This is a genomic window from Cellvibrio zantedeschiae, from assembly GCF_014652535.1.
Lineage (GTDB): Bacteria > Pseudomonadota > Gammaproteobacteria > Pseudomonadales > Cellvibrionaceae > Cellvibrio > Cellvibrio zantedeschiae.
Window position 1 is genome coordinate 2,247,307 of record NZ_BMYZ01000001.1, and the last position, 185,169, is coordinate 2,432,475.

Here is a 185,169-nt window from a genome sequence, read left to right on the forward strand (position 1 = left end):
GAATGCGCAATACAAATTTTTGGCTCAAATTGTGAACGTTTTGGGAACAAAAATGCATTCGCTGGAAATCCTGGATTTAAAAAATTTTGTTGAGTTGGACGAAAAAAATTCTGTCATTGCTGCGTAAAAACTGCACCAAGCCCTTAAAACAAGAGGCTTTTATTCAATTTACCACTACAGAACTTTTTAACTCGCTCAACTTTAATAAACGCGAGTTTGCGGATTGGGTCTTGGTTTTGCATTAATCCAATACCTGCACAGCAAAAGGCCAGCTTGCGAGCTCGCCCCCAACTGAAAAGGAAGATGATGAATGAATAGCTTGCAACGATTGATATCGGGCTTGGCGATAATGTTAGTAGTGACGCCCTTTGCCCAAGCTCAGTCCAACTATTCAATGGGTGCCGGGGATGAGGTTCGCATGACCGTTTATGGTCAGCCAGAACTCACTACCGAAGGTCAAATCAACACCGATGGTACCCTTGATGTTCCCCTGATTGGCGTAGTTAAGGTGGCGGGTCGCTCCAGTGGTGATGCCGCAAAATTAATTGCCGAGCGCTACCAAAGCGGCAACTTCCTTAAAAGCGCACAAGTGAATTTACTCGTCACTAAATATCGCAGCCAAGTCGTTTCGATCCTGGGCAAAGTAAACCGCCCGGGAATGCTGGTGCTTGAAGGTTCAACCTCCCTCACCCAAGCCATTGCCTGGGCAGGCGGTATTTCCGACGCGGGCAATGAACGCGTAATCCTGATTAGGACCGACGCTAACGGCCGCCAGGAGCGCCGTGAATATAACCTGCAAAAACAATTAGAGAGTGAAGCTAGCAGCAACTCGGTAGTCTGGTTGCAAAACGGCGACACGCTTTATATCCCAAATGCTGACCGCTTCTACGTGAGCGGTGAAGTACGCACGCCAGGTATGTACCCGCTAGACCGCCCGCTAAACGTTATGCAGGCCATTGGCGTAGCCGGTGGACCTACCGCCCGTGCGAGTGATCGCTCGGCAAAACTCTATCGCAAACAAGCCGATGGTTCCGTCAAAGAGCTCAAAGCCAAACCCGATGACAAGGTGTTAGACGGCGATGTCATGGTCGTTCAGGAAAGCCTGTTTTAACAGCTCCAATGTGAAGGAATTTATATGATGACCCTCAATAGTTTGCTCCGTATTTTGTACGCACGCCGAGCCACTATCGGCAGTATTGCCCTTGCTGTTATTGCCTTGGCGATTGTGATTACCTTCCTGACGCCCAAGCTGTACATGGCGACTACCAATTTAATTATTGATGGCAAAGGACAAGATCCTGTGAGTGGCCAATCCATGCCAGCACGCATGATGACGGGCTACTTAACGACCCAGGCTGAGATTATTCGCAGCCGCAACGTTGCCAACAAAGTGATTGACCAACTCAAACTCACGACCAAAGAAGATGTTGCGAATGAGCTAGGTTTGCCCGATAACGAAACCGAACGTCGCAAGGCATTACTGACTTATTTGGATAAAGGTTTGGTGGTGGATACCGAACGTGAAAGCAACGTGCTCAACATCAGCTTTAAAGCTAAAAACCCGTTATTTGCTGCTCAACTTGCCGATGCATTTGCCCAGGCTTATATCAACACCAACCTTGAATTACGCATTGAGCCTGCCAAGCAGACTGCCCGCTGGTACGACCAGCAATTGGCGAGCATGCGCACCTCATTGGTGGAAAAACAAAATGCCCTCTCTTCCTATCAGGAAAAGCACGACATTCTGGCAACCTCGGATCGGCTTGACCTGGAATCTGCAAAATTAGCTGAACTCTCATCCATGTTAATTGCAGCTCAAAACGAGCGCCTTAACAACACCACGCGCAATAACCAAATTTCTGGCAACCGTGGCGCACTGCCAGCCCAAGCGCTTGATAATCCCCAGGTACAACGCTTATCTGGCGAGCTTGCCCAAGCCCAAGCGAGGTTAGCTGACTTGCTCACCCGCGTAGGTGAAAACCACCCCCAATATCGCCAGGCGCAAGGTGAGGTAGATTCGCTGAACCAGCAACTCGGCCAAGCCTTGCGGTTTATCAACGGTAGCGTGCGCTCGTCTGTAGAGCTTTCGCAAAGCCGTGAGGAGCAACTGAAAGCCGAATTAGCAGCCCAAAAAGAGCGTGTTTTGCAGTTCAGCCGTAACCGCAACGAGCTGACCTTGCTGAAACAGGAGGTCGACAACTCACAGGCGGCTTATGACGCTGCTTTAGCGCGCGCCACCCAAACCAAACTTGAAAGCCAGGTAGCGCTTACCGACATTTCCATCCTCAACATTGCCCCGGTTCCTACCCGCGCAACTACCCCGCGCACGGCCATGAACCTGATGCTCGGCGTATTAACCGGATTGCTATTGGGTGTTGCAGTTGCGCTTGCGCGTGAGTGGATGGATAGACGTGTGCGCACTCCATTAGATATTGAACAGGGCTTGGGCTTGCCTGTTCTCGCCCGCATTCCCGCACTTACTGTGGGCCGCAGCGGCTTTGCTAACAAACGCTTCCTCACTCGTAACTTTTCATAGCTCGTAACTTTTCCTAAATAGGTGATGAAATGAACGAACTCGCACAAGCTGTACCCGTCGCCAACGCGCGCCAGGAAGCTACCAGCAAAGAACTTGTGAACAAAATTGGCAGAATGCTGGAGAGCCGCGGCAAAATTACCCGCGAAGAATTTAAATCCATCATCTCTGTACAAAACGAACAAAACTTGCGTTTTGGCGATGCCGCCCTGCAACTGGGTTTAGTTGAGCGCGAAGATATTGATGCGATTCTCGCGGAGCAGTTTGCCTACACAGCTCCGCCTGATCGCAACACCACGCTCGATTCCAGACTGGTTGTAGCCTTTCAACCAGACAGTGCGGAAGCTGAGGCATTGCGCAGCCTGCGCAGCGAACTTTTACTGCGTTACTTCAATCGCGGTGAACACTTGAGCCTTGCTATTGTGGGCGCAGAAGATGCCAAAGGCATCGCCCTCACCGCCGCCAATCTCGCCATTAGTTTTGCGCAATTGGGCAAACGCACTTTGTTGGTAGATGCAAATTTGCGTTCACCACAATTGCACAAGCTTTTTGGTCACAACGAGCGCAATCCGGGCCTTACTGATTTAATCGCATCGCGCACCCTGGTTGAACCTATTGCCGTTCCCGATTTGGGCTCGCTCTGGGTAGTTGCTGCAGGAACCCAGGCGCCTAACCCGCAAGAGTTGCTTGCTAGCCAAAATTACGCAGAGCGCCTACAAGATTTATCGGCGCATTTTGAAGTCATCATCATCAATACCCCGCCCCTTAATCACATTGTGGATGCCCAACTAATTTCGGCCCATTCGGGTGCAGCGCTCCTGGTGGTGCAAGAAAATGTTTCGCGTGTGCAAGACCTGGAAACCATTTGCAACACATTGCACGGCGTGGGCGTTCGTTTGCTCGGCGCGGCTTTGCGGCAGTAATTCAGCAATCATGAGGTTAGGATGAAATACTCGCACCCTCACTCATGGACTGAGACTGTGGGTTCACCGGAAATAAAAAATTCGGCACTCGAATCAGGTTCGGTTAGTAACCGTTTTGATGACCGGATGATTATTGCAATTGTGGTAGCCACGGTTGCCTACCAAGCTATCTTGTGCCTGCTCAATACTTACGGGCTGCATGCCTCGCGTACGCTTTTGGGGTTTTCCGAGGCCATTATCCTCACCGCTTGCCTACCCTTTATTACACGCCGCTTATTGCCCGGTGTTATCACGATTATTGCGCTTTCCGGTGCGATGTTTTGTTTGCAATCCCTGGTTAGCGGCCAGGTCAATATCAAAACCTTCCGCGACCTTGCCATTCCACTCTGTTACTTGTGGGTGGGGTGCAATATTGGCCGCGTAGACCTGGCCAGCCGTGCGCTTACCTGGGCCATCTGGGTTGTATTGGTGATGGGGGCCATGGAGCTGTTCTTTATCGACCAATACACCAACTTCTTCGACATTTTCAGTTACTACGTCAATACCGGTAACCTCGACCCGGTACCAACCTACAACAACAGCAAGCTGCAACTTAACGGTATACGCCCGGAAGGCATAGGCCGCACTTTGCTACCTGAATTGTTGGGCGCCCACCGTGTCTCCTCTGTATTTTTGGAACCCGTATCCCTTGGCAATTTCGCCACCATTTGCGCCGCATGGGGGTTGAGCCTGAATAAAACCGAACTGCGCAAAACTGTATTTTTTGTGGTTATGGCGGTGGTGATGATTGTGATCTCGGATTCTCGTTTTGCCTTAACCACCGTAAGCTTGATGATTGCCATGCGGTTGGCGATTCACGGCCGCGCGCTCTACTTGCCTGTGCTAGCGCCCTTCGCAGCCATTGCACTGCTAATCGCCCTTGGCGAAAACGGCGGCAAATTTGTGGAAGATAGTTTTTACGGAAGGCTGGCACTTTCTGGTAATGCGCTACACGAATTCGATATTCCCATGCTGTTTGCCATGACCGTTTCCAGCCCCTACGCAGATATGGGCTACGCCCATTTAATTTCAGCCTTCGGATTACCTATTTCGCTGCTGCTCTGGTTTGGTCTTTGGCTTTTGCCCATGCCCGACGAGCAAGGCCAGCGCTTCCGCGCCTTTGCGGCCATCTACATCGTTTTAATTTTATGCGTGAGCGGCTACTCGCTCTATGCACTCAAAACCTCTGGTGTGCTCTGGTTTCTGGTCGGCTGCTGCCTGAAAAACCCAGCACCTATTCCAAGTCGCCCCGGCATTAACGATTACAAGCGCGCAGCTGATGCACGCGCTGAAATGACCCTTGAGCCCATTTTGCTCGATGTAGGTAATCAGATCAGGAGAAGAACGGATGTCTATTAAAGTTACTCACATAGTTCGCCAATACTTACCGTCGATTGGTGGAATGGAAGAAGTCGTGCGCAATATTGCCATGCACCAATTGCGTCATAGCAATCAGCAAACCCGCATCATTACGCTCAACCGCCTGTTCCGGAATGCGAATACCGAGCTGCCCGAGCGCGAAATAATCGACGGCATAGAGGTTATCCGCCTGCCTTTTTACGGCTCCAGTCGTTACCCCATCTGCCCCACAGTTTTGCGCGAGCTTGGTGACACCGATGTGATCCACGTTCACGGTGTGGATTTCTTTTACGATTTCCTCGCGGCCACCAAATGGCTGCACAAACGCCCTCTGGTTTTGTCTACACACGGTGGATTTTTCCACACCCAATTTGCGTCGCGTGCAAAACAAACCTATTTCAAAACAATCACTCGGTTGTCGTCCTTTGCTTACGACAGTGTGGTCGCTACCAGCGCTAATGACGGCGAGTTGTTCAGCCAAATTATGCGCAAGCCAAAACTGCAGGTGATTGAAAATGGTGTGGATACTGAAAAATACGCCGATGATGCTGCACTCGAATTACAACCCACCCTGATTTATTTTGGCCGCTGGTCGTCCAATAAAGGTTTGCTTGAAGCATTGGATTTATTCGCCCAATTGCGCGAGCGCGACGACCGCTGGCATTTGATTATTGCGGGGCGCGAATACGATCACAGCCTTGCGGAACTTCGTGCACAAGTTGAAGCACTGCGCCTTAACGGTCACGTCACTCTCGCTGCTAATCCTAGCGACGAGGAAATTAAAGATCTCATCCAACAGGCCAGCTATTTTCTTTGCTTGTCGCATCATGAAGGTTTTGGTATAGCACCCATTGAAGGTATGAGTGCGGGTTTAACGCCGGTGCTGAGCGATATTCCACCCTTTAAACGCTTGGTAGGTAATTCCGGTTTGGGTTTCAACATCAGTAATGAAACCAGCGCATCCGACGTGATTGATCAGCTTTTGCAGCTGCATGAACAAGGCGAATCAGCCTATGCAAAACGTCGCAGCGCCGCTATGGCATTCGCTAAACACTATGCCTGGTCTAAAGTCGCAGACCGCTACCTTGAAATTTATGAAGACCTCGCGGGCTCTGACAAGGGCCAGCTGCAGGGAGAATTTCAACCATGAACCAGCTCCTCAAATCCGGCTGGGTGAAGCTGATACTTTTCAGTTTTATAACAAGCCCCTTACTAGCCGCAGCGCACTGCTTAAATCAGGAGCGTTTGACGGGCGTTAATTTGAGTGGTGCTGAATTTAATTCATCAAAACTGCCCGGCACGCCTTACAAAGATTACACATTTCCCACCGAAGCAGAACTCACCTATGTAGCAGCGCAAGGTGCAAATGTTATTCGCTTGCCGTTTCGTTGGGAGCGCGTACAACCTAGTGCAATGGGGGCATTGGCATCTGCAGAACTGAAGCGAATTCAAGGCACAGTTGCATCCGCTAGCGCAAAAGGTTTGTGCGTGATTTTGGATGTACACAACTACGCAAAATATTACAGCCAAACTTTAAATGGCGATGCAGCACTGCAAAATGCTTTTGTAGATTTGTGGCAACGCATGGCCATTGTATTTAGCGATCCCAAACAAACCGCGTTTGGTTTGATGAACGAGCCCAGCTACATGCCACGTGAAGAATGGGCAAGTCTCGCTAAACGCACTTTGTCCGAACTGCGCAATGCCGGTTCAACCAATATGGTGTTTATTGCTGGCGGCCATTGGAGCGGATTGCACGATTGGTTCTCCCCTGCGGTGGGTTTGTCGAACGCCAATCTTTTTGCAGACGTTAACGATCCGCTCAAACGCACTGTATTAGAAGTTCACCAATATGCCGACAAAGATTTTTCCGGCTCGGGTAGCACCTGTCGCGCCGTAAATGAATTCGATCCATTTTTTACCAAAGTCACCGAGTGGGCAAAGGTAAACCGTCAGAAATTCTTTTTGGGTGAATTTGGTATGCCACAAACGCCCGAGTGCATGCTGGCGCTTGAACGCTTTCTTAGCCTTATGACCGGCCCCGAATGGAAAGGTTGGACTTATTGGGCCGCAGGCGGTTGGTGGGGCAAATATCCCTTAGCAGTCAACACTGGCTCTGCTACGCCCTCACAACAATGGCCCATTATGCAGAAATATTTTTATCGCGGCGCGCCGGCGAAAAAAGGTCCGCCCATAGCACCACTACCACGCACCCGCAAAAATTAATGCTTTGTGTTTTCTTGGGGAGAAAATTTTATGAACTTGAAAGATGAATTAAATGAGATCACTGCTAACAGCCCAAACTACACGGACGATAATGTTTATTTAGTCTTGTCTGCGCATGATTATCGCTCACCGCGCCGCGCAAATATTCATTTTATTACGTCGGAACTTGCCAAACGCGGACGCACGCGTTTTTTCTCGTTGCGTTACAGCCATCTTTCAAAATACACGTCTGACCCGCGCATTTCACTCGACTATGCAGCCAACCAAGTTGGAATTTATCAGGGCGTGGAATGTTATTTGTGGAAAACAACTATTCATCCATTCAACACTCGTCGCCGCTGGTTGCGCCCGCTCGAAACCGCCATGTACAACTGGTACAGCAATGGCTACAACCAGGTACTGCGCAATTGGATTGAAGAAGCTACGGTTATTTTATTAGAGAGCGGTGTTGCGCCCGTGTTTTTTGATCTCATTAAAGAATTGAATCCCAACGCAAAAATTCTCTATCGCGCATCAGATGCATTGGAAACAATCAATGTGGCCGAATACGTGAACAAAACCTTTGCACGCATCGCGAGCCAATTAAATACAATTGCACTGCCTTCCAAAGCACTCGCAGAAACGATTCCCAGTAAACACAATCTAGCCTTTGTTCCTCATGGAATTGATCATTCTGTTGCGCAACAAGCAGATCCTTCACCCTACGAATCAGGTATTAATGCGGTGTCTGTGGGCTCCATGTTATTTGACCCGGATTTTTTTGTGCATGCGGCAAAACGGTTTCCCAATATTACATTTCATATTATTGGTTCGGGCCAAGCCACTCACCCCGATTATGGTGACAACGTAAAAATCTACGGCGAAATGCCATTCAACAAAACTTTGTGTTACATCAAACACGCGGATCTTGGTATTGCCCCCTATTCCAGTGACAACATGCCCGCCTATTTACGTGATACCTCAATGAAATTAATTCAATATGATTTTTTTGAGATTCCGGCAATTTGCCCATTCTTTATTGCAGCGGATTATCCCAACCGTTTTGGTTACGAAATTGGCAATGGCGATTCCATTGAGCATGCGATCAAGCGCGCCCTAAATCCTAGCAAACCTTTAATTGCACAACGGGTTTTAAGTTGGAGCGAAGTTACTGAACGTATGTTGCAACCGCAACTCTATCGCGACACGGAGATGAGTCTATGACGGCCTATGCACTCGCAGACAAAGAAATTTCCGACACTCTGATACTTGGTGGTTTTCCGTTACTGCGAACCACCTCGTCAGATTTATCAAAACAATTAGGACAAGTATTGGATACGAATGAACAGCACCTGCTTTTCTTTGCCAACACTAATTTTATTGTTAAGTGCCAGCCCCTGCAAAAAAGTATGAGTGCGGTTAACACACTTATCGTAAACGACGGCATAGGTGTCGATATAGGCACCTGGCTAATCCACCGCAAAAAATTTCCAGAAAACCTTAACGGAACAGATTTTATTCCCCAGTATTTAAATAGTGTACGGGATAAGGCACGGGTATTTTTATTTGGCGCCAAGCCAGGCATTGCGCAGCGAGCCGCAGAAACCTTACGTAAAGTTCACGGCGTAAATGTAGTTGGGACTTGCGATGGCTATGAACAGGCTAAAAGTTCCAACCAACTAATTAGCGATATGAATGCCGCAAATGCCAATGTGATTTTGGTGGCTATGGGAAATCCTGCGCAGGAAAAATGGATTTTGGAACATCATCATCAATTAAATGCATCAGTTTTTATTGGTGTTGGCGCGTTGCTGGATTTCCTGGCGGGCGACAAGCCGCGTGCGCCACGAATAGTTCAGAAGCTTCGCCTGGAATGGTTCTATCGTTTGTGCCTTGAGCCCTCCCGGTTAATGCGTCGCTACACATTCGACATAGCCATCTTTCTGGCCTTGTGCTTAAGCACTGCAAAAGTACGAAAGACGGATTCACCGCTTAATTAAATGATCAGGTAAAAATTATGCGAATTCTAGCCTCACCTGCTTTTGCAAATAAAAAAGTAAACCCCTACAACGCCCTGCTTTACAGCAACATGAAAGCTTTTACACGTGCGCACACCAAAAATTTGGTGCACGAATATTCACACAAAAAAGCCATTTTGGAAAAATTCGATATAGTGCACTTCCACTGGCCCGATGGTTACATCAATCAGAAAAATATTTTTAAAGCATTGCAAAGATCTATTTTGCTGAGCTTTATTCTGATGATAGTCAAATTAAAAGGTAGCAAAATTGTATGGACCGTTCACAACGTTGCGCCACACGATGCATTTCACCCTCGCTATTCGCAAGCTTTTATGCGCTGGTTTGCCAGGCAATGCGACGGTTTGATTTTTATGAGCGAAGAAAGTAAAGCAACCTTCTTCAGCTTGTACAACTGCAAAGAGAATATTCACTACGCGATTATTCCCCACGGTCATTACCGCAATTCCTACCCTGACCCGATTGACCAGGCAGCAGCAAAAAACCATTTGGGATTGCCACAAAATAAGCAAGTGCTACTTTTTTTTGGCATGATCAAGCCCTACAAAAACATTGATTTGCTTATGGAGTTATTCACCCAGGCAAAACTCTTTGATTATGTATTGGTTGTAGCAGGCAACACTGATTCACCAGAATTAAAAGAACGATTGAAACAGCATGCCAAAAATCCAAACATCCATTTGCTTTTGCAGTTTATTCCCGACGACAGATTGCATATATATCTCAGCGCTGCTGATGCGGTAATTCTGCCTTACAAATCCATTTTAAATTCTGGCGCATTGCTGTTAGCCCTGTCTTTCAACAAACCTGTAATCGCTCCACATATTGGCGCGTTTGTTTCGTTGCAGCAAGAATTAGGGCGAAAATGGATTTATAGCTATGCGGAAGATTTGGAAGTCGGTGCATTAAAAAATGCATTGCGACATTTGGAAGCGCAAGACCGCAGCAGCCCTTGTCCATTGGAAAATTATGATTGGGACAAAATCGCGGCGTCGACCCTCGCGTTTTATCGACAACTTTTTCCTATTTCATCCAGCTCGGAACAAGCATTGAGTTCATGAATCTTAAGCAGAATTTAGGTAGAAGCACCGCATGGATGAGCCTTGCCGCAAGTGGCAATAGCATCATCAGCTTCATTATTTTTATTGTACTGTCACGCATCCTGAGCGCGACTGATATAGGCTTGGTGGCATTTGCACTTATTGTTGTGGAAATTGGCAAACTTATTGTCAACGCGGGTATCACACAAGCCGTTATCCAACGGGCAGAATGGGACAATACCTATGCATCCACGTGTTTTTATTTAAACGTATTTTTTTCGGTTATTGTTACTTTCGTCACCATGTTCGTCGCAGCGCCCATACTTGCCCACTACTATGAACCCGCAGCTGCACCCATCTTAAAAGTCTTGGCGATCATATTTTTCCTGGAAGGTTTAAAGGCAGTTCATGAAGGAAAATTAAAACGCGAATTTTCATTCCGCGTGATAGCCCTAAGAACCATTGTGGGCAGTTTGGCTTCTGGCGTGCTGGGAATTTATTTGGCCTTCAACGGTTTTGGTGTATGGGCACTGGTATGGCAACAGATTGTTTGCCAATTATTAATCAGCTACATCACCATCAGCTCAGCCAAATGGATGCCAAATTTTTCCTACTCATGGAATTACTCCAAACAAATTCTCAGCTTTTCAACCCCGCTCACGGGCGCACAAATTATTGGCAACATAGGTTCAAAAATTTTTGAAATGCTCGTTGGCATTATGATGGGGCCCGCTGCATTGGGTTTCTTTCGCGTTGGCGGAAGAGCGCTTTATATCTTACAGGACGTCGTCTTAAAGCCGCTTGAAACCACCATTCTGTCTGCGCTTTCGCGTATTGAACAACCGCAACAACAGGCCTTGGGAGTTATGCGAATTATTCGCATGAGCTGTTACATCACCTTCCCGATTTTCTTTGGCGCTGCTGCCATAGGCCCGGAATTTATTACCTTTGCATTCGGTGAAAAATGGGAAATGAGCGGCTACATAATGACTGCGCTCGCTATTGGAATTGCTCCACTAGTCGTTAGCCAGCAAATTAATGCCGTACTCACCGCCAGCGGAAACTCACATCTTGTTATGGTGCTGGCGTCTATCACCTTTGTTGCCAATTGCGTGTTTGGGTCAATCGCAATTCCATTTGGGCTTATTGCAACCGCCTTGGCGTTTTCGCTGAGAAGCTATCTAACGCTATTTTTTAATTTGCAATTTTTTAAACGTGTTTATGGTTTCGGCATCCTGCATGTTTTAAAAATAGCTGCCCCCTCTTTTATATCTTCACTTCTAATGTTTGCAGGTTTATTTGCGATTAAGTTATTTGTTACCAACAGCCTGCCTCCCGTTCTGGCATTAATTATTCTGTGTGCAAGCGGTGCAGTTATATACGCCCTGTGTGTGCGCATTATTTTCAAGCAGGAGACAAAAATATTTCTGCTAGAAACAATTGATCTTGTTCCTTTAAAACTAAAACCCGTATTGGGGAATATACAGCGCTTGATTAAATTGACCTAAATTCTCGACAAGCGTTTTTCCATAGGAGTAGTACATATGAAGTCCTATCTTATCAATCTCGATAAGGATACTCACCGGCTTGGCTTTTTCAAATCCAACTTTGAACGTTTAGGGATTCCCTTTGAGCGAATTTCTGCTGTCGATGGTCGCACCTACAGCGATCAGGATTATCAAAATTTCATGAGCACTCGCCCGAGAAATTATAACCGCGACAAGCCAAAAACCTGGCTGCGCGGCCAAATGGGGTGCTTTCTTAGTCATTACTGCGTGTGGAAAAAAATTGCCGAAGGGAGAGAAAATTTCTGTGCAGTCTTTGAAGATGATATCCACATCTCTGATGACCTGAAATATGTATTGCAAAGTGATAGCTGGATTCCGCAAAACATCGATGTCATTCGCCTGGAAACTTCAACCAATAGAATTCGCCTGACAACACAGCCAGTGCTCAGCTATAAAAAGCGAAATTTGTATGGTGTAAAATCCACCAGCTGGTGCGCTGGCGCCTATATTATTAATCGTAAAACGGCACAACGCTTAGTCGCCTTGTCTGAAAAATATCACGAGCCAGCCGATGTCATGCTCTATCATTTTGATGAATCGGTTATCGCCAAGGATTTAAATATCCTGCAATTTAATCCAGCCTTGTGTACGCAGGACAAACACCTGGCCGACAGTAAGCTTGAAGGCAAGGTTAAATTTTCCAGCAATATAGAATTTGATAACGTGCCTAAAACAGGTCTTACCGGTAAGCTAAAAAAATACTCACCCGTGGCTATCCTTACTGCAATAAGCCGTTCGTTAAATGGCTATAGACGTATAAGTTTTTAACTCGCGACTGGTGTGTATTCACCAGTCGGAATTAAATATGAGAGGGAACATTTTAAGCAGGGGAAATGATTCGGCACCAAATATCTAATAATAAAAGAATAAACCCGCACTCACCTGCCGCGAGAGATAATTACGAACCGCTATACGCGAATCATTTTTTCGCCACCCCGAATCCAGCCGCACTTTCCAATGATGCCCGGAATCGAAAACAATTGTTAGAGGCATAAAATTATGCAGTTTTTCTTTTCTGATTAAATCCGGACTCAAATTTCCGTAATCAATAACCGAGTAAGCGGCAGAAGATCCAATACTCCACTTACTTGAATACTGCCAAAGCGCACTTACAAAAACTGTTTTTACACGCGATGGCGAATCCGACGTTTCACCTATAGCGGGTTCATTTAAGGTATATCCACCCTTAAGATTAATTTTCTCGGTTGCTTGCCATTCCACACCAAGGCTCGCTACAGAACCCGTGGCGTCATTAATACTGCCATCGCGTTTATAGCGTGCAACCAATGCAGAAAAAGTTGTTTTTGGTGAAAGAACCCACTGGCTATCAAGTTCAAGTTGTTGATAATCAAAATCCAGGTCAACATTTACCGGACTTCCCGTTAAGGGATCAATAAGGGGATTGGTATAAGCACGATTACCGGATTTGTAACGCAAAAACACATTGGACTTGTTGCTTGTTTGGTAGCCTACATCTGCAAAGCCCTCTTCCTCTTCAAAGTCCAAAGAATTGCGCTGGTAATTTGAGTGCTCTTGAGTAGATTTGCGACCACCGACGTGGAATGACAATCGTCTGTCATTGCCATAGCCAATTTTTGCGACCAGATCGTCACGAGTGACTATATCTTTTCCAAAGAACTCTAGCCGATCCACTTGATACGAGTTGCGAGAAAAATCAACATCCGTATTAAATTGTTCACCGAACAATCCTTTCCAGCTCAACTGGCCGGTATCAGTCGTTGCATCAAAATCCGGATGCTTATCATATTCATAATGACGTGCTTGCCATTTTGCAATGAGCCGCTGACGACCAAAAGTATCATCAAAACTTATACCGGCAGATGATAAGACTGTACGCTCGGAATCATTCAGCGGAGTGCGGGAGAAATTGCTGTCCCACACACCTTGCACTGAAGCATTTAATTGAAGTGGACCATCATCAGCAGCCAAACATTGGGTGCTGGCAAGGCTCAGTAGAAGTAAAGATTTTTTGTACAAATGTTTACGCATTCATCGTCATTCCTTTTCAATGTATCCGATTCATATATCCCGGTTTCACTTGTGTCCGCAAATCAATAAGCATGTTGCCCTACAAAACCTCTGAACAAGGTTCCCCAAAGAATTTTCAAATCAAGCAGCAAAGACCAATTGCGGATGTATTCCAAATCGTAAGCAATACGCCCTGACATTTTATCGAGCGTTTCAGTTTCACCGCGGTAACCATTAATTTGCGCAAGCCCGGTAATACCTGGTTTAACTTTGTGGCGCAGCATATAGCCTTTAATTTGTCCGCGATAAAACTCATTGTGCGCAACCGCATGCGGACGAGGCCCAACTAAAGACATACTGCCCGACAGAACATTAAACAGTTGCGGTAATTCATCCAATGAAGTGCGACGTAAAAAATTTCCAAAAGGCGTAACACGCATATCACCTTTTTTTGCCTGGGTCACACTATCGCCATCTTCACACACGGTCATGGAGCGAAACTTCCAGACTTTAATATGCTCACCGCCCATACCGTAGCGCGTCTGTTTAAAAAAGATTGGGCCTTTTGATGTCAACTTCACGCCTATTGCAATAAGCAACATAGGAATTGAAAGTGCGATTAGCATACCAAGGCCAATCACCACGTCTTCAAGACGTTTTGCAAGGCTGTTATCAACTAAAGGAGAGTCGTAAATACTTAGCGCAGGAATACCCTGGATGCAGGTCAAACGCGAATGCAACAAATCAAAATTAAACACATCCGGAATAACATAGGGAGTCACGGTTGTATCAGCAAGGCGATTAATAACGGCGTGAATGCGGAACTCGGCGCGCATTGGCAATGTCACAAAAACAATATCAATTTTTCCATCGCGAGCATCCTCATAAAGCTGATCGAGATCGCCATTTACCGGCACGCTTTGCTCTTCTACATCCAAACGACGCTCGTCATCGTTGGTGATGCGGTCATCGTAAAAACCCACCACGCGGTAACCAAGCCAGGGAGTATCTGCAAGAGAATTAATCATGCGTACACCCAACTCATTTGCACCTACGATGGCTACACGACGGGGCTCAGAGGGACTTGAGCGCAATTTTGCGAGCACAACCCGGCGTGCCCAGTGCAAGCTAATCATCACTTCCGGTGTAATTGCCAACCACAAGATGACCGATTGCAAATCTATTTTTGCAAATGGCAGAACCGATATGAGTGCCACCGCAATTAGCAAAGCGGTAAGCAACCATGAAAAAATCAATCGCGAGGCCAAACTTGTCATCGAATAACCGCGCCACAAATAATAGACTTCATTACCCTCAGCAAAAAAACCAAAAATAATGACTGCACCAATTGCAAGGATTGTGTAACCGTTATCCCACTCTATTTGCAATACACGCAGAATAACCCACAACACACATACTATAAGCACACTATCCAAAGCACGAAACAAGGCGAGGATTTTAGAATGATGAAGTCGAATAACTTGCGGTTGGGTTGACAAATTTGCAGGATACAAGGGTCCATTTGGCGTCATAGGACTGTTCATTTACTACCTCCAGTCAGCAATAGCATTTTCACTCATTAACGTCTGCATTATTCAGACCACAAACAATATTTATCGCGATTTTTAGATAAAGATGTCGTGATATTCCGCAACAACTTATAAAAACAGCAGCTCTACGCAAGTTTTAACGACAAAAAAATTCAGCCGATCTTTCCGGCTTAATTTCATTGCCTGCATTTAATGCAAAAAAGCAAACACTTCTGGTAGGAATTCACCAGAAGATGGCGAGACTCTACAAGATTAAATTTTGTAAATTGGTTCGCTGCCGAACATAGATCTTGCCACTTGTCGGGAATGAGAACAGCGCACATAAAAGTTAATTTTTTATTAAATAAAAAGCCATTTTGATACAGAGTTGATCTCAAATTATTATTTTTGCACTATCTAAATGCATAAGCCTATGAATTAAAAAACGACATATTTTAAAATTAATAATGGAATTAATTAAAAATGGTGCATAAAAACTACACCGCTGTTGCAAGGAAGATTTAAGCGCTATAATGCGCGCTAATTAGTCAGCCATTTCATTGTCAATTCGGGTATGTCATGTCCACCCTCAAATATCTCACCGGATATCCCGCTGAAACTATTAACCAGGTTCAACAAGTTATTACTGACGAACGTTTAAGCGAAATTTTGCGAAAAAAATACCCTCAATGCCATTCTGTACGCACAGATAAGCAACTTTATGAATTTACGGTAGCACTGAAAAATCAATTTATGAGTAAAGCCCAACCATTAAGCCGGGCACAATACGACTCAAAAATCAAAGTTATCCAACACGCGCTTGGCCAGCATCACTACATAACACGTGTACAGGGCAATAAAACCAAAACCGTCAATGAAATTAAAATCGCCAGTGTTTTTCGCATTGCGCCGGAAGCTTTTTTAAAAATGATAGTCGTGCACGAGCTGGCGCATTTTAGAGAAAAAGAACACAACAAAAGTTTTTATCAACTTTGTCGTCATATGGAACCTAACTACCATCAATACGAATTTGATTTGCGTTTGTATTTAACGCATCTGGATTTGTATGGAGAACTTTATTCGTGAAATCTGAACACATGGAGAACTACACAAAAGGCATTATCTGCATTCTTCTTGGAACCTGTTGTTTCGCGGCCAAAGGAATTTTAATAAAACTCGCCTACCGCTACGGGGTTACAGCAACGCCATTGCTGATGTTGCGCATGCTATTTTCCCTGCCTTTTTATGCCGGCGTAGCTATTTGGCTGCAAACGCAACAACAAAGCGCACTCAGCAAAACGGAAGTCTGGCAAATCATTGGCTTGGGGTTACTCAGCTATTATGTATCCAGCTTGTTTGATTTTATGGGGCTGCAATACATATCAGCGGGACTGGAGCGCCTGATTTTGTACGTGTACCCCACGCTGGTCTTATTGATTCTCGCATTTATAAAACATCAAAAAATTTCGGCTAAGGAAAAACTTGCGCTGGCCATTGCTTACACCGGCATGCTGCTGGTTTTCGTCCACGACATAAAATTGGGTAACTCATGGGAAGTTACAACGCTGGGCAGTGGATTGGTTTTATTAAGTACCATTTCTTTTGCCATATTTATTGTGTTGGCTGGCGATATGATTCCACGGGTGGGCTCACTGCGCTTCACAGCATATGGAATGCTATCGGCTTGTGCAGGAGTTATTGCCCATAATCTAGCGATTGAAGGTGTAGATAGTATTCAACAACCCCTGCCCGTTTATGCTTTAGCCTTTGCGTTGGCGATATTTTGCACGGTCATCCCGTCGTTTCTTATGAATGAAGGCATTCGAATCATAGGCAGTGGGCGCGCTGCAATTCTTGGTATATTCGGGCCGGTTGTTACCTTATTTTTAGGTGCACTGGTGTTGAGTGAAAGCCTTAGCTTTATCCAACTCGCTGGAGCCGCATTAGTGATTGGCGGTGTAATATTAACAAGCCGTAAGAAGTAGATTTTGTTCACTAAATAGCCAATCCCTCTGGGTTTAAAAAAGCAACTTTTAACCCCGAGCTATAAGTCATATAATTGGGATAAGTACTTTAACTTTTCTTATCTATCATTCAAAGCAAATCCGCGTTACTTTTTGCACCAGTAAAATGTCTTCTATGGGCTAAAAGCATCGATTAAGAAGGTGGGATTTTGTTCCACTCGCCAAAAACTGCGGAATGGCGACATTAAACAGTCTGATGAAATACATTTTTCATTGAGAAATAAGATGATTCGCTCATCCAAACATCGATTTGATAACTAGAATTAGCTGCATCTGAGTGCATCTCAGCATCCAGGCTACTTTAGCTACAAACAGAGAAACACAAAAATTAACTTCAAACAATAACTGCTTTCAAGTACGAGAGCCCAGCAGGAGAATCCCATGAAAAAGATCAAACCACTTGCACTTACTATTATTGCTACTCTCCCCCTAACTGCTCTGGCTGCGTCCAGCAGCTCCAGCAAAATACCGGACTGGAAATTAGCGGAAGCCACCGAAGTATGGTCACCGGTACCGGCCGTAGTAACAGCCAATGAAAACACCCCACCCTCTGATGCTATCGTTTTGTTCGACGGCAAATCTCTCAGCCAATGGCAAGGTGTTGAAGGTGGCGATGCAAAATGGACCGTGCAAAACGGTAGCTTCACAGTAGCGCCAAAAACTGGCGATATTAAAACCAAAGAATCTTTTTGCGATGTGCAATTGCACGTTGAATGGGCGACACCCACCAAAGTTACCGGCGATGATGGCAAAGAATTAACCAGTCAGGGCCGCAATAACAGCGGTATTTTCTTGCAGGAACAATATGAAGTACAAGTATTGGATTCCTACAACAACAAAACTTATTCCAATGGCCAAGCGGGTTCTATTTATAAGCAACATATTCCACTGGTTAACCCAACCCGCGCACCGGGCGTATGGCAAACCTACGATATTATTTTTACCGCGCCAAAATTCAGCAGCGATAAAAAATTAACTTCACCAGGCCGCGCTACCGTGTTGTTAAACGGTGTGCTGGTGCAAAACAATGTTGAAATCCAGGGTGCTACCGGTTGGATTGGAAAACCTGTTTACACCGCTCATGGCTGCGCGCCATTGCGTTTACAAGATCACGGTAACCCAGTGAGCTTCCGTAACATCTGGGTTAGAAAATTGTAATTATCGATACATCTTTATACCTTCCTGCGCCGCAGCTTTTGCATTAGTAGATGCATTTTAAAAAGCTGCGGCGTATTTTTAAATCTTTTTACAGTGAGAGCGAAGATTATGTCTTTCTCTAAATTTATGTATTTTTCCAGGTTAGCGGGAATTAGCCTTGCACTAATTAGTTTTACATCCAGCGCGCTTGTTGCAGCCGCTGAAAGCCCCTTAACAGCATTTAAAGAAAGCCCCGAATGGACAAGCGCTGCAGCTGTTAGTGCTATAGGCAAAAAATTCCAAATCGACAAAAAGCCCCAAGCCGAACTCAATACAATTTTGGTTAATACGGGTGATGTAACCAAAAGCAAACATCTCGTCGGAAAAAACGTTTTTGGTGATACCGTTTTAAGCATGGAGTACCTGGTTGCCCAAGGTACTACCGCAAAAATATTTTTGCATGGCCACTACTCTATTGAACTAAAAAACAAAAATAATGAATGGCAAAGCTTAAGTGTAAAATTCCGCGCTCCACGTTTTAATGAAGCCAGCGAGAAAGCACAGAATGCAATGTTTTTGGAAATCCGTATCAATGGCGAAGTTGTTAGCACTAATCAGCTTATTGCAACTTACAATGAAAACGCATTGACTAATTGGGAAAGCGAGGCAGGGGTAACCAGTATTCTTGCCAACCAGGGCCAATTTGCTTTCCGCAATTTTAAAGTTGAACCGGCAGATTATTCCAAGATCACGCCACCCGCACAAAGCAGCGGAGCAACCAATGAAGCAGAATTGGTTGACTATGTAGCCTTAGGTAAAGAAAGTTTTGAATCTTTCGGCTGTAATGTTTGTCACTCAACCGCAAAAGATGATCCAACAGTAACAACCGGCCCTAACCTGTTCGGTTTATTTACGCGCGAGCCTCGTTCACGTGAAGTCGTTGAAGGCGGCGAAGGTCATCGTTTTAATATCAAAGCAGATCGCGAATATTTACACCGCAGCATTCGCTCACCCACAGATCAAATTGCAATCGGCGAAAAAGGCGCTAAAAAAGGCGAAGTTTATCCACCGATTATGCCGCCCTTCAGTGCCCAAATTATTAGCGACATGCAAATCGAAGCAATTGGCTCTTATCTTTCAACTTTGAATGATCTGCAAAACCGTGGCCCGGTTGTTAAATTAATGACTCAAGGTCCGGTTGAAAAATACAATCCTGTAGAAGACAGATTGCAATTGTTAGTTGATGACCAAGTGCGCATTCAACGTGGTCCTATCCTGGGCGTTTCAGGTCGCGCAATTCACGTAGGTAACGTAAACGGAGTGAATTATTCGTTTGATCCTCGCATTCTCGCTATTGCAAAAATCTGGCAAGGCGGATTTTTGGATATGACCGGCGAATTTACTAATCGCGGCGGCAAAGGTTTGAAAATGGGTTTTGAAAGCCGTGAAATCAGTTTGGGCGATAAAGAATATTTATTCGCGCCTTTAAACGCAGCAGGTTCAATTGTAGATTTCTCTTTTAAAGACGCGAAATTTGGCGATCTCGAAACCGTTAAAAAATCTCTTTATAGCAAAGAAGATCACCTCACTAGATTGGCAGCGGTTGATGCGCAATTTTTAGGTTACACCCGCAACTCAAAAGACAAAGCCCAAGCGCCCAGCTTTAATTATCGCGTAGGTCAAAACACTCTCGCTGTTCAAACAACCTTTGCAGCTGACGGTAAGGTTACAATTAATGTCACGGGCGAATTAAAAACTGAACAAGCATTTGCAATTAACACGAGTTCATTAACACAGCCGCAAGCCACCGCTGGCAAAATTGAAAATGCTGTGTGGAAATTACCGGCCGGAAAAATTAATGCGACCTTGAATGCAAAAATTGCATTGGCAAATAATGTGTGGCACGCGCCAAAATCAACGTTTGATAATCGCAAGCAGCCGCTTAAGATCACTGCGTCAAAAGCGGATATGCCTGCAGGTTACAGCATTGAAAGTTACTATCCACCTAAAGATAATTTTGGCCGCGAACAATTGTTTGAAGCGCTCGGCACTGCAATTGCTCCCGATGGAACTATCGTAGTAGCAACTCGCACCGCTGGTATTTGGCGCCTCGTGAAAGATAAATCGGGTAAAAGCGAATGGCAATTATTTGCTGAAGGTACTTTCGACAGCCTTGGCGTTTTGGTAGAAGATAAAAAAGGCCTCACAGTCGTTGCCGGACAAAAAGCAGAACTCACTCGCATTAGCGACACCAACGGCGATGGCATAGCTGACAGCTACCAAACATTATTCGACGCCCATTCCTATCACGGCAACTATCACTCTTATATGCACGGCCCTGTTCGCGGCGCCGACGGTGCCTATTACCTCAGCATTAATCTTGGTGATGGTGGCGATGGTTCGCTTTATAACGCTGGCGGAAAATATATGGGCAGCGCAGGCGGATTCGCTGGCTGGAATATTCGTGTTGATGCAAGTAATAAAAATGGCATCGCCAAATTCACTCCGTGGGCATACGGTTTACGCAGCCCGGCTGGTCTTGCACTGAGTCCGGATGGTCGTTTGTGGTATTCCGATAACCAGGGTGAATATGTAGGTACCTCGAAAATTTTTGTGATCGAGCAAGATAAATTTTATGGTCACCCTTCAAGCCTCGTTGATCTGCCGGGAATGACTCCAGATTCGCCAGAAATTCAATGGCCGAAGTTTGCAGACAAACGCCCGACAGCTGCGATTCTTTTACCGCACAATAAAGTGGCAAACTCACCCGGCAATCCAGCGTGGGATACCACCAAAGGAAAATTCGGTGTATTCGCTGGCCAAATGTTAATTGGCGACCAAACCCAATCGAATTTGCTGCGCGTAAATACTGAAGTTGTGGATGGTGTTGAGCAAGGCGGCGTAATGCCATTTATCGACGGGCTTGAGTCCGGCGTTATGCGTCCTGTATTCCTTCCTGATGGAAGTTTATTACTCGGCCAAACAGGTCGTGGCTGGCAAGCTAAAGGTGGCCACGTAGCGAGCATGCAGCGTATTGTGTGGGATGGTAAAACCGTAGCGCCAGCAATTCACAGCGCACACGCAACCAGCTCAGGTTTTACATTGCAACTTACTCAACCACTCAATGACAATATTGATGCGACAAAATTGCAATCTTTGCTGTCAGTGCAATCATGGGTATATCGTGATGCGCCAGATTATGGTTCTGATGAGTTAGGTAAAGCTTTGGAAAGAATTACAAACATCAGTATCAGCGCAGATCGCAAACAAATTACAATGAACCTGGCAGAACTTGGTCATGCTTCTGTTCATCCGCAGCAAACCGCGCGTGTTTATCACATCACTTTAAACAACCAAAATTTGTTTAAAGATGCAGCATCCGCACAACTGCAGGCTTATTACACCTTGTATAAATTCGCAAAACCGAATTAATACTTTTAGTAGTAAGTTGATTCTCAATGGCCACCCTGAAAAGTGGCCATTATTTTTTAATGCACCCGTTTAAATGAAGGTATCGCATGAAGTTAAAAACCCTCCCCCTCCTCATTAGCACCCTTATTGCAACACAAGTATTTGCAGCTACCGATGAAGTTGTAGTCACCGGCACATACAGCCCGGTAACCAGTGAGCAATTAGCTTCTTCTGTTACGGTTATTAGCCAGGAACAATTAGCCGCGTTAAGCAGCCACAGCCTCGTGGATGCATTACGCCAAGTGCCCAGCATCTGGGTTGAAGAACAAGGTGGCCCGGGTGGCCTTACTGCTATTGCATTGCGCGGTGCAGAAGCAAATCACACCTTGGTATTGCTGGACGGCGTGCAATTGAATGACCCAACAAATACTCGCGGTGGCGCATTTGATGTTAATAACATCAACATAGATTCTATTAAACGCATTGAAATTATTCGCGGAGCACAATCTGCCATTTACGGCTCAGATGCACTCGCCGGCGTTATTCATATCATCACCGTTGAAGCCACTGAAACTGCACAACAAAATCTTTCTGTTGCAGTAGGTGAAGACGGTTATAAAACAGCAAGCCTGACTGCAACAGGCACTGCCGGTAATTTGGGTTACGCGGTAAAAGTGCAAGGTAAAGATGCAGGCGAACCTATTGAAGGTAGCAGCGCGGAAAACAAAGAAGCTTTAGTGAAATTGAATTGGAAACAAGACGCTCACAACCTGGATTTTTCATACCGTTATTTAGACGGTGAAAAAACTACCTTCCCGGAACAAAGCGGTGGCTCACTGTTTGCGCAACTGCGTGATCTCGACCAAAGTGAGTTTACCGACCAAAATGCTGCGCTTGCATGGCAATGGCAAGTTAATGATTTTTGGCGTAGCAAGCTGCAAGGCGCATGGTTTAATCGTCAGGAAAATTTAACCTCACCGGGTATTGTTCCCTTTGATGCAGTACCTGCGAATGGTGCGGATACAGATTTCACTCGCACTAATTTCAGCTGGACCAACACTCTTGGCAATGAAAAATCTGTGTGGGGAAATATTGGTGTAGAAACCAAACACGAATCTGGCGATAGCGTAGGCTATTTGGATTTTGGTTTTAAAATGCCAACTGATTTTAGTTTGGATCGCCGTATTGATAGCGTCTTCGTAAACATTAACGGTTACATCAATGAAGATTTGCTCGTGCAAGCAAGTGCTCGCCGCGATGACGCAGAAAATCTTGCACCTAAAGATAGCGTGCAAGGCGGAGTTCGCTATCAAATCAACGACAACTTAAGTTGGTTTGCAAATGCCGGCCAAGGCTTTAAATTGCCCAGCTTCCTCGCATTGGGTCACCCGCTCGTTGGCAATAAAAATTTGAAACCAGAACGTGCCACCACTCGCGACACAGGTTTGGAATGGTCTGCCAATAACACTAGTATTAATTTCAGTGTTTTTAGAAATACCTACCTGGACCTGATTGATTTTGATGCTGAATTATTCACCAACGTAAACCGTAACCAAGTTGACACTCGCGGTGTTGAAACTGAAATCCATTGGCACTCGCAAGATAACCAATGGCAATTGGGCGCGCACGCTAGCTATGCCGATATTGATGCAGAAAATCCACTTATGGGTAGGCCACAAGTTAAGGCAGGCGCAACCGCAACTTATAACCTGAATGATAGTTGGCAATTCAATGCCAATTACTTATGGGTAGATGATCGCCTTGCCGCTAGCCGTTATACGGGTGATACCGTGGTTGAAACTTTGGATAAGTACAATCGTTTTGACTTGGGCGCGAAGTGGACAGTGAATTCACAACTCACCATCAACCTCAGCATTGAAAATATTACTGACGAAGATTACATGAACGACATAGGTTTCCCGGCAATTGGCCGCACCGGTTTTGTGGGTGCTAATTTTAGTTTTTAATTGATCTGGATTTTTCGGTATCAAATTGGGAGTTATATTTTTAACCGCTCCCGCAATAAAAAAGCTCCCGTTAATCGGGAGCTTTTTTATTTAAAGTACGGCAATTTCATTTTCGTATCAATCACTACTCATCAATCACCAGCGTGCTTGCAATCAAATCATGTAAGGCCTGCTTCTTAGCCGTGAAAGCGGCCATGATATAACCCAGGCACAAAAATAATCCGGATAATATTTTGCTCCAGTAACGGCCATTTGCACGAGCTAAAGATATACGTCTACCTTGATCATCAGTCACCACTATACCCAGTGCCATTTTGCCTAGCGTTGCCTGTTTAGCTGAAGACTCAAGCAAGGTGTAATAAAGCCAGTTAAGTGCAAAGCTCATGGCTATAAAACCAAATGCCATACTTAATCCAAAAGGAATTGCGCCAATACTGCCTGAAAAAATAGCTGCACCAAAACTCAGGGCGAAAAAGCCAATACAAATTCCGTTCAAAATGGAAAGTATCATCCAATCAATCACAAAAGCACCAAAGCGCTTCCAAAAACCTGCGTGATTTTTATAGACCACCTGAGCAGCGGCAACCTCAGAGAATGCAAATGCATTCCCGCACGCCGAACAATAACTGGCATTATTAGCGTTTTGCGCCCCACACTTTAAACACTGCATTACGCACTCCTTATTTTTTGATCATTATTATGCAAAGCAACTATAAGCTTTTTATATACTCCAGCAAAGCCATGCGTTCTTGCTCATTTAATTGCGTACCGTATTCATGCCCTACATTCGAGTTACCGGTTGAGCGGGTATCAAACAAACTAGCATTCGCCACTTCCAGGGTTTGATTGCCGAGCTTCACTCGGTCAAGCTCGCGGTTACCTACAAAAAATTGTGCAGGACGCTGTGCAGCGGGCAGCAACAAATCGTAAACTGTCGGCACAGAACCATTGTGTAAATAAGGTGCAGATGCCCAGATGCCATTAATAGGTCGCGCTTTGTAGTAACGGACAGTATTATCAGCATGGCTCATTTTATTTGTAGCGAATTCCTGAACAACAGAACAAAATGAATCCCAAGGATGATCCAACAGAGATCCGGTAACTACATGCATTACAACATCCAAACGCGTAGCTTCTGCCTTAAATTTTTGGCCGAACCAAAGCGCAAAATGTTTCCCTTCCAGCTCCCCGGTTTTTACAGTACCTTCCGTAAAATTATTCACCATTAGCATATCCGTGCCCACTTCATTTGCTGGAACTAACACAGCTGATAATTTGCGATCCGCATCCTCAGAATTCACCAGACTATGACATTGCAAACAATGCTGTTTATAAATTGTTTCGCCTTTTTCAATTAGTTTTTTATCCAAACGGCCAGCTAAATCTTTCGGCCATTTAGGTGAACTCAACTTATAATATTTGCGCTGGATGTAACCCAAATTTTTAATTTGAATGCTGGAAGGATAGGTTTTTCCATGACCCAAAACATCCACAGTTCCGTAAACAGCTAAAGCAGTTGTCGCATTTTGCGCTAAAGGCCCGGGCTCCATATTGGGTGCAGAGGCATTCCACTGAACCACATCCAAATGGGATGCATCCCATAACACAGGAAAACTGGTAGGCGCATTAGGCGAGCGCGCGTTCGCTGGTATATTTAAAGCTTCCGCTGCAACCGCATTAAAAATTTGCCCGAATGCATCCAGGCGCCCGTGACCATAGGGAACTTGTGTCGCATTAATTGCATAACGCGTTTCTAACTCCTGAATACGCGTTTCGATCTGCTGCTTAACAAGGTCTGGTTTAATTTTTTGCGTTTGCTGCAAGCGCGCTGTAAATCTTTGCCACTTTTCCGGCTGGGAAATTGTTGCTTTTAGTGCGGCTAATAATTCGGTTTCAAATTGCGTGTAATTTATTAAACTCTGCCCACCATCAATGCGAACAGGCTTACTATTAATAGTAACTTGGCCCGTATGGCATGCAGCGCAACTTAAGCCAACCCAGGCGTTACCCTTATCATCCTGATCACGCACAACACCTACAGGTAAAGCATCCGGGTTAAATTTATTTGCCGAATCGGTGACAAATCCCAAATCAGCCATATGCGAATTGTTGCGAAATAATTGTTCGCCTTCAGCATTTTCTAATGAGAGAAACCAGCTGTAATTTAAAATTCGCGATCCGAAGGATGTATAGGATAATTGTTGGCGCTCCGCCATGCTCCAACCCTGCCCTAAATAAGTCACACCGTCTTTAGTCAAGGTGGTGTGTGCATCGGGAGCAAAGGGATCTTGTCGCAAATGGCGCAACAAAAGAAAGATCGCGGCAATAATCAAAACTAAAATGAGCAGGCAAGTAACTAGTTTATAACTTTTCTTTTTCATATCATCCATTTCCGGCCTGTGAACAGACCCAAGCAAAGTTAATCAGTCATTAGCGTTTTTGAAATTCTGCGAACACTTCTACATTGACTTCATCGCCTACCGCAGGAACCAAATAATCCATTCCAAATTGCGAGCGTTTAAAACTGGTTGTAGCGGTGAAACCAATGGTATAGCGGCCGGTTAACATATTTTCACCACCCCCATTAAAAACCACGTCCAGCACTATAGGGGCGACCACACCGTGCAAGGTTAAATTGCCGCTAAATTTTGCGTGAGATTGGTCAACCAATTGCACACTGGTAGTTTTGAAAAAGGCCTGCGGATATTTTTCCGCATCGAACCAGCTACTACCGCGCAGCGTTTCAGCAAGCTCAGCGTTGTTAACGTCGATGCTGGCAATACTAATTACAGCAGATAAGTTGGCATTTTCCATATGTGCCGGATCAAATTCCAATGAGGCATCAACGCTATTAAAGCGACCGACAAAAGTAGACATACCCATGTGATTAATTTTGAAAAGCACAGTCGTGTGCTGCTTATCGATTTGGTAGGCGCCGGGCTTGAGGTTTACTATCCCGGTTTTTACTTTGGGTTGGATTAAATATCCACAGGCGCTGAGCAAAAGCGTAAGGGAAATCAGCAATATTTTTTTGTAATCAACGCTAAAGTACGGCATAGATTCCCTCATTAACTGATTTCAAAAAGCAGTAATACACCGCGAAGCTGAAAAAAAAAGGAAGGCTACCAAAACGGCAACCTTCCTTTTGAGAAACAATAACACCTGCTCTTATTCTGGCAAGGTGATATTCAATTCCAATACCGAGCAATTATCCGTGTTATCCAAATTGACAACCACTTGGTCTGATTCAATATGAATATACTTACGGATAACCGCAATAATTTCCTGCTGCATTTGCGGCAAGAAATCTGGTTGCTTTAAATTTCTTTTATTGCGTTCGTGCGCAACAATAATTTGCAAACGCTCTTTTGCAGTGGATGCAGATGTTGGTGCACTTTTCTTTTTAAAGTAGTCAAAAAGGCTCACTATTTACCTCCCAGCAAACGCGCTAAGAAACCCTTCTTTTCCGCTTCAAGGAAGCGATGTGGAAGATCACTGCCCAACAATCTATCTACAGCATCGTTATAGGCTTGGCCAGCTTGCGTCTCTTCATCAAGAATTACTGGCGTGCCCTGGTTAGAGGCTTTGAGTACAGCTTCTGATTCTGGAATTACACCCAGCAAAGGAATTGCCAAAATTTCTTCTACGTCACCCACGCTTAACATTTCACCAGCGGCAACACGAGTTGGGTTGTAGCGAGTCAACAACAAATGTTCTTTGATTGGCTCAAGATTTTGTTCTGCACGGCGCGATTTGGATTGCAGGATTCCGATAATACGATCTGAGTCGCGAACAGAAGAAACCTCAGGGTTTGTTACTACAATCGCGATATCGGCAAAGTACAATGCCATTTGCGCGCCCTGCTCAATGCCCGCAGGTGAATCACAAACGATGTAATCAAAATCTTTTGATAAATCATTTAACACCGCTTCAACGCCTTCTTTGGTTAAAGCATCTTTATCGCGAGTTTGTGAAGCCGGTAAAACGTATAAGTTATCTGTACGCTTATCTTTAATCAGTGATTGGCTGAGATTGGATTCGCCTTTAATGACGTTTACAAAATCGTAAACTACACGGCGCTCACAGCCCATAATCAAATCGAGATTACGTAAACCCACGTCGAAATCAATAACCACAGTTTTGTGGCCACGCATTGCCAAACCTGTACTGATTGCTGCGCTGGAAGTAGTTTTACCTACACCGCCTTTACCCGATGTAACAACAATAATCTTAGCCAAGGTAGGCTCCTTAAATTTTCTATGGTCTTAAAGTGAAAAAAATAATTTTAATTTTTAAATGGATTACGAACTAGTTTTTATGAGCTATTGGATTACACACTCAACAGTTTATGCACTAACAAGGGCTTCAACGGCAACCTTCTCGCCCTTAAGCGAAATTTGCACCGGCTTTTTTAATAATTCTTTTGGTAAGGCATCTTGCAACATAAAATTGCCCGCGACTGAAACCAATTCGGCCTCGATATTCTGGCAAAAAATTCGCGCGCTTTCATCGCCTTTCACACCAGCCAAAGCACGACCGCGCAAAGTGCCATAAATGTGGATATGACCATCCGCTAAGACTTCCGCACCTTCACTTACCTGGGCGAGCACAATTAAATCGGCTCCCTCGGCGTAAATCTGTTGGCCAGACCGCACAGGACGTGTGACAACACGGCTCATACGCTGCACTACACGCTCTTCAATAACAGTTTCTACTACGGTTTCAACACGGGTTTCAACGATAGTTTCCGGCGCTTTCGTTTTGGCTGCAGCAGGAATTTTTAAAGCGCGCTCAGATGGTGTTGGCAAAATCGCCAAACCGGTTTTTTGAACGCTTGCTAAAAGTGCTTCCGGTACAGCGGTAAAACCTAAAGGCTGCAAATCCAGCTTTCGGCAAATTTGAATCAAGCTATCGGCATTGGCAAGTAACGCTGTGCAATTTTCAGGGTTTTCCAAACGCTCCAAACTGATCAGTACCGGCGAATTCACAAAAAAATGCGGTGCCTGGTCAATCTTTTCTTTCAATTCTACCGCGAGCGTATCGGGGTTATATTCAACCAGAGCCAGCACCACCACGGTCAGGGCACTGCCTTTAAGCTGAAAACTCACATCTATCATTAGGGACTCTCTTGCCTGCATTCAATCTGTATAAGGCCGCCATTATCAAGCTGCTGGAGTTTTAGTCAAGATAAAGCGCTTGCTGATTAGCATGGCTTATTCCATGATTCTGCCCCGCATGCAGCCTGGGTTTCATTCAGGCCGGATTAAGGCGTCGCAACTTATAAAGAGCCTAAGGTGTCAGAGTCCCAAGTTGGGCTTAACGCCTTTGCCTCGCAGCGTTTATCCTGATAAGGCAGCGAGCCCGCCAACTGGACATAAGACGAGAAATCACATGAAATTCCCGATGAGTTTGGCAAAATCTTTACACAAAGCTGTTCTGGCTTTGCTGACTGTCATTCCCCTTCTGATGATGGCGCCTGTAAGCCAGGCTGCAAATCAAGAGGACGTAGAATTCAGCCAAGCTGAACTCGACCAAATGCTCGCACCAATCGCTCTTTACCCCGATGCACTGCTTTCGCAAGTTCTCATTGCTGCAACTTATCCGTTGGAAATTATCCAGGCTGACCGTTGGGTGCGCAGCAATAAAGATCTCAAAACTGAAGATGCCCTCAAATTTGCTCAAAATAAAGATTGGGACCCTAGCGTAAAAGCACTGGTCGCGTTTCCCGACATTTTGAAGCGCATGAGCGAAGACGTAGATTGGACTCAACGTTTGGGCGACGCATTTTTAAGTGACGAAGAAGCCGTTATGGATGCAGTACAAAGACTGCGCAAACGCGCTTATGCCACAGGCAATTTGGAAAAAGCACAGCACATTACCGTTGAGCGTGATGACAACAACATCATTATTGAACCGGCAGAGGAACGCATAGTTTACGTGCCCGTGTACGACACCCGTGTTGTTTATGGCAACTGGTGGTGGCCGGATTATCCACCGGTTTTTTGGCACTACCCAAGCAGCTATACCTACGTGTCCGGCTTTTACTGGGGCACCAGTATTTACCTTGGCCCAACCTACTTTTATAGTTCGTGCCGCTGGCGTGACCGTCGCGTAGTGGTTGTAGATCATCACCATCATTACGACGGACACACACGTTTTTACACCGGCAGAAGCATTGTGGGTCATTCAAGTGCACGCCTCTGGCGTCACGAGCCCGCGCATAGACATGGTGTGGCTTATTACAACAACAATTTGCGTGAGACTTATGGCAGCCGCCGCCAGTCCTATCAAAACGACCGCGACTATCGTCAACAACATCGCGATAACAGCGTGAATCAAAACCCACGTATTAGCGACGGCTGGAAGCGCGACAACGACAGGCGAGATGATGACAACCGCTGGGATAACAACGGTAATCATGACCGCAATAACAGAAATGAAAACCGCAATCCTAACGGCCACTATGATCGTGCTGATCAAGTACGCGAGCGTTTGAACCGCGATAGTAATGATCGCGATAACAACATCAACAATCGTCCGTTGCGAGGCAATACCGACGCGCGCGGTGTTCGCGTGCAAAATCAGGCACAGCAACAAGTAACCACGGAGAATAATATCTCTCCCTCATTCAATCGCACCGAGGAAAACGGTCGCAACCGTGGCAACGTGGAGCAAGGCAGACAATCTGAACGAGGCATTGATGTAAACAACAATAACCGGCTCAATATTGATCAAGAGCGCCGGATCGTGACGGATGATGCTGATCGCCGCCCCAATTTCTCTGGCCCCGTGCAACGTGCACAAGAGCAGCGCATCAGCGAACCGCAACCCAGAGTTGAGCGCCAAATGGAGCGGCAGGAAGTGCGAAGAGCTGAGTTTTCGCCACCCCGGAATGACAATGAAGGGCGCGGTCAGCCTCAGCAAAGAGCCGAACGAGCACACAATAACCCGCGCTTTTCACGCGATAAAAATGACGACAACAAATAAGCAATAGAAGATAAAAACCTCGCCCAGTGCGAGGTTTTTTTATTTGTGCTGCAGCCTATCCCTACCCGCTTAGCTTCCTTCTCGCCCCCGCATTCTTTATAGTACGCGCTTTATAAAATCCCCTGCCCGAACGAGGTTAGCCCCATGGCTCAATACGTATTTAGCATGCACAGGCTTGGCAAAATTGTCCCGCCCAAGCGTGAAATTCTTAAAGATATTTCCCTCTCCTTCTTCCCCGGCGCCAAAATCGGTGTACTAGGTTTGAACGGATCAGGTAAGTCAACGCTTCTGAAAATCATGGCAGGTGTAGATCAGGATTTTAACGGCGAAGCCCGCCCAATGCCGGGAATCAAAATCGGTTACCTGCCACAAGAACCACAACTCGACCCAGCTAAAGACGTATTAGGCAACGTACAAGACGGCGTGCGTGAAGCTGTAGATGCTTTGGCTGAACTTGACCGTATCTATGCAGCTTACGCTGAACCCGATGCAGACTTTGATGACTTGGCAAAGAAACAAGCCAAGTGCGAAGACATCATCCAAGCCTGGGATGCCCATAACCTGCAACACACCTTGGAAGTTGCTGCCGACGCATTGCGTCTCCCACCATGGGATGCTGACGTAACCGTATTGTCTGGTGGTGAGCGCCGCCGTGTAGCCCTATGCCGTTTGCTCCTGTCGCGCCCAGACATGCTGCTCCTCGACGAACCAACCAACCACTTGGACGCTGAATCTGTTTACTGGCTGGAACAATTCCTTCACAGCTTTACCGGCACCGTAGTGGCCATTACCCACGACCGTTACTTCCTCGATAACGCCGCAGGCTGGATTCTGGAACTTGACCGTGGCCACGGTATTCCATATGAAGGCAACTACACCAGCTGGCTGGAGCAAAAAGATGCCCGTTTAGAGCAAGAAGCCCGCTCAGAAGCCGCTCACCAAAAAGCATTGAAAACCGAATTGGAATGGGTTCGCCAGAATCCAAAAGGCCGCCAAGCCAAGAGCAAGGCGCGTCTCGCTCGCTTCGATGAATTGCAATCGCAAGAATTCCAGGCGCGTAACGAAACCAACGAGATCTACATTCCGCCAGGTGAGCGCTTGGGCGATAAAGTGATCGAGCTGCAAAACGTGAGCAAAGGTTACGGCGACCGTTTGTTGATCGACAATCTCTCCATCAGCATTCCAAAAGGTGCAGTAGTCGGGATTGTGGGCGGTAACGGTGCAGGTAAATCAACCCTCTTCCGCATGATCTCCGGTACTGAGAAGCCAGATAGCGGAACCGTGACTTTGGGCGATACCGTAAAAGTGGCTTACGTTGAACAGAGCCGCGAAAACCTGGACGATAAAAAGTCTGTATGGGAAGCAGTTTCTGACGGCGCCGATATTTTGAAAATCGGTAACTACGAAGTAAGCTCGCGCTCTTATTTGGGCCGCTTCAACTTTAAAGGTTCTGACCAACAAAAACGCGTAAGCGAATTGTCTGGTGGTGAGCGCGGCCGTTTGCATTTGGCCAATACTTTAAAACAAGGCGCAAACGTACTCTTACTCGACGAACCCTCAAACGATTTGGATATTGAAACCTTACGTGCACTGGAAGATGCAATCCTCGCATTCCCAGGCTGTGTACTGGTAATCTCGCATGATCGCTGGTTCCTCGACCGTATCGCGACTCATATCCTCGCGTATGAAGGAGAATCAGATATCGTTTTCTTTGAAGGCAACTACACCGACTACCACGAAGATTTGGTAAAACGTAAAGGCAATGATTCCCAGCCGAAGCGTATGAAGTACAAACCGCTTAAGGCCTAATCTTTTTCTAAATAAATCCTTGGCGTAAAAAATGCACAGCTCACGTAAGTGTCTGTGCATTTTTTTTGGTTGTAATTTTGAGTAAACAATTGGCGCCTGTTTCAAAACTGTAACAATTCCTACATAAACTCGGAGCATCAGCAACAGTGCCGAGGCTTTCCTATGAGCTTTATTGATGCAGAACTTGTACAGCGAATCCATAACGACTTTCTCGATAGCTACGATGAGGAGCTTGAGTTGGAGATGGAGGATCGTATTTATTTTCAAGACAACGATCTGGATTCACCCACTCAGTCACCGGAATCCAAAGAATATCGTCAACTTTATTTTCGCGAACTCTTTCGCCTGCAAGCCGAGCTGGTGAAATTGCAAGATTGGGTAGCGGCCACGGGCCACAAAGTTGTTGTTATTTTTGAGGGGCGCGACGCTGCCGGTAAAGGTGGCGTTATAAAGCGCATAACCCAGCGACTCAATCCGCGCATTTGTCGCGTTGCTGCGTTGCCAGCACCCAACGAACGTGAACGCACACAATGGTATTTTCAGCGTTATGTATCGCACCTACCGGCGGCGGGCGAAATCGTATTATTTGACCGTAGCTGGTACAACCGCGCCGGCGTTGAACGCGTCATGGGTTTTTGCACCGACGAGCAATACGAAGAATTTTTTAGATCAGTACCCGAATTCGAAAAAATGCTCGTTCGCTCCGGCATTCAAGTTATCAAATATTGGTTTTCGATTTCTGACGAGGAACAAAATTTACGCTTCCTTGGCCGCATTCACGATCCTTTAAAGCAATGGAAGCTAAGCCCCATGGATCTGGAATCGCGTAGGCGCTGGGAGCACTACACCAAAGCCAAAGAAATTATGCTGGAGCGGACTCATATTGAAGAGGCGCCTTGGTGGGTTGTTGAAGCGGTCGATAAGAAAAAGGCTCGCTTGAATTGCATACATCATTTGTTGCAACAAATGCCTTATGAAGAAATAAAACGCCCCACAATTGATTTACCTGAGCGCGAATATCATGAAGATTATGCCCGCAGGCCCGTTCCCAAAGATATGTTTGTACCCGATATTTATTAATCTTTTACTCAACAGCTGACGAAGGAATTACTGTGCCCGAACTTATTGCTCCCCCCGACAAACACACGCTTGGTGCTTACGGCATTTGGTTGTTTAACGAAAAGCATCCACAAATTAAAAAAATTAAAAAGGAAGTTTCGCCCAGCGTGCACGGCGACCGACACTGGGATTCAAGTTATCTACTCATGGATTATTTTACCTACCACGCGCCTACAAAAAAAATGCGCGTTCTGGATGTAGGCTGTGGCTGGGGACCAACGTCAATTTTCTTTGCCAGCAAAGGCTGCAAGGTTACAGGTATGGATGTTGATGCCGATGTGTTTGCGTTTTTAGATGCGCAGGCAGAATTCAACGATGTAAAAGTTTCCAAACTGACTTGCGCCATGAAGGACATGAAGAAAAAAGATTTGGAGAACTTTGATGTGATTGTCGGCGGCGATATTTGCTTTTGGGATGAACTCGCCGACGAATGGTTTGCCATGCTCAAACGTGCCGCACAAGCAGGCGTAAAAAAAGTTGTATTGGCTGACCCAGGCCGCAGCCCCTTTTTAGCCTTGATTGATAAGTGTGAAAAACGTTGGCCAACCGATTTATTGATGTGGTATGCGATTGAACCGAAAAAGTTTGAAGGCAGTCTAATGGTAGTTACACTTAATAAGTAATTCAGTTACGAACTAGTGAACCTGGGACAAGGCCTTATCAATATCCACACCCAAAGTAATTGCACCAATCGATTTTTGGGTTTGTGGATGCAACAAAGGTGCGCTCACCTGAACCTGAAAGCGTTTGGAAGAAGCATCGTACTTAATCTTATCAAAATAAATAGTTTGCGCAGGCATGTTGAATACCTGCGTAAACTTTTCTTCATCTCCCTGCCAGTAATCTGACGTCATATCGGCAACGGCTACATTGTAACCCCGTTCATCCATTACAATAATTTCAGATAACAAATCTTTTGAACTCGCGGTAAATTGTCCCAACAAATGCGATATAGTTTGGTTAACCACAGCTTTGGGGAAATTTAAATTATTAACTTTAAAGGCAAGCTGCCACTGCTCATCAATTAGCTTTAACTGATTCACTGGTTTGCTTTTATTGGCCGCATTTTGTTGGATAACCGCCGCAATAATATCTTTATTGCCCCTAATTTTTTGCAGCCAGGGAAAAATCATTTTTTGGATACCATCTTTTTCGCTAGCAGACAAATCAAATCCCTGGGTTGAACAAGAGCTGATACGATTGTTAAAAGCGCTTAAAAAATCTGGCTGCTGGCTTAAAAAAGGCACACCAAAATAAACACCTAAAGGCATGTAGCGAAAGAAACGCGATTTATAATCGCGGGAAGATACATTCATTTTTTCTGTTGTTTTTTCAAAAATCTCTTTATCCAGCAGCACTGCATCAATTCGCTTGCTAAATAAAAGTTTTACCAGCTGCTCAATATTATTAGCCGTTACAAAATCGCTATAGCCTTCGTTACTCAAAATCGCTTCCTGCTGGCTACCCAGAATCACGCCTATTTGAAAATGCTCTTTCCACGAAGTTGGCGCCGTCATATCGGTTCGCCAAAACCAATACCAGTTTTCCAAAACAAGGGGGGCAGAAAACGTAGCAAAATCGCTGGCATCATCAATAGCAACGGCGGTAAAGAAGCCATCAATTACACTGGAATGAACATCTTGCCGTGCGCGACGCCACGGCAAAGAACGGATTTCGTATTTAACTTGCATCTTTTCTAAAATGCATTTTACGTGATCAACAGAACCACCCTGAACCAAATCGCCAGCTTGCTGCGTTTTCTTTTGCAACACATTAGTACCCAAAACCACAAAGGGTTTTTCTACTTCAGCCGCGTAGACCGAGTTAGCCAATAATAATGCTGTCAAGATGTACAGAAGTTTCATAGCAAGGCGTCCGTATATCCATTAAATGCGTAGCTCAGAAGAACTTATTTATTCTAGTGTAGATAAGGTTTAGAGCAACATTACACTCTATTGCGAGTTTTTATTCTTAGGTTTACAAATTTATGTAACGGATTGTTAATGTGCAGTTTTATTATAAGCCTAAGACTTCCATATTTAGGGCTTCCATATTGATGGATTCCAATACACAGGCGGCAAGCTTATCCAATGCCTGTTCACGCAGCTGATTAAGATCAATAACCACAATATTTTCAGCACCACACCAACCTAAAATTGCACTGCAAGCCTCTTTCGAATCAAAAAGCCCATGCAAGTAGGTTCCCATTACTTGCTCATCTACACTTACTGCACCGTCAGGAACCTTCAAGTTGTCAACTGTTTTAAAATAAACTGCAGGACGTGAAAGTGCAGCGCCGCTACTGACACCACAATGAATTTCATAACCTTGAATGGGTGTAGTTAAATCCCACAGAACACCCTCCTGTTGACGCAATATTTTTTCTGCAGTCAATTCAGTGCTTAATTCCAAATATCCCAACCCCGGAGTGTCACCGGGAATATCTTCCACACCCAATGGATCATCAATCGATTCGCCCAACATCTGCATACCACCACAAATACCAATTACTTTTCCACCGTAACGCAAATGTTTGGCGATTGATTTATCCCAGCCTTGAGCACGCAAAAAATGTAAATCCGCACGCACATTTTTACTGCCGGGCAAAATAATTAAATCAACAGGCGGAATTACTTGCTCTGGCCCAACCCAAAAAAACTCAACATCGGGATGCAAGCGCAACACATCAAAATCATTGTGGTTGGAAATACGTGGGAATACTAAAACCGCAACGCGAATTTTAGTGTTGGCTTTAGTCGCGACATTTCGCTCAAGTGCGTCTTCAGCATCCAACACTAAACCGTGAATATAGGGAATGACACCCAACACAGGTTTTCCCGTTTTTTGTTCCAGCCAATCCAATCCCGATTGCAACAAACTTAGGTCGCCGCGAAAACGATTGATCACAAAACCTATTACGCGATTTTGCTCAGAGGGACTTAGCAAATCCAAAGTGCCAACCAAATGCGCAAATACACCGCCGCGATCTATATCCGCAATAATAATGACGGGGCAATCAACAGCTTCAGCAAAACCCATATTGGCAATATCACGGTCGCGTAAATTAATTTCTGCCGGGCTGCCCGCTCCTTCTACCACAATTACATCATATTGGTTTTGCAAACGTCGGTAAGAATCCAACACTGCATCCATGGCGCGGGTTTTATAGTCATGATAAACCGCTGCGTCCATATCACTGACGGCTCGCCCCTGAATAATAATTTGCGCCTTGGTATCACTTGTAGGCTTAATTAAAATCGGATTCATGTCCGTGTGCGGCTGCAAACCTGCTGCTTGCGCCTGCAAAGCTTGTGCACGGCCAATTTCGCCCCCATCGATAGTCACTGCAGAATTCAAAGCCATATTTTGCGGTTTGAACGGAACAACTGAAACACCGCGATTTTTTAATATGCGACAGAGCGCAGCCACTAGCGTTGTTTTGCCAGCATCTGAAGTGGTGCCCTGAATCATGATAGAATTAGACATCGTTATACAAAACCAATTTCTACAAACCTAAAATAACTGACCCAACTCGTATTAGCTGGAAATATTATGACAAGCTCGTGGGATATAAAGCCGTTAAACACTACTAACACAACTGTCATTACCGGGAATATCAATCAAAAAACTAAACCGCTTGGCGCATTGGGCGATTTGGAAATATTGGCAACACAAATTGCACTTATCCAGCAAACACCAAAAATTAATATTAACCCAGTGATGGTTGTTTTTGCAGCGGATCACGGCATTGCCGACGAAGGCGTGAGCATAGCACCGAGTATTGTCACCCAACAAATGGTGTTGAATTTTTTGCAGGGTGGCGCCGCTATCAATTGTTTTTGTCGCACACAAAACCTGCCGCTATTTGTAGTTGATGCAGGCATAAAATATCCCATAGAGCCTTACCCCAAGGATTTAATTAGCCAGCGCATTGGCTCAGGCACAAATAATTTTGCGCATACATCGGCAATGAGTATTGCAGATGCAGAACGTGCACTTGATTTAGGTACGAACCTGGCCAATGATTTTATCCAACGTGGATTTAATACACTTGCCTTCGGTGAAATGGGCATTGGCAATTCAAGTTCAGCTGCCGCTTTATTAGCCGCCATTACTGGCGAACCTGTCGAACATTGTTGCGGCAGAGGCACGGGTATTAGCGATGAACAATTGATGAAAAAAATCCAGTTAATTACACAGGGTTTAAAACGTATTTCATCTAAAGCACCCCTATATCTTTTAAGTGAAGTCGGCGGATTTGAAATTGCACAAATCTGCGGCGCTATGCTAGCAACTGCTCAAGCAGGAAAAACTATTGTCGTGGATGGCTTTATTGCATCTACCGCTGCTTTGGTTGCAATAGAAATAAATCCCGCTGCCAGGGATTACATGATTTTTGCACATAAATCCCACGAACAGGGACACCAGATATTGCTTAAAAAACTTAATGCCAAACCCTTACTGGACTTAGGCTTGCGTTTAGGTGAAGGCACTGGCGCTGCTTTGGCGCTGCCGTTATTAAAAGCTGCCGAAAGTTTTTACAACGACATGGCAACCTTTGCGAGCACTGGAATCACCGTTGATGCTTAAAGCCATACAAGATGAATTCAATTTATTTTTTCTGGCGTTGGGTTATTTCAGCCGAATCCCTATGCCGAAATGGGTTGTGTACAGCACCGAAAATTTGAATCACGCCAGCCGCTATTTCACATTGGTCGGTTGGTTATTAGGTTTATGTGTTGGTGGAATTTATTTTCTCAGCCATCAATTTTTTTCTACCAACATCAGTATTTGGCTGTGCATGTTATTTAGTCTTTTATTGACCGGTGCGTTTCACGAGGATGGATTAGCTGATACTGCCGACGGATTAGGCGGCGGATTTACCCGTGAACGCAAATTGGAAATCATGAAAGACAGCCGCATTGGCACTTACGGTACTTGTGCGCTACTGATGGCATTAGTGGGTAAATTCATTCTGTTGCAAGAAACAACCCAGATTATCCTTTGTTTATGTATTGCTTATGCATTAAGCCGCATGCTCGCCAGCAGTTTATTGTTCACCATGCCCAGCGCCAGCTCGCCCGAAAACGAAAAAGTAAAACCACTTGCGAAAACCCAGTCGCGTTTAGATATGCTGGTGTTGATAGCCTGCGGCCTTCCCGTTATTTTTCTAATCAGCATCAAAACCTTTTTATTATTGTTATTGCTGCTGGTTGTTTTACGCTATCTCTTACAGATCTATTTCAATCGTCATTTAGGTGGCGTTACCGGTGATTGCCTGGGAGCATCGCAACAGGTTACGGAATTGTGTATTTATTTATTATTAGTCAGTCAAGGCTACTAATTTAAAACCCAAAGAGATAAACATGAGCATAACATTGGTGATAGGTGGCGCCCGCTCGGGAAAATCTAAATACGCGGAACAGCTTGCGATAAATAGTCAGCTCCCGGTAACTTATGTGGCCACGGCAACAGCGTTAGATGCCGAAATGGAAGCACGTATTATTCACCATCAAACTCGCCGCCCTGTAGATTGGGCGCTCCATGAATGCCCGCTCGATTTGGCTAACTTATTAGAAAACGAAGCCCAAAAAGAACATACCATTTTAGTGGACTGCCTGACACTCTGGCTTAACAACCAACTCTATAAAGACTCCACGCAAAACTTTTCTCTGCTATTCTCAGAATTAGTAGAAGCCATTAAAGATTCGCCAGCAAAAATTATTTTAGTTAGCAATGAGGTGGGTTTGGGCATAATTCCTTTGGGGGAGGTCACTCGCCAATTTGTGGATGAAGCCGGGCGTTTGAACCAGTTCTTGGCACAAGTTGCCGATCAAGTCATTTTTACGGTTGCAGGTTTGCCGCTAGTATTGAAACAAGCCTAATGAAAAATTATTCGCAAACATGTTTCAGCGGTTCCCGAGGAAGACTGCTATGAAAGCACGCTATTTCAGTTTTGTTCGCCACGGCAAGGTCGAGGGCCCGGCAGCGCTTTATGGCAAAACTGATATAGCTTCCAGTATTCGCGGGCGGCAAGAATTAATAGCAGGGCTGGAACGATTGCATCAAGAAACGCCCATAGATTTTATTTTTAGCTCGCCACTACAGCGTTGCGCACAAACGGCAGAAGAATTCGCCACCCACCATTTACTGCCCATATTCCTGGAACCTGATTTACAAGAATGTGATTTTGGCGATTGGGATGGAGTAGATTTCAATGCATTACAAAACCAATGGCCTGCATTGGAAAAATTTTGGCAATCACCATTAGATATCTCACCGCCTCAGGGTGAAAACTTGCAAACATTTTATAACCGAATTAATACAAGTTGGCAGGATATTCAAACACAGCAATACTGTGATCACACATTAATTCTGTGCCACGGTGGCACTATACGTATGGTGCTAGCAGCGTTGTTAAAAATTCCGCTGGAGTCGCCGCTGTTTGCACAACTACGAATTGATTATTGTTCACATACACGGATAGAAGTTAGCGATGCTGCGGGGGCAAAACCTATTGTTCGCTGGATAGGTGCACCGCTTTAACAAGCATTAATTTATTATTGTTATGTTGAATTGTTGAAAGTCTACTATGAGTGGGAGTCGTCATCCTCGCGTAGCGGGGATCCACGGGGCTGGCCACCCAGTTGTTAAAAATCTAAATCAAAAGCTGGATCCCCGCTACGCGAGGATGACGACTCCCTACTAAATAAACTACCACTCAATTCCCTTCTGCGCTTTCACACCAGAATCAAACGCGTGCTTGATAGCTTTCACTTCACTAAATGTATCTGCCAAATCTTCCAAATATTTTTTAGCACCACGCCCGGTGATAATGACATTTTGACTAATGGGACGATTCTCAATTGCGCTGACTACTTTGTCTTTGTCGAGATATTTATAGTTGAGCATATAAGTTAATTCATCCATCAAGACCAAATGAATTTCCGGATCATTAAATATATGTTCACATTCAGCCCATACTTGCTCTGCCGCCGCTTTATCCTGCTCGGCATTTTGGGTTTCCCAGGTAAAGCCTGTGCCCATGACAAAATATTCGAGTTTTGGATTTTCTCCACGAAAAACACTTTCCGTTAGAAAATTCTTTTCGCCACATTCCCAAGTACCTTTAATAAATTGCACTATGGCGACTTTATAGCCATGACCTAAACAGCGCAAAGCCGTACCAAAACCGGAACTACTTTTTCCTTTGCCATCGCCAGTCAACACAATTACTACACCGCGATCCTCTGTAGCGCGAGCAATTTTTGCATCCACAATTTCTTTGCGCTGCTGCATACGCTCCTGATGGCGTTTAGCTTTTTCGTCGGTCATGGAATAGCTCCTGAAAAATCACATTATAAAAAAGGCGCGATAAACGCGCCCTTAGTTTTACGCTGCTAAAACTTAAAAACGGTAAGTTGCATGCGCGCTGTAGGTCTGTTTAGGTTGCGGATACAAATAAGTACCTCTCCAACTTGTACCTTCGTAATCTGAATATTTTTCACCGGTCAGGTTCTTAACACGCAAACCTAATTCCAGCGCATTAATGTCCCACAAAATATTAAGATTAAACAAGGTTACAGGGTCAACCTGATCTTGGCTATTGGCATTATCACCCACTAAATAACGGCTGCCGATGTAATTGGCATCAATACTGACGTTAATGTTTTTAATAAAAGTAAATACAATACCTAAGTTCGCAGTGTTTTTGGCAACATAGGGAACAGCTTTATCTTTAAAGCTACCCGAGGTTAATTCTGCATCGGTGTAAGTGTAGTTACCGTGCAAGCCGACTTGTTCGCTTAATTGCACCTCACCATCAAACAACAAACCCTGACGCTCAGATTCTGGCAAGTTGATATTGGCACCATATGCGCCCGCCATAGGGTCATACATAATTTCGTTATCAACCACCATATTGAACAAACTGTATTTTACGCTGGCAGATTCTGCTGTCCACGCCAAACCCAATTCTTGTGATTTACTGGTTTGCACTTCAAGGAAATCTACATCTGGCTCAACAAAACCATTTTCATCTGCATTTGCAAAACGGAAACCATCTGCATAGCGGCCAAACACACGCCAATTAGAATCAATTTGATAATTAATACCAAACTCGCCGATATTGACTGAATCGCTATGCTTGTTCGACAAAGCACGATTTTTATCATCAACACTCGCGTGACGCAAACCAGCATTCAAAGTTACCGTTTTAGTCGCGGGATAAATAACCTGGGCATAAACGTCTTGCTGTTTTTGTGAAATGTCAGTGTAGCCATCTTCAGTAGAGTAATCCGCATCTACCTGATCATAACCGAAAGTAATGACTGCATTACCATTTGCGGTTGGCAATGAACCCACAAGACGCGGAGTAAGATTTTTTACGCGCATTTCATAGGCATTACCGTAAGGATAATAACCGTCAGTTTTGTCGTAATCTTCGTAAAGGTATTCACCGGTTTCATCGCGATCTGAATATTCAGCTAACAATGACCAGTTATCCAAAAACTTAACTTCGCCGCCAACGCGACTCAAATCTGTATCTTGATTCGAGTAATCGTCCGGAGTGTTAGAGTGACGTGGATTTTTAACTGCATCTTTTGCCAACAAATTACCTGGTAAACCTAACTCATCTTCAATTTTTTGCTTTTCAATAAATACATTGCCGAGCTCAAAATCGTAAGCAATTTTTCCCAACACATTGGTCACTTCTGAACGGTTGTTTTCACGGTAGTTATCAAGCTCACGCTTTTGCGCACTCAGGTTATAGCTCAAACCATTATTAAAACCCTGGCTTACACTCGCCGTGTAATTTTTCAAATCGTAATTGCCAGATTCTGCGCTAACAACTGCATTCAAATCGCCAGCTTTAGCTTTGCGCGTAATGATATTAATTACACCACCTACGGCTTGATCACCGTAAAGAACGCCTGCACTACCCTGTACAATTTCAACGCGTTCAACATCCTTCACTGCGACTGTATTTAACGCAGGACCTGCAAGACTTGGATTATTTAATTTACGTCCATCAACCAATACCAAGGTATTGCTGGATGCATTAGCGGAAAAACCACGCATAGCAACAGTTACGTTGCGGCCGCCACTGCCATCCAAATCCTGAATCTGAATCCCTGCTTGCGTGCGCAAAATTTCTGTAATCGTAGTTGCACCGCTCAAACGAATTTGCTCGGCATCAATCACTTTAATTTGCGTAGCCACGGGCATAGCTGGGCCTTCGCTACGGGTAGCACTCACCACAACCGTTTCGATTTTTTCATCGACAGCAAAAGCTGAGGGGATAAACGCGATTGACAATAAAGCCGCGCTAATAGGCGTTAATGCGAAAGATTTGAAAGACATAATTTCCTCAATCCAAAAAAATGGGATGAGGGAGGGGAAGCGGGAATAATGCGCGAGACTAATTTTACACAGCCCCGTAAAACACAGAATTTCCACCGATGTTGCCCTCCGCGACATCGTGAATATAGGGTTTTGAGGCTGGTATCGGACTTATTACCTGAATAAAACAGGCCTATTTACCGTTGCGGGGGCAGTGTTGGCTTTGCTACATCTATGAGCGCACCAAACTTCCCATTTAATTTGACCCTTGCTGTCGCTGAAAAAAGCAGCGATTTGGCACGTCAAACACCTCGGCGCGCAGGGTAAGAGTTTGAAGAGAGCGAGTCAAGCAGAAATACTATTTAGCCGGTTTGCGTTTTATATATACGGTTCGATGAACACGTGCCACCAACTTCTGATCGGCACCAAATATTTCTACCACAAATTCTGGCAGATATTTTTCTCCATCAGCAGTTGCTGCGCGGATTTCTGCAATTTTTTCTTCGGTGAGAGTGAATTTTGCGGTGACGTGTGTACGACCGGGGGAAATAAAATCAATCTCGGCTTTTTTATCCCACACATAATAATCGCGCCCCAGATTTTCCATGAGCATCAACATGTACCAAGGGTCGGTCATGGCGAATAAGTTGCCGCCAAATTGCGTGCGAACATTGTTGCGGTTGTACCAACGCAATTTTAAAGCAATTTCTATTTCGCGAAAGTTATTGGTGATGCGCGTTACTTTGATGGCGTTAAAAAACAAAGGTGGCCATAAATTAATGATGTGTCGCAGAGTATTGGCTTTCATACTATTGGCCTTTATAAATGCGCAACGCGGTTAGTGGGAATAATAACGACGCCATCATCGCGGCAATCCACATGAGCAGTTACACCATATACCTTTGCAAGATTTTCTGGTGTGAGTACCTTTACGGGCTCACCTTCTGCAACCAGCTTACCGTGATGCATTAAAATCAAGCGCGAACAAAAACGCGCTGCCAAACTTAAATCATGTAGCGCTGCAATAACTGCCCCGCCCTGCTGCGCGTGGGATTGTAGCAATTCCATAATGTGCAATTGGTGATATACATCCAAGGCCGCAATGGGCTCATCTGCCAGAATCAATTTGGGATTGCCCGCAAAAACACGAGCCAATAATGCACGCTGTAATTCACCGCCCGATAATTCTGTTACCGGGCGCTCCGCCAATGTGTGAATATCTGTCATGGTTAACGCATGTTGAATGGCAGCTTCATCTTCAGCACTGCTATTGACCGCAGAATTCCAGGGCGAGCGGCCAAGTGCAACCAGATTTTTTACGCTCAAAGGCCACGCAGGTGTTTCATGCTGCGCGAGGTAAGCCATAAAACGCGCGCGAACTTGCGCGGGAATTTTTTCTACCAAGGTGGGAATATTTTGCGGTGCGAGACTGACCTCGCCTGATTTTGGTTTTACCAAAGCAGCAAGCATGCGCAAGAGCGAACTTTTGCCAGCACCGTTAGGGCCGATCAAACCAACAAACTCACCAGCCTCAACATGCATAGTCATGTGCTCAACAACTGTTTTGTTGCCAAGGCTCAGGGATAAATTACTTGCCGATAAATAATTCATGTTAAATCCAACGCGAACGCGTTTTTAAAATTAACATTAAAAAGAATGGCCCACCCACCAATGAAGTAACCACACCTAATTTTAATTCGCGTGCAACATCTAGTTGCCGCACTAAAATATCTGCACCTAGTACCAAAAGCGCACCGCCTAAAGCACTGGCAATTAAAAGTCGCCCTGGTGTATGGCCAACCAATGGCCGCAATAAATGCGGCACCACCAAACCGACAAAACCAATACTGCCGCTCACAGCAACTGATGCGCCCACACACAAGGCCAAACCCGCTAATAGTAAATTGCGTTCTCGCAATGGACTAAAGCCCAAGGTTGAAGCCGTTTCTTCGCCAAGACTTAGCGCATTTAAAAAACGGTAGCGACTTAATAATAAAACCCAACCCACAATAATAAAGGGCGCAGCTATGTAAACGTGATGTATGTTGCGATTGGCGAGCGAGCCCATCAACCAAAAAACAATTTCCTGCATGGCAAATAAACTGGGTGCAAAATTCAATGCAACGCCAATCATGGCCCCAGCGATTGCATTAATCGCAACGCCCGCCAAAATTAATGAAAGTACACTACTGCGAAAACCTGCTAATAAATACACCAGCACCAAGGCAACCAAAGCACCGAGAATGGCAGCAACAGGTAATAAATACCAAACGCTAGTTGCCAAACCAAAATACAACACTAATACAGCACCAAATGCGGCACCACTGGAAACACCTAAAATCCCTGGTTCCGCCAACGGGTTGCGCAAAAAGCCTTGCATAGCTGCGCCCGCCAAACCCAAAGTTGCACCCACCAAAATAGCCAGCAGAACACGGGGTAAGCGAATTTCCCACACAACGGTTTGATGCAACGACGGTGTGTGACTCAACAAATCTTTTATCGCCTGAACGACTGATATTGATGCATTACCCATAGTGAGCGAAAAAATAAATGTCGCCACCACACCAAACGCAAGCAATGAAATCAAAATTGGAAATGAATTTTTTTGCACGTGAGTTCCTTGTTATCAGTAAGGCAAGCTTTTGCGCTGCTGCATTAGACTTTCAATCGCATCTGCCGCGACAGGTGCCACACAGGATAAGGTAGATGGCAAGCGAATAATTTTTACATGATTGCTGCGCAAGGCAGGATGCTCCACATACTCTTGCGCGAGCGAAAATGCCTGCACATCAGAGGCTTCAAGAATAATTACTTTAGGTTGGGCGAGAATAAGTTCTTCTAAATCCAGCTGCCGAAATCCAACAATATTTTTATCGAGAGCGAGATTATGAAAACCGGCGCGCGTCATTAATTCATTTTCTACCGTATCGCTACCTATCACCACGCCATTGGATGAATACCAAAAACCGGGAACAGGTTTTATTGTTTTCCGTGCTTCATCTAACTGTGCCAATTTTTGCTCCAGTTCTTGCGCCATAACTTCTGCTTCTGCTGGTCGGCTAACCAAATCGCCAAAACGACGAATGTGGGTGGATATATCATCCAGGTTGCGCGGCAAATCCAACAGCTCTACGCGAAAATTCAACTGTTTTAATAACGCCCTGAGATCAGACGACGTAAAAGTGCCCGCCAAAACCAAATCAGGATTGCGCGGCACTATGTCTTCCGCAAGGCCACGATTTAAATTGTATTTTTTTGCTTGCTCAGCCACCGATGAAAATTGTGGGTTCGCAGAGAGGTAATACAGTGAATCTACGCGTGCGGGCTCTACGAGCTTAATGAGCAGTGCATCTAAACAAAGATTGATAGAAACGATACGTTGCGCGGTAACAACTTCCTCTGCACACGTAGCTTGAATGAAGGAAAAGAAGGTTAGCGCAAAAGCCAGTACAAAACGTATATTGCGCATAAAAAGAATCACAGTGCAGGTGAGCGGTTAATTCAAGGCTAGCAATCACCAGCCTTGAACTCATTTGCGCTGGATTATAACGGATTCAACCAAGCTGCGCCGCGCACTCCACTCGAATCACCGTGAACGGCTTGAACGATGGGTGTATCGCATTCAAAACCAAATACGTAATTACTCAGGAGTTGCGGAACGGTAGTGTAAATTTCTGCAATATTGGAAGCACCACCACCCAGCACGATAATGTCCGGATCCATAATATTGATCACTGCCGCCAAACCACGCGCAAGCTGATCAAAGTAAGCGTCCAATACCTGGCGGGCATGGATTTCTTCTTTCGCGGCGCGCTCGGCAATTTCGTGGCCTTTTAATTTCAAGCCAGTCACCATCTCGTAGGATTTGCACAAGCCAGTACCGGAAAGAAAAGTTTCCTGACAGCCGGATTTACCGCAGTAGCAAGGGCGCGCTTCCAATTCGGAGTCGTGCGTCCAAGGCAAGGAGTTGTGCCCCCACTCCCCCGCTACACCATTTGGCCCAACAATGGGTTGGCCTTTAAAGGCTACACCGGCGCCGCAGCCGGTTCCCAAAATCCCTGCAAAAACGAGGTCAGACCCGCGACCTGCACCGTCAGTCGCTTCGGAAACCGCAAGGCAGTTCGCATCGTTAGTGACTTTTACATCTCGGCTCAAATGCGCGGAGAGATCTTTTTGGAAGGGCATTCCATTCAACCAAGTCGAATTGGCATTCTTAACAAAACCGGTTTTGCGCGAAATGGTTCCTGGAATGCCGATGCCTACAGGAATATTCTTCTGACCAGCGGCAGCTTCTGCTTGGGTGACAAGACTCCCGATGTCGCGCAAGGTTGCGGCGTAGTCGTCGCGAACCGTAGGTATGCGGGTGCGGAACAGCTCCTGACTACTGCCATTCAGCAAAATCACCTCAGTTTTGGTACCACCAAGGTCTATTCCAATTCGAAAATCTGTCATTTTATGAAACCCGTTACATAGGAAAGGCGCGATTATAGGTTTTTGGCGTTACACAACGCAAATCACGGATTGCAAAGACCTTTTGCCTTTGCTGAATGGCCATTTAGATCATTTGCGCTACACTCATAGAAATCTTATAGATCCCTGACTCGATGTAGAAGCCTATGACTCAAGAACGCCGTCGCTTTAGCCGAATTGATTTTGATGCCCGCGTGGAAATCGCGCAAGGTGATAAAAACTGGCAAGCACAACTATTGGATGTTTCACTAAAAGGTTTGTTGCTCGCTAAACTTAGCCCCTACCAATTACAACCTAATACGCCCCTGCTCGTAAAAATTATATTGTCGGACCAAACCAGCATTGCCATGTCCACCCAAGTGGTGCATCAAACACTGGAGCAGTTGCATTTGGCTTGCGTGTCCATTGATATAGATAGCATCAGCCATTTGCGCCGCCTTATCGAACTCAATATCGGCGACGCTGCGGCGGCTGAACGTGAATTATCTGAATTGATTGCCAGTGCTGATAACTAAGTTTAATTACTAACTCAGCCTAAGGTGGATTATTGAGGTTAACCGCATGAACTATGATGACCGCAGAGCGAGCCCGCGCTACCCATTACGCGCCTTTGCTGAATTAGGTAGCTCAGATAGAGAATGGGCTGCTCACGTTTTGGATATTTCTTATTACGGCGCGCGCATTGCTCTACTGGATGAATACAATCTCTGCGCAGGCGATCCCATTCGTTTGCGTTTGGAAATTCCTGAAATGCAAGTTCCTGAAGGCATGCTGCCCTATTTGCATTTGGAGGGCACGCTCGTTCATCAACAAGAACATATGCTCGGCATTCAATACGAACCTGCAAGCGAATTGGACGCTGAATTGTTAAAACAAATTCTCGCCAACCTTAATAAATAATAACCATTCATAAATTACAGCTCATCCAACACATTTTACTCGCAGCGAGCGCGCAATTTTAACTTGCTACACGCACTGAAAATCGCCGCGCTAACGCAGTAACAACCAATGCAATTGCAATCAGGATTGTTGCAAGGGTAAACACCCAATGCATACCCGCCACTACAGCTTCTGAATGAATATCGCCCGCCCTTTTAACCCCATAGGCATAGACTGCGCCCATCACAGAAGCACCAGTGATCAACCCTAAATTACGCGAAAGATTCAACATGCCGGAAACCAAACCGCGTTGATCAGAAGTACCCGCGGCCATTACCGATGTGTTGTTAGCAACCTGAAACAGGGCATAGCCGACAGTCATGAGGATAAGCGGCGCTAAATAGCCCGCAATATGAGTTGGCATTATTACCAGCAGACTTGCACCAAGGAGCATGCCGACCAAACCAAGAATGCTTGTTGATTCCGTACCAAACCTATCCACAATGCGGCCTGCGGGAACACCCGTAAGCGCGGAGACAATGGGGCCGGCGGACATCAAAAGCCCTGCCCCCGCAGCATTCAACCCCAGTGCTCCTGTTAAATAAAATGGTCCCACGACCAAGGTGGCCATAATCACTGTTGCAACCAAAGTGCTGCTAACAAATCCTGCGTTTAACAGTGGATTACGAAACAGCCCCAAGTGAACCAAAGGAGAGACTGCCCTTCTCTCAATTACGATAAAAACCCAAACACCTAAGGCTGCACCCATGAGCAAAGCAAGATTCACCAAACCAAAATTGCCATGCCCTAAGGTAACCGCCAACGAATAAAGCATCAGTGCAATCGCCAGTGATGAGATACCGCCAAGATCAAAATGCTGAGAATCAAAACGAGAACGTTCAGCAAGCGGGCGTTGCGACGGCAAGTAGCAATAAGCCATTACCAACGCGACAATCCCCAAGGACAAATTGATTAGAAAAATCGCCCGCCAGCCCAAGTAGGCAATCAACACTCCACCCAGTGAAGGGCCAAGTGCGGTGCCTATTGCAGACATAGTGCCCAGCAAACCCATTGCGCTACCGGCTTTATCCTTGGGAACAATATCGCCCACAAAGGCCATAGTCAGAGCCATCATAGCCGCCGCGCCAGCGCCTTGAATCAGACGAGCGCAGATCAGTAGCCACAAATCATTAGCCAAACCACATGCTACCGATGCAAGGCTAAACACAACCAATCCCATCAACAGCAAACGACGACGCCCCAGCAGGTCGCCCAAGCGCCCCATAGTTACCACCAGCACGGTCATAGCGAGCAGGTAGGCGATGACCACCCATTGCACATTCTGAAAGGACGCGCTGAATGCTGAAGCCAATGTGGGCAAACCTATATTGGCGATACTGGTTCCCAAAGACGACAGCAACATAATGAGCGCGAGGCTCGCTATTGCCCAAGATTTGGAAGACTTCTGCCCATGGTTTATTGATTGCTCTGCACTAATCGAATTCACGATAAATCCCCTTCTCAATTCAAGATGAATTTATCTTAAGATCGCCTTTCGACAGGCGGAAGACGCAGCACTTGCAATTGATTAGTGCACACAGCGCCACACCAAAATACAAAGCATGCTAAAGTCAAAGCATGACAACTCCCGATTTCAACCTACTGATTACCCTCGACGCCGTACTTGCCGAAGGCAGTGTGGTTAAAGCGGCACAACGCTTGGGCTTAAGTCCATCGGCCATGAGCCGCGCACTTGCTCGCCTACGGGAAACCACCGGCGACCCATTGTTGGTTCGCGCAGGGCGCGGGCTTGTACCCACCCCCAGAGCTATAGAGTTACGCGAGAGAGTCAGTTTACTGGTGCAAGAAACCACAAGCGTGTTACGCCCGGCAGAAACGCCGGATCTATCGCGATTGGAGCGGAGCTTTACCCTGCGCACCAGCGAAGGTTTTGTCGAAAACTTCGGTGCAGCACTACTCGCCCGCATCAACACAGAAGCGCCCGGCGTGCGAATTTGCTTCTTGCAAAAACCCAATAAAGAAAGCAGTGCATTGCGCGATGGAAGTGTCGATTTGGAAACGGGTGTTATCGATGAAACCACAGGCCCGGAGTTGCGCACACGCGCACTCTTTCGCGACCGGTTTATTGGTGTTGTCACTAATGGACATACGCTGTGCAATGAAAAAATAACAGCCGAAAATTATGCCGCGGGAAATCATATTCACGTATCGCGGCGCGGATTTGCAAAGGGACAAATTGACGATGCGCTTGAACTACTTGGATTGAAACGCAATGTCGCAACTGTTGTGGGAGGTTTTGCAACGGCAATTGCACTGGCGCGCGCGTCAAAATTAATTGCAAATGTGCCAGAGCGTCACACCGGGAATTTGCGGGCGGGCATGTACACATTTCCACTGCCATTTGCGACACAAGAATTTACCGTCTCTATGATTTGGCACCCGAGAATGGATGCCGACCCGGTACACCGTTGGTTGCGCGGATTGTTGTTGGATATTTGCGCAGCGGAGTAAAAAACTTTTACAGAGCGCTGAGCGCTTCCTGCAAATTTTTTACGGCAATCACTTCAATACCTAAATTCTTTTCACGCGGTGCATTGCCAATAGGCACAATCGCTTTTTTGAAACCGTGTTTGGCAGCTTCACGCAAACGCTCCTGACCACTCGGTACAGGGCGAATTTCACCCGACAAACCCACCTCGCCAAACACCATTAAATCCTGCGGCAAAATTTTATCGCGAAAGCTGGATACAATTGCCAATAACACTGCAAGGTCAGCACTGGTTTCCATCACGCGAACACCGCCTACGACGTTCACAAACACATCCTGATCGCCCACCATAATTCCACCGTGGCGATGTAAAACTGCAAGCAACATAGACAAACGATTTTGATCCATACCCACCGCAACGCGGCGCGGATTACCAAGATGGCTGTCATCCACCAGCGCTTGTATTTCTATCAACAGTGGACGCGTGCCTTCCCACATCACCATCACAACAGAACCCGGTGCTGGGTCTTCCGCGCGTTGCAAAAATATTGCAGAGGGATTATTCACTTCGCGCATGCCCTGCTCGGTCATGGCGAAAACTCCCAATTCATTCACAGCACCGAAACGATTTTTGTTGCCGCGCAAAGTACGGAAGCGTGAATCGTTATCGCCTTCCAATAAAATCGAGCAATCAATCATGTGCTCCAAAACTTTTGGCCCCGCCAACGAACCATCTTTCGTCACATGGCCAACTAAAATAACCACAGTACCGGTTTGTTTTGCAAAGCGAGTTAAGTAAGCCGCGCTCTCGCGCACTTGTGACACAGAACCGGGCGCCGATGAAATATCTTCCATGTGCACCACTTGAATAGAATCCACCACCATCACTTTAGGCGCGACTTGCTGCGCAGTTGCGCAAATGGTTTCTACATTGGTTTCGCTCAGCATTTGCAACTTATCTGTTGGCAAACCCAAACGTTGGGCACGCATGGCAACCTGCTGTAAAGATTCTTCGCCCGTCACATAAAGAGCGTGCATATTGCGCGCAAGGAAACACAGAGTTTGCAACAACAAGGTACTTTTACCCGCACCTGGGTTACCGCCAATTAATACAACAGAACCGGGAACAAAACCGCCGCCGAGTACGCGATCAAATTCGCTGGTACCGCTGGAAAAACGCGGTACATCGCCCAGCGCAATTTCAGCAAGAGTTTGTACATTATTACCCGTAGCGCCACCCGCATAGCCTTCAAATTTTGCGGAGCGATTGGTTGGAGTTGGCCCAAGGCGAACTTCAACAATGGAATTCCACGCACCGCACTCGGGGCACTGGCCTTGCCATTTTTTGAAATCTGCACCGCATTCATTACAGACAAATGCGCTATTGGTTTTTTTTGTACTCACAACAATCTCTTTTCGATTAGATATGACAAGCTCAGGGGATGAGCAAATATAAATTTATTTTTTATCCGTGAGTTTGAGGTAAACACCCAAACCTACCAGCATGGCGACTGCGGCGAACAACATCAAAACTGCATCGAACAAATGATCTGTTCCACCCAGCAGCGATTTAAACATTAACAATAACGACTCAATCGACACCGCAATAACAATGGCTGCCATAAAGCGGCTGATGGTGCGGCGAATAGAACCTTCGTGGTGAATATCTTTGTGCAGCAAAACTTCTTCTTCGAGAATCGTTTTTCCCAAGTCAAAAATAGCGAGACCTAAAGTCACCAGAATAACGGTCCCGAATATTTGTATAGGTGCGTTGATGTGATCATGTACGACGTAATACATTTCCTTGCCGCCGTAATACAACAGCAAGCCAGAAACGGCGACCAACATTAAACCGATAATCGCATAGACTAATTGAAAAACTGGATGCACCTTACGGCGCAGCTCATCGCCATTCAAAAAGGTAATCAGTTTTTCCAAATTGAAGTTGATGACAAGGAAACCAATTTTATTTTCTGCGGTGGTGTAGCGTTGTACCGCAGAAATCGCAAGTTGGTGAGTCGCGTTGGAAAGATAGGGCGAGGTTACTGTAGAAATTTTTTCGTTCTTCACCGCCTTGGTGTAATAAGCGCGGTTGCTACGGTCAGAACGCATACCAGGTTCGCTGCGTTTTGAATCGTCGATATCGGGCGCTGCTGCAGATACGGTTGTTTGCATACCGTGTTCGTCGAGGCAGTAAAGCAATTCCACGAAAGGATAAGATTTGTGCAAGCGCTCTACAGTTTTATGCAACTGCTCCTCATCTGATTCGAGCTTGCGTGGCATCAATGCAGTAATAATAGAATCCAGCAAACGTTCAATTTGCGGTTGGTAATCTTCGTACTTGCGGAGCAGGTATAAATAATTGCGAGGTGTCATAACACGGTCTCAATATGGAATTTGTTTGAGTATAAAGAGATTTAATTTGCCGCAATAATACACAAGCTGGCTTGTTGTGACTGCATAAATTTAGCGAGGAATAAGCCAATGCGATTCAATTGTTCAAAAAAAAGCCCGCCAATTTCAGGGCGGGCTTTTTTGGTGCAGTTACAGCGCTAGTTTATTTGGGCACATCGATATTTTGTGGTGCAGATGAACCCACAGCAACCTTGCCTCCGGTGAGAACAAAACTCACAGCCTGAGCTTGCATCTCTGGTGTGACTTGCGGAGCAGCAGTTGATGGACGCAAGAGCGAACCATGATCACCAGCATTCAATTTCACGTAGCCACGTCCCAGGGTTGTCTCACCAAGACCGAGTTGAGTTGTGCCTAATAGGCGAGCCAACGCAACAGTACCTGTGAGCGGTGCGCTATCTGCACTATTAGGAATTACCTGGTCATCTTTAACTTGTTGCACCAATACTGGTACCCCCAAGGTAGCCAATATTTGCGCAAAGTTAACCGGGTCGCCCGCATCTACCGCGCTTTGCGCTGCATACATAAATTTTTCGTAATTGCTGGTACCAACATTCACACCGGCTTTGCTTAAGCCAGCATTGATGACGGGAGCAAAGGTCGCAGAGTTAACCAAAACCTGCGCAACTTGTGAGCCTGGAGTTGTTGCCACCAAGCTGCGAATTGGATTGAGGTTGGATGCCAAACCTAACTTGGCTTCGTTGGCGATAGCAATCTGGTTTACCGTAGTAAATACAGTACCCAAAATACCGCCGAGTGAATGTCCAATCACGTTGACGTTACCCAAATTCAATTTGGCGCCTTGTGCCTGGACAAAATCCGCATCTAAACCTTTCAAACTCGCATTGAGGTTCAAGAGGTCAACCACACCTTCCCGATTATTATCGCGTGTATTCAGCAAATAGCCGAGGTTAGTGAAGTGCGCACCTGAGCCATCGTTGGCAGTTGGTGTAGCAAAATTCATTGGTGCAGGAGCACCGCCTGGGCCAGCTACGTTGAAGTGACGCTCATGAGGCGCATCGGCACCATAGAGTGTCGCAAATGGAATCACCTGGCTTTTCTCAACGTTAAGTACCGTCACAAACGCGTTATTCGCCGCTACGCCGTGAACGGGTAAATCGATTGCCACAGTAGCAATACAGCGGCTGGCCAGAGTGTGCGCCAAGGCCAAGCCAGATGTACGGTCGCTGGTTATGCCGTGAACATAGATCACCACAGGATAGCCGTTGGCGGCGTAGATTTGCCCACAGTTAGCTGAACCCGCATAACCGGGAACCCAGCCGCTTTCAGGCAGAGTCACTTGCAGAGGAACAGACTCATCGCCGGTTTTACCGGCGAATGGATAGCGATAAGTCACGTTGTAGGACTTGTCCACATCTTGTGGAACCGTGGCTTTGATGGCTGCAGCAAGCGTCAAATCAGGCTGCCAGGCACGCGTCAAATAAGCACCAAACGGCAAAGTACCTGGCGCCTTCAGGTAGTACGGAAGCTTGATATAGCCTGTGTAAAGCTTACCAACGTTACCGACCAAAGCGCCCTTGCTGAGCACACCCATATCTATACCTGTAAGGGCAGATACTTTTAGCGCACGTTGTTTCGGTGTTGGCAAAAGGCCACCGGCCTCAAGGGCTGAAACACCAGCTACAGCGGTAGCGGCAGGAACACCGGCAGCGATTTGGCTAGCAGCCAAAGCAGCACGTGGAGCAGCCATTGCAACCAGAGTTGTTTGCGGGTCAGTGGTGGTAAAGGTGTAGGTCAATATCAGCTTATCGACCGCAGCAGAAGGTGCCGCCCCCGTAGTGGCGGCGAGAAATCCTGATGCAAGCGTTTCCCAACCGGTGATTGCATTACGCACTGGAACAAGGCTGTCTAAAATGGCGTAACTGGTGTCGTGCAGGGCGTTGTAGGTCCAGGAACGGGTTAATGCCTTGCCGCTGGAGTCTTTAATATCGTTAGTCAAAAAGACCAAATATTTTGCCTTGGATTTTAAAGGCACGAGCGGACGAATGCGGATCACGTTATTGGTACCGCCATCCAGCGAAACAACCCGCGTATCAAAATTTGCGGCACCCGCAATACCAACAATGTTAGCCGGGTTTAAAGCGTCTTTTCCGCCGGTATTAAGCTCCAGTAAAAATACCGTTTTTAACGGCAATACAGTGGCAGGATCAACGCTGCCCTCCACCATCACATCAAAGAAAGCCGAGGTAGAAAAACCGTCAAGACCATTAAGGGTTGCGCGCACTGTATCCGTTGGCGTGCCCACATCAGCGGTACCGTCAGTCGTGGCAGCTTTTGCAAAAATCAAATCAGTGTTAAATGGAAGATCAGAAATGACCGGATCAAAGCGCGGATGAGTGCCTGCAACGAATGCTTCTGCTGGAGTTGGGTCAGGAGCCTTATCTGTTTTGCCTCCACCGCCGCATCCACTTAAAAGCACCGGTAAAGCGAAAGTAACTAAAGCAGACAGTAAAATATTGGTTTTATTCTTCATAATAGTTTCCTGAATGGTGGAAAGTCTCATCGAAAGAGTATAGACAAGAATTCGCAAGGCAATTGATCATTCAGAGTTTAAAAGTATCCACACACTTGAAGAAAATAAGTTCCCTTGGCGCCACAATGCGCAATTGATTGCCTTACGCTAATCATCAATACGCCTTGAGAGCCTTCACAGAAAAAGTGCCTAATCATTTTTGTCATCAAACTTTGTAAATTATTGTCTGATGAATTGACTAGCCCTTATGAATTGCTAGGCTTAAAGTCACCCTACACTGTTACTCGAGGCCACTATGTCTATTTCACGCCGACTATTTCTTCGCAATGCCGCACTGGCGACTGCACTTCTCAATTTAAAAAGCAATGCATTAGCCAAAGCCGTAGAACGCACAGGCATAAAAGATTTTTACAAAGATGACTTTCATGTAGGCACCATCCTCAGCACTGGAGCCCTGTTGAAAAACGACACCAAAACGCTGTCGTTAGTTGCGCGCGAATTTAACGCTATCACCGCTGAGAACTGCATGAAGTGGGAGCCTATTCGACCCAATGACAAAGAGTGGGATTGGACCGCTGCCGATAAGTTCGTCGAGTTCGGCGAACAGAACAAAATGTATATTGTTGGCCACAACCTGGTATGGCATAGCCAATGCCCGAAAGAAGTTTTTCAAAATGAAACTGGCGGCGTCATCAGCAAAGAAGGGCTCACTAAAAAAATGCAGGATCACATAGCTACAAAAGCCGGCCGTTACAAAGGCAGATTACAAGCTTGGGATGTTGTTAACGAAGCTGTAGAAGATGATGGGTCATGGCGTAAATCGCCTTGGTACAACATCATGGGTGAAGATTTCATCGCCAAAGCATTCCACTTCGCACATGAAGTCGATCCAAAGGCTCATCTCATCTACAACGACTACAACACTGAAACACCTGTGAAGCGTGACTTCATTGTTAACATGGTTAAAAATTTCAAGAAAAAAGGTGTGCCCATCCAGGGTGTGGGTATGCAAGAGCACTTAAGTATTGATGGTCCAGGTGTTGAAGAAATTGATAAAACGCTGACCATGTTGAAAGAAATTGGGGTGCGTGCGCATATCACCGAATTGGATATTGACGTACTGCCTTCCGTTTGGAATTTGCCAACTGCAGAAGTCTCCACACGCTTCGATTACACACCAGCGCGAGATCCTTACACCAAAGGACTCCCGAAAGAAATCGAAGAAAAACTTGCCAAGCGTTATGAAGATATTTTCAAGGTTTATTTGAAACACCGCGACAACATAGACCGCGTAACTTTCTGGGGAACTACAGATGCCGAGAGCTGGCTCAACGGCTTCCCAATTAGAGGGCGCACCAATTATCCCTTGTTGTTCGACCGCGAATACAAACCAAAAGCCGCCTACTTCCGCTTACTGGATTTGAAAAAGTAAAATAATAAAGCGGGCCACACAATAGTGAGCCCGCTTTATTTTTCTTCACCTTATTTGTTTATATGCTGCGCAAAGAACGGAAACATTACCTCTAAAATTCTTGCGCGAATTTGATCCTGGTGCCTGCCATTGTGTGTGGTGTAAGTAATATTAATACCTGCTGCTTTTAATTCGCCCTCATAATAATTGCAGCCACGCACAATCCATTGATACTCGTCGTTAACACCACAATCAAGCCCAATGGCTTTAAGTGAATTTAAGTTGTTTTTAAATTCTCCAACTTCTTTATGAACAGCACCAAATCCTGCTTCCCACTTAGCCAGTATGGCATCATCACGAACCAAATCATTACCGACAAGCTTATAAGGATACTCAAAATAGGGAGGCGTTTTTGAAGGTGCAAATGCCATTCCGTAGGCGATATCAAAACCAATCTCAAAAGATTGGGCGTTGCGATCAAGCGCCACTAATGCCGCCGAATCACTCATGGTTTTAATCGGTTCCATTGCAGCAATAAATGCTTTGATGTGTGCGGTGGAATCAAATATTTGGGTATCTTCTATACCTTTAGTACCAACCAACCCTGGCGAAAGTGAAAAGACAGAGCCAAATACATCTGGATGACGCATGGCAATATCCAGCGCACCAAATCCACCCATCGAGTGCCCGGCTAAACCACGACCATTACTTTTAGGTATGGTGCGATAATTGGCATCCATATAATTAACAACATCCTTAACAACAAACTCCCCCCAATTACCGGGCACACTGGAATCCGCAAAAAAGCTGCCGCCAAACCTGTTTATGCCTGGAACAATCACAACAATCATGGGGGTCACAGTTTTAAATATAAAATCCAAATCACTGGGCAAAGACATGAAGATCATGGTTGGGTCGCCAAACCCGGGAAGGTAGTAAACAACAGGTAGCTGGGCGTCTGAACTGAAATACTCTTTGGGCAGGTAAATCGCAATATCTCGCTGCGCAGGGTCGCCAATAATATTAGCTGACAGGGAAGGCGCAGAAATTTTAACCGTTTTATAAGTAGAGGTAACGACAACACTAGAGCTAGAACTGGAGCTAGAGCTGGAACTTGAAGAGCTGCTCGAGCTTAAGCTTGAAGTCGATAGGCTAGTCGCAACTGAACTTGCGGAAGAAACACTTGGCGGGACATCTGGCGTTGATGTACCTCCTCCACCGCCACCACCTCCACCACATGCGGCCAAGAACATCACCATAGATACACTTGCCGATCTTAAAAGCCATTTAAAATTCATAGCCGTAGATAAATTCATAATCAGTAATCCTTAATCTGTATTTAATTTTTGTAGGTCAGGCTGTGCTATTGGGCAGATCAGGAAGGAAATACGCCATTAGGTATCTATCAAGAAAAAATTAATTTATTATTGGCTTTTATATCAATATGTTAGGGAATTACATGAGCGGCTTTGCGGGTCAAAAATTCAGCTTTGGATCAGTTAGAGTCGATCCTCTTTCAAATATTATTCTTATTGAGGGCAAGGAAAAACGCGTTGAACCAAAGTTGATCGCACTACTCGCTTATCTGGCCCAGCACGCTAAAGAAGTTGTTACTCGCCAACAAATTACCGAAGCGATTTGGCCTGATGTGATTGTGGGGGACGAATCAATAACCCAAGCTATCTTTGCACTTCGCAATCTTTTAGGTGACGATGCAAAGCAACCGAAATATATCGAAACAATTCCCAAGAAAGGCTATCGCTTTTTGGCGGATGTAACCCTTCTTGAAACCGAAAATACTGACACCAACACTTCATCAACACGACCAAAAAATATACACAAATTAATCGCGCTCTTGGCTGGCGCTGGCGTAGTGACAATCTCTATTTTGATTTGGTTTTTTTTGCAGAAAACAACAGATGATAAAATCGTCAGTATTCGACCAGTCACAAAAATGGACGGTGTCGAAGGCGACATGGCCATCAATCGCAAACACCAAATGGTTTTTCTCAACCATACATTCAATGGTAATGCGATGTATTTAAAGGATCTGCGTACCGGTATTCAGGAGCGTATCACCACCAAAGATTGGTACATAACGCCGCAACCCGTGTGGCTAGACGATGACACAATTCTTTACTCTCGCTGTAGCATGAGCCGGGAGTGCGAGATTGTTCGACAAAAATTACCTGATCAACCACAAGTAATCTATAAATCCAAAACAGGGATTACTGAAGTTATAGTAAGGCCCGACCAATCGAACGAGCTATTTTTTAGCGAAGCCGATGACTTCGTTATATTTAATATGCTCACTGGCAAGTCTGAATCTTTACGTAGCCGCTACAACAATTTGCCTCTTCACGTGTCGCATCCGCTATTTTCACAAAATGGAAAAACTCTTTACTTCATTTATAAATTCGAGCAAGCCAAATTGATGGCATTGGACTTAACGACAGGTACAGTGAGTACAATCTCAGATAAGTTTGACGAAATTCACAGCGTTTCTTACAACCACCACCAGCAATTAATGGTTGCAGGCAATATCGATTCCGTACCTGGCCTGTGGCTTGTAAATGCGCAAGATAGCGAACCTAAATTATTTTTACGCTCTGTAAACGGAGAGCTCTACGTGCGAGCATTTGCAGCACCTGATGAGCATGCAATTTACTGCCAGACTGTACGCCTGAATGTTGATAATGTGGTGCTCGATGCAGGCAAAGAAACTGCCAATGAAATGCCAAACCTTAACTCTACGGGACTAGATACAGGCGCAATTTTTTCCCATGATGAGCAGTTCATCTATTTCATTTCAGACCGCAGTGGCTTCGTAGATATTTGGCAATATGACGTCCACAAAAAGCAAGAGAAACCTGTTACCAATGTTAAATCAGCTTTGTTTGAATATTTATCGCTCTCGCATAATGGACAATACATTGCGGCAATTTATATGGATAAAGCACAATTGGTGTTCGGTATTTTTTCAACTGCTTCAGGAGAGCTATTAGCACAAAAACCAACAAAACTTATGCCACTCAACTGGAGCCTTGATGATAAAAGTATTTATGTTGCAGACATGAAAAACAATGATGGAAAAATATTGCGTCTAAATAGCCAAACTCTGGAAGTGTCAGAAGTTAAAAGCAACGCAGGTCTTTATGCACAGGAGTTTGATAATGGCCAGTCCCTTATCTTTTTTGACTTTGGCAAAACCAGTTTTGTAAAACGAAATCTTATCAATGGCGAAGAAATAGTTTTAGCCAGTTCAATCCCCAATCCTATTGCACAGTTAAACTACCATGTACCTCGCGTGGATCCAAAAGGCGAATCGGTCTTTACCGTTTATCGCGATGCTCAAACCTACAAACTGGTGCAATATCCGTTCAACAATAATACCAAAGAGCCAATCAGTTTATTCGCTATTCCTCAAAATACTAATGAAATAACTCATATCAACAGTGACGGAACCAAAGCAATCACAAATAGAGTTGTAGCTGCAGCAGGTGACATGTTAAAAATTGAATTAGCGCATTAATACACACTTACATAAATGCTGTTCTGCAGGAATTCAACAATTAATTACCACGCAAAACATCACTTGCAGGGCTGCCAATAATTTTCCATACCGATAAAAGTGAGGTCGCCACAGTCAGCAACAAAATCATGACTGGTGGCAACATACATCCTAAACTCGTTGTTTGTAAATTGTAGTTTGCATGTTGTAACCATAACCAAATTGCAACTAAACTTGCCGCTGCAACCAGCAAGCCTATAACAACCGGTGTTAAATTATCTCTCAGAATTTGCAAAGCAATAGATTGGGGACTTGCCCCCACTGCCATGCGAATACCCAACTCAGACCTACGCAATTGCGCGCTGTAACTCAATACACCATAAATTCCTATGGCCGCCAAACTAAGCGCAAGCAATGTCAGTGCCCCCGTTAAGCAAGCGCCGAGCACATCCTGTTCATTTAATCCATCATGTTGTTCAGCCACACTTTCAATTGAGGCCACTTTATACTGGGAATCTATACCCGCAATTAATTCATTAATTTCCTGCTTGGATATTGTTTGCTGAGGTTTAAGTTTCACAATAAGTTCAGTTTCATCAAAGGCCGCCACAGCCGATATATACATTCTGGCTTGCTCGGGCACACCAGGGAAATTGAGATCACGAACAATTCCAATGACTTCATTCAACTCTCTATTTTGCCCAGCGTTTTGCCAATAAAAACGTTTATTCAACACCTTGCCATCTTTATGAAGTTTACGCGCAAGGGTTTCATTAATAATGATAACCGGCGTACGCTCCGTATAATCAGCTTCAGTAAAATTTCGGCCTTCAAGAAATTCGAATTCAAATAAGCTCAAAAAGTCTTTATCGATAAAAGTAGATGAGTTCTGTATCAGTTGTTGGTAATCAGGCGTGAGCGATAAAAAATCCGTAAGGCCATAATTGTTTATAGGTGCGCTGCTCGCCAAACTGGCGCTCACAACCTTCGGGCTTGTCAACAAATGATTGCGTATCGCAATCAATGTATTTGTCCGCTCAGGTGTAATCGGCCATTGCAGTTGGGCACCGCTAGTAAGTGCGATACGATAAATATCTTTTTCAGCAAAACCTAAAGGCTGGCGAATATGCTGCAGAGACTTAAACAAAATCTGCATACTTGCGGTAAGTACGATTGCAGTAAACATAACCTGACTAAACACCAGGAACAGACGTACTTTTTTAGAAAGCTGAACACCTGTACCCTTACCACTTGTCTGCAACAACTGGTTGAGTGCACGATAATTAATTTGGCGGCTCACTAAAAAAGCAAACACCAAGGCCAAGACTAAACCCAATACCAAGGTAAAAACTAAACTCTGCCAGCTAAGATGTAACTCAGCCACTCGCGGTAAAACATCCTTAGCAAAACTTTTTAATAAACCAACGCCCCAGTAGGAAACCAGAAGCGCAAGCAACATAACAAAGAGTATTAACCATAAAATTTCAGCCAATAAGCCGCTAAATAAATGTGACTTCTGGGCACCAACTGCCGCCTGGATTGCCATATTCCGTTGCTGATTACTAACGCGGGCCAGCATCAGGTTAGTAATATTGACGACTGCAATTAATAACAACGCCGTGGCGCCGGCGAAGAGGAGAAATAAACGTGTTTTCACATCACCCAAAATAGCATCTTGATAGCGTTCAAGTGAAAAATCCAAACGAATATCTGCGCCAGAATAATTTACCTGCGTTAGCCAATCCTTGAAGCGAGTAGTCAAGGTAATACTCAATGCTTGCGCAATAATGTCAGGGGATTGACCCGCCTTGAGTTTTCCTACTATATGTTGCTTGCTAACAAAACGGCCCCAATGCTGGCGCGTTCCTTCGTCACGTACTGCGTAATCCCACGGCAACCAGACTTCGGTTGATTGACCAACACCATCAAATTGCGGCTCGACAAATTCTTTTGCAATAACACCTATAACACTAAAGGTTGCAGTTCCTATTTGAATTTTTTTGCCGACTATATCTGCATCCTCCTTAAATATTTTTTGCCATGTATTAAAGCTCAGCACAACAACTGGAGTATTGGTATCAATTCCTTCCTCTGGACTGAAGCTGCGCCCTATAGTCATGGGTACCTGTAAAAGCGAAAGATATTCGGGCGTAACGTAACTGATTCGCACCAGAGGAGTATCCGGCAAGCTTGCAATAATATTGCTATCAACCTTCACCAATGCTTTTTGTTCAACATATCCATCCTTTGCTCTATAGGCTTCAACTAACGCGGGGTATGGTAACGCCCCCGAGGTCGTTATAACTCCATCCCGCAATAGTCTGGGGTTCGCAATAAAGAGTCGATCCTGATCAGCGTAAGGTAATGGTCTAGCCAGCAATTGATAATTTAAATTAAACATTGCGACTAAAGCACCCAGTGTAATTCCCAGCGTGAGCACAATCGTAATGACATAGGCTTTTGCTTTGCGTAGCGAATTAAATGCCGCTTTAAAATCTTGAACGCCTAACATATCAATCTCCGCGCAAAATATGGCTGGCGGGTTTATGGATAATGTGCCAAACAGATAACAACGAGGTTGCCGCAGTCAGTAACAGAATCAAGGTTGGTGGCAACAACCAGCCAAGTCCAGTGGTATGCAAATTATATTGCGTTCTTTGCACCCACAACCAAAGCGCGATCAACACTACAAAGGCTATAAACAAACCAACAACAACAGGCAGCAGATTATCTTTAAGTATTTGCAAAAATATCATCTGTGGGCGAGCGCCAATTGCCATGCGCGTTCCCAGTTCAAATCGACGCAATTGCACGCTGTAACTGAGCACACCGTAAATACCTATGGCAGCGAGAGAAAACGCTAACAGAGTTAATGCTGCCGTAATGCGCGCGGTTGTTTGTTGATTCGAGGTTAGAATATCTATCGCACGAGCTGTAGTACGTATATCAAATACTTTAAGTTGTGGATGAACCTTGGCCGCCAGTTTATTAATTTCTTGCGCGGTAAAATTTTTTCCTTCTTTCTGCTTAATCAATATCTCAGGATGGTGCGGAACTGAGGCTTGATAAAAACGTAATGGCTCTGTTTGCGCGGGCAATTGCAGATCCTTAACAACACCAATAATTTTTACTCCCTGTGGATTTTGGTCACCGTTACGATAAACAACCTTGCCCAAAACCTGGCCATCCGCCTGTAATCTGCGCGCCAGCGATTCGTTAACCACTGCAACTCGTGCATCTTCGCGGGCCTCTGTATTTGTAAAATAACGTCCCGCAATTAAAGGTATAGATAATATATTCAGGAAACTTCCATCACAGAAAATAGGACTCATGGTTATTTTATTGTCACCACCAAATTCTGTGTTCAACAGCTGGTCAATAGCTCTTCCATAACCAACTGGCGAGCCGGTAGAAATACCCACATCCTCAACATCTGATCTAGCCATAAGATCTTGCTGTAAAGTTAAAAAGAAATTTTGTCGCTCTTCATGAGAGGTGCTGGGCCACAGGGTTGCAACGCTAATTTCTACCTGTGATTGATTGGCTGTGCTGTAACCTAGAGGACGATAAATTTCGCCAAAGCTCTGTATAAGCAAATGTAAACTTGCGGCCAATAAAATACCGGCTAATGTAACCTGGCTCAAAATCAATAATTGGCGCGCCCGTGTCGAAACTTGTAGACCCGTTCCCTTACCACTGGATTGCAGTAAGCGATTTAGTGCGCGGTAATTAATTTGTCTACTCACTAAAGCAGCAAACGCCAGCGCCAGAATGACGGCAACAACTGCTGCAAATAAAATTGTTGGCAAACTGAGGTGCAATTCTTCTAACCGTGGCAAAAAACTTTGAGCTGCTATCTTAAGAGCATCAAGTAAACCAGCTGCAATAAAAATAGATAAAATGCTGGCAGCCAACATCAATACCAAAATCTCAGAAAACACTTCCCAAAAAATATGTTTGTGCTGCGCTCCTAAAGCCGCTTGGATCGCCATAGTACGCCCTTGATTAGCGGCACGCGCCAGAATCAAATTGATAACATTCGTACTAGCAATGAGCAATAACAATAAAACCCCTGCCAACATTAATAAACTCTGTTTACTGGCATCACGTAAAATAACTTCCTTTAATGAAAGCAATCGAAAGCCAACACTCCCCTCCGTTAATACATCAACTTTGGCTTCCGCTTTAAAAACACTTGCGGCATGGCTACTAAATTCGTATTCAACTTCCAGCTTGCTAGCCCCGTCTTTAAGTTTAGCGAGCATAAAGGTTGCACCAAAATTCGTAGTCCAATCCTTTCGGTAAACTTCGGGAAAATCGTTGTAATCAAATGGCAACCATAAATCGGTGTGCAAACCAGGCGCTTGCAACTCCGGCTCAACAAAATCTGGCGAAAGCACGCCAATTATTTTAAATTCAATCTCCATAATATTGAGGGTTTTACCGAGTACAGCAGGGTCCTCGTTAAAAATTCTTCGCCATGTGTTGTGACTAATAATCGCTACTGGCGTCATAGCATTTAAGCCTTCGTCTTTACTAAAATGCCTACCCAGCGCCATAGGTGCATTCAACATAGTTAAAAATTCAGGCGTGACATTTGCGGTGGTGAGTACCGGGCTATCGGGTAACCTTCTTTCTACTGAATCTGTGTAATTAATAATGGCAAGCTGTTCAAGCTTGTCGCTAGGCTTCTGATATGCATCCACCCATGCTGGATAAGGAGCATTCCTACCTTTAAGCAATTCACCCTTATCAAAACGTTCTGCTTTAAATACAAATAATCTATCCGCATCCGGGTATGGAAAAGGTGCAGCAAGCAATTGATAATTTAGATTAAACATTGCAACCAAAGCGCCTAAGGTAATCCCCAGGGAAAGCACGACCGTTAAGGCATAGCTTTTAACCCTAAGCAAAGATTCAATTGCTAACTTAATATTATTTATATGGTTCATTTACTCGCCCCTTAAAGCGAAGCTCGCCGGCTTACGAATAATCTGCCAAACCGATAACAAGGAAGTTACTGCTGTGAGCAAAGCAATTAGCAGCACAGGCAAGCACCATCCCCACATATTGGTGCGCAAGCTGTAACTACTCTGCTCAAGCCAAATCCAAAAACCAAACGCAATTAACATTGCAACTAATAACCCTAGCATCACCGGCGTGACGTTATCTTTTAATATATGGATAAAAATTTTGGCAGGCCGCGCACCTATTGCCATTCGAATTCCTAATTCAAAACGGCGCAATTGCACGCTGTAACTTAAAACACCATAAATACCAATAGCGGCTAACCCTAAAGCCAACACCGCCAGAGTCGCCGTTAACCCAGCTGTAGTCTTTTGATTAGCGGTAAAAAGATCCCGAGCTTGCTCTGTTGTTAACAAACGAAAAACTTTAACTTGTGGATTAACCTTAGCCATTAAAGTATTTAATTCGATGTTTGTTAATTGTTGCCCCGGTTTAACTTTTATTAATAACTGAGGATATTCAGTAGGTATAACCGCAGAAAATATTCTGGATAATTCGGCGCGCCCTGGCAGTTGGATATCTTTCACAATACCTACAATTTGTGATGGCGAAGCATCTTTACTACCTGCCCAAAAAATTTGCTTTCCTAACACTTGCCCATCTGCTTGAAGTCGGTGCGCAAGTGTTTGGTTCACTACAACTACTTTGTTGCCAGCGCGCATATCTGCATCTTTATAATAATTTCCTGCAACTAGAGGAATATCGAGAATGCCAAGATAGGATTCATCAGCCCAAGTCAGGGTTGCAGGAATAACTGCGGTAGAGCCGTATTCGGTTTGTATATTCGCCGTTGACAAGGTTCCCGTCCAATAAGAGACGGGCGATAAAGAACCTATACCAACAGCAAGGACTTTAGGGTTAGCGCGCAGCTCATCCATAATATTATGCAAATAGCTTACACGTTCTTCTTCGGTTGCAGCCGCAAGCAAGGTACCCATATTCAAGGACGCCTGAAACGTATCCGCCGTGTTAAAACCTAAGGGCTGCGTTAATTGATGACGGCTTTCCTGCAGGATTTGCAAATTCGCAATCAATAAAATGCCAGTCAATGCAACCTGGCTTAAAATTAATAAATTGCGAATTCGTTGGGAGATTTGGATGCCGCCACCTTTGCCGCTAGTTTGCAACATACTATTGAGCGCGCGATAATTTATTTGGCGGCTGACAATTAGCGAAAATACAGCAGCTAATATAAATGCACAAATCGCTGCGAACAATATAGTCGGAAAATTCAAATGCAGTTCATTCACACGCGGCAGCTGCCCTTGAGCAAGGATCTTCAAAATTTCCAGTATTGATACAGCAATAACTACCGCAAAAGCGGTTGCACCGATCATTAATAATAATATTTCAGCGAAAACCGAACGAAACACATGTAACTTTTGCGCACCTAAGGCAACCTGAATTGCCATAGCGCGTTGTTGATTTGCGGCGCGCGCTAAAATCAAATTAGTAATATTCGCAGCTGCAATTAGTAGCAAGGTAATTGCGCCCGCTAACATCAGCAATCCCTGCTGGCCAGCATCTCCGGTAATAACTTCTTTATAGGAAAAAAATTTGAACCGGGCGCTGAGATTATCAAAACCAGCCAAGCCTTTCGTTTCTTCTTTAAAGCGAGTAGCAACCCAACTACTAAAATAATGTTCAGCTTCGGGAATAAGATTATTAGTTTTTAAACGTCCTACAAGGTGCGCCTGGCTGGAGAGGTAACGCCACTCAGTACGCGAGTCAATGTCATTGAAATCAAATGGCAACCACACATCAGTTTGCCAACTGGATGCAAACAATACCGGCTCTACAAAATCACGCGCCAAGACACCAACAATTTTAAATGTAACGCCTTTAAAATTAACTGTTTCATCTAAGATATCAGGTTTACGTTGGTATAATTTTTCCCAGGTGTGAAAACTTAAAATAGCTACTGGCACCATAGCATTTAAACCTTCGTCTGCATTGAAATGCCTTCCCAACGCTAGTGGAGCATGTATAGTTGCGAGAAACTCAGGTGTAATTGCGCCAATATTTATACTGGGATTTTCAGGCAAGCTCCTTTCAACATCAATGCCATAAGCAACCAACGCCTTATCGGAAAAAAAATTGTCCTTTTGTTGATAAGCTTCAATCAATGCAGGGTAAGGAGCCCGCTTCGTACTTCTTATTTCGTTATTCTCCCACCGTTGCCCCTGCACCATAATAAGTTCATTAGGGTTTGGATAAGGTAAAGGTGCAGCAAGCAATTGATAATTTAGATTAAACATTGCAACTAATGCGCCCAAGGTAATACCCAAGGTGAGTACAATGGTAATTACATAGCCTTTTACTTTAAGTAGCGAATAAAATGCCGCTTTAAAATTGTGAATATTTAGCACCACAAAAACCTCGCTCCAATTTCCTTTAGTTTTTTGAAATCACAGCGTTTGTGAGTCAATAATTTTTCCATCCAGTAAATGTAACTTGCGGCCAGCCATATCCGCGTAGCGAGGATCATGGGTTACCATACATAAGGTTGTGCCATTGGCATTGAGCTGTTGCAACATTTCCATAACCGCATCGCCATTGCGTGAATCAAGGTTACCTGTTGGTTCATCAACCAGAAGCAATGCTGGATTACCGACCAGAGCACGAGCTATAGCAATACGTTGCTGCTGCCCGCCTGAAAGCTGATTAGGTTTATGTTGTGCGCGATGGGTCATATCTACTATTTGTAAACATTCCGTGACTTTCTTTTCGATATCTTTTTCGCTGACTTTGTTACGTCTGTAACGCAACGGCAGTGCAATGTTGTCAAACACCGATAACTCATCAATCAAATTGAACGACTGAAAAATAAAACCAATTTTTTCATTGCGGATATAGGCCGCCTCGCTGAGATTGAGATGGCTTACATCGGTACCTCCGATAAAATATTTACCGCTAGTCGGCATATCCAGCAGACCCAGCAAAGATAATAACGTCGATTTTCCGCAACCGGATGGTCCGCAAATAGACACAAAATCACCCTTGTAAATTTCCAGGTCAATTCCACGCAAAGCGTGGGTATCCATATCTTCGGTGCTATAAACTTTAGTGATATCGGTCATGTTGAGCGTAAGTTCGCGCATGGTATTTCCTTGCAATTGAATTTATTTTTAATCGGTTATCTGAATACTCTTAGCATCTTGAACACTTGTCATATCTGACAAAATAAAACGATCTTTTTCTTTGGCGCCTTGTTTGATCTGAATAAATTTACCCGCGTCATCTCCAAAACTTAGCTGCTGCAATTCGGCAAATTCATTATTGTCTGCCATACGAAACACTTTACTACTGGTATGGCTTTGGGTGTTCATGGGGCGCTCTATGTACAAAGTGTCTTTAATATTGGCGGTAAAGATTTGTGCATCCACATTTAGTTCAGGCCGGGCAGATGCCGGGACGCCTTGTGTGAAAGCCACTTCAACTTCAATAGTTCCGTCACGCACTTCCGGTGTAATACGCGTTAAAACACCAGCAACTTGTTCACGGCGAGTATTAATTTTTGCCGCCTGCCCCACTTTCAATTGCTCTGCTTTGGATTGCGAAATGCGAATAAGCGCCTTCAAATCTTTATCGCTGCCCACTAGCGCCAGCTCTTGTCCGGCAGAAATACTTTGCCCTAACTCGACAGGCATACGCTGTAAAACACCTTTGATGCCTGCACGTACTGTCAACCGATCTGCACGATTTTGCATATTTTGATAACGCGCATGAGCCTGATTGATTTGTTCGTTTTGAATAATAATCGCTTCACGCATTACACTTTTTAATTGATTGATACGTTGTGTTTGCAACTTTACTCGCTCCTGCATTTGCTCCTGCTGTAACAAGGTGGTTTTGTAAGTCAACATAGACACTGCGCCACCGGCTAAGCCTTTTTCCGCTTCACAACGCAATTGAACAGATTTAAAACTTGCCGTGAGCTCAGCAAGGGTTGCCTGCTCGGCTAATAATTCGCGTTCGTTGTTTAACGTCAAGCGACGTAGATTCGCTTTCTCCTGCACTAAGGCCATATTAGCGCCTTCGACTTCTTGCAAAAGCTCTGGATTATTTAAACGCAGAATCACAGAATCAGCTTCCACTTCTGCACCCGAGCGCAATAAAACTTCTGCCACTGTCGCGCTGGTTAAAGCGGTAATCAAGGTTTGCTTATCCGAGCGCAACACACCATAACCATCTACCACAACATCCAAATCACCACGCTGTACTGTGCCCAACAATAGTTTGCTGCGCTCTATTTTTTGTTGGCTAGTCGGCTGAGTAATAACACCGGTTAATAGCACTAGTGCAACAATTACAGCACCGCCAATTAATAATGCACGTTTAACAGAAGAGTTTTGTTTGGGTTTAGCAATATCCATAATCACAGCATCACAATAATTTACATGCTGTATTACAAGGTCTGTGCCAAAAAATTAACTTATTGATTTGCAAGAATTTATTGCTGGCAAGTAAAACTATTGTACGGAGGTAGTCCGAAATCGGACGCTTCATTCCGAAATCGGACTCAATCAGTAATCGAAAATGGAATTAATAATGAAGCTGGACAATTGCGCAGGCACCAGTCCCTTGGGAATTATTACTCAGGCTAAGTTGGCCACCCATTTGTTCAACAATATGGCGACTCACACTCAGGCCGATGCCCTGCCCTTGCGTTTTGGTGCTATAGAAGGGAACAAAAAGATTGTCTGGATTGGATATACCATGGCCGCGATCCACAACCATGATTTCAAAAACTTGTTCACGCTGGTTAAATTGAATTTCGATAGTGCCTGCCGGACTACCTGCTTCCACCGCGTTTTTTATGAGATTAATTAAAACTTGTTGCAAGAAAACGGAATCCGTCCAAAGTTTTACCTGCAAACCCTTCGCTTGCAATTGCGCCTCTGGAAACAAAGCCTGCAAGCGCTGGAATAAACTTTCAGCGTTAAGCCATTGCGGCTCCATGTGCAAAGGCTTATGGAGCTCTGCATAACGGCTTACGAAATCTTGCAAGTGCTGACAGCGTTCGCCAATCAACTCCAGCGCCTGTTGCTCTCGCTCGCCGCCCACTTTGTTTTGCAAACTTTGTGTCAAAGCTGCCACAGGCGTAAGCGAGTTGCGTATTTCATGGCTTAAAACACGAATTAATTTTTGCCAGGCTTCCAATTGGCTCTCTCGCAATGCCGCCTGGATATTGATAAACACTAATAATTGGTGGTTTTGACCTTGATCTAGAAAACGGCTGGTGCGAATTTGCCACTGCTGGGTTTTATTAGCGTCCACAAATTGCCATTGTGGTTCTGCAAGCAAACCCAAAAGTGAGGGCGAAGCATGACGCAAAGTTTTCCAGGGGCGACCAAACAATTCCGCAAAGGCAGCATTGGCATAATTTAATTGCAGGCGATGATCGAAAACTAGAATTGGCGTGTTTAATTGATCAATAAGACGATAGAGCAAAAATAATTGTTGGTCATAATCGCTTTTATGCTGTTGTAGTGATTCGCCCAAAGCATTTAATTGCTGATGAAATTCAGCAACTTTCCCGCCGCTAAACGCAGGCTTGGCAACTAAACTATAATCCTGATTTTGCAGTGCCTCTAACTGCACACTGGCACGACGAAAACTTGCAAAGATCTTTTCTTGCACACGGCGATAAAGATAAGCATTAATTAACAACAGCGAAAAACCAGCAATCGTTATTTTCCACCAGGAAAAAATCAACAGCAAAAAACCACAACATACTAATTGCAGCAATAAGCATGCTGCGAAGCTTAGCTTTAACTGGGCTTCCAGTGAATTAATTCGCCAGGTCATATTTTTCTAACCGGCGATATAAAGAAGATTTAGTAATACCTAAGAGATCGGCCGTTTTTTGTTTATTGCCTTCACATTCAGCCAATGCTTGGCGAATAAGTTGTAACTCTGCATCTTCCAAGGTCATCATGGGAAAATGATCTACTACAGAATTTAGTTTCTGTGGGGAGCTTACAGGTAAGGCTAATTGCTCTGCTGTTAAATCGCCGGATTGCGTAAGTAAAACTGCACGCTCCATCATATGGCTTAGCTCACGAATATTGCCGGGCCAGTGATAGGCTTGCATTGCCTTGAGCGCGGAGTTGGATAATTTCAATTCAGGTTTGCGATAGCGTTCGCCGTGTTTGAATACAAAAAATGCTGCAAGCGCGGCAATATCTTCAGGGCGTTCACGTAAGGCAGGAATTCTGAACTCCAAGGTATTCAAACGATAATATAAATCCTGGCGAAATAAACCATCAGCAATTAATTGAGGGAAATCGCCGTTAGTTGCGCTGATAATACGAAGATCCGTACGCTGTGTTTGGCTTGAGCCCAGCATTTCAAACTCACCGGATTCTAATACGCGCAGCAATTTAGCTTGTTGTGCAACAGGGATTGTGGCGATTTCATCCAAAAATAAACTACCGCCTTTTGCAAGTTCAAAGCGACCAATGCGCTGTTCTTTTGCATCGGTAAAAGCACCTTTTTTATGACCGAACATTTCACTTTCAAAAAGTGATTCAGGAATCGCACCCATATTAACTGAAATAAATGCCTGACTTGCACGCGCAGAATGAAGGTGTAACCAATGAGCCAATTGACTTTTGCCCGTGCCATTTTCACCTGTTAATAAAATATTGGCATCCGTAGAAGAAACTGCGGCGAGTTGTTGCATGAGACGATTCATCGTATCGCTTTGCCACACCAATTCTGGTTTTGGATTTTCAAGCCGCTGGCTAAGCGCACGATTTTTGCGATTTAACGCCTGCAATTGCAGTTGCTGTTGCAGGACTTGATGCAAGCGCTGGTTATTCCAGGGCTTTTCAATAAAATCCCCGGCACCCAATTGCATAGCTTTAACGACTAGCTCTGTATTCGACCAAGCCGTCATGGCAACAACGGGAATATCGTTAGACTGTTGCTGCAACCACGCCAGAAATTGCAGCCCCTCTTCGCCAGAAGTTGTATCTAATCCAAAATTCATATCCAGCAAAATCAAATCAGCTTTTTGCTGCGCCAACCATTTCATGGCTAATGCAGGCGTTTCTGCTTCAGCAACAACAAAACCAAAATCCTCCAGAACAAAACGCGCGGACAAACGAATTTCGCGATTATCCTCTACAACCAATACTAAAGATTTTGCCATGGCTTTTATTATTCCTGTCGCCGAAAAATATTACCGCTTTAACGGCGCAATGTTTATCGATAAATTTAAAATAAACTTACGTACTATGTTTACAAAAAATAAAGGGAGCATTGCTCCCTTTCTCTTGTTACCTGACGGTTAGAGCAACTTAACTTAGATAAATTAAGCCACAACTTCTGCCAGGTTTCCTTTTTCTTCCAACCAGTTTTTACGATCAGCGGCGCGTTTTTTAGCGAGCATCATGTCCATGACTTGCTCGGTACCGTCATCTTCATCAATGGTCAATTGCACTAACCGACGCGTGTCGCGCGCCATAGTCGTTTCACGTAACTGCAAGGGATTCATTTCACCCAAGCCTTTAAAGCGCTGTACGTTAGGCTTGCCTTTTTTATGTTCCGCAGCAAGACGATTAAGGATGCCATTCTTTTCGCTTTCATCGAGTGCGTAATAAACTTCTTTACCCAAATCGATGCGGTACAGCGGAGGCATTGCCACGTAAACATAACCACTGCGAACCAGAATTGGGAAATGCTTAATAAATAAAGCGCATAGCAATGTAGCAATGTGCAAGCCATCCGAATCCGCATCTGCCAGAATGCAAATTTTGTGATAGCGCAACTCTGTGAGATCTTCACTGCCAGGGTCCATACCAATCGCAACAGAAATATCGTGCACTTCCTGGCTCGCTAAAATCTCGGATGAATCTACTTCCCAAGTATTCAGGATTTTTCCGCGCAGCGGCATGATGGCTTGATATTCACGATCACGCGCTTGCTTTGCTGACCCGCCCGCCGAATCACCTTCTACTAAAAATAATTCGCTGAGCGCAGGTTCGCCGCTGGAACAATCTGCCAACTTTCCTGGCAATGCAGGGCCTTGTGTTATTTTTTTACGAGCAACTTTTTTGCTGGAGCGAACGCGTTTTTGCGCATTGTTAATGCATAAGTCTGCGAGCTTATCGCCCTCTTCGGTATGTTGGTTTAACCAAAGTGCAAACGCATCTTTTGCAATACCGGATACAAATGCTGCTGCTTCGCGCGAGGTTAAACGTTCCTTGGTCTGACCGGAGAATTGCGGGTCATGATTTTTATAACTTAATACAAAACAGCAGTTGGCCCAAATATCTTCTGGTGCGAGTTTAATGCCGCGCGGAATTAAATTGCGGAATTCACAGTAATCGCGAATTGCATCGAGCAAACCAGTACGCAACCCGTTAGTGTGAGTACCACCTTGCGCAGTGGGAATCAGGTTAACGTAACTTTCCTGAATTAATTCCCCACCTTCTGGTAACCACTGAACAGCCCAACTTACTGCATCAGTTGTTGCGCTAAAGTCGCCTACAAAAGGTGTAGCGGGCAAGGTTTCCCAGCCTTGTGTTGCACCGGCTAAATAATCTTTTAAACCGTCTTCGTAATACCAAACATCTTTCTCGCCGGTTTGCTCATCCAAAAAGCTAACGGTTAAACCGGGGCACAACACGGCCTTTGCGCGCAACACGTGTCGCAAACGACTCACCGAAAATTTTGGCGAATCAAAATAAATCGGATTGGGCAAAAATTTTACGCTGGTACCGGTTTGGCGTTTTGGACAAGTATCGATAATTTCCAAATCAGTAGCTTTATCACCATTGGCAAAACCCATACGGTAAACATTGCCGTCGCGCTTTACGGTAACTTCAAGCTTATCGGAAAGCGCGTTTACTACCGACACACCTACGCCGTGCAAACCACCAGAGAACTGGTAATTTTTATTGGAAAATTTTCCACCCGCGTGGAGCGTACATAAAATAACTTCAATACCGGGCTTGCCCTGCTCTGGATGAATATCCACTGGCATGCCGCGACCATCATCCGTGACCGTGATGGATTGATCTTTGTGCAAAATAACTTCTATCGTTTTTGCATGACCAGCCAGGGCTTCGTCTACCGAGTTATCGATGATTTCCTGCGCGAGGTGATTGGGGCGCGTGGTTTCGGTATACATACCGGGGCGCTTTTTTACCGGGTCTAATCCCGTGAGTACTTCAATATCTTCTGCGGAATAATTTGCCATATCGTTTAGTTTTCTAGTTTTGAGTTAAACAAAATTTATTTTTTGAGTGGTGAGCGCAAAAACTCCAATCCACTTGCGAGATAACGATCAAAACCCTGGAAGGCATGATCGCCACCCTCTTCAATTGTTTGCTTGCAACCGGCGTACTTTTCCATCGCGTGGCGATAGTCGAGAGTTTCATCACCGGTTTGCGCTAATAACCAATAATTATCCAGACGCTGCGGCTGTACATCAACCGATGTAATTTCATCGATGTGATGCTCGCCCAACAAGTAAATATCGTCTGTATGGTAGCTTTTTAACTCCAGCCCTACATATTTGGGCATAAATTCTTGCGGCTTAACAGCAGGGTTAATCAGCAAAGCTCGCAAATTGTATTTTTCCACCAGCCAGGTCGCCCAAAACCCACCCAGTGAGCTACCCATTAAATACACTGGTTGCGGCAAAAGTGATTCGACCAACTGCTCAAGCAGCTGCCGGGTTTTAAGTGGGTAAGGTGAAAGCTGGGGGCAATGATAGTCTATTTCGGGATGATTAACCGCAAGCCATGCCTGGGTTTGTTGCGCTTTAAAGGATAAGGGGGAACTCAGGAAACCATGAATATACAACAGCGCAGCCATAGACAATCAATAGCCGGCGGACTTGTAGTCAATAACATACTCTTTGCCGCTAACGCGCTCTACGCCTGTACTCAGGCTGCCGTCATCGTAAAGGTCAAACCAGCGATAACCGGGCATTAGGGTATCCACTGTAAAATCATCGCAAAGCGGTTTGAATTGCACGCAAGTAGAGGGTGTTGCAATCAAATCGACACCTTTACGCTGGCTATTAAAGTCCTGGTGGACATGTCCCCACACAATCGCTTTTACATTGGAAAAACGGTCGACAAGTGCGAAGAAAGCGTCTGCGTTGCGGAGGATATATTGGTCAATCCATTTACTACCCACCAATACGGGTTGGTGATGCAGCATGATCATAATGTGTTTATTGGGATTCGCGCTTAGCATTTGCTCAAGATAATCCAGCTCACTCTGCTCAAAATTGCCATGCACTTTAAAGGGAACCACAGAATCAAGCAGAAGGATCAACCAGTCACCCAATACAATTGAGCGGGCTTCAGGCGCTTGGGGCAAATCTACGCGGGCCATGATATCGGCCGAATCGTGATTGCCCGGTAGCCATGCCAATGCTTGGGAGAAATACTGGCGAACTATAGACACAAATCGGCGGTAGCAAGCTTCATGTCCCGCACTGGCGATATCGCCGGTACAGACCATGTAGTCAAAGTCAGATTCCTTTTCGGCGATAAGTGCCAGAACGTCATGCAAGCTCTCATCTGTATTTAGCCCAAGCAAAGCCTCGCTCGTCAGTGGGCCTAAATGGCAGTCACTGATCTGGATAAATCGCTTAGAACTAACGCCGTTTTTGGCCACAGCAGCATCCATCTCAAGGTTTGCTCTTCCTTAATTCTGGTTATTAAGAAAAGAGACTTAAGAGAAATTCAGTTAATTATGGGCAACAATATACGCTAAATAGGATTTATTCCACCCTCCGCATCGCTTAAATTGCCTTTTTACGGCGCAGCAGCTTAAAAAAAACCAGAAGTGTGAAGGAGTTAGGAATTGGCGAAAACTGCCGGATTGGGCATTAATGGAGCCACTAATGCAGGGATAACAAATCAGCTGGCGTTTTATCAAACAGACAGCGCAAATCGAGCACTGGGTAGAGGGTGTTTTCGTCTTTAAAGGCAGCATGTGATAACAATTGCCATTCTTCATGTAAATCTGAAACCGCTACGCTCTGGGCTGGTACAACCGTCACCAACTTTGGCACTCCGGCCAGAAGAATAGCTCCCATGGCAATTTCGCCCTGAGCAGTTTCATAGGCAATAATAGCGGCTAGATGCTCGGCATTGGTTGCGGGCATACGTCGGCGGGTGAGCAAGCTCCACAAATCCAACGCAGGAATAAATCGATTCCTCCATAAAAACCCGTGCTCACAAAAAGCGGGCACGCCGGGCAGATCCACCACTGTCTCTACATATTCAATGTATTTAAGCTCATGGCGCCCGACAGCTACACTTTGGGTAGAGCTGATGGGAAGTATCCATGCCCCCAACGCCGGCTCGCTGGATTCGTTAGTGTTTGGTGATAAGTCACTCATTAACCCGCTCCTTGAGTCAGTATCCGGGATTTAAGTTGTGGAATAGTCTGCGCCGCATTGCGCATGGTTAATAATCGCCACAATTGTGATGCACTGGTTAGACCTGCAGCACGCTTATTCACTACGGCAAATTGCGTGAAGGGTTGTTTACGGCTACTCATGCTCAAGGGCACATCAAAAAAATGTACGTCAGCTACTTCGATTTTTTCCAGGGCTTTGCAGCAAAGCGCAAATAAATAATTGTCGTATTGAATAATAATCAGCGTCATTTGCGCGCTGGGCAAATTGGATTGCAACTGCAAGGCTTTATTAAATGCGAACACTGGAATAATTTGCTGCTCATGCTCTATTGCTCCGCAAGTGTGCGCCATTGTGGATGCAATTATTTTTGTTGCCGATGCTAAGGTTACTATATCTTTACTCGATATCAACAAACTAAATTCCCCGCAATCCATTAATGCCAAAGGTTCCGGTGAGCCGGCGGAGGATTTAACTGCGTGTATTCTTGGTCCAGCATCGCTATTGTTGAGTTCGAGGTTCATGCGTGCATATTTTCCTGAATGTGATGCAATAATTCTTCTTCAGAGAATGGTTTATTTAAATAAGTATCCACTCCCGCTGCAGATGCAAGGCTACGATGCTTTTCAGTGTTGCGCGACGTAATCATAATGACCGGAATATGTTTGGTGCTTTCGTTAGCACGCACGTGCGCCGTTAATTCCAACCCGTTCATGCGCGGCATTTCCATATCCACTAACATAATGTGCGGCGTTTGTTCCTGAAGAATTTCAATCGCTTCAAAACCATCTTTAGCCGTGCGCACTTCCATACCCATGTCACCCACAAACTGCGCGAGTGAACGACGTGTGCTGAGTGAGTCATCTACAATCAACGCCATTGGTTTGCTTGCAGCCGCTTGCTGGCTAAGACGCAAAGTGTCTGCCATCCAACCCAATGTACTCACGCCACGCTGCAACATATCCATTATTAAATGTTGAACGTCCAACACGGGCGCAACTGCGCCGTCGCCCAAAATAGTGGCGCCAATAATTCCGGCAATCTGTGGTGTAAATGGTGTTAAGGGCTTCACCACCATTTCACGGCTCGCCAATACACGGTCCACTAAAATTCCAACACGCTGCCCCGGCATTGTTTCCACTACCAGTAATGCGTGCGCATCTATAGCATTGATGGCAAGAACATCAGGCAATTGCGCGAGCTGGGCAAGGTGAAAAACATCAATGTCTTGCTGATTAAAACGATAACGCAACTGTTCGCCATCGTTCGTCAATGCTGATTCTTCCAAAAATAATAATTGCTCAACACCGCGCGCCGAAATCGCCAAACTATGTTTGCCACTCGCTACTAATAAACCTTGCTCGGTAATCATTGGCATAGGCAAGCGAATTGAAAACTCACAGCCTTGTTGCGGGCGGCTATCTACTGTAATACGACCTTTTAATTCATTAACGCGATCTGCAACCATATCCAAACCAATACCGCGCCCAGAGGTTTGGCTCACTTGGTCGCGAGTTGAAAAACCTGCGGCAAAAATAATTTGTTTAAGCCACAGCTCTGCAACTTCAGGATTGGAATCCGCAGGTGGCGTAATCGCAAGCTCACGCGCTTTTTGAGCAATGCGTTCGCGCTGTAAACCAGCACCATCATCCAAGACGCGAATAACAATAGATTGTCCCTGCACCGTAAATTGCAACTCCACTAAACCTTCAGCAGATTTACCTGCAAGAATTCGTTCACTCGCCGATTCAATACCGTGGTCAACTGCATTGCGCAACAAATGCATAAGTGGATCAACCAGCTCATGTAAGATACGGCTATCAATCATGGTTTCACCACCGCGCAATTGAAAGCGCGCTTGCTTGCCGGTTAAACGGCATGCTTGCCTCACACAACGTTGAAAACGAGCTTCAAAATTACTGGCGGGGATCATACGCATTTCCAGCAAATGGTTTTGGCTGGAGCGATTGGTAACTTGCTGCTCAAACGTTAAATCCTCCAATGCACGCAATTGGCCCTGGGTTTGGTAAATAGCATCGCGAGTATCTATTGCAAACTCTTGCAGCTGATGGAAAAAACTGTGCAACTCATTATATTTATCCAACTCAAGCGGATCTAAATCTTCATCACTTGAATTTTTTGACCGGCTATTAAATAATTCGCGCACTTCAATTAAATGTCCAAATTCCTCTGTAAGCTGCGTGAGTTTATTGTGCAAGGCGCTAATATGTTGAACTTGCTGCTTAACATCCGTAACTTGCGTTTGTAGCCGGTTAGTTGAAATAGCACTTTCACCCGCAAGCCGCAATAAATCTTGCGCAGTTTCTTCTTTGATGCGCAAGTGAGCAGCAATAGCTTCCTGAAGATTTTGGGAATTCTGAATATCTGAGTTTTGCTGCAATTCAGTATTAAATTTATTCGCAAGGGCGGTATCATCTGGTGAATCAGAGATATTTAAATCTGGTTGATTCAGGATTTGGATTTGCGATTGATCAATAACGGGCAAAGAATTAATGCTCTCAAATCCATGCGCGCGAATATTGTGATAGGCATCCAACACCTGCTGCATAATGCCGAGTTCAAGCGCACCGATGGAATCCCCATGAACATCGCCTGCCGTCAAACTATCCAGCATAGCTGCCAGGGTATCGCTCATATCTAACAATAAATTTTTAAGTGCTGGTGTCAGGGGTTCATCATGTTTAGCGATTTCTTCTAAAAGATCTTCGCTAAAATGCATAAAATTAGCGAGGCCGCTAATACCTACTACATTGGCTGCACCTTTCAACGTGTGCGCTATGCGTTGGGCGCTGGCGAGGGATTGTTGATTACGCGTTTGTGTAAACTGATTAAGTTGATCAGTAAATTGCACCACCTGTGCAGGTAACTCAATCATTAAACCTTCAAACAAATCAGGATTAAGATCATCACTCAATGCAAGCGACAACATATCCTGGGTGGCAACCTTGGGTAATCGATTGGAATCGTCTTCCTCTACAAGAACCTCTGCACTCAAGAGCGCATTTGCAAGTTCAGATTTTTGTGTTGCGCCCAATGGAACAGGCCAGGCAGGTTCTGCAAGAAAATTTATGAGGGGAGTAATCTGCTCATCGGTGTCATTATTTGCTGAAAGATGTTGTAAAAAATCCAGAAAATAAATCACCCACGAATCTACTAACACCACTTGCTCTGGATTGATTTGAGCAGCGTCTTGTATCAGCACCAATAAATTATCACGCAAGCATCGCCACGCAGACGCCAAACCATTTAAACCAATCAACTCCGCTGCGTTTGCAAAGTTATCCAGGCTTTCAGCAGTATCTTGCAAATTTTCGACAGTACAGGAGTTATATTCTACTTGGCTTAACGAAATATCTAACAAAGCCTGCAGTTCGCCTGCAAGCATTGCAAGTAATTCCTGTTGGTCTGGCGTTAACGCACTCGTGGCCATAATGCTTCCCAATTGCTGTTGCTAAGCTTACGCCAATTTAGCCTGCCGAATTTGCTCGGGCGGTAATTGCCCTAAGGCAATTTGCTCCAGATGCAATTGGTTTGCCGTTGGCTGTGTATTAGCAGCTTGTGTATTAACAGACTGGGTAAGTGTAGGCACCGTATTAGTAAGATTAACAGGTGCACCTACTGCTGGGCGCTGTTCGTTACGGAACTCAGGCAAAGTAAATACGTTTACGCGATCCATTAACGAATTAGCGAAATTTTTCAATTCATCTGTTTGCAAACGTTGCTCTTCCAACTTGCCGTGAGTTTTTTCGGTAGATTCAGTAATTAACAAAGCGCGATCGCGTACGCGGTTAGCCATGTTGGCTTGATTCATAGAATTAACAGCAATAGATTTTACGTGGTTTACTAATTGGCGCGTTGCCGCTTCAGTGTCATGCATACGCTGACCTGAGTCTTCGGCCAGCTTGGTACCTTCCGCCACTTGAGTAATTAACTTGTTCATAATATTCACTGTGTCCGATGTTTCCACACGAATATTATTTACCATAGCCGAAATTTCAGATGTCGCGCCGCGAGCGTTTTCTGCAAGTCGTTGCACCTCTTCCGCTACCACTGCGAAACCTTTACCCGCTTCACCGGCAGATGCTGCATGCATACTCGCATTCAATGCGAGAATATGCGTACGCTCTGCAATGGTATTGATAAGGTTCACGATAGAAGTAATTTCTTGCGAACGATCTCCCAAACGTTTAATACGTTTTTCTGTTTCAGAAATAGTGCCGCGAATTGTTTGTATGCCTTCTACTGTTTGAATTACAGAGAGCTGGGCTTTTTGTGTGTAATCAATTGCCGAGGATGCAATACTGTTAGCGCTGCGAGCTTCTTTCGCAATATCCGTCATGGTTTTTGCCGATTGATCTAGCGCACTGACTGTATCAGCTACTTGCGTACGCTCCTCTTCCGCCACTTGCAACACAACCGCTGATTGCGCCTGCAATTGATCAGAAATCACGTTAATTTTTTCAGAGAAACCTTTTACCTGATGTAAAGTACGTGCAGTTTCGGACGTTAATAAATTCACCGCGTCTGAAATAGTACCTGTTACGTCAGCAGATACAGGCACTTTGATGGAAAGGTCTTTTCGCGCAATTGCACCCAGTGTGCGAATCAAACCAATAATTGAAGTATTGAGCGTTTCGTTTTCCTGGGATTGTTCTGCGAGCACCTTAATACGCTCATCCAGCAAGCGGTTAAATGCACGGCCTAAATCACCCAACTCATCGTTAGCATGAATACGCACACGTGCTTTGTCATTACCGCTGTTTTGCTGCGCTATAACGCGTTGCATATGCCAGAGTGGTAATACGATACTGCGATAAATTAAAAACAATCCCAGCGTTGTACCTACGGCAGTTAAAAATAACACCGCGGCAAACATAGTACGCGCGATATTTAACTCGTTCTGTGCCTGGGCAATACGGCGCTTCACATTGGCGTCCATAATAATGCGATAGTCCTGCAGGCTTGTGGTCATAGCGGTAATAGATTCCCTTAACTCGGTTTTAAGTTCATCTTTTCTAACCGCATCTTTAGCCACAACTGCTTGTTGCTCTAACAGCATGTTGAATTTTGCATCCAGATCTTTCATGGCAGCTTTAGCGGTATTCAGTGCATTTTTATTGACGAAACGTGCATTCATAGATCCCAATAGAGCAAGGGATTCATTAACCTGCATTTTCCCGCCACGATAATAACCAAGCGCTTGTTCATCGCCCGTATCAAGATAAGTAGGCGTTGCGCTACGGATTTCCGCAGCCGAGTTTAATGTTGCCGAAATCAGCTGATCAATGCTTCTAAAATTAGCATTGGCTTCGCTAATTGTTTTTTCCGATGCAAACTGAGCGTAATAAGCCACCGCCATTAACAGAAAGCCAACCACCAAACCAATCATCAGGCTACTAATTTTATGGGATATTTTAATCCCGGATAATTTTTTCATCAGCTAACTCCATGAATGAGCGATAAACCTAGATTAATGAACAAAAATCTATAATTAATGCGAACCCTGTTTCGGCATTTGATGCGTTATTGCAAGAAGTTGTGCGCCAAAGGATTTTCCATCAAGCAACAACCAACGGCTTTGGTTTGCAAAATAATTTTCTTTAACCAACTGCTGTAATAAAGGGCTCTCTTGTTTTGCAATCGCTTCACGCTGATAAGCCGCTAATGACAGAGAAACCGGCAAGCTATCTATCAATAATCCAACACTGGATTCCCCCTTTCCTATGGCAAAAATAATTGGCTTTTTTGCAATAGAGCTATTTAGCAAAGAGTGAAGCTGGTAAATCGGCATCAACACACCGCGAATATTACTCAGACCAACCAAGGTAGATGGCGCGTTAGGTACAGCGGCAATTGCGGTATCCACAAACACTTCACAAAAACAGCTAGCGGCTACCATGAATTGCAAATGACCAATTGAGAACCCAAAAAATGATTCAGGTTTCGCATCCACATTCAGAGCCGCATCACCACCCAGGATTTCTTTTTCAAATGCTGTATGCCGCAATCGCGTAAGTGCATGAATTAGATTAATTTCAAGCGTTTCTTGCGTCGCAGTTTTAACCAATGGTGTGGTAGCTATTGCATCATTATTCATTGATGAAACTCTTGCGATTAGAGCGCAGCTATTGTGTCGAGTATTTGATCTTGCGTGTAAGGCTTACTGATCATGGCCTTGCCGCCTTGTAATTCTCCCCACACACGATCAGCGCGCTGATTTTTGCTGGTGACAAATACCACAGGAATTGACGATAAATCTTTATCGCCGGTAATATTCCGGCAAGCTTCGAAACCATCTATACCATCCATAACCACATCCATTAAGATCACATCCGGCTTGTAGGTTTTGGCTTTGTCGTAAGCATCTTGCCCATTTACGGCAGTGATAACTTGATATCCCGCATCGGACACAATTTCTTTTAAATGTTGTAGCTCTACGGGTGAATCATCCACAATCATAATGCGATTAGGTTTCATTGTTCGTTCTCCAGTTTTTGCGTGCGGGATTTATGAGCGTCAAAATGTTTTTGTGTGATCGATTTAAACTCGTTGTGATTGATAGGTTTGGTTAAATAGGTATCGCAGCCTGCCAAAACACCTTTGAGCTTATCGAATTTGGACGAGCGGCTAGTCAACATAATTACAGGTGTGTTTTTATTGAGTTTGCTGCGTTTGATACTCTTGCAAGCGGCATAACCATCAATACCGGGCATGACTACATCCAAAAAAATAACATCATAATTTTCAGATTCTGCAGCTTTAACAGCAGCTTCTCCGTCTGCAACCAAATTGACTTTTGCATCCATTACATCAAATTCCATTTTTAGCTGGCGCCGCACGGCCAAACTATCATCAGCCACTAAAATTCGTAATTTATTTTCCTGCGGCACGCTTTGTTGTGCGTGGGTTGTGAGGTTAATAGCTTTAAAGTTTTTAACTGTTGCAACCGATGGCTCTACATCTGAACCTATTTCAAATTCCGGATAATAATGAAGATGTCGAATCGTATAATTATCAAGTGACTGCAATAGTTTGGCGGGGTTAATTGGCCATGAAATCGTAAACTCAGAACCAGTTTCAGTAGCGGGAGTCACTTTGGATATTTTTAGAACTGGTTTACGCCTATCCGTAGCAATGAGTGCGGACAACCTGTGCCAGCAATGAACTGCATGAGGATTGTGTAAATTGACTACGTAGATATCAGCGTTAGCCGCACTGGTTAACTCACCAAGCGAGCTATTTTCGCTAACTACTTTGAGATGATAACTGCGCGGTCTATAGCGAGTTATTGCAAAAATTCGCGCGAATATTTCCAAATCGTTAGCACCCGCACCTACTACCGCTACCTGGAATAATTTTCCCGTTTGTTTTACCGAGGATAATTGCGCAGCCATTTAATTCTCCCATAACTGAATACGGCTTCTTGGAAACTTAATCCCTTTCCAAAAGATTTCTTACCAAGAGACTTTACTAAATGGAGTTTAGAACAGGCTTTAAAGTAGGCAATTCATAAAATGTTCGAACATGAAATCTGAGGGAGTAAAAATTATTAGCGCTTGAAAAATATATAAATGATTGAAGCGACAATTTTGCATCTTTTAGCGACAAACGTATTTATTAATTCATTTTTGTTAAATTTTAAGGCCAACACTTACAGTAGCTTATGAGCTTTCTCTAACTCAGTTCACATTTTTTTTATAAATTAAATTTAATTCGATATTAAATACTTAAAAGATAATTTTAAAAAAACTTATGAGAATTTAATCTATTGATCATCATTTTGCATAACTAGAATTCAACAAGTGCAGCATGGATGTTGCGAACTCAATTGATTTAATTTTCAAATCATCTCTGCTTTATTCGCTTATATGAGGTAATTCCCTATGGAAATGGAAGTTAGTTATAACTGGTTTCTTGTCTCGCTTTCATTTTTAGTCGCTGTATTTGGTTCATTTACAGGACTACAAATTACTAACGGCATGAAATCTTCTTCGTCGGGGCCGTCACCATTATGGATTGCTGCAGCTGCTGTCTCCTTAGGTGGCGGTGCAATTTGGACGATGCACTTTATCGGTATGTTGGCTTACCAGGTCCCTATGGATATTGGGTATTTACCCGGCCCAACCTTCGCATCACTAGCATTGGCTGTTGTTGCGGTAGGCATTGGCATTTTTATAGCAGTAAGCGGAAAGTTATCTATCGTTCGCTTATTAGGTGCAGGCTTATTCACGGGGCTCGCCGTAGCCGGTATGCATTATTTGGGAATGGAAGCCATGGTGATGCCCGGCAGCACTATGGTGTATGACAAAACTCTAGTTGCAGTTTCACTCGTCATCGCAATTGTTGCGGCAACTGTTGCACTCTGGCTCGCGGTAAACCTGAAAGGAACTGCAATTATGCTAGGCAGCGCCATAGTTATGGCTATCGCAGTATGTGGTATGCATTACACAGGCATGGCGGCTATGAGTATGATTCACAATCATGACGCCGATCAAACGATAATCGAAAATTCCATGAGCCCTATGACCATGGGATTATTTATTTTTTGCGCGAGCATGTTGCTATTAGTTATTTGCCTGATCATGTCGCTCAACCAACTTAGTTCGAAAATTGAAGACGACATGCAAGACGAACCTGCTTAGATACTTCGGCCCGATAGTATTGTTATTTTTCTTATTAATTGCAGTTAACCGGTTGCAAGCTCGCATACGGCAGGAGATCCTTTGAAAATTTTATTGTTTGCTTCCGCTTACAATGGAATGTGTCAACGTATGCACAGGGAATTAGAAATAGAAATGCACAGTGTTTCTATCGAGTTATCGGCCAACGAACAACACATGATTAAAGCCGTGGAAGATTTTGAGCCCGATTTAATTTTGTGTCCGTTTTTAAAACATGCGGTGCCAGAAAAAATTTGGCAGCATCATCTATGTTTAATTGTTCATCCGGGCATTGAAGGTGATAGAGGTCCCTCTTCCCTCGACTGGGCGATTGCCAGCAAAGCCACCAGCTGGGGGGTGACCCTATTGCAAGCAGATGCAGAAATGGATGCGGGCGACATTTGGGATACCCAAAAATTTAATCTTCGCCACACGTCTAAAGCCAGTATTTATCGTCGCGAAGTAATTGCAACCGCAGTACAGATGGTAAAAAATGTTTTGCATAATGCTATTAGCAATCCTGATTTCAAACCCCGTCCACTCGATTACACTAATCCTAAAGTTAAAGGCGAATGCTTGCCGTTAATGCGTCAGGATTCGCGAAAAATTAATTGGAGCCTGGATACCACCGAAACTATTGTGCGAAAAATAAATACAGCTGATAGCTTTCCCGGCGTATTGGATTCAATTGCAGGAAACGCAGTTCATTTATTCGGTGCCAAAGCGGAATACTCTTTGTACAGCGCAACTCCCGGCGAAATTGTAGGCCACCGCGACGGTGCTATTTGCCGCGCGACCGTGGACGGCAGTGTATGGATTCGCCAGATGAAAATGGCCCAACAGGAAGATCGCCGCTTTTTTAAATTATCCAGCACTCAGGTTATTAGCCAGCAATTCACCAATGCCGCAGATTTTTCAGCGCTTAAGGTTATTAACTCGCGCGTTCAAAACGATATTAAAATTGATATTGAAAAAGCCGTTGCCTACGTTACTTTCGATTTTTATAACGGCGCTATGAATACCGAACAATGTCACGATTTGCTTGCGCGTTTACGGGAATTGCGCGAGCGCGATGACATTCGCGTTATTGCACTTATGGGTGGTGAAGATTTCTGGAGCAACGGAATTCATCTTAATTACATTCAAGCGGCCGTCGATCCTGCGCGAGAATCCTGGCGCAACATCAACGCTATTGACGATATAGTGCAAGAATTAATTTGCATGACAAACAAGCTCACCGTTGCTGCACTTCGAAATAATGCCGGCGCAGGTGGCGCTATAATGCCATTGGCATGCGATAAGGTATTTGCACGCGCGGGTGTAGTATTAAATCCGCATTATTTAACAATGGGTTTATTTGGCTCCGAATATTGGACTTATTTATTGCCAAAACGCATAGGCGATGTAAAGTCAAAAGAATTAACTGAAAGCTGCATGCCGGTGCTTGCAAGCCAAGCCTATGAATTAGGTATGGTCGATCAGGTTTTTGCTGAAGACTGGAGCGCGTATCATCGTCGATTGCAAAGTGAGTGCGAAGCTTTAGCGCAGGACGATAATTATTTTTCAGTGCTGGCACGCAAACAATATGCGCGCATGCAAGACGAAGCCGTGCGCCCGCTGGAATCCTATCGCCAATATGAACTACAGCGCATGAAAGCCATTTTTGATAATCCGCAAAGTGAATATCATCATTTGCGTTACAACTTCGTATACAAAATTAGTTGCCAGGCAACACCAAGCAGGTTGATTTACAAAACCATTCCCTCACAATCCAAGCAAATTGCTTAAACCAGAACCTCAAACTATGGATGGCAGTCAGAGCACGAATCAATAAGGTTCTTAGCATTAATGCAATGCAAAAGTCGTTTTGATATTGGTTTTAGTATTTTAATTGAGAGGTGTGAGTGTGACGACAAACAGCTATTTGATTCGTCACGAAACTATCGTGGATCAGAAAGACTGAACTCCGCTATATGTAACCCACACTCCAAAGAAACTTTTAACCATTCACCCAAAAATTGGTTAACTTGTAACTTTTCGTCGGTATGATACATGGATTGGTTGGGGTATTCGTAACGTGGACGCAAACGCTTGTGACCTTCCCATGCCAGAACTTCTGCCAATTTTGCATCGTGATACATACGCACAGTCAACCGGGGCATATGTAACCAGCTAGATGCACTCGAAACAGCTGCCTGGCTTAATTGTAATGTAGTCGTGTAGGGAGAACGCTCCAGAATACGTAATTGATTAAGCCACTGTTGCTCGCCGCGGTTCGTCATAAAACGATATTCGTCACCACATTGATCTTCAATTTGCTTGTTGAAATGTTGTGTTAATAATTTGTGTAGACGCGCGTAATTAGCTTCGCATTCAGCCATTTGCAGTGGTAAATCAACTTTGTAACGTTCACGATAAGTGACGTAATCCGGTTGAGGCTTGGCTACACGCAATGTAAACATAAATTACAGATAGTAGGAAAAATCAAAATCGGCACACGGCCGTGTCATTAATAAGTAAAGTGTAAACCCAAAATTCCACTCAGGTTTCATGGAATATTTTACTTATCTTGTACTGAAGTGTTAGCCAGACTCGCCCTTAAGTCAATCACATAATGGATTTATTCTTTTACATGCGCCTTCCGCAAGCGTTCGCGATTCATTTGTAACCACTGCAGGCAAATCAATGCAGCGGCGTTATTAAAACGACCGTTTAATAACTCAGCAAAAACCTCATCAGCTGCAAAACAGTGTAAATGAATATCTTCATTTTCATCTGGCAGGCCATGAACGCCTCCAGCCTGGCTTAAATCGCTTAAGCCACAGAATAAAAAGAGCTTTTCATCACTTCCGCCGGGGCTTGATAAAAAGTTGCAGATGAATTCCAGATGGTAAGGAGTAATATTGGCCTCTTCCACCAATTCGCGTCGCGCAACCTCTTCCGGTTGCTCACCCTCTTCGACCATGCCAGCAACAACCTCATAACACCATGGACCATTTTCTTCGCCCATGGCACCTATGCGAAATTGCTCTACCAGACCAATTAAATCGTGAACAGGATCATAGAGAACAACTGCAACAGCGTTGCCCCGTAAAAAAATTTCACGGCCTATACTTTGGCTCCAACCGCCCTTAAAAAGCTTATGGCGCAAACTAATTCTCTCAACGCGAAAAAAACGTTTGTAGAGAGTTTCGCGTCCAAGAACTTCAACATCATCGCGATTGAATTGTGGTTTTTTGATCATAATTATTTGGTATTAGAATTAACTCTTTTTAATGTAAAGAACCCCCACCCAGCCTCCCCCTCTGGAAAAGGGGAGGCTGGGTGGGGTTTGTTTCAAAACTAAACTTTATGATAAATCTCTGAACCCTTCGCCAAAAATTCTTTGGATTTTTGTTGCATCTCGGCCTCGACATCAATCATCTTGATAATATCCTTTTCACCAATAACGGAAATATCGGTGCCATGTTTTGCCGCGTAATCGCGTACTTCCTGGGTAATTTTCATAGAGCAAAACTTTGGACCACACATTGAGCAAAAGTGCGCTACTTTTGCCGATTCTTTTGGCAAGGTTTCGTCGTGATAAGAACGCGCGGTGTCCGGATCTAATCCCAAATTAAATTGATCTTCCCAGCGGAATTCAAAACGCGCTTTTGACAAGGCGTTGTCACGCAATTGCGCACCTGGGTGTCCTTTTGCCAAATCGGCAGCGTGAGCTGCAATTTTGTAGGTGATAATGCCTTCTTTTACGTCATCTTTATTGGGCAGGCCTAAATGTTCTTTTGGTGTTACGTAGCAAAGCATTGCGCAACCGTACCAGCCGATCATGGCAGCACCAATACCAGATGTAATATGGTCGTAACCTGGAGCAATATCAGTGGTCAATGGGCCAAGCGTATAGAAAGGCGCTTCGTCACATACTTCCAATTGCTTTTCCATGTTTTCTTTAATCATATGCATAGGCACATGACCTGGACCTTCAATCATCACTTGCACATCGTGCTTCCAGGCGATTTTGGTTAATTCGCCCAGGGTTTCCAACTCACCGAATTGCGCCTCATCGTTTGCATCTGCAATTGAACCTGGACGCAAGCCATCGCCTAATGAAAAACTTACGTCGTAAGCTTTCATAATTTCGCAAATTTCTTCGAAGTGGGTGTAGAGGAAGTTTTCTTTGTGATGCGCAAGACACCATTTCGCCATAATCGAACCACCACGCGACACAATACCTGTCACGCGTTTAGCCGTAAGTGGAACATAGCGCAATAAAACGCCAGCATGAATGGTGAAATAATCCACACCCTGCTCTGCTTGTTCGATCAATGTATCGCGGAAAATTTCCCACGTCAGATCTTCTGCAATACCGTTAACTTTTTCGAGTGCTTGATAAATTGGAACAGTACCAATGGGTACGTGTGAATTGCGAATAATCCACTCGCGGGTTTCGTGAATGTTTTTACCGGTGGATAAATCCATCACAGTATCTGCACCCCAACGCGCGCCCCAGGTTAATTTCTCTACTTCTTCTTCAATGGAAGAACCCAGCGCCGAATTACCGATGTTGCCGTTAATTTTCACCAGAAAGTTACGGCCAATAATCATCGGCTCCAGTTCAGGGTGATTGATATTGGCAGGAATAATCGCACGACCACGCGCTACTTCATCGCGCACAAACTCAGGAGTGATTTCATCAGGAATACTTGCACCAAAACTCATGCCAGCGTGTTGTTGATTCATTACACCCAGTTCACGCGCTTGTGCAAGCGCCATGTTTTCGCGAATCGCAATGTATTCCATTTCCGGTGTAATAATGCCGCGTTTTGCGTAATGCATTTGCGATACGTTCATGCCAGGTTTAGCGCGGCGTGGTTTGCGAGTGAGGTTAAAACGGAGTGCTGCGAGCTTTGGATCATTCAAACGAGAGTTGGTAAATTCTGAATGACTATCTTCCAAAACTTCTGTGTCATTGCGTTCTTCAATCCAGGCAGTGCGCACATCGCCCAAACCGGTACGCAAATCAATTTTTACGTTTGGATCAGTATAAGGGCCAGAGGTATCGTAAACACGTACAGGTGGATTTTTTTCACCACCAAAGTCAGTAGGCGTATCTGCCAGCGTAATTTCGCGCATAGGAACGCGAATATCAGGACGGGAACCCTGAACATACATTTTTTGCGAGCCGGTAAAAGGCTGCACGGAAGCCTGATCAACTTGCGCGCTTTCGCTCAGGATTTTTTCTACGCTGGTATTCATGGGATATCCTCAGGTTTTAACTTTTTTCTTTGATAAATAGGAATCGTCATCGCTACTAATTGCGTTAACTAGCAGGAGCAACAAGGTCCAAATTAATAAAATTTATAAAAATGATGTACGGGGCCAGATCCTTGCCCTATGTTCAATTCATTAGAATGTAATAAAGCATTGTGTAAATAATCTTTCGCTTGGGCGACAGCATCGCGCAGCGTTAAATTTTTTGCCAAACCTGCTGCAATTGCAGAGGCCAGCGTACAACCTGTGCCGTGGGTATTTTTGGTGTCTATTCGTTTAGCCCTAAACAATTCCACACCGGCATTGGTCATTAATAAATCTGTCGCATCTTCGCCGCTGGCGTGCCCGCCTTTCATCAGCACGGCTTGCGCTCCCATGGCCAGCAAGTGTTTAGCCTGCTGCTCCATTTCTACTATTGAACTGGCAACCCTGGTGTTAAGAAGCGCAGCAGCTTCTAATAGGTTGGGAGTCAGAACACTTGCGCGCGGAATCAGCTTGGTGATCAGGTTATTAATGGCATCCTCAGCGAGCAACCTATCGCCACTGGTTGCAACCATTACCGGGTCTAGCACCAAAGGAATAGAGTTATCGGCCAAGGACTCTGCGACTGCGCTGATAATATCCGCAGTCGCCAACATACCTGTTTTGATTGCACCCACCTGAATATCGCTCAACACCGATTGAATTTGAGCCTGCACAAAAGCCGGCGCAATAGGCAAAACACCTTGAACGCCACGAGTATTTTGGGCCGTTAATGAGGCAATTGCGCTACAACCGTAAACACCCAGAGCCGCAAATGTCTTTAAATCGGCTTGAATACCTGCCCCGCCACCGCTATCACTGCCAGCGATGGTCATTGCAATGGGTGTATTCGTTTTCGGATTCATGGATTTTCCGCTAACAAGCAAAAGGCGCGGAAGAGAGGTGCGGCTGAACCGCCAGTGAGAGCTCTCGTTCCCTACGCCGGTACTAACCGGATCAGGTATGCGGGTATATCTCAGCTTTGGAATCTGTATCCTAAAGCACCCCGACAAGAAGCCTCGCAGTCTATTGAACTGAGCCTTGGGTGTAAAGCAATAGGCACTCCTTATGACTCACTAATCTAGCCTCATCCAGCTTTATCCCGGCAACACCGGTTTTTGAATCAGACTTCCGATCAAATCGAGCCAAGCCTATAGAGGACAGGCGAAGTTCATGACAAGCGCGCTAAATGCTGCTTACATTTGTAACTACACCCTCTGCTGACAAGTGTTTACCCTTTTTAACCTGTTGATTAGCCTCAAAGCTCGACCAGTAACACCCAACCCGCTAAACTCGGCCTTTAAATTTACGAGTGAATCCAAACCCTGCGGATCTGCGTCTAAGCTAGAGCTTACATAAGTGGGGCTTCATAAGTTTGCAGCTCAAGCTGTACATTTTTTTACCTGATTTGTTTACCCATATACACCGGAATCTTTTACCCTCAGGATTTTTTATGAAAGAGTCGTTCTCTATGAAAAAGTCAAAGCTTTATCTGGCTATTGGTCTGCTTGCATTCGCCCCATTTGGAGCCAGTGCTAATACCTTGTTGGAAATTTACGAACTCGCGCTCAAAAACGATGCGCAAATTAAAGCTGACAAAGCCGGCTACGAAGCAAATAAAGAGTACGCTGCTATTGCCCGTGCAGGTTTGCTGCCACAAGTGAACGCTCGATATAACTACAGCGATGCCAAGGGCGATTACACAGAAACTCCCGTGTCTACTCGTATTGGAGAAACAAACAGCAAAACTAAGGACTGGGGCATTACCTTGGACCAACCTCTGTTCAACATGTCTGCCTGGTACGACTACAAAAAAGGCCAGAAATTAAGCGAGCAAGCTGAAGCCCTATACGGTGCTGATCAGCAAAGCCTTATAGTTCGTGTGGCCAGCGCCTACTTCAATGTTTTGCGCTCGGTGGATAAATTGGAAACCAGCATCGCAGAACAAAATGCATTTGCGCACCAACTCGACCAGGTTAAACAACGTTTTGATGTAGGCCTGGTTGCCATTACCGATGTACACGAAGCACAAGCTGCTTATGACAGTGCTCTCGCAGCAACTTTAGAAGCGCGCGGTAGCCTTAGCATTAGCTATGAAGCTCTTGAAGTGTTAACCGGTAAACCAGAAGATCAAATCGCTCCACTGTCTGATAAATTTCCAGTTGTAACCCCAACGCCTGCTGACCGTGCGGAATGGGTTAACTTTGCGCTAAAAAACAACTACAACTTGAAAGCAGCAAAATTCAATTCTGAAGCTGCCGAGAATAATGCAAGCGCGGCACGTGCGGATCATTTGCCAACGATCACTGCAAGCCTTGGCCGCACCAAAAGAAATGTAGATGGTGATTTTGAAAGTTCACGCTTTGAAAACGAGAACGAAGGTTCATCAGTGAGCGTAGGTGTAAACATTCCTATTTTCAGTGGTCTGCGTACCTCAAGCCTTGCGCGTCAAGCCGTATCTTTGGGCCTGCAAGCACAAGAGCAACTGAATAGCACTCAACGCAATACCATTCAAAATACACGCGCATTGCATTTGTCAGTAGAAACGGATGTGGCGCGCGTTACAGCTCGCAAGCAAGCCACCATTTCCAACCAAAGTGCGTTGGAAGCAACTCAAGCCGGCTATGAAGTAGGCACACGTAACCTGGTTGAAGTTTTGCAAGCGCAAAGCAAACTTTACCAGGCTCGTCGCGACTACTCGAATGCGCTTTACGATTACGTTATCGACACCATTAGATTACGTGAAGTTGCGGGCATGCTTACACCGGCCGACGTACAAGAAGTTGACAAATGGTTACAAGACGGCGCGCCCGTTGTTCGCTCCAAATACGAAAAGTAATTTTCGAACAATAAAAAAACCGCGCACTGCGCGGTTTTTTTATTTCTGTATTAATGACGCGATTAATTTCTAATTCAACACAATGAAAAGGAAATAATATGAACATCAATAGACGCCTAATTACAAGATCAATAATTACAGGATCAATAGTTAAAAGATTAATAGTTACGAGATTAATAGTTACAGCATCAATAATTAAACCGCTCGTTAGCCTTACCTTTCTACATTTACTTTTTTTGAGCACTTACACGCTAGCCGATGCAACCGCAATTCCATCTGATCCCAAAGCAATACCAGCTGCCAAAGCTGTACAGGCTTATCTGGCTGCACTCACCAACGAAAAAACATCAGGCGTTATCGCGGGTCAAAATATCGGGCACAGCGACGACATAAGCAATACAACTGGCCTTTCAGGCTTTATCCCCTTAATCACTGAATTGGAAAATCACACTGGGGAACTACCCGGAATTGTCGGCGTGGATTACGAACACAATCACATTGCAACGCCTGATGGGTTACGTAGAGTAAATACTTATTTAATTGATTACTGGAACAAAGGCGGGCTAATTACCATCAATTGGTCGCCACAAAATCCCTGGTGGAATGACGAAGCCAAGGTGGAACAAAATCCCGGCAAATGGACTTACACGCGCAGTAACGGCGGCGATATGAGCAAAGTCGATCTGCGGGAATTAGTAAATCCTAAATCGCCCGCCCGTGTTATTTGGTTGCGCAAATTAGAGCGCATTGCAACAGCGTTAATTGAATTACAAAATGCAGGTGTAGTAGTTTTGTGGCGACCAATGCAAGAAATGAATGGTAATTGGTTTTGGTGGGGAATTGACTGCAAGCCACAAGATGCAGATTCCTATATCGCCCTGTGGCGCGACATGTACACTTATTTTACGCAAACCAAAGGCTTACATAATTTGTTATGGGTGTTTTCGCCCAACCAAAGTCCAAACTTATTTGAGCGTTCAATTATTAAGCCACCCATGTATCGCTACCCAGGCGATAGCTATGTTGATATTTTTGCAGGCACGGCTTACAACAACGAGCTGGTAATAAAAGATTACGAACTCTTTAAGCAATCTGGAAAACCTATTGCCATCGCAGAGTTTGGTCCCAGAGCCGGTGAAACTATTAGCAGACAAGGTACTCTGGATACACGTTTATATCAGCAAAACTTGCAGAAGGATTATCCAGCGATAGCTTATTGGGTAAGTTGGTCAAGCTGGAGCAACGGTGATGGCACACAAGAGAATCAAGCTCTTGTTCATAATAAAAATGCCAAACAATTGTTAACCAGCGCTGCAGTGATTACGCGCAAGGGCATTGACTGGAAAAATTATTTAACAACCAAATAAGATTGAATCGGAAAAAAATTGAATCGAACAAAAAGGCCATGATGAAAACATGGCCTTTTTTACACACATCAATTTAAAGAAACTGTTCAATTATACCGATTGATTTCGCCAGAGCACCGCGATTTTCATTCGCTACTTGCAACGCAGAATTTCCGCGTTTTTGTCGCTCGCGTTCATCCTCAGCCAAAAATTTAACAGCTGTTGCTAGCTCGCTTGACGAAGGCACCAATTGCAATGCGCCCGCTTCAGTTAAAAGCTTCGCTACTTCTGCAAAATTAAACACATGAGGACCGCTTAACAACGGTAGAGCCCATGCGGCAGGCTCGATAAAATTATGCCCTCCGTTTGGTACTAGGCTACCGCCTACAAACGCTATGTCGCTAGCGCCAAACATTAACAACAACTCGCCCATAGTATCGCCAAGAATTATCTCGGTATTGTGGGCGAATGTTTTCTCACTACGACGAGCCAAAACATGACCACGATTTACGCAGAGGTTCGCAACACTATTAAATCGTTCAGGATGACGCGGCACCAAAATCAAACGTAAGTTTGATACAGACTTTTGCTTAAGTTGCGAAAAAGCATCAAGGATAATTTCATCCTCACCCTGGTGAGTGCTAGCGGCAATCCACAGCACGTATTTTTCATCTTGCGACCACTCTCGCTTCAACTCAGCCGCGCGAGCGCGCAAGTCGTCACTAATAGTTAAATCAAACTTAATGCTGCCTGTAACTTCTGTGTTGATTGCAGGCAAGCCTATGCGATTAAAACGTGCAGCATCTACTTTGTTTTGAACTAGGGCTTTAGTGAGGCTTTGTAACATGGGGCGAGTCAACCCAGAAAATTTCTCGTAGCCACGTGCCGATTTTTCAGACATACGCCCATTTATCAAAAGTGCAGGAATATTATTTTTTTTACACGCGGCAATCGTATTCGGCCACAACTCTGTTTCCATAATAAGCAAAACTGAAGGCTTCACTCGTTGAATAAAGCGCGCTAACACATCCGGCAAATCGTAAGGCGCGTACACATGAAAAACACTTTCGCCCAAACTCGCATGCACTCGCTCAGAACCCGTTGGTGTTGTAGTGGTAACAACCAATTGCAAATCATCACGCATTTGCAATTGACGGATTAACGGCAAAGCGGCAATAAATTCGCCTACAGATACAGTATGCAACCAAACAACTTTCTTCTCTGCTGCCAAGGGGGCAAAAAAAGCAAAGCGTTCGCTCCAGCGTTTTGCATAGGCTGGAGCGGCAATTGCCCGCCATAAAAGGCGCAGCAAAATAAAAGGCACGGCACAATAAAATATCAGGGTGTAAACAAAACGCATTTTTATACCTTAGTAAAAGCCTTCCAAGTTACCACTTCATTTTCTGCTTAATAAAAGAGGTCAACTTCTCTGCGTTAACTTGATGATGTTTTACACGCGGATGTGCGCCATAACCGGTAAAGTCAAAAAACACTGTATCCATTTTTTCTTTTGGATTTTCCTGTTTGATTCGAGCAACAGCAGTGGTGATATAACCCGGCCATTTTGAACCCTCTTTAGTTGCATCCATACTGCCCAAGGCGCATACGATATAAGCTTTGGGATATTTACCGCGAATAGTCTTTACGAAATCAACATAAGCCTGGATACGTTGTTCATCCGTAGGATTAGGATTCATACGATGCTCACGGTCCGTCAACCAGCTATCGTTTTGAAATAAATTAATCACAACGACATCAGGTGTCCAACTAGAGAAATCCCATTTAGTGTCGTTATCACCTACTGCATTCAGCTGATCATAAAATTGCGGCATGATAAAAGGAAACCAGCTAATCATAATACCAATGCCGCTTTGTGAGGTTACATGCAGTTCCGCATTCAGGTTGCGCGCGGTAATGGCATCGTAGGCCATAAAATTATTTTTATCTTTTAATAAATGATCCGGCCCATCATCAGGGGATTCGTTACCCATGCCGCTGGTGATTGAGTCACCAAAGAATTCAATTTTGCGTTTTAAACGCGCAGGTGGCGTCAATAATTTTCCGTCATCTGCCAGCTCAATAGCTTTTACAGTAGTCGCACCTTCTTCACCCTCTGTGCGCTTGGTAATAAGAAAGCTGTGTTTACCCGCGGCAAGCTTATCGCTCACCAAATAGGTTTTTTCACCTTGCACGGCTTGAATAATTACGGGATGTTGCAAATCGCCATCCACAAACACATTAAAAAAGTTTTTGCCAAGTTGATCATCAAGAGTTATCGCCAAATAGGTTCCCGTGAAATTTCCAGCAATGCTGGTTCCTGGCCAGGATATTTGTGGTGCATCAGGTTTGGTCAGGTCAATTCGACCCGTATATTGCAAATATTTATCGCCACCAGAGATTTTAGTTACTGCAAACGCAGGAACTATAAAGGTGGACGCACAGATCGCCAATAAACAACGCGTTAATAACTTGGAAGGACTCATAAATAACTTGAAAGGATTCATATTGTAATTTTCCTAAGTGACAGGCCTTTTTAGATTTTGGGTAACTTATTCTAGTCGAAGATTATCCAGGTAAATAATGCGGCTCTCCGGGAGTTTGCCTACAAAAATTTCAACCCAGGTGATGTGCGATAGATCCATTAGTCTTCCAGCAGGTGCGTGTTCAATCGCGTCCATAGAATAGCTGAGATGATTCCAACCGGGTTTGAGTTGAAAACTTGTGTTAAATCTATCTTTCATTGCCCATTGGGTTAGCCCGTGCTGGACATCATTTACCCGTACCGTCATATAAAACGATGTTGAATCTGGATTATAAATATCAAAACCAAATTGTTTAAAGCCTCGCCAATCTTGCTGGAGGCGGCTGAATTTTATGCCTGAATAATTTTTGGGTGACAATACCACTTTTAATGAATATTCACCTTGCGTGCGATATTGCGTTGAACGCTCGTCTTCTTTTTTGCCCCAATAGGACTCTATAACAGATTCAAAACCCACCAAAAGCGGAAATTCATGTCGCGCCCGAGCTTCGTACCAGGACTCCATAAAAACTGCAGTAATATTGGGAATCAAAAGTACTGTGGCAAAAACACGCCCTAACAAAACCCATTTGGTGCTGCGCTGAAGCCAAAATAATCCCAGCCAAGTACCGGTTAAATCGCGGAGCAGATCATCCCAATTACCATCGCGCCCAATACTCGCCTGTATAACTTCAATAAGACCACCGGCAAAAAAAACAGTGGCGGTAATAATAAGCGCCACGCGCCAATTATTGACATCTACTTTTCTACTAATGAGAACGACCAAAGCAATAAAGAAGACAACATGCCCGCAATCCCAAATCGCACTTAACAAGCTGCTTGAAGACTCTAATGTGCCACCCAGAAAGAAAAAGGGAAAAGCTCCAACAAGAATAAACAACGGCAAAATTCGAGTTAATTTGTGTACAGCAAACTTGAACATACTAATATCTGGAATCACCCATACCGTTGAATTGCTTTGCAAGATTAGTGGCGTAATTATCGGTCATACCGCTGATAAAATCGATCACTGCCATCAATGCTAAATATTTATAATTTTTGTCGCGCTTACTCACGTTAGGGTGAAAGTTATTATCGCCAATCAACGCCATTACACGATTGTCTTTATAAGTCATTTGGCCTGGATCGCCGAGTGACGCATATACGGCGCTACAAATCGTACTCAACAAAGTACCTATCACAGCATAAGCACCAATTTCCAATTCAACGCGACGCGAATGGTTAAAAATTTTCTGCTTCGCCAAATCTTTTGCGGCTTGCACAGCAGTCATCACTTTTGGATCGCACAGGGAAATTAAATCCCCCTCCACACTGCCCTGCAAAAAAGCCTCCTGATGTTTAATAAATGCATCTGTGCCAGCATTTATAAATGCATCTATCACTTTACCGCGCACCAACGCCGGCTTGCGGCCATCATTAACTTTTTTAAGGGTGCGCTCCAAATCAGCTAGCTGTGGAGAATCTGCAATTACGGGGCGCAGCAATTCATAAATTTCATTCCAGTTGAGAATGCCCATTTCAAGGCCATCTTCCAAATCAATAATGCCGTAACAAAAATCGTCTGCGGCCTCCATTAAATAAACCAATGGGTGACGACAATACCAGTTTTTACCTTTTTCAATTAAACCGGTTTTTGCAGCAATTTCATGAAAGTAGCCCAGCTCTGATTGAAACACGCCATATTTATTATTTTTGGGGCGATGATTTAAAACCGTCGCAGTTGAGCACCAGGGATATTTCATTGAAGACGCGAGCGTTGCATAGGTTAGGCGCATACCTTCGTGATACTGGTGATATTCCGAGGTTGTAAGCACACGTAAACCCTGCGCGTTACCTTCAAATACGCGAATATCATCTCGCTCTTCTGGCGATAAATCCGCTAAAAATTCCGCACCTTCTTTTTGAAACCAACTGCGAATCGCATCCTCACCTGTATGACCAAACGGCGGATTGCCAATGTCGTGCGCAAGACAGGTTGCTTGAACTATGTCGCCAATATCTGTTGGCCAAATATGATCAGGCAAATCACCTGCATCTTTTAATGCTTGCCCAACACGTATGCCCAAAGTGCGCCCTACGCAGGCGACCTCCAGGCTGTGCGTCATGCGGTTGTGGATGTGGTCATTAGTTGCAAGCGGATGAACCTGAGTTTTGCGCGCCAGCCGACGAAATGCACCGGAAAAAATAATTTTGTCGTGATCCGAGTGAAAAGGCGAGCGCCCTTCTTCGTGCTTCGCCGTTCGCTTACCCAAGCGCTCTGCGCAAAGCAGTTGATTCCAATTCATTGTCATAGGTATCTACAACCTTGTTGATCTATCGATAAACTTTTAACAACTGGCGCACCAGTTTGGTTCTTAAAAAAAATTCCATCGCACAATATAAGCGCACTAAATCTTTATCAATCTTGTATTTCTTAAAATCCAAGATACTCCGATGCATATTTAACTTATTGTTTTATCTTGTAATTATTCATTGTATCAGACCAATTCGAGCCGCTTAATTTTTCTTGGCATAGTTACTGCAAAATCCTGAAAAAGCAATCTTGTATTCAAGATGGTATTTAAGATTTTAGAGCAGGAACAATAATGACAAGCACTCTAGGCTGGACAATTAGTGAATGGCTTGAAGCCTATCGCAGCCAAGCAATCAATGCACGTGAAGCACTCCATGCAGTGCGCGCCCAATTAGATTCCAGCGACCCAGCCTGGATTTATATCGTCTCTGCGGCCGAGCTGGACGCACAAATTGATGCTCTTGGCGCTACCGATCTTCCTTTATATGGAATTCCCTTCGCAGTAAAAGACAACATAGACGTTGCGGGCACGCCCACAACTGCGGCTTGCCCTGCATTTACCTATATTCCCGGCAAAGATGCCACCACTATTGCACGCTTGAAAGCAGCGGGAGCAGTTGTGATTGGCAAAACCAACCTGGATCAATTTGCTACTGGTCTTGTGGGCACGCGGTCACCTTACGGTGCCGTGCCCAACTCTTTTAAGGCCGATTATGTTTCCGGTGGCTCAAGCTCCGGTTCGGGCGTTGTAGTCGCGCGCGGTTTGGTGCCATTTAGTTTGGGAACAGATACCGCAGGTTCGGGTCGGGTACCCGCAGGGTTCAACAATATCGTAGGTCTTAAACCCACCAAGGGCCGCTTTAGTACATCAGGCGTCGTACCGGCATGTCGCAGTCTCGACTGCGTATCGATTTTCTCATTAACCGTTAATGATGCCGAAACAGTCGCATCAGTTTTGGAAGCGTTTGACAGCACAGACGGATATTCCCGCCAGGCCCCAAGCGCACCCATTTATTTTTCCAGCAAGCCCCGTTTCGGTATTCCAAAAAATCCGGAGTGGTTTGGTGATAAAAACGCTGAGCTTGCATGGGAAAAATCCCTCGAAAAATTGCAAGCTTTCGGTGCTGAGCTCACGCCAATTGATTTCACACCCATGTCCACATTAGCCAAGCTTCTTTATGGCGGCCCTTGGGTGGCAGAACGACATGCAGCTATAGCTGAATTTATGGCAGAACATGCCGATGATATGAATTCAGTGGTGCGCGGCATTATTGAAAAAGCCGAAAACTTTTCTGCAACTGATACCTATCGCAGTGAATATGAGCGCGCCGATTTAGCACGCGAAATTCAATTGTTGATGAGCAGCGTAGATGCTTTATTAGTACCGACTTCACCGCGCCATCCCACTATCGCGGAAGTAGAAGCAGATCCGGTCACGGTTAACAGCCAATTAGGAACCTACACCAATTTTGTCAATTTAGCTGATTGCTCAGCGCTCGCCCTACCAGCCGTTATGCGCGATGACATGCTTCCTTTTGGGATCACTTTGATTGCCCCCGCATGGCAGGACGCAACACTCGCCGCGTTCGGTAAACAGTGGCAAAACTTTATTCAATTGCCCCTCGGAAAAACTGAAAAACCAACTCCAGAATTTATTCCAAGCAAAACTGCTCCTGCAGGTTATGTACGCCTCGCCGTCGTCGGCGCACATCTCACTGGTATGCCGCTGAATGTTCAATTGCAAGAACGCAAAGCTATTTTTGTGGAAAGCACTTTCACATCCAATTCTTACCGTTTATTTGCACTCCCCAATACAACTCCACCAAAACCTGGATTAATTCGCGGCAAAACTGGCGAAACCGGTGCAGAAATTATTGTGGAACTGTGGGACGTGCCACTAGAAAAATTTGGCAGCTTTGTAGCACTTATTCCAGCACCGCTCGGAATAGGCACGCTCAGTTTAAAAGATGGCCGTGAAGTGAAAGGTTTTATTTGCGAAGGCGCTGCCGTTGAAGGCGCAACTGATATTACGCATTTGGGTGGATGGCGCGCCTATATCAAATCGTTACAGAAATAACTGCACTCACAAAAAGCAAAACAGAAAACCATACAGAGTCGGAGAAGGAACATGTTTCATACAGTCTTAATCGCAAACCGCGGCGAAATTGCGGTACGAATTGCTAAAACGCTGAAAAAGATGGGCGTTAAATCAGTTGCGATTTATTCCGATGCCGACCGCAACTCTGCACATGTGACTGCATGTGATCTAGCTGTGTGCCTGGGCGGCAACACCGCCGCAGAAAGTTATTTGCAAGCAGACCGTATTCTTGCGGCTGCCAAAGAAACCGGTGCACAAGCGATTATTCCCGGCTACGGCTTCCTCTCAGAAAATGCGAAATTTGCAGAGCAATGCGAAGCAGAAGGTATTGCGTTCTGTGGACCAACGCCAGATCAAATGCGTCAATTTGGTTTAAAACATACCTCCCGTGAAATTGCAGAAAAAGCTGGCGTACCACTCACACCGGGCACTGGTTTATTAAACTCAATTGAAGAAGCTATTTCATCAGCCGCCAAACTAGGCTACCCCGTTATGCTGAAAAGCACTGCTGGTGGTGGTGGCATTGGTTTAACGCGCTGTAACAGCGAAGAAGAATTAACCAATGCTTACGAAAGCGTAAAACGCTTAGGGCAAAACTTTTTTAGCGACAGCGGCGTTTTCCTTGAGCGTTTTGTCGATAACGCCCGCCATGTTGAAGTACAAATCTTTGGCGACGGCTTGGGCAATGTATTAGCTCTCGGCGAACGCGATTGTTCACTGCAACGTCGCAACCAAAAAGTTGTTGAGGAAACACCCGCGCCCAATTTACCTGCCGCAACACGCGATAAATTATTAGCCGCATCACAAAGCCTTGGCGAAGCAGTTAAATACCGCTCCGCTGGCACAGTGGAATATATTTACGACGCCGCACGCGATGCGTTTTATTTTTTGGAAGTAAATACCCGTTTACAAGTTGAACATCCCATCACTGAAGCTTGCACTGGTGTCGATTTAGTTGAATGGATGATTTTAACTGCAGCGGGAATGCCGCCTTCATTTGATATAGATATCACACCTAAAGGCGCAGCCATTGAAGTTCGCTTATATGCAGAAGATCCCGTGCGCGATTTCCAACCATCGCCCGGTGTATTAACTGATGTTTTATTTTCTGATTCCGCACGTAATGACACTTGGGTTTCTACAGGCACAGAGGTATCGCCCTACTACGACCCCATGATTGCAAAAATTATTGTACATGGAACAGATCGTGTTGATGCCATCAACAAAATGCAAGCTGCGTTAAATGAAACGTGTATGGCCGGCATAGCAACCAATCTTGATTATTTGCGCCAAATTATTTCATCGGACTTTTTTGGCAATGGCGACGTAGCCACCAACAAACTCGCAAGCTTTGAATACAAAGCGCCTGTGGTTGAAGTAATCCAACCCGGCACTTACACCAGCGTACAAGATTATCCTGGACGTGTTGGTTTATGGAGTGTTGGCGTTCCACCATCAGGCCCAATGGATGATTATGCATTCCGTTTGGCCAACCGTATTGTCGGCAATCATGAAAGCGCAGCCGCATTAGAAATTACTTTAATTGGCCCCAAATTGCGCTTTCATAGTGATGCAATTATTTCACTCACCGGCGCAAAATCATCCGCAAAATTAGATGGCGAATTAATTTCATTCTGGGCACCAGTTCCCGTAAAAGCCGGACAAATTCTTGAAGTTGGTAAAGCAGAATCCGGTTGCAGAAGTTATCTTGCAATACGCAATGGATTCGATGTGCCGGTCTATTTAGGTAGCCGCTCCACATTTGCTCTCGGCCAATTCGGTGGTCACGCTGGTCGCACACTGCGCGCAACCGACATGCTCGCCATCAGCAATCCAACTATTGCCGCGTGCACAACACCAGCTCCGGTTTACGCAGCATCTGCTGCACCTACAGAATTAATTCCAACCTACCCTGACAATCATGAATGGGAAATTGGTGTGCTCTACGGGCCACATGGCGCGCCAGATTTTTTCACGCAAGATGCAATTGATATGTTTTTCTCCACCGCGTGGGAAGTGCACTACAACTCCAACCGCTTGGGTATTCGTTTAAATGGCCCCAAACCAACCTGGACTCGTAGTGACGGTGGCGAAGCAGGATTGCATCCGTCCAACATTCACGATACCGAATACGCTGTCGGCTCAATTAATTTTACCGGCGACATGCCTGTAATCCTCACCAAAGACGGCCCCAGCCTTGGCGGATTTGTTTGCCCGGTTACTATTATAAAAGCAGAGTTGTGGAAAGTCGGCCAGGTTAAACCCGGCGATAAAATTCGTTTCAAACGTTTGAGTTTTGATGCAGCACTCGCACTCGAATTAGCTGCAGATAAGGCGATTGAAACCTTAACAGCGCAAACCAGTGTTGTGTTGCCTGCAATCGTCAAACCAGAAAATACCATTTCAGAATGTATTGTTGCTGCGTTACCTGCTACAGCTAAACGCCCACTGGTGAGTTATCGCCAAGCTGGTGACAAATATATTCTGCTGGAATACGGCGACAATATTTTAGAGTTAAGTTTACGTTTACGCGTTTACGCGTTGATGGAAGCCTTAAAAGCATCGCCCATTAATGGCGTGATCGAATTGTCGCCTGGCGTTCGTTCCCTGCAAATTAATTACGACAGCCGCGTGATTCATCAACAAGATTTGATCGCCAAATTATTGGTGATTGAAGAAACACTGAGCGATGCGCGCGATGTAAAAGTACCCAGCCGCATTGTGTATATGCCAATGGCATTTGAAGATTCGGCAACGCTCGATGCAGTATCACGTTACCGCCAATCCGTACGGGACAAAGCGCCGTGGTTGCCCAGCAATACCGAATTTATGCGTCGCATTAACGGTCTTGATTCCGTTGCGCAAGTTAAACAAATTATTTTTGACACCAGTTACATGGTGCTCGGCTTGGGCGACGTATATCTCGGTGCTCCTTGTGCGGTTCCCGTTGATCCGCGCCATCGCTTATTAACCTCCAAATACAACCCGGCTCGCACTTATACCGCAGAAGGTACTGTTGGCATCGGCGGTGTTTACATGTGTATCTACGGAATGGATTCACCCGGTGGTTATCAATTAGTAGGTCGCACTTTGCCAATTTGGAATAAATTTTTGAAGAATTCCGACTTCGGTAATGGTGAACCCTGGCTGTTGAAATTCTTTGACCGCGTGCGCTACTACGAAGTTAGCGAAGATGAATTAACTGCACAGCGCGAAGCTTTCCGCGAAGGAAAATTAAACCTGCGCATTGAAGAAAGTTTCTTCAGCCTTGCCGAGCACGAACAATTCCTGCAGGAAAACGCAACCAGCATTGCTGATTTTAAATCCAAACAACAAGCCGCATTCACCAAGGAAGTTGCACTGTGGCAAGCAGACGAAGAAGCCCAAGTTGATGCAGCATTGCAAGTAAAAATAAATACCAACCCCATTGATGTAGACGGTCATGCCGTGACTGCAGATATCAGCGGGAATATTTGGAAACTCCTGGTAGAACCAGGACAGCTGGTAGAAGTTGACCAACCGCTATTGATTGTTGAAGCCATGAAAATGGAATTCTCAATTTACGCAGATCGCGCAGCCAAAGTGAGCTCAATTCACTGCGCGCCCGGCAAGCAAGTCAACGCAGGTGATTTACTGGTAGTACTTGAAGAAGATTGACCTTTTTTAGAAATACACGAATTAGGAATCGAAAAACTAGAAAGCAGCGAATTAAAAGCAGACATCGAAGAAGACGAGCAAGCAACACACTTTAATGAGCGACTATAGATCGCTCAAAACTCGGAAGATGTTATGAAATTAATTAAAAACGAAAAAAAGAAGAAAGCTGATGAACCGCGCCCAAATTTAACGGAGCGCATTTACCAGCAGCTAAAGCAGGATATTTTTACCTTCCGTTTATTACCGGGAGACCGCTTTAGTGAAAACGAAATTGCCGAACGTGTAGAGGCAAGCCGCACCCCCGTGCGTGAAGCCCTAACACGCTTGCAACGCGAAGGTTTTGTAGATGTATCTTTTCGCAGCGGCTGGCAAGTAAAACCGTTTGACTTCAAGCAATTTGAACAGCTCTACGACGTGCGGATCGTATTGGAATTAGCGGCCGTTAAAAAATTGTGCGAAATGGAACCAGGGCCCAATCTGGAAGATTTAAAAAGAATCTGGCTGGTTCCGACTGAAGATCGATTGGAAGATGGCCCAACGGTTTGTGCGCTGGACGAACGCTTCCATGAACAATTAATTGAGGCAACCGGCAATATGGAGATGGCACGGATCCATCACGATATTACCGAGCGCTTGCGAATTGTGCGCCGTATCGACTTTACACAAAAATTGCGCATCCAGGCGACCTACGATGAACACGCGAAAATATTGCGCACGATTATCGAACGCCGCACTGAAGACGTAAAAAGTTATTTAAAAACCCATATTGAAGCCAGTAAAGCAGAAGTGCGCAAAATTACTTTGCACATGCTTTACGAAGCAAAACACCAGCAGTCAGAAAATTAGATTTGTAGTTTAAAAAATTGCAACAAACCGGTTTCACCACCGACAAGGAAGAAAGACATTGTTGCGTACAAATAGAAGGCAGCCCGTGAATTTTTCACAAAACTGTCAGCGTTACCGGAAGCAAGCGAGTAACCCCGGTTACTCAAACAGGCGTATTAGAAAGTAGTTTTTAACAAAATCCTTACTGGAGATAAACTCATGAAGCTAAAGCAAATAGCAAAACACGTCGGGGCACTCGGTATCGCCGCTGGCTTAACCATCGCATCATTTAGTGCGCAAGCCGCAGACACCATTAAAGTCGGTGTATTGCATTCACTCTCAGGCACTATGGCAATTTCAGAAACAACACTAAAAGACACCGTATTAATGTTGATTGAAGAGCAAAACAAAAAAGGTGGTTTGCTCGGCAAGAAACTGGAAGCTGTTGTAGTAGACCCAGCGTCTAACTGGCCACTCTTTGCAGAAAAAACTCGACAACTTTTAGAAAAAGATAAAGTTGCCGCCATTTTTGGTTGCTGGACTTCAGTATCACGCAAATCAGTTTTGCCAGTGGTTGAAGAATTAAACGGCATCCTCTTCTACCCAGTGCAATATGAAGGTGAAGAGTCTTCCAAAAACGTTTTCTACACAGGTGCTGCACCAAACCAACAAGCAATTCCCGCTGTTGATTACCTGATGAAAGAAGGCAAGGTAAAACGTTGGGTACTTGCAGGTACTGACTACGTTTACCCACGCACCACTAACAAAATTCTTGAAGCCTACTTGAAAGCTAAAGGCGTTAAACAAGAAGACATCATGATCAACTACACACCATTCGGTCATTCCGATTGGCAAAATATCGTCGCTGAAATTAAACGCTTTGGTAGCGCTGGTAAAAAAACCGCTGTGGTTTCTACCATTAATGGCGACGCCAACGTTCCTTTCTACCGCGAATTGGGTAACCAAAAAATCAGCGCAACTGATATCCCGGTTGTTGCTTTCTCTGTAGGTGAAGAAGAACTCTCTGGTCTTGATGCTAAACCACTTGTTGGTCACCTTGCTGCATGGAACTACTTCATGAGCAGCGATGCAGCGGCTAACAAGGAGTTCATCGCCAAGTGGAAAGCCTACATTAAAAATCCAAAACGCGTAACCAACGATCCGATGGAAGCAACTTACATTGGTTTCAATATGTGGGTTAAAGCTGTGCAAAAAGCTGGCACTACAGATACCAACAAAGTTACTGAAGCGATCATTGGCCTTGAACAACCAAACTTGACTGGCGGCGTAAGCAAAATGTTGCCGAACCACCACATCACCAAACCAGTATTAATTGGTGAAATTCAAGAAGACGGCCAATTCCTGACTGTATCTTCAACTCCTCTGGTTCCAGGCGATGCATGGTCTGACTACCTAGAAGGCAGCAAAGATTTGGATTCAGATTGGATCACTTTGAAGTGTGGTAACTACAACACCAAAACCAAAAAATGTTTAGGTGCTGCATCTAAGTAACATCCACCCCTCCTCATCATTAAGGCTAGGTTAGCTGCGGTGAGGAGGGATTTTTTGATGTGATTTGCTTTATAAATTTATTACCTGAACTATTGAGCACAAGATGACGATTTTTATCTCACGTTTATTCAAACACTTGACCACAGCAATATTCTTAATGTGTTTAGCCATGTCTGGTTTTGCACAAACAGAAACTGAGACGGGTGTTTCGGTTACAGATTTTTCAGGTTTGGTACAACAACTGGCAACAGGTAGCCTTTCCGAACGTGGGCAAACGGTTAAACAGCTCGCAGCGTTAAACGATAAACGCAACACTAATGTTATTGCCGCACTCGAACAAGGTAACTTATATTCTGATCCAACGCTAAACAAAGTCGCCATCAAACACGAAGATGGAAACTTTTTTGATGCCATTACTCAAAGCGCCGTTAATAGCGACATTAGCAACTTTAAAAAAATTCCCGTGAATAACAGTCTGCGCAACCAACTTCGCAGTTTGTTAGCACAACTTAATTTAAGCAGCGAAGACGAAACTGTTCGCCTTTCTGCAGTAAAACGTTTATTAGCAGACGGTTTGGACGAAGATAGTGCTTCCATATTGGCAGCGCGTGTACAAGGTGAAACCAACACCAGCATTCAATCAGCAATGAATATTGCTCTCGCTCTATTTCAACTTAAAGATCCTGACGAACAAAATCGCATACTTGCGGTAGATCATTTGCGCGGCTCGCTCGAACCGGAAGCGCGCAGTGCTCTGACAGAAATATCCACTAGCGATGAAAGCGAAGCCGTGCGTAACACCGCAATATCTGCACTCAAATCTATTGAAAATACAATTAGCTACTACCGCTTTGCAGAAAATATTTTCTTCGGCCTGAGTTTGGGTTCGGTACTTTTACTATCAGCCATTGGCTTGGCCATTACATTCGGCGTAATGGGTGTAATTAATATGGCCCACGGCGAACTTATGATGATTGGCGCTTATTGCACTTGGGTAATTCAACAGCTATTCCCCAATCAAATTTCCTACAGCTTATTGATAGCGGTGCCTACGGCATTTTTAGTTGCTGGTGCAGTGGGCGTTGCGATTGAACGCGGTGTAATTCGCTTTTTGTACGGCAGACCGCTGGAGACATTACTCGCCACTTTCGGTTTGAGTTTAATTTTGCAACAAGCGGCACGTAGCATTTTTACTCCGCTTAACCGCGCAGTAAGCCTGCCAGAGTGGATGAGCGGTTCGCTCACCATTAACCCTGTTCTTTCGATTACCTATAACCGTTTATATATTTTGATTTTCGGCATCCTGATTTTTATTTTGCTGCAATTGATTTTGAAAAAAACATCGCTCGGTTTAAAAGTTCGCGCTGTATCACAAAACCGCACCATGGCACGCGCCGTTGGTGTGCGCGCAAGTTGGGTTGATGCACTCACATTCGGTTTAGGTTCCGGTATTGCCGGTGTTGCCGGTGTTGCACTATCACAATTAACCAATGTGGGCCCCAACCTTGGCCAAGCTTATATCATCGATTCATTTATGGTGGTGGTGTTTGGTGGCGTAGGAAATTTGTGGGGCACATTAGTGGGCGCAATGGGCTTGGGCATTATCAATAAATTTTTGGAACCCTACGCAGGTGCAGTACTCGCCAAAGTATTAGTGCTGGTGTTGTTGATTTTATTCATCCAGAAAAAACCCAAAGGTATGTTTCCGCAGAAGGGGCGTGCGGCAGCGGATTAATATTGGGGGGATTATCAAATTAAATTTGAATCGAATTTATTTGGAAATCGTCATCCTCGCGCAGCGGGGATCCAGTTGTTGACGTTAATTTTTAAGCTGGATCCCCACTGCGCGAGGATGNATTAAACGTTATCGAGAGAATTAGATGCTAATTAAACGCTTACTATTAAACGATCGCGGTGGTGCCATAGTGCTGGCATTGATTGCAGCTATGATGGTGTTGATTCCCATTTTAAATCTCGCGGTGCCTGCATCCTCGCCTTTTCATGTTTCTACATTTACCGTCACCCTGCTCGGTAAATTTTTATGCTATGCATTGCTCGCCTTATCAGTCGATTTAATTTGGGGTTACTGCGGAATTTTATCGCTTGGCCAAGGTGCTTTTTTTGCGCTTGGCGGTTATGCGATGGGTATGTATTTGATGCGTCAGATTGGCGCGCGCGGTCAATATGGCAATGCGGAATTACCTGACTTTATGGTGTTCTTGAACTGGGATCACCTGCCCTGGTACTGGCACGGTTTCGATTCATTTGGCTTCACCTTATTAATGATTGTACTTGTGCCGGGTTTACTTGCATTTGTGTTTGGTTGGCTGGCGTTTCGTTCACGTGTGACCGGGGTTTATTTTTCAATTATCACCCAGGCATTAACCTACGCATTAATGCTCGCCTTTTTCCGCAATGAAATGGGTTTTGGCGGCAACAACGGTTTAACCGACTTTAAAGATATTTTGGGGCAACCCATAGCATCAGATGCAACCCGCATAGCCTTGTTTCTATCATCGGGCACTGCGTTAATTTTAGCCTACGTCGCTTGCCGCTATATTGTGACTTCACGCTTTGGTCGCATTGTGATTTCTATTCGCGATGCAGAAAGCCGCACACGTTTTTGCGGTTACAAAGTGGAATCTTACAAACTCTGGATTTTTGTTTTCTCATCAGTACTCGCAGGAATCGCTGGCGCACTTTATGTTCCGCAAGTGGGCATTATTAACCCCGGTGAATTTTCGCCACTCAATTCTATTGAATTAGTAGTTTGGGTTGCCACTGGCGGGCGCGGTACTTTGTTCGGTGCAATCGTTGGCGCATTCAGTGTTAACTACGGCAAAACTTTATTTACATCTTACTCACCCGAAACCTGGCTGTTTGCATTGGGCTCGCTGTTTGTGATTGTGACCTTGTTGCTACCCAAAGGCTTGGTCGGTTTATTTGGTCGCACTAAAAAATCTGAATCAGCACACGAAACGCTCGAAGAAGAAGCTCTCGACAATACAACTCCCGCAACTGGCGATACAAAAATTCTAGCGGAGCAAAAATGAACATGAACATCCTCGCTCACGCAAAACAAGCGCTGCCGGTTAAAGATCCGGACTTTAGCGCAGCACCCACCGGCTTTGGTAAAGATGTCGATAACTTCGGCAAACCATTGGATACCAGCAAGCGCACCATTTTGTATGTGGAAGGAATTACTGTTAGCTTTGACGGCTTTCGCGCGCTCAACAATCTCAATCTTTATATTGATGATGGTGAACTACGCTGCATTATCGGCCCCAATGGCGCGGGCAAAACCACCATGATGGATGTGATTACCGGTAAAACCAAACCGGATGCAGGTTCAGTTTATTTTGGTCAGCAAATTAATTTGCTTGAATTATCTGAACACCAAATTGCGCGCGGCGGTATTGGTCGCAAATTCCAAAAGCCAACAATTTTTGAAGCATTAACTGTGTATGAAAATTTGGAGCTTGCAACCGCATCTAACAAAGCAGTGTGGTGGACGCTAACCAAATCACTCACAGGCGAACAAAAATTTCGCATCGACGAAGTATTAGTACAAATCGGTTTAAAAGATCATCGCTACAGAAACGCGGGCGCCCTCTCCCATGGGCAAAAACAGTGGCTGGAAATTGGCATGTTGCTTATGCAAAGCCCGCGCGTATTGTTAGTCGATGAGCCCGTTGCGGGTATGACGGGCGAAGAAACCGAAAAAACGGCTGAACTTTTATTATCGCTCGCGGGAAAACATTCAGTGATCGTTGTCGAGCATGACATGAAATTTGTGCGCTCAATTGCACGCAAGGTCACGGTATTGCATCAAGGCTCGGTATTAACCGAAGGCACTATGGATCAAGTACAAAATGATCCCAAAGTAATTGAAGTCTACCTGGGCGAATAACAAAGAGCGGAGAGTAATAACAGTGCTACAAATTAACAGCATCAACCAATACTACGGCCAAAGCCATATTTTGTGGGACTTGTCGCTCAAACTTAAAGAAGGCACTTGCGGTTGTTTGATTGGCCGCAACGGCGTAGGCAAAACCACGCTTTTAAAATGCATCACTGGAATTTTACCCGTGCGCGATGGAGCCATAGAATTTAACGGTGAAACCATTAACAAATTTTCTACCGAAACCCGCGCTCGCTCTGGCATAGGCTTTGTGCCGCAAGGCCGTGAAATTTTCCCACTGTTAACGGTCGAAGAAAATTTAAAAATTTCACTCGGCGCCCGCAAAGACAAAGCTAAATCAATCCCCGCACAAATTTATGAATTATTCCCGGTATTAAAAGAAATGAAAAATCGTCGCGGTGGCGATTTATCGGGCGGGCAACAACAGCAACTCGCCATTGGCCGCGCACTAGTGCTAGATCCTAAATTATTAATTTTGGATGAGCCCACCGAAGGTATTCAACCAAATATTGTGCACGATATTGGCGAAGTTATTCGCAAGCTTAACCGTGAACTCGGATTAACCGTTTTATTAGTCGAACAAAAATTACCTTTCGCTCGCCGCGTTGCTGATGATTTTTTTATTATGGAAAAAGGCAGCGTAGTCGCAAACGGGCCGATTGCAGATTTGAATGATGATTTGGTGCAACGTTATTTAAGCGTTTAATTTTTAAACAATTTGAGCTCCGCCCGATACATTCCGCCAAAACCTTGCGATAAGTAGCGCAAGCTAAATACTTGCCGACGCCTTTTACGATGGCGCATCACAACACTCAAAAGACCTATTATTTGGGCGAGGCATCACCAAACCGCCACAAGGGGTGCAGCATACAGTCCCCACTTGTAATCGTTCAAAAAGTCGCCATATCGACATACAGTGATAAGGCGGTATGACATCGGCTGATATTAGAGGTAGAATGCCGCCCACTCGCTGACTTATGAGTAGCCTTCGCAAGAAGAGCTCAAGGTTAAGCGACCGGGGGCGTTATGGATTCGACGCTGGTAACAAAGCCCAAGGTGCATGTCGTGATGACAGCCAATCACGTTAATCCAAAGCTGTACTTGAATAGTCGCAAACGACGATTCTTACGCTTTAGCAGCTTAATCGCTGCTAACGGTCTCTAACAAGGTGCCAGTACCGCGTTAAAGCCCGTCATATAGAACTGGATCGCAGCAAAGCAAGCCTGGGGCGGCGCTGCTAAAACTTAACAGGATCGCTTGTATCGTCCTGCCTGTTGGGCTGATATGAGTTAAACCAATAAACGGACCTAAACATGTAGAGCCGCGGATGGAGTGCTGGCGGACGGGGGTTCAACTCCCCCCGCCTCCACCAATAACAAAACCCTTGTCACGAAAGTGACAAGGGTTTTTTATTGGCCGCGAAGCGGGGTGTGTTGAATGCACAAAAGTCCGGGGTTGACCGCCATGGATGGCGGAAATGCAGAAAACGCAGGAGCAGTTTTCTGCCAAAAAATAATAATGAGCAATTTTTGCACAGCGAAGCTGCCCGAAGGGCGAGGCACAAGGATGTGCCGAGTGAGCTCCCCCCTTTTCCTTTTCCAGAGTTATTCACGGAACTTTCTGCTGTTATTAGATGTAATTGACGACACATAAAAAATAAGAGTTACTAGGCCGTTAAGAAGCTTTGTCTGCTTTGTCTGCTTTGTCCCCAATGACGTAGTTTTCTCGATATGCATGACTGAAATGGTCGATGTTGATGAGTAACCATTCCAATCTCGAAGAATTTCGCAGATTGGAGGTCTCATTTTATAAAAAAGGACGCGTTGTCACCATTACGGTAGTAAATTAGGACCTGTGAGGGCACAGCATCAAGAGGAAGTCATGGTTAAAAACATTATCGCGCTTGCGACGCTGACGTTAGCGATTTCAGGCTGTGCAACTTATCAGAAAGTACAGAACCAAGTCACCAAATCCGTTCAAGAAACCGAAGCTGTCGATAGCGGTGAATCGCTGCCCTCCACTTGCCAAGAAGCTATAGAATTAATTGCTAGTACGCTCGATGAAGAAAGCCTAAAGACTCTGAAAGAAACAAAAAAGGAGGATTTGGCAATGTTCCATTTCTCGTGGGGTATGGGAATTCGTAATGGTTACGGGTTGTGGTCAAAGAAATCGCCGATTCGCCTTTCGTGCGCTAAGCGAATTGGGAAAAAAGACATACACCCTGATAATGCATCAGGAATAATCATGGAAGAAGTTTGGCGGATTGTTAATGGAATTTAAACAACAATAGAAAGATGGCCTTCCCGTTACATTTTTCCGTTCCGTTTTGCTCCGCTATAGGGGAAGAACAAATAAAACGCGGTTTATTGAGGTATTGAAAATGAAAATCTACATTTTCGCAATAACTGCGATTATTAGCGGGTGCGCTTCGTTCAATGAAAACACGTTATTTTTCGGTGAAATCGAATCAATAAATACCGAACCATTGGAAGTGGATGGAGAGGCCGAAGTTGTTGTGCGCATCGACAAGGGTGAGACAATCAGATTTTTCGTCACTTCGTGTAATCCGCCTGCTGGGTGCAGTAAAAAAACGGTTGATCTCCTTTCTAGGGCATCCCTACAACATGGAGCGCGAGTTGAAGTATCGGCCTATCTGTGGCGCCATCCGAAAGGTTCAAAGTACATTATTGAAAAACCAAATGGATACATCAAAAAAATTTAACAATGTGTTAAAACACCCCTTCGGCGCTTTGCGCCGCTACTGACAGTTGTCGTAGCGCATTTAGAGGCGGAAGGGACATCCATAACATTCGTTGGCTTATGCAATTTGGAGTAATAACTTTGAAAATAAAGCTTTTGTTTTTCCTATTGAACCTAATGTTGTTTAGCTCATACGTGAATGCGGGAAATGACCGTAGCATCGCCTATGCTCAACAAGATACGCCGGGTGCGATTGTGGTTGTTAGTATATTTGAACACGGAAAGAAATATGTGGCTTCAGTGAATGGTTTTGGAACTGAAACATTTGAGAAAACTATTCTAATAGACAAGCAATATTTTGACAGCTTATGGGTTTTGGCAACATCCGAAGAAATAAGCAAATATACATTCATACCAACTCCAAAGGACCGTATGGCTACACCGCAGTTTCGTACAATGACATTAGAAGACTCGAAGGGCATGAAAAAGCAGTTTAAAATACCTCACTCTGAATCGAATAAATCAGCTGAGGAATTAATAAGTGCCATCAAAGATTTAATGTCAAAATAGAAGCTAACAAGCGACTATGGTTAATTGCTTGCCGCAACGTCCGCTTTTGGCCGATCAGTAAAACTAAGACTTTTACGCGTAATTCAAGTGACTTTTATCGCAGCATTAGCTGGTTGCACCGGTGAAACAGTCACTAACTCTTTTAATAACTATTCAGAAATGCAAGCTTCGGGTATTTTTGAGAAAGGTTGGTTGCCGAGCTATTTACCTAAATCAGCAACTAACATTAGAGAAAGCCATAATTTGGATTCAAATATTGTTAATGCATCATTTACCTTTGAATCTACAGACGTTGAGTCTTTAAAGGAAAATTGTAAGCTTTCTAAAGAAACAGAAAAGGTCTATATTTTTTCATGTGAAATTGGCGAAAATGTTGCCAATTTAAACCTTTTTAAAAACGGTAAAGCTGAATACAAAAGTGTTCCAAAGTAAAAAATTTAACAAGTCGCTCAAGCATCGCGCACTTCGTGCGCTGGACATTTTTTAGGTCGCAGTTTTGTGGTTTTGCTGCGCAAAAGTATTCCACAAAACTACAACTTAATAACTGCCGCTTAGCTCGGCGTTATAGCTCAGGAGCAACCGTGAATAAATTTCTTCTTGTGTTTTTACTTTTGATGATGTCTTTTTCTGCAATTGCAGACACCAAATCAGATGAAGCTATTTCAAAAGCTCTAGTCGGTGAATGGAAATGGAATAAATCTTTCGAAGGTTGCAAGGAAAATGGTGTCGCTGCATTCAAATTGAATGGCACATATACAATTACAACGGAAGACTGTTCTATTGCTGACGACGGTTTTGGTTACTTTCATTATGGTTGGTTTGTTTCCAATAATTACATCTGCTTGGCTTATGATGAAAGACAATCAAATGAAGTTAAACCTACAAAGAAAGAACTAAAAACTTTCCTAAAAAATAAGAAGGCCGAGGGCTTTAATAAGCGAGATTGTATCTGGGAAGTGTTAAGTTATACGTCAAAAGCATTCACTCTAAAACATACATGGGACAATGACGGGAAGCCTGTCGAGGAAGTCTTTATTCTTAAAAAGTCAAGGTGGCTATAACAAGTCGCTCAAGCTTCGCACCTTCGGTGCTGGACAGCTTTTAAGTCGCAGTTTTGTGGTTTTGCTGCGCAAAAGTATTCCACAAAACTGCAACTTAAAAACTGCCGCTTAGCTCGGCGTTATGAAAAGGATCTACCAATGAATAAAATTATAATTACTTTGGTTTCTTTTGCGCTTTGTGCCTGCGCGAATAAAAACAGTGTATCTGAATATAGTTCATGGAAAGGCTCGTCAGCTTATTCTCCGAAAATACATAATTTCTCAAGCTATTATTCGAATCTAAAGAATAGAAAGGTAATTCACAAAGAATCATTTATCGGAAATTTTACTTTGTACTACAGCCCAACAAAAATTGACGAAAATACTGTTGTTGTCCCACAAGTCCATTGTTTTTCTGCTGAATTGGAATCTACGCACCCCGTGGCGCCAACTGATGAAATAAAATGTAAGTATTCGGAAACAATTAAATATTACGCTAAAAATCTAGCATTCTTTTTCAATTCAGAAAAAGCTAAAGAGGATTCAGAAATTTTCAATATTGCTTATAAGTGGTACAGTCAGTTTGGAGAAAATCAATTTATTACGAAAATTATAGAGGTTGAGAATTTATATTATATACATTCATCAGGGAGCGGCTGCGCGCCTAGTTATAGAGTAATTAGAAATAATTTAGGTGATTATATCTTTGAGCAGGAAGAAGTAATGATTTGTTCATAACAAGTCGCTCAAGCACCAGTCGCTTCGCTCCTTGGACAGTTTTTAAGTCGCAGTTTTGTGGTTTTGCTGCGCAAAAGTATTCCACAAAACTACAACTTAAAAACTGCCGCTTAGCTCGGCGTTAGGCATCATGAAAACAACTATTTATGCATTTGTATTCGCAACTTTAATCCAACTACCGTTGGGGTATTTTTTTGTTTCACTTGAAAGCTTAGTTTTGGGGCATGGTTTTATTGGTGTCGCAAATGGTATTGGGTTCTACTTATTATCGGTATTATTTGTATCATGCACTGTAATTTTATTATTCGGCCTTCCTGTTTATTTTGTGCTTAAAAACTTTAGGTTAAATACAACATTGAATATTGCCATTGTAGGTTTTCTTATTCCATTAATAATTTTATCCGTTTTAAATTTCGGTATTACCAGCTACGAAGGTTATTCTGCTGGGGAAAACTACTATGGAACTTATAGAGAAACTTTTGTAGGCGGAACTAGAACTATATGGGGTTGGGTGAAATTATTCGAGGAAATATTGACCTTTGGCATTCATGGCGTTGTCGGTGCAACTATATTTCATAAAGTGTATCTCGGAAAAGGTAAAGCCTAACAAAGCAATTCGCTACGCTCACTGTATCGCAAAATCACAACTTGAAACCGCCGCTGAACTCGGCGTTAGGCATTGTCATGACGAAACTATATTTCCTTTTACTTACATCAATTTATTCGTGTGCTCTTAATGCCGCTGAATTGGGGAATAAAAAAAATATTAAAATTCCAATTAGTAAAGAATGTAAATCAGCATTTTACGGGCCTCCAATTGCATTCGTAGGAGGTACAAAGTTTAAACGACCTAAATATGAACTGTGGGATACTTCAACCCCCAAAGCCATGTCCTACAAAGATGTTAGAAGTTCGGTTATGCTTTATGTTGAAAGAGACGGTCGGCATATAGCAGCCATTGATCCAAGTGGGAAGCTCCTTTGGGTTCGTAATCCTTTTGAAGAAAGTAAAGAATGCCCTTATAGAACACCTCGGCCAATCATTGAAAAATTGGAATCAATAGACGTGCCGGAGGAAATTGCAGCGGTTTATAAAAATCAAAATTTCAACGTGAGCCATAGTTTTATAAGGGTTACTTTTGACTCGTCTCAATTTGGTCTTTTGGATCTAGTAACTGGTGATTATTTTTTTGAAGGGCAAAATTAACCTTTAAAGTGCAGCCTGACAAGCGGCTATGGCAAGGGCGCTGTTATGGCCACAACTTGATGAAGGTTATTAAGCTTTCATGAATGTCTGCTTTTGGCCGATTGATCTCAGTTTTAGAGTAGTTAAATAATGATGACTTGGTTGCGAGTTGCGTTTTCTGATTTTGTAGGGTAAGCGCAATCCTATTTGCACTGTAGCCAATTGATAACTTGGTTTTAATCTATGATTGGAATCTTGAATGTATTTATTTTAATCATGCAGATTGTGTTGCTTGTAGTTTGGCTATGGTCGTATGCAGCAATTTCTGCATATCTTCATGAAAAGAAATAAGAATTGGATTCTTTAGTAATATGAAAGACAGCAGCAATCAAAAACACCCAAACAATAAGATGTGGAACATCCTTGCGGTATTTCTATTTATATCTGTCTTGGATGGCCTGTATATCGTATTTGCTGCTAAACAGGACTCATTCCACTACATATTTAACATCACATCTGTAATCTTTTTCCTAATAGGATCAATAGGGGTGTTTGCATATTCAAATAATAAGGCAATATTTAACCGGCAATTTTGGGTAACCTCCTTTTATATGTATTGCTTATTCACAGTTTTTTATAATGTCCACTGTTTTCAACATCACAGCTTACCAAGCGTCAGTGAATCAGTAATAAATTCGTTTATAAACCTTGGCATCAAAGCTTTGCTTACTTTTTACGTTCTATATCGTTATGCTTTTGTCAAAAACTCATTTTAATAAATGTCACAAGCGACTATGAAAAAATGTTTTAGCTGTAATTTGAGTTTTTTACTTTTGTAGGGTAAGACTAGTAAAAACTGAATTGCTTAATAGCTAATGGTATTAAGATTTATAGATCCTTACAAAAGTTTTACTTCTTGGACTTTAGGGTGCATCAGTAAAACCTCCTAAATTGGCATGTTAATGGTTGCCGCAGCCCAGTATACAAACGAAATTTTCAGGTAAGTTTCTTATTCGAATTCAATATTTGCCACCGGATGGTTTAGTCATTAACTATAACGCTCCTGTCGGTACACTCGAACCACATTTTATAGTGCGAGCCGGGTGGCGAATCAATAGTTTACTATTTGACGGACCAGTTATGGAAAGGTTAATAGTCTTCATATGCTATCTGCTCGAATAGAATTACTATCCCCTAAGCGGAGTAGGATAATTGACATTTCGGATCTCTACAATATCTAGTGGTTTGCAAGTACTCAACACAACCACGCAAAATTGGCAAGGGTAATTAAGCGCTAGTGTTAATTATTGCTTTTAAAATAAATCAATTTCTTATTGAGACTGAAAGTAAATATTTATTAGGAATAATGGTCTGCTGCACTCGAAACATATTTCGACTTATAATTTTTATCAAAAGAGGATTGAAACATGAACTTGATTACCGCAGATGACCTTAAAACTGAAACATACACACGCGCCGATATGATGTCATTAGATTTCTGGGTGGGAAATCGAATTGCCAATCCTCGTGATGGTGCGATAGATAAGTTCAACATCCGTGCATTAGTTAATTTTAACGATGCATTCATTCTTGATACCCTGATAATGTTTCCGCGTCTTGCTGTTGGCTCGGTGGATTCATATACACTTGAGATCCCTCCTGCATGGCAGCGACTTATTTCTATTGAATTTTTGTACGAGGAGGTCGTTCAGGGTGAGGTATTAAGGCGTGCGGCAATTTGGTCGAATCCACCACATAATCTTCGAACACCTGAAATAAGTTGGTATGGTAGGAGTAGTATGGCAATTTATAACGGTGTTTACGAAGCTACACTTGTTCGCACCTTCGGCGGCAGTCCAAAAGACGATACAAAAGATATTCTCAGGGTTAATAAAGTATTAACAAAAGAAAAGTGTGGTCCGGATAGCCCTGGTTATCTATGGTACATTGAAAATGCAGTACCAACGGAAACGTGGGAGGTCACTCTTGCGCGCTCTTCTTATGGCGTGATTGGTCAGCCCCCCCGTGAAGACATCGTGAAAAAGACTGTGAGAAATGGCAGCCTGCGCTTAGATTGTTCGAACTATGGATTTTATGGGCCTTTAATTAGCTACTCAATCATTGACGAACGTAAACTATAACGATAAACGTCAATCTGACGAAGAAGTTTGTTCTTAAAATAAAAGAGATTTCCGCGGTAAAATCCAGTCTTAGCAGGCGCTCAAGGTTGGCGCGACGAAATGTCTGCTTATGGCCGAATCTGAGCATTGACTGACCGTATAGTTAGAGCACTTACCTCTAGAGTAAAACCAAGAACTCAATATGAAATACTTTAGCTTAATACTGACTATTTTAATTTCAGGGTGCGCACCCCATTTCTATAAAGCAGAATCTCTAATCCTTTCGTCAAAGGATTTAGCCGTCACCGAAAGCAAAAACCTTAGTCAAGATTGCATATCAGAAAAAATAATCCCTAAAACCTATACTCTAAAAAGGGAGAAATATAATTTAGAATTTGAAGTTGTGGCTCTCCAAGTTGGTGTTAGGTTAATCTCTGATGATCCGGAAATATCGCTCGCCACCAACGGGCTTGAGAAAAATGATTCACGCATTACAAAAATTTCTAGCAAATTTCCAATGTACGCTCCAATACCTAACAGCAAAAAATTAGAAATAAGCGTGCTTAAGCTAAACAATCCTATGGCGGTGGAGCTATTAAATATCGATTCAATTTCCTGCAAAGCAGTCACAGTTGATGCGATTTGAGCCTTGCCAATAAACATTTACAATGATGAACCTGCCCCACACCTAACGCAGAAAACTTAGCTGCGCAAAAGCACCCCACGAAACCACAACTTAAAAACTGCCGTTTAACGTCAGGCAATCAAGGAAATGTTATGAGTTGGGATATATCAATCATGAAGTTCTCCCGGCAGTTTGAGTCTGTTGCTGATATTCCGGACGATGAGAAGTTACAGGTACTTGGTACACGCTCTTCAGTCCGCGAAACGATCTCGTCCATATTCCAGGGAACAAACTGGAGTGGCCCCGCGCGGGGAGTATGGAATAGTCACAGCGGTTCAATAGAATTCAATCTCGGCGAAAACGATCCATCTGAAGGCGTGAGGCTGCAAGTGCGCGCGGGAAAAGAGGTAGCCCCATTAATCGTCGAGCTATGCCTGTCAAACGGTTGGCAGGGCTTTGATTACAGCTCCGGTGACTTCATTGAAAAAAGCGAAGCTCCCGAGAGCGGGCATGAGAGTTGGTCTTCTTACCGGGATCAAGTAATTGGCAGCGATGAATAAATGAATATGACATATGATGAATTCAATGAATTTTGCTGCTCTCTAACTGCAACATCATATGTTGTTCAGTGGTGAGCATCTCATGTTTGGAAAGTGGGCGGTAAAGTGTTTGCTATTGGAGGCTGGGAGAAATCAAGGGGGCCGGCATTTTCATTTAAAACATCAAATCTCAATTTTGAAATTTTAAAAGAAGAACCGGGATATAGACCCGCACCTTACCTTGCTTCTCGTGGTATGAAATGGATACAAATGTATGAGTCAGTTCGTGATAATGACGGTGAATTACAAAAATATTTAGAGAGCTCGTATCGAATAGTTGCTTCAAGTTTAACGAAGAAAAAACAAAAAGAACTTGGAATCAGTATTTAGGATAAATGTCAGGCTAGACGAAACTTTTTAATGTCCGCTTTGGCTGGACACAAACTTTGGCGGCTTGATACAGCACACTCAAGATATTGCTAAGAAGCTAGCAGAATTTCACGCCAGGATTATTCAAAACGCCTGAATCCAAACTCCCCTGCTTCTGCGTCTTATCATTTAATACCCAATAACTGAGGACGCAAAATGAAAGTATTTTTAACAGCTGTGCTCCTATTTATTCCCATAGCACCTACCCACGCAGGCACATTTATAACTGAAGAAATTCAATTTACCAGCCATAACACGCAACTCTTCGGCTCCATAGTGCGCCCTAAGGAAAAAGAAATACGCGCTGCTGTAGTATTTGTTCATGGCTCCGGCAAACAATCCAGGAATCTAAAATGGGCAGAAAAATTTGCGGCTGAAGGAATTGCGACGCTGGTGTACGACAAACGTGGTGCTGGAAAATCAGGCGGGAATTATGAAAGCAACCAAAGCGTTAGCGAGAAAAACATAAACTTGTTAGCGGATGATGCGGTTGCGGCTGTAGAAGCGCTTTCGAAGCAAAGCGCTTTAAAAAACGTGCCTTTGGGTTTAACGGGAATTAGTCAAGCAGGTTGGATTGTGCCCATAGCGGCAGAGAAAAGCTCGGCGGTAAAGTTTATGGTTCTATGGAGCGGACCGGTTTGCAAAGTGAGTGAAGAGGATATTTTTAGTCAATATAACGCTGACAAAGACTCAAACAACGTACCAACTTACGACGACGCCCTAAGCGCAAGAAAAGTAAAATATGTATGGCCCGATTTTTTAGGTAAAGATTCTGACCCAGCAGATAATTTGCGAAAATTGAACATTCCGGGTCTCTGGATATTTGGCGGCAATGATGGCAGCGTGCCAGTGGATCTTTCTATTAAACGACTCGATTCTATTAAGCAATCTGGACATGAATATAACTATGTTTTGTTTTCCGGTTTGGGGCATAACAATATGGAAGAAACTTTTACTATAGCAAGCGATTGGATTTTACGATTAGTAAAGTAAAATTTATGCTATCTATCGTCAAACTGATAATTAGATACCCGCCCCTCTCGCTCTTTGGCTGTTAGGTTGTTGATACAACCCAGCCCAATAATCACGCTATTGAATGCGTTAATTGGTTCTCGTTTTAATTCTATGCTGCAAACTGAAATTGGCAATTTACAGCCAGCCTCAGACAATTGATAAGCAAACAATTTCCTTGAAATATTTTTTCCAAAATATAGTGGCAAATGTCAACACGACAACAAAAACACAACCGCAGACGCCCAAGCAATTGAGTTTATAAACCATCTTCCAGAGCAAAGGTTTTAGCGGTAAGCTTTATCGTAAGCGACGTCAGAATCAATTTATCTGGTGCACCTCTTGGCTGACCTGCACTATGATTTTAAAAAACTGAAGAGGAGATATCGAATGGGTGATTTACAGGTTCAAAGAGCAATTGGTATCTCTGGGCTCCTTATGGGGCTATTAGTAGTCGTTACAATTCCACTTTATTTTATTTATTCAGGGCCGCCTCCAGTTTGGAATGTACTCACTCGCTCTCTCCTTTCACTGGTGTTTTGTGCTTTTATGATTATTTTCATATCTGGACTTAGCAGCTTGATTCGTAGAGCGGACTCCTCCCTTGATTGGGTTGCTTCAATCGTATATGGCTCAGGAATCTTGTTTATCGGTCTTTCATTTGTGTCAATTGCGCATGAGGCAGGTGTTGTATTTGGCGCTCCCGATGGCTCACTTGATCCAACTACCGATGGAACATTGGCGCATGCAAACATACTAATTCATGGCTCCATCAAACGCTTACTAACAGTAGTAATGCTTGCTTTTGCTGGTTACGCTATACACCGCTCCAAAATATTATCAGCCTGGGTTGGTTGGAGTGCTTATTTTGTAGCTTTCTGCAATTTGTTGTTTGTTCCAGCACTTTTTTTCGGAACCGATGTTACAAGATTTTATAGTGCGCATGGGTGGGGTAATTCAGCTTTAGTTGGAAGCTTACTTGGCTATTGGATTGTAGCAGTAGGTATAGCTTCGTTTAAGCGACGCTCTTAAAAGCGATCAAACATTAATAATTAGAGTCAAAGATTGGCGAATGCCAGCTTAATGGCGGTGTGGAAAATTATTGTCGGGTTGAGCCAAATCCAGATGACGCTGAGCAAACTGAGAGTTTGGGCTGTACAATTGAATGCGGTGGAATCCACATTTAGGGCAATTTAAATGTTCAAGAAACTTCCGTTTAGCCACGTCAAGATCAAGGAGAAAATATGGGTTACGATTTACATATTACCCGCAAAGAATGTTGGGCAGATGAAGAAGATGAAGGATTAATATCCAGAGCTGAGTGGAAAGCTTATGTAGAAGCCGATCCTGATGTTACCCCTGACCCAGACAACCCACATGAGGATTATTATGTGTATGTTAGGGATGCAGAAAGTTGGCCGCTATGGTTTAACCCGCGGTTAGGAAATATTTATACAAAGAATCCACCCGATGATGTTATAGAAAAAGTTGTAAAAATCGCCGCGATTCTTAAGGCTAGAGTCCAAGGAGATGATCAGGAATTCTATGATTTGGATGGCAATATGATAAAGCCACAGGAGCAACTTTCGTCCATAAATGAGAGCAAAAACATCAACTCTTACGACCATTATGTTTGGTATTTTTGCGCAGTTGTATTCGTAATTTCCATTATTTGGCATACGTTTAAGTAACAATTCCTCCGAGTTTTTCAACAATAATGTCCGCGCTTGGCCGAAGTGTTTATTTACATGGAGAAAGCTCTTAACTACTGTGTAAAACCACCACAACATTTTAAATAAAGAACACGAACTTCCAGAAAAAAGCTTTTAGCGGTAAGCTTTGAAAACGCGTCGTTATTGGTGGCGCATTTTACGTCTACTCAGCATGTAATAAGGAGATATAACAATGAGATTCGTTTTTAAAGCTCTGGTTGTAATATTCATCTCTACACTAATGTGGGGCTGCAGCACCGTTAAACCTACACACACCCCTACTCAATCTCCGACTCCAAACAATGTGGAGCGGGCTGCTTATGTGGAGACCGGTAAAGCCTCGTTCTATGCCGAAGAGCATCAATCGAAGAAAACTGCTAGCGGGGAGATCTACGATTATCAATTGAATACAGCAGCCCATAAAACATTACCTTTTGGTTCACAGGTAAGGGTTACCAATGTGGATAACGGAAAAAGTGTTGTCGTGAAAATTAATGATCGCGGCCCATTTATAAAAAATCGCATACTGGATCTTTCAAAGGCTGCATTTAAAAGTATCGCTGATACATCGTCCGGTGTAATTGAAATTAAAATTGAAGTTATTGAATGACCACGAGATATAGTAAATGTCAAAAATTAATTGCATAACCCCATTTGTGCCCGCTAAAGATTTTGAATTATCACTACGCTTTTATACCGACTTAGGTTTCACAAAAGTTGTAGCCATAGAAAATGCTATTCGCTTAGGGATGGAAGGAAATGGCTTTTGGCTGCAAAATTATTACGTTGAGGAATGGGCAAACAATGTCATGCTTTGCTTGTATGTTGATGACATAGAATCATGGTGGTCCAAGATTAATTCTCTTAATATTAAGGAACGATTCGGTGACACTGCAAGAGTGCTTTCCTCACCCCATGATCAGGAAGGGGGCCGCATGATGCAAATAACAGATCCCTCTGGGGTGTTATGGCATATTCGGGAAGGCATTTAGGGAAGATATTTAGACCAGGCATTTATAAGAGGGTATTTAGAAATCATTGAACTTGAGATTCTTTATTTTTCTTTTAAAAACCAGTCATCGCGATAAGTCTTTACAAGATCTGGCCAAAAGACCGTTAAAGCGGTTGCAATGGTGCCGTTGATAAAACCTTCGGGAAAAGCCAAGAGTAAGAAAGAGAAAAAATGCTCTTTGATAACATCGAAATAAATTTCATCTGATGTAACCGCAAATAATAAGTAGGCGCTAATGTCAGTAAGGACGCAGCTGGCGATAGCGCCAAAAAAACCGACACCCAAAAAGTAGGTAAAAGGATTTTTGAATTTCCAATGATTAACACACCAAATTACGCAGCACGTCCAGCCAACGGGAACAACAACGCTTAAACAAAAATCAACCGGTATGGTACTGGGATGAATTTGAGAGAGTGTAGTGACTAGACCAACGGAAGTGCCGTATAAACTTATTTGAAATATTTTTAACACTACCAGGGCTGCAGCGCCAATTAGTATGGCGAGCCCCCAACCGAATACCATGGTAGTAACAGTCATTAGCATGACGTGAAACGCCATGGTGTCTTGCACATGTGCTTGCATTAACCAAAAAATTGCCAATCCAAGTATTGCTGCAAATAACGCGTGTTGGCGAGTTGGTAATGCCAATAATTGCGACCAGGCGGCGCGCCAACTCGCAGCACCCAGTACTGCAAGTGTGACGCAAAAGCAAACCCAAAATAATAATCCGGCAGGTGGCAGTAAAATATTCATATATTCCACTCAAGCATCGGGAGCTGGATGTGAATCTTATCCCAAAGCCAAAGCTTGCGCGCTATAAATTGCGTGTGTTCGCGAACAGCGATATAGATTAAGTTTGGTTAGGCTCAACTGCTGCGTTACTCGTGGTTTAAACGGGGCGAAGCCTATGAAAGATTCAATAACTATTACCAAAGCGTGTTTCGACGCCTATGTACGAAAAGATCGAGCCGCTATCGAATTGCTTATTAACGATGAGTTTAGCTTTACGAGTCCGCTGGATAATCGCATTGATCGAAAAACTTACTTTGAGCGCTGCTGGCCCAACAGCGAGCATATTACGGAATTCAAATTTATCACTCTTGCGCCTCATGAAGATAAAGTTTTTGTGACCTATGAAGGCAAAAGCACCGGCGGCGAAGTTTTTAGAAACACCGAAGTTTTCACCCTGCGCGGGGAAAAAATCATTGAAGTTGAAGTTTATTTTGGTTGGTCATTACCTCATAAGGCGCCTGACCATGGCTTCCTGGAGAATTAATTATTGCAATAAGCCGCTTTTAGCATTTAACCGCCAAATTTTCACTAGTTTGTTCAGTAAATGTCGATTAATGGATTTTCCATTCGACTAGTTGTGTAAGCATGATTAATGCTGCATGAGGCGCAAATCTCATTACACCAAACGTCAAAGAAAACCAGACTCGCCAGGAAGTTTCCCATGTCAAATATTCCGAAGAACCCTACTCCTTTGAACGCGCTGCCACCCATCGTCACCCAAGCCAAATGGCTAAAAAGCCACGAGGCATTATTAGCAAAAGAAAAAGCCCATACGCGTGCAGGCGATGCCCTGGCTGCTGAGCGTAGACGCCAGCCGATGGTGCAGGTAACCAAAAAATATAAGTTCAATAATGAAGATAGTGAGCTTGGCTTACTTGATTTGTTTGAGGGCCGCCGACAACTAATTGTGTATCACCACATGTTAAAACCTGCGGATAAATCGCCTTGCCCCGGTTGTTGCATGTTTACGGACATGGTTAGCCACCTGGCGCACTTGAATGCTCGCGATACTACTTTTGCATTAGTTTCGCGCGCCCCCATTGATGAAATAGTGCCTTTTAAAAAGCGTATGGGTTGGGATATTCCCTGGCACTCCAACAGCGACGATTTCAACGCTGATTTCATGGTAACTGACGGCTTCGGTTTGAATATTTTTTTACAAGATTCCGAAAATATTTATCACACCTACTTTACTACGGGTCGCGGTGTAGAGCATTTGGGAAACGTTTGGACTTTTCTTGATTTAACCCCTTTGGGGCGACAGGAAAAATGGGAAGTATCGCCTTCAGGTTGGCCGCAAACTGCACCTTACCAATGGTGGAAATTACATGATGACTATGAAAACAAAATGCAAACTAATTGCTGCGATTCTAATTAGGTTTATGCGCCGTTAGAAAAGTTTCTATGTTGGGCTTGCGTTTTAAGTGGGAACTAAACGATTAACTATTGCGTCTGCATCAGTAGTCCACATAAATGTTGGACCAAGGGAAATCAAACCTAAGGACACAATCGCTTTATTGGAGGTACCTATGGCCACAACTAGCCCTTACGGTGTTGAACGACGCCAGACGATTGATAGACGCGAAGAGAACTTACATGCAAAAACGCTATCGGTAGCAGATTGGATTGCCATGATATTGTTAATTGTCGGTGGTGTAAATTGGGGATTAGTAGGCTTACTCAACTTCGACTTTGTTGCGCAGTTGTTTGGCAGTATGAGCGCCCTCTCCCGTGCCGTTTATGTGTTGGTCGGCTTATCAGCCCTCTACACGATTTTTACCGCAACAAAAATGGCAACCCGAAGCTATTCATAAACGAGTCGTACAGGCTTTATGAAAAATATAGGTGGCATTTTCTCCACCTATATTTTCATTGCATACCCGAAACAGAGATTTAGATTAATCAGATTTTAAAACCCGATTACAGAAACATTTCCTTTCGATGAATGCAGTTTAACGACTTGGGTATTGGCATTTCGAGCACATTCGCCATTGCTCTTTAAAAGATTCCCGCTCAGCGTTTGCTCATCACTTAACTTTAATTCACATACGCTTTTCGCCGGAATGCGCAATGATATTTTTCCGTGATCATTTTTAGCTTCTATTAGAGAAAATTCGCTATTCGTCAGACTCACATTTATATCTCCATGAGCATCTTTTACAAGAACCTGGCGCACACTTCCATTTAAGAGGACATCTCCGTGGTCATTTACCAGACTGACCGATTCAAGACTAACTCGATTGAAATTTAAATTTCCATGATCATCGCGACTTGATAGCGTTTTTCCATGCCATTCATTAAAGGTTGAATCGACGTGAGCTTGATTTAGATCTGCTGTGGCAACCTTAGCCTTATTAATAATCAGGTTTCCGTGAGAACCATCGATTGTCAAATTCTCGCTTGTTATTTCATCAACCGCCAAATCCCCATGGTCACCATTTATTTTAATTAGCGGAGCATTCAATTCGTTTGATCTAAAATCTCCGTGGTCATATTGCAATGAAATCTTTTGACCGATGATTTTTTTGCTAACCAGGTCGCCATGGTCGATTGTCAAATAAAAAGATTTCGTTTTTACATCACCCAGATCAACATTTCCATGATCCACTTTTACTTTTAAACCTTCCAGGCTTTTTAGGTTCAGAATAACCTGAATTGATCGATTTACCTTGCAGCTACTCAACAAATTCCAATCACTTTGATTTGACTGGTTGTAAATCTTCAAGGTTGAAGCACCCGAAGAATCGCTCTCTAATGTATGCAAACAATTCTCTTTGCTACCCCAGATTAACTTTTGAGAAAATCTTATTTTAATGCCGTCTGCTTGCTGTTCGGAAATTTGGATATCGGCATGATCAAACGCCATCTCCAACGCTGAAATACGATTCAAACTGTATTCTTTATCCACTACGAAATTGTTTGAATCCGCAAAACAACCCGCCGACAAAACTAACGAAAGCAAACCCGTTGCACATTTACCTATTGATTTCATATTGATCACCTAATTTAATTTGGTTAACTATCCAAATAAGCTTTATCAGCAGCAGGGTCGGTGAAGCAAGAACATCACCTTTCAGTCAAAAACGGCTGCAATTCCTACTTCGCTCGTATTATTTTTTTGGTCATACCAAGGCTTAGAAAGCATAAGTAAAGAATTGGATTCACTTAAGATTAAAAATATTTAGGCGGATCAAGACAAGCTTGTATAGCGGAACCAACTTCGCTAATACTTTCAGGGACTTACCCAGTGAACAAACGTTTTTAAATGTAAAGAAATATTAGCATCCGTAACTTGCAGGCCGCATCAGTGGAATTTTAATTAATCCCCGTTTAAGCTCCCTGCCTCTAACTCAAGAGGTATCCATGATGCGAAATATAAAAACCGTACTCTTAGGTGGGCTATTACTTTCTTCACCACTCTCCCACGCCGATTTTTTTGACGACTTTAATAATAACTCGGTAGAAGGCTGGCAAACCTTTACGGGTGATGGCGACGCGAAGCTGAAATTTTTACCTATGGATGGCTTTGCGCGTATGCAAGTGGATGCAACTAAAGACCAACACAATATTTATTGGACAATTATCAAGCGCGACGTTTCCAAATCGCTGGACATGGAAAAGCTGAAAAGCCCCGATTATGAATTACGTGTAGAAGCGCGCGTTCGTCCAAGCGCTTCGCCACGCCGTGTTAACTTTATGATTAACACGCAACGCACTACTGATTTTCATGAACACTTGCGCGAGTATGACCTTGGATTAAAACCGGATTGGCAAGTGATTAGCATGACGACACGCAACTTTGATGCAGTGCCGGGTGATCAAGTAAATGTGCAACTTAGCGTAACCGATTGGGGTTTGGGCGAACATTATTTAGATGTTGATTATTATCGCGCCGAAGTCGTTAAGGTGAAAAATGCAAAGCCGGATGTGGGTGAGCCGCTTGTTTATCATCCGCCGATTCCTGCACTCGATACTTTTAAACAACATGTAAAAGTAAAACACGATGCAACAATAAACTCTGCGTTTCCTTTAGTTAATTTCAACAATTGGAAATCTGACGACGCACGGGTGTTAACGGTGAGTGCGGGCCAATATCCTTTGTTGCGCTGGGATCTTCAAAACTATAGCGGTAAAAAAGCTAAGGGGGCTGGGGTATTAGAACTCACTACACAATCAGTACAAAAAGGTGGTGATTATATTGGCGCTCTGGGAGAAGATTTTGGTATTGAATTTGATAAAGTACGCGTGTTTGAAATTTTGGGTGGCGATACAAATTGGCAACAAAACAGCGTGACCTTTGCGAGCTTTACGCAAGGGAAAGATTTGCAATCTACCATTAATGGCCAAATGATTTTTGATACAGATGTCGCGCAAGCCGGTGGTAAAACATTGGTTACTATTCCACGCCCGGTTATGCAGCGCATAATCGATGGCACTACGCATGGACTGTTATTGCAACCACTTGGCGCATTGGAAGTTTCGTTTTACGATTCTGAACACGGCGATGGCAGCCAGGCACCTAAGTTGCATTTCAGCACACGCGCTGATTAATATTCTGAATCGTTTTTACTACAGTTTTTTGCAGAGAAGCATCTGATAGTCAGGTGCTTGCTCATCTAACCTTATTATTAATCCGCAAAACTATAATCAAAAGACAGGACGATTTTATGGAATTATCGCTATCACAAGAACAGCAAAACGAAATGCGTCACGCACATTATGAAGGCGCTCTCGGAATTTTAGTATCGGGTTTGGTGTGGATATCAGCCGCGCTTGTGTGCTTTTTTATTGGAGTACATGAGGCGGTTTGGACTTTGCTCATCGGCGGCGGATTGATTCATCCGATAAGCATGGTTGTGACCAAAATGCTGGGGCGATCTGCCAAAACGAGCAAAGCTAATTCGTTAAATCAACTGGTAATGGCATCAACAATTTGGCTTATCCTTTGTTGCGCTATGGCTTATGGCCTGTTTGTTCTGAAACAGGAATTATTTTTCCCGGTAATGATGGCCACTATTGGCAGCCGCTACCTTATTTTTGCAAGTATTTTTGGCCGACAAATTTTTTGGATTATGGGCGCAAGTCTTATTGTCGCTGCAAATCTTATATTTTTTTCTGGTGCCGCACCTGTTGTTGGCGCAGCAGTTGGTGGGCTGATTGAAATTTTTTTTGCTTTCTTTGTTTTCTCAAAGGCATCCAAATAAAGCCATGGACTTTTCCCGCTCAAACAAACGGGCTTTGTAAACTTTTATCAATTCATCCTTTACATTTTATCGCCTTATAGTCATTTTGATCTCAAGCTTGCATCTGCTAGCATTTTAAAAAATGTTCTACATAAAGAGGCTAAGAGTGAACTCATCTTTCAAACGATTGCTAACAACCGCCCTGCTGTTATGCGCAACAATTGGGCTTTTGAGTTGTGCCGCGCCATCTTCAAAACATGCACAGCAAAAAGTCATTCACCCTTGGCAGACGCAGGAGATTGTTTTCCGTGCGGAAAAGCCCTACCAAAATTATTACACCGATGTGGATATGTGGGTTGAGCTCAAAGGGCCAAATTTTGATAAGCGGGTTTATGGTTTTTGGGATGGCGAGAACCGCTATGTTGTGCGCCTGGTTGCAACCGCGCCGGGCGAATGGAGTTGGCGCAGTGGCTCTAACCGCACAGATGACGCAGGCCTGAATGGTCGCACTGGCACATTTACCGCCATCGCCTGGACTGCGAAAGAAAAGCAACAGAATCCCAACCGCCACGGTTTTGTTCGCGTGTCATCCAACGGACATGCGCTTGAGTATGCGGATGGCGCGCCATTTTTTATGGTGGGCGATACCTGGCTTGCTGGCACCACCTGGCGCTTGCCGTTTCGCAATGCACCGACTTCAAATGATTACCAACCCGGCCCAGGTATTGGCTTTGAAGATGCCGTAGCCTTTCGCAAAAAGCAGGGCTTTAATTCAGTCAGTATGATTTCTTCTTTCCCCAATTGGGATGCGGATGTAAACCCGAGCACCCATGCAGACCCGAGCGGTATTTATTTAAGAAATGCCTGGGAAAAATTTGGTTACGATGTTTCAAGTGGTGAGGGAACCGATGCATCGGGAGGTGTGAGTTATTGGGGTTCGTTCACTGCAAAAAGTATGCGTGACGAATATGGTCACCTGCCCTTCGCTATGTCTGCACAACACAAAGGTGTTTCGGATTTTACGCGGATCAATCCTGCTTATTTCAAAAGTCTTGATCGCAAAATGGAATACTTATCCCAACAGGGATTTGTGCCTTTGTTAGAAACAGTGCGTCGCGATGTTGGCCCTTCATGGAATGCTTATTTTAATTTCAACGAAACTTTTTCACGTTACATGCAATATATTGTCGCGCGTTATGGTGCAAACAATTTGGTGTTTAGCGGTATTCATTTGGATTGGATTCCAAAAGAGTTCAGCCTTACCGCGGCACAATTTAATGAGGCACTTACCTATCACTTAAAAAAATATGGCCCACCACCGTTTAACCAACCGGTGACAACGCTTATTGACCGCTCTACCTATGAAGCCTTTGGCCATGGCGATAAAGTGCCCTGGATGACTATGCACAGCGTGGGCAATAAACCGCGCGATCATCGCGTGGGCGAAGCATTGGAAACAGAATTTAAACTAACGCCCGCCTACCCCACCATTAATTTTGAGCCCTACTACACTGGTTGGCTTCATTCCATTAATAAACCTGCCGGTGAAGAACCGCCTGCAAATTCTGCGCGGGATAATTATTTCGCGCGTGCACAAATGTACGGCTCTGTGCTCTCGGGCGGACTGTCGGGCCATGTGCACGGCACTGCTGCTTATGACATAACGTCTACCGGCGAACCCGCTGGCGCACGTCCGCACTTTTGGGAGGCAATGAATTACGAGTCCGCCAATTACATGCAATATTTAAATGCGTTTGTGCAATCTGAAGGTCGCCGCTACCAGGATTTATTATTGGCATCTAACCAGATCCAGCCACGCAAAGCAGTAGGCAGCCCCGATGATGGCCTTGATGGTTGGTCTTACATGATGCGCACAGCAGAAAAAGATTTTGCGCTGCTATATTTTGAAAATAAATCAGCATTGCCAAAGCTAATCGGATTTGCTCCCGACAAAACTTACACCTTAAAGTGGTTTGACCCGATGAATGGTGAATGGCAAAAAGCCATTTCGATAAAAGCAGATGGTGAAGGTACGCTAAGCTTGCCGAGCTTTCCACAAAACGAAAAAATTGCCAGCCGCGATTGGGCTGCAAAAATTACACTTTAAAAAATGCGCAGCAAGAAATGATTCTCGCTGCGTAGTTTAATCTTCTCTGTTGCAGGTATTGTCAACTTAACTTTCCACTATACCGTTTCAGGGCTAACCCAAATAGACCTAAACAACATAAAATAAAGGTTGATGGTTCGGGAACTGCTACCCTGTCAATTTCCACATCCAATCGCGCATCTGCTAGCCATAAGTTATCGGTGTAGGCAACAAACCAGGTAGACATTTCACCGGAAAGATCCAGGTTTTGTCTGCAGATTTCTTCGCCGTCCACGTAGTCAGAGTATTGGCATGTATATGTTTTTATCCAGGATGATTCAAAGGTAAGCGGGCCGGTATCTATGTCGGCGTAGACAGCCCTGCCATCAAATATCCACGAATAGAAAATAATAAATTCCCAAGTGCTCATATCTTCCCAATGTTCTAAATCTTCCTCTGTCTGCACAATTTCACGGAAATTAAAACTGAGCTTGATGTTGGTGATGGTATCAGTGAGGTGGTTGTAACCTTGATTTGCCAAATTGAAATTAAAGCCAGCTGTTCGGCCGGACACAAGTGGTGCGTTGAATTCACGCACATCGCTTAACAACAATGCATTGGCAGAGGATGCAAATGTAAAAAATAAAAAGACCAAAACGATTTTTAAAAATTGCATAAATAACTCCCGCATCATTAATCAAGCGACAATAATTGGACTAAGGCGACAGACTGTTTTGAGAAAAATCCAATTCAATAAACAAGCAGCTCGCATACCAAAATTATGCGAACCTTGCGAATCAAGATCTTATAATGAGTGGCGCTTAAGACTTATCGAACCATGTAAAGCTCTTCGACAATCTGCTAATTGAAGGAAATTAAATTTGTTTTGTGTCATTAGCCGACAAATGCAATAATCAATGCCGAACCACAAAGCAGTAAAGCCTAACGATTAACGAACCAACTTCTTTAATTAACCTGGGGTATGCTACATGAGCCAAACAATCGTAATAAAAATACGCGCCATAAAAAACCGCTCCTTAAAACTATCCGGCTTGTTGCTGGGCTTAATCGGTTTAATAGTTGTTCCTGCCCACACCTTGGCAAATGTGGAAAAAAGCTGTTCCATAAAATTGCCCGACATTCATTTTACAAAATGCCTGAATGATGCGGATAAAAACGCTTCCACTGCTGGCGGCGTGGTTACACTAAAAAGTGATGCCAAAAAAGATTTCTTTAACGATCCCGATGGCAAGTTATCCAATAACAATGCCCCAGTATTATTAGCAAAGGTAGACAATACAAAGCCTTTCACCTTGACAACAAAAGTCAGCCCCGAATTTAAAGAAACCTATGATGCAGGTGCTCTTTATATTTTCCTTACTGAAAAGCTCTGGCAAAAATTTGCATTTGAAAGAGACGAGCGCGGCACCACAAGAATTGTGAGCGTAAGAACGATTGAAACATCCGATGACAACAATCACCAGCCTATAGGTTCCAAGTCGGTGTATTTAAAAATTTCGTCGGACACGCAAACAGTAGCTTTCTATTTCTCTGAGGATAAAATCAAGTGGAACCTCGCGAGGCTTTATAAAAACTCCTACCCCGCTACCATATGGGTGGGAGTGAGCTCACAATCACCACTTGGCAATGGCAACGCCACGCAATTTGAAAGCCCTTCATTAATTGGTGAAAGCGTTAAAGATTTTAGAATGGGAATTTGATCCCCCGGATATCAGCGATTAAAACGCGGCGCGATTTGGCCGCGTTTTGTGAAGAGATGGCAACCAATGAACGAACAAGGAATTATAAAAATAAGACATGCAAATGCCGGAGACATGGGACAATTGTGTGCAGCAAGAAATACAGAAAATTTATTCAGGGAATATCTCCACGAATGTGATGGTGAAAAAGCCTGCTTTTTGGTCGCAGAGCTAGCAGAAAAAATCGTTGGGTTTGGCCTTGTCTATGTAGATGTTACAAAAAATGGAAAAAGAAAATCTCACTTGCCAAAGCTAAGCGATCTTTTTGTTATTGAAAAATATAGAAGGAAGGGAGTAGCAACTGCATTAATCCAGGCAAGAGAGGCAATTGCAAAACAATACGGGCACGCTCATATATTCGTTAGCATAGATCCTGATGAAAGCACCGAAATGATCGCGCTGGCAAAAAAGCTGTCTTACCTGCCTTTGCAAGCGCAACCTTATGCTGCTGTCGCAACCTATCACGACTCGCAGGGACATTCTTATGAAAAACAATATTTCAGGCTGGACTTCAAGAAGAGCTTGATCTGAATTAGCAACCCCCATAACAGCTCTGTACAGCAAGTGTACGAATGTTTAAATAATGTGCAAATGCTGTAGAATCCCGCACAACTTGTATTACAATCTTCTTATACGCTTAATAAGCGTGCCATCAAAAGTACAACTAATGCTGGTAAAGCGAGCCCCTTTAAACACAGCCAGACGAAATACCACACGGAAGTCATTACCACCCAAAAAATGTCTGAAAGGACGCAATTACGAAGTCATAACAACCTTTTCTTCGAATAAAAGAGCTTCCCATGAAAAAACTTACGCGCCTTACAGCCCATTGTTTATTAGTTGCAGGATTAGTGGCCGGGCTATGCCTTAGCGCATGCAACCCGGCATCTAACCAGCACCCCCAAAAGCCGATTGTAAAAACAACTTACGGTTCTATTTCCGGTAGTTTTGAAGATGGCGTTTTCAGCTTTAAAGGTATTCCTTACGCAAAAGCTGACAGGTTTATGCCGCCACAAGCACCAGATTCCTGGGAGGGTGTGCGTGAGCATACCAAGTTCGGACCTATCGCTATGCAGGTGAATGCCTGGTCACCAGAAACAGCGATGAACGAGCAAAAATTATTTACAGTGAATGTGTGGACGCGCGGCATCAATGACGGCAAAAAAAGGCCCGTGATGTTTTGGTTGCACGGTGGAGGCTTTAGCGTAGGTGCGAGTGATGATCCAATTACCGATGGGAAAATGCTCGCACAAAAAGGCGATGTTGTTTTGGTTTCTGTAAACCACCGTTTAAATATTTTGGGCTTTTTGGATTTATCGGCTTACGGTGCGCAGTATGCTAATTCGGCAAACGTTGGAATGTTGGATACTGTAGCCGCACTTGAGTGGGTTAATAAAAATATCCGCAATTTTGGTGGTGATCCTAAGAACGTGACTATATTGGGTGAATCCGGCGGCGGTGGAAAAGTGGGGACTTTATTATCCATGCCTGCGGCAAAAGGTTTGTTTAACAAGGCGATTATTCAAAGCGGCGCTTTATTAAATGTAACCACCAAAGAAAAATCGCTTCAAATCGGCAAAGCACTTGTGGAAACCTTGGGTCTTAACAAAGACAACATTAACCAAATTAATAATATTCCTTACAAACAATTGGTTGAAGCGGGTAATAAAGCGCTGGAAAAAACAGTTGGTCTGAGAACACCAGGTTCTATCACCATGGTTGGATTTGCGCCTGTGCCCGATGGAATAAATTTATTACAACAACCTTTCACACCAGATTTTGCTGATATATCTAACGACATTCCTTTATTAATTGGCACCACATTGAATGAGTTGGTAAAAACGGCTTACGCGGAAAAAAATCTGACGCTGGACGAAGCCAAAAAACGTTTAACAAAAACCTACGGCGACAAAACTGATACCTATGTCAAATTGTTTGAAAAAGCTTACCCGAATTACACACCGCAAGATTTGGTATCCATAGATACACTCTTCCGCCCCAACACTATAGTGACGGCAGATGCACGTTCCGCTAAAACAAAAGCGCCGGTTTATACTTACCTCCTGACATGGAAAAGTGATGTTGATAACAACACCAAAGGTTCTTTCCATGGCTTGGATATTCCCTTGGCATTTAAAAATATCGAGTTGGGCAAACACTGGACTGGCACCAGCGATGAGGCTAAAAACCTCGCCGAAAAAATGAGCTCTGCATGGATTAATTTTGCGAAGACCGGAAACCCTAACGATAAATCTTTACCAGCGTGGAAGCCCTACTCGCGCGAAAATGGCGAAACCATGATTTTCGATAAAGAACCCAAAATCCTTAACAACCACGACAGGGAATTAATGCAGCTGATTAAATCAGTTCGTTAATTTAATGTTTAATTTATAACCATAGGAAAATCAAAATGAAAACAATAATACATGCACTTTTACTTTTTGTTTTATCGCTTGCAGTTCCCTCTTTTGCGCAAGAAAGTGCTTCTCGCGTGGTTGAAAATGGCGGAAATGGTAAGTACAGCGCATTGATGCTGACCGATGCTTCGCTGCCAACACACACGATTTTTAGGCCAAAAAATATTGATGGCTTCAAAGGTAAAAAAAGTCTGCCATTGATTGTTTGGGGTAACGGCGCTTGTTTTGATTCACCCTTTGAACACGTTAACTTTTTAAATGAAATTGCATCGCACGGTTTTATGGTGATTGCCACTGGCACCATGCCAAAAGAATCTGGCGAGCAAAATAAAGAGCGTTCAGCTGCATCGAAATTGCGCAATGCAATTGATTGGGCGATTGCACAAAACGGTGATAAGGATAGCGCTTACTTCAAAAGAATTGACACCAAACATATTGCTGTTGCAGGCATGTCATGCGGTGGTTTACAAGCATTGGAAGTTGCGCCAGATCCACGAGTTTCAACTTTACTTGTTGCTAACAGCGGTATTTTTATAGATCCCATTCGCGGTAACGCTATGCCTAACATGCCGCAGCTGGACAAAACCCATTTAACCAAAATCCATACACCTACCCTCTATTTACTCGGCGGCCCTTCGGATATCGCCTATAAAAACGGCATGGATGATGTTGCAAAACTTAATCACGTTCCTGTGTTTGTAGGCAATTTGGATGTTGGACATGGCGGTACTTACGCCAAACCTAATGGCGGTGATTTTGCCAAGGTAGCGACTGCCTGGTTTAGCTGGAAATTAAAAGGTGATAAAAAAGCGAGCAAATTATTTACTGGTGACACACCCGACATTACCAAAATGCCAGGCTGGAGTTTTGAGAAAAAGAATATGCAATAAGTGCATATAAAAGCAGACCTGGCGATTGTGATAATAGCCAGGTCTAACTTTAGAGGTTTATGTTCCGCGTTTAAAAACAACAATGTTTTTTCTTCATGTAATCCTATGTAAAAAGACGTGAATATTTATGGATTAAAAGCGTAAATAAGCACGCAATAAGTATCATTTTAGAATGCTTACATTCAGGCCTAATCACACAACTGGCTTAGTGCCACAACAGAATTACATTACGAGAGAGAGAACAACATGTTGAGACTCAAAACCCTTGTCGTCACTATGGCACTCGCTACCAGCCTTGTTGTCGTGACGCCAGTCTTGGCTGCAGATGCCACTACAAATACAAAACAAACTGTTACGGCTCCCCGTTTGGACGATGGTGCAGGCGCCTATAAAACCGGTCACTACGCCAACTTATTTGTTGAGCGCTTGAACAAAACACCAGCCGAAACCCATGAACGTATTGAGCAGGCATTCCAAAAATTCTTTCATGGAGATGGCCAGGAAGAACGCGTGTATTTTGAAACGGGTGCAAATGAAAACGGCCCGCTGGCTTATATCACCGATTGGGCCAACAACGATGCGCGCAGCGAAGGCATGAGCTACGGCATGATGATTGCCGTTCAGCTGGGTAAAAAGCGTGAGTTTGATGCAATTTGGAACTGGTCAAAAACCTACATGCTTAACACAGATCCCGCGAATCCATCGCGTGGATATTTTGCATGGTCCATGAATACTGATGGCACTCCGCGTTCAACCAGTGCAGCTCCCGATGGTGAAATGTATTACGCCATGGCGTTGTATTTTGCGGCGAACCGCTGGGGCAATGGCAAGGGAATTTATAATTACAAAAACGAAGCAGATATTATTTTGAAAGGCATGCGTCATCACGGCATTTTAACGGGCACTACACCGTTCCGTGTGCATGCGGGCGCTCCTATTCCGGTTGAGCCGAGCGGCGGTTGGCCAAGCCCTAACAATCGCGCCGATCAAGCCAAGGCCGTAAAAGAAGGCAAGCCATGGCCATTGTTTAAACGCAACAATGCTCCGCGTCAGGTGAGTGTTGGCCCCATGGTGGATGAAGAGCACGCGATGATTCGCTTTGTGCCTGAAACGAATTTGCCGGGTACAGATCCTTCTTATCATTTACCCGCGTTTTACGAATTGTGGGCGCGTTGGGCTCCAAAAGAAGAACGCGAATTTTGGGCACGCGCAGCTGCAGCAAGCCGCGATTTATTTCACAAAGCAGCTCATCCTGAAACAGGCCTTTCACCCGACCGCACTGATTATGACGGCACGCCGTCAATGGGTTGGGATGGCAAACCAAGCATTTATGCATACGACAGTTGGCGAACCATCAGCAATATGGCGGTGGATTACAGCTGGTTTAAAAAAGACCCACGCCAAACAGAATTGAGCGATCGCTACCAAAAGTTTTTATTCAAACAGGGATTGAGTAGCTTCGCGGATAAATATTCTTTGGATGGTAAACCCGCTTCTGATCGCCATTCAGTGGGTATGTTGGCGGCCGCGGCGGCCGGCGGTTTGGCTGCAACACCGGGTGAAGTCTCTGACGCGTTCCTGAAAGAATTCTGGGATACGCCAATGCCCGTAGGTGAGCAACGCTATTTCGATGGCATGTTGTACATTTTCAACATGATGCATTTGAGTGGCGAGTTCCGTGTAATAGAGCCACGCGCTAAGGTTAAGTAAAACTCATCGCGGAGCGCCTGTAGGAGGTGCTCCGCGATCCATACCTGCCAGAGCCTTGCCCCAGTAAGACCATAGTTTTTACCCCACTTCGCAAGGCTTAATTTACTCCATTCGATTGATGCACATATGACATGCATCAATTGTCCACCAATAAAAAGTCATACAATATTATCATGCTAATATAGCGAAAAATATTTAAACAGATAAAACAAGCAGAGGGCCAAATGATGAAATACAACAAAGGTTTAGCAGTACTCGCTTTGGTGATGCCAGGCATGTGCTTTGCTCAAACAGGTGAAAAAGTACTCGAGGATTTCAAGCCATCCACAATGAATCAACCCGGTAAGGAATACCCGCAGGTGAACTCCCAGGGTTATGCACGCTTCCGCGTAGAAGCTCCAGACGCTAAAGCTGTAAATGTAAGCCTTGGCTTGGGTGGGAAAGGTGGTACTGACCTGACCAAGGGCGCAGATGGCGTATGGACCGGGACGACCGCAGGTCCAATGGATGAAGGTTTTCACTATTACCACCTCAAAGTAGATGGCGGAATATTTAATGACCCGGGCGCGCAGAACTATTACGGTTCCATTCGCTGGGAAAGCGGCATTGAAATACCTGCACACGATCAGGATTTTTATGCAGTTAAAAACGTTCCTCACGGTCTTGTGCACGAAGTTCTGTTTCCATCTGCAAGCACCAACTCAACCAAACGCGCCTTTGTTTACACTCCACCAGGCTATGAAAAGAATGACAAGAAGCGCTACCCGGTGCTTTATTTGCAACACGGTTGGGGCGAAAACGAATATGCGTGGATGAACCAGGGCCACGCCAATCTGATTCTCGATAATCTGATTGCGGAAGGAAAAACCAAACCTTTCATTATTGTTTCAACCTACGGCATGACCAACGAAGCCAAGTTTGGCACCATCGGATCATTTGATATCAAGCCATTCCAAACCGTGCTCATCAACGAATTAATTCCTTATGTTGATTCGCATTTCCGTACCCTGTCTGACCGTAAAAATCGCGCAATGGCGGGCCTTTCTATGGGTGGCATGGAAACCAAAACCATCACTATGGCCAACCTGGATAAATTTGCTTACATTGGTTTGTTTAGCGGTGGCTCGTTCAAAATGGACGATGTAAATGCAACTCCCGGCTTTAAAGAAAAAGTGAAGTTGGCATTTGTGAGTTACGGCAGCCGCGAGATGATGGATGAGCGTATGCGCAGTTTTGTTGGCGACCCGAAAGCGAATACCGAAGCCTTAAAAGCAGCTGGCATTAATAGTGTGCTTTACGTTTCGCCAGACACAGCCCATGAATTTTTAAGTTGGAGACGTAGCTTGCGCGAGTTTTCGCCATTATTGTTTAAAGATTAATGAAACCTGTTTTCAGTGCGCCCAAACGCGCACTGAAAATTAATTGCATACGCCCTTTCCCGCCCTTCCCATAATCTTCACCTTGGATTAACGACAGGATTAAATTCAACGGCAAAGCCTATAGACTAATGCCAGCCGCCAAAGCTACATTAGCACGACTATTCCCCAAGGCCGTGGTTATGACCGATTTGAGTTACCTGCTCCAAGAATCCACCAATAAATTATTGGATTTGGTTAAAAATGCTGCGCCTGATATGCCGCATTTGCCAAATGATTTTGCCCTGTCCCAAGTTATTGGCGTAAGCCGTACAACAGTGCGCACAGCCGTTACACACTTGTGTGAGAAAGGTGTCTTAAAGCGCGAAGGAAATGTAAAAACTATTTTAAGAGCGCCGGAACCAGCAGATTATTTTGATATCAGTAATGAGCCCTCCACCAAAGAAGAACAATTTGAAAAATACTTTTTATCACTGATCAGTTCTGGCAAGTTGTTACCCGGCGACCGCTTCTCTGAATTAGATTTAGCAAAAAAATCTAATTGCATCACCATTACGGTACGGGAATTTTTAATTAAGTTTGCACACACAGGTTTAATTAAAAAAAACCCAAGAGCGCAATGGCAGATGGTTGAGTTTGATGTTCAATTTGCCGAAGAACTGATTGCGTTTAGAAAAATTTTGGAAATGGCATCAATTCGCGCCTTACTGGAAAGACCTGTTGATGACCCGGTGTGGAGTGAGCTAACTGAATTATTAAACGAGCACAAAGCACTGCTTGCAGATATAGAAAATAAATTTAACGACTTTCCCGCATTGGATGCTCGCTTGCATAGGTTAATTCAAAGTGCTTCCGGAAATCGTTTTATCAACCAATTTTTCAACATAGTGACTTTTATTTGCCATTATCATTATCAATGGGACAAATCAGACGAGAAGGAACGCAACGCTATTGCTGTCACTGAACATATAAATTTATTAAATAATTTATTGTCACGGGATATCGGAGGTTCAGTAATGAGTTTGGAGAAACATTTGAATACAGCTCAACGAACCTTAATGCGCTCTGCTCATGGCCTAAGTGACTAACCTTAAAAAATGTTCTATTAATCCAATGTAACTATTGCCTTGATTAAAGAATCTTGCTCTCCCAGCCACTGCGGTAATTTGCTGGGCAAATCCTTTAACTCTGCGGTGTGGGTATTCAGCAAATCAATTGGAATTTTTCCATTTTTAATCGATGCGATAACATGATTAAAATCTTGCTTGGTTGCGTTGCGGCTTCCAATGATTCGCATTTCACGAGCATGGAAAAATGGATCATCAAACGTAATTTGATCTTTTACGACACTGATAAATACGCAACTACCACCGTGGGCAACATATTTTAAGCTCGCCTCCATAGCACGCTTGCTACCAGTCGCATCAAGCACCACATCAAACATATCGCCATTGGTATATTGTGCAATTTCTGCATCAGTATTAGCGCCCAGCACGAAACCTTTAGCTCCCTTTACGAGAGAAGCAGCTCCTGCAATTCTTGCCGCGTTTACATCCAAAATGGCAACCGAACCACCTGCAATTTGCGCAAACAGCGCCGCACCTAAACCAATGGGCCCTGCACCAACCACTAGCACCCGATCACCCGATTTAATTTCACCACGCCGTACGCCGTGCGCACCTATGGACAAAAACTCCACCATTGCTGCTTGGGCAAAACTCAAATCATTTGCCGGGTAAAGTTGGCCTTCGGGAATTATAATGAACTCTGTCATGCCGCCATCAGTATGTACGCCAAGTACGCGAATATTCGTGCAGCAGTTTGGTTTTTCTTTCCGGCAGGCAACACAACTTCCGCAGGGCAAATATGGGTTAACAATCACGCGATCACCCAAGGTTAATGCCGAGCCTGCATTCACTTCCACCACTTCGCCTGATAACTCGTGCCCCATCACGCGAGGGTATTGGAGAAATGGATGGGAGCCTTCGTAGATATGAAAATCAGTGCCGCAAATGCCGATTGATCGAACCTTGATTTTCGCCATTCCGGCTGCAAGCGCGGGTTCGGCCCTATCCTCAAGCGTTAATTTTCCAGGCTCCACACACACAACTGACAACATATCTCTTCCCCAAAGTTGCAGCCGAACCAAAACTTGAATGTCGACCGTAGTTTAAAATCAACATTTAAAGTTCAAGCGCCCTCCTTGTCAATGATTTTTATATTTAATATTCAATTAAGACCTGCAACCTTGGATCAGGGTGTCAGCTTTAAACCACGCCTAGCTTATAAAACTTTACGGCGGATTCTCCCCAAATTGACTTTTGTTCGTCCAACGAAAATTGTTTGAGGAAGGTATCAAGATATCCAATCCATTCATCGTAAGTCGCAGCAAGCGTACATACCGGCCAATCGCTCCCCCACATAAGGCGATGCGCACCGAAACAGCTGACTAAATGGTTCATGTAAGGGTACAGCTTCGCATAAGACGCGCTTGCCCCGGCTTCGGTTACCAGCCCGGAAATTTTGCAAAACGCATGCGAGCCTTCGCTGATTTTTTGGATTTTTTCAGCCCAGGGATTAAACCCATCGGAGGCTATGTCTGGCTTCGCGCCGTGATCTATAACAACGCGCAGTTCGGGGTAGCGCTGCAACAGGATATAAAGGGCATCAAGATGAATCGGTTTTACTAATGCATCAAAACTTAGGTCATTATCGATAAGATATTTGAATATGGTGTCGAGCTCTGGCTTCAACATCCAATTTGGATCTGCAATACCTTGAATTACAGGTCGAATTCCCACCAGCTTCGGGTGCTGACCCAACCGCTCCAAAATCTTAATCGAGGCAGGTGAATTCATATCAACCCAACCCACTACACCCGCTACAAATGGATGGGTATTCGCCAACTCCAAAATATAATCAGTTTCTTCCACGGTTTCTGCAGCTTGCACAATCACGGTGTAATCCACCGCATTTTTACGGAGCAGCGGTTGCAAATCCTGCGGCAAAAAATCGCGATTTATAGTTGCTGGCTCTGCATTAAGCCAATGGTAGTCGCCCCTATTTAATTGCCAAAAATGCTGGTGGCTGTCAACGCGTAACATTTTGCCCAAAACAAGCTCCTCTTATTTAATGCTTGGCCGCAGCTATGTATTTCCACACCCTAATAGTCACCCTTCAAAATGTCAATTCATATATAATAAACAATTTGAATCAGAGACTAGACACCTCCGCCGAGACATCCTCAAACTGCGTCTATCACCAACTTAGCCAATTGGCATTTCCGTCCTGTGCCTTTGAATATTGTCAACGGCGGGCCTTTCTATGACGCGGAAGCAAAAACCATTACCATGACCAATATGCGCAACCTTGCGCGACGTCTCGTCAAAAGTTAATTCGGTGATTGTCGAACAACGACGATGCATTTTTAGCGCGTTTGTAATTCAGTAATTCTGTGTGATTTATTTTAATGTCTAGCTACACAATCTTAACCGCTGCAATCGAATCTACCACCGTAGAAAAAAATAGCGACTTTATAACTTTCCTTCACCCCATAAGTTCACGTGAAGAAGCCATGACGCATGTGGACTATTACCGAAAAAAATATCCCGATGCTAATCACGTATGCTGGGCTTACATAATTGGCAATACTCGGCAGCCGCTAACACAAGCGTTTAGTGATGATGGCGAACCATCGGGTACTGCTGGTAAACCTATGTTGCATATTCTTACAGAGCGCGAAGTAGGAAATAGCCTGGCGGTGGTAGTGCGTTACTTTGGTGGAGTGAAGTTAGGTGCGGGTGGATTAATTCGTGCCTATTCTGGCGCTGTATCTTCGGCAGTGAATTGCGCGCAGTTGACTCTGGTTACACCGTGTATTGAAATTAAAATCAGCGTAGATTTTGCAAAGGAAGCAAAAATTCGTCACCTTGTTGAGCTGCATAAAGGGAAAATTTTAGCTACTGACTATGATCTTGACGTTGCCGTTACGCTAAGCCTGGCAGTAGCACAAGCAGAATCTTTTATTCAAGATGTGATTAATGAAACCGCAGGACACGCAATTGTTCATAAAACAAAATAATTGACTGAATAAAAAACTGATGACACACTAACAGCCGTTTAAGTACACACCATCTTTTAACCTTCCCCACCAAATACAGGAGTCTAAACCATGAAAACATTTGATATAGCACTCCTGTCGGCCGCTTAATTACCTGTCTGAATCTATTTTAACTTTTAGGTAAATTTATGGCCGCGTAATTGCGCGCCGACTTTCCATTCGTTTTCATTATCGCGTTTCACGCGATCTATTTGCTCGCGCCTGCGAGTTAACGAAACTGGATTGTTCACATGATCAATATCGATTTTGAATCCCTACGCCCTATTGGGCTTACACCTTATATTGCGCAACAATTATTAATGATGGAAAGCTGCGGGCAGAATGCAGTAGCTGCACGCGTGATTGAAATTCATCGCGATCGAATTGTTTTACATAATGGCAACATTGAATTCTATGCACGCATTTTGCCGAACGCTGATGTGGAAAAACTCGCCGTTGGCGATTGGGTTATTGTGGAGCAACATCCAAACAATGAATTCTGGATTTGCGATCGCATGCAACCGGTAACCCAAATTACACGCCGCACACAGGATGGTAACCGACAATTATTGGTAAGCAATGTAGATACGGCGATCCTGGTAATGGGGTTGGATAATGATTTTAATTTGCGGCGCATGGAACGCTACCTTGCGATTGTTCAAGCCGCGCAAGTCACGCCAATTATTGTATTAACCAAGCAAGATATTGTTGTAGATGCTGAAGAAAAACTCGCGCAAATAACGCAACGTTTACCGCCGCATTTAACAATTTATTCGGTGAATGCACTTGAACAAAAAACGTCAGGTGTTCTTGCGCCCTGGCTAAGTGCGGGGCAAACTTTGGTGCTATTGGGATCATCTGGCGCTGGTAAGTCCACCTTAACCAATGGTCTCACCAATAGCTTGCAGGAAACCGGTGCTGTGCGTGTGGGTGATAGCCGGGGGCGGCACACCACCAGATCGCGCTCGCTGCACTGTTGTACAAGCGGTGCCTGTATTATCGATACGCCGGGTTTGCGCAGCTGGAGCCCGGATGCCGATGAAGATGCGTTGGATATTGCGTTTGATGATATTTCCAGCCTCGCGCTCAACTGTAAGTTTCGCAATTGCCAACACAATGATGAGCCCGGTTGTGCTGTGCGCGGTGCTATTGATGATGACCGTTTACACAATTACCAAAAATTATTGCGTGAAATAAAACGCAGCCAGCAAACTGCGCTTGAGCGAATCGAAGAGCGGGCAAAATGGAAAGTGCTGCACAAGGCCGCTGAAGTTCGCACCAGGGAAAAACGAAAGGAGTATTAAACATTCCAATAAAAAAGCCGCATTCAGTTGCGGCTTTTTTATTCACGAGTTTTAAATACCTAACTCTCGCAGAATATCTTCTTTAAGCGTTTGTGCTTCTGGCGTTGATAACTTGCGTGGATGAGTAAAAGGAACTTCAAACACGCGCTGAATTGTCGTTGGACGCGGCGATAAAACAACAATACGATCTGCCAGATGAATAGCCTCTTCTACATCATGAGTAATCAATAAAACGGTGTGGCGCTCTTCCTCCAAAATACGCAACAATTCGGTACGCATTTTTAAATTCATGAGGGCATCAAGCGCAGAAAAAGGTTCATCCATAAATAAAATTTCAGGCTTGACTACTAAGGCTCGCGCAATTTCAACACGCTTTAACATACCACCCGATAATTCATGTGGGTAATTTTTTTCAAATCCTTTTAAGCCCACCATAGCGGCATAGTGATCAGCCAACGCGGCTTTATCGCCATGCTCGTCGCCGTTTAAACCAAACATTAAATTTTGTTGTACGTTAAGCCAGGGGAAAACCGAACCATGCTGTGAAATTACAATGCCGTTGGCGTTAGGACCTTTACGTACAACTCCATCGACTTCAATCTGGCCCTCATCTGGATGCTCGAAACCAGCAATAATTTTCATAAGTGTGGATTTTCCGCAACCCGACGGACCCACGATTGCAACAAACTCGCCCTCACCAACAGTCAGGGTTATGCCATCAACAACAGCGCGAACTTCTTTACCAGAAGTGAAACTTTTCTTGATGTTTTTTATAAGAATCTTATCGACCATAACGCCACCTTACTGTTTTAAGCCCTTCCAAAAGTCGCATTAGGCCATCTAACAAAAGTCCAATAATGCCGATAATAATCATGCCCGCGATCACCAAATCGTAACGGTTACCTGCGTTGCGCGAATCCATAATTAAATAACCGAGACCAGAGCGCAGTGCAATCATTTCAGCAGCAACCACAACCAACCAGGCAACGCCGAGTGAGATGCGCATACCCACGATAATTTCCGGCAATACGGCGGGGATAATTACTTGTGTAAATAATTTATAGCGCGAAACACCGAAGTTTTCTGCAGCACGCAAATAGCGCTTCTCAATGGTATGAACACCCGCTGCTGTTTGCACAATGAGTGGGAATACTGAAGCAATAAAAATTAAAAAGATGGGCGATGCATTACCAACACCAAACCATAAAATTGCCAGGGGTATCCACGCAATGGGCGAAATAGGACGCAAGACCTGGAAGATGGGGTTAAGCGTGGTGTAGGCAAATTCTATGCGACCCATCCACAATCCCAAGGGCAAGGCGATCAAAACCGCCAGTAAAAAACCGGCCCCTACCCGCATTAAGGACGAACTTATGTGTTCCCACAGAGAACCGTCAGCGGCTAGCTCTGCGGTTCCTAAAACAACTTGCATGGGCGTTGGGAAGATTGCACTTTTGGTTTGAATAACAACTATCCACCAGACTGCAATGAGTAGTGCGAAGACTACCAATGGCGGCAGAATTTTTTTAAGTTTTTTCACAAGACACCTTGATCATACTGACTTTCATTTTAAAATTTTAACTTCGTTGCTTACCGGCTAGAATTTCGGATCTATCCAATCTAACTCCAACTATCCACCTACCCACCTATCCAACGGGCCAGATTTTTTATTCGCCACTGCAAACGCGGCCACCCAACAGTCGGCTCAGGATCAACTACTACTGTCATTTGTCCGCTGACATGCGCGGTACACGCAAACTGGTATTCCGACGCTAATTCAAATGGAAGCTTAAAACTTTGGTTGGGCATAATTAAGGTTGGCCCAAACATTTGCGGTACCTTGTCCAGATTACGCAGTACCAGAATATCTCGCACCCCCAAGGTCAAATGGACTTGCTGCGGCAGGATTTCGTTTTTTTTACCCGCCATACGATTCGCCCAGGTTCCGTCAGGAATTTCGAAAACTTCTTCGCGGGAATTGTATTGTATGGGAATGAAAGCGATAAGGAGTACAGCATCCACCAGAACACTAAACAGAAGCAACGGCAACCAATAGCGACGCACAAAACTCACTACTTAACCACCTTGGTTTCATTTTTATCAGGTGTTTGAAGCAGTATTTTTATATCATGGACTATGTCGTCTGGCTTTTTACCAAATGGAACAAGCGCACGTAGATAACCGGAAGGGTCAATTAAATAAATATAGGAGGAGTGATGCACTTGAGCCTCACCTTTTTTGCCCACTGCCTTGGCGGCAACTATACCGTATTCTTTTTGCACCGACTCTAACTGCGCTTCAGTTCCAGTAACACCAATAAAACTTGGGTCAAACACTGCAAGATATTCTTTTAAACGAGCAGGTGTATCCTGTTGCGGGTCAACGGTCACATAAACCACCTGAACTTTATCGGCTAGATCGCCTAACTTTTTTCGCGCTTGTGCAAGGTTCGCCAGAGTGACCGGGCAAACTTCTGTACAATGGGTAAAACCAAAACCCAACACAACCAGTTTGCCGCGAGTTTGGCTGAGCTTGAGCTCGCCCCCCTGTGAACTTTGCAGTGTAAAGTCCGGCGCTAAACGTGGTGGATCAAACACGCCTGACTTCAGTGCCTGAGCTTGTACCTGCGCCATTAAGGTGAGCGATAGGAAGGAAATTAATAGCAAAAAAAGTCGTTTCACTGCTTACGCCCCTTAATATCAAATATTTTATTAGACCAGCATAGGCGCAGGTTTGGCGGCTTTCGCAAAACGCTCTTCCATATAGGTTTCGTACGCAACCGGATGCTTGAGTGTGCCCGCCTCAATGGAAAGCTGCATAAGTTCTTCAAACTCGGTTCTGATCATGCGCAAGTCGCCGTATGTAACGCGATCTGTAGGTGTTTCCATTACAAACTTAAGAATGTTTGGATCTTGATTAAAAAACTCGCGCTTGGAAGCAATAGCGACAGCTTTATCACGGTTGACTTGTTGTTGATCCAGCCAATGACCCGCCCCCATTACATGGTTAACCAGGTCTTGAACCATGTCTGGACTTTCCTGAATTAATTCTTCACGTACGGTCAACACACAGCAAATGTAATTACGCCATTCATCGCGGGTCATGCGCAGGGGGCGAGCGTAACCGGCGCGCTGAGCAGCAGCGCCAAAAGGCTCACCAGTACAATAGGCATCCACAGCATTGGCGTAGAGCGCGGCGGGCATATCTGGTGGCGGCATCTCTACGATTTCAATATCTTTGGGAGTCATATTTTCTTGCGCAAGCATTTTGCGCAGGAACAAAAAATCCACCGCAAATCGGCTTGGGATAGCAATGCGCTTGCCCTTAAGCTCGCTAAAAGTTTGAAACGCAGAATCAGTGCGCACCATAATCACCGCACCTGAGCGGTGGCCGAGGGAAACAATCTTGAGCGGGACTTTCTTATCCGACAGATCCATAACGAGTGGCGCCAGCATGTATGCAGCCTGGATTCGCCCGGTCATTAGGGATTCTTTAATCTCTGGCCAGCCGCTGTATTTGCTGTACTGGTAAGCAAAACGACCATCGCCTGAACCCGCCAAATTAGATGCAGCCTTAGAGGTACAGGCCACGGGCAAGGTGAGATTACAGGTCACCGGCAAGCCACCAACCTGAAGTAATTTCGCTTGGCTCGATGGTGATTCTTTAGAGCAACCGGTCAAACTCATAAAGGGTAAGCTGGCCGCAGCTGCCGCGGCACCCATGACCAGTTGCCGACGCGATAGAAAATCAATATTTGAAGTTTTGGTACTCATAAATAGACCAGTGCGAAGCCGAGTGTTCCAATCGTTTCATTTGAGCGATTCATCCGAGCAGTTCATCCGACAGATTGAAACAAAAAATTGGTGGCAAAATATAGTGTTGCTAAAAGTACCCCTTTCGTACAGAGAAGGAGCATCAAGTTTAACTATGGCGCTAAGGCTAGCATTATACAAGAAAGCGCGTTAGCCCCCTATAGGTTTGGAACCACCGAACAGTTAAGATAGCGCCCTGGCAAAACCCACCTCAATCGCTACAACTCCTAACTCTGGATATCGCATGGATTACTGTTCGCAACCCGAACTCCTGCCCGTTGCTGACGCTATAGCGCGAATAAGTGCAGCCATAACTCCAACCAAGGCCACTGAGACGGTAAGCCTACAAGCCGCGCTTGACCGGGTATTGGCCGAAGCGATCTATTCCGGTGTAAACATTCCCGGCCACGACAACTCCGCAATGGACGGTTATGCCTTCGCCCACGCAGATGCAAAGCTCAATCATCCGCTAAAACTGGTTGGCACCGCACTGGCAGGCCATCCCTTTTCAGGCGAAATTCGTGCAGGTGAATGCGTGCGCATTATGACAGGCGGTGTTGTCCCCGCCTCGGCCGATACCGTCATCATGCAAGAACAAGTTGTGTTAGTTGGCGATTCAATCCAACTTACACGCGTGCCAGAGCCTGGCGAAAATATTCGCCGCGCGGGTGAAGATATAGCACGAGATTCACGGGTCCTTGAGCAAGGTAAACGCATAGGTCCACTGGATATTGGCTTACTCGCATCCTTGGGCATAGCTCAGGTAAACGTTTTTTCGCGTATACGCGTAGCGGTTTTATCAACAGGCGATGAATTAAAACCACTTGGTCAACCACTGCAAGCGGGTGAACTTTACGATAGCAATCGCCAAACATTATTAGCACTGCTAGCTCGCCTTAATATCACGATAATCGATTGTGGGTTGGTCGGTGACGATCCACAAAAAATTCACGCCGCGTTTGAATCTGCCATTGCCCAAGCGGATGTTGTGATTTCCAGTGGCGGTGTTTCTGTCGGCGACGCTGATTACACCAAAACCGTTTTGGAATCCCTCGGCCAAATAAATTTTTGGAAAGTTGCCATGAAGCCGGGCAAACCTTTTGCGTTTGGCTCGTTCAAAAAAACTGATGCGTCTTGCTGGTTTTTCGGCTTACCCGGAAACCCGGTTTCTGCAGTGGTGACTTACCATCAGCTCGTGCTGCCTGCGCTGCGCCTTCTTGCAGGTGAATGTGTTGAGTCAGCCTTATCACTGAATGCGATAACGCAATCGAATTTAAAAAAACAACCGGGGCGAGCTGACTATCAGCGCGGCATTTTGCAATCCGTTGATGGCGAAAATATTGTCACCAGTACAGGCAACCAAAGCTCCGGAGTGTTGAGTTCTGTCGCGCGTGCCAACTCTTATATCGTGCTTGAGCAAGAGCGCGGTGCCGTTGCTAAAGGCAAAATGGTTACAGTCGTTCCCTTTGATAAATTCCTGCTTTAACGAATACTGCTAAATGACTGACGAAACAAATTCTTTATCTCCCGATTACCTGCAACGCTTTGGCGGCATTGGCCGGCTCTACGGGCAAGACGCATTAGTTGCGCTGCACAAAGCACATTTTGCCGTAATTGGTTTGGGTGGTGTTGGCACTTGGGCCGCGGAAGCTCTCGCGCGTTCCGGCGTGGGCGAGCTGACCTTAATTGAATTGGATGATGTGTGTGTAACCAATACCAATCGCCAATCACATGCACTTAAATCCAATATTGGCCGCTCAAAAAATCAGGTAATTAGCGACCGCTTAAAAGATATCAATCCGGAAATTATTATTCACTCAGTCGAAGATTTTATCGATCACGAAAACATGAAAACGCTGATTGGCAAACAGCACCATGTTGTGATTGATGCAATGGACGCTGCGCATATTAAGGCGCGCCTTGTTGCCTACTGTCTCGCCATTAAAGTACGTTTAATTACTGTGGGTTCATCAGGTGGCAAGCGCGATCCGCAACAAGTGAAAGTAACTGATTTGGGCCGAACTGAAAGCGACCCCATGTTGGTAAAAATTCGTACACAACTTTATCGCCACTTTAATTTCTCGCGCGACAAGAATCGCAAATTTCGCGTAGACGCTGTTTTTTCAACAGAACAAATGGTTTACCCAAAACCTGATGGCAGCGTTTGCATGGATAAACAATTTTTAGAGGCTGGCGTAAAACTGGATTGTGCTGGCGGCTTTGGCTCAAGCCTTATGGTCACCGGCACTTTTGGTTTTGTTGCAGCTACCAGAGCGATTGAGCGTTATTTGGAGCGCACGCTTAATTCCTCCTCACCAAATTAACCTGTTCAAGTTAAGCGCAATGCTCAAATCGTGAACCAGCCCGCAGCCGATTAATATTAAGAGGGTTAATATAAACCATAAATAAGAGTGATGATTCGAAGCCACGATAGTTTCGTAAACAAAATAAAAATCACAATAATGATAAGTGCAATCTCAAGGAAAAAAATAAAATGGACTAGCGAGCTTTATCTTATGCACACGTTTATATTGTTTGGCCTACGCAGTTTTAAATCACCCCGCAAACTAAAACTCACTTCAGTCAGCCTTTTGTGCTTTATATTATTAAGCGCGTGTGGCGGTGGTGCGGGCGGAGGCAACGCAAACAGTTTTAACGTCGATAAAACACCGGTCACTAGCACAGTCTCATCCATTTCAGGCGAAACAGAAAAAGATACAGCACCGTCATCAGCTTCCAGCTCCGGCACAACATCTGTTGCTAGCAGCACATCATCCTCTAAAACAACAAGCAGTTCCATTAACTCGTCAAGCAGCTCATCTAGCACTTCATTTAGCAGCTCGTCATCGAGCATGGCTAGCACCGGAATCCAAACGAGTTTATCGAGCGTTTCCAGTTCTGTTTCGAGCAATTCAGTTTCAAGCAAACCATCATCGAGTTCAATAAGTTCGAGTTCAAAAAGCAGCTCTTCATCGAGCAAAAGTAATTCATCTCAATCGAGCTCTTCCAAAAGTAGTAGCTCTTCGAGTTCGAGTAGCAAAACATCATCAAGCAGCTCTTTAAATAGCTCTAGCTCAAAATCATCCATCTCTTCGCCAACTAATTCTCCGGTTATTTCCGCAGTGACCATCGCCAACGGCAAAGTTAGTGTTAGCGGCACGAATTTTGGGCAGCGTACAACATCGTCCACATTGGTTTACGAAGATTTTGATAGCCGCACAACCGGAGCACTTGCTACAGATTTTGGTTACCACAATTACGGTGGGTTTGGTGGCGTAACCTCTGTGGACCAAACCACAGCCTACAGCGGCAATAAATCACTGAAACACCAAGCGCACATGGCCGCCGTCAGCAACGATGTGCAAGAATCTTTTCCGCACATAGGCGTGCGCGGTTTTAGCAGCACAGAATTATTTATCAGTTACAAAATTAAATTTAATACCAATGGCAGCCGCATGAGCCAATTGAAATTTAATCGCAGCGGTATGGAGGTTGGAAATAATTGGCCTTGCTACAACGGCTCGCCAAAATTTCGTTCTAGTTACTATCCGGGCAGCAAAACGGATAAAACACTACGCTTCCTTCAAGGTGGCGTTGTACGCGCAGATAATTCCATTGAAGAAGGATGGATTGGAGAAACTGTTGGATACACAGGAACTCCTTTTGCGATTCCTGAAAACACCTGGGTGCAAGTCGAAGAATATTATCGTTTAAATGATGTAGGCCAAAGCAACGGCGAATTTGTCACGGCTGTTAATGGCAATCCACACTTTAATTTTCACAATCTTAAATTGAGGGACACCAGTAGTCAGGTTTTGAATTGTAGCTATCTTGTCACAGGTGTTGATTATTTTATTGAGCCAACCAGCACCGACGGCGTAAGCATTTGGTATGACGATCATTACCTCGCCACTACGCGCGCGCGAATTGTATTAGCTAATTCATCCAACTGGGCATCTGCGACAATCCGCAATCCCTTAGTAGCAACAAGTTGGAACGATGTGAGCGCGAATGCACCATTACAATCCGCGGGATTTGCAACGAATTCAAATGCGTGGATTTACATAATCAATGCAAATGGGCAGGTATCACAAGGCTGGATGGTGACTGTTCCTGCCACAACCTCATCATCTTCCAGCTCGTCTATTTTCAGTACGAGCTCAAGCAAATTAAGTAGCAGTTCGATCTCAAGCAATAAATCCAGCAGTTCAAATTCGAGCAGTAAAGCCAGCAGCATTTCATCGTCTAATTTAAGCAGCAAGTCCAGCAGCAGCTCGAGTAAAACGTCTTCATCAACTGTTTCAGCCGCGAATGTAACCACATTGTATTTTGCAGATTTTGAATCTGGCTTTCCTAATGACAACAATGGTTTTTGGGGCGCGGGCAACGGCGGCACCATACAAGTTTCAACCAATACAGCGTTAAATGCAGGCGGTAGTAAAGGCAGTGTGCAGGGTATATACCCTGGGACAGGTGGTGGTGTTTATGTTTGGGGCGGCGTGAATATATGGAGTGCCCAAACACTTGAAGTCTTCATCGAATTTGATGCAAAACTTCCCAAGGATGCTATTGGCTATAAACATGGCACCAAGTTTTTAAAAGTATTTGGAGAAAATAATGCCAATGGACATTCGGCCAACACAACATTTGGCTTAAACCAGGGCAAAGTGAGTTTGGGGGAAGGCCCTAACAACGGAAGCTTAAATTACATCGGATTTGGTGATGGTGCAGATGGTGATCAGAGTTACGACGTAAAGAATGTGATTTTTTTAAGCGGTTCTAATCCCAGTTGGGTTGGACGGTCATTCGGAAAAACTGCAGTTGTTAAAACACCACAATTTAAATCATTTGATCCTGTCGATTGGGGCGAAACATGGCATCACTTCCGTGTTCAATGTAAGTTTAATAGTGGCACGTCTGACCAAACCGAAATAGCAGATGGCGAATATTATTTAGAAATTGACGGTGTTGTGTATGTTGATGCTACCGGCTTATTCAACCACCATTGGTCAAACCCACCTATTCGTAGCGTTAATGTTTTTGACTGGACTGATCATCAGGAAGGTCAGAGCTTTGAACTGTGGTATGACAACTTTCGCGTTACTACTGGTGGATTCGTAAGTGGGCCCAAGAAATAATAACTTATATAGTTCAATTAATTAAAAACTTACATTTAACTCACAGCTTCACACACTCGTCCACTCGCGCAATAATGGCCCGCAAACCATTATTGCGTGATGGCGTTAAATGTTTTTCCAATCCCACTAAACTTAACAATTCTGCCAAATTAATCCCGCCAATTTCTGTAGCCGTTTTGCCATTAACCTGCGACAGGAGTAGCGCAGCCAAACCATTAATTACTTTGCTGTCACTATCAAAAGAAAAATAATGTAAATCATTTTTTTGCACATGCGTTAACCAAGCCAAGGTTTCACAACCACGCAGCAAATTAGTTTCCAATCGCAATTCCGGTTTGTGGTGAATTAATTTTCCCCATTGAGTAATCAGGCGATATTGCGACTGCCAATTGGCGTTAGAGGTTAGTTCCTGCAATGAAACAGATGAGAGATCGTCAAAAGCGAACATTAATGAATAATCTTGAAAAGTTGGCGAGTGTTAGTAGTGGTGTGCGTAGCAACATGTTCAATTGACTCAGCACGCAAATCAGCGAGCGTTTGCGCAATAGCAATAATATTTACCGGGCTATTGCGCTGCCCCTGTTTACCGTTCAGCGGCATATCGGGCGCATCCGTTTCCAACAAGATTGCATCCAGTGGTAGTTGCTTTACCGCATTGCGAGTCTTATTGGCACGTTCGTAAGTGATGGTGCCGCCAATACCTAATCTGAAACCCATGGACCAGTATTGCGTTGCCATTTCATAGCTGCCGCTGAATGCATGAATCACACCCCCAGCGGGTAACTGATATTTTTTTAACTGCTGCAACAATTCATTGTGGGCTTTAACGCAGTGAATTATTACGGGCATTTTGGTCTCATGCGCTAATTGCAAATGCACATCCAATACTTGATGCTGCACCTCCAAAGGCGTTTCAATTCCTGCATCCAAACCGCACTCGCCAATCGCTACGCATTTTTTTAGCGAAAGATTATCCGCAAGCTGCTGTTTCAACATATTAAAATTCTGTGCAAACTCTTTTTCTATCCACCAGGGATGAAGCCCCACCCCCAGGTAAATATGCAAATTTTTATCAGCCACCTGCGCTGCTTTTTCCCACTGCGACGGAGCAACTCCGGGAACTAACATAGAATTAAGCCCAAGCGCGTTGCACTCACTCCAGACGAGGTCGCGATCATGATCAAAAATCGCGAAATCAAAATGGCAGTGGCTATCAAAAAATTCCATATTATTGGGAATGCTCTGATAAGGTTTTTTCAATTCGGCGATCAGGAACCAGCCACAACAACGCAACCGCTATGTAACCAATTTGAGCGAACCACACATTCACAAACGCCAAAGGCACAGCAACAGCGTAAACCACCACTGAAATAACACCTTTGAAATCTTTTCCTACAGCCTGGGCTACTAAAGAATTTTTACCTTCGGTAGCAATAATACAATGCACTAAAATCCAATAAGAAATACCAGCCATGGCCAATGCGATCCCGTATAGAGCCGTCGGCAGCGGTGCGAAATGATTTTCCCCCATCCAGCCAGTTACAAACGGCAAGAGCGAAAGCCAAAACAATAAATGTAAATTTGCCCAGAGCACGCTACCGCTTACGTGTTTTACGGCATGAAGTAAATGGTGATGATTATTCCAATAAATGCCCACATAAATAAAACTTAAAATGTAACTAAAGAAAACTGGCGCCAATGTTTGCAAGGTTTGCCAATCTGCACCGTGCGGTACTTTCATTTCCAACACCATAATGGTGATGATGATGGCGAGCACACCGTCGCTAAAAGCTTCTAGGCGATTTTTACCCATATATCTCCCCTGCCGTCTGGATTATGTCTTATAAAAATGATCTTCATTGTAATCGCGCCGCATGGTTTTGGCACCATAAGCATTGTTCAAAAATTCGACTCACGACATCAAAATAACACTTGGCACTCAAACAAATCCTGCAATCCGGGAATTTACCGCTATATTATAAAAACAGCCGCGCAGTATCTGCTGATCGATGAGGACAAACAGGGTTATGTTTGATAATTCCACCAATAAGTTTCAATTAGGGCTTGTTTACCTTTTTGCGATTTTAGCGGTAATTGGAATTGGCCCTTTCGTGTATTTACGTTATGCACAGGGCGAAATTACCCATGCCCTGCTGGATCTTGCAATTGTATGCGCCGCCATTGGTAGCGCTGTTTATGCCCGTTGGCGCGGCGAAGCAACAGCTGCCATCCTGAATTTCGCAGCAGGGTTTTACACCTTAGGCGCTATTGTTGTGGTTCATCTCAACAGCCCTATTTTTGTGTTTTGGATCTTTCCCACCGTATTGGCTAACTTTTTTCTCTTGCGCCCCAAGCGCGCCATCATCCTTAACCTAATTGCTATAGCCTTGGTAGTACCTGTTGCCTGGCGTTTAGGTAAAACACTGGATTCCCTGGCAATGATGTCGTCACTGTTTTTTGGCAGCACCATGGCGTATTTATTTGCACGCTTAACGGAAGAGCAGCGTTTGCGCCTGGAAATTTTTGCGTCGCAAGATCCGCTTACTATGCTAGGCAACCGCCGCTTAATGGATGAAGAACTACGCCTTTGCACAGATGACTTTGCCCGTTACAAAATACCCGCAACGCTGATTGTATTTGACCTGGATAAATTCAAAGATATTAACGATAAATTTGGCCACAGCATTGGCGATCAAGTGTTGATCAACATCGGGAATTTACTATCTGCTCGCCTGCGCAAGACAGACCGCGCATTTCGGTTTGGCGGCGAAGAATTTGTATTGCTGGCGCGCAATACCAGACTTGATGAGGCAGCCATAATTGCCGAGCAAATCCGCGTGCAGATTACTACTCATATCAATGGCCCCAAAGGCACTATTAGCGCTTCCTTTGGCTGCGCCAGTATTCAACCGGAAGAAACCCGCGAACAATGGTTTGTTCGCGCTGACCGCGCCATGTACGAAGCCAAAGAGCAAGGGCGCAACTGCGTCGTGCTTGCAGAAGAATAAGCTCAACGAGATTTAAAACACAGCCGCCAAATTTCCCGCTATCATCTGCCCCATCTAGATCAACCCAATATAGACCCAATAACACACTGGCTACACATTCGTTATGTACCATTCCTTTTTTGGTCTCACCGAGCCCGCTTTTTCAATAGCCGTTAACCCGCGCTACTTGTATATGAGCCAACAGCACAAGGAAGCTCTGGCGCATTTACTCTATGGCGTTGCCGGTGGCGGGTTTGTGATGCTGACAGGCGAAGTGGGAACAGGTAAAACCACCATTATTCGCTGCTTACTGGAACAAATGCCGGAGAATACCGATATAGCAATCGTTATGAATCCTATGTCGAATGTGCCGGAATTGCTCACCACTATTTGCGACGAATTGGGTGCGGACTATGCAAATAAAAATCCCAGCGCAAAAGAAAATCCCAGTGTAAAAGACCTTACCGATGCGCTGCACAGTTTTCTCTTACACAACCACACCCACGGCCGCAATACAGTTTTATTGATTGATGAAGCGCAATTACTGTCTACCCAAGCGCTTGAGCAAGTGCGCCTGCTAACCAATTTGGAAACTACTACCCAAAAATTGCTGCACATTATTTTGGTGGGCCAGCCGGAATTAAAAGCCTTGCTGTCCAAACCCGAATTACGCCAGTTGGCGCAACGCATTACTGCACGCTTTCATCTCACACCTTTAACGCTTGCAGAAACCCAGGCCTATATTCGCCATCGTTTAAAAGTTGCAGGATTACCGGAAGGCCGCAGTCCATTTCCTTACGCTATCGTCAAACGCATTCATGCGTTTACAGGTGGCATTCCGCGCTTGATAAATGTTATTTGTGAAAGATGTTTAATTGGCGCCTATGGCGGTAACAAAGCGCGTGTTGACAATGCGATTTTTAATGCAGCACGCAAAGAAGTTATTGGTGGTTTGGAGCAAACCCAAATTGCGAAAAGAAATCTCTATTGGAAATGGGCGCTAGGAATTGTTGCCCTAACCTTGTTAAGCGCATCACTTTATTTCACCCAAACACAAAACATTCACAGCTTTACAAAAGTTGGAAGAGCACAGAGTTCAGTTTCTTCGAGCAGTGCTTCAACATCTTCTGCAGCTGCCAGTTCTGCGCCAAGTATTGCACTGCGCAATTTCCACGATGCAGAAGATATCTTCTTTAATTATTTAAGCGTACCACTCGCCGCTGAAACTCGCCCCTGCGGAACCAACCTTAAAACCAGCCACCAATGCGCAAAAGTTTCACTACACACCTGGACCGATGTGAGCGATCTCAACCGCCCGGTGATTTTAATCATGTCCACCCCTGAAAAGTTTTCAACTTATTTAGTGCTAATAGGGTTGAACACCGAAAATGCCTGGGTGTTGAATGAAAAAGAAGAGAAAGTCATTGTGCCACTCGCAAAAATTGGGCGCGACTGGACAGGCGAAGCCGTTTACCTGTGGAAAAGACCGCCAGGATTTACAGAGACACTTTTGCTTGGAGATAGCAGCGCAACAGTTGCGTGGGTTGCTCAACAATTTGCAAAAATTGATAAGCAAAAAGAGCCGCTGAGCGACGATTTATTCAGCCTTGCTTTACACGAACGAATTAAAATTTTTCAACGCAGCAAAGGTATTCCTGTTGATGGCAATATTAACGAACAAACCCTGTTAAAACTTAATGAAACCATTGGTGCAGACAAAACACTCTTAACTGAATTTAGCGAAACCAATCATGTCACTACTCCTTGATGCACTTAATAAAGCCGACCAGGAACGCAAGCGCAACGAAGCTACGCCTGGCATAAGCAGCAACCACGAAAACACGTTTGATCATGGCACGCGCAATAAATCCATTGTGCTTGTGGCTGTAATTGCTATAGGTTTAGGTCTTTTGTTCGCAACTATATACTGGCTGGGACAACGCTCTGCAACACCTGCAACTACTACTGCAACCACAAGCGCAGCTGTGAAATCTTCAATCTCATCCCAACAACAAAAATCCTTAGCAACTGAACAAACAACAACGACGCAAATAATTGAAAATAATGCAGCTGAAAATAACCCAGGCACAAACGTTTCAGAAGAAAATATAGACACTTCAGAAGAAAATGTTGCCAGTCTTTATCAACAAAACACGGCGGCACAAAGTACCAATACCACCCTGACGCTACCAACACCAACTGCGAATGCACCAGCAGATGTTTCTGGCGCATCGCCAACCTCTATCACGCAATTTGCTAACTTGCCGGACCTGCATGACTTACCTAGCCAGGTGTTAGAAAAAATTCCAAGCCTTAATTACAGCGAACACAACTACAACAGCAACGGCGGTAGTGTAAAAATTAATGGCACCATTCACCACGCGAATGATCAGCTAAGCAATGGACTAGTCATTGATAAAATTTTGGAAGATGGAATGGTGCTGCATATAGAGAATTACTCGTTCAAAATGCGCGCGTTAAATTCATGGGTTAATATGTAGACCGCTATGCAAACACAAACGCAGCCTGTGAGCATACTTAATTGCTTCACTGAAGGATTAAGCCTGATATTCAGCAAAGGTTTTCGCCGGTTTATTTTTATTCCCCTGCTATTAAATCTCCTTATTTTTATTGCCTTAAGTTCAGTCGCACTGGATTACGCACAAGCTCTATTTTCCAACCTTGAAACCTACTTGCCGCATTGGTTGCTTTGGCTTAAGTGGCTTCTCTGGCCCTTGTTAGTGTTAATTACACTAATTGTTTACGCTTATTGCTTTAATTTAATTACGACCATTATAGCCGCACCATTTTTAGGTTTACTTGCAGAAAAAATAGAAGCTCACATCACAAGAAACATTCCAGCAGAAGAAACATTGGCGAGCTTAATTCCCCGCACATTCAAACGTGAATTCACCAAACTGATTTATTTTGTGCCGCGCTCGCTAGCAATAGGTCTTATCATTTTTATGTTGATATTTTTACCCGGCGCAAATTTTCTGGGCGTTTTAATAGGCGGACTTTGGGGAAGCTGGTGCCTGGCTTTACAATTTTGTGATTATGCTGCAGACAACCATCAACTGCCTTTCACAATGGTTCGCCAACAACTTGGTCAGCAAAAAATATCCAGCTTTATGTTTGGTGGGCTGGTACTAGCCGGTAGCATGACTCCCTTCCTCAACATTGTAATTACTCCACTGGCCGTTGCCGCAGGAACCATCTATTGGACAAGGAAGTGAAGCAGCACCGACTAAACCTTAGGAAGTATTTTATTGTAGAGTCTATAGCTTTCGTCTTTGATATGAATAAAAGGCTTTAAATAAATATTCTTTTCACCCAGTTTTATTTTCCAGCTTGTATCAGAAACTTGCGTTGCACCCAATAATTGTTCGCGAGTGAAATTCACAGCATCTGCATCTACCGGAAATAAAACCAGCGGGCCTTTTAAAAGTGCCACTACATCTTTATGCGCGGAGTTTAACGCTTCAAGTCGCATGGGCATATCTAAAATAATTTCTATAAGGTCGCCGTTTTTCCAGGTTCTGGACAGGTCAAAAAAACTTCCTGCTTTAATTTCACTAGGCTGTGGTTCACCATTAATACTGATAGCTGTCGCCTTACCTGCCCACGCAGGAATTCGCAATGACACACTAAACCTAGTCGGTTTATCTGCTGTAATTTTTAGGCTACTGGTATTGGCAAAAGGATATTTAGTGGTTTGCTCAATTGAGACAGCATGATTGCCGTAATCCAGGCGCACTTGTGAGGGAACATAAAGATTTACATAAACACGCTCTGGCTCCTGCACATAAGTGCTGATGCCATAATCCGCCGCCAACTGAATAAACGTGCCCGAACAACAGGGCCATTGCTCACCGCGGAAAAATTTATGGGCTTTTTGATTGTAATCGGAATAATAAAAAGTACTGCCATCCGGCAGCGTTGGTTTAGCACCAAGAATCGTATTGTAAAGTATGCGCTCCATACTATCGCCGTAGTGGCTCGACTTGGTAATTTGCAACAGGCTGCGCGCAATTTTAAAATGCCCATAAGCACCGCAAGGTGTCTCAAAAGTGCGATGGGTTTCTGTCAGCGATTGCAGTAAGGTTTCGGTATCGTCCGGCGCAATTAATTCTTCATTTGGCCCCCAACCACCTGTCGCAAAAGATTGGGCTTCAATAAACGCAAAACCATTGCGCGCTGCTTTTAGGTATTTGCTCTCACCATTGGTGAAATAGGCTTGAATAGCAGAATTAAGCGCATTGACATGACTGTAAGCATGCTTGCCTTTAAAGGGACTTATCCCTTTTGCAAGCGGATCAAAAAAAGCTTCGTTTTGTAAATAGCGAGCAGCAAGGTCTTTATATCTTTCACCCATTCCCAATTGCCAGGCAATAAAAAGATTTTCTGGCAGAGTATAGGGCTCGTCCCAAATCTCCGCTTCCTGTGTGTAGGGACGTGCGCGGCGCTCTTCACGCGTCAGCGCTTTCTCCGGCAAAAAAGGTAAGACTGCCGTGGTTAATTTATCGAGCGCAGTTTTGGATTCTTCAACTCCTACGTATTGATATGCGTCTATCAAACCTATGGCCAGCTTATCGTAGGTATAAGCAGGCAAATAATAATTTTCAAAAAAACGCGGCGATATTGTAAGCGCGTATTTATTTACCAATCCGCTAACTTTTTGCTTGATTTTTTCATCGCCAGTAATGGCGTAAGCACGAGCCAAGCCTGAAACATATTGCCCAAAACTGTGGCCGGGAATATAGCCGTGCCAATTCGCCGTGCTCCAATCATTGGGATCTATGTGAAAATCTTTCGAATCATCATACCAACCGCCCATGTCCTCACCCGGTGCAGCTTGCCCGGCGCGCTGGCGAAAAGGTTTTAATAATTTATCGTCATCAATTCCCATAAATAAACGTGTTTGATAATCAAGTTGCTCGCGCAATAAACTTTCACCCAAGCGCACCCGGTCATAAGAAAATTGCTGCAGCGGAGGCTTGGCTACAAGTTTGCGCGCGCCAGGTAAAAATTTGGCGGCTTGAACAGAAGATGCATAACCACAAAACAGTAATGAAGAATGGCCCAGAAGTTGGCGACGGGAGAGAGGAAACATAAATTATTTCTCGTATTATTTTATAGGCAAGAAAACGAAATCGAATTGACTTATTGTTTAAACAGAATTGCATTGATGCAAAGAAATATCAGGATCTACGCAAGGCAGATCCTGATATTGATGGTATAGATTGTAATTATTTGCTAATTACATTTACCAAATTGGAAGAAGCACCGCTCAACACTTTGCTGGAATTATTCCAATGTAATTTAGTGCTTGTGCCCTTACCTTTTTGGTAATCCAGGCTTACGCCATCGTCATCATAAAGAGTAAAGTCAGCGTCAGCACCTGGGTACACTTTAATGCTGGCAATAGCTTGTTTGGTCGCCGTGCTTTGGATATCAGCACCGATAGGCACAATCGAACCGGCTTTTACAAACACAGGAATTTGGTCGATAGGCGCAGCCACTTTAATGGTTTGGCCACCGGCAAATTTCTCATTGGTCCAGAAGTTGTACCAATCCGCACCCGCTGGCAAATAAACGTCTTTTTCTGTTTGCGCTTGTTCGGTTACTGGTGCAACCAGGAATGCAGGACCAAACATATATTGATCACCAATATTCGCTACTTTTGGATCATTCGGGAAATCTACCCAAAGTGCACGCATGAAAGGTGAGCCTGTATCGTAAGTGCGCTTGGCTTGCGAATAGATGTAAGGAATCAACTGATAACGCAGGCGATCATATTTCGCCATGATGGCTTCCGCCTCTTTACCAAATGCCCAGATTTCCGCGTGCTTGCGATCACCGTGTAAACGCAAGGTTGGCAAGAAGGTGCCGTACTGGAACCAGCGCGTGTGCAGCTCTGGATAATCGTGGTTTTGGCCTACAGTTTCGCGGGCATCAGACGGATCTAGCAAAGGCGCTTTAGTTGCAGAAGTTGTTTGTGGCAACCATTGCCAGCCACCTATGTCGTTACCCCAGTATGCAAAACCTGAAGCAGTCATGTTCAAACCCGTTGGTACCTGACGCTTGAGCGCCTCCCAACTTGGCTGAATATCTGACGACCAGAAAAGACCGCCCGTGCGCTGTGAACCTAAATAAGCAGCACGCGCAAGAATCAAACTGCGTTTGTTAGGGCGATATTCGCGCAAACCATCAGCAAAGCCTTCCACATGCATTAGTGGATACAGGTTGCGATAACGATCACCCGAACCAATTTTGAAGAACAATCCATCCGGCACCAAGTCTGGCTCGGTTTCATCCAACCATGGGTAATCGAAACCGTGGGAAAGGATATTGTCGCGCGCTTTTTCAAAGAACCATTTGCGCGCATCAGGATTGGTGGAATCGATCAAGGCACCTGTACGATCCGAACGGAACGGCAAGCCATCTTGGGACTTACCGTCTTTATTCTTCAGGAAATAACCTTTGCTATCGAGTTCGTTATAGTAGCGACCCGCTGTTTCGTAGCGCGGCCAAATTGAGATGATGGATTGCAAACCCATCGCATGAAGCTTTTTGTTCATGCCGGTTGGATCAGGAAATTGCGCCGGATCTATGTCCATTTGGCCCATACGAGTCCAATGGAACCAGTCGACCACCATAATATCCAGCGGATATTTTTTGGCCTGGTAAGTGTCGGCAACCTCTTCCACTTCTTTCTGGCTGGCATAACGCGCTTTGGATTGGATCAAACCGAAAGCCGCTTTAGGCGGAATTGGCGTTTTACCGGTGAGCTTGGCGTAACCCGCCCAGATTTCGTCTGGAGTACCCGTAATCACAAAGTAAGAAACACGTTCACCGACGCGCGACTGCCAAAGAGTACGGCCATTCACAGCGGGGTAAATTTTGGTAGCGGAAGGGTTATCCCAGATGATGCCATAGCCTTTGTTGGACAGCATAAAGGGAACACACACAGTCTCGCCGTGAGGAGCGTCATACCAGTGCTTACAATCTATCGCACGGCCGCGCAAATCGAGGATGCCTTCCTGGTTTTGGCCCAAGCCATAAAAATGCTCATCCGGTGAAGTACCAAAGCTGGCACCCACTTGATAGGTTTGCTCGCCGCTAACCTCGTAAGGAGCCATTTCCCAGCCATTCATACTGAGAACTTGGTCGCCCTTGGCATTTTTTACTTGCAGGGAAACGGGTGGTAAAGATGGAGCAAAGTAACGCTCGCCCATACTCGGCGCACTTGGCCAACGCTGGGCATTTACGTGCAGGGTCAGGCTGCTGGAAACGAAATCATCGCCCTTGTCGTCGCTTTTGTGGCTAAAGCCTTTATCGTCGCTCTTGGCAATAAACCCATAACCTGGTCCAGCCGCCGCGAGGTTGCGGTCAGTTGCTAAAGTTACCCGCACAATGTTGGGCGCGTAGGTTTCAACCCCTACATAAGAACCGTTTCGATCCAAAACTTTGATAGGCTCAGCCAAAGCTGAAGCCGCGAGCAGGCCGGCAGCCATACCCGTCAACAGGTGTTTTAGGTGCATAGTGTGTTCCCGAAATGTTATTGTTAGGCAAAACGCTGTTATAAGACTAAAAATTAAGCGCATTTTTGACAGGCAATTAAAATTCCACCTGTGATAATTATTATAGTATTAATCCGCTCAAGATAGTCATTGTGACTAGAAATAATCTAAGGGAAAAGACGTAATTTTTTGTTTAGGTCGTAACCTACTCCAACGCTATCCCTGCCTTATCCAAGGCGTCTTTATTAAATTTAATCCAATAAGCCACATTTTTCGCCTCACGATGCAGAAATTGCCGGTGAACCTGTGCCTTTTCCGGTGTTCCAGCTTCTTGATAAATAGTGACTAGCGAGAGAGCCGCATCCAGCGCAGAGCTAGCTTGTCCATTCAGGTTGGCCAACTTAAATGCACTTAACCCATGCGCCTCTGCTTGGCTCCATTGCTGTTGCGCCGCATAGATTTTTGCAACCATCAACTCTTCAGAACCTTGCAGTTTATCCTTCGGGAAAAGCTCAAGTGCCTCCTCCCAACGAGCCTGCTTAATTAGCAACTCTGCCAAATGTACCTGCGCTCTCTCACGCTCCCACCACTCTTGATCGGCAGGTAATATTGCCAATACCTTGCGATAATTTTTTTCTGCCAGCACGGGAGTTTCAGCAAACATCCCTGCATAAAAATACACGCTGCCATAATGTTCTTTTGATTGATGGGTTTGATCCAGAATAGCTTCCGAGCGTTCCAAATAAGTTTGCCTATCGAGCTTCTCACCAAACTTATTAGCGGTTACCGATAAATAGTTGCTTGCATTAACCTCAAGTAAAGGATCCTGAGCTTCTTTTGCAAATCGCATGGCAGCAACTACAGATTGCTTAAAAAGTGCGTAGTCGTTTTTAGCAAAGGCCAAACGCGCATAGCTATATTGCGTGACTGCCAATGACGATGAATCTTGTTCCGCCTGAAAAATTTCCAGGGCTTTTTGTAATTTTGGCCCGGCATTTTCATAAAGTCCTTGCGCAATGAAGGCATCGGCCACAAGGACATAAGCCCAAGCTTCCCTTAGCTTGTCGCCTTGAAACTGCGCGCGCTCAACCATTTCGCCAGCTAATAAAATGGCATTATCTGTATTTCCAGTTTGAATTTCACTGTGAATCAATTGCGACAACACATTAAAGTCATCTGACGCTTGCTGATGTAATATTTTTAGTTTTGCATTTCTCAAAGCTGAATCTAAAGAGTCCATATCCAATATTTTAGATTGCAAAACAAGAGCAACATGCGCATTCAACTTCTCCAGCAATAAAGGCACTGTCTCAGCTTCATGTCCTGCACCCCATATGCCTTTTTCACTTTTTAGTAAGTAGTTAATGCTGATTTTACTTCCTCGCATTCCCAGCTTGGCAACCATCACAATGCCACTTCGGGTTTGTTGAGTAATTTGGGTAAAATATTTTTGTGGCGTATAAAAAAAGTCATCATAGTCTTTAATGCCGCTGACAATGACTGGATGAAAAGTATTAGTTTGGTTAATTCCTTCCCAAACAGACTTTACTAATTCGGCATCGAGATTTGCGTTATGTTGGTCATTAGGCTTAATCAACAAGGGTAATAATGCAACGCGGGTAAGCTGAGAATCAGATTGAACTGAACGCCAATACAAGAAATAACCCGTGCTCAAAACAATTAAAGCCAGTGCGATAGCAACCCAAAAAGATCTACCAAAGCGGGAATTCACTGCTGTAGCAAGTTGTGTTGCAGCCGGGGCAAATGGAGGTTCAACATAAGGCATTGTGTCTAATTGCCACTGATAGCCTTTTTTTGAAAAAGTCTTGATCGCATCTTCACCAAATAAAGCCCTCAATAAACTGATGTTTTGAAACACCGCTTGTTCAGAGACCACCTTACCAGCCCATACCTGCTCAAGAATCTCGTCCTTACTAAAAACCCGCTGAGGTTCACTTAAAAATAACGCCAGGAGCTTGGCCTCATTGTGGCGACAAGCAATAACGTCATTATTTTTATAAAGGATGAGCTGTTCGCTGTCGAAGACAAATTCTTTAAATGCGTATTTCATCAAATCACTCTGATTAGAAATCACCCAGTCAAACCTTAAATTTCTATCTTTTTTCTCATAACACAAGAAATAGAAAAAAACTAAGACTCTTTTGGGGATTTGTTGCTCAATTCCGGTGGATAAAAACAATACTCGGCCATTTACACTTAATCCATTTACCTTTCATAAAAGGATTCATCCGTGCGAAAACTTAATGTCTTTCTTATTCTCGTCATTGCATGTTTTAGCCCAGCGCTTTGCGCCGATAATAATTATATAGAACCTGCGATGGTCACTCTCCCCGCGGGCGAGTTTCTAATGGGCAGTACTGAAAGCGATGCAGAACAGCCCATGCATAAAGTAAAAGTCGCCGCATTTAAACTGGCCAAATATGATGTCACTACAAAAGAGTTCATGCAGTTTATAAAAGCAACCGATTATAAACCAACGAAACCATGCCTGGTCAAAGCACAAAAAGGCGCGTTAGAAGAGCACACAAATACATTTGAAGCGGACACATTTGCCGACCGGGAATTTCACCCCATCACCTGCCTGGGCTGGGAAGATACACAAGCCTACATTACCTGGCTGTCTACCCAAACTAACAAGCGTTATCGCCTACCCAGCGAAGCCGAGTGGGAATATGCCGCACGCGCAGGCAGTACAAAAAAGTTCCATTTTGGCGATGATGAAAAAAAACTATGCCAGTATGGAAATGTTTACGACAAATCCACCTCAGAAGTTTTTGGATCCTTTTTCCAGTGGTCTATAAAAGGAACGGAGTGTGAAGACGATGAACCAAACCCCAGCATCGTCGGTACTTATCCACCCAATAAATTTGGTCTTTACGACATGGTTGGCAATGCCAGTCAATGGGTGGCAGATTGCTATCACAGCAATTATCAGGGAGCACCTCAAACAAGCGCTGCATGGACAGACGCAAATTGTACAACGCCTTTCGCCCGTGGAGGCACTCGGCTTACAGGCGCCAATAGCCAAAGACCAGCCTTTCGCCCCACAGCAAATGACGTTAATGCAATTGCGAAGCAGGGATACTTTGATCGCGGTTTCCGCCTTGCTCTGGATATTAGAGATGACATTAAAGATTATGCATCTGCTCAACCAAGCGAATTACAAAAAAACTTCAATGCAGATTTAACCAAAGCACAGCAAGCTGTCATTGAGCGTAAGTCTATTGCAACCAAAAAACGTGCAGACTTATTGGCAACCTATAAAAGCTGGAAGAGAACGCCGGTAATTGCACCTCCCATGGTTGACATTCCTGCCGGTGAATTTTTAATGGGAAGCAATCTTTATGACAAGGAAAAGCCAATCCATAAAGTGAACGTCAAGGCATTTAAAATATCTCCCTATGAGGTAACCATTAAGCAATTTAAACAATTTGCTGCTGCAACCGGTTTTACCACGGATGATATGTGCTGGAAGTATGTAAGTGAGAATGGTGGCCCATACAAAGATGGCATTGCTGTCTTACCAGGAAACTGGTTAACACCCGAATATGCGCCTAGCGACTTCCACCCTGTTATGTGTGTGAGCTGGGATGATGCCAATGCTTATCTTGCCTGGCTATCGCAACAAACCGGAAAAAAATATCGCTTACCAACAGAAGCAGAATGGGAATATGCGGCACGTGCGGGTAGCTCCACCAAATATTCTTTTGGCGATAATGAAAAAGATGTTTGCCACTATGGAAATACGTTTGACGAAAGTGGATTGCGCGCGTTTGTTCGTGATAAGAATTATGCAAAGAGAGATATGGCGTGTGATGACGGAGTGGAATACACATCAACAGTAGGCATGTATAAACCCAATGCTTTTGGCGTGTACGACATGATTGGTAATGTCAGCGAATGGGTTGCAGATTGCGATCACGAAAATTACCAAGGTGCCCCCACTGATGGCTCAGCATGGATTTCAGAAAAATGTTACATGCGCTCACGCAAAGGCAACACTTATGGATCAAACGGTGGCTCGCACATAAGCATGCGTGGCCACGGCGGGCAAAATAATCGTTCAAGCTTGGGGGAAGGTTTTCGTATTGTTGAAGATATGGAAAGCGCTGATAGCTGCACCACCCTATCTTCATCGTGCAAAAAAATCAAAGACACTAGTAAGGAGTTTGAAAAAGAATTAGCGGAAGCACAAAAGCGTGTACGACAAAAATAACATGTATCCAACATATCTCTAAATCGCAAGCATAAAAAAGCCTACCACTTGGTAGGCTTTTTAATTCCCACTATCAAGCCGGTTTAAAACCCAAAAACGGATTAATCAATCTACCCAAAAATCCTGTCACTTTTACCGGCGCTTCCACTACGGATATACACAAACAATCCTGATTTTGGGTAGCTGTAGGGCGATGAATTTCGCCGGGTGTGCGCACTAAAAAATCACCTTCGCTGTAAACACCATCTTCATCAGAAAAGCTACCGCACAATACCATGGTAACTTCTAAGCCTCGGTGATCATGCTCCACCACTTTATTGCCGCTGGTAATTCGTTGGAAAGCCACTTCATAGATTTTTTGACCCGTCACCAAACGCGCAAACTTTAAGCCTTTGGAAACACGCTCCCATTTTAATTTTCCATCGCGCGGCAGCAGTTTTGCGATAACTTTGGGAATTGATTTAAACAAGGGATCGTGTGCATAAGAAGAATGTAATTCTTGTTGTTGAACTTTTACTTCCTTCACATGCTGATCCACACCAGATTCCTGACCGCGAATACGCGTCATCAATTGCGCGAAGCTATCGGGCTGAACCGCTTCTGCAACGCTGTGAGTTAAAATCGAGGCGCCCAATTTATTGAGATGCTCAACGCGTTTGCGGCAATGTGGGCACACTTGCAGGTGTGCACAAACAATCAAACTCAATGCTATAGCAAGGCTACCACTTGCGTATTCCGTAAGGAGATTATCGTCGGGGTGATGATTAATCATTGCCATGCCCCCTTATTTTTCTCTGCTGTTTTTTCCGCATCTAGAATAAGTGTTTGCATTTTTTTTAATCCGATTCGTACACGGGATTTTACTGTACCTAAAGGCAAGCCCGTTTCATCCGCGATTTGTTGATGCGTTTTTCCCTGCATATAAACTTGCGTCAGTACCTGGCGCTGTTCAGGTGGAAGCTGGATAAAAGATTTATCAATCAAGGCTTCATTACTGGATTGCTGCAAATAGACAAAAGCCTGGTCGTCATCCGCCTCGTCCCAAATATCGTCGATATCAATTACTTCCCTATCAATTGGAACGCGCTGATTGCGACGCATTAGATCGATTCGGCAATTACGCATGACGGTATAAATCCAGGTCGATGCTGCTGCTTTAGAAGCATCATAGGTAGGTGCTTTTTGCCAAACCTTAAACATAACCTCTTGTACCACCTCGTCGGCAGCATCAGCAGGGAAACTGCTATTTAGGTTGCCCAGGCAAAAGCCTTTTATCAGCGGGGCAAAATGGGCAAAAAGTTCAGCAAATGCCTGCTCATCGCGAGCTTGGCCGACCCGCTCCAGGGTTTTGCTCCAGGTGTCGTCGCGCTGCCGTGCGGGCCCGCCAGGGGAGGACCCACTATGGGGAATGGAAATCATAGGTATTTCGTCCAATAGACTTATGGGCTTTCTACGCCGTGGCAATAATTTCGGATCACTGCGCTTTAAGTTAATTCCAATGATCCGAATTGGCGTCTCTTGCGTAAAACCACCAAGATCGAAAAAATCCCGGCCAGACATTTAAGTAGAAACAAATCATAACAGGGCGCAACATCATGGAACTACAACAAGCTAATCAATCTACATCCTCCTTGTTTGATATTGCCCAGTTCAGACAAATCTACAAAAAATTTAATGCTGATACGGTTCGGAAATTACCCGACATTTACAGCCCAACCATAATCTTTAAAGATCCGGTTCATCAAATTAACGGGATTGCAGAGCTAAGCGATTATTTTGCCAGTTTGTGCAATCCCGAGATGCAATGTGAATTTGAAATCACTAACGAAATTGCATCAGACAACCAAGCGTTCTTTCAGTGGAAGATGCACTACCAGCATCCTCGGCTAAAAGCGGGTACACCCTTGATACTCGACGGCGGCACACTGATTAAATTCAATACCAAAATTGTGTACCACGAAGATTTTTACGATATGGGCGCAATGATTTACCAACATATACCTATTCTTGGTTGGGCAGTAAAAAAAATTAATGCTCGCATTGCAGGACAAAGCTCGTGAATACAATTACTGGCCGTTGCATTTGGATTACAGGTGCAAGCTCCGGCTTGGGAAAAGCACTTTCCCTGCAGTTAGCCGAGGCAGGAAACTTTGTTATCGCAAGCGCACGCTCGCAAAGTGCTTTGGCAAATTTAGCGGCGTTATACCCTGGAAAAATAAAAGCATTGCCTTTGGATGTAGGTCGCAATTTAAATTTACAACAGGCAGCAAATCAGGTCCGTGAAATTACTGATTATCTCGACATGGTTATTTGCGCTGCGGGAATTTGCGAATACGAAGATGATCTTAATTTTAATCCTGACATCTATGAACGCACTATAGATATTAATTTTCTCGGTGCAGTACGCATTTTTAATATTGCACTCCCCTTGCTAAAAAATGCCCAGATCCGCCCGCAGTTTGCCGTGGTTAGCAGCCTATCTACTTGCGTAGGCTTTCCACGCGCAGAAGCTTATGGCGCATCCAAGGCGGCTTTGAATTATTTTATGCAATCGTTACGCGCCGATTTTTCCAAAATTGCACTGGATTTAAGTTTGATTCGCCCCGGCTTCATCTCAACCAAATTAGTTAAACACAATGATTTCCCTATGCCGTTTATGATGAGCCCGGAAACAGCAGCGAAACGCATTATTAAAAAGCTGGGCGAGCGTCGCTTTGCAATCGATTTTCCCCATCGCCTGAGCTGGCCGCTACAACTATGGGGACATTTTTCTGGCGTTTGGTGTAAATGGGTTGCACCAAAGCTAACACGACTCCATCAATGGTAATTAATTTTAGCGAGACTGTTCGAGTGAAAAAAATTGCAATCATCGGCAGCGGGATTTCCGGATTAACTGCCGCTTACTATCTTAATAAACATTTTGATATTTGTTTATACGAAGCAGATTCCCGTTTGGGCGGTCACACCGCGACAAAAAAGGTTCACGTACAAGGACAAGATTATCTAATTGATACTGGCTTTATTGTATTCAATGATTGGACATACCCTAACTTTATTCATTTAATGAACGAACTAGGTGTCGAATCCCAAGCAACTGATATGGGATTTAGCGTATTTAGTCCCGAACAACATTTTGAATATGCAGGCACCAACTTAGCCACATTATTTGCACAAAAACGAAATCTATTTTCTCTTAAACATTGGCGCATGTTGCGTGACATTGTGCGCTTCAACAAAGAGGCAGTTATAGATCTGGACGAGGGAAATTTGGCACCCAACGAGAGTCTGGGAAATTATTTACGCCGAAAAAATTATTCCGATGCATTTGTTGAACGTTACTTAATCCCCATGGGATCCGCTATTTGGTCTGCAACTCAAGGCGTTATGCTTGCGTTTCCTCTGGAATTTTTTATTCGCTTTTTCAAAAATCACGGACTGCTCAACATCACTAACCGCCCGCAGTGGCGAGTAATAAAAGGCGGCTCTTTCGCTTACATAGATCCACTGACCAAAAGCTTTAAAGACAAAATAAAACTTAACAGCCCGGTCACGCGCGCTATTCGTAACAAGGCGAGCGTTAGTATTATCTGCAATGGCGAATCAAATGAGTTTGATGAAGTTGTGTTCGCCTGCCATTCCGACCAGGCTCTGGCCATACTGACAGATGCCTCCGATGATGAACGTACCCTATTAGGCAATATCCACTATCAAAAAAATTCCGTTGTATTACATACAGATACCCGATTATTACCACAACGAAAAACCACGTGGTCAAGCTGGAATTATTTATTACAAAGAAATAATTCCCTCCCGCCGATTCTTACCTATTCAATGAATATTTTACAGGGTATCAAAAGCGCTACAGAATTTTGCGTAACGCTCAATGCCGACGACAAAATTGATCCACAAAAAATTCTGGGTAAATACGAATATTCGCATCCAGTATTTAGTCAGGAAGCTATGGAAGCACAAGCGGCCTGGCCGTTAATTAATGCGGTAAATCGCACTTGGTTCTGTGGTGCTTATTGGTTTAACGGTTTTCATGAGGACGGTGTTAAAAGCGCATTGCGTGTGGTTAAAGCCTTGGGAGTGGATCCCAAATGAATAATGCATTTGCCAGTGCTATATACGCAGGCACAGTGAGACACAGGCGTTTTTCGCCCAAATCGCATCAATTCGAATATCAGGTTTTTATGATGTATTTGGATACTCGCGAAATTGAACACATATTTTCGTTGAGTCCGTTTTGGTCTTTAACACATTTCGCTCCTGCACAATTTAGACGCAGTGACTTTCATATCGATAGAACCTCGACAAACACAGATACACCCAAAAAGCTTCCGAGTGTGGATGAATCTGTACGCCGCAGTGTTTACAACGAGTGCGGTATTCGGCTTAACGGGCCTATTCGAATGTTGGTGAACTTGCGTTACTGGGGATTTAATATGAATCCCATCAGCACCTATTATTGTTTTGATGACGCAGGTGAAAACCTTGTTGCAATCCTGGCGGAAGTCCATAACACGCCGTGGAATGAACGCCACTTTTACGTATTAACCTGTGGCCAAAGTGCTAGCAAGCAATCATTCCAATTTAAAAAGCAATTCCATGTATCGCCTTTTAATCCCATACAAATGGATTATCACTGGTATTCAACCACTCCAGAGAAAAACCTCGCACTGCATTTGGAAAACTGGCAGGGAGAGAACAAAGTAATGGATGCAACCATGACTTTAGTTCGTGAAGAAATTACCGCAACATCACTAAATAAAATATTGATCCGTTTTCCGTGGATGACCGTAAAAGTGATTAGTGCAATCTACTGGCAAGCACTAAAGCTCTGGTGGAAAGGTGTGCCCATTTTTAATCACCCCACCTTGAGCGAATCAACATCAAATATAAAAACATCTAACCAGATCCATAAGGAAACCACACATGAAATCGATCAGCCTTATTGATAAAAAATCATCAGCGCAGGCAACACGGCATTGGTTAGATATTTTTGCACGTAAGATTCTTTTACAACTTTTGCAAAAAATAGAGAACGGCCACCTGACTTTGGAAGATAAAGGTGAGATTTACAGCTTCGGTGAAGCGCAAGAATCTGCAACATTGATTGCACATATTTCAGTAACTCACCCTGCTTTTTATCGTCAGGTTGTATTTGGTGGCAGCATTGGAGCTGGCGAAGCCTACATGTTTAAGAATTGGTGGTCACCCGATCTAGTGCAAGTAATTCGGTTAATGGCGATCAATATGCCCGTTTTACAGCAGTTAGATTCGAAATGGAGCGCGGCTTTTAACATTGCCTGTCGAATTGCACATCGCTTGCGCCCTAATACTATTGCAAAAGCCCGTGAAAATATTTCCGCCCACTATGATTTAGGAAACGATTTTTTCAGATTATTTCTTGATAGCACCATGCTTTACTCTGCGGCGATTTACCCCAGTGAAAGTTCCACCTTGGAAGAAGCCTCATTAAATAAGATGGCACATATTTGTAAACGCTTGCGGTTGAATGCACATGATCATTTGCTGGAAATAGGTGCTGGGTGGGGTGGCATGGCAATTTTTGCTGCAAAGACGACTGGCTGTCGTGTCACCAGCGTGACTATTTCAAAAGAACAATTTATCTATGCTACTGAGTGGGTAAAGCGTGAAGGACTAGAAAAACAAGTAACCGTTTTATTACAAGATTACCGCCTAATTGAAGGCACTTTCGACAAATTGGTTTCTATAGAAATGATTGAAGCTGTAGGTCACGAATTTTACGGTGAATATTTTTCCAAATGTTCCAGCTTGCTAAAACCTGACGGACTCATGCTGATTCAGGCAATCACCATTCAAGACCAACGTTTTGAATACGCACGCAAAAATACTGATTTTATCCAGCAATATATTTTCCCCGGCGGCTGCTTACCATCCAATACCGTGGTAGCAAACCATATTACCGAAGACACTGACATGCAAATTGTAGGGTTGGAGGATATAACGCAGGATTATGCCCGTACACTCGCAGATTGGCGCAAAGCATTTTCGCAAAATCTTGATGCTGTTAAAGCGCAAGGTTTTGATGAGGTATTTATGCGCATGTGGGATTTTTATTTATGCTACTGCGAAGGAGGCTTTACAGAACGGGCTATTAGCACAGCGCAATATGTGTTTGCAAAACCGCTGGCGCGAGCATTACCAAGGGTAAATTAACCGTGAGCCTAACCAGCAAACTTATTTACGCAACAGCGTTCCAAGTGGGCTGGTTTATCTGCATATTAACAGCGAGTTGGGTTAGCTTGGGCTATTCGCTGATCTTTTTGACGCTCTACTTAGGACATCTAAAACGTACGGCAAAATATTTTTCATTAAAAAAAGAAATCTTATGGATAGGATTAGTCTTTACCTGTGGTTTCATACTGGAAACAATTTCTTTTTCTGCAGGGTTCCTCTACACATCCCTACCCGTAAATTTATTTGAGCACATCAAACTGCCACCGCTTTGGTTAATGAATTTATGGGTTTTATTCGCAATTGCCTTGCGCACATGCCTTTCGTTTGTATTTTCTAAACCTCAAATAACTTATTTAATCGCTAGCTTAGCCATTCCCCTGAACTATTACCTAGGGGCAAAGCTCAATGGGGATGTAACGATCAACAATCCACAGGGACTCAGCCTGGCTTTAATAGCTCTGCTGTGGATTGTTTTATTGTGGGTATTATTTCAACTAAAACGTTTTTACTTTGAGGATATTTTCAATGCTGGCTAGTTTGATATTGGCAGCTACGCTCTGGCCCGCCTCAGTAACTCAGCAATGTAAACCTTCAGAGAGCAGTATTGTAGTTGGTATTGCAACATCTCAATCCGGGCAGTTTCTTTATTGCGAGCAGATGGAACGCCTGTCCGAACATCAACTTCTTGTTAATTATTCTTATAATTTCAAAATTTTTGCGGAAAAGAAAATTGATTACGGCGAAAACCCCGCAACGCCTGCGGTAGAGCAAAGAGATTTCCGCTCAGGAGAGTTGCGCAAGGCAAATATCAATCAGCAAATCCTTAATTTGCAATATCAAGCAAATACTCATAAAAAAATTGAGCGCGCTGATATTCCTCTGGAGCAAGTTGATGTCATAGATGCAGGCTTTGACTATTTTATTCGCCAACATTGGGACGAGTTACAAGCAGGGAAAGTATTATCTGTTAATTTTGCGTCAATGCCGCATCTTAAAGTGTTGCCACTTCGCATCCGCAAGCAAGCACCAGCAAAATGTGCTGAAAAAGCAGCGCCAGCTAGTGAGTCTAATTGTTATTGGGTAGAAGTTGATAACGCCGTGTTACGCCTGGTGCTGGGGAATATCAAATTAACCTATGATCAACAGCGCCGTTTAACGACTTTCAAAGGTGTTGTTAATCTAGAGGACAACAATGAGTCCACGCAAACAGCCAATATCAGTTACTACTATCACAGCGATTACGCAGAAAAATAAATAATGTTGCAAAAAAAAGCCCACCAAAAGGTGGGCTTTTTCATTTCAATCTGAATTAGATCTTTGCTCTTCTTCTCACTAAACCTAAACCAATCAAACCAATCGCAAACAAAGCAAAAGTATTTGATTCAGGTAAGCTCACATGAGCATTAACTTTAACGTCATCCAGCAAGTTACCGTAAGTGCCGGTGTTCAAGGAAGTAAAAGTCAAAGTAGTAAGGGTGGAAGTTGCAACGAAACTGCTGCTAAATAATTTCCATTGCGTCGTATCGCTGTTAGTGAAGGTGCTATTGATGCTACCAACAACAAACTTGAACAAGTCTGAAGACTCACGCGCACGGTAAGCAAAAGACACATCGTATGATTGGCCAACTACAGTACCGAACTGTTGGAAGATCGACCAGGCACCAGAGTTACCACCATCAGCGTTCAGTTCAGCGTGCTGTTGGCCTTCAGCAGAAGCAATACCAAACAGGTTATGCCAAATCTCAACGTTGCTACCTTCCCAGCCATTCACACTGGACGCAGGGAACCAACTCCAGTTGCCATTAGCGACTGCGTTATCTTCAAAACCACCATTAACAATCAAATTAGCATTAGCCGAACCAGCCAATAGCAAACCAGCAATGAAAGCGGTGCACTTGGCTTTTAATAAAGTCATTTTCATACAATTACCGAGAGTTTTTTTGATTGAATCATTTAGCCTTGAATTGGCCAAAATCAGGAACGTGGAACTCAGAAGTACAGCGACCGCTTCTTTTGAGAAGTGTATCACACTTCTCAAAATCGGCAATTATATGCGACACAAATCACACTTTTGACCCTATAACCGCATCTTACTTAAGAGGCATATTACCTAAATAGTCTTTTTTCCCTACATCAACACCGTTATTACGCAAAATTGAATAAGCGGTCGTGATGTGGAAGTAGATATTCGGTAGTGAATGCTGGATAGCAAATTCGCTTCCTGTTAAATACTTCCCTTCCCAACGCGGCTGGCTCACATGACGCTCCTCTGCTCCGGCAAAGTCAGCCGGGGTAAAAGTCGCAAGGTAATCCTGAACGGTTTTAATACGTGCTTGCAGCTCCGCCAAGGTAGTTTCTGTGTCAGGATGGCTTGGAGCTTCTTTACCAGTCACACGTGCAGCACCAAACTTGGCGGTATCACAGGCAATTTGTATCTGGCGAGTCAGGTTAAACTGATCTGGCGCAAGGCGAGAGTTCAGCAAAACCTCCACATTAAATTTTTTGGTTTCGGCGTAATGAGCAGCCTTATCCAAAATAGCGCTCAGGTTACCTAGCATTTTGCTGTATTGAGTAACGGTAATGTCGTACAACATAAAAGACTCCATTGGGGTGATTGGTTTTGACATCTCAAGGATGGGGGGTAAAATTCCCATTTCAAGCGCACCAACCACTTATCTTTGCCAACCGCTCAATCATTAAGCAGGCCTTATGGAAAACCCATCGTCATTGTCAGCCGATGCCGCACGCAAACAGCTATCGCAACTGACATTGATTAGAAGCATTTTGCTCGCTGTACTTTGGGTGTCCTTTATTTTCGCATTGGATGTGGAGCAAATAAAAAACTCGTCCAATTATTTACTGGGAGTATTGTTGACATTTAGCCTCATTCATTTACTCACTTTTTTACGACTCAGAAATAATTTGCCCGTAACCGAGTTCGAATTTTTCATCCAATTAATGTTAGATATTTTCTGCTTGAGTTTGCTTTTTTACTTAAGTGGCGGTGCGAACAATCCTTTCATCTCCTATCTGTTGGTTCCAATTTGTATCTCAGCAACAACCTTGCGGTGGAGATACACATGGTTTATCACTATTTCATGTTTGATCAGCTACTCTTCGTTACTATTTTTTTATATACACCTGCCATTCTTCGAAATAAGCCACCATCAACAGACAACCATGAATTGGCACATTATAGGAATGTGGTTCAATTTCTCGCTCAGCGCAATTCTGATTACCTATTTTGTTGTAAAAATGGCGCGCGCACTGCAAGAGCAAAGTAAAACATTAAGCGTTATGCGCGAAGATGAACTGCGAAACCAACAGCTTATGGCTGTTGCAATGCTTGCTGCCGGCGCAGCTCACGAAATGAATACACCTTTATCGACCATGACGGTTTTGTTATCCGAACTTAAAGAAGAATACAAAGATAATCCAAAGCTCGCAGAAGATTTAGCTATTTTAAAATCCCAAGTTGTACATTGCGCCACCACACTCAAGCAATTGGTTCAAGATTCCAGCGAGGCCAGGGAAGGCAAATTCAAACAACAGGATATAAAATCTTTCTGCAACTCCATCGTCAACCGTTGGCAATTAATGCGGCCGAACATTGTATTCACGTTGAACTTTCACCAACTTACATTAAACACAATTACGCATGATCCACGTCTTGACTATGCCATTATAAATTTGTTGAACAACGCTGCAGATGCGAGCCCGCACCAAATAAAGCTCGATATTTTTTGTGAGGGCCATGAACTTGTGTGGCGAATTATTGATGCAGGCAAAGGCATTAATCAGCAGCTTGGTGGAATGCTTGGAAAAATTATGCTTAGCACTAAAGAGCAAGGTTTGGGTATTGGTTTATTGCTTGCACATGCCGCCATCAAACAATGTGGTGGTCGCGTAAACCAAACACCTAATGAAATAAGTGGCACTACTACAGAACTTAGGCTACCGCTAACATCATGAAAAGCTCTGAACGATTTTTAATTGTTGATGACGATTCAACCTTCGCCCAGGTTATGCAACGGGCATTAGTTCGCAGAGGCTTCGAGGTTGATGCATTTAATGCATCAGAACCCGCTATTCAGGCGGTTCAGGATAATCATTATTCCAAAGCCATTATTGATTTAAAAATTGCGCAGGAGTCCGGGCTAACGCTCATTAAAAATCTCAAAACTATCCAAGCCGATTTGGAAATAATAATGCTAACGGGATACTCAAGCATCCCCACCGCCGTTGAAGCTATTAAGCTCGGCGCATTAAATTATTTATGCAAACCCGTGGATATTGATGAAATATTACTGGCTTTTTCAACCAGCCAAATTCAGGAAGAAATTTCGCTACCGGAAAATCCTATTTCGCTGGATCGTTTGGAATGGGAACACATACAAAAAACTTTGCAGGATAACAATGGCAACGTGTCCGCAACGGCGCGCTTGTTAGGAATGCATCGCAGAACTTTACAACGTAAGCTACAAAAACGCCCCGTGAATAATTAATTATAATTGGCTCGCCATAAGCAACGCATCTTCATGCCCATTGAGGGTAGGATAATAATTTTTTCGATTGCCCACTTCAAAAAAACCTTCCTTAGAATAGAGTTCAATCGCTTTTTGGTTAGAAATCCGCACTTCCAGAAACAACATATCTGCATGCCCAATCACACAATTAATTGCATGCTGTAACAATACAGAACCAATGCCTTTGCGTTGAAACTTGGGAGACACAGCAATATTCAGTAATTCTGCATCACCACCAGCATGAGTCACTACCACGTAGCCAACAAGCTTTCCTTTAGCTTCTGCCAACCAGCAACGCTGGCGCCCCTTAAGACAATCTTCAAAGCTGGATAGTCGCCACGGGTGCGAGTGCGCACTCCGCTCAAGCTCCATCACTTCGGCCAAATCATTTTCCGTCAGCAAGCGCAGAGATAACTCCAGCCCCATGACGGTTGTCAGCTTAAGTGGTAACTCAAATTGATTCATTGATGCGCCGAAAGATAAACACGAAGGGCAAAATACAATTGCTGTTTAGCGGTAGGTGTTTGCAAACATTCATTGAGGCTTGGAAGTATCAACGCGTCAATTCCACCATCTGCAAGAGAAACTGATTTGAATAAATTATCCTTATATTCAGAATTTTCGGGCAAAAGATAAGTTGCTGCGTTTGCGCCCATTAACCACAAATAACGAATGGGACGAATTTCATGTTGAACGGACAACCAGGTTTGCAACTCATTGCGGGCATCCGCCACCGTACGCTTGGTAAAACTATTTTCAATCATTGGCCACCGCAAGACTTCTTCTTGCGTCTTTAAAGACTGGTTTAAAAAAAACGCGCGCAAAATATTATTGAGCAAAAGCTCCGTTGGCAAAGCAAGTTTGGTATTACGTGAATCCACAACCATAAGCCCATCAAACGGACGCCAGATACTTAAGCTGAAGGGTTCAATCGTTACAGGTTTAGCATCCAACTGCGCCAAAATATCTGCCGCTGTCACCGGTTGCGAAACAGCTCTTGCAACTTTCGGAACATCGAACATATTGCCAATCAAATTTCCGACCGGAGATACTTCCGATGAAACAGGTTTTGCATTCTGTTGGATTGGAGAAACAAAAGATTCAGCAGGTCGTTCTACCCTCGCTGTCGGTTGAGAATCCGGTGCTGCTATTGGTAACTCACATGCGATAGAAATCGCTGCAAACGGCAAATGTAACCGGGGCATATAGGTATCCAAACCCAATGCCGATAAATACATTTGCCGATGCAATTCGTTCATGGCTTATCAAATCCCATCATGCTGCGGATGATGTTTTTCAATTTTGGACGATAAAATATTTAGCGCGTGCAAATAAGCTTTTGCGGAAGCCGTAATAATATCGGTATCCGCACCTACACCATTTACGATATGGCCACTATGCTCCAGGCGCACGGTAACATCACCCAAAGAATCCGTGCCTTCTGTAATTGCATTGACCGAATACAACTGCAAATGTGCGCCGCTATTTACAACACTTTCGATTGCTTTAAAGGTTGCATCAACGGGACCTGAGCCGGTAGCCTCAGCACTTACATCAGCGCCGTTAACATTCAGAACCAATTTTGCACGCGGGTTTTGGCCGGTCTTGCACACAATTTCCATATCACCTAAATGATAAGACTCTACTAACGCATGTGGCTGGGCATCGCTAACCAAGGCTTGCAAATCTTCGTCAAAAATTTCGTGTTTTTTATCGGCTAAATCTTTGAATTTGGTAAAGGCCGCATTTAATGCATCCGCATTTTCAAACGTTATACCCAAAGATTCAAAGCGAGCCTTTACAGCCGCGCGACCAGAATGCTTACCCAACACTAATTTATTCGTATGCCAACCCACATCTTCAGCACGCATAATTTCGTAGGTTTCGCGGTGTTTTAAAATACCATCTTGATGGATACCTGATTCATGGGCAAATGCGTTAGCACCAACGATCGCTTTGTTCGGCTGCACCGGGAAACCCGTGATACTGGAAACCAAACGCGAGGTTGGAACTATGTGGCTAATATCAATTTGTGTTTCGACAGGCATTAAATCTTTTCGGGTTTTAATTGCCATTACAATTTCTTCGAGCGCCGCGTTACCTGCACGTTCGCCTAAACCATTGATAGTGCATTCCACTTGGCGGGCACCATGCATAACGGCAGAAAGCGAATTCGAAACAGCCAAACCTAAATCGTTATGGCAATGCGTTGAAAAAATAGCTTTATCAGAATTGGGGATATTTTCAATCAAGCGACGAAACAACAAACCGTACTCGCTCGGCTCTCCATAACCCACTGTGTCTGGCAAATTAATTGTACGAGCGCCAGCATTAATAACAGATTCAATAATACGACACATAAAATCAAATTCAGAACGACTGGCATCTTCCAACGAAAACTCCACGTCATCTGTAAATTGTCGGGCTAACTTAATGGCAGAAACAGCTTGCTCAAGAACCTTCGGCGGCTCCATTTGCAGTTTGTATTTCATATGTATCGGAGATGTTGCAATAAATGTATGAATTCGACCAGAATTTGCGGGTTTGATTGCTTCAGCTGCCCGCTCAATATCACCTTTTACCGCGCGCGCCAAACTACAAACTGTTGAATCTTTAATAACTTCAGCCACTGCACGCACAGATTCAAAATCGCCCTGGCTTGCAATCGCAAAACCGGCTTCAATTACATCAACACGCATTTTTTCCAGCATTTTTGCAATGCGGATCTTCTCATCGCGTGTCATTGATGCGCCCGGGCTTTGTTCTCCATCACGCAAAGTTGTATCGAAAATGACTAGTTTGTCTTTTGCACTCATGATAATTACCTAACGAAAACAGAGGTTAATTATAAAACAAACTGAGTGTGATCAGAAATTTAAAGCGGTATATATGAAGGGATTTTACGGAAAAGAAAAAAGGGAGACTTGCATCATGCAAGCTCCCCGGAACATCCTGTGAGGGTCAAGGATCATCCTGATCCTATCGGCATACTGCCTTATCCTTCCATTCTCCTTTTTCGATATTTCATCCTGAAACATCAATTCCTTTAACCGCAACATCCTGTAACAGTTAACGTCCGTGCAGTGCCTATATTAGAGATTTTCCAGATTGGGAACAGTCGCTAAAAGCTGCATTTTGTGTGAGACATTGACTATAAGCAGCGTAAGATGATGTAGATTGAAACGCCTGAGCCGAATGCTGTGTATTGGGCGAGAAGAAATTTCCGCAAAGAAAAACGCCCGACAGTGTTACTGTCGGGCGTTTTGGATTAAGAGCTTGACGATGATTCCAAC

The 185,169-nt window shown here is 44.3% G+C and carries 165 protein-coding genes, 1 other RNA gene and 2 riboswitches (1 of these 168 only partly in view); of the genes, 93 read left to right on the forward strand and 73 right to left on the reverse strand.

The features are described from left to right. The 12 genes from IE104_RS19110 to IE104_RS10030 all read left to right on the forward strand — a co-directional run. Positions 1-127, forward strand: the 3' portion of a protein-coding gene (locus IE104_RS19110; RefSeq protein WP_268247516.1) for a hypothetical protein. Its footprint begins 2 nt before the window's first position; 127 of the gene's 129 nt are visible here — the last part of the coding sequence; only part of the start codon is in view: it crosses the left edge, with 1 base visible at position 1; its stop codon occupies positions 125-127. Between the two features lie 183 nt (positions 128-310). Then, the gene (locus IE104_RS09980) at positions 311-1,111 is read left to right on the forward strand and encodes an SLBB domain-containing protein (RefSeq protein ID WP_189417950.1); all 801 of its coding nucleotides are present in this window, start codon (positions 311-313) and stop codon (positions 1,109-1,111) included. Between the two features lie 24 nt (positions 1,112-1,135). Continuing rightward, the gene (epsF, locus tag IE104_RS09985; protein ID WP_229837763.1) at positions 1,136-2,536 is read left to right on the forward strand and encodes a chain length determinant protein EpsF; all 1,401 of its coding nucleotides are present in this window, start codon (positions 1,136-1,138) and stop codon (positions 2,534-2,536) included. 29 nt (positions 2,537-2,565) lie between these two features. Next, positions 2,566-3,456: a CpsD/CapB family tyrosine-protein kinase gene (locus IE104_RS09990; protein ID WP_189417951.1), complete on the forward strand. Its 891-nt coding sequence runs from the start codon at positions 2,566-2,568 to the stop codon at positions 3,454-3,456. A 21-nt stretch (positions 3,457-3,477) separates the two neighbouring features. Continuing rightward, positions 3,478-4,854, forward strand: a complete 1,377-nt coding sequence (locus IE104_RS09995; protein ID WP_189417953.1) for a polysaccharide biosynthesis protein GumE — start codon at positions 3,478-3,480, stop codon at positions 4,852-4,854. Beyond that, positions 4,844-6,004: a glycosyltransferase family 4 protein gene (locus IE104_RS10000; protein ID WP_189417955.1), complete on the forward strand. Its 1,161-nt coding sequence runs from the start codon at positions 4,844-4,846 to the stop codon at positions 6,002-6,004. The genes IE104_RS09995 and IE104_RS10000 overlap by 11 nt, the downstream gene beginning before the upstream one ends. Then, a complete protein-coding gene (locus IE104_RS10005; protein WP_189417957.1) occupies positions 6,001-7,080 on the forward strand; it encodes a glycoside hydrolase family 5 protein in 1,080 nt (359 codons plus the stop codon). Before IE104_RS10000 ends, IE104_RS10005 begins: the two co-directional genes overlap by 4 nt. 30 nt (positions 7,081-7,110) lie before the next feature. Further along, a complete protein-coding gene (locus IE104_RS10010; protein ID WP_229837764.1) occupies positions 7,111-8,283 on the forward strand; it encodes a GumK N-terminal domain-containing glycosyltransferase in 1,173 nt (390 codons plus the stop codon). Continuing rightward, positions 8,280-9,059: a WecB/TagA/CpsF family glycosyltransferase gene (locus IE104_RS10015; protein ID WP_189417958.1), complete on the forward strand. Its 780-nt coding sequence runs from the start codon at positions 8,280-8,282 to the stop codon at positions 9,057-9,059. Before IE104_RS10010 ends, IE104_RS10015 begins: the two co-directional genes overlap by 4 nt. A 17-nt stretch (positions 9,060-9,076) precedes the next feature. After that, positions 9,077-10,159, forward strand: coding sequence for a glycosyltransferase family 4 protein (locus IE104_RS10020; protein ID WP_189417960.1), 1,083 nt, complete (start codon positions 9,077-9,079; stop codon positions 10,157-10,159). After that, positions 10,156-11,646, forward strand: a complete 1,491-nt coding sequence (locus tag IE104_RS10025) for a lipopolysaccharide biosynthesis protein (protein WP_189417962.1) — start codon at positions 10,156-10,158, stop codon at positions 11,644-11,646. The genes IE104_RS10020 and IE104_RS10025 overlap by 4 nt, the downstream gene beginning before the upstream one ends. Before the next feature lie 36 nt (positions 11,647-11,682). Then, entirely contained in the window at positions 11,683-12,474 is a 792-nt protein-coding gene (locus IE104_RS10030) for a glycosyltransferase family 25 protein (protein WP_189417964.1), read from the forward strand. Positions 12,475-12,558: 84 nt separating this feature from the next. Here the strand turns inward: IE104_RS10030 and IE104_RS10035 are convergent, their stop codons facing one another. Both IE104_RS10035 and IE104_RS10040 read right to left on the reverse strand, forming a co-directional pair. Beyond that, positions 12,559-13,716 (reverse strand): hypothetical protein, encoded by a 1,158-nt coding sequence (locus IE104_RS10035; RefSeq protein WP_189417966.1) that lies wholly within the window; start codon positions 13,714-13,716, stop codon positions 12,559-12,561. A 62-nt stretch (positions 13,717-13,778) separates the two neighbouring features. Further along, positions 13,779-15,239: an undecaprenyl-phosphate glucose phosphotransferase gene (locus IE104_RS10040; protein WP_229837765.1), complete on the reverse strand. Its 1,461-nt coding sequence runs from the start codon at positions 15,237-15,239 to the stop codon at positions 13,779-13,781. A gap of 564 nt (positions 15,240-15,803) precedes the next feature. Here IE104_RS10040 and IE104_RS10045 point away from each other — a divergent pair. The 5 genes from IE104_RS10045 (at position 15,804) to IE104_RS10065 (ending at position 23,763) form a co-directional block, all read left to right on the forward strand. Further along, entirely contained in the window at positions 15,804-16,310 is a 507-nt protein-coding gene (locus tag IE104_RS10045) for a M48 metallopeptidase family protein (RefSeq protein ID WP_189417967.1), read from the forward strand. Beyond that, positions 16,307-17,209, forward strand: coding sequence for a DMT family transporter (locus IE104_RS10050; protein ID WP_189417969.1), 903 nt, complete (start codon positions 16,307-16,309; stop codon positions 17,207-17,209). Before IE104_RS10045 ends, IE104_RS10050 begins: the two co-directional genes overlap by 4 nt. 420 nt (positions 17,210-17,629) lie before the next feature. After that, entirely contained in the window at positions 17,630-18,406 is a 777-nt protein-coding gene (locus tag IE104_RS10055) for a 3-keto-disaccharide hydrolase (RefSeq protein WP_189417970.1), read from the forward strand. Between the two features lie 108 nt (positions 18,407-18,514). After that, positions 18,515-21,817: a PQQ-dependent sugar dehydrogenase gene (locus IE104_RS10060; RefSeq protein WP_229837766.1), complete on the forward strand. Its 3,303-nt coding sequence runs from the start codon at positions 18,515-18,517 to the stop codon at positions 21,815-21,817. Positions 21,818-21,903: 86 nt separating this feature from the next. After that, the gene (locus IE104_RS10065; RefSeq protein WP_189417972.1) at positions 21,904-23,763 is read left to right on the forward strand and encodes a TonB-dependent receptor plug domain-containing protein; all 1,860 of its coding nucleotides are present in this window, start codon (positions 21,904-21,906) and stop codon (positions 23,761-23,763) included. Between the two features lie 124 nt (positions 23,764-23,887). On the opposite strand, the gene IE104_RS10070 is transcribed toward IE104_RS10065, so the two are convergent. From IE104_RS10070 to minC, 6 genes are all read right to left on the reverse strand, one after another. Beyond that, positions 23,888-24,433 (reverse strand): RDD family protein, encoded by a 546-nt coding sequence (locus IE104_RS10070; RefSeq protein ID WP_189417974.1) that lies wholly within the window; start codon positions 24,431-24,433, stop codon positions 23,888-23,890. 40 nt (positions 24,434-24,473) lie between these two features. Continuing rightward, entirely contained in the window at positions 24,474-26,144 is a 1,671-nt protein-coding gene (locus IE104_RS10075) for a di-heme-cytochrome C peroxidase (protein ID WP_189417975.1), read from the reverse strand. 49 nt (positions 26,145-26,193) lie between these two features. Beyond that, positions 26,194-26,820 carry a YceI family protein gene (locus tag IE104_RS10080; protein ID WP_189417977.1) on the reverse strand — a complete coding sequence of 209 codons (627 nt, stop codon included), beginning with the start codon at positions 26,818-26,820 and terminating at the stop codon, positions 26,194-26,196. Positions 26,821-26,931: 111 nt separating this feature from the next. After that, entirely contained in the window at positions 26,932-27,189 is a 258-nt protein-coding gene (minE, locus tag IE104_RS10085) for a cell division topological specificity factor MinE (RefSeq protein ID WP_189417979.1), read from the reverse strand. After that, a complete protein-coding gene (gene minD / locus IE104_RS10090; RefSeq protein WP_189417981.1) occupies positions 27,189-28,001 on the reverse strand; it encodes a septum site-determining protein MinD in 813 nt (270 codons plus the stop codon). The genes minE and minD overlap by 1 nt, the downstream gene beginning before the upstream one ends. A 108-nt stretch (positions 28,002-28,109) precedes the next feature. Then, on the reverse strand, positions 28,110-28,880 hold the full coding sequence (gene minC / locus IE104_RS10095) for a septum site-determining protein MinC (protein WP_189417983.1): 771 nt from the start codon (positions 28,878-28,880) through the stop codon (positions 28,110-28,112). Positions 28,881-29,154: 274 nt separating this feature from the next. Between minC and IE104_RS10100 the strand changes: the two genes are divergently transcribed. The 4 genes from IE104_RS10100 (at position 29,155) to IE104_RS10115 (ending at position 34,301) form a co-directional block, all read left to right on the forward strand. After that, a complete protein-coding gene (locus IE104_RS10100; RefSeq protein WP_189417985.1) occupies positions 29,155-30,750 on the forward strand; it encodes a DUF3300 domain-containing protein in 1,596 nt (531 codons plus the stop codon). A 144-nt stretch (positions 30,751-30,894) separates the two neighbouring features. After that, positions 30,895-32,559, forward strand: coding sequence for an energy-dependent translational throttle protein EttA (gene ettA / locus IE104_RS10105; protein ID WP_189417987.1), 1,665 nt, complete (start codon positions 30,895-30,897; stop codon positions 32,557-32,559). 162 nt (positions 32,560-32,721) lie between these two features. Further along, positions 32,722-33,639, forward strand: a complete 918-nt coding sequence (gene ppk2, locus IE104_RS10110; RefSeq protein WP_189417989.1) for a polyphosphate kinase 2 — start codon at positions 32,722-32,724, stop codon at positions 33,637-33,639. A gap of 32 nt (positions 33,640-33,671) precedes the next feature. Further along, the gene (locus tag IE104_RS10115) at positions 33,672-34,301 is read left to right on the forward strand and encodes a class I SAM-dependent methyltransferase (protein WP_189417991.1); all 630 of its coding nucleotides are present in this window, start codon (positions 33,672-33,674) and stop codon (positions 34,299-34,301) included. Positions 34,302-34,313: 12 nt separating this feature from the next. Here the strand turns inward: IE104_RS10115 and IE104_RS10120 are convergent, their stop codons facing one another. Both IE104_RS10120 and IE104_RS10125 read right to left on the reverse strand, forming a co-directional pair. Further along, the gene (locus tag IE104_RS10120; RefSeq protein ID WP_189417992.1) at positions 34,314-35,543 is read right to left on the reverse strand and encodes a substrate-binding periplasmic protein; all 1,230 of its coding nucleotides are present in this window, start codon (positions 35,541-35,543) and stop codon (positions 34,314-34,316) included. A 151-nt stretch (positions 35,544-35,694) separates the two neighbouring features. Further along, complete coding sequence (locus IE104_RS10125; RefSeq protein WP_189417994.1) at positions 35,695-37,164, reverse strand: cobyric acid synthase; 1,470 nt, start codon at positions 37,162-37,164, stop codon at positions 35,695-35,697. Between the two features lie 66 nt (positions 37,165-37,230). Here IE104_RS10125 and cobT point away from each other — a divergent pair, with 66 nt between their 5' ends. From cobT to IE104_RS10145, 4 genes are read left to right on the forward strand one after another with little or no spacing between them, the layout of a single operon-like run. Then, complete coding sequence (gene cobT / locus IE104_RS10130; RefSeq protein ID WP_189417996.1) at positions 37,231-38,268, forward strand: nicotinate-nucleotide--dimethylbenzimidazole phosphoribosyltransferase; 1,038 nt, start codon at positions 37,231-37,233, stop codon at positions 38,266-38,268. Beyond that, positions 38,261-39,022, forward strand: coding sequence for an adenosylcobinamide-GDP ribazoletransferase (locus tag IE104_RS10135; protein ID WP_229837767.1), 762 nt, complete (start codon positions 38,261-38,263; stop codon positions 39,020-39,022). The genes cobT and IE104_RS10135 overlap by 8 nt, the downstream gene beginning before the upstream one ends. Positions 39,023-39,044: 22 nt before the next feature. Beyond that, on the forward strand, positions 39,045-39,563 hold the full coding sequence (gene cobU, locus IE104_RS10140; RefSeq protein ID WP_189417998.1) for a bifunctional adenosylcobinamide kinase/adenosylcobinamide-phosphate guanylyltransferase: 519 nt from the start codon (positions 39,045-39,047) through the stop codon (positions 39,561-39,563). A 49-nt stretch (positions 39,564-39,612) separates the two neighbouring features. After that, complete coding sequence (locus IE104_RS10145) at positions 39,613-40,224, forward strand: histidine phosphatase family protein (protein WP_189418000.1); 612 nt, start codon at positions 39,613-39,615, stop codon at positions 40,222-40,224. 168 nt (positions 40,225-40,392) lie between these two features. Here the strand turns inward: IE104_RS10145 and cobO are convergent, their stop codons facing one another. From cobO to IE104_RS10180, 7 genes are all read right to left on the reverse strand, one after another. Continuing rightward, positions 40,393-41,013 carry a cob(I)yrinic acid a,c-diamide adenosyltransferase gene (cobO, locus tag IE104_RS10150; protein ID WP_189418002.1) on the reverse strand — a complete coding sequence of 207 codons (621 nt, stop codon included), beginning with the start codon at positions 41,011-41,013 and terminating at the stop codon, positions 40,393-40,395. 72 nt (positions 41,014-41,085) lie between these two features. After that, positions 41,086-43,041, reverse strand: coding sequence for a TonB-dependent receptor (locus IE104_RS10155; protein ID WP_189418003.1), 1,956 nt, complete (start codon positions 43,039-43,041; stop codon positions 41,086-41,088). A 134-nt stretch (positions 43,042-43,175) separates the two neighbouring features. Further along, positions 43,176-43,333, reverse strand: a riboswitch (cobalamin riboswitch). A 45-nt stretch (positions 43,334-43,378) separates the two neighbouring features. Then, positions 43,379-43,828 carry a DUF4442 domain-containing protein gene (locus IE104_RS10160; protein WP_189418005.1) on the reverse strand — a complete coding sequence of 150 codons (450 nt, stop codon included), beginning with the start codon at positions 43,826-43,828 and terminating at the stop codon, positions 43,379-43,381. 11 nt (positions 43,829-43,839) lie between these two features. Then, positions 43,840-44,631, reverse strand: a complete 792-nt coding sequence (locus IE104_RS10165; protein WP_189418006.1) for an ABC transporter ATP-binding protein — start codon at positions 44,629-44,631, stop codon at positions 43,840-43,842. Position 44,632: 1 nt separating this feature from the next. Further along, a complete protein-coding gene (locus IE104_RS10170) occupies positions 44,633-45,631 on the reverse strand; it encodes a FecCD family ABC transporter permease (RefSeq protein WP_229837768.1) in 999 nt (332 codons plus the stop codon). 15 nt (positions 45,632-45,646) lie between these two features. Beyond that, entirely contained in the window at positions 45,647-46,489 is an 843-nt protein-coding gene (locus tag IE104_RS10175; RefSeq protein WP_189418008.1) for an ABC transporter substrate-binding protein, read from the reverse strand. Positions 46,490-46,563: 74 nt separating this feature from the next. Continuing rightward, entirely contained in the window at positions 46,564-47,472 is a 909-nt protein-coding gene (locus tag IE104_RS10180) for an ROK family protein (RefSeq protein ID WP_189418010.1), read from the reverse strand. A gap of 164 nt (positions 47,473-47,636) precedes the next feature. Here IE104_RS10180 and IE104_RS10185 point away from each other — a divergent pair, with 164 nt between their 5' ends. Together IE104_RS10185 and IE104_RS10190 are read left to right on the forward strand one after the other, a co-directional pair. After that, positions 47,637-48,005, forward strand: coding sequence for a PilZ domain-containing protein (locus IE104_RS10185; protein WP_189418012.1), 369 nt, complete (start codon positions 47,637-47,639; stop codon positions 48,003-48,005). Between the two features lie 46 nt (positions 48,006-48,051). Continuing rightward, positions 48,052-48,390, forward strand: a complete 339-nt coding sequence (locus IE104_RS10190) for a PilZ domain-containing protein (RefSeq protein ID WP_189418014.1) — start codon at positions 48,052-48,054, stop codon at positions 48,388-48,390. A 58-nt stretch (positions 48,391-48,448) separates the two neighbouring features. On the opposite strand, the gene IE104_RS10195 is transcribed toward IE104_RS10190, so the two are convergent. Beyond that, the gene (locus IE104_RS10195) at positions 48,449-49,876 is read right to left on the reverse strand and encodes an MFS transporter (protein WP_229837769.1); all 1,428 of its coding nucleotides are present in this window, start codon (positions 49,874-49,876) and stop codon (positions 48,449-48,451) included. Positions 49,877-50,007: 131 nt separating this feature from the next. Here IE104_RS10195 and IE104_RS10200 point away from each other — a divergent pair, with 131 nt between their 5' ends. Continuing rightward, a complete protein-coding gene (locus IE104_RS10200) occupies positions 50,008-50,901 on the forward strand; it encodes a LysR family transcriptional regulator (RefSeq protein ID WP_189418016.1) in 894 nt (297 codons plus the stop codon). 7 nt (positions 50,902-50,908) lie between these two features. On the opposite strand, the gene radA is transcribed toward IE104_RS10200, so the two are convergent. The 3 genes from radA to IE104_RS10215 all read right to left on the reverse strand — a co-directional run bounded on the left by radA (position 50,909) and on the right by IE104_RS10215 (position 55,784). After that, positions 50,909-52,282: a DNA repair protein RadA gene (radA, locus tag IE104_RS10205; protein WP_229837770.1), complete on the reverse strand. Its 1,374-nt coding sequence runs from the start codon at positions 52,280-52,282 to the stop codon at positions 50,909-50,911. A 54-nt stretch (positions 52,283-52,336) separates the two neighbouring features. After that, a complete protein-coding gene (locus tag IE104_RS10210) occupies positions 52,337-53,254 on the reverse strand; it encodes a PDC sensor domain-containing protein (RefSeq protein WP_189418018.1) in 918 nt (305 codons plus the stop codon). Between the two features lie 181 nt (positions 53,255-53,435). Next, positions 53,436-55,784 (reverse strand): hypothetical protein, encoded by a 2,349-nt coding sequence (locus tag IE104_RS10215; RefSeq protein ID WP_189418019.1) that lies wholly within the window; start codon positions 55,782-55,784, stop codon positions 53,436-53,438. 295 nt (positions 55,785-56,079) lie between these two features. On the opposite strand from IE104_RS10215, the gene IE104_RS10220 reads away from it, so the two are divergent. Further along, the gene (locus tag IE104_RS10220) at positions 56,080-57,216 is read left to right on the forward strand and encodes an endo-1,4-beta-xylanase (RefSeq protein WP_189418021.1); all 1,137 of its coding nucleotides are present in this window, start codon (positions 56,080-56,082) and stop codon (positions 57,214-57,216) included. Between the two features lie 50 nt (positions 57,217-57,266). Here IE104_RS10220 and IE104_RS10225 read toward each other — a convergent pair whose 3' ends face one another. After that, on the reverse strand, positions 57,267-58,511 hold the full coding sequence (locus IE104_RS10225) for an alpha/beta hydrolase (RefSeq protein ID WP_189418023.1): 1,245 nt from the start codon (positions 58,509-58,511) through the stop codon (positions 57,267-57,269). A gap of 143 nt (positions 58,512-58,654) precedes the next feature. Here IE104_RS10225 and IE104_RS10230 point away from each other — a divergent pair, with 143 nt between their 5' ends. Beyond that, on the forward strand, positions 58,655-60,727 hold the full coding sequence (locus IE104_RS10230) for a winged helix-turn-helix domain-containing protein (protein WP_189418024.1): 2,073 nt from the start codon (positions 58,655-58,657) through the stop codon (positions 60,725-60,727). Between the two features lie 40 nt (positions 60,728-60,767). Here IE104_RS10230 and IE104_RS10235 read toward each other — a convergent pair whose 3' ends face one another. From IE104_RS10235 to IE104_RS10265, 7 genes are all read right to left on the reverse strand, one after another. Beyond that, positions 60,768-63,218 (reverse strand): ABC transporter permease, encoded by a 2,451-nt coding sequence (locus IE104_RS10235; protein WP_189418026.1) that lies wholly within the window; start codon positions 63,216-63,218, stop codon positions 60,768-60,770. Position 63,219: 1 nt separating this feature from the next. Continuing rightward, positions 63,220-65,658, reverse strand: coding sequence for an ABC transporter permease (locus tag IE104_RS10240; protein WP_189418028.1), 2,439 nt, complete (start codon positions 65,656-65,658; stop codon positions 63,220-63,222). After that, positions 65,659-68,103 carry an ABC transporter permease gene (locus IE104_RS10245; RefSeq protein ID WP_189418029.1) on the reverse strand — a complete coding sequence of 815 codons (2,445 nt, stop codon included), beginning with the start codon at positions 68,101-68,103 and terminating at the stop codon, positions 65,659-65,661. A gap of 39 nt (positions 68,104-68,142) precedes the next feature. Beyond that, positions 68,143-68,835 (reverse strand): ABC transporter ATP-binding protein, encoded by a 693-nt coding sequence (locus IE104_RS10250; protein WP_189418031.1) that lies wholly within the window; start codon positions 68,833-68,835, stop codon positions 68,143-68,145. Between the two features lie 27 nt (positions 68,836-68,862). Beyond that, positions 68,863-70,110 carry an HlyD family secretion protein gene (locus tag IE104_RS10255; protein ID WP_189418033.1) on the reverse strand — a complete coding sequence of 416 codons (1,248 nt, stop codon included), beginning with the start codon at positions 70,108-70,110 and terminating at the stop codon, positions 68,863-68,865. Between the two features lie 169 nt (positions 70,111-70,279). Then, complete coding sequence (locus IE104_RS10260; protein WP_189418035.1) at positions 70,280-71,545, reverse strand: sensor histidine kinase; 1,266 nt, start codon at positions 71,543-71,545, stop codon at positions 70,280-70,282. Continuing rightward, positions 71,529-72,893: a sigma-54-dependent transcriptional regulator gene (locus tag IE104_RS10265; protein WP_189418037.1), complete on the reverse strand. Its 1,365-nt coding sequence runs from the start codon at positions 72,891-72,893 to the stop codon at positions 71,529-71,531. The genes IE104_RS10260 and IE104_RS10265 overlap by 17 nt, the downstream gene beginning before the upstream one ends. On the opposite strand from IE104_RS10265, the gene IE104_RS10270 reads away from it, so the two are divergent. Continuing rightward, positions 72,892-73,035 (forward strand): hypothetical protein, encoded by a 144-nt coding sequence (locus IE104_RS10270; RefSeq protein ID WP_189418039.1) that lies wholly within the window; start codon positions 72,892-72,894, stop codon positions 73,033-73,035. The genes IE104_RS10265 and IE104_RS10270 overlap by 2 nt on opposite strands. Positions 73,036-73,055: 20 nt before the next feature. Here the strand turns inward: IE104_RS10270 and parE are convergent, their stop codons facing one another. The 10 genes from parE to IE104_RS10320 all read right to left on the reverse strand — a co-directional run bounded on the left by parE (position 73,056) and on the right by IE104_RS10320 (position 84,541). Then, the gene (gene parE / locus IE104_RS10275) at positions 73,056-74,945 is read right to left on the reverse strand and encodes a DNA topoisomerase IV subunit B (RefSeq protein WP_189418040.1); all 1,890 of its coding nucleotides are present in this window, start codon (positions 74,943-74,945) and stop codon (positions 73,056-73,058) included. Positions 74,946-74,980: 35 nt separating this feature from the next. After that, a complete protein-coding gene (locus tag IE104_RS10280) occupies positions 74,981-75,565 on the reverse strand; it encodes a YqiA/YcfP family alpha/beta fold hydrolase (protein WP_189418042.1) in 585 nt (194 codons plus the stop codon). Positions 75,566-75,571: 6 nt separating this feature from the next. Then, positions 75,572-76,378 (reverse strand): 3',5'-cyclic-AMP phosphodiesterase, encoded by an 807-nt coding sequence (gene cpdA, locus IE104_RS10285; protein WP_229837771.1) that lies wholly within the window; start codon positions 76,376-76,378, stop codon positions 75,572-75,574. A gap of 226 nt (positions 76,379-76,604) precedes the next feature. Further along, positions 76,605-77,108 (reverse strand): hypothetical protein, encoded by a 504-nt coding sequence (locus tag IE104_RS10290; RefSeq protein WP_189418045.1) that lies wholly within the window; start codon positions 77,106-77,108, stop codon positions 76,605-76,607. Next, a complete protein-coding gene (locus tag IE104_RS10295) occupies positions 77,108-77,650 on the reverse strand; it encodes a chemotaxis protein CheW (protein WP_189418046.1) in 543 nt (180 codons plus the stop codon). Before IE104_RS10295 ends, IE104_RS10290 begins: the two co-directional genes overlap by 1 nt. Continuing rightward, the gene (locus tag IE104_RS10300; protein ID WP_189418048.1) at positions 77,647-80,577 is read right to left on the reverse strand and encodes a response regulator; all 2,931 of its coding nucleotides are present in this window, start codon (positions 80,575-80,577) and stop codon (positions 77,647-77,649) included. The genes IE104_RS10295 and IE104_RS10300 overlap by 4 nt, the downstream gene beginning before the upstream one ends. A gap of 27 nt (positions 80,578-80,604) precedes the next feature. Further along, positions 80,605-82,584 carry a methyl-accepting chemotaxis protein gene (locus IE104_RS10305; protein WP_189418050.1) on the reverse strand — a complete coding sequence of 660 codons (1,980 nt, stop codon included), beginning with the start codon at positions 82,582-82,584 and terminating at the stop codon, positions 80,605-80,607. Between the two features lie 54 nt (positions 82,585-82,638). Beyond that, on the reverse strand, positions 82,639-83,244 hold the full coding sequence (locus IE104_RS10310; protein WP_189418052.1) for a chemotaxis protein CheW: 606 nt from the start codon (positions 83,242-83,244) through the stop codon (positions 82,639-82,641). A gap of 17 nt (positions 83,245-83,261) precedes the next feature. Continuing rightward, positions 83,262-83,624: a response regulator gene (locus IE104_RS10315; RefSeq protein WP_189418053.1), complete on the reverse strand. Its 363-nt coding sequence runs from the start codon at positions 83,622-83,624 to the stop codon at positions 83,262-83,264. Beyond that, complete coding sequence (locus tag IE104_RS10320) at positions 83,621-84,541, reverse strand: response regulator (protein ID WP_189418054.1); 921 nt, start codon at positions 84,539-84,541, stop codon at positions 83,621-83,623. The genes IE104_RS10315 and IE104_RS10320 overlap by 4 nt, the downstream gene beginning before the upstream one ends. 489 nt (positions 84,542-85,030) lie before the next feature. Between IE104_RS10320 and IE104_RS10325 the strand changes: the two genes are divergently transcribed. Both IE104_RS10325 and IE104_RS10330 read left to right on the forward strand, forming a co-directional pair. Continuing rightward, a complete protein-coding gene (locus tag IE104_RS10325) occupies positions 85,031-85,789 on the forward strand; it encodes an MHYT domain-containing protein (RefSeq protein ID WP_189418055.1) in 759 nt (252 codons plus the stop codon). Between the two features lie 81 nt (positions 85,790-85,870). Further along, a complete protein-coding gene (locus IE104_RS10330; protein ID WP_189418056.1) occupies positions 85,871-87,595 on the forward strand; it encodes a hydrogenase maturation protein in 1,725 nt (574 codons plus the stop codon). Positions 87,596-87,747: 152 nt separating this feature from the next. Here the strand turns inward: IE104_RS10330 and IE104_RS10335 are convergent, their stop codons facing one another. The 4 genes from IE104_RS10335 to thiD form a co-directional block, all read right to left on the reverse strand. Then, positions 87,748-88,269: a DUF1249 domain-containing protein gene (locus IE104_RS10335; RefSeq protein WP_189418057.1), complete on the reverse strand. Its 522-nt coding sequence runs from the start codon at positions 88,267-88,269 to the stop codon at positions 87,748-87,750. A 158-nt stretch (positions 88,270-88,427) separates the two neighbouring features. Next, a complete protein-coding gene (locus IE104_RS10340; RefSeq protein ID WP_189418058.1) occupies positions 88,428-89,051 on the reverse strand; it encodes an NUDIX domain-containing protein in 624 nt (207 codons plus the stop codon). Between the two features lie 98 nt (positions 89,052-89,149). Further along, complete coding sequence (gene thiC / locus IE104_RS10345) at positions 89,150-91,060, reverse strand: phosphomethylpyrimidine synthase ThiC (RefSeq protein WP_229837772.1); 1,911 nt, start codon at positions 91,058-91,060, stop codon at positions 89,150-89,152. A gap of 92 nt (positions 91,061-91,152) precedes the next feature. Beyond that, a complete protein-coding gene (thiD, locus tag IE104_RS10350) occupies positions 91,153-91,962 on the reverse strand; it encodes a bifunctional hydroxymethylpyrimidine kinase/phosphomethylpyrimidine kinase (RefSeq protein ID WP_189418059.1) in 810 nt (269 codons plus the stop codon). A gap of 51 nt (positions 91,963-92,013) precedes the next feature. After that, a riboswitch (TPP riboswitch) is annotated at positions 92,014-92,115 on the reverse strand. A 434-nt stretch (positions 92,116-92,549) separates the two neighbouring features. On the opposite strand from thiD, the gene IE104_RS10355 reads away from it, so the two are divergent. Together IE104_RS10355 and IE104_RS10360 are read left to right on the forward strand one after the other, a co-directional pair. After that, a complete protein-coding gene (locus tag IE104_RS10355; protein ID WP_229837773.1) occupies positions 92,550-93,935 on the forward strand; it encodes a TolC family outer membrane protein in 1,386 nt (461 codons plus the stop codon). A gap of 236 nt (positions 93,936-94,171) precedes the next feature. After that, complete coding sequence (locus IE104_RS10360; RefSeq protein ID WP_189418060.1) at positions 94,172-95,302, forward strand: glycoside hydrolase family 26 protein; 1,131 nt, start codon at positions 94,172-94,174, stop codon at positions 95,300-95,302. 73 nt (positions 95,303-95,375) lie between these two features. On the opposite strand, the gene waaA is transcribed toward IE104_RS10360, so the two are convergent. From waaA to IE104_RS10380, 4 genes are read right to left on the reverse strand one after another with little or no spacing between them, the layout of a single operon-like run. Continuing rightward, positions 95,376-96,641 (reverse strand): lipid IV(A) 3-deoxy-D-manno-octulosonic acid transferase, encoded by a 1,266-nt coding sequence (gene waaA / locus IE104_RS10365; protein WP_189418061.1) that lies wholly within the window; start codon positions 96,639-96,641, stop codon positions 95,376-95,378. A gap of 28 nt (positions 96,642-96,669) precedes the next feature. Then, a complete protein-coding gene (locus IE104_RS10370) occupies positions 96,670-97,785 on the reverse strand; it encodes an SGNH/GDSL hydrolase family protein (protein WP_229837774.1) in 1,116 nt (371 codons plus the stop codon). A 45-nt stretch (positions 97,786-97,830) separates the two neighbouring features. Further along, positions 97,831-98,745, reverse strand: coding sequence for a VanZ family protein (locus IE104_RS10375; protein WP_189418062.1), 915 nt, complete (start codon positions 98,743-98,745; stop codon positions 97,831-97,833). Between the two features lies 1 nt (position 98,746). Beyond that, positions 98,747-100,114: a deoxyguanosinetriphosphate triphosphohydrolase gene (locus IE104_RS10380; protein WP_229837775.1), complete on the reverse strand. Its 1,368-nt coding sequence runs from the start codon at positions 100,112-100,114 to the stop codon at positions 98,747-98,749. 294 nt (positions 100,115-100,408) lie between these two features. On the opposite strand from IE104_RS10380, the gene atzF reads away from it, so the two are divergent. The 26 genes from atzF to IE104_RS10510 all read left to right on the forward strand — a co-directional run bounded on the left by atzF (position 100,409) and on the right by IE104_RS10510 (position 125,791). After that, the gene (atzF, locus tag IE104_RS10385; protein WP_189418063.1) at positions 100,409-102,193 is read left to right on the forward strand and encodes an allophanate hydrolase; all 1,785 of its coding nucleotides are present in this window, start codon (positions 100,409-100,411) and stop codon (positions 102,191-102,193) included. A 51-nt stretch (positions 102,194-102,244) separates the two neighbouring features. Next, positions 102,245-105,871, forward strand: a complete 3,627-nt coding sequence (uca, locus tag IE104_RS10390; RefSeq protein WP_189418064.1) for an urea carboxylase — start codon at positions 102,245-102,247, stop codon at positions 105,869-105,871. Positions 105,872-106,003: 132 nt separating this feature from the next. After that, positions 106,004-106,717, forward strand: coding sequence for a GntR family transcriptional regulator (locus tag IE104_RS10395; protein WP_189418065.1), 714 nt, complete (start codon positions 106,004-106,006; stop codon positions 106,715-106,717). Positions 106,718-106,915: 198 nt separating this feature from the next. Beyond that, a complete protein-coding gene (gene urtA, locus IE104_RS10400) occupies positions 106,916-108,208 on the forward strand; it encodes an urea ABC transporter substrate-binding protein (RefSeq protein WP_189418066.1) in 1,293 nt (430 codons plus the stop codon). 169 nt (positions 108,209-108,377) lie between these two features. Continuing rightward, positions 108,378-109,943 (forward strand): urea ABC transporter permease subunit UrtB, encoded by a 1,566-nt coding sequence (urtB, locus tag IE104_RS10405; RefSeq protein ID WP_189418067.1) that lies wholly within the window; start codon positions 108,378-108,380, stop codon positions 109,941-109,943. A gap of 145 nt (positions 109,944-110,088) precedes the next feature. Further along, positions 110,089-111,261, forward strand: coding sequence for an urea ABC transporter permease subunit UrtC (urtC, locus tag IE104_RS10410; protein WP_189418068.1), 1,173 nt, complete (start codon positions 110,089-110,091; stop codon positions 111,259-111,261). A 2-nt stretch (positions 111,262-111,263) separates the two neighbouring features. After that, entirely contained in the window at positions 111,264-112,118 is an 855-nt protein-coding gene (urtD, locus tag IE104_RS10415; RefSeq protein ID WP_189418452.1) for an urea ABC transporter ATP-binding protein UrtD, read from the forward strand. A 22-nt stretch (positions 112,119-112,140) separates the two neighbouring features. Further along, the gene (gene urtE, locus IE104_RS10420) at positions 112,141-112,836 is read left to right on the forward strand and encodes an urea ABC transporter ATP-binding subunit UrtE (RefSeq protein WP_189418069.1); all 696 of its coding nucleotides are present in this window, start codon (positions 112,141-112,143) and stop codon (positions 112,834-112,836) included. A gap of 311 nt (positions 112,837-113,147) precedes the next feature. Next, positions 113,148-113,502: a transfer-messenger RNA gene (ssrA, locus tag IE104_RS10425) on the forward strand. Between the two features lie 509 nt (positions 113,503-114,011). Continuing rightward, positions 114,012-114,410, forward strand: a complete 399-nt coding sequence (locus IE104_RS10430; RefSeq protein ID WP_189418070.1) for a DUF6794 domain-containing protein — start codon at positions 114,012-114,014, stop codon at positions 114,408-114,410. A 100-nt stretch (positions 114,411-114,510) separates the two neighbouring features. Then, on the forward strand, positions 114,511-114,852 hold the full coding sequence (locus IE104_RS10435) for a hypothetical protein (protein WP_189418071.1): 342 nt from the start codon (positions 114,511-114,513) through the stop codon (positions 114,850-114,852). Between the two features lie 119 nt (positions 114,853-114,971). Continuing rightward, positions 114,972-115,400, forward strand: a complete 429-nt coding sequence (locus IE104_RS10440) for a hypothetical protein (protein ID WP_189418072.1) — start codon at positions 114,972-114,974, stop codon at positions 115,398-115,400. A gap of 87 nt (positions 115,401-115,487) precedes the next feature. Beyond that, on the forward strand, positions 115,488-115,832 hold the full coding sequence (locus tag IE104_RS10445) for a YbbD-related protein (RefSeq protein WP_189418073.1): 345 nt from the start codon (positions 115,488-115,490) through the stop codon (positions 115,830-115,832). Between the two features lie 149 nt (positions 115,833-115,981). Next, the gene (locus IE104_RS10450) at positions 115,982-116,461 is read left to right on the forward strand and encodes a hypothetical protein (protein WP_189418074.1); all 480 of its coding nucleotides are present in this window, start codon (positions 115,982-115,984) and stop codon (positions 116,459-116,461) included. A 138-nt stretch (positions 116,462-116,599) separates the two neighbouring features. Next, the gene (locus tag IE104_RS10455; RefSeq protein WP_189418075.1) at positions 116,600-117,178 is read left to right on the forward strand and encodes a hypothetical protein; all 579 of its coding nucleotides are present in this window, start codon (positions 116,600-116,602) and stop codon (positions 117,176-117,178) included. Between the two features lie 130 nt (positions 117,179-117,308). After that, a complete protein-coding gene (locus tag IE104_RS10460) occupies positions 117,309-117,785 on the forward strand; it encodes a hypothetical protein (protein WP_189418076.1) in 477 nt (158 codons plus the stop codon). Between the two features lie 77 nt (positions 117,786-117,862). Continuing rightward, the gene (locus tag IE104_RS10465) at positions 117,863-118,384 is read left to right on the forward strand and encodes a hypothetical protein (protein ID WP_189418077.1); all 522 of its coding nucleotides are present in this window, start codon (positions 117,863-117,865) and stop codon (positions 118,382-118,384) included. A gap of 1,406 nt (positions 118,385-119,790) precedes the next feature. Continuing rightward, positions 119,791-120,504: a hypothetical protein gene (locus tag IE104_RS10470; protein ID WP_189418078.1), complete on the forward strand. Its 714-nt coding sequence runs from the start codon at positions 119,791-119,793 to the stop codon at positions 120,502-120,504. A 181-nt stretch (positions 120,505-120,685) separates the two neighbouring features. Further along, positions 120,686-121,129, forward strand: a complete 444-nt coding sequence (locus tag IE104_RS10475) for a hypothetical protein (protein ID WP_189418079.1) — start codon at positions 120,686-120,688, stop codon at positions 121,127-121,129. A gap of 131 nt (positions 121,130-121,260) precedes the next feature. After that, positions 121,261-121,668 (forward strand): hypothetical protein, encoded by a 408-nt coding sequence (locus IE104_RS10480; RefSeq protein ID WP_189418080.1) that lies wholly within the window; start codon positions 121,261-121,263, stop codon positions 121,666-121,668. A 93-nt stretch (positions 121,669-121,761) separates the two neighbouring features. Beyond that, on the forward strand, positions 121,762-122,037 hold the full coding sequence (locus tag IE104_RS10485) for an MmcQ/YjbR family DNA-binding protein (RefSeq protein ID WP_229837776.1): 276 nt from the start codon (positions 121,762-121,764) through the stop codon (positions 122,035-122,037). Positions 122,038-122,232: 195 nt separating this feature from the next. Continuing rightward, positions 122,233-123,069: an alpha/beta hydrolase family protein gene (locus IE104_RS10490; protein WP_189418081.1), complete on the forward strand. Its 837-nt coding sequence runs from the start codon at positions 122,233-122,235 to the stop codon at positions 123,067-123,069. 408 nt (positions 123,070-123,477) lie between these two features. Continuing rightward, positions 123,478-124,119 carry a hypothetical protein gene (locus IE104_RS10495; protein ID WP_189418082.1) on the forward strand — a complete coding sequence of 214 codons (642 nt, stop codon included), beginning with the start codon at positions 123,478-123,480 and terminating at the stop codon, positions 124,117-124,119. 212 nt (positions 124,120-124,331) lie between these two features. Beyond that, positions 124,332-124,778: a hypothetical protein gene (locus tag IE104_RS10500; protein ID WP_189418083.1), complete on the forward strand. Its 447-nt coding sequence runs from the start codon at positions 124,332-124,334 to the stop codon at positions 124,776-124,778. 214 nt (positions 124,779-124,992) lie between these two features. Continuing rightward, entirely contained in the window at positions 124,993-125,409 is a 417-nt protein-coding gene (locus IE104_RS10505) for a septal ring lytic transglycosylase RlpA family protein (protein WP_189418084.1), read from the forward strand. Positions 125,410-125,425: 16 nt separating this feature from the next. Beyond that, entirely contained in the window at positions 125,426-125,791 is a 366-nt protein-coding gene (locus IE104_RS10510) for a VOC family protein (protein WP_189418085.1), read from the forward strand. Positions 125,792-125,853: 62 nt separating this feature from the next. On the opposite strand, the gene IE104_RS10515 is transcribed toward IE104_RS10510, so the two are convergent. Next, positions 125,854-126,564: a hypothetical protein gene (locus IE104_RS10515; RefSeq protein WP_189418086.1), complete on the reverse strand. Its 711-nt coding sequence runs from the start codon at positions 126,562-126,564 to the stop codon at positions 125,854-125,856. Between the two features lie 154 nt (positions 126,565-126,718). On the opposite strand from IE104_RS10515, the gene IE104_RS10520 reads away from it, so the two are divergent. The 3 genes from IE104_RS10520 (at position 126,719) to IE104_RS10530 (ending at position 128,417) form a co-directional block, all read left to right on the forward strand. Continuing rightward, complete coding sequence (locus IE104_RS10520) at positions 126,719-127,087, forward strand: nuclear transport factor 2 family protein (RefSeq protein WP_189418087.1); 369 nt, start codon at positions 126,719-126,721, stop codon at positions 127,085-127,087. A gap of 177 nt (positions 127,088-127,264) precedes the next feature. Further along, positions 127,265-127,981 carry a DUF899 domain-containing protein gene (locus IE104_RS10525; RefSeq protein WP_229837777.1) on the forward strand — a complete coding sequence of 239 codons (717 nt, stop codon included), beginning with the start codon at positions 127,265-127,267 and terminating at the stop codon, positions 127,979-127,981. Between the two features lie 151 nt (positions 127,982-128,132). Beyond that, positions 128,133-128,417 (forward strand): DUF378 domain-containing protein, encoded by a 285-nt coding sequence (locus tag IE104_RS10530; RefSeq protein ID WP_189418088.1) that lies wholly within the window; start codon positions 128,133-128,135, stop codon positions 128,415-128,417. Between the two features lie 95 nt (positions 128,418-128,512). On the opposite strand, the gene IE104_RS10535 is transcribed toward IE104_RS10530, so the two are convergent. Next, the gene (locus IE104_RS10535; RefSeq protein WP_189418089.1) at positions 128,513-129,595 is read right to left on the reverse strand and encodes a DUF4097 family beta strand repeat-containing protein; all 1,083 of its coding nucleotides are present in this window, start codon (positions 129,593-129,595) and stop codon (positions 128,513-128,515) included. A gap of 371 nt (positions 129,596-129,966) precedes the next feature. Here IE104_RS10535 and IE104_RS10540 point away from each other — a divergent pair, with 371 nt between their 5' ends. The 3 genes from IE104_RS10540 to IE104_RS10550 all read left to right on the forward strand — a co-directional run bounded on the left by IE104_RS10540 (position 129,967) and on the right by IE104_RS10550 (position 133,893). Continuing rightward, on the forward strand, positions 129,967-131,154 hold the full coding sequence (locus IE104_RS10540) for a hypothetical protein (RefSeq protein WP_229837778.1): 1,188 nt from the start codon (positions 129,967-129,969) through the stop codon (positions 131,152-131,154). A 116-nt stretch (positions 131,155-131,270) separates the two neighbouring features. Then, on the forward strand, positions 131,271-131,807 hold the full coding sequence (locus IE104_RS10545; protein WP_189418090.1) for a DUF7010 family protein: 537 nt from the start codon (positions 131,271-131,273) through the stop codon (positions 131,805-131,807). Positions 131,808-131,952: 145 nt separating this feature from the next. Continuing rightward, positions 131,953-133,893 (forward strand): apiosidase-like domain-containing protein, encoded by a 1,941-nt coding sequence (locus IE104_RS10550; protein ID WP_229837779.1) that lies wholly within the window; start codon positions 131,953-131,955, stop codon positions 133,891-133,893. Between the two features lie 61 nt (positions 133,894-133,954). Here the strand turns inward: IE104_RS10550 and IE104_RS10555 are convergent, their stop codons facing one another. After that, on the reverse strand, positions 133,955-134,548 hold the full coding sequence (locus IE104_RS10555; RefSeq protein ID WP_189418092.1) for a PEP-CTERM sorting domain-containing protein: 594 nt from the start codon (positions 134,546-134,548) through the stop codon (positions 133,955-133,957). A 430-nt stretch (positions 134,549-134,978) separates the two neighbouring features. Between IE104_RS10555 and IE104_RS10560 the strand changes: the two genes are divergently transcribed. The 7 genes from IE104_RS10560 to IE104_RS10590 all read left to right on the forward strand — a co-directional run bounded on the left by IE104_RS10560 (position 134,979) and on the right by IE104_RS10590 (position 143,113). Further along, positions 134,979-135,593 carry a DUF1349 domain-containing protein gene (locus tag IE104_RS10560; protein ID WP_229837827.1) on the forward strand — a complete coding sequence of 205 codons (615 nt, stop codon included), beginning with the start codon at positions 134,979-134,981 and terminating at the stop codon, positions 135,591-135,593. Between the two features lie 66 nt (positions 135,594-135,659). Further along, positions 135,660-136,163 (forward strand): GNAT family N-acetyltransferase, encoded by a 504-nt coding sequence (locus IE104_RS10565; protein WP_189418096.1) that lies wholly within the window; start codon positions 135,660-135,662, stop codon positions 136,161-136,163. Positions 136,164-136,432: 269 nt separating this feature from the next. Then, positions 136,433-138,007 (forward strand): carboxylesterase/lipase family protein, encoded by a 1,575-nt coding sequence (locus tag IE104_RS10570; RefSeq protein WP_189418098.1) that lies wholly within the window; start codon positions 136,433-136,435, stop codon positions 138,005-138,007. 35 nt (positions 138,008-138,042) lie between these two features. Further along, positions 138,043-138,939, forward strand: a complete 897-nt coding sequence (locus IE104_RS10575) for a poly(ethylene terephthalate) hydrolase family protein (protein WP_189418100.1) — start codon at positions 138,043-138,045, stop codon at positions 138,937-138,939. 246 nt (positions 138,940-139,185) lie between these two features. After that, a complete protein-coding gene (locus tag IE104_RS10580; protein ID WP_189418102.1) occupies positions 139,186-140,649 on the forward strand; it encodes a family 8 glycosyl hydrolase in 1,464 nt (487 codons plus the stop codon). Positions 140,650-140,873: 224 nt separating this feature from the next. Continuing rightward, positions 140,874-142,028, forward strand: a complete 1,155-nt coding sequence (locus IE104_RS10585; RefSeq protein WP_189418103.1) for an alpha/beta hydrolase-fold protein — start codon at positions 140,874-140,876, stop codon at positions 142,026-142,028. A gap of 179 nt (positions 142,029-142,207) precedes the next feature. Further along, positions 142,208-143,113 carry a GntR family transcriptional regulator gene (locus IE104_RS10590; protein WP_229837780.1) on the forward strand — a complete coding sequence of 302 codons (906 nt, stop codon included), beginning with the start codon at positions 142,208-142,210 and terminating at the stop codon, positions 143,111-143,113. Positions 143,114-143,130: 17 nt separating this feature from the next. Here the strand turns inward: IE104_RS10590 and IE104_RS10595 are convergent, their stop codons facing one another. Together IE104_RS10595 and IE104_RS10600 are read right to left on the reverse strand one after the other, a co-directional pair. Then, complete coding sequence (locus IE104_RS10595; protein WP_189418105.1) at positions 143,131-144,144, reverse strand: zinc-binding alcohol dehydrogenase family protein; 1,014 nt, start codon at positions 144,142-144,144, stop codon at positions 143,131-143,133. Positions 144,145-144,292: 148 nt separating this feature from the next. Then, complete coding sequence (locus IE104_RS10600; RefSeq protein WP_189418458.1) at positions 144,293-145,129, reverse strand: amidohydrolase family protein; 837 nt, start codon at positions 145,127-145,129, stop codon at positions 144,293-144,295. Between the two features lie 365 nt (positions 145,130-145,494). On the opposite strand from IE104_RS10600, the gene IE104_RS10605 reads away from it, so the two are divergent. Both IE104_RS10605 and rsgA read left to right on the forward strand, forming a co-directional pair. Next, positions 145,495-146,106, forward strand: a complete 612-nt coding sequence (locus IE104_RS10605; RefSeq protein ID WP_189418106.1) for a YigZ family protein — start codon at positions 145,495-145,497, stop codon at positions 146,104-146,106. Between the two features lie 269 nt (positions 146,107-146,375). Beyond that, a complete protein-coding gene (rsgA, locus tag IE104_RS10610) occupies positions 146,376-147,428 on the forward strand; it encodes a ribosome small subunit-dependent GTPase A (RefSeq protein ID WP_189418113.1) in 1,053 nt (350 codons plus the stop codon). 51 nt (positions 147,429-147,479) lie between these two features. Here rsgA and IE104_RS10615 read toward each other — a convergent pair whose 3' ends face one another. The 5 genes from IE104_RS10615 to IE104_RS10635 form a co-directional block, all read right to left on the reverse strand. Continuing rightward, entirely contained in the window at positions 147,480-148,220 is a 741-nt protein-coding gene (locus IE104_RS10615; protein ID WP_189418115.1) for an ABC transporter ATP-binding protein, read from the reverse strand. Further along, positions 148,210-148,968, reverse strand: coding sequence for an ABC transporter permease (locus IE104_RS10620; protein ID WP_189418117.1), 759 nt, complete (start codon positions 148,966-148,968; stop codon positions 148,210-148,212). The genes IE104_RS10615 and IE104_RS10620 overlap by 11 nt, the downstream gene beginning before the upstream one ends. A gap of 98 nt (positions 148,969-149,066) precedes the next feature. Beyond that, positions 149,067-149,501, reverse strand: coding sequence for a cupredoxin domain-containing protein (locus IE104_RS10625; RefSeq protein ID WP_229837781.1), 435 nt, complete (start codon positions 149,499-149,501; stop codon positions 149,067-149,069). Beyond that, positions 149,501-150,109 carry an SCO family protein gene (locus IE104_RS10630; RefSeq protein ID WP_229837782.1) on the reverse strand — a complete coding sequence of 203 codons (609 nt, stop codon included), beginning with the start codon at positions 150,107-150,109 and terminating at the stop codon, positions 149,501-149,503. The genes IE104_RS10625 and IE104_RS10630 overlap by 1 nt, the downstream gene beginning before the upstream one ends. A gap of 30 nt (positions 150,110-150,139) precedes the next feature. Beyond that, the gene (locus IE104_RS10635; protein ID WP_189418118.1) at positions 150,140-151,201 is read right to left on the reverse strand and encodes an ABC transporter substrate-binding protein; all 1,062 of its coding nucleotides are present in this window, start codon (positions 151,199-151,201) and stop codon (positions 150,140-150,142) included. Between the two features lie 283 nt (positions 151,202-151,484). Here IE104_RS10635 and moeA point away from each other — a divergent pair, with 283 nt between their 5' ends. Both moeA and tcdA read left to right on the forward strand, forming a co-directional pair. Further along, entirely contained in the window at positions 151,485-152,726 is a 1,242-nt protein-coding gene (moeA, locus tag IE104_RS10640) for a molybdopterin molybdotransferase MoeA (protein ID WP_189418120.1), read from the forward strand. A gap of 13 nt (positions 152,727-152,739) precedes the next feature. Next, positions 152,740-153,564, forward strand: coding sequence for a tRNA cyclic N6-threonylcarbamoyladenosine(37) synthase TcdA (gene tcdA / locus IE104_RS10645; protein WP_189418121.1), 825 nt, complete (start codon positions 152,740-152,742; stop codon positions 153,562-153,564). A gap of 185 nt (positions 153,565-153,749) precedes the next feature. Here tcdA and IE104_RS10650 read toward each other — a convergent pair whose 3' ends face one another. Both IE104_RS10650 and IE104_RS10655 read right to left on the reverse strand, forming a co-directional pair. Further along, positions 153,750-154,220, reverse strand: coding sequence for a hypothetical protein (locus tag IE104_RS10650; protein WP_189418123.1), 471 nt, complete (start codon positions 154,218-154,220; stop codon positions 153,750-153,752). A gap of 12 nt (positions 154,221-154,232) precedes the next feature. Beyond that, positions 154,233-154,370, reverse strand: coding sequence for a hypothetical protein (locus IE104_RS10655; RefSeq protein ID WP_189418125.1), 138 nt, complete (start codon positions 154,368-154,370; stop codon positions 154,233-154,235). Between IE104_RS10655 and IE104_RS10660 the strand changes: the two genes are divergently transcribed. Next, a complete protein-coding gene (locus tag IE104_RS10660) occupies positions 154,363-156,378 on the forward strand; it encodes a hypothetical protein (protein ID WP_189418126.1) in 2,016 nt (671 codons plus the stop codon). The genes IE104_RS10655 and IE104_RS10660 overlap by 8 nt on opposite strands. A gap of 40 nt (positions 156,379-156,418) precedes the next feature. On the opposite strand, the gene IE104_RS10665 is transcribed toward IE104_RS10660, so the two are convergent. From IE104_RS10665 to IE104_RS10675, 3 genes are read right to left on the reverse strand one after another with little or no spacing between them, the layout of a single operon-like run. Continuing rightward, the gene (locus IE104_RS10665; protein ID WP_189418128.1) at positions 156,419-156,826 is read right to left on the reverse strand and encodes a SufE family protein; all 408 of its coding nucleotides are present in this window, start codon (positions 156,824-156,826) and stop codon (positions 156,419-156,421) included. Next, positions 156,826-157,605 (reverse strand): TatD family hydrolase, encoded by a 780-nt coding sequence (locus tag IE104_RS10670; RefSeq protein WP_189418130.1) that lies wholly within the window; start codon positions 157,603-157,605, stop codon positions 156,826-156,828. Before IE104_RS10670 ends, IE104_RS10665 begins: the two co-directional genes overlap by 1 nt. A 1-nt stretch (position 157,606) precedes the next feature. After that, positions 157,607-158,191, reverse strand: a complete 585-nt coding sequence (locus IE104_RS10675; protein WP_189418131.1) for a TMEM175 family protein — start codon at positions 158,189-158,191, stop codon at positions 157,607-157,609. 214 nt (positions 158,192-158,405) lie between these two features. Here IE104_RS10675 and IE104_RS10680 point away from each other — a divergent pair, with 214 nt between their 5' ends. From IE104_RS10680 to cysZ, 4 genes are all read left to right on the forward strand, one after another. Further along, on the forward strand, positions 158,406-159,386 hold the full coding sequence (locus IE104_RS10680; RefSeq protein WP_189418133.1) for a GGDEF domain-containing protein: 981 nt from the start codon (positions 158,406-158,408) through the stop codon (positions 159,384-159,386). A gap of 103 nt (positions 159,387-159,489) precedes the next feature. After that, positions 159,490-161,133 (forward strand): AAA family ATPase, encoded by a 1,644-nt coding sequence (locus IE104_RS10685; protein ID WP_189418134.1) that lies wholly within the window; start codon positions 159,490-159,492, stop codon positions 161,131-161,133. Beyond that, entirely contained in the window at positions 161,117-161,866 is a 750-nt protein-coding gene (locus IE104_RS10690) for a general secretion pathway protein GspB (protein ID WP_189418136.1), read from the forward strand. The genes IE104_RS10685 and IE104_RS10690 overlap by 17 nt, the downstream gene beginning before the upstream one ends. Before the next feature lie 6 nt (positions 161,867-161,872). Further along, positions 161,873-162,601, forward strand: coding sequence for a sulfate transporter CysZ (cysZ, locus tag IE104_RS10695; RefSeq protein WP_189418138.1), 729 nt, complete (start codon positions 161,873-161,875; stop codon positions 162,599-162,601). An 11-nt stretch (positions 162,602-162,612) separates the two neighbouring features. Here cysZ and IE104_RS10700 read toward each other — a convergent pair whose 3' ends face one another. From IE104_RS10700 to IE104_RS10710, 3 genes are all read right to left on the reverse strand, one after another. Next, on the reverse strand, positions 162,613-164,478 hold the full coding sequence (locus IE104_RS10700) for a beta-L-arabinofuranosidase domain-containing protein (protein ID WP_189418140.1): 1,866 nt from the start codon (positions 164,476-164,478) through the stop codon (positions 162,613-162,615). A 136-nt stretch (positions 164,479-164,614) separates the two neighbouring features. Then, positions 164,615-166,909, reverse strand: coding sequence for a glycoside hydrolase family 31 protein (locus IE104_RS10705; protein WP_189418142.1), 2,295 nt, complete (start codon positions 166,907-166,909; stop codon positions 164,615-164,617). 184 nt (positions 166,910-167,093) lie between these two features. After that, on the reverse strand, positions 167,094-169,088 hold the full coding sequence (locus IE104_RS10710) for a winged helix-turn-helix domain-containing protein (protein WP_229837783.1): 1,995 nt from the start codon (positions 169,086-169,088) through the stop codon (positions 167,094-167,096). 138 nt (positions 169,089-169,226) lie between these two features. Here IE104_RS10710 and IE104_RS10715 point away from each other — a divergent pair, with 138 nt between their 5' ends. Next, positions 169,227-171,125 carry a formylglycine-generating enzyme family protein gene (locus IE104_RS10715; RefSeq protein WP_189418150.1) on the forward strand — a complete coding sequence of 633 codons (1,899 nt, stop codon included), beginning with the start codon at positions 169,227-169,229 and terminating at the stop codon, positions 171,123-171,125. Positions 171,126-171,198: 73 nt separating this feature from the next. Here IE104_RS10715 and IE104_RS10720 read toward each other — a convergent pair whose 3' ends face one another. Both IE104_RS10720 and IE104_RS10725 read right to left on the reverse strand, forming a co-directional pair. Then, complete coding sequence (locus tag IE104_RS10720; RefSeq protein WP_189418152.1) at positions 171,199-171,897, reverse strand: ChrR family anti-sigma-E factor; 699 nt, start codon at positions 171,895-171,897, stop codon at positions 171,199-171,201. Beyond that, complete coding sequence (locus IE104_RS10725; RefSeq protein ID WP_189418154.1) at positions 171,894-172,544, reverse strand: sigma-70 family RNA polymerase sigma factor; 651 nt, start codon at positions 172,542-172,544, stop codon at positions 171,894-171,896. The genes IE104_RS10720 and IE104_RS10725 overlap by 4 nt, the downstream gene beginning before the upstream one ends. 176 nt (positions 172,545-172,720) lie before the next feature. On the opposite strand from IE104_RS10725, the gene IE104_RS10730 reads away from it, so the two are divergent. From IE104_RS10730 to IE104_RS10760, 7 genes are read left to right on the forward strand one after another with little or no spacing between them, the layout of a single operon-like run. Continuing rightward, positions 172,721-173,185 (forward strand): nuclear transport factor 2 family protein, encoded by a 465-nt coding sequence (locus IE104_RS10730; protein ID WP_189418156.1) that lies wholly within the window; start codon positions 172,721-172,723, stop codon positions 173,183-173,185. After that, positions 173,182-173,952, forward strand: a complete 771-nt coding sequence (locus tag IE104_RS10735; RefSeq protein WP_189418158.1) for an SDR family NAD(P)-dependent oxidoreductase — start codon at positions 173,182-173,184, stop codon at positions 173,950-173,952. Before IE104_RS10730 ends, IE104_RS10735 begins: the two co-directional genes overlap by 4 nt. Further along, complete coding sequence (locus IE104_RS10740) at positions 173,946-175,229, forward strand: NAD(P)/FAD-dependent oxidoreductase (protein ID WP_189418160.1); 1,284 nt, start codon at positions 173,946-173,948, stop codon at positions 175,227-175,229. Before IE104_RS10735 ends, IE104_RS10740 begins: the two co-directional genes overlap by 7 nt. Continuing rightward, positions 175,226-176,083 carry a DUF1365 domain-containing protein gene (locus tag IE104_RS10745; protein ID WP_189418162.1) on the forward strand — a complete coding sequence of 286 codons (858 nt, stop codon included), beginning with the start codon at positions 175,226-175,228 and terminating at the stop codon, positions 176,081-176,083. Before IE104_RS10740 ends, IE104_RS10745 begins: the two co-directional genes overlap by 4 nt. After that, positions 176,061-177,329 carry an SAM-dependent methyltransferase gene (locus IE104_RS10750; protein WP_189418164.1) on the forward strand — a complete coding sequence of 423 codons (1,269 nt, stop codon included), beginning with the start codon at positions 176,061-176,063 and terminating at the stop codon, positions 177,327-177,329. Before IE104_RS10745 ends, IE104_RS10750 begins: the two co-directional genes overlap by 23 nt. Positions 177,330-177,331: 2 nt before the next feature. Continuing rightward, positions 177,332-177,886, forward strand: a complete 555-nt coding sequence (locus IE104_RS10755) for a DUF2878 domain-containing protein (protein WP_189418166.1) — start codon at positions 177,332-177,334, stop codon at positions 177,884-177,886. After that, positions 177,876-178,604, forward strand: coding sequence for a hypothetical protein (locus IE104_RS10760; protein ID WP_189418167.1), 729 nt, complete (start codon positions 177,876-177,878; stop codon positions 178,602-178,604). The genes IE104_RS10755 and IE104_RS10760 overlap by 11 nt, the downstream gene beginning before the upstream one ends. Before the next feature lie 55 nt (positions 178,605-178,659). On the opposite strand, the gene IE104_RS10765 is transcribed toward IE104_RS10760, so the two are convergent. Together IE104_RS10765 and IE104_RS10770 are read right to left on the reverse strand one after the other, a co-directional pair. Next, positions 178,660-179,271, reverse strand: coding sequence for a PEP-CTERM sorting domain-containing protein (locus tag IE104_RS10765; RefSeq protein WP_189418169.1), 612 nt, complete (start codon positions 179,269-179,271; stop codon positions 178,660-178,662). Between the two features lie 169 nt (positions 179,272-179,440). Beyond that, entirely contained in the window at positions 179,441-179,944 is a 504-nt protein-coding gene (locus tag IE104_RS10770; protein WP_189418171.1) for a DUF1993 domain-containing protein, read from the reverse strand. 115 nt (positions 179,945-180,059) lie between these two features. Between IE104_RS10770 and IE104_RS19235 the strand changes: the two genes are divergently transcribed. Together IE104_RS19235 and IE104_RS10780 are read left to right on the forward strand one after the other, a co-directional pair. Then, on the forward strand, positions 180,060-181,322 hold the full coding sequence (locus IE104_RS19235) for an ATP-binding protein (protein ID WP_505661111.1): 1,263 nt from the start codon (positions 180,060-180,062) through the stop codon (positions 181,320-181,322). Next, on the forward strand, positions 181,319-181,855 hold the full coding sequence (locus tag IE104_RS10780) for a response regulator transcription factor (RefSeq protein ID WP_189418175.1): 537 nt from the start codon (positions 181,319-181,321) through the stop codon (positions 181,853-181,855). Before IE104_RS19235 ends, IE104_RS10780 begins: the two co-directional genes overlap by 4 nt. On the opposite strand, the gene rimI is transcribed toward IE104_RS10780, so the two are convergent. From rimI to IE104_RS19020, 4 genes are all read right to left on the reverse strand, one after another. Continuing rightward, positions 181,856-182,341, reverse strand: coding sequence for a ribosomal protein S18-alanine N-acetyltransferase (rimI, locus tag IE104_RS10785; protein WP_189418177.1), 486 nt, complete (start codon positions 182,339-182,341; stop codon positions 181,856-181,858). Further along, positions 182,338-183,135, reverse strand: a complete 798-nt coding sequence (locus IE104_RS10790) for a hypothetical protein (RefSeq protein WP_189418179.1) — start codon at positions 183,133-183,135, stop codon at positions 182,338-182,340. The genes rimI and IE104_RS10790 overlap by 4 nt, the downstream gene beginning before the upstream one ends. 6 nt (positions 183,136-183,141) lie before the next feature. Then, positions 183,142-184,692, reverse strand: coding sequence for a 2-isopropylmalate synthase (locus tag IE104_RS10795; protein WP_189418180.1), 1,551 nt, complete (start codon positions 184,690-184,692; stop codon positions 183,142-183,144). A 271-nt stretch (positions 184,693-184,963) separates the two neighbouring features. Continuing rightward, a partial coding sequence (locus tag IE104_RS19020; RefSeq protein ID WP_229837785.1) for a hypothetical protein occupies positions 184,964-185,169 on the reverse strand: 206 nt, incomplete at its 5' end.

What these genes read in the sequence shown, in the direction of transcription:
- IE104_RS09980 (WP_189417950.1), top strand. Translation starts at nt 311, where the DNA reads ATGAATAGCTTGCAACGATTGATATCGGGCTTGGCGATAATGTTAGTA.
- epsF (WP_229837763.1), top strand. Translation starts at nt 1,136, where the DNA reads ATGATGACCCTCAATAGTTTGCTCCGTATTTTGTACGCACGCCGAGCC.
- IE104_RS09990 (WP_189417951.1), top strand. Translation starts at nt 2,566, where the DNA reads ATGAACGAACTCGCACAAGCTGTACCCGTCGCCAACGCGCGCCAGGAA.
- IE104_RS09995 (WP_189417953.1), top strand. Translation starts at nt 3,478, where the DNA reads ATGAAATACTCGCACCCTCACTCATGGACTGAGACTGTGGGTTCACCG.
- IE104_RS10000 (WP_189417955.1), top strand. Translation starts at nt 4,844, where the DNA reads ATGTCTATTAAAGTTACTCACATAGTTCGCCAATACTTACCGTCGATT.
- IE104_RS10005 (WP_189417957.1), top strand. Translation starts at nt 6,001, where the DNA reads ATGAACCAGCTCCTCAAATCCGGCTGGGTGAAGCTGATACTTTTCAGT.
- IE104_RS10010 (WP_229837764.1), top strand. Translation starts at nt 7,111, where the DNA reads ATGAACTTGAAAGATGAATTAAATGAGATCACTGCTAACAGCCCAAAC.
- IE104_RS10015 (WP_189417958.1), top strand. Translation starts at nt 8,280, where the DNA reads ATGACGGCCTATGCACTCGCAGACAAAGAAATTTCCGACACTCTGATA.
- IE104_RS10020 (WP_189417960.1), top strand. Translation starts at nt 9,077, where the DNA reads ATGCGAATTCTAGCCTCACCTGCTTTTGCAAATAAAAAAGTAAACCCC.
- IE104_RS10025 (WP_189417962.1), top strand. Translation starts at nt 10,156, where the DNA reads ATGAATCTTAAGCAGAATTTAGGTAGAAGCACCGCATGGATGAGCCTT.
- IE104_RS10030 (WP_189417964.1), top strand. Translation starts at nt 11,683, where the DNA reads ATGAAGTCCTATCTTATCAATCTCGATAAGGATACTCACCGGCTTGGC.
- IE104_RS10035 (WP_189417966.1), bottom strand. Translation starts at nt 13,716, where the DNA reads ATGCGTAAACATTTGTACAAAAAATCTTTACTTCTACTGAGCCTTGCC.
- IE104_RS10040 (WP_229837765.1), bottom strand. Translation starts at nt 15,239, where the DNA reads ATGAACAGTCCTATGACGCCAAATGGACCCTTGTATCCTGCAAATTTG.
- IE104_RS10045 (WP_189417967.1), top strand. Translation starts at nt 15,804, where the DNA reads ATGTCCACCCTCAAATATCTCACCGGATATCCCGCTGAAACTATTAAC.
- IE104_RS10055 (WP_189417970.1), top strand. Translation starts at nt 17,630, where the DNA reads ATGAAAAAGATCAAACCACTTGCACTTACTATTATTGCTACTCTCCCC.
- IE104_RS10060 (WP_229837766.1), top strand. Translation starts at nt 18,515, where the DNA reads ATGTCTTTCTCTAAATTTATGTATTTTTCCAGGTTAGCGGGAATTAGC.
- IE104_RS10065 (WP_189417972.1), top strand. Translation starts at nt 21,904, where the DNA reads ATGAAGTTAAAAACCCTCCCCCTCCTCATTAGCACCCTTATTGCAACA.
- IE104_RS10070 (WP_189417974.1), bottom strand. Translation starts at nt 24,433, where the DNA reads ATGCAGTGTTTAAAGTGTGGGGCGCAAAACGCTAATAATGCCAGTTAT.
- IE104_RS10075 (WP_189417975.1), bottom strand. Translation starts at nt 26,144, where the DNA reads ATGAAAAAGAAAAGTTATAAACTAGTTACTTGCCTGCTCATTTTAGTT.
- IE104_RS10080 (WP_189417977.1), bottom strand. Translation starts at nt 26,820, where the DNA reads ATGCCGTACTTTAGCGTTGATTACAAAAAAATATTGCTGATTTCCCTT.
- minC (WP_189417983.1), bottom strand. Translation starts at nt 28,880, where the DNA reads ATGATAGATGTGAGTTTTCAGCTTAAAGGCAGTGCCCTGACCGTGGTG.
- IE104_RS10100 (WP_189417985.1), top strand. Translation starts at nt 29,155, where the DNA reads ATGAAATTCCCGATGAGTTTGGCAAAATCTTTACACAAAGCTGTTCTG.
- ettA (WP_189417987.1), top strand. Translation starts at nt 30,895, where the DNA reads ATGGCTCAATACGTATTTAGCATGCACAGGCTTGGCAAAATTGTCCCG.
- ppk2 (WP_189417989.1), top strand. Translation starts at nt 32,722, where the DNA reads ATGAGCTTTATTGATGCAGAACTTGTACAGCGAATCCATAACGACTTT.
- IE104_RS10120 (WP_189417992.1), bottom strand. Translation starts at nt 35,543, where the DNA reads ATGAAACTTCTGTACATCTTGACAGCATTATTATTGGCTAACTCGGTC.
- IE104_RS10125 (WP_189417994.1), bottom strand. Translation starts at nt 37,164, where the DNA reads ATGTCTAATTCTATCATGATTCAGGGCACCACTTCAGATGCTGGCAAA.
- cobT (WP_189417996.1), top strand. Translation starts at nt 37,231, where the DNA reads ATGACAAGCTCGTGGGATATAAAGCCGTTAAACACTACTAACACAACT.
- IE104_RS10135 (WP_229837767.1), top strand. Translation starts at nt 38,261, where the DNA reads ATGCTTAAAGCCATACAAGATGAATTCAATTTATTTTTTCTGGCGTTG.
- cobU (WP_189417998.1), top strand. Translation starts at nt 39,045, where the DNA reads ATGAGCATAACATTGGTGATAGGTGGCGCCCGCTCGGGAAAATCTAAA.
- IE104_RS10145 (WP_189418000.1), top strand. Translation starts at nt 39,613, where the DNA reads ATGAAAGCACGCTATTTCAGTTTTGTTCGCCACGGCAAGGTCGAGGGC.
- cobO (WP_189418002.1), bottom strand. Translation starts at nt 41,013, where the DNA reads ATGACCGACGAAAAAGCTAAACGCCATCAGGAGCGTATGCAGCAGCGC.
- IE104_RS10155 (WP_189418003.1), bottom strand. Translation starts at nt 43,041, where the DNA reads ATGTCTTTCAAATCTTTCGCATTAACGCCTATTAGCGCGGCTTTATTG.
- IE104_RS10160 (WP_189418005.1), bottom strand. Translation starts at nt 43,828, where the DNA reads ATGAAAGCCAATACTCTGCGACACATCATTAATTTATGGCCACCTTTG.
- IE104_RS10165 (WP_189418006.1), bottom strand. Translation starts at nt 44,631, where the DNA reads ATGAATTATTTATCGGCAAGTAATTTATCCCTGAGCCTTGGCAACAAA.
- IE104_RS10175 (WP_189418008.1), bottom strand. Translation starts at nt 46,489, where the DNA reads ATGCGCAATATACGTTTTGTACTGGCTTTTGCGCTAACCTTCTTTTCC.
- IE104_RS10180 (WP_189418010.1), bottom strand. Translation starts at nt 47,472, where the DNA reads ATGACAGATTTTCGAATTGGAATAGACCTTGGTGGTACCAAAACTGAG.
- IE104_RS10185 (WP_189418012.1), top strand. Translation starts at nt 47,637, where the DNA reads ATGACTCAAGAACGCCGTCGCTTTAGCCGAATTGATTTTGATGCCCGC.
- IE104_RS10190 (WP_189418014.1), top strand. Translation starts at nt 48,052, where the DNA reads ATGAACTATGATGACCGCAGAGCGAGCCCGCGCTACCCATTACGCGCC.
- IE104_RS10200 (WP_189418016.1), top strand. Translation starts at nt 50,008, where the DNA reads ATGACAACTCCCGATTTCAACCTACTGATTACCCTCGACGCCGTACTT.
- IE104_RS10210 (WP_189418018.1), bottom strand. Translation starts at nt 53,254, where the DNA reads ATGACACCTCGCAATTATTTATACCTGCTCCGCAAGTACGAAGATTAC.
- IE104_RS10215 (WP_189418019.1), bottom strand. Translation starts at nt 55,784, where the DNA reads ATGAAGAATAAAACCAATATTTTACTGTCTGCTTTAGTTACTTTCGCT.
- IE104_RS10220 (WP_189418021.1), top strand. Translation starts at nt 56,080, where the DNA reads ATGTCTATTTCACGCCGACTATTTCTTCGCAATGCCGCACTGGCGACT.
- IE104_RS10225 (WP_189418023.1), bottom strand. Translation starts at nt 58,511, where the DNA reads ATGAATTTATCTACGGCTATGAATTTTAAATGGCTTTTAAGATCGGCA.
- IE104_RS10230 (WP_189418024.1), top strand. Translation starts at nt 58,655, where the DNA reads ATGAGCGGCTTTGCGGGTCAAAAATTCAGCTTTGGATCAGTTAGAGTC.
- IE104_RS10235 (WP_189418026.1), bottom strand. Translation starts at nt 63,218, where the DNA reads ATGTTAGGCGTTCAAGATTTTAAAGCGGCATTTAATTCGCTACGCAAA.
- IE104_RS10240 (WP_189418028.1), bottom strand. Translation starts at nt 65,658, where the DNA reads ATGAACCATATAAATAATATTAAGTTAGCAATTGAATCTTTGCTTAGG.
- IE104_RS10250 (WP_189418031.1), bottom strand. Translation starts at nt 68,835, where the DNA reads ATGCGCGAACTTACGCTCAACATGACCGATATCACTAAAGTTTATAGC.
- IE104_RS10255 (WP_189418033.1), bottom strand. Translation starts at nt 70,110, where the DNA reads ATGGATATTGCTAAACCCAAACAAAACTCTTCTGTTAAACGTGCATTA.
- IE104_RS10260 (WP_189418035.1), bottom strand. Translation starts at nt 71,545, where the DNA reads ATGACCTGGCGAATTAATTCACTGGAAGCCCAGTTAAAGCTAAGCTTC.
- IE104_RS10270 (WP_189418039.1), top strand. Translation starts at nt 72,892, where the DNA reads ATGGCTTTTATTATTCCTGTCGCCGAAAAATATTACCGCTTTAACGGC.
- IE104_RS10265 (WP_189418037.1), bottom strand. Translation starts at nt 72,893, where the DNA reads ATGGCAAAATCTTTAGTATTGGTTGTAGAGGATAATCGCGAAATTCGT.
- parE (WP_189418040.1), bottom strand. Translation starts at nt 74,945, where the DNA reads ATGGCAAATTATTCCGCAGAAGATATTGAAGTACTCACGGGATTAGAC.
- IE104_RS10280 (WP_189418042.1), bottom strand. Translation starts at nt 75,565, where the DNA reads ATGGCTGCGCTGTTGTATATTCATGGTTTCCTGAGTTCCCCCTTATCC.
- IE104_RS10290 (WP_189418045.1), bottom strand. Translation starts at nt 77,108, where the DNA reads ATGAGTGACTTATCACCAAACACTAACGAATCCAGCGAGCCGGCGTTG.
- IE104_RS10295 (WP_189418046.1), bottom strand. Translation starts at nt 77,650, where the DNA reads ATGAACCTCGAACTCAACAATAGCGATGCTGGACCAAGAATACACGCA.
- IE104_RS10300 (WP_189418048.1), bottom strand. Translation starts at nt 80,577, where the DNA reads ATGGCCACGAGTGCGTTAACGCCAGACCAACAGGAATTACTTGCAATG.
- IE104_RS10305 (WP_189418050.1), bottom strand. Translation starts at nt 82,584, where the DNA reads ATGAAAAAATTATCCGGGATTAAAATATCCCATAAAATTAGTAGCCTG.
- IE104_RS10310 (WP_189418052.1), bottom strand. Translation starts at nt 83,244, where the DNA reads ATGAATAATGATGCAATAGCTACCACACCATTGGTTAAAACTGCGACG.
- IE104_RS10315 (WP_189418053.1), bottom strand. Translation starts at nt 83,624, where the DNA reads ATGAAACCTAATCGCATTATGATTGTGGATGATTCACCCGTAGAGCTA.
- IE104_RS10320 (WP_189418054.1), bottom strand. Translation starts at nt 84,541, where the DNA reads ATGGCTGCGCAATTATCCTCGGTAAAACAAACGGGAAAATTATTCCAG.
- IE104_RS10325 (WP_189418055.1), top strand. Translation starts at nt 85,031, where the DNA reads ATGGAAATGGAAGTTAGTTATAACTGGTTTCTTGTCTCGCTTTCATTT.
- IE104_RS10335 (WP_189418057.1), bottom strand. Translation starts at nt 88,269, where the DNA reads ATGTTTACATTGCGTGTAGCCAAGCCTCAACCGGATTACGTCACTTAT.
- IE104_RS10340 (WP_189418058.1), bottom strand. Translation starts at nt 89,051, where the DNA reads ATGATCAAAAAACCACAATTCAATCGCGATGATGTTGAAGTTCTTGGA.
- thiC (WP_229837772.1), bottom strand. Translation starts at nt 91,060, where the DNA reads ATGAATACCAGCGTAGAAAAAATCCTGAGCGAAAGCGCGCAAGTTGAT.
- thiD (WP_189418059.1), bottom strand. Translation starts at nt 91,962, where the DNA reads ATGAATCCGAAAACGAATACACCCATTGCAATGACCATCGCTGGCAGT.
- IE104_RS10355 (WP_229837773.1), top strand. Translation starts at nt 92,550, where the DNA reads ATGAAAGAGTCGTTCTCTATGAAAAAGTCAAAGCTTTATCTGGCTATT.
- waaA (WP_189418061.1), bottom strand. Translation starts at nt 96,641, where the DNA reads ATGCGTTTTGTTTACACCCTGATATTTTATTGTGCCGTGCCTTTTATT.
- IE104_RS10370 (WP_229837774.1), bottom strand. Translation starts at nt 97,785, where the DNA reads ATGAATCCTTTCAAGTTATTTATGAGTCCTTCCAAGTTATTAACGCGT.
- IE104_RS10375 (WP_189418062.1), bottom strand. Translation starts at nt 98,745, where the DNA reads ATGTTCAAGTTTGCTGTACACAAATTAACTCGAATTTTGCCGTTGTTT.
- IE104_RS10380 (WP_229837775.1), bottom strand. Translation starts at nt 100,114, where the DNA reads ATGACAATGAATTGGAATCAACTGCTTTGCGCAGAGCGCTTGGGTAAG.
- atzF (WP_189418063.1), top strand. Translation starts at nt 100,409, where the DNA reads ATGACAAGCACTCTAGGCTGGACAATTAGTGAATGGCTTGAAGCCTAT.
- uca (WP_189418064.1), top strand. Translation starts at nt 102,245, where the DNA reads ATGTTTCATACAGTCTTAATCGCAAACCGCGGCGAAATTGCGGTACGA.
- IE104_RS10395 (WP_189418065.1), top strand. Translation starts at nt 106,004, where the DNA reads ATGAAATTAATTAAAAACGAAAAAAAGAAGAAAGCTGATGAACCGCGC.
- urtA (WP_189418066.1), top strand. Translation starts at nt 106,916, where the DNA reads ATGAAGCTAAAGCAAATAGCAAAACACGTCGGGGCACTCGGTATCGCC.
- urtB (WP_189418067.1), top strand. Translation starts at nt 108,378, where the DNA reads ATGTCTGGTTTTGCACAAACAGAAACTGAGACGGGTGTTTCGGTTACA.
- urtC (WP_189418068.1), top strand. Translation starts at nt 110,089, where the DNA reads ATGCTAATTAAACGCTTACTATTAAACGATCGCGGTGGTGCCATAGTG.
- urtD (WP_189418452.1), top strand. Translation starts at nt 111,264, where the DNA reads ATGAACATCCTCGCTCACGCAAAACAAGCGCTGCCGGTTAAAGATCCG.
- IE104_RS10430 (WP_189418070.1), top strand. Translation starts at nt 114,012, where the DNA reads ATGGTTAAAAACATTATCGCGCTTGCGACGCTGACGTTAGCGATTTCA.
- IE104_RS10435 (WP_189418071.1), top strand. Translation starts at nt 114,511, where the DNA reads ATGAAAATCTACATTTTCGCAATAACTGCGATTATTAGCGGGTGCGCT.
- IE104_RS10455 (WP_189418075.1), top strand. Translation starts at nt 116,600, where the DNA reads ATGAATAAAATTATAATTACTTTGGTTTCTTTTGCGCTTTGTGCCTGC.
- IE104_RS10460 (WP_189418076.1), top strand. Translation starts at nt 117,309, where the DNA reads ATGAAAACAACTATTTATGCATTTGTATTCGCAACTTTAATCCAACTA.
- IE104_RS10465 (WP_189418077.1), top strand. Translation starts at nt 117,863, where the DNA reads ATGACGAAACTATATTTCCTTTTACTTACATCAATTTATTCGTGTGCT.
- IE104_RS10470 (WP_189418078.1), top strand. Translation starts at nt 119,791, where the DNA reads ATGAACTTGATTACCGCAGATGACCTTAAAACTGAAACATACACACGC.
- IE104_RS10475 (WP_189418079.1), top strand. Translation starts at nt 120,686, where the DNA reads ATGAAATACTTTAGCTTAATACTGACTATTTTAATTTCAGGGTGCGCA.
- IE104_RS10480 (WP_189418080.1), top strand. Translation starts at nt 121,261, where the DNA reads ATGAGTTGGGATATATCAATCATGAAGTTCTCCCGGCAGTTTGAGTCT.
- IE104_RS10490 (WP_189418081.1), top strand. Translation starts at nt 122,233, where the DNA reads ATGAAAGTATTTTTAACAGCTGTGCTCCTATTTATTCCCATAGCACCT.
- IE104_RS10495 (WP_189418082.1), top strand. Translation starts at nt 123,478, where the DNA reads ATGGGTGATTTACAGGTTCAAAGAGCAATTGGTATCTCTGGGCTCCTT.
- IE104_RS10500 (WP_189418083.1), top strand. Translation starts at nt 124,332, where the DNA reads ATGGGTTACGATTTACATATTACCCGCAAAGAATGTTGGGCAGATGAA.
- IE104_RS10505 (WP_189418084.1), top strand. Translation starts at nt 124,993, where the DNA reads ATGAGATTCGTTTTTAAAGCTCTGGTTGTAATATTCATCTCTACACTA.
- IE104_RS10510 (WP_189418085.1), top strand. Translation starts at nt 125,426, where the DNA reads ATGTCAAAAATTAATTGCATAACCCCATTTGTGCCCGCTAAAGATTTT.
- IE104_RS10515 (WP_189418086.1), bottom strand. Translation starts at nt 126,564, where the DNA reads ATGAATATTTTACTGCCACCTGCCGGATTATTATTTTGGGTTTGCTTT.
- IE104_RS10520 (WP_189418087.1), top strand. Translation starts at nt 126,719, where the DNA reads ATGAAAGATTCAATAACTATTACCAAAGCGTGTTTCGACGCCTATGTA.
- IE104_RS10525 (WP_229837777.1), top strand. Translation starts at nt 127,265, where the DNA reads ATGTCAAATATTCCGAAGAACCCTACTCCTTTGAACGCGCTGCCACCC.
- IE104_RS10530 (WP_189418088.1), top strand. Translation starts at nt 128,133, where the DNA reads ATGGCCACAACTAGCCCTTACGGTGTTGAACGACGCCAGACGATTGAT.
- IE104_RS10535 (WP_189418089.1), bottom strand. Translation starts at nt 129,595, where the DNA reads ATGAAATCAATAGGTAAATGTGCAACGGGTTTGCTTTCGTTAGTTTTG.
- IE104_RS10540 (WP_229837778.1), top strand. Translation starts at nt 129,967, where the DNA reads ATGATGCGAAATATAAAAACCGTACTCTTAGGTGGGCTATTACTTTCT.
- IE104_RS10545 (WP_189418090.1), top strand. Translation starts at nt 131,271, where the DNA reads ATGGAATTATCGCTATCACAAGAACAGCAAAACGAAATGCGTCACGCA.
- IE104_RS10555 (WP_189418092.1), bottom strand. Translation starts at nt 134,548, where the DNA reads ATGCAATTTTTAAAAATCGTTTTGGTCTTTTTATTTTTTACATTTGCA.
- IE104_RS10565 (WP_189418096.1), top strand. Translation starts at nt 135,660, where the DNA reads ATGAACGAACAAGGAATTATAAAAATAAGACATGCAAATGCCGGAGAC.
- IE104_RS10570 (WP_189418098.1), top strand. Translation starts at nt 136,433, where the DNA reads ATGAAAAAACTTACGCGCCTTACAGCCCATTGTTTATTAGTTGCAGGA.
- IE104_RS10575 (WP_189418100.1), top strand. Translation starts at nt 138,043, where the DNA reads ATGAAAACAATAATACATGCACTTTTACTTTTTGTTTTATCGCTTGCA.
- IE104_RS10580 (WP_189418102.1), top strand. Translation starts at nt 139,186, where the DNA reads ATGTTGAGACTCAAAACCCTTGTCGTCACTATGGCACTCGCTACCAGC.
- IE104_RS10585 (WP_189418103.1), top strand. Translation starts at nt 140,874, where the DNA reads ATGATGAAATACAACAAAGGTTTAGCAGTACTCGCTTTGGTGATGCCA.
- IE104_RS10590 (WP_229837780.1), top strand. Translation starts at nt 142,208, where the DNA reads ATGACCGATTTGAGTTACCTGCTCCAAGAATCCACCAATAAATTATTG.
- IE104_RS10595 (WP_189418105.1), bottom strand. Translation starts at nt 144,144, where the DNA reads ATGTTGTCAGTTGTGTGTGTGGAGCCTGGAAAATTAACGCTTGAGGAT.
- IE104_RS10600 (WP_189418458.1), bottom strand. Translation starts at nt 145,129, where the DNA reads ATGTTACGCGTTGACAGCCACCAGCATTTTTGGCAATTAAATAGGGGC.
- IE104_RS10605 (WP_189418106.1), top strand. Translation starts at nt 145,495, where the DNA reads ATGTCTAGCTACACAATCTTAACCGCTGCAATCGAATCTACCACCGTA.
- rsgA (WP_189418113.1), top strand. Translation starts at nt 146,376, where the DNA reads ATGATCAATATCGATTTTGAATCCCTACGCCCTATTGGGCTTACACCT.
- IE104_RS10615 (WP_189418115.1), bottom strand. Translation starts at nt 148,220, where the DNA reads ATGGTCGATAAGATTCTTATAAAAAACATCAAGAAAAGTTTCACTTCT.
- IE104_RS10635 (WP_189418118.1), bottom strand. Translation starts at nt 151,201, where the DNA reads ATGAGTACCAAAACTTCAAATATTGATTTTCTATCGCGTCGGCAACTG.
- moeA (WP_189418120.1), top strand. Translation starts at nt 151,485, where the DNA reads ATGGATTACTGTTCGCAACCCGAACTCCTGCCCGTTGCTGACGCTATA.
- tcdA (WP_189418121.1), top strand. Translation starts at nt 152,740, where the DNA reads ATGACTGACGAAACAAATTCTTTATCTCCCGATTACCTGCAACGCTTT.
- IE104_RS10655 (WP_189418125.1), bottom strand. Translation starts at nt 154,370, where the DNA reads ATGGTCACTGCGGAAATAACCGGAGAATTAGTTGGCGAAGAGATGGAT.
- IE104_RS10665 (WP_189418128.1), bottom strand. Translation starts at nt 156,826, where the DNA reads ATGTTCGCTTTTGACGATCTCTCATCTGTTTCATTGCAGGAACTAACC.
- IE104_RS10670 (WP_189418130.1), bottom strand. Translation starts at nt 157,605, where the DNA reads ATGGAATTTTTTGATAGCCACTGCCATTTTGATTTCGCGATTTTTGAT.
- IE104_RS10675 (WP_189418131.1), bottom strand. Translation starts at nt 158,191, where the DNA reads ATGGGTAAAAATCGCCTAGAAGCTTTTAGCGACGGTGTGCTCGCCATC.
- IE104_RS10680 (WP_189418133.1), top strand. Translation starts at nt 158,406, where the DNA reads ATGTTTGATAATTCCACCAATAAGTTTCAATTAGGGCTTGTTTACCTT.
- IE104_RS10685 (WP_189418134.1), top strand. Translation starts at nt 159,490, where the DNA reads ATGTACCATTCCTTTTTTGGTCTCACCGAGCCCGCTTTTTCAATAGCC.
- IE104_RS10690 (WP_189418136.1), top strand. Translation starts at nt 161,117, where the DNA reads ATGTCACTACTCCTTGATGCACTTAATAAAGCCGACCAGGAACGCAAG.
- cysZ (WP_189418138.1), top strand. Translation starts at nt 161,873, where the DNA reads ATGCAAACACAAACGCAGCCTGTGAGCATACTTAATTGCTTCACTGAA.
- IE104_RS10700 (WP_189418140.1), bottom strand. Translation starts at nt 164,478, where the DNA reads ATGTTTCCTCTCTCCCGTCGCCAACTTCTGGGCCATTCTTCATTACTG.
- IE104_RS10705 (WP_189418142.1), bottom strand. Translation starts at nt 166,909, where the DNA reads ATGCACCTAAAACACCTGTTGACGGGTATGGCTGCCGGCCTGCTCGCG.
- IE104_RS10715 (WP_189418150.1), top strand. Translation starts at nt 169,227, where the DNA reads ATGGTCACTCTCCCCGCGGGCGAGTTTCTAATGGGCAGTACTGAAAGC.
- IE104_RS10720 (WP_189418152.1), bottom strand. Translation starts at nt 171,897, where the DNA reads ATGATTAATCATCACCCCGACGATAATCTCCTTACGGAATACGCAAGT.
- IE104_RS10725 (WP_189418154.1), bottom strand. Translation starts at nt 172,544, where the DNA reads ATGATTTCCATTCCCCATAGTGGGTCCTCCCCTGGCGGGCCCGCACGG.
- IE104_RS10730 (WP_189418156.1), top strand. Translation starts at nt 172,721, where the DNA reads ATGGAACTACAACAAGCTAATCAATCTACATCCTCCTTGTTTGATATT.
- IE104_RS10740 (WP_189418160.1), top strand. Translation starts at nt 173,946, where the DNA reads ATGGTAATTAATTTTAGCGAGACTGTTCGAGTGAAAAAAATTGCAATC.
- IE104_RS10745 (WP_189418162.1), top strand. Translation starts at nt 175,226, where the DNA reads ATGAATAATGCATTTGCCAGTGCTATATACGCAGGCACAGTGAGACAC.
- IE104_RS10750 (WP_189418164.1), top strand. Translation starts at nt 176,061, where the DNA reads ATGAAATCGATCAGCCTTATTGATAAAAAATCATCAGCGCAGGCAACA.
- IE104_RS10760 (WP_189418167.1), top strand. Translation starts at nt 177,876, where the DNA reads ATGCTGGCTAGTTTGATATTGGCAGCTACGCTCTGGCCCGCCTCAGTA.
- IE104_RS10765 (WP_189418169.1), bottom strand. Translation starts at nt 179,271, where the DNA reads ATGAAAATGACTTTATTAAAAGCCAAGTGCACCGCTTTCATTGCTGGT.
- IE104_RS10770 (WP_189418171.1), bottom strand. Translation starts at nt 179,944, where the DNA reads ATGTTGTACGACATTACCGTTACTCAATACAGCAAAATGCTAGGTAAC.
- IE104_RS19235 (WP_505661111.1), top strand. Translation starts at nt 180,060, where the DNA reads ATGGAAAACCCATCGTCATTGTCAGCCGATGCCGCACGCAAACAGCTA.
- IE104_RS10780 (WP_189418175.1), top strand. Translation starts at nt 181,319, where the DNA reads ATGAAAAGCTCTGAACGATTTTTAATTGTTGATGACGATTCAACCTTC.
- rimI (WP_189418177.1), bottom strand. Translation starts at nt 182,341, where the DNA reads ATGAATCAATTTGAGTTACCACTTAAGCTGACAACCGTCATGGGGCTG.
- IE104_RS10790 (WP_189418179.1), bottom strand. Translation starts at nt 183,135, where the DNA reads ATGAACGAATTGCATCGGCAAATGTATTTATCGGCATTGGGTTTGGAT.
- IE104_RS10795 (WP_189418180.1), bottom strand. Translation starts at nt 184,692, where the DNA reads ATGAGTGCAAAAGACAAACTAGTCATTTTCGATACAACTTTGCGTGAT.